General features: G+C 41.7%; 175 protein-coding genes, 1 tRNA gene and 7 pseudogenes (1 of these 183 cut by a window edge). 97 read left to right on the forward strand and 86 right to left on the reverse strand.

From position 1 onward, the window contains the following. Nucleotides 1–137: 137 nt before the first annotated feature. From KDN43_RS08675 to KDN43_RS08705, 7 genes and pseudogenes are all read right to left on the reverse strand, one after another. Entirely contained in the window at nucleotides 138–1070 is a 933-nt protein-coding gene (locus KDN43_RS08675) for a TIGR01212 family radical SAM protein (RefSeq protein WP_238841576.1), read from the reverse strand. Between the two features lie 722 nt (nucleotides 1071–1792). After that, nucleotides 1793–3523: pseudogene (gene rpsA, locus KDN43_RS08680) on the reverse strand (30S ribosomal protein S1); the annotation flags it as partial. Between the two features lie 340 nt (nucleotides 3524–3863). Beyond that, nucleotides 3864–4409: a DJ-1 family glyoxalase III gene (locus tag KDN43_RS08685; RefSeq protein ID WP_238841577.1), complete on the reverse strand. Its 546-nt coding sequence runs from the start codon at nucleotides 4407–4409 to the stop codon at nucleotides 3864–3866. A 13-nt stretch (nucleotides 4410–4422) separates the two neighbouring features. Continuing rightward, on the reverse strand, nucleotides 4423–5211 hold the full coding sequence (locus KDN43_RS08690; RefSeq protein WP_238841578.1) for an energy transducer TonB family protein: 789 nt from the start codon (nucleotides 5209–5211) through the stop codon (nucleotides 4423–4425). A gap of 46 nt (nucleotides 5212–5257) precedes the next feature. Beyond that, nucleotides 5258–5665: an ExbD/TolR family protein gene (locus tag KDN43_RS08695; protein ID WP_238841579.1), complete on the reverse strand. Its 408-nt coding sequence runs from the start codon at nucleotides 5663–5665 to the stop codon at nucleotides 5258–5260. A 164-nt stretch (nucleotides 5666–5829) separates the two neighbouring features. Beyond that, the gene (locus tag KDN43_RS08700) at nucleotides 5830–6543 is read right to left on the reverse strand and encodes a MotA/TolQ/ExbB proton channel family protein (RefSeq protein ID WP_238841580.1); all 714 of its coding nucleotides are present in this window, start codon (nucleotides 6541–6543) and stop codon (nucleotides 5830–5832) included. A gap of 67 nt (nucleotides 6544–6610) precedes the next feature. Then, nucleotides 6611–7342: a pyridoxine 5'-phosphate synthase gene (locus tag KDN43_RS08705; RefSeq protein WP_238841581.1), complete on the reverse strand. Its 732-nt coding sequence runs from the start codon at nucleotides 7340–7342 to the stop codon at nucleotides 6611–6613. 156 nt (nucleotides 7343–7498) lie between these two features. On the opposite strand from KDN43_RS08705, the gene KDN43_RS08710 reads away from it, so the two are divergent. Next, nucleotides 7499–7876, forward strand: coding sequence for a hypothetical protein (locus tag KDN43_RS08710; RefSeq protein WP_238841582.1), 378 nt, complete (start codon nucleotides 7499–7501; stop codon nucleotides 7874–7876). A gap of 30 nt (nucleotides 7877–7906) precedes the next feature. Next, the gene (locus tag KDN43_RS08715) at nucleotides 7907–8800 is read left to right on the forward strand and encodes an NAD kinase (RefSeq protein WP_238841583.1); all 894 of its coding nucleotides are present in this window, start codon (nucleotides 7907–7909) and stop codon (nucleotides 8798–8800) included. Here the strand turns inward: KDN43_RS08715 and KDN43_RS08720 are convergent. The 12 genes from KDN43_RS08720 to pruA all read right to left on the reverse strand — a co-directional run bounded on the left by KDN43_RS08720 (nucleotide 8797) and on the right by pruA (nucleotide 20994). Continuing rightward, complete coding sequence (locus KDN43_RS08720; RefSeq protein ID WP_238841584.1) at nucleotides 8797–8964, reverse strand: OadG-related small transporter subunit; 168 nt, start codon at nucleotides 8962–8964, stop codon at nucleotides 8797–8799. The two genes, KDN43_RS08715 and KDN43_RS08720, sit on opposite strands and share 4 nt — an antisense overlap. A 12-nt stretch (nucleotides 8965–8976) precedes the next feature. Beyond that, nucleotides 8977–10134 carry a sodium ion-translocating decarboxylase subunit beta gene (locus KDN43_RS08725; protein WP_238841585.1) on the reverse strand — a complete coding sequence of 386 codons (1158 nt, stop codon included), beginning with the start codon at nucleotides 10132–10134 and terminating at the stop codon, nucleotides 8977–8979. Between the two features lie 21 nt (nucleotides 10135–10155). Continuing rightward, nucleotides 10156–11313 carry a sodium ion-translocating decarboxylase subunit beta gene (locus tag KDN43_RS08730; protein WP_238841586.1) on the reverse strand — a complete coding sequence of 386 codons (1158 nt, stop codon included), beginning with the start codon at nucleotides 11311–11313 and terminating at the stop codon, nucleotides 10156–10158. Nucleotides 11314–11328: 15 nt separating this feature from the next. Then, nucleotides 11329–11775, reverse strand: a complete 447-nt coding sequence (locus KDN43_RS08735) for an acetyl-CoA carboxylase biotin carboxyl carrier protein (protein ID WP_238841587.1) — start codon at nucleotides 11773–11775, stop codon at nucleotides 11329–11331. Between the two features lie 118 nt (nucleotides 11776–11893). Next, entirely contained in the window at nucleotides 11894–12799 is a 906-nt protein-coding gene (locus KDN43_RS08740) for an OadG family transporter subunit (protein WP_238841588.1), read from the reverse strand. A 12-nt stretch (nucleotides 12800–12811) separates the two neighbouring features. Further along, complete coding sequence (locus tag KDN43_RS08745; protein WP_238841589.1) at nucleotides 12812–14374, reverse strand: acyl-CoA carboxylase subunit beta; 1563 nt, start codon at nucleotides 14372–14374, stop codon at nucleotides 12812–12814. Between the two features lie 437 nt (nucleotides 14375–14811). After that, on the reverse strand, nucleotides 14812–15219 hold the full coding sequence (mce, locus tag KDN43_RS08750; RefSeq protein WP_238841590.1) for a methylmalonyl-CoA epimerase: 408 nt from the start codon (nucleotides 15217–15219) through the stop codon (nucleotides 14812–14814). 107 nt (nucleotides 15220–15326) lie between these two features. Beyond that, nucleotides 15327–16310, reverse strand: coding sequence for a 6-phosphofructokinase (gene pfkA / locus KDN43_RS08755; protein ID WP_238841591.1), 984 nt, complete (start codon nucleotides 16308–16310; stop codon nucleotides 15327–15329). A gap of 108 nt (nucleotides 16311–16418) precedes the next feature. Next, entirely contained in the window at nucleotides 16419–17312 is an 894-nt protein-coding gene (locus tag KDN43_RS08760; protein ID WP_238841592.1) for a 4-hydroxy-3-methylbut-2-enyl diphosphate reductase, read from the reverse strand. Next, nucleotides 17293–18003 (reverse strand): (d)CMP kinase, encoded by a 711-nt coding sequence (gene cmk / locus KDN43_RS08765; protein ID WP_238841593.1) that lies wholly within the window; start codon nucleotides 18001–18003, stop codon nucleotides 17293–17295. The genes KDN43_RS08760 and cmk overlap by 20 nt, the downstream gene beginning before the upstream one ends. A gap of 511 nt (nucleotides 18004–18514) precedes the next feature. Then, complete coding sequence (locus KDN43_RS08770) at nucleotides 18515–19201, reverse strand: SMUG2 DNA glycosylase family protein (RefSeq protein ID WP_238841594.1); 687 nt, start codon at nucleotides 19199–19201, stop codon at nucleotides 18515–18517. Nucleotides 19202–19362: 161 nt separating this feature from the next. Further along, nucleotides 19363–20994, reverse strand: coding sequence for an L-glutamate gamma-semialdehyde dehydrogenase (gene pruA, locus KDN43_RS08775; RefSeq protein ID WP_238841595.1), 1632 nt, complete (start codon nucleotides 20992–20994; stop codon nucleotides 19363–19365). Between the two features lie 171 nt (nucleotides 20995–21165). Between pruA and KDN43_RS08780 the strand changes: the two genes are divergently transcribed. Beyond that, complete coding sequence (locus KDN43_RS08780; RefSeq protein ID WP_238841596.1) at nucleotides 21166–22353, forward strand: proline dehydrogenase family protein; 1188 nt, start codon at nucleotides 21166–21168, stop codon at nucleotides 22351–22353. 231 nt (nucleotides 22354–22584) lie between these two features. Here KDN43_RS08780 and KDN43_RS08785 read toward each other — a convergent pair whose 3' ends face one another. The 5 genes from KDN43_RS08785 to KDN43_RS08805 form a co-directional block, all read right to left on the reverse strand. Beyond that, on the reverse strand, nucleotides 22585–23619 hold the full coding sequence (locus KDN43_RS08785; RefSeq protein ID WP_238841597.1) for a 2-oxoacid:ferredoxin oxidoreductase subunit beta: 1035 nt from the start codon (nucleotides 23617–23619) through the stop codon (nucleotides 22585–22587). 2 nt (nucleotides 23620–23621) lie between these two features. Further along, nucleotides 23622–25487: a 2-oxoacid:acceptor oxidoreductase subunit alpha gene (locus KDN43_RS08790; RefSeq protein WP_238841598.1), complete on the reverse strand. Its 1866-nt coding sequence runs from the start codon at nucleotides 25485–25487 to the stop codon at nucleotides 23622–23624. A 238-nt stretch (nucleotides 25488–25725) separates the two neighbouring features. Continuing rightward, entirely contained in the window at nucleotides 25726–27030 is a 1305-nt protein-coding gene (gene murA, locus KDN43_RS08795; RefSeq protein WP_238841599.1) for a UDP-N-acetylglucosamine 1-carboxyvinyltransferase, read from the reverse strand. A gap of 30 nt (nucleotides 27031–27060) precedes the next feature. After that, complete coding sequence (gene murB, locus KDN43_RS08800; RefSeq protein ID WP_238841600.1) at nucleotides 27061–28059, reverse strand: UDP-N-acetylmuramate dehydrogenase; 999 nt, start codon at nucleotides 28057–28059, stop codon at nucleotides 27061–27063. A gap of 131 nt (nucleotides 28060–28190) precedes the next feature. Beyond that, on the reverse strand, nucleotides 28191–28901 hold the full coding sequence (locus KDN43_RS08805; protein ID WP_238841601.1) for an SAM-dependent methyltransferase: 711 nt from the start codon (nucleotides 28899–28901) through the stop codon (nucleotides 28191–28193). Between the two features lie 145 nt (nucleotides 28902–29046). Between KDN43_RS08805 and KDN43_RS08810 the strand changes: the two genes are divergently transcribed. Then, on the forward strand, nucleotides 29047–30576 hold the full coding sequence (locus KDN43_RS08810) for a peptide MFS transporter (protein ID WP_238841602.1): 1530 nt from the start codon (nucleotides 29047–29049) through the stop codon (nucleotides 30574–30576). An 11-nt stretch (nucleotides 30577–30587) separates the two neighbouring features. Here the strand turns inward: KDN43_RS08810 and KDN43_RS08815 are convergent, their stop codons facing one another. Then, entirely contained in the window at nucleotides 30588–31418 is an 831-nt protein-coding gene (locus tag KDN43_RS08815; protein WP_238841603.1) for a sugar phosphate isomerase/epimerase family protein, read from the reverse strand. 199 nt (nucleotides 31419–31617) lie between these two features. On the opposite strand from KDN43_RS08815, the gene KDN43_RS08820 reads away from it, so the two are divergent. Together KDN43_RS08820 and KDN43_RS08825 are read left to right on the forward strand one after the other, a co-directional pair. Continuing rightward, nucleotides 31618–33045 (forward strand): RsmB/NOP family class I SAM-dependent RNA methyltransferase, encoded by a 1428-nt coding sequence (locus tag KDN43_RS08820; RefSeq protein WP_238841604.1) that lies wholly within the window; start codon nucleotides 31618–31620, stop codon nucleotides 33043–33045. An 18-nt stretch (nucleotides 33046–33063) separates the two neighbouring features. Next, nucleotides 33064–34209, forward strand: a complete 1146-nt coding sequence (locus KDN43_RS08825; protein WP_238841605.1) for a sensor histidine kinase — start codon at nucleotides 33064–33066, stop codon at nucleotides 34207–34209. A gap of 110 nt (nucleotides 34210–34319) precedes the next feature. On the opposite strand, the gene KDN43_RS08830 is transcribed toward KDN43_RS08825, so the two are convergent. Next, nucleotides 34320–34982 carry a B3/B4 domain-containing protein gene (locus tag KDN43_RS08830; RefSeq protein WP_238841606.1) on the reverse strand — a complete coding sequence of 221 codons (663 nt, stop codon included), beginning with the start codon at nucleotides 34980–34982 and terminating at the stop codon, nucleotides 34320–34322. A gap of 395 nt (nucleotides 34983–35377) precedes the next feature. On the opposite strand from KDN43_RS08830, the gene KDN43_RS08835 reads away from it, so the two are divergent. The 3 genes from KDN43_RS08835 to rny all read left to right on the forward strand — a co-directional run bounded on the left by KDN43_RS08835 (nucleotide 35378) and on the right by rny (nucleotide 37694). Beyond that, complete coding sequence (locus KDN43_RS08835; protein ID WP_238841607.1) at nucleotides 35378–35668, forward strand: hypothetical protein; 291 nt, start codon at nucleotides 35378–35380, stop codon at nucleotides 35666–35668. 19 nt (nucleotides 35669–35687) lie between these two features. Next, nucleotides 35688–35990, forward strand: a complete 303-nt coding sequence (locus KDN43_RS08840) for a cell division protein ZapA (RefSeq protein WP_238841608.1) — start codon at nucleotides 35688–35690, stop codon at nucleotides 35988–35990. A 174-nt stretch (nucleotides 35991–36164) separates the two neighbouring features. Next, complete coding sequence (gene rny / locus KDN43_RS08845; RefSeq protein ID WP_238841609.1) at nucleotides 36165–37694, forward strand: ribonuclease Y; 1530 nt, start codon at nucleotides 36165–36167, stop codon at nucleotides 37692–37694. Between the two features lie 141 nt (nucleotides 37695–37835). On the opposite strand, the gene KDN43_RS08850 is transcribed toward rny, so the two are convergent. From KDN43_RS08850 to KDN43_RS08860, 3 genes are all read right to left on the reverse strand, one after another. Further along, nucleotides 37836–39173, reverse strand: a complete 1338-nt coding sequence (locus KDN43_RS08850; protein ID WP_238841610.1) for a glycoside hydrolase family 57 protein — start codon at nucleotides 39171–39173, stop codon at nucleotides 37836–37838. Between the two features lie 41 nt (nucleotides 39174–39214). After that, nucleotides 39215–40471 (reverse strand): glycosyltransferase family 4 protein, encoded by a 1257-nt coding sequence (locus KDN43_RS08855; RefSeq protein WP_238841611.1) that lies wholly within the window; start codon nucleotides 40469–40471, stop codon nucleotides 39215–39217. Nucleotides 40472–40554: 83 nt separating this feature from the next. Then, on the reverse strand, nucleotides 40555–42495 hold the full coding sequence (locus tag KDN43_RS08860; protein WP_238841612.1) for a glycogen debranching enzyme N-terminal domain-containing protein: 1941 nt from the start codon (nucleotides 42493–42495) through the stop codon (nucleotides 40555–40557). A gap of 285 nt (nucleotides 42496–42780) precedes the next feature. Here KDN43_RS08860 and KDN43_RS08865 point away from each other — a divergent pair, with 285 nt between their 5' ends. The 5 genes from KDN43_RS08865 (at nucleotide 42781) to nagB (ending at nucleotide 47567) form a co-directional block, all read left to right on the forward strand. Then, nucleotides 42781–43461, forward strand: coding sequence for a rhomboid family intramembrane serine protease (locus KDN43_RS08865; protein WP_238841613.1), 681 nt, complete (start codon nucleotides 42781–42783; stop codon nucleotides 43459–43461). A gap of 76 nt (nucleotides 43462–43537) precedes the next feature. After that, nucleotides 43538–44437 (forward strand): diaminopimelate dehydrogenase, encoded by a 900-nt coding sequence (locus KDN43_RS08870; RefSeq protein ID WP_238841614.1) that lies wholly within the window; start codon nucleotides 43538–43540, stop codon nucleotides 44435–44437. Nucleotides 44438–44539: 102 nt separating this feature from the next. Then, complete coding sequence (gene lgt, locus KDN43_RS08875; RefSeq protein WP_238841615.1) at nucleotides 44540–45445, forward strand: prolipoprotein diacylglyceryl transferase; 906 nt, start codon at nucleotides 44540–44542, stop codon at nucleotides 45443–45445. 60 nt (nucleotides 45446–45505) lie between these two features. Next, nucleotides 45506–46741, forward strand: a complete 1236-nt coding sequence (locus KDN43_RS08880; protein WP_238841616.1) for an FprA family A-type flavoprotein — start codon at nucleotides 45506–45508, stop codon at nucleotides 46739–46741. A gap of 16 nt (nucleotides 46742–46757) precedes the next feature. Then, on the forward strand, nucleotides 46758–47567 hold the full coding sequence (gene nagB / locus KDN43_RS08885; RefSeq protein ID WP_238841617.1) for a glucosamine-6-phosphate deaminase: 810 nt from the start codon (nucleotides 46758–46760) through the stop codon (nucleotides 47565–47567). A gap of 187 nt (nucleotides 47568–47754) precedes the next feature. Here nagB and KDN43_RS08890 read toward each other — a convergent pair whose 3' ends face one another. The 3 genes from KDN43_RS08890 to KDN43_RS08900 form a co-directional block, all read right to left on the reverse strand. Then, nucleotides 47755–51009: a UvrD-helicase domain-containing protein gene (locus KDN43_RS08890; RefSeq protein ID WP_238841618.1), complete on the reverse strand. Its 3255-nt coding sequence runs from the start codon at nucleotides 51007–51009 to the stop codon at nucleotides 47755–47757. Continuing rightward, the gene (locus KDN43_RS08895; protein ID WP_238841619.1) at nucleotides 50987–51325 is read right to left on the reverse strand and encodes a translation initiation factor; all 339 of its coding nucleotides are present in this window, start codon (nucleotides 51323–51325) and stop codon (nucleotides 50987–50989) included. Before KDN43_RS08895 ends, KDN43_RS08890 begins: the two co-directional genes overlap by 23 nt. A 115-nt stretch (nucleotides 51326–51440) precedes the next feature. After that, nucleotides 51441–53258 (reverse strand): Na/Pi cotransporter family protein, encoded by a 1818-nt coding sequence (locus KDN43_RS08900; RefSeq protein WP_238841620.1) that lies wholly within the window; start codon nucleotides 53256–53258, stop codon nucleotides 51441–51443. Nucleotides 53259–53343: 85 nt separating this feature from the next. Here KDN43_RS08900 and KDN43_RS08905 point away from each other — a divergent pair, with 85 nt between their 5' ends. From KDN43_RS08905 to KDN43_RS08925, 5 genes are all read left to right on the forward strand, one after another. Then, nucleotides 53344–55011 (forward strand): nucleoside kinase, encoded by a 1668-nt coding sequence (locus KDN43_RS08905; RefSeq protein WP_238841621.1) that lies wholly within the window; start codon nucleotides 53344–53346, stop codon nucleotides 55009–55011. Between the two features lie 83 nt (nucleotides 55012–55094). After that, the gene (gene mnmE / locus KDN43_RS08910; protein WP_238841622.1) at nucleotides 55095–56480 is read left to right on the forward strand and encodes a tRNA uridine-5-carboxymethylaminomethyl(34) synthesis GTPase MnmE; all 1386 of its coding nucleotides are present in this window, start codon (nucleotides 55095–55097) and stop codon (nucleotides 56478–56480) included. A gap of 243 nt (nucleotides 56481–56723) precedes the next feature. After that, on the forward strand, nucleotides 56724–57662 hold the full coding sequence (locus KDN43_RS08915; RefSeq protein ID WP_238841623.1) for a helix-turn-helix domain-containing protein: 939 nt from the start codon (nucleotides 56724–56726) through the stop codon (nucleotides 57660–57662). Continuing rightward, a complete protein-coding gene (locus KDN43_RS08920; RefSeq protein WP_238841624.1) occupies nucleotides 57646–58749 on the forward strand; it encodes a site-specific integrase in 1104 nt (367 codons plus the stop codon). Before KDN43_RS08915 ends, KDN43_RS08920 begins: the two co-directional genes overlap by 17 nt. 5 nt (nucleotides 58750–58754) lie before the next feature. After that, complete coding sequence (locus KDN43_RS08925) at nucleotides 58755–59426, forward strand: mobilization protein (protein ID WP_238841625.1); 672 nt, start codon at nucleotides 58755–58757, stop codon at nucleotides 59424–59426. A gap of 109 nt (nucleotides 59427–59535) precedes the next feature. Here the strand turns inward: KDN43_RS08925 and KDN43_RS08930 are convergent, their stop codons facing one another. The 3 genes from KDN43_RS08930 to KDN43_RS08940 all read right to left on the reverse strand — a co-directional run bounded on the left by KDN43_RS08930 (nucleotide 59536) and on the right by KDN43_RS08940 (nucleotide 63311). Continuing rightward, complete coding sequence (locus tag KDN43_RS08930) at nucleotides 59536–60948, reverse strand: hypothetical protein (RefSeq protein ID WP_238841626.1); 1413 nt, start codon at nucleotides 60946–60948, stop codon at nucleotides 59536–59538. A 468-nt stretch (nucleotides 60949–61416) separates the two neighbouring features. Continuing rightward, nucleotides 61417–62637 carry an IS1380 family transposase gene (locus KDN43_RS08935; RefSeq protein WP_238841627.1) on the reverse strand — a complete coding sequence of 407 codons (1221 nt, stop codon included), beginning with the start codon at nucleotides 62635–62637 and terminating at the stop codon, nucleotides 61417–61419. 68 nt (nucleotides 62638–62705) lie between these two features. Beyond that, nucleotides 62706–63311 carry a hypothetical protein gene (locus KDN43_RS08940; protein WP_238841628.1) on the reverse strand — a complete coding sequence of 202 codons (606 nt, stop codon included), beginning with the start codon at nucleotides 63309–63311 and terminating at the stop codon, nucleotides 62706–62708. Between the two features lie 270 nt (nucleotides 63312–63581). Between KDN43_RS08940 and KDN43_RS08945 the strand changes: the two genes are divergently transcribed. The 9 genes from KDN43_RS08945 to KDN43_RS08985 all read left to right on the forward strand — a co-directional run bounded on the left by KDN43_RS08945 (nucleotide 63582) and on the right by KDN43_RS08985 (nucleotide 74496). Continuing rightward, complete coding sequence (locus KDN43_RS08945) at nucleotides 63582–63938, forward strand: helix-turn-helix domain-containing protein (RefSeq protein ID WP_238841629.1); 357 nt, start codon at nucleotides 63582–63584, stop codon at nucleotides 63936–63938. Between the two features lie 11 nt (nucleotides 63939–63949). Continuing rightward, the gene (locus KDN43_RS08950) at nucleotides 63950–65164 is read left to right on the forward strand and encodes a VapE domain-containing protein (RefSeq protein ID WP_238841630.1); all 1215 of its coding nucleotides are present in this window, start codon (nucleotides 63950–63952) and stop codon (nucleotides 65162–65164) included. A gap of 242 nt (nucleotides 65165–65406) precedes the next feature. Further along, complete coding sequence (locus KDN43_RS08955; RefSeq protein ID WP_238841631.1) at nucleotides 65407–66309, forward strand: toprim domain-containing protein; 903 nt, start codon at nucleotides 65407–65409, stop codon at nucleotides 66307–66309. 207 nt (nucleotides 66310–66516) lie between these two features. Further along, entirely contained in the window at nucleotides 66517–66873 is a 357-nt protein-coding gene (locus KDN43_RS08960; RefSeq protein WP_238841632.1) for a plasmid mobilization protein, read from the forward strand. Then, entirely contained in the window at nucleotides 66870–67811 is a 942-nt protein-coding gene (locus KDN43_RS08965; protein WP_238841633.1) for a relaxase/mobilization nuclease domain-containing protein, read from the forward strand. The genes KDN43_RS08960 and KDN43_RS08965 overlap by 4 nt, the downstream gene beginning before the upstream one ends. Before the next feature lie 25 nt (nucleotides 67812–67836). After that, the gene (locus KDN43_RS08970) at nucleotides 67837–68433 is read left to right on the forward strand and encodes a hypothetical protein (RefSeq protein ID WP_238841634.1); all 597 of its coding nucleotides are present in this window, start codon (nucleotides 67837–67839) and stop codon (nucleotides 68431–68433) included. A 77-nt stretch (nucleotides 68434–68510) separates the two neighbouring features. Beyond that, entirely contained in the window at nucleotides 68511–70166 is a 1656-nt protein-coding gene (locus KDN43_RS08975; protein ID WP_238841635.1) for a site-specific DNA-methyltransferase, read from the forward strand. Then, a complete protein-coding gene (locus KDN43_RS08980) occupies nucleotides 70163–73018 on the forward strand; it encodes a DEAD/DEAH box helicase (protein ID WP_238841636.1) in 2856 nt (951 codons plus the stop codon). The genes KDN43_RS08975 and KDN43_RS08980 overlap by 4 nt, the downstream gene beginning before the upstream one ends. 5 nt (nucleotides 73019–73023) lie before the next feature. After that, entirely contained in the window at nucleotides 73024–74496 is a 1473-nt protein-coding gene (locus KDN43_RS08985) for an RNA-binding domain-containing protein (RefSeq protein WP_238841637.1), read from the forward strand. 720 nt (nucleotides 74497–75216) lie between these two features. On the opposite strand, the pseudogene KDN43_RS08990 reads toward KDN43_RS08985, so the two are convergent. The 3 genes and pseudogenes from KDN43_RS08990 to KDN43_RS16440 form a co-directional block, all read right to left on the reverse strand. Beyond that, nucleotides 75217–75306 (reverse strand): annotated as a pseudogene (locus tag KDN43_RS08990) (single-stranded DNA-binding protein); the annotation flags it as partial. 272 nt (nucleotides 75307–75578) lie between these two features. Then, the gene (locus KDN43_RS08995) at nucleotides 75579–75833 is read right to left on the reverse strand and encodes a hypothetical protein (RefSeq protein ID WP_238841638.1); all 255 of its coding nucleotides are present in this window, start codon (nucleotides 75831–75833) and stop codon (nucleotides 75579–75581) included. 18 nt (nucleotides 75834–75851) lie between these two features. Next, nucleotides 75852–75983 carry a hypothetical protein gene (locus KDN43_RS16440; protein WP_256448698.1) on the reverse strand — a complete coding sequence of 44 codons (132 nt, stop codon included), beginning with the start codon at nucleotides 75981–75983 and terminating at the stop codon, nucleotides 75852–75854. 442 nt (nucleotides 75984–76425) lie between these two features. Between KDN43_RS16440 and KDN43_RS09000 the strand changes: the two genes are divergently transcribed. From KDN43_RS09000 to KDN43_RS09030, 7 genes are all read left to right on the forward strand, one after another. Beyond that, nucleotides 76426–77196 carry a type IV toxin-antitoxin system AbiEi family antitoxin domain-containing protein gene (locus KDN43_RS09000; protein ID WP_238841639.1) on the forward strand — a complete coding sequence of 257 codons (771 nt, stop codon included), beginning with the start codon at nucleotides 76426–76428 and terminating at the stop codon, nucleotides 77194–77196. Further along, on the forward strand, nucleotides 77186–78088 hold the full coding sequence (locus KDN43_RS09005) for a nucleotidyl transferase AbiEii/AbiGii toxin family protein (protein WP_238841640.1): 903 nt from the start codon (nucleotides 77186–77188) through the stop codon (nucleotides 78086–78088). The genes KDN43_RS09000 and KDN43_RS09005 overlap by 11 nt, the downstream gene beginning before the upstream one ends. Before the next feature lie 352 nt (nucleotides 78089–78440). Next, nucleotides 78441–79262 carry a type IV toxin-antitoxin system AbiEi family antitoxin domain-containing protein gene (locus tag KDN43_RS09010; RefSeq protein WP_238841641.1) on the forward strand — a complete coding sequence of 274 codons (822 nt, stop codon included), beginning with the start codon at nucleotides 78441–78443 and terminating at the stop codon, nucleotides 79260–79262. An 86-nt stretch (nucleotides 79263–79348) separates the two neighbouring features. After that, nucleotides 79349–81280: a site-specific DNA-methyltransferase gene (locus tag KDN43_RS09015; RefSeq protein ID WP_238841642.1), complete on the forward strand. Its 1932-nt coding sequence runs from the start codon at nucleotides 79349–79351 to the stop codon at nucleotides 81278–81280. 24 nt (nucleotides 81281–81304) lie between these two features. Then, nucleotides 81305–81541, forward strand: coding sequence for a DUF3800 domain-containing protein (locus tag KDN43_RS09020; RefSeq protein ID WP_238841643.1), 237 nt, complete (start codon nucleotides 81305–81307; stop codon nucleotides 81539–81541). After that, nucleotides 81498–81776, forward strand: coding sequence for a hypothetical protein (locus tag KDN43_RS09025; protein ID WP_238841644.1), 279 nt, complete (start codon nucleotides 81498–81500; stop codon nucleotides 81774–81776). Before KDN43_RS09020 ends, KDN43_RS09025 begins: the two co-directional genes overlap by 44 nt. A gap of 167 nt (nucleotides 81777–81943) precedes the next feature. Continuing rightward, on the forward strand, nucleotides 81944–84979 hold the full coding sequence (locus KDN43_RS09030; RefSeq protein WP_238841645.1) for a type III restriction-modification system endonuclease: 3036 nt from the start codon (nucleotides 81944–81946) through the stop codon (nucleotides 84977–84979). 102 nt (nucleotides 84980–85081) lie between these two features. Here the strand turns inward: KDN43_RS09030 and KDN43_RS09035 are convergent, their stop codons facing one another. Then, nucleotides 85082–85831, reverse strand: a complete 750-nt coding sequence (locus tag KDN43_RS09035; RefSeq protein WP_238841646.1) for a murein L,D-transpeptidase catalytic domain family protein — start codon at nucleotides 85829–85831, stop codon at nucleotides 85082–85084. 168 nt (nucleotides 85832–85999) lie between these two features. Beyond that, nucleotides 86000–87025, reverse strand: a complete 1026-nt coding sequence (locus KDN43_RS09040; protein ID WP_238841647.1) for a L,D-transpeptidase — start codon at nucleotides 87023–87025, stop codon at nucleotides 86000–86002. Nucleotides 87026–87401: 376 nt separating this feature from the next. On the opposite strand from KDN43_RS09040, the gene pdhA reads away from it, so the two are divergent. The 8 genes from pdhA (at nucleotide 87402) to KDN43_RS09080 (ending at nucleotide 97980) form a co-directional block, all read left to right on the forward strand. After that, nucleotides 87402–88511 carry a pyruvate dehydrogenase (acetyl-transferring) E1 component subunit alpha gene (gene pdhA, locus KDN43_RS09045; protein ID WP_238841648.1) on the forward strand — a complete coding sequence of 370 codons (1110 nt, stop codon included), beginning with the start codon at nucleotides 87402–87404 and terminating at the stop codon, nucleotides 88509–88511. Beyond that, entirely contained in the window at nucleotides 88508–89485 is a 978-nt protein-coding gene (locus KDN43_RS09050) for an alpha-ketoacid dehydrogenase subunit beta (protein WP_238841649.1), read from the forward strand. Before pdhA ends, KDN43_RS09050 begins: the two co-directional genes overlap by 4 nt. An 11-nt stretch (nucleotides 89486–89496) precedes the next feature. Then, nucleotides 89497–90780, forward strand: a complete 1284-nt coding sequence (locus KDN43_RS09055) for a dihydrolipoamide acetyltransferase family protein (protein WP_238841650.1) — start codon at nucleotides 89497–89499, stop codon at nucleotides 90778–90780. A 319-nt stretch (nucleotides 90781–91099) separates the two neighbouring features. Next, on the forward strand, nucleotides 91100–91534 hold the full coding sequence (locus KDN43_RS09060; protein ID WP_238841651.1) for a DUF6769 family protein: 435 nt from the start codon (nucleotides 91100–91102) through the stop codon (nucleotides 91532–91534). A gap of 250 nt (nucleotides 91535–91784) precedes the next feature. After that, a complete protein-coding gene (locus tag KDN43_RS09065; RefSeq protein WP_238841652.1) occupies nucleotides 91785–92969 on the forward strand; it encodes an efflux RND transporter periplasmic adaptor subunit in 1185 nt (394 codons plus the stop codon). 19 nt (nucleotides 92970–92988) lie between these two features. Next, nucleotides 92989–96141: an efflux RND transporter permease subunit gene (locus KDN43_RS09070; RefSeq protein ID WP_238841653.1), complete on the forward strand. Its 3153-nt coding sequence runs from the start codon at nucleotides 92989–92991 to the stop codon at nucleotides 96139–96141. An 8-nt stretch (nucleotides 96142–96149) separates the two neighbouring features. Continuing rightward, entirely contained in the window at nucleotides 96150–97325 is a 1176-nt protein-coding gene (locus tag KDN43_RS09075) for a TolC family protein (RefSeq protein WP_238841654.1), read from the forward strand. An 88-nt stretch (nucleotides 97326–97413) separates the two neighbouring features. Next, nucleotides 97414–97980 carry a SagB/ThcOx family dehydrogenase gene (locus KDN43_RS09080; RefSeq protein ID WP_238841655.1) on the forward strand — a complete coding sequence of 189 codons (567 nt, stop codon included), beginning with the start codon at nucleotides 97414–97416 and terminating at the stop codon, nucleotides 97978–97980. A 91-nt stretch (nucleotides 97981–98071) separates the two neighbouring features. On the opposite strand, the gene KDN43_RS09085 is transcribed toward KDN43_RS09080, so the two are convergent. The 22 genes and pseudogenes from KDN43_RS09085 to KDN43_RS09195 all read right to left on the reverse strand — a co-directional run bounded on the left by KDN43_RS09085 (nucleotide 98072) and on the right by KDN43_RS09195 (nucleotide 131080). Next, a complete protein-coding gene (locus KDN43_RS09085; RefSeq protein ID WP_238841656.1) occupies nucleotides 98072–99319 on the reverse strand; it encodes a hypothetical protein in 1248 nt (415 codons plus the stop codon). A gap of 216 nt (nucleotides 99320–99535) precedes the next feature. Next, entirely contained in the window at nucleotides 99536–101239 is a 1704-nt protein-coding gene (locus KDN43_RS09090) for a 4Fe-4S dicluster domain-containing protein (RefSeq protein ID WP_238841657.1), read from the reverse strand. A 45-nt stretch (nucleotides 101240–101284) separates the two neighbouring features. Continuing rightward, entirely contained in the window at nucleotides 101285–101416 is a 132-nt protein-coding gene (locus tag KDN43_RS16445) for a hypothetical protein (RefSeq protein WP_256448746.1), read from the reverse strand. Between the two features lie 59 nt (nucleotides 101417–101475). Continuing rightward, nucleotides 101476–102417, reverse strand: coding sequence for a DUF362 domain-containing protein (locus KDN43_RS09095; protein ID WP_238841658.1), 942 nt, complete (start codon nucleotides 102415–102417; stop codon nucleotides 101476–101478). Between the two features lie 220 nt (nucleotides 102418–102637). Next, nucleotides 102638–104563, reverse strand: a complete 1926-nt coding sequence (locus KDN43_RS09100) for a TonB-dependent receptor plug domain-containing protein (protein WP_269082663.1) — start codon at nucleotides 104561–104563, stop codon at nucleotides 102638–102640. After that, on the reverse strand, nucleotides 104536–104937 hold the full coding sequence (locus tag KDN43_RS09115; RefSeq protein WP_238841659.1) for a phosphoribosyltransferase: 402 nt from the start codon (nucleotides 104935–104937) through the stop codon (nucleotides 104536–104538). Before KDN43_RS09115 ends, KDN43_RS09100 begins: the two co-directional genes overlap by 28 nt. A gap of 1 nt (nucleotide 104938) precedes the next feature. After that, nucleotides 104939–105448, reverse strand: coding sequence for an ECF transporter S component (locus KDN43_RS09120; protein WP_238841660.1), 510 nt, complete (start codon nucleotides 105446–105448; stop codon nucleotides 104939–104941). Nucleotides 105449–106018: 570 nt separating this feature from the next. Continuing rightward, nucleotides 106019–109411 (reverse strand): family 16 glycoside hydrolase, encoded by a 3393-nt coding sequence (locus KDN43_RS09125; RefSeq protein ID WP_238841661.1) that lies wholly within the window; start codon nucleotides 109409–109411, stop codon nucleotides 106019–106021. Between the two features lie 19 nt (nucleotides 109412–109430). Next, nucleotides 109431–110684 carry a Gfo/Idh/MocA family oxidoreductase gene (locus KDN43_RS09130; RefSeq protein ID WP_238841662.1) on the reverse strand — a complete coding sequence of 418 codons (1254 nt, stop codon included), beginning with the start codon at nucleotides 110682–110684 and terminating at the stop codon, nucleotides 109431–109433. Between the two features lie 388 nt (nucleotides 110685–111072). Next, nucleotides 111073–112428: a Gfo/Idh/MocA family protein gene (locus tag KDN43_RS09135; RefSeq protein WP_238841663.1), complete on the reverse strand. Its 1356-nt coding sequence runs from the start codon at nucleotides 112426–112428 to the stop codon at nucleotides 111073–111075. 150 nt (nucleotides 112429–112578) lie between these two features. After that, nucleotides 112579–113703, reverse strand: coding sequence for an acyltransferase family protein (locus KDN43_RS09140; protein WP_238841664.1), 1125 nt, complete (start codon nucleotides 113701–113703; stop codon nucleotides 112579–112581). A 19-nt stretch (nucleotides 113704–113722) separates the two neighbouring features. Then, nucleotides 113723–114679 carry a sugar phosphate isomerase/epimerase family protein gene (locus KDN43_RS09145; protein ID WP_238841665.1) on the reverse strand — a complete coding sequence of 319 codons (957 nt, stop codon included), beginning with the start codon at nucleotides 114677–114679 and terminating at the stop codon, nucleotides 113723–113725. A gap of 297 nt (nucleotides 114680–114976) precedes the next feature. Continuing rightward, a complete protein-coding gene (locus tag KDN43_RS09150) occupies nucleotides 114977–117016 on the reverse strand; it encodes a beta-L-arabinofuranosidase domain-containing protein (RefSeq protein WP_238841666.1) in 2040 nt (679 codons plus the stop codon). A gap of 162 nt (nucleotides 117017–117178) precedes the next feature. Further along, nucleotides 117179–118697, reverse strand: a pseudogene (locus KDN43_RS09155) (Gfo/Idh/MocA family protein). A gap of 138 nt (nucleotides 118698–118835) precedes the next feature. Continuing rightward, the gene (locus tag KDN43_RS09160) at nucleotides 118836–120020 is read right to left on the reverse strand and encodes a hypothetical protein (RefSeq protein ID WP_238841667.1); all 1185 of its coding nucleotides are present in this window, start codon (nucleotides 120018–120020) and stop codon (nucleotides 118836–118838) included. Nucleotides 120021–120024: 4 nt separating this feature from the next. Continuing rightward, complete coding sequence (locus KDN43_RS09165) at nucleotides 120025–121620, reverse strand: ADP-ribosylglycohydrolase family protein (protein ID WP_238841668.1); 1596 nt, start codon at nucleotides 121618–121620, stop codon at nucleotides 120025–120027. A 22-nt stretch (nucleotides 121621–121642) separates the two neighbouring features. Then, a complete protein-coding gene (locus KDN43_RS09170) occupies nucleotides 121643–122821 on the reverse strand; it encodes a hypothetical protein (protein WP_238841669.1) in 1179 nt (392 codons plus the stop codon). A 69-nt stretch (nucleotides 122822–122890) separates the two neighbouring features. Next, nucleotides 122891–124321 (reverse strand): DUF5018 domain-containing protein, encoded by a 1431-nt coding sequence (locus tag KDN43_RS09175; RefSeq protein WP_238841670.1) that lies wholly within the window; start codon nucleotides 124319–124321, stop codon nucleotides 122891–122893. After that, nucleotides 124312–125919 carry a RagB/SusD family nutrient uptake outer membrane protein gene (locus tag KDN43_RS09180; RefSeq protein ID WP_238841671.1) on the reverse strand — a complete coding sequence of 536 codons (1608 nt, stop codon included), beginning with the start codon at nucleotides 125917–125919 and terminating at the stop codon, nucleotides 124312–124314. The genes KDN43_RS09175 and KDN43_RS09180 overlap by 10 nt, the downstream gene beginning before the upstream one ends. Nucleotides 125920–125923: 4 nt before the next feature. Then, nucleotides 125924–129382, reverse strand: coding sequence for a TonB-dependent receptor (locus KDN43_RS09185; RefSeq protein WP_238841672.1), 3459 nt, complete (start codon nucleotides 129380–129382; stop codon nucleotides 125924–125926). A gap of 142 nt (nucleotides 129383–129524) precedes the next feature. Continuing rightward, nucleotides 129525–130442, reverse strand: a complete 918-nt coding sequence (locus KDN43_RS09190) for a FecR family protein (RefSeq protein ID WP_238841673.1) — start codon at nucleotides 130440–130442, stop codon at nucleotides 129525–129527. A 71-nt stretch (nucleotides 130443–130513) separates the two neighbouring features. Continuing rightward, nucleotides 130514–131080, reverse strand: coding sequence for an RNA polymerase sigma-70 factor (locus tag KDN43_RS09195; RefSeq protein ID WP_238841675.1), 567 nt, complete (start codon nucleotides 131078–131080; stop codon nucleotides 130514–130516). A gap of 648 nt (nucleotides 131081–131728) precedes the next feature. Between KDN43_RS09195 and KDN43_RS09200 the strand changes: the two genes are divergently transcribed. Continuing rightward, complete coding sequence (locus tag KDN43_RS09200; RefSeq protein WP_238841676.1) at nucleotides 131729–132247, forward strand: hypothetical protein; 519 nt, start codon at nucleotides 131729–131731, stop codon at nucleotides 132245–132247. A gap of 18 nt (nucleotides 132248–132265) precedes the next feature. On the opposite strand, the gene KDN43_RS09205 is transcribed toward KDN43_RS09200, so the two are convergent. The 7 genes from KDN43_RS09205 to KDN43_RS09235 form a co-directional block, all read right to left on the reverse strand. Further along, a complete protein-coding gene (locus KDN43_RS09205) occupies nucleotides 132266–132820 on the reverse strand; it encodes a GNAT family N-acetyltransferase (protein ID WP_238841677.1) in 555 nt (184 codons plus the stop codon). Between the two features lie 136 nt (nucleotides 132821–132956). Next, nucleotides 132957–133673, reverse strand: coding sequence for a DsbA family oxidoreductase (locus KDN43_RS09210; RefSeq protein WP_238841678.1), 717 nt, complete (start codon nucleotides 133671–133673; stop codon nucleotides 132957–132959). Nucleotides 133674–133677: 4 nt separating this feature from the next. Continuing rightward, complete coding sequence (locus KDN43_RS09215) at nucleotides 133678–136236, reverse strand: ATP-dependent Clp protease ATP-binding subunit (protein ID WP_238841679.1); 2559 nt, start codon at nucleotides 136234–136236, stop codon at nucleotides 133678–133680. Nucleotides 136237–136909: 673 nt separating this feature from the next. Beyond that, complete coding sequence (locus KDN43_RS09220) at nucleotides 136910–137920, reverse strand: FecCD family ABC transporter permease (RefSeq protein WP_238841680.1); 1011 nt, start codon at nucleotides 137918–137920, stop codon at nucleotides 136910–136912. Next, the gene (locus tag KDN43_RS09225; RefSeq protein ID WP_238841681.1) at nucleotides 137910–139106 is read right to left on the reverse strand and encodes an ABC transporter substrate-binding protein; all 1197 of its coding nucleotides are present in this window, start codon (nucleotides 139104–139106) and stop codon (nucleotides 137910–137912) included. The genes KDN43_RS09220 and KDN43_RS09225 overlap by 11 nt, the downstream gene beginning before the upstream one ends. Further along, complete coding sequence (locus tag KDN43_RS09230; RefSeq protein WP_238841682.1) at nucleotides 139081–140280, reverse strand: AI-2E family transporter; 1200 nt, start codon at nucleotides 140278–140280, stop codon at nucleotides 139081–139083. Before KDN43_RS09230 ends, KDN43_RS09225 begins: the two co-directional genes overlap by 26 nt. A 35-nt stretch (nucleotides 140281–140315) precedes the next feature. After that, the gene (locus KDN43_RS09235) at nucleotides 140316–140546 is read right to left on the reverse strand and encodes a DUF2007 domain-containing protein (RefSeq protein ID WP_238841683.1); all 231 of its coding nucleotides are present in this window, start codon (nucleotides 140544–140546) and stop codon (nucleotides 140316–140318) included. 142 nt (nucleotides 140547–140688) lie between these two features. Here KDN43_RS09235 and KDN43_RS09240 point away from each other — a divergent pair, with 142 nt between their 5' ends. Both KDN43_RS09240 and KDN43_RS09245 read left to right on the forward strand, forming a co-directional pair. Next, nucleotides 140689–141444, forward strand: coding sequence for an SDR family oxidoreductase (locus KDN43_RS09240; RefSeq protein WP_238841684.1), 756 nt, complete (start codon nucleotides 140689–140691; stop codon nucleotides 141442–141444). A gap of 126 nt (nucleotides 141445–141570) precedes the next feature. Then, a complete protein-coding gene (locus KDN43_RS09245) occupies nucleotides 141571–144006 on the forward strand; it encodes a S9 family peptidase (protein ID WP_238841685.1) in 2436 nt (811 codons plus the stop codon). A 25-nt stretch (nucleotides 144007–144031) separates the two neighbouring features. Here the strand turns inward: KDN43_RS09245 and KDN43_RS09250 are convergent, their stop codons facing one another. Next, a complete protein-coding gene (locus KDN43_RS09250; protein ID WP_238841686.1) occupies nucleotides 144032–144574 on the reverse strand; it encodes a DUF192 domain-containing protein in 543 nt (180 codons plus the stop codon). A 729-nt stretch (nucleotides 144575–145303) separates the two neighbouring features. On the opposite strand from KDN43_RS09250, the gene KDN43_RS09255 reads away from it, so the two are divergent. The 12 genes from KDN43_RS09255 (at nucleotide 145304) to KDN43_RS09310 (ending at nucleotide 161712) form a co-directional block, all read left to right on the forward strand. Beyond that, nucleotides 145304–145576, forward strand: a complete 273-nt coding sequence (locus KDN43_RS09255) for a co-chaperone GroES (protein WP_238841687.1) — start codon at nucleotides 145304–145306, stop codon at nucleotides 145574–145576. A 42-nt stretch (nucleotides 145577–145618) separates the two neighbouring features. Beyond that, complete coding sequence (gene groL / locus KDN43_RS09260) at nucleotides 145619–147253, forward strand: chaperonin GroEL (RefSeq protein WP_238841688.1); 1635 nt, start codon at nucleotides 145619–145621, stop codon at nucleotides 147251–147253. A gap of 387 nt (nucleotides 147254–147640) precedes the next feature. Further along, the gene (locus KDN43_RS09265) at nucleotides 147641–150997 is read left to right on the forward strand and encodes a TonB-dependent receptor (protein ID WP_238841689.1); all 3357 of its coding nucleotides are present in this window, start codon (nucleotides 147641–147643) and stop codon (nucleotides 150995–150997) included. Nucleotides 150998–151014: 17 nt separating this feature from the next. Then, nucleotides 151015–152529 (forward strand): BACON domain-containing protein, encoded by a 1515-nt coding sequence (locus KDN43_RS09270; protein ID WP_238841690.1) that lies wholly within the window; start codon nucleotides 151015–151017, stop codon nucleotides 152527–152529. 287 nt (nucleotides 152530–152816) lie between these two features. After that, the gene (locus tag KDN43_RS09275) at nucleotides 152817–153464 is read left to right on the forward strand and encodes a carbohydrate-binding family 9-like protein (RefSeq protein ID WP_238841691.1); all 648 of its coding nucleotides are present in this window, start codon (nucleotides 152817–152819) and stop codon (nucleotides 153462–153464) included. 53 nt (nucleotides 153465–153517) lie between these two features. Next, nucleotides 153518–154603 carry a phosphotransferase enzyme family protein gene (locus KDN43_RS09280; RefSeq protein ID WP_238841692.1) on the forward strand — a complete coding sequence of 362 codons (1086 nt, stop codon included), beginning with the start codon at nucleotides 153518–153520 and terminating at the stop codon, nucleotides 154601–154603. Nucleotides 154604–154714: 111 nt separating this feature from the next. Next, a complete protein-coding gene (locus KDN43_RS09285) occupies nucleotides 154715–155299 on the forward strand; it encodes a YceD family protein (RefSeq protein WP_238841693.1) in 585 nt (194 codons plus the stop codon). 28 nt (nucleotides 155300–155327) lie between these two features. Further along, the gene (rpmF, locus tag KDN43_RS09290) at nucleotides 155328–155513 is read left to right on the forward strand and encodes a 50S ribosomal protein L32 (protein ID WP_238841694.1); all 186 of its coding nucleotides are present in this window, start codon (nucleotides 155328–155330) and stop codon (nucleotides 155511–155513) included. Between the two features lie 90 nt (nucleotides 155514–155603). Further along, nucleotides 155604–156608 (forward strand): beta-ketoacyl-ACP synthase III, encoded by a 1005-nt coding sequence (locus tag KDN43_RS09295; protein ID WP_238841695.1) that lies wholly within the window; start codon nucleotides 155604–155606, stop codon nucleotides 156606–156608. A gap of 19 nt (nucleotides 156609–156627) precedes the next feature. Next, complete coding sequence (era, locus tag KDN43_RS09300) at nucleotides 156628–157521, forward strand: GTPase Era (protein WP_238841696.1); 894 nt, start codon at nucleotides 156628–156630, stop codon at nucleotides 157519–157521. A 116-nt stretch (nucleotides 157522–157637) separates the two neighbouring features. After that, nucleotides 157638–158951: a ribosome biogenesis GTPase Der gene (gene der, locus KDN43_RS09305; protein ID WP_238841698.1), complete on the forward strand. Its 1314-nt coding sequence runs from the start codon at nucleotides 157638–157640 to the stop codon at nucleotides 158949–158951. 955 nt (nucleotides 158952–159906) lie between these two features. Further along, on the forward strand, nucleotides 159907–161712 hold the full coding sequence (locus KDN43_RS09310; protein ID WP_407681790.1) for a DUF349 domain-containing protein: 1806 nt from the start codon (nucleotides 159907–159909) through the stop codon (nucleotides 161710–161712). A gap of 382 nt (nucleotides 161713–162094) precedes the next feature. On the opposite strand, the gene KDN43_RS09315 is transcribed toward KDN43_RS09310, so the two are convergent. The 3 genes from KDN43_RS09315 to KDN43_RS09325 form a co-directional block, all read right to left on the reverse strand. Then, nucleotides 162095–162364, reverse strand: a complete 270-nt coding sequence (locus tag KDN43_RS09315) for an IS3 family transposase (RefSeq protein WP_238841700.1) — start codon at nucleotides 162362–162364, stop codon at nucleotides 162095–162097. 104 nt (nucleotides 162365–162468) lie between these two features. Continuing rightward, nucleotides 162469–162840 carry an IS3 family transposase gene (locus KDN43_RS09320; RefSeq protein WP_238841701.1) on the reverse strand — a complete coding sequence of 124 codons (372 nt, stop codon included), beginning with the start codon at nucleotides 162838–162840 and terminating at the stop codon, nucleotides 162469–162471. Between the two features lie 50 nt (nucleotides 162841–162890). Next, nucleotides 162891–163190: a transposase gene (locus KDN43_RS09325; RefSeq protein ID WP_238841702.1), complete on the reverse strand. Its 300-nt coding sequence runs from the start codon at nucleotides 163188–163190 to the stop codon at nucleotides 162891–162893. A 126-nt stretch (nucleotides 163191–163316) separates the two neighbouring features. Between KDN43_RS09325 and KDN43_RS09330 the strand changes: the two genes are divergently transcribed. Then, entirely contained in the window at nucleotides 163317–163880 is a 564-nt protein-coding gene (locus tag KDN43_RS09330; RefSeq protein WP_238841703.1) for a transposase, read from the forward strand. Nucleotides 163881–164047: 167 nt separating this feature from the next. On the opposite strand, the gene KDN43_RS09335 is transcribed toward KDN43_RS09330, so the two are convergent. Further along, on the reverse strand, nucleotides 164048–164851 hold the full coding sequence (locus tag KDN43_RS09335; RefSeq protein ID WP_238841704.1) for an IS3 family transposase: 804 nt from the start codon (nucleotides 164849–164851) through the stop codon (nucleotides 164048–164050). 20 nt (nucleotides 164852–164871) lie between these two features. Next, nucleotides 164872–165138: a transposase gene (locus KDN43_RS09340; RefSeq protein WP_238841705.1), complete on the reverse strand. Its 267-nt coding sequence runs from the start codon at nucleotides 165136–165138 to the stop codon at nucleotides 164872–164874. Between the two features lie 536 nt (nucleotides 165139–165674). Between KDN43_RS09340 and KDN43_RS09345 the strand changes: the two genes are divergently transcribed. Genes KDN43_RS09345 through KDN43_RS09355 form a run of 3 tightly spaced genes read left to right on the forward strand, consistent with a single transcriptional unit; the run spans nucleotide 165675 to nucleotide 168733 of the window. Next, entirely contained in the window at nucleotides 165675–166913 is a 1239-nt protein-coding gene (locus tag KDN43_RS09345) for a tyrosine-type recombinase/integrase (protein WP_238841706.1), read from the forward strand. After that, a complete protein-coding gene (locus tag KDN43_RS09350) occupies nucleotides 166873–167910 on the forward strand; it encodes a tyrosine-type recombinase/integrase (protein WP_238841707.1) in 1038 nt (345 codons plus the stop codon). The genes KDN43_RS09345 and KDN43_RS09350 overlap by 41 nt, the downstream gene beginning before the upstream one ends. Then, nucleotides 167894–168733 carry a tyrosine-type recombinase/integrase gene (locus KDN43_RS09355; protein ID WP_238865608.1) on the forward strand — a complete coding sequence of 280 codons (840 nt, stop codon included), beginning with the start codon at nucleotides 167894–167896 and terminating at the stop codon, nucleotides 168731–168733. Before KDN43_RS09350 ends, KDN43_RS09355 begins: the two co-directional genes overlap by 17 nt. Nucleotides 168734–168793: 60 nt before the next feature. Here KDN43_RS09355 and KDN43_RS09360 read toward each other — a convergent pair whose 3' ends face one another. The 3 genes from KDN43_RS09360 to KDN43_RS09370 are packed head-to-tail and all read right to left on the reverse strand — an operon-like array spanning nucleotide 168794 to nucleotide 170724. Then, the gene (locus KDN43_RS09360) at nucleotides 168794–169822 is read right to left on the reverse strand and encodes a tyrosine-type recombinase/integrase (RefSeq protein WP_238865609.1); all 1029 of its coding nucleotides are present in this window, start codon (nucleotides 169820–169822) and stop codon (nucleotides 168794–168796) included. Continuing rightward, complete coding sequence (locus KDN43_RS09365; RefSeq protein WP_327065930.1) at nucleotides 169819–170460, reverse strand: tyrosine-type recombinase/integrase; 642 nt, start codon at nucleotides 170458–170460, stop codon at nucleotides 169819–169821. The genes KDN43_RS09360 and KDN43_RS09365 overlap by 4 nt, the downstream gene beginning before the upstream one ends. 9 nt (nucleotides 170461–170469) lie before the next feature. After that, the gene (locus KDN43_RS09370; RefSeq protein ID WP_238865613.1) at nucleotides 170470–170724 is read right to left on the reverse strand and encodes a hypothetical protein; all 255 of its coding nucleotides are present in this window, start codon (nucleotides 170722–170724) and stop codon (nucleotides 170470–170472) included. A gap of 195 nt (nucleotides 170725–170919) precedes the next feature. Between KDN43_RS09370 and KDN43_RS09375 the strand changes: the two are divergent. After that, nucleotides 170920–171871: pseudogene (locus KDN43_RS09375) on the forward strand (IS30 family transposase). 66 nt (nucleotides 171872–171937) lie between these two features. Here KDN43_RS09375 and KDN43_RS09380 read toward each other — a convergent pair. Next, nucleotides 171938–173188, reverse strand: coding sequence for a site-specific integrase (locus tag KDN43_RS09380; RefSeq protein ID WP_238865615.1), 1251 nt, complete (start codon nucleotides 173186–173188; stop codon nucleotides 171938–171940). 78 nt (nucleotides 173189–173266) lie between these two features. Next, nucleotides 173267–174418 carry a tyrosine-type recombinase/integrase gene (locus tag KDN43_RS09385; RefSeq protein WP_238865617.1) on the reverse strand — a complete coding sequence of 384 codons (1152 nt, stop codon included), beginning with the start codon at nucleotides 174416–174418 and terminating at the stop codon, nucleotides 173267–173269. A gap of 572 nt (nucleotides 174419–174990) precedes the next feature. Between KDN43_RS09385 and KDN43_RS09390 the strand changes: the two are divergent. From KDN43_RS09390 to KDN43_RS09530, 28 genes and pseudogenes are all read left to right on the forward strand, one after another. After that, a pseudogene (locus tag KDN43_RS09390) lies at nucleotides 174991–176172 on the forward strand (IS256 family transposase); the annotation flags it as partial. A gap of 152 nt (nucleotides 176173–176324) precedes the next feature. Continuing rightward, nucleotides 176325–178838 (forward strand): annotated as a pseudogene (locus tag KDN43_RS09395) (glutaminase domain-containing protein). Between the two features lie 180 nt (nucleotides 178839–179018). Next, the gene (locus KDN43_RS09400) at nucleotides 179019–180440 is read left to right on the forward strand and encodes a Gfo/Idh/MocA family oxidoreductase (RefSeq protein ID WP_238865619.1); all 1422 of its coding nucleotides are present in this window, start codon (nucleotides 179019–179021) and stop codon (nucleotides 180438–180440) included. A 93-nt stretch (nucleotides 180441–180533) separates the two neighbouring features. Next, nucleotides 180534–181196, forward strand: a pseudogene (locus KDN43_RS09405) (3-keto-disaccharide hydrolase); the annotation flags it as partial. Nucleotides 181197–181212: 16 nt separating this feature from the next. Then, the gene (locus tag KDN43_RS09410) at nucleotides 181213–182316 is read left to right on the forward strand and encodes a glycoside hydrolase family 88/105 protein (protein WP_238869443.1); all 1104 of its coding nucleotides are present in this window, start codon (nucleotides 181213–181215) and stop codon (nucleotides 182314–182316) included. A 49-nt stretch (nucleotides 182317–182365) separates the two neighbouring features. Further along, a complete protein-coding gene (locus tag KDN43_RS09415; RefSeq protein WP_238865621.1) occupies nucleotides 182366–183517 on the forward strand; it encodes a glycoside hydrolase family 88/105 protein in 1152 nt (383 codons plus the stop codon). A gap of 72 nt (nucleotides 183518–183589) precedes the next feature. Beyond that, on the forward strand, nucleotides 183590–184729 hold the full coding sequence (locus KDN43_RS09420) for a glycoside hydrolase family 130 protein (RefSeq protein ID WP_238865623.1): 1140 nt from the start codon (nucleotides 183590–183592) through the stop codon (nucleotides 184727–184729). A gap of 52 nt (nucleotides 184730–184781) precedes the next feature. Continuing rightward, nucleotides 184782–187502, forward strand: coding sequence for a glycoside hydrolase family 2 protein (locus KDN43_RS09425; protein WP_238865624.1), 2721 nt, complete (start codon nucleotides 184782–184784; stop codon nucleotides 187500–187502). Nucleotides 187503–187910: 408 nt separating this feature from the next. Continuing rightward, on the forward strand, nucleotides 187911–189287 hold the full coding sequence (locus KDN43_RS09430) for an IPT/TIG domain-containing protein (RefSeq protein ID WP_238865627.1): 1377 nt from the start codon (nucleotides 187911–187913) through the stop codon (nucleotides 189285–189287). A 28-nt stretch (nucleotides 189288–189315) separates the two neighbouring features. Then, entirely contained in the window at nucleotides 189316–192414 is a 3099-nt protein-coding gene (locus tag KDN43_RS09435; protein ID WP_238865629.1) for a SusC/RagA family TonB-linked outer membrane protein, read from the forward strand. Nucleotides 192415–192427: 13 nt separating this feature from the next. Next, complete coding sequence (locus KDN43_RS09440) at nucleotides 192428–194503, forward strand: RagB/SusD family nutrient uptake outer membrane protein (protein WP_238865631.1); 2076 nt, start codon at nucleotides 192428–192430, stop codon at nucleotides 194501–194503. Nucleotides 194504–194520: 17 nt separating this feature from the next. Continuing rightward, complete coding sequence (locus tag KDN43_RS09445) at nucleotides 194521–195516, forward strand: DUF4973 domain-containing protein (protein ID WP_238865633.1); 996 nt, start codon at nucleotides 194521–194523, stop codon at nucleotides 195514–195516. A gap of 95 nt (nucleotides 195517–195611) precedes the next feature. Further along, nucleotides 195612–197255 (forward strand): family 43 glycosylhydrolase, encoded by a 1644-nt coding sequence (locus tag KDN43_RS09450; RefSeq protein WP_238865635.1) that lies wholly within the window; start codon nucleotides 195612–195614, stop codon nucleotides 197253–197255. A gap of 400 nt (nucleotides 197256–197655) precedes the next feature. Further along, nucleotides 197656–198573: a glycoside hydrolase family 43 protein gene (locus tag KDN43_RS09455; protein ID WP_407681791.1), complete on the forward strand. Its 918-nt coding sequence runs from the start codon at nucleotides 197656–197658 to the stop codon at nucleotides 198571–198573. 189 nt (nucleotides 198574–198762) lie between these two features. Further along, nucleotides 198763–199152: an IS110 family transposase gene (locus tag KDN43_RS09460; protein WP_238865636.1), complete on the forward strand. Its 390-nt coding sequence runs from the start codon at nucleotides 198763–198765 to the stop codon at nucleotides 199150–199152. A gap of 9 nt (nucleotides 199153–199161) precedes the next feature. Next, the gene (locus tag KDN43_RS09465) at nucleotides 199162–199719 is read left to right on the forward strand and encodes a transposase (RefSeq protein WP_238865638.1); all 558 of its coding nucleotides are present in this window, start codon (nucleotides 199162–199164) and stop codon (nucleotides 199717–199719) included. A gap of 604 nt (nucleotides 199720–200323) precedes the next feature. After that, nucleotides 200324–201133, forward strand: coding sequence for a glycoside hydrolase family 16 protein (locus KDN43_RS09470; protein ID WP_238865640.1), 810 nt, complete (start codon nucleotides 200324–200326; stop codon nucleotides 201131–201133). Nucleotides 201134–201157: 24 nt separating this feature from the next. Further along, nucleotides 201158–202699: a glycoside hydrolase family 76 protein gene (locus tag KDN43_RS09475; protein ID WP_238865642.1), complete on the forward strand. Its 1542-nt coding sequence runs from the start codon at nucleotides 201158–201160 to the stop codon at nucleotides 202697–202699. Between the two features lie 59 nt (nucleotides 202700–202758). Beyond that, nucleotides 202759–204237 carry a glycoside hydrolase family 88/105 protein gene (locus tag KDN43_RS09480; RefSeq protein WP_238865644.1) on the forward strand — a complete coding sequence of 493 codons (1479 nt, stop codon included), beginning with the start codon at nucleotides 202759–202761 and terminating at the stop codon, nucleotides 204235–204237. 30 nt (nucleotides 204238–204267) lie between these two features. Next, a complete protein-coding gene (locus KDN43_RS09485; RefSeq protein ID WP_238865646.1) occupies nucleotides 204268–205413 on the forward strand; it encodes an Ig-like domain-containing protein in 1146 nt (381 codons plus the stop codon). A gap of 313 nt (nucleotides 205414–205726) precedes the next feature. After that, the gene (locus KDN43_RS09490; RefSeq protein ID WP_407681792.1) at nucleotides 205727–207493 is read left to right on the forward strand and encodes a hypothetical protein; all 1767 of its coding nucleotides are present in this window, start codon (nucleotides 205727–205729) and stop codon (nucleotides 207491–207493) included. Between the two features lie 38 nt (nucleotides 207494–207531). Then, nucleotides 207532–209178, forward strand: a complete 1647-nt coding sequence (locus tag KDN43_RS09495; protein WP_238865649.1) for an FAD-dependent oxidoreductase — start codon at nucleotides 207532–207534, stop codon at nucleotides 209176–209178. A gap of 11 nt (nucleotides 209179–209189) precedes the next feature. Next, a complete protein-coding gene (locus KDN43_RS09500) occupies nucleotides 209190–209870 on the forward strand; it encodes a beta-L-arabinofuranosidase domain-containing protein (RefSeq protein ID WP_238865651.1) in 681 nt (226 codons plus the stop codon). Nucleotides 209871–209874: 4 nt separating this feature from the next. Then, nucleotides 209875–210372: a family 43 glycosylhydrolase gene (locus KDN43_RS09505; RefSeq protein ID WP_407681761.1), complete on the forward strand. Its 498-nt coding sequence runs from the start codon at nucleotides 209875–209877 to the stop codon at nucleotides 210370–210372. 108 nt (nucleotides 210373–210480) lie between these two features. After that, nucleotides 210481–214431, forward strand: a complete 3951-nt coding sequence (locus KDN43_RS09510) for a hybrid sensor histidine kinase/response regulator transcription factor (RefSeq protein ID WP_238865654.1) — start codon at nucleotides 210481–210483, stop codon at nucleotides 214429–214431. Nucleotides 214432–214547: 116 nt separating this feature from the next. Further along, entirely contained in the window at nucleotides 214548–216359 is a 1812-nt protein-coding gene (locus KDN43_RS09515; RefSeq protein WP_238865656.1) for a glycoside hydrolase family 2 protein, read from the forward strand. A 283-nt stretch (nucleotides 216360–216642) separates the two neighbouring features. Continuing rightward, a complete protein-coding gene (locus tag KDN43_RS09525; RefSeq protein ID WP_238865658.1) occupies nucleotides 216643–217806 on the forward strand; it encodes an aldose epimerase family protein in 1164 nt (387 codons plus the stop codon). An 83-nt stretch (nucleotides 217807–217889) separates the two neighbouring features. Next, nucleotides 217890–218105 carry a DUF5652 family protein gene (locus tag KDN43_RS09530; RefSeq protein WP_238865660.1) on the forward strand — a complete coding sequence of 72 codons (216 nt, stop codon included), beginning with the start codon at nucleotides 217890–217892 and terminating at the stop codon, nucleotides 218103–218105. 41 nt (nucleotides 218106–218146) lie between these two features. On the opposite strand, the gene nth is transcribed toward KDN43_RS09530, so the two are convergent. The 4 genes from nth to KDN43_RS09550 form a co-directional block, all read right to left on the reverse strand. After that, nucleotides 218147–218794, reverse strand: coding sequence for an endonuclease III (nth, locus tag KDN43_RS09535; RefSeq protein WP_238865662.1), 648 nt, complete (start codon nucleotides 218792–218794; stop codon nucleotides 218147–218149). A 395-nt stretch (nucleotides 218795–219189) separates the two neighbouring features. After that, on the reverse strand, nucleotides 219190–220758 hold the full coding sequence (locus KDN43_RS09540) for a M81 family metallopeptidase (RefSeq protein WP_238865664.1): 1569 nt from the start codon (nucleotides 220756–220758) through the stop codon (nucleotides 219190–219192). A gap of 8 nt (nucleotides 220759–220766) precedes the next feature. Then, nucleotides 220767–221477 carry a 16S rRNA (uracil(1498)-N(3))-methyltransferase gene (locus tag KDN43_RS09545; protein WP_238865666.1) on the reverse strand — a complete coding sequence of 237 codons (711 nt, stop codon included), beginning with the start codon at nucleotides 221475–221477 and terminating at the stop codon, nucleotides 220767–220769. Nucleotides 221478–221490: 13 nt separating this feature from the next. Then, nucleotides 221491–222087: a bifunctional nuclease domain-containing protein gene (locus KDN43_RS09550; protein WP_238865668.1), complete on the reverse strand. Its 597-nt coding sequence runs from the start codon at nucleotides 222085–222087 to the stop codon at nucleotides 221491–221493. A gap of 145 nt (nucleotides 222088–222232) precedes the next feature. Here KDN43_RS09550 and KDN43_RS09555 point away from each other — a divergent pair. Continuing rightward, nucleotides 222233–222308, forward strand: a tRNA-His gene (locus tag KDN43_RS09555). Between the two features lie 76 nt (nucleotides 222309–222384). Here KDN43_RS09555 and KDN43_RS09560 read toward each other — a convergent pair. Continuing rightward, nucleotides 222385–223140, reverse strand: a complete 756-nt coding sequence (locus tag KDN43_RS09560) for an RNA methyltransferase (RefSeq protein WP_238865670.1) — start codon at nucleotides 223138–223140, stop codon at nucleotides 222385–222387. Nucleotides 223141–223783: 643 nt separating this feature from the next. On the opposite strand from KDN43_RS09560, the gene KDN43_RS09565 reads away from it, so the two are divergent. From KDN43_RS09565 to KDN43_RS09575, 3 genes are all read left to right on the forward strand, one after another. Beyond that, nucleotides 223784–225811, forward strand: a complete 2028-nt coding sequence (locus tag KDN43_RS09565; protein ID WP_238865672.1) for a transketolase family protein — start codon at nucleotides 223784–223786, stop codon at nucleotides 225809–225811. Nucleotides 225812–225866: 55 nt separating this feature from the next. Next, on the forward strand, nucleotides 225867–226322 hold the full coding sequence (gene rpiB, locus KDN43_RS09570; protein WP_238865673.1) for a ribose 5-phosphate isomerase B: 456 nt from the start codon (nucleotides 225867–225869) through the stop codon (nucleotides 226320–226322). 116 nt (nucleotides 226323–226438) lie between these two features. Beyond that, the gene (locus KDN43_RS09575; protein ID WP_238865674.1) at nucleotides 226439–227449 is read left to right on the forward strand and encodes a S41 family peptidase; all 1011 of its coding nucleotides are present in this window, start codon (nucleotides 226439–226441) and stop codon (nucleotides 227447–227449) included. Between the two features lie 3 nt (nucleotides 227450–227452). Here the strand turns inward: KDN43_RS09575 and KDN43_RS09580 are convergent, their stop codons facing one another. Further along, a complete protein-coding gene (locus KDN43_RS09580) occupies nucleotides 227453–227698 on the reverse strand; it encodes a helix-turn-helix domain-containing protein (RefSeq protein ID WP_238865675.1) in 246 nt (81 codons plus the stop codon). A 214-nt stretch (nucleotides 227699–227912) separates the two neighbouring features. On the opposite strand from KDN43_RS09580, the gene KDN43_RS09585 reads away from it, so the two are divergent. After that, nucleotides 227913–230171 carry a hypothetical protein gene (locus KDN43_RS09585; RefSeq protein ID WP_238865676.1) on the forward strand — a complete coding sequence of 753 codons (2259 nt, stop codon included), beginning with the start codon at nucleotides 227913–227915 and terminating at the stop codon, nucleotides 230169–230171. A gap of 289 nt (nucleotides 230172–230460) precedes the next feature. Then, nucleotides 230461–230686 carry the 5' end (the start) of an RNA polymerase sigma-70 factor gene (locus KDN43_RS09590; protein ID WP_238865678.1) on the forward strand. It continues 344 nt past the right edge of the window, so 226 of the gene's 570 nt are visible here — the first part of the coding sequence; its start codon is at nucleotides 230461–230463; the stop codon falls past the right edge of the window.

Consider the following 230686-nt stretch of genomic DNA (forward strand, 5'->3'; position numbering starts at 1 on the left):
TTACTTGACGGTAGCTGGATGTAGCCATTTCGTTTTGAGAGCTTCCTGAGAAAATAATGGTATAAAAAGATTAGAACAGGACCTTTTAGTAGCGTTTAGAACCAATTGGCACACAATGTTACAGTTAAGTCAATATTTTAGAGCCAATTAAATAACCTTCCCTGCCAGGTTTCCCTTTCCAGGAACCGTTTAATAATCTTCTCCCGCACCTCGTAGTTCTTCAGGCCCCAGTCCGGTGCAATTAGCAGCTTCGCGGGCGACTGAGAGGTGAACCGCTCAATGTAGATTTCCGGATTTAACCTTTCAGCGAAATCGACACACATATCTATATACTCCTCCAGCGAAAACAGGTTAAATGATTCAGGGAGTAATCTGAATTCTTTGGCCATAGCTGTCCCTTTTATTATCTGCAGCTGATGCAGTTTCAATGTTGTTAAAGGCAATTTGGAGAGTTCTTCGGCATGGTGCAGGATATCTTCTTCTGTTTCTCCGGGCAGGCCCAGGATCATGTGTGCGCCTGTCGGGATCATTCTTTCTGCCGTTTTACGGATCATTACGGCAGATTCTTCATAGGTATGTTGACGGTTTACCCGTTCCAGTGTTTTATTTAATGTTGACTCCACACCATACTCCAGCATTACAAATATTCTCTTGCGCAGATCCTCAAAATAATCCAACAGCCAGTCAGACATGCAGTCAGGACGTGTACCAACGATTAATCCCACCACATTGGGTGTGGCGAGTGCCTCTTCATATTTCCGAATGAGGCTATCTTTGCTTTCGTAAGTGTTTGTATAGGATTGAAAATAGGCAAGATATTTCATCTCCGGATATTTGTGCGAGAAGAAATCAATGCCATCGGCCATCTGTTCGGTAACGGATTTGTCCGGTTTGCCGTAACCGGGACTAAAACTCTGGTTGTTGCAGTAGGTACATCCGCCGCGTCCCTTGCTGCCATCGCGGTTGGGACATGTGAAGCCGGCATTGATGGATATCTTCTGCACTTTGAATGGGAATCTTGCCGAAAGGAATTCGCCAAAATCTCTATATGGTTTGTCGTTTGAAAACATTTCAGAAAGTTTATTAGCAAAGATACGGAAAAATATATTTGTAGATATAGTCCAGGGAAATGATTAAAAAATCTATTCAACACTCATATATGTTACAATAGCAGCTTAATAATTCAGCTTTTGCTTGTCTCAAAAGTATGAACTAATGAGATAAAAAAACTGTCCGGAATCAGTTCCGGACAGTTTTAAAAAATATATTTATTGAAGATGTATTATGCTCCTTTTTCTGCGTCAGCCTTTGGCTCTTCTTTCACCTCGGTATCAGGTGCTTCAGCTTTTGGTCCTTCTTTTTCAGCCTTTGCAGCATCGGCATTAGAGTCCTCATTTTCAGAAACGTTAGCTTCATTGGTTTTGGACTTTCCTTCCGCTTTTACATCATCAGTAGCTGTTTTGTCATCTTTCTTCTCTTCAGCTGCGGGCTTTTCAGTCTTTTCAGCTGCGGGCTTTTCAGTCTTTTCAGCTGCGGGCTTTTCAGTCTTTTCAGCTGCGGGCTTTTCAGTCTTTTCAGCTACGGGCTTTTCAGTCTTTTCAGCTACGGGCTTTTCAGTCTCTTCAGCGGAAGTTTCCGCTTCTGCTTCAGCTTTGGCTTTAGCTTCAGCTTTGGCTTTAGCTTCAGCTTTGGCTTTAGCTTCAGCCTCTTTTTTTGCTTTCTTGTTGAGAGCTTCAAGTTTCTGATTATCCAGCTTCTCTTTCAAGGCAGCCAGCTCTTCGATATCACCTAACGTGGTTTTTTCCATTACAGGTATAGAAGCTGTAACATCACTTCCTCCATCTTTTTTGCCACCACGTTTGCCTCTTTTCCTGGAGTCGTCTCCTGCGATATCTTCGTGAATACGGCTGTGAGAGACAATAATGCGTTTAGCATCCTTGTTGAATTCAATAACTTTGAATTCAAGCTTCTCTTCTACCTGTGCCTGAGAATTGTCCTCCTTTACCAGATGTTTGGGAGTTGCAAACCCTTCAACACCGTACGGTAGAGAGATAACCGCACCTTTATCCAGCAATTCAATAATTGTCCCTTCGTGTATAGAACCGACTGTGAAGATAGTTTCAAATACATCCCATGGATTTTCTTCAAGCTGCTTGTGCCCGAGGCTCAAACGGCGGTTTTCCTTGTCTATATCAAGCACCTGAACCTCAATGGGAGCTCCTATCTCTGTAACTTCACTTGGATGCTTGATCTTCTTGGTCCATGAGAGGTCGGATATGTGAATTAATCCTTCCACACCCTCTTCTATTTCAACAAATGCACCGAAGTTGGTGAAGTTGCGTACAGTAGCAGTGTGAGTACTTCCAACGGGATATTTCACCTCGATGCTCTCCCATGGATCGGGTTTGAGCTGTTTCACACCAAGCGACATTTTACGCTCGTCGCGGTCGAGTGTGAGAATAACGGCTTCCACCTCTTCTCCTACAGTCATAAAGTCTTGTGCACTGTGAAGGTGTTGTGTCCAGCTCATTTCCGATACGTGAATCAATCCTTCCACGCCGGGAGCTATTTCTACGAATGCACCGTAATCGGCCATAACAACAACTTTACCTTTGACTATATCGCCTACTTTCAACGATTCGCTCAAGGCATCCCATGGATGTGGAGTCAACTGTTTTAGGCCAAGGGCTATACGTTTTTTCTCATTATCGAAATCGAGAATTACCACGTTTATCTTGTCGTCCAGTTTAACCACCTCCTCTGGGTGTTGAATACGTCCCCAAGAGAGGTCAGTGATGTGAACAAGGCCGTCAACACCGCCAAGGTCGACAAACACACCGTAGGAGGTGATGTTTTTAACCACACCTTCAAGTACCTGTCCTTTTTCGAGCTTGGAAATAATCTCTTTCTTCTGCTGTTCCAGCTCTTCTTCGATGAGGGCTTTGTGTGAAACCACCACGTTCTTGTATTCAGGGTTGATTTTCACAACCTTGAATTCCATGGTTTTATCTACAAACATATCGTAATCGCGGATAGGCTTCACGTCTATCTGTGATCCCGGGAGGAATGCTTCAATACCGAATACATCCACAATCATACCACCTTTAGTGCGGCATTTGATGTATCCCTTGATGATCTCATTATTTTCGAGCGCAGCATTTACACGGTCCCAAGAGCGTGATGCACGTGCTTTTTTGTGAGAAAGGAGCAATTGTCCTTTTTTATCTTCCTGGCTTTCGATGTACACTTCTACTTCGTCGCCAATTTTCAGTTCGGGGTTGTAGCGGAATTCATTCATTGATACAACGCCATCGGATTTATAGCCGATGTTTACAACCACTTCGCGTTTGTTCATGGAGGTTACAATACCTGTTACCACCTCTTTGTCACTGATTTTACTCAGTGTACTATCGTAGCTTTCGGTAAGTTTTTCCCTGTTCTCCTTACTATAAGGATCTCCTTCGGCATAGGCATCCCAGTCGAATTCTTCTATGGGGGCCACATTTTTTAGGTTTTCAGTCATTTGTTGTGAATAATAATTTTAAATTAAAAAGTGAGACATTATATTGTTCAATAAATTTATACTATTTATTTCAGACTTTTATTTCAGCATTCGCACCCAATCAAAACCCGGACAAGTTCTTTTGGGTTTTGCTTGCCATATAGAGGCTTCAGATGATTCAGCTTAACGAGAAGTTCAAAAAAAGTGGTGCAAAGGTAATTGGTTTTTTATTAATAACCAACTCTTTGCACCATAATTTTTTTAGTGAATAAAGAGAAATATTCTCTTGGTCTTATTGAGGCAGGCTGTTTTTTATTGTCTCGGAATTTGAGTAGTGCCTGCGATGTTGTTTTTGAGGATATTATAGAAGCAATCCTTTCTGAACATCCTGACGTGTGCCTTTTCCGGCAATCTGTTCCACCAGGCTCAAAGCGAAATCGAAAACGAGTCCCGGCCCCTTGGCTGTAGTTATGTTCCCGTCTGTCACTACCTTCTCACCTGTAACATGCGCACCCTTTAACTCAGTTTCAAAACCCGGATAACAGGTAGCGCGTTTGCCATTAAGCAAACCCAGCCCACCCAAAACCATTGGAGCGGCGCATATGGCTGCAATAGGTTTTCCCTGCGAATTGAATTCAACCAGCAGTTTTTTTAAACCATCGTGTTCGTTTAGATGTTTTGCCCCGGGCATTCCACCGGGCAGCAACAACATCTGCACATCTGAAAAGTCCGATTTACTGAATGTTATGTCGGCGGTAACAGTAATGTTGTGTGCTCCGGTTACTTCTCTATCATCCGAAATGGAGACTGTCTCAACCGGTATCCATGCTCTTCGCAAAATATCAGCGGTAGCAAGCGCTTCAATTTCTTCAAATCCGTTAGCTAAAAACAGGGCTACTTTCTTCATACTATCAGTTTTTTTACTTTAGTTTAAATTGATATGTTATAGTTCCCTTCTGGTTGTTGGCAGAATTAATCGCGTTGAATTTGGTACTTTTTGCCGCGCGTAAAGCTTCGTTTCGGAGTGTGGCGTTATCGGCTGTGGTACCGCGCCCAATCACAGCATCAATCACATTACCGGAAGGGTCCACAATTATATTAACAACTACCGTGCCATAATCGTTCACATTATATCGAGGTTGTGCGAGTCCCCCGCTTCCCAGGCTGCGCCCACCCAGATTATAAGAACCTATTCCCCCGGTACCGGTGGGTGATCCCTGTGAAGCATTCCCGGTAGAGACACCTTGTGTGCCGCTGCCTTCAGTGTTTCCGCGACTTCCGGAGCCCTCTCCAAAAAGGCCTGAGATCTGTTGATTGATCTCTCTTTTCCTGGCCTCCTCTTCACGTTGCCTGCGCTCAGCTTCTTCACGGACTCTGCGTTCTTCTGCCAGTTGTGCCTGGCGACGTTCTTCTTCGCGTTTGGCCTCCACATCTATAGTGGGCTCAGTCGTTTGTGTTATAAGCTGCTCCCTGGGAGAATATTCAGGGACAACAGGAGTTTGTACTGGTGTTGGTACCACTTCGGACATTAGTGGTTCTACAGAACCAAAAGCATTCTCTGCAGTACCGAACATCACGGGTATCCCTTCCAGTTCATCTGGTGGTGATGCAAGTGTGAAGTATGAATACAAAAGGATTAACAGAAGCAATATGGCAAAGATTATTGCTCCTGCTATCCCTGCTGTTTTTTCTTTTGTAAACTGCATCATTATTATTATGTTGTGATATGATTTGAGCCAATAGAGCCTGAAAGGTTTAATTTGGCCTGGTCATCAGCACCATTTTAAACTGGTTACGATTGGCGATATCAAGAATTCTTACAATCTCACGATAGGGAACACTCTCATCGGCATAAAGAGCCACAAAAATATTTGGATCGGCCGTGTAAACCGATTGCAGAAAAGGCGTGATCGCTTCGAAAGGCACTTGTCGCTCCTTTTCATTTGCATTGGCTACATAGTAATTCATATCCTTGTCTATGGTAACCCTTGTTATGGGTTTTGCCTGAGCCTGTTGCTGCGATCTTGGCAATAATACCTGTATAGCGTTTGGCACTACAATGGTAGATGTGATCATGAAAAAAATAAGGAGCAGAAATATCACATCTGTCATAGATGCCAGACTGAAGTTAGATTCTATTTTAAAACGCTGTTTTAATGCCATTTTTTTGTGTTTTTTGAAGTCTGTAATCAAAAAAATCAGAGTTTTGTCATCAGAAGTCAGTTACCGTAATCCTGAAGCAAAAGATCAGAAATCAGTGGCCGTAAGTCAGTATTAATTAGCCAGTCTGTAATTCATCAGATGGTAAATTCAGCCTCCTGATACTGCTAAATAACCGGTTCGTTTAAGATATCCATAAACTCCATAATTCTCATTTCAAGCCTGTTCACTATCCCTTTTATACGTGTTGCCAGGTAGTTGTAAGCAAACAGTGCAATAATGCCGACTATCAAACCACCCACCGTTGTCACCAGAGCTTCATAAATACCTGTTGAGAGGATAGTCACATCAACGTTGGCGCCTGCACTTGCCATACTCATAAAGGCTTTTACCATACCGGTAACTGTCCCAAGAAAACCTATCATAGGCGCACCCGAAGCGGAAGTAGCCAGTACGGGAAGCCCTTTTTCCAGTTTCGATATTTCTATGTTTCCCTGGTTTTCTATGGTGGTCATCACATCTGCAGTAGGCCTCCCCAACCTTGTGATACCTTTCTCTACCATACGGGCCGAAGGTGTGTCTGTATTGCGGCAAAGAGTAATAGCAGCATCTATTTTCCCGTCGTGAATATAATCTTTAATGCGGTTCATAAAAGAGTTATCCTCTTTACTAGCCTTATTTATGACCAGTGTCCTTTCAATAAGCACGTAAATTGTCATCAATAGCAGTATAAACAATACAATCATCAACCATCCGCCCTTCATTGTTAAATCGAACGCGTTCATTGTTATCGCTTCTGTTTCAGCTGTTATTGCCGGTTGTAGGTTGTTGAACAATGTCTCTGCAGTATCTGCAGGAGAGGGTATTTGCAAAAGAATCATGACAATAATATTCTAAATGATAGTTTTCCTGTTAGTTTATTTTGATAAAGGTAGTTATTTTGGAAATTCAAACATCACTCTGAGGTTCTTTTAAACAATTTTTATACGCTTTTATTGTTTCTTTTAATCCCAGGTAGAGAGCATCACTGATAAGTGAATGTCCTATAGATACTTCTTTTAACCATGGAATGTTTATGTATAGATATTGGAGATTATTCAAATTAAGATCGTGCCCTGCGTTCACTCCAAGGCCCAGGTTCTTTGCCAGCGTGGCAGCTTCAACAAAGGGCGCTACGGCCTTTTCCCTGTCAGCATGATACTTTTCGGCGTAAGGGCCTGTGTACAGTTCTATACGGTCAGTTCCTATTTGCGATGCCATACGAACCATTTCTGGGTTTGCGTCTACGAATATTGAGGTACGTACACCTATTGATTGAAACTCAGCTACAATATCGGTCAGAAATGCCTTATGCGTAATAGTGTCCCATCCGGAGTCGGAAGTGATGGCATCATGGGCATCAGGAACAAGGGTTACCTGTGTGGGCCTGATTTTTCTGATGAGGGAGATAAATTCAGGTGTGGGGTTTCCCTCAATATTGAACTCTGTGGTTACTTTAGCCTGCAGATCAAATACATCGGAGTAACGGATATGACGTTGATCGGGGCGGGGATGAACGGTAATTCCATCCGCACCAAAAAGCTGACAGTCTATAGCCACTTGTACCACGTCAGGAATATTTCCTCCGCGGGCATTCCTTAGAGTGGCTATTTTATTTACATTTACACTAAGTTTTGTCATAAAATTATATTACAAACAATTTGTTATAAAGTGGTGAGGTCTTGCCTAAATTAGATAAAGAAATAATAAAAACTAAACAATGGAGTTCATTTAGACAAAAAATCACCATCTTTGTAAATCAGATACAAAAGTAATACGAAATAACCGTTTTGCGCAATGTCAGTCAAAGAATTTATCAAAAAACAGCTTGAACAGTTCATTTTTCCCCCTACTCCCGAGCAGTTCACCGAACTTTCTGAAACGGAAAATTCGCTTATCATTCTAGAGATTCCGCTGAAAGATTATACTCTCACCGAGATAGCCAGGATTGTGGAGAGCAATAATGCGCATGTGATGGCACTATATGTAATGCCGGTCTCCGGCGGTGCAGTCCTGTTAGTATCGTTAAAGCTTGATGTGGACGATGTTACAATCCTGTTAAGAAGCTTCGAACGATTCAACTACAATGTGGTTTACTATTTCATGCGTGAAGGCGAGGTGACCGATACCCAAAAACAGCGGCTGGCTGAGTTATTGTATTATCTTGAGATGTAAATACTGAGTAACGAAATTGGATTGAGACAGATGAGGTTTGCTTTATTTGGAAGTATGTTCCCCGATAGAACCGCGAAGGCGGAAGAGCAGATATACGGGGTTTGTGATGCTATTAAAAGGCATGGAGGTGAGTTGTATCTGCCAGGAAATTTTTTTCAATCACTACCAGGAAATATTCGTCAGAAAATTGAGCCAATATGTGAACTGGCTGAAAAACTGCCTCAAGTAGATATTGTTGTAAGTGTTGGCGGCGATGGCACGTTTTTGCGAACTGCCGCTACTGTTGGCAATTCAGGAATTCCGGTATTGGGTATTAACACCGGCCGTCTCGGTTTTCTGGCAGCCATAAACTATGCAGATGTAGAGGAGACTTTACAGGAGGTGATGAATGGTACATACAGGGTGGAAGAACGCACACTTTTGAAGTTGACTACTGATGAAACATTTCCACCTGAATTTTTTAACACCCACGCGCTTAACGAGGTTGCTATTCTGAAACAAGACACCGCATCCATGCTCTCTATTCATGCATATATCAATAACGATTACCTGACTTCGTACCAGGCCGATGGCCTTGTGATATCCACTCCTACTGGATCTACTGCCTATTCATTGAGTATTGGCGGCTCAATTTTATCGCCCACAACGCCAAGCATAATTCTATCTGCTATAGCCCCCCACAATCTTACATCTCGTTCACTGGTTGTGGACGACAGCAGCATTATCTCTCTAAAAGTAGAAAGCCGCAGTCATATGTTTCTTGTGTCGGTGGACGGGCAGTCAAGGGTGCTGGACGAGAACATCGCGTTGCAGGTAAGAAAGGGTGACTACACTCTTCGCGTGGTAAAAAGAATAGGACATACCTTCTATGAAACCCTGCGCGACAAATTGATGTGGGGAGCGGATGTCAGAAAGCAGTATTAATCATCATTTGAATCTTCAGTAACCTCTTCCTCAGGTTTTTCCTCCTGGTAAGGCAGATACTTATCGAGCGCCAGGATGAGCAGGTAAAAGAGAGACATAAAGATAAAAATCCCCACAATACCTATTAAGGCAATAAGCAGTGCTGTTTGTACTGTTGGCGTCATAATATTTCTTTTTTAAGCAAGCAATGGAACAAGAGTCAATATAATACCTCCAGCCACAACCGAACCTATCTGCCCTCCCACATTAGCGCTGATTGCCGGCATTAGCAGATAATTGTAGGGGTCTTCTTTTTGCCCCATCTGGTGAATTACACGGGCCGACATGGGAAATGCAGAAATACCGCATGCACCTATCATGGGATTTATCTTGTTGCCTTCCTTACGGAACAGGTTAAGAAACTTAGCGAAGATTACACCCCCGAAGGTATCGAAGACAAACGCGAATAGTCCAAGTGCAATAATAATTAGAGTATCTGTCCTGACAAACCGTTCAGCCGTCATTGTACTGGCAATGGTTATACCAAGCAACAGGGTGACTAGACTCGACAATTCGTTCTGAGCAGAAAGTGATAGTTTGTTCAGTACGCCGCACTCGCGAATCAGATTGCCAAACATCAGGAATCCTATTAGTGCCAGCGACGAAGGAGCAATAATGCCTGCCGTTATGGTTATTACAATAGGGAAAGCTATCAGCGCTTTTTTGGATATCTTCTTATTGCTATGGCTAGCGGTCGACATTCTGATTAGCCGTTCGTTACGTGAAGTAAGCATCCGTATAACAGGCGGCTGAATTATAGGCACAAGCGCCATATATGAGTAAGCAGCTACAGAGATTGGCCCCAGCAGGTTTGGGGCAAATCGTGATGCCACTACTATGGAAGTAGGGCCGTCGGCCGCCCCAATAATCCCGATGGATGCTGCCTCCTTGATGTCGTATCCCAGCAGGGAGGCAAGCAGCATCGTGAGGAAAATGCCAAACTGAGCTGCCGCACCGAACAGCAGCAGTGAAGGGTTCCGGAACAACGGTGAGAAATCGATCATAGCCCCGATAGCAATAAAAATGAGCAACGGAAAAATCTCCGTGGCAATACCTGCATCGAAGAAGACGTTTAGAACGCCCTCAACAGCTTGACCCGTGGCAGGGTCAATCTGAGAGATTGCCGATGACAGGGGGATATTCACCAGTATGGCGCCAAATCCCATCGGAAGCAGTAGCGTCGGTTCATAGTTCTTAACAATGGCAAGCCAGATAAGGATAAGGCCAATAGCTATCATCACCAAATGCTGCCAGGTCATGCCCGCAATAGCAGGTAACAGTTGTTCTAAACCCATAAATTTTTCAATTAAACTTTATTAATACAAGAAACCAAGCAAGATACCTGCAGCTACCGCTGAACCAATCACACCTGCCACATTCGGCCCCATTGCATGCATCAGCAGATAGTTGCTTTGATCGTATTGCAATCCGATAACTTGAGAAATCCTTGCAGAATCGGGCACGGCCGATACTCCGGAATTTCCGATAAGTGGATTGATCTTCTTCTCTTTCGACAAGAAGAGATTCAGGATTTTAACGAATATGATTCCTGCACAGGTGGCAATAATAAATGAAAGTGCACCGATAGCAAACACCTTCAATGACTCAAGGCGCAGGAACGTGGTAGCCTGTGTGGAAGCACCTACAGTCAGTCCCAGCAGAATGGTCACCGTGTCTATCACAGGCCCACGGGCTGTTTCGGCCAGACGGCGGGTTACCCCCGACTCTTTCAGCAGGTTACCGAAAAAAAGCATACCCAGCAAAGGTAAACCCGAGGGAACCAGGAAAGTTGTCAACAGCAGGCCCATGATAGGAAACATTATCTTTTCTGTTTGTGAGACCACTCGAGGAGTTTTCATCTTTATCAGCCGTTCTTTCTTTGTTGTCAGCATCTTCATGAAAGGAGGCTGGATAACCGGGACCAGAGCCATATATGAGTAGGCCGAAATAGCAACTGCTCCCAGGAGGTGCGGGGCAAGCTTTGATGTTGTAAAGATTGCCGTAGGCCCGTCAGCACCGCCTATGATGCCAATAGAAGCTGCTTCGTTGGGTGCAAATCCCCATTTTAAAGCGATTATATATGCACCGAAGATCCCGAACTGGCAGGCAGCTCCGATTAGAATTAGTTTCGGGTTTGATATTAATGACGAGAAGTCTGTCATAGCTCCAATACCCAGGAAGATAAGGGGCGGATACCAGCCTTTTACCACACCCTGGTAGAGAATATTAAATACTGAACCCTCTTCATATATACCCACTTGCAGGTTTGCTGCTTCGTTGAAAGGAATATTTCCGATTAGGATGCCAAATCCTATTGGGATCAGCAGCAGTGGTTCATACTCCTTTTTTACTGCCAGGTAGATAAAAAACAGACCTACAAGGAGCATTATTATATGTCCCCTCTCTGCATTTGCAAAACCCGTATAATTCCAGAATGCTTGTAAATTGTCTGTTAATGATAGTAATGTATTCATCTTTTGCCGCCTCTTTTATTCTATTATTACAAGTTCAGCTCCCTCTAAAACCGAATCCCCTTTCTGGACAAGAATTTCAGTCACTTTTCCATTACTGTTTGCCAAGATGTTGTTCTCCATCTTCATCGCTTCAAGTATCATCAGAGTTTGTCCTTTTTTCACGCTATCTCCCACTTTGCAACGTATATCCAAAATAATTCCCGGCAGAGGTGATTGGAGTGTATTTTTTCCAACGGGGGCAGAAGGCCTAGTTACCAGAGGAGTGGTTGTAGATTGTGGAGTGGGGGCAGGGGCCGCTGCAGTGCTGGGGCGCTTAATGCCAGAGAGCGATTTCATTTTGGAAGGGACCATTTCAACGGTGTATGGTGTGCCGTTTACTTCAAGTTCCACAGAGTCGCTATCTGATTTTGTTACCACAACTCTGTAAGGTGTGCCGTTAATTTTATATTTAAATTCTTTCATACGACGTACAATGTTTTTAATTTCTTCTTGACTATCGACTTATCAATATCCTTTATTCTGCTTTTGCTGTTTTACATCTTAAGCCTGCAAGTCTTGATTTATTATTACTGGTTTTGTATTATCTAGGTAATTCTCTCAGCGATTGCCTTTTAGCATTCCATGGTGAGTAGTTCCGTTTCACCCGGTCTATAGTTAGAATTGTAGACTCTATATCGTGCTGATTCTCTTTCAAATCGTAAATAGCAGCAGAAATTGCAGCCAGTACTTCGCCCGACATATGAGACTGACTTCTGGCAGCGGAGAGAGTGCCACTTTTTGCCACATTCTTTTCAGATACTCTTTTGGCTAGATTCCCTGAAAATTTAAAGAAAAAGTAAAGCGCAACCAGTCCGGAAAACACAACAAGCATTGAGGTTATTGTAATCATAATTCCCCATGTGTCGTTTTCCTTAAGGTTAGCAACCTTTGGGTTTTCTTCCAGAATGGCATTGTTGCTGTTAGGCGTTACCCTATTTAAATGTGTAGCAGCAATGTTACCCTTTTCATCATATTTAACTCCGTCCTGTACGTATCCGTAAGTCTGATCGGCAAGCATTCCTGCGGGAATAACAATCTCGTCAAGCAACGTTTTTCCATCGTTATCATACAGCGCGATGTAGTTCTCTTCCGTGGGGTCGAGTGTGAAATTCAAATGGAAGGTTCCGTTGAAAGGTTCATTGTCTGCCCAGAAAAGTCCATGTTGATGTGGAGAAATGCTTGTTCTTATATCTCCCCTTGGGATAGGATATTTTTTCGGATTATTGCGGTCGTTTGTGAGATATCGTCCACCCAGATTTTGCGTCTTTGCCGTATTGTTGTATATCTCGATCCATCCGTTCCTTTGTCCAAAATTATCCATGTAATTGGTCTCGTTCACCACCATCACCTCGTTGATTACCCAGTCAGGATTTTTCTTTTGTTTGGCACATCCCGTGAATAATACAATTGCGATGAAAAGAGCCGAAAATCTTATTGTATTTCTCATATTAATCTTTATTTAAAGTGGCAGGTTGTCGTGCTTCTTAGGCGGATTCTGCAATTTCTTTGTCTGCAGCTGCTGAAGAGCACGGATTACCCGGAAACGGGTGTTGCGCGGTTCTATCACATCGTCGATATATCCATATCGTGCTGCCACATATGGATTGGTAAAGAGGTCGTTATACTCTTTTTTCTTTTCTGCCAGTATAGTTGCCAATTTTTCCGGATCTTTTTCGGCTGCAATCTCTTTACTGTAGAGCACTTCCACAGCACCATCGGCACCCATCACTGCAATTTCAGCGGTAGGCCATGCGTAATTGATGTCGCCACGGAGTTGTTTGCAGCTCATCACTATATGTGCGCCACCGTATGATTTACGTAGTGTTACGGTCACTTTGGGCACGGTAGCTTCTCCGTAGGCATACAACAGTTTGGCACCGTGTGTTATTACGCCGCCGTATTCCTGTCCTGTTCCTGGAAGGAAGCCGGGAACATCCACAAGGGTTACAAGTGGTATATTGAAAGCATCGCAGAAACGAACAAAACGGGCTGCCTTGCGTGAAGCGTTAATATCGAGCACACCCGCAAGGTACTTGGGCTGATTGGCAACAATGCCAACCGATATTCCGTTGAATCGAGCAAAACCTACAATAATGTTTTTGGCATAATCGGCGTGTACCTCAAGGAACTCACCATTGTCGATGATGGCGCCAATTACCTCATACATATCGTATGGTTTATTTGGGCTGTCAGGTATAATATCGTTCAGCCCGTCTTCAAGCCGGTCAATAGGGTCGTCGTTTTGGAGGAGGGGCGCCTCTTCCAGATTGTTTTGAGGAATAAAGCTTAAAAGCTTGCGAATAAGCTTCATTCCGTCTTCTTCCGTTTGTACCTGGAACTGCGATACGCCAGACTTTGCGGAATGCACTGATGCACCTCCAAGCTCCTCCTGTGTAACATCTTCTCCGGTTACAGTCTTTACCACTTTAGGGCCGGTAAGAAACATATATGATGTTCCCTGTGTCATGATAATAAAATCGGTCAACGCGGGAGAATAGACTGCTCCGCCTGCACAGGGACCGAAAATTCCGGATATCTGCGGTATCACTCCCGATGCCAATATGTTGCGCTGGAATATTTCGGAATAGCCAGCCAGAGCATTAATACCTTCCTGAATACGAGCACCGCCCGAGTCGTTGATACCGATTAGAGGTGCCCCCATCTTCATTGCTTGGTCCATCACCTTGCAGATCTTTTGTGCATGCATCTCCGACAATGATCCGCCGGAAACTGTGAAATCCTGTGCAAATACATAAACGAGTCGCCCGTCGATGGACCCGTAACCGGTTACCACTCCGTCACCCAGGAACTTGTTTTTTTCCATTCCGAAGTTGTGTGAACGATGTTCCACGAACATATCGAACTCTTCGAAGCTGCCCTCATCAAGGAGCATTGCGATTCTTTCACGTGCCGTGTATTTTCCTTTAAGGTGTTGCGATTCAATTCTCTTTTCGCCACCTCCTAATCGAGCTTTCTCACGCAGTTGGATAAGCTCCTTTACTTTTTCGAGTTGGTTGCTCATATAAAATGTTCATTAAATTAATTGTTCTGTTCAGTCGCTATGTAATATTCAAGTAAACTTATTTTTTTTGAATCCTGATCTGTATTTGATTTGCCCGCCACGGTAAAGGAGAGGCTTGCTGATACTTTGCCGGCACGGTTTATTGTAAGTTCACGAAACATTATAATCCTGGAGAACTTGACTTCTGCTCATTGCATGCCGTAAATATTTCTGACAAGCTTGCCTCTTGCTATTCAGCTTTATATCCTTGCCCCCCCGGGAAATCTTTTCCATTGCAAGTGAACCGAAACAAATGTTGATATCCAATGTATTATAAATAATAATTTTTGATATTCAGGGTTTTCGGTTCAGGCTTTTATTTGAATTTGAAAGGTTTCGATAGTAAAGTTGGCAGTGTAATCCCGTTTGTGAATTGTTTAACTTCACCTTACGGTTAATTATTCAGGATGCTCACAAAGTTCGGTCAGAACGCTGCCTGTTGACTTGGGATGTAGGAAAGCAATGCTTAGTCCTTCAGCACCTCCGCGTGCCTGCCGGTCTATGAGCCGTACCCCTTTATTCTCCAACTCTTTCAGTGCTTCATTTACATTTTTTGTTGCATAGGCGATATGATGAACCCCTTCACCCCTCTTCTCTATGAATTTAGCAATGGTGCTCTCTTCATCGGTTGGCTCCAGCAGCTCAATCTTGGTCTGTCCCACTTTGAAAAATGCTGTTCTAACTTTTTGATCTTCAACTGTTTCGATATTGTAGCATTTTAATCCCAAAACGTCTTCGTAATAAGGGAGATGCTCTTCAATATTCTTTACTGCTATTCCAATGTGTTCAATGTGTGTAATTTCCATATAATACGAGTATAATTTTTTAGTTTAACTGCAAAAGTACCTCTTTCAATCCTAAAAATAAAAAAAAAGAATATTTCTTTTTTTGATATCAATATGATGAATTATCATCACATGGAGGAGATACGTAACACCTCCAGCATCTCTTCATTTATCTCCCTCTCTTTTTTTATGGCTCGTTTAAACGGAACATATACAATTTCGTTTTCACGTATTCCCATCATCACGTTCCTTTGATTCTCTATTAAAGCCTGTATAGCTGCAATACCCATGCGACTGGCCAGGATTCGATCCTGTGCGGAGGGTGATCCGCCTCGCTGCAGATGCCCGAGAATGGAAACACGTACATCGTATTGTGGATATTCTTTTTTTACTCTTTCTGCCAGCCTGATGGCTCCACCAGTAACTTCGCTCTCGGTAACAAGTACCATACTACTGCTCTTCGATTTACGGAAGCCTTGCTCAATAAGCTCTCCAAGCTGGTCTTTCTCAATACTAATTTCGGGAATGATAGCCGCTTCGGCACCCGATGCTATAGCACTGTTAAGTGCCAGAAAACCGCAGTTTCTTCCCATAACCTCCACAAAAAACAGTCGTTCATGAGAAGTGGCTGTATCCCTGATCTTGTCCATCGACTGCATAATGGTGTTAAGTGCTGTATCGTATCCTATTGTCGTATCCGTACCGTTGAGGTCGTTATCAATTGTCCCGGGAAGTCCTACAATAGGGATATTGTATTCATTGGCAAAAACCCCGGCGCCAGTAAGCGAACCATCGCCACCAATCACTACCAACGCATCAATCCCATGTTTCTGCATGTTTTCATAAGCAACCTTACGTCCTTCAACTGTCAAAAACTCCTGAGACCGGGCTGTTTTCAGCATTGTTCCGCCTTGCTGAATAATGTTACTTACGCTATTGGTCTTGAATTCAACTATTTCATCGGAGATCAGTCCTTTGTATCCCCTGTAGATTCCGTAAACCTTCATGTCGTTGAAAATACCTGCACGCGTCACCGCGCGAATTGCTGCATTCATACCCGGCGCATCTCCACCAGAAGTGAGGACGCCCACGCTTTTTATATTTGAGTCCATAATTGAAATGTTAGTCTTTGAATCTTTGTTGGTTATTTACTAAGATTCCCTTTAAAACAATGAATCGCAAAGATAGATTTTTTTAACGATGCAACAAAAAAAAGCTGCTTAAAAAGCAGCTTTTTCAATGTACATCCGGGGTTTTAGTTTCTTAATGTTTTCAGCGACGGTTTTCATTTGCCACATTGGCGTTGAGGTGGCACCGCAAATGCCTATGCTCATATTGTCTTTTAGTAACGCCGGGTCTATTTCATCTGGTGAATGGATAAGGTAGGAGTTTGGGTTTTTCTTTTTGCACTCAGCGAATAAAACTTTGCCGTTTGAACTTTTCTCTCCGGCAATGAAAAAAATCAGATCGTGGGTTTGTGCAAATTCCTGTATGTTGGGGACACGGTTCGATACCTGTCGGCATATTGTATCATAGAACTCAAAGGTGGCTCCATTCAGCATACGTGATTTGATAATTTCCCCCACCTCCCGATATCCGTCGAGCGGTTTTGTCGTTTGGGAAAACAGGCTGATATCGCGCGAAAAATCTAGTTTGTCAATCTCATCCTTGCTCTCTATAACTATGGCGGAATCGTCTGTCTGCCCCAGTAGGCCATTAACCTCGGCATGCCCTCTCTTGCCATAGATCACTATCTGCGCATTGTTGTTACTGCGCCTGGTGAATTTCTTATTTATTCTTTTCTGTAACCCAAGTACAACCGGGCACGATGCATCAATGATCTCTATATTGTTCTGCTTTGCAATCTCATAGGTGCTGGGTGGCTCTCCATGAGCACGAAGTAGCACACGAACATTTTTCAGCTGTTTAAACTGCTCGTGGTTGATTGTAATCAATCCCATTTTTTCCAGGCGTTCCACCTCAATATTGTTATGAACAATATCTCCCAGGCAATAGAGGGTACCTCCTTTTTGCAATTCCTCTTCTGCTCTGCTGATAGCCTTGGCCACACCAAAGCAACATCCTGAATGGCTGTCAATTTCTATTCTGTTCATTTTCTGTTGTGATTTTGTTAAACATATCCAGAGCCCATTGCAACTGCTCCTCAATGCCGATGTGGGAGTTATCCAGTTCCAGGGCATCACTGGCTTTGCGTAACGGGCTCTCGGCACGTGTGGTGTCACGCTGGTCGCGCTCTTTCACATTTGCCAGCACATCTTCAAACAGAGGCTGGTCACCCCTGGCTTTCATCTCATCATAGCGTCGCTTAGCACGTACTTCCGGCGATGCGGTGAGAAATATTTTGAGTTCTGCATCGGGGAAAACGACCGTTCCTATATCACGTCCATCCATCACTACCCCTTTTTTGTATCCCAGCTCCTGTTGCTGCCGGACCAGCTCCTTCCTCACAAAACCGATTGTACTCACACGGCTTGCGCCGTTGGCCGCTTCCAGCGTTCGAATCTCCTGCTCCACGTTCTCTCCGTTCAGGAAAGTATCCTGTGTTCCCTGATCATTGGGTTTGAAAGATATTTTTATCCCTGATATATGTTCAAGCAAGGCTTCCTCGTTTATCCCCGTCTCTGTAATCCATCCGTTGCGGATAGCATACAGGGCAACAGCGCGATACATGGCGCCGCTGTCGATATATGTGTAACCCAGCTCTTTGGCCAACCCTTTAGCAATCGTACTCTTGCCGCATGACGAGTAACCGTCAACGGCAATATTTATCTTTTTTGCATGCATATTTAATCTGATAGTCCGGCAAATATTCACTTAATATCTAAATAATCAGGCAATTATGCCGTTCACTTTAAAATCCTGTTAAATTTTGATAATCAATTAATTATGATTAGCCCCTTAAAAAACACCGGACCGTTGCAACCGGCAGTCTTCTTTTATTGTTCTTCGCTACAACCTGCAACTGCAATCTTTCCGGACAGACTAAACAATCAGCAAAGGTAGAATGTTTTTTCGAGAAAAATATTTAACATCTACCTGCATAGCCACATAATTGGCATAAAAAGATGAATACCCCTGTTGTTCCCATTGTGATTATTTTGCATTTTTAAAACCACTTAATTGGCATTAAAGTCTGGATACCTGCCCAGGCCTGTACAGAAAGCTTGATCAACAATCCTTTTTTTGCAATATCACCTTATCCAATACGAGTACAAGCTTGTACAAAAAGCTTGATCAACAACCCTGTAAGTTGTATCAACGGGCTTACTGTACAGCTGATGCAGTTTTAATACGGTTATCTCAATACCTGCAGATATTTATCAATGTATAATTGTTTCTCTTTCGACTTGTATTGCTGGATATAGCGCGGATGATCAAGGACGGTTATCCTGTCAAAAAGTTTCTCCTCTCTGTTTAACCTTTCAATGAAGTTGCCGTTTTTCTTCCCCAGAATATATACTTCGGAGGTGTCCAGCCCCATGTTGATATGCTTTCTCATAGATGTGACCATAAAATTTTTTACCATCTTGAAAAGATTTTCATCATCATAGTAGTTGGCGTTTATCCACCTGCCATCTTTGGTTTTGCGGATAATTGCCAACGGAAATGGCGAGTTGATATAGTAATGACTGTAGAAATCAACTGCACCGCCGTATGCATCAATCATATCGTAAAAAAACACTGAAGAGACCTCATGAGTGTGGGCTGAATGCATCGTTATCCCGCAAACACTCTCCAGTCGCTTCGTATCAGTGAACGGAACTCCTGTCACACCTGCACCGTGGCGGCTTGGATTGATACCGACAATAAATTTTCTGGAGTTCATGTCGTTATAATATTTGCGATAAAATCTCTCCATGACCGGTAATGTTTCGGTATTTTCTAGAAAAGGGTTCAATACCTGAAACTCCTCGGGCAAACCATCGGAATAGTGTAACTCCCTGTTGAAAGTAATAATTTTATCGGCTAGGTTTTCTGTCATGTTGTAACAATACTTTTCTAAACAGCATGTTGTAATAGATAAGTGGCTATTAGTATCCTCAAATTTTTTATTTTCGTGATATTCTTCGGCATCCCGTCCTGATATTGGAATATCTGTCTTTGCCAACAGTAAGGATATGCTGCTTAATAAGTTTTCGTCAATTACTCTTCAAGAAAGTTGGGATACATATATTCCTTTGCCGGTACAAATGTCTCTTTGATGCATTGTGGGGAAACCCATCGCAGGAGGTTGAAAACCGACCCGGCTTTGTCGTTGGTGCCCGATCCACGGCCGCCACCGAACGGTTGCTGATCAACCACGGCACCGGTTGGCTTATCGTTGATATAGAAATTTCCGGCTGTGTGAGTCAGGCGGGTAGTCATCTTTTCAATATTGGCCCTGTCTGCAGAGAATATTGCACCCGTAAGAGCATAGTCTGTAGTTGTATCAAGAATATCTAAAGTCTTATCAAGGTCTGCCGGATCATACAGATATACTGAAAGTATGGGGCCGAAAAGCTCCTCTCTCATCGTGATATAGTCGGGGTTTTTAGCCAGAATCACAGTCGGACAGATGAAATAACCTTTCGATTTGTCATAGCTGCCACCGCATATTATCTCGGCATCTGGAGAAGATTTGGCATCATCGATAACTTTCGCAAGCTTATCGAACGACTCTTCATCAATTACCGCATTCACAAAATTACTGAAATCTTCCACCACTCCGGTTTTCATTCCGGCAAGATTGCTGCAGATGTATTTCTTAACATCTTCCCATAATGTAGTGGGAATATATGCGCGAGATGCGGCAGAACATTTCTGTCCCTGGTACTCGAATGCACCACGGGTAAGGGCCGTAGCGACCTGTATGGCATCGGCGGTCTCGTCGGCAAAAACATAGTCCTTTCCGCCTGTTTCACCCACTATGCGCGGGTAGGATCTGTATTTATCCATATTCCCTGCAATGGTTTTCCACATACTGTTGAATATAGCAGTAGATCCTGTAAAGTGCAATCCGGCAAAGTCGCGATGGTTAAATATCACATCTGCTGCATCTCTTCCGTCTGCATATACCAGGTTTATTACACCACCGGGTAATCCTGCTTCCTGCAAGACCTTCATAATTAGATGTGCAGAGAAGACAGCTGTCTTTGATGGTTTCCAGACTACAGTGTTGCCCATCAGTGCGGGAGCACCAGGCAGGTTGCCTGCAATGGAGGTGAAATTGAAAGGGGTAAGTGCGAAAATAAACCCTTCCAGTGGCCGCCATACCATCCGGTTCCATATACCCGGTGAAGAACTGGGCTGCATGGAGTATATCTCATACATGTTTTTCACGTTAAAACGGTAGAAGTCTACCAGTTCACAAACAGCATCTATCTCAGATTGAAACGCGTTCTTAGATTGCCCGATCATGGTGACGGCATTGAACTCGGCACGATATGGACCTGCGATCAATTCGGCGGCCTTCAGGAAAATAGCTGCGCGGCTCTCCCACTGCATTGCTTCCCACGCCGGCTTGGCTTTCAATGCCTCATCGATAGCTATCTGTACATGTTTCTTGTCGCCCTGGTGGTAGTGCCCCAGCAGGTGCCGGTGGTTGTGCGGAGGGCGAATATCTTTCAGCTTGCCGGTGCGGACCTCTTTTCCGCCGATGATCATGGGAAGGTCGAGTCCCCCCTTGTTGAGTTCGACCAATTTCTGTTTAAGTATAATTCTTTCTGGCGTTCCCGGGGCATAGCTCCTCACAGGTTCATTTTTTACTTCCGGTAATTGATAGACTCCTTTAGGCATAAATAATTAGTTTAGTTAGGTTATTACTTTATTGGGATAGTACAAACATACCAAAAAAAGTTATATTATGGCACTTTGAGGAGTAGTTTTATGATGAAAATTTTCAATCATACTACATCTGATTCATTTTTTTTATATATTTGTAACACCTTAATACTTTTATAAAAACGCATGTATTCAGAAAACATTACTTTTACCAATTTCGAAAATTCAGAGATCGCTTTTCGTGGCCAATCCAACAACAGCCTGAGGCAGTCATGCCTGCTGTTTAAAGTTATGAACAACCGCACACTGGTAAAAACCGGCAAATATCTTGTGAATTTTGCATTTGCTATTCATTTCCCTGTAGAAGGTATTCTTCGCAAAACTATTTACAAACATTTTGTTGGAGGAACATCAATCGATGATTGCGTGAAGACCATTGAGAAACTCGCATCCCGGAATGTGGGTACTATTCTGGATTTCGCTGTTGAAGGAGAGGAGCGTGAAGATCTGTTTGATGCCACCTGTGATGAAATCATCCGTACAGTTGAGATTGCGCACAAGAACAGTAATGTGCCGTTTAGTGCTTTCAAGATTACCGGGATAGCTCGCTTCGATTTACTAGCGAAGGTCAGTGAGAATCATTCCATAACAGATGAAGAGAGAGATGAATTCAGACGTGTAGAAGAGAGGGTGGATTCAATTTTCAGACGTGGTTGCGAACTGGGAGTCCCCATTCTTATCGATGCCGAAGAGACGTGGATACAACCCGTGCTTGATGATATTGTAATGAAGATGATGGTGAAATATAACAAAGATAAAGCCATTGTTCAGAATACCTATCAGATGTACCGCCACGATAGTATGGAGCGAATTAAACAGCACCACCGTCAAGCTCTGGAAAAGGGTTTTAAGTTCGGACTTAAAATTGTACGTGGGGCATATATGGAAAAAGAGAGGGAGAGAGCTTTGGTGAAGGGTTACCCATCGCCTATTCAGCCCGATAAGCCGGCAACAGATCACGACTTTGATGCCATCATCCGTTACTTTATGGATCATCTTGATACAATCGATTTTATGGTTGCAACCCACAATGAAGAGAGCTCGCTTCTGCTGGCGCGGTTGATTGATGAATACAAGTTGCCAAGAAATCATCAGGGAATCTATTTTTCACAATTGTATGGTATGAGTGACCATATAACATTTAATCTTGCCGAACAGGGGTACAATGTTGTGAAATATGTACCTTACGGAGAGGTTAAAACCATGATGCCCTATCTGTTTCGCCGTGCTGAGGAGAATTCTTCGGTTAAAGGACAGTCGAGCCGCGAACTGAAGCTCATTCAGAGAGAAGTAAGAAGAAGAAAGAAGAAGTAAGTGGGGTTTTCGCCAAGGCCGATCCTGGGTTTCAGCGAGGCTCGGCAACATGTTTGGCATCAGGCTTGCCGAAAGAGATGCAATTAAGTCAAACCTTTGGCAAAATGATTATCCCCTGCTGATTCATTCGTTTATCCCGATTAGATACTGCTGCAGTTAAATTGAGGGTGATATCATATTTCGATACCACCCTCAAAAAATTCATTGAAACAAGTTTTTATTCAACCTTGTCTATTTTACCTCCCACACATTGGGAGTATTGAGAAGAAACTCTGTGAAAGTTTTTTTCGGCATTTTCTTCTGCACCTCTGCTATCTGTTTTTCGTAATCATTTTCGTATGAAGGCTCGTCCACATTGCGTATTACTCCCAGCGCAACAGGCAGCCCGTTTGCAGTGTCCATAAGTGCCAACTTCATATGCAAGGAATTATCCACAGTTGTTGAATCGTGCACCAGCACATCATCAATTGTGTATCCATCTTCGCCAATAGTCACTGCCTTAAGGTCCCAGCCATCCAATACTATTCCCCTGTTCTCATCCTTGCCGAAGATCATCTTTTCACCATGTTTCAGTAAAACCGTATTATCGGCTTTCCAGCTACGGTCGCTAATTTTATTGTGTATGCCGTTGTTAAAGATAACACAGTTCTGTAGTATTTCAATTACCGATGTACCTTTGTGGCGGGCGGCATCTACCATAGCATCTACCTGGTTCTTCATATCCACGTCTAACGCTCTGGCAAAGAATGTTCCTCTTGCACCAAAAGTTAGTTCTGCCGGGCGGAAAGGATCCTCCACTGTTCCGTAAGGTGACGATTTTGAGACGAATCCCCTGTCCGATGTGGGTGAGTACTGCCCCTTGGTAAGTCCGTAAATTTTATTGTTGAACAGTAGGATATTGATGTCCACATTGCGGCGAACAGCATGTATGAAATGGTTACCTCCGATAGCAAGTGAGTCTCCATCGCCTGTGGCAACCCACACACTCAGTTTTGGGTTTGCCACCTTTACTCCCGTGGCTATGGCAGTTGCCCGGCCGTGGATACTGTGGAATCCGTATGTGTTCATATAATAGGGCAGGCGCGAAGAGCATCCTATACCTGAGATGACAGCTGTCTCGTGCGGTTCAATATTCAACTCTGCCATTGCTTTGTGAAGGCAATTCAGGATGGCATAGTCACCACAACCTGGACACCATCGTACGGCGTTTTCACTTTTATAGTCTTTTGGAAGATGTTTCTGATATTTTATTTCCGTAGCTTCCATACTTATTTTTCCTCCATTATTTTTGTAAATTCTTTCACCAGTTCACTCACTTTAAAAGGCTGGCCTTCCACACGGTTGAACCTGTGAATGTTTTTAAGATCCTGAAACTTACCACTCAGGTAAGCGGCAAACTGTCCGTTGTTTTGTTCTGCCACAATCACCTTCTTGTATTTTTTCAATAAATCGTATGTGTTTCGTGGAAGCGGAGAGATATGTTTGAATTGGGTGAATGCAATTTTTTTCCCATTATCTCTGATGCGTAAAGAGGCTTCCAGCAGATGACCATATGTCCCTCCCCATCCCACTATCAAAGTGTCGGCATTTTCATCCCCCATAACCTTCTGGTCGGGTATAAAATCAGCTATCTTTTCTATTTTGTTCCTGCGTATATTTACCATAATCTGGTGATTGTCAGGATTAGTTGAAATGACGCCTGTAAACTGATCTTTTTCCAAGCCACCTATGCGATGCATATACTTTGGGGTACCTGGTACGCCCCAGTATCTTACGAGCGTCTTTTCGTTTCTTAGAAATGGCCTCCATTCCCCCGGATCTCCATTGAAATGGTTTTGCACATAGGGTGGCTTTATATCAGGATATTCATTTAAATCGGGGATTTTCCATGCCGAAGCACCGTTTGCAATATAACCGTCAGTAAGCAAGATGACCGGTGTCATGTGCTCAAGTGCTATTTTTGAAGCCTCAAAGGCAGAGTCGAAGCAGTCCGTCGGTGATTTAGCCGCCATAACAACAAGCGGGCTCTCGCCATTGCGCCCATACAAAGCCTGATTGAGGTCGGTCTGTTCACTTTTGGTAGGCAATCCAGTAGAAGGGCCGCCTCGCTGTACATCTATTAACACCAGTGGAAGTTCAGCCATCACCGCCAGCCCCAGTCCCTCACTCTTCAGCGATAATCCCGGTCCCGAGGTAGATGTAGCTGCCAGGCACCCCGCAAAACTGGCACCAATAGCTGATGTTATTCCGGCGATCTCATCTTCCATCTGCAGTGCTTTTACTCCGAAGTCTTTTCTTTTTGAGAGCTCATGCAAAATATCGGTAGCAGGTGTAATAGGGTAGGAACCGAGAAAGAGCTGGACACCCGCTTTTTCGGCAGCAGCTATCAATCCGTATGCGGTAGCTGTATTCCCGTTTATATCGGTATATAAACCCTTGTTCCCTTCAACAGGTTCTATTCTGTAAGTCGATGCTGTCAGATGTATGTTGTGCCCATAGTTGTACCCGTCGGTAAGCGCTTTAATGTTTGCCTCCACCAGTTTCGGTTTCTTTGAAAATTTCTGCTCCAGCAGCCTGTCTGCAATCTCCAGAGGCCGGTTAAAGAGCCAGCATACCACTCCCAGGGCAAACATGTTTTTGCTGCGAAGCATATCTTTGTTGTCCAGCCCTGAATCTTCCAGCGATGCTTTTGTAAGAGATGTGATTCCTACTCCAATAGGTTGCACATGGCTCAGATTAAGTTCTGCAAAAGGATCTGAAGTTTTGAACAGAGCTTTGTCGAGATCTTTTTTCTGAAATGAATCTGTGTCATAAAGTACAATAGATCCTTTTTTCAGAAACTGTGAGTTTACTTTCAGCGCCGCTGGGTTCATTGCAACTAAAACATCTGTTTTGTCCCCTGAATTATACACGTCTTTGGCCCCGATACGCACCTGAAATCCGGATACACCGTGCAGTGATCCTTGCGGCGCACGGATTTCAGCCGGATAATCTGGGAATGTTGCTATTTCATTTCCAAAGATAGCTGATAGCGTAGAGAATAACGTCCCCGAAAGCTGCATTCCGTCACCGGAATCGCCTGAGAAACGTATGGTTACCTGTTTAATGTCGGTTACGACCGAATTTTTTGGCATAATTCTTATTATGTGGTTATTTGAAAAGTTTATAATATTGCAATCAACTCTTGGTTCAGCAAAGCAGCCTATGACTGTTGTAGTTATTTTATTGAGTGATTATCAAGAGTATGTGCTAAAAAACGCTATTGTCCACCTCAAATGAGGCGGTTGAAAAATTTAAATTTAATAATCTGAGAATAATCATTTAAAAACAGATGCAAAGTAATAAAAGAGTTGTTTAAAAAGCAAATTTAATTTATTTTCTTTCAATACTTGCACCCAGCGCATTCAGTCGTGTATCGATATGCTGATAGCCGCGGTCGATCTGGTCAATATTGTGTATTGTGCTTGTTCCTTTGGCGCTCATGGCTGCGATAAGCAGTGAGATTCCCGCGCGTATGTCTGGCGATGTCATTGTCATGCCCCGTAGCCTGAAACGGCTGCCCAGCCCTATAACCGTTGCCCGGTGCGGGTCACACAGAATAATCTGTGCTCCCATATCTATCAGTTTATCTACAAAGAAGAGCCTGCTTTCAAACATTTTCTGATGAATAAGCACACACCCCTCAGCTTTGGTCGCAACCACAAGTATTATGCTTAGCAGGTCGGGTGTGAGTCCTGGCCATGGTGCATCGGCAATGGTGAGAATGGATCCGTCGATAAACGACTCAATAGTGTATCCTTCTTGTTGTGGTATATAAAGATCGTTTCCCCTCTGTTCAACGGTAATGCCAAGACGGCGAAAGCTTTCTGGTATAATGCCCAGGTTTGCTTCTGATGTATCTTTGATTGTGATTTCGGAGGCGGTCATGGCAGCCATGCCGATGAAGCTTCCAATTTCTATCATGTCGGGAAGCAGACGGTGGCGGCAACCCGAAAGTCCCGTTACCCCCTTAACCGTTAACCTGTTTGAACCGATACCTTCAATTTTTGCACCCATACGTACAAGCATATGGCTCAGCTGCTCCACATATGGCTCGCAGGCGGCGTTGTAGATGATAGTTTCTCCCTCGGCAAAAACGGCAGCCATCAACAGATTTGCTGTTCCTGTGACTGATGCCTCGTCGAGCAGAATGTATTGTCCCGTAAGTTTTTCGGCGGTTAGGCTGAAAAGCTGTTCTTTTTCATCTATAACAAGCTCCGCGCCCAGCTTCATGATGCCGTTGAGATGGGTATCAAGCCTTCGCCTGCCTATCTTGTCGCCCCCGGGCTTTGGTATGACAGCGCGTCCAAACCTCGCCAACAGCGGGCCAATTAACATGATGGAGCCGCGGAGGGCAGCCGATTTAAGCATAAAGTCCTTTGTTCGTGTATATGCCAGATTAATATTGCAGGCTTGGAAGGAAAAAGTATCCAGGCTAATTTTTTTAACCTCCACTCCCATATCTTCAAGCAGTGAGATAAGGTTCTTTACATCCAGTATATCCGGAATATTTTCAATAATTACCTCTTCCCGTGTCAGCAATGTGGCACATATTACCTGCAGGGCCTCATTCTTGGCTCCTTGTGGTATAATCTCTCCTTTCAGGCTTCGTCCGCCTTCAATAACAAATGATGACATATATCTTTTTTACTGTTTTAAATCAGAATATTAAAAAATCCACACTTCCGGCTCCAGATTCACGCCAAACTGTTTCAAAACTTCCTCCCGGACTTCATTCATAAAATTCACAATATCCTGCCCATTATCGGTACCGTAATTAACTATTACAAGTGGATGATGTTCATATGTGCCCACCATCCCTTGTCGTTTGCCTTTGTAACCGGCCTTATCGATCAGAAAAGCCGCCGATGTCTTAAACTCTGTATCTCCTGCTTTATAAACAGGGGCATCAGCCAGTTTGTGTTGCAGGTGCTCTTTTTCTTCCTTGGTAAGGATTGGGTTTTTGAAGAAGCTGCCTGCGTTGGGGAGAACATTGTGATCCGGTAGTTTTCGTGTTCTGATACGGATTATTGCTTCACGTACCTGCAAGAGTGTTGGAGTGGCCACATTTTCAAGTTCGCGCCCCAGGTCAATATATTTCTCTTTATATGAAAACGATTTACTCAGCCTGAAAATTACAGAAGTTATTGCGAAGCGATGCTCCCGCTTAAATATGCTGTCGCGGTAAGCAAATTCACACTCTTCGTTTGTGAAAACTCTATACTCACCGGAACATAGGTCAACAGCCTTCACCTGAATGATTGTTTCACCTATTTCAGTTCCGTAGGCTCCGATATTCTGCACAGGCCCTGCACCTACTGTGCCAGGGATCATCGAGAGGTTTTCCAGGCCCGCATATCCGGCTGTGACACAATATTCCACGAATTTGTCCCATTCTATGGCGGCGCCGGCCTCAATTTCAATATTATCATCCGATTCCGACAGCATACGAATATACTGCATGCCCGGCCTAATGATGAGGCCATCGAAATCCTTCGTGAAAAACATATTAAAGCCTGCTCCCATAACCAGCTTCTGTTGGTCTCGACAGCTTTTTATTATCTCAGACAGCTCCTCTGTTGTTTGAGGTTCGCAATACAATTTAGCAACTGCTTTCGTACGGAATGAGTTGTATGGTTGAAGTTGTACGTTATGTTGAATAAGCATTTTCAAATATTAATTTTCTTCCCGGGGTTTATCGTTTGAATTTACTTTCCGGGTATTATATAATTCATAGGTCTTTAACTGCAATTAATTTTTGCAAGCCGCAACTTAAATGCCATGTGCCTGATCATATTTTATCCTCTGTAAATAAGGAAAACAGCCGGCTTTTTATGCATATCAGGCAGCTTTCCCTTCCATGCTTTCACATTTCTTGTAACTATAAACTCATCTTCACACGAAATATTTATTGCGATGCAGAGTCTGGTCTTTGGTTTGCAATGCTGCAGAATATCCTCAGCCATTTTTTGATTCCGGTATGGTGTCTCTATAAAAAGTTGTGTCTGATCTTCCGAGTAAGCTCTTGCCTCTAATTGTTTCAGCTGTTTTATACGTTCTGATGCATCGATAGGCAAGTAGCCGTGAAATGCAAAACTCTGTCCGTTGAATCCTGACGCCATTATCGCCATAAGAATAGATGAGGGGCCTACTAAGGGAATCACCCGGTATCCTTCCTGCTGGGCAATAGCCACAACATCGGCACCCGGATCTGCCACGGCGGGACATCCTGCTTCGGAAATTACACCTATGCTCTCTCCCGATTTCATTGGCGACAGATATCCTGACAGCAGCCTTTTGTCGGTATGCTTGTTGAGTTCATAAAAGGCCAGAGAATCCACATCGATACCGGGATCGCATTTTTTCAAAAAACGCCTTGCAGAGCGAACATTCTCCACTATAAAGTATTTCAGTTGCGATACCACATAAATGTTATACTCGGGTATCACCTTTTCAACAGCGGTGTCGCCAAGTAAAACAGGAATTAAATAAAGGGCTGGATTTCTCATCTCAATTTCGAAGCTTTTGAATACAAAAATAGTCAAAATAGGGCAAAGCAAGCCTTTTTTTCAGAGATATCGGAAATGATCACCTGAATGTTAAGCTCAAGTGGGTTAAATTGGTTACTTTTGTTGTTTTATAACACTTACTTTTATGACAGCAAATTCTGCAAAACACCCCAAAGGACTTTATTTTGTATTCTCCATCTCCATTGCCGAACGTTTCGGATACTACGGCATGCGCGCACTTTTTGTTCTCTACATGATTAAAGCCCTCATGATAGATAAGGAACTCTCTTCTCTTATATACGGGAATTATACCGGGCTAGTATATCTTACTCCGCTGATAGGTGGGTATGTTGCTGATAAGTACTGGGGGATGAGGCGATCGGTTTTACTGGGTACGGTGCTGATGGTTATCGGTCAGCTATTTATGTTTTTCAGTGCGCTTTATTTTCAACATCCGGAAGCTGCAAAATTGCTGATGTATACAGGCCTTGGTGCGTTGATATTTGGCAACGGCTTTTTCAAACCAAATGTTTCAACATTTGTAGGGCAGCTATATGAGCCCGGTGACAGGCGCCTCGATTCAGCCTATACCATTTTTTACATGGGAGTTAATCTGGGTGCGTTTGCAGCTCCTCTCATTTGTGGATTTTTGGGTGACACGGGTAATCCAGCCGATTTTAAATGGGGCTTTCTTGTTGCAGCCCTTGTCTCTGTCATATGTCTAATCCTGTTTGTTGCCCGAAAAGATAAATATTTGGTTGATCCCCATGGAAATTCCATAGGTGTTGAACCTGCTGCAATGAAGAAATCGGAAAAAACAGGTGCAGCTACTATTGTAAAATACACCTTCAAAGAGATCGCATTATGGTTTTTGGGTACGATTGCTCTGTTTGCAGGTTTTATGTATCTGTTCAATAATGATTTTATAGGTGCTTTGATATACACTGCCACTATAATTGTGCCGGCTTTTGTTATCTCTGACAAGTCGCTGACCAAGATTGAGCGTCACCGTATCTGGGTAATATATATCATCGCTTTTTTCGTGATTTTCTTCTGGTCTGCATTTGAGCAGGCAGGGATCTCATTAACCTATTTCGCTGCTGAACAGACTAATCGTGAAATTCTTGGATGGACAATGCCCACAAGTTGGTTTCAATCGTTTAATGCTGTCTTCGTTATTCTGCTGGCGCCTATCTTCGCACGCTTGTGGCTCTCACTTGGAGCAAAAAACATAGAGCCGTCCTCGCCGGTGAAACAGGCTGTGGGACTGTTGCTTCTCTCTCTGGGATATCTCCTTATTGCCTTTGGCGTGCAGGGTGTGGAGCCGGGTGTGAAGGTGAGTATTCTTTGGCTTACCGGGTTATATTTCATTCACACAATGGGAGAGCTCTGCCTCTCTCCCATTGGTCTTTCCATGGTAAACAAGCTGTCCCCAGTACGTTTTGCATCACTTTTGATGGGGGTCTGGTATCTCTCAATGGCGACAGCCAATAAGCTGGCAGGCGCATTAAGTTCACTTTATCCCGAGGAGGGAAAGGTGAAATCGCTTCTCGGGATTGAGATTTCCACCCTCTTCGATTTTTTTATGGTGTTTGTAGTGATGGCCGCAGTTGCTTCTTTTATCCTGCTCCTTTTGTCCAGGCAATTAAATAAACTGATGCATGGCGTACGGTAGTTTAAATATGCTCATTTGCCTGCGGTAGACGCAATAATGCCTCTGAAATAGCCGATTGATTCTGCAATACCCAGAAAAGGATCTTTCATATTACGTTCATGCTCAAGGCTGCATACTCCTGTGTATCCCACTTTGCGTAGCATCTTCACAAAAGCCGGGAAGTCGATGATGCCTCGTCCTACCTCAACTGAATAACCGGCTTTGGAAGCTCCTGTAACATCTTTGATATGGATATCGAACACACGTGAGTGGTATTTCTTCAGGTCTTTTACAGGATCTTTTCCATTTCGTGTGTCATGCCCCACATCCAAGCACATGCCGATACGCTGATCCAGATTCTTTACATTTTCCCAAACATCATCGGCATCAGGATACAAAGGCATGTCCGGGCCATGCAGATGAATAGCATAGCGCATATCATACTCTTTCACTTTCTTGTCGACATAAGGCAGCAGCTCATAGTTGGGAACACCAACAATCAATTTCACGCCTACACGTTTTGCATACTCGAATGCATCATCGATCTCTTTTTCTGACCTCATGTAGATAGGGCCTACGGCATAACCTGTTATTCCTTTGGAGGCAAGCTTGTTGTGAAAAGCGGCAATCTCGGGGCCCGTACTTTTGAAAGGAAGGTGGAAGTCTTTTATACATAGATATTTAACATCGCACTTTTCCATTATCTCCAGTGTCTTGTCAAGATCAAAGTTTGCAAATGTATAGCCTGCCATGCCAATATTGAACTTTTCGAATGTTTCCGGTGCCGGTTGAGGGTCAGGCCGTTCTTGTGCTGAAATCACGAGTGATACCATTAATCCCGTTATTAAAAAAGTTTTTCTCATGTTTTTTACATTTTTATTGTGTACGTACACAAAGATAGTTGAAATTTTATAAATATTTGCAGCTGCACCTGTTTTTTTAATCTGCATTTATTTATTCTCTTTTTTCCCAGCAAATAACATCTCATATTTATCTTTATGAATATGAACGGGATTATTACTTCAAAAAACCTTTTATCTTTGTAGCTTAAACGTGTTTGTGATGAAATTACCCAACGATTTTACCAAATCTGTCAGGCCTTTATTGGAAGATGAAACGGAATCATTCCTTACAGCGCTAACTGGCGATGCGCCGATAAGCATCCGCCTGAACCCGGTTAAAACGGAACGCAATCCTATGGCATTTGCAGAGCCGGTGCAACGTGTTCCATGGTCCCGATGGGGATTTTATCTGGAAGAACGTCCGGCTTTCACATTCGATCCTCTATTCCACAGCGGGTATTACTATGTGCAGGAAGCCTCTTCAATGTTTATAGAGCATATTGTGCGGCAATTATTTACACATCCGGTAACCTGCCTCGATTTGTGTGCTGCTCCCGGGGGGAAATCGCTCTCCATTCTTTCCTCACTTTCCGAAGGAAGCCTGCTGGTTAGCAATGAAGTGGTCCGTCAGCGTGCCAATGTATTATCCGAGACAATTGCAAAATCAGGATATTCCAACGTAATGGTCACAAATAACGCTCCAAACGAATTTAACAGTTTCCCTCAACTTTTCGATTTTATACTTGTTGATGCACCCTGCTCCGGTGAAGGGATGTTTCGTAAAGATAAGGAGGCGATAAGTGAGTGGTCCGTAAACAGTGTGCGACTATGTGCAGCACGGCAAAAAGATATTTTGAACGATGTGTGGCCGGCTCTCAAACCCGGAGGAGTGCTTGTTTACAGCACCTGTACATATAATGTTGCAGAGAATGAAGAAAATGTTCTCAAAACAGCAGGGAAGTGGAATGCCGAATTTGTGCAGGTTGATATTGATCAAGGGTGGGGAATCTCCTCCTCGTTCGACAATCGGGTGCCCGGCTATCGTTTTTTTCCGCATAAAACAAGAGGCGAGGGGTTATTTGTAACCATTTTAAAAAAATCTGAGGAACAGGGATTTAAAAAGGTGCTTGCAACTGTAAAGAATAAAAAGAAAACATCACTGTTATTGAAGGAACGATCTTATTACTCGAATTTTTTGGTAACCCCCGACTCTTTCTGTTTTTTAGAGTCAGGTCATTCTGTACATGCTCTGCCTGCAGAACAGCTGGAATTGTTAATTTCTTTAAACGAACGTTTAAATGTTGTCTCCATGGGAATAGAAATAGGTGAATACAAAGGTAAGGATTTCATTCCTTCGCATATTCTTGCCATGAACAGAAAACTCAACGCCAGAGTATTCCCTCGTTACAGTGTGAATTATGAAAAGGCTATCGCATATCTCCGGAGAGAAAGCATTGTTTGTCCCGATGCACCAAAAGGTTTTTTGCTGCTTACATATAATGATGAACCTATTGGCTTTGTAAAGAACCTCGGAAGCCGGGCTAATAATCTGTATCCTCACGAGTGGCGTATCCGCAGCGGCCATTTCCCTGATAATTCACCTGAGATCTTTCATCCGAATACTTATATTAAAACGGTTCATCCCTAATTATAAGACTAAAGCCCTATGTTCCATATTCAATTCCGGCAACCACTCATATACCTGTTTGTAACACTGGCAATCGCCGGTGCATTACTGTCGCTGCTGTTATCAAACAGGCTGGTCAATGAGCTGGCCAATGAAGAGCGGCGCAAAATGGAGATATGGGCGCTTGCTACCGAGTCGATGGCTTCAAATGATGAAGTTGATATGTCTTTGGTTTTGACAATTCTGGAGAGTAACAACACTATTCCTGTTATTCTTTATGATAAAGGAACGGGTAGGCTAATACCTCGCAATATAAAGCTTCCGGAAGAGGATATGGAGGTATTTCTGCAAAATAAAACTGAAGAGTTTGGCCGGAGGCATAATCCTATTGTGTTGGACGAAATGAACCAGTTGCTTTATTACGATGACTCGCATACTCTTAAACAGCTGCAGATCTATCCCTATGTGGAACTGTTGGTGATAGCCCTCTTTATTGGTTTGGCTTTTTTTGCACTGAACCGTACGCAAAGGGCAGAACAGAACAAGGTGTGGGCTGGCTTATCTAAAGAGACAGCGCATCAGTTGGGGACACCGGTATCATCGCTTATGGGCTGGGTGGAATATCTAAGGATGAAGGGAGTGGATTCCTGCCTGCTGTCTGAGATTGATAAAGATATTACACGTCTCCAGGTGATTGCAGAGCGCTTCTCGAAAATCGGTTCAACACCAGATCTCACAAATGCCGACTTGCGTGAGGTTATTACCGGCTCGTTGTCATATCTTGAGAAGCGCGTTTCAGGAGAAGTGATATTTCGTACGCTTTTACCAGAACAACCGGTAATTACATTGCTGAATGAATCGCTGTTCGGCTGGGTGATCGAGAATATGGCCAAAAACGGGGTGGATGCCATGCAGGGGAAGGGAACCATGATGTTTGCAATCACCGAGAAGGGAAACAGGGTTATACTGGATGTTTCCGACACGGGCAGGGGTATCCATAAATCGAAATTCAAAACAATATTTACACCCGGGTACACCACCAAAGAGAGAGGGTGGGGATTGGGGCTCTCACTTGTGAAAAGAATAGTTGAAGTGAGCCATGGCGGGAAAATCTTTGTAAAGAGATCTGAACTGGGCAAAGGCACCACTTTTCGCATTGAATTAAGTAAAAACCTTAAAACTTGATCAATAATTTTTTATCCTGAAATAAGCTAGTTAGGCGAATACTATTATTTGAGTGCAAACATTTTTTTCCATACAAAACCAAAAGAAAATCTGTTAAGCGAATATCTTTCTTAGAGTGTAACTGTTACTTCTGATGCCCCGGCATAATTTTTCAATAAATCCACCGAATAATCAACTGCCTCCTGCAGCCCCTCTTTACCTGAATATCCGTTGATTAGCATTAACAGGCGTGTAGTACCGGCTGTGATCTTTGTGCGCTCTTCATCACTTGTTGGGGTACCGATTCCACTAAGCTTATCACGGTAAACGGGTAATCCTTCAATATTCATTAGCCCTCTGCCAATAGCATTGAACTTCTCGCCTGCTTCACCTACACCCAGAACCAGGCCTCCCTGAATCTTATCATCATCGAACCCGCCAATTGAATAGCCGGTTTTAAGTGAAACCAGGTTGACCAGATCTACCAGTGTGCCGATCTGATAAAGTTTCTGGTCTTTCAGAATCCTTCGGCATAAAGCCTCAGCTGAAGGCCGGTAACGGTTTGGGTCTTTCCCCAGCTTTTTGTACACTTGCCGCGTGGCGAGTATTGCCGGCCTTTTTTTGATATCTTCAATATTGTGCTTTGAGGCAAACCGACTTGAAAAATACTGGATCTCCTGCCATAAACTGGCATTAAACGGGCTATTAATTACTTCACAAGTAATCGCTGCCATGCTAAATTCAGGACATACCTCTAAAATTTCTTCGCTTATTGTAATATTCCTCACCTCCATTATTAACCTTTATCAATTTCTATAAATCTCATCTAATCTCCATTAATCCGCTTCAAACTTTACACAAAGATAAAAAATATAACACAAAAAGTTCGACAGGTGATGTTTCGCTGCCCTCTCTCGAATCTGGCCTAATGCTGCCCTTGCCCGAATCTGGCCTAATAAAGTGCAGAAAACACTTAGCGTGCTTCCATGCAACGCAAAACATCATCACACCTTATATTTAGCTATATTCACACATTATGAATGTATGAGAAAGTCTGGAAGCAAATTTAAATATCCAACCTTAGTAAAAATCAGTAGTATTAATTATTTATATATTCTAAAAAATAAGAACCGATTAATTTGTGTAAGTCTGTAGCAATAACTATATTTGCGTGAATTTTTGTTTTCATATGGCTGAGAAACATGATAAACTGCTTATCGATCTGGAGGTGCGAATAAAACAGGTGATGTTTTTATGTGACTCATTGAAAGACGAAAACGCTCGATTAAAGACAGAGATACAGTCGAAGTATAATCAGTTGAGCGCTACGGTTGAAGAACTTGAGCAGTTGAAAACAAAATATGACAGTTTAAAAATAGCCCGGACCATTACTGCTTCATCGGTAGATGTGGATATCGCGAAGGCCAGGCTGTCGAAATTGGTGCGAGAAGTTGATAAGTGCATAAATTTGTTGAAATAACCTTTAAGAAATTTATGTGATGGGCGACGAGAAATTATTATTAACATTAGAGATTGCCGGCAGGAGGTATCCGCTGAAAATTGAGCTATCGGAAGAACAGGCATTCCGTGAAGCCGCTAAAAAGATAAACAGTAAAATAAACCAATACCGTGTTGCTTACGGTGGGGGCAACTCTAACCTTACAACACAGGATTTTATGGCTATGACGGCCATTCAGGCATTGGCAGAGAATTTTTCACTCGGTGATAAGAATAATACGAAACCCTTTGAAGATAAAATAGATTCGTTAATTAACGAGTTGGATAATTATCTGAGAAAATAATTCATACCTCTTATATAAAGGGGTATGTATAAACGCACCTTTTAGGCACATTAGTTGTGATAGGCTTAATTGTGTGCTTTTTTTATTTATTTAAGAGATAGGACAAAGAACTTCTTTCCGGAGTATTAATTATGAATCCGGCAAGAGAATATAAATAAATTAATAATACGAAATATGGGAATAGTTATAGGAATTATCGGATTGGTAATAGGGGCGGCTGTTGCCTGGTTTATCACCGGTAAGATGGCCAATTCGCGTGCTCAGAACATTTTGAGCGACGCAGAAAAGGATGCTGAGGTAATAAAGAAGAAATTATTGCTTGAAGCCAAAGAGGAGATCCTCGCAATGAAAACGGAAGCAGAGAAGCAGGCAAATGCACGTACGTCTAAAATTCAAATTACTGAAAACAGGCTGAAACAACGTGAAATGACGATAAACCAGAAGCAGGATGAACTGAACAAGAAATTTATTGAGCTTGATGAATCTAAAATGAATCTGGTTAATCAGCAGGAATTTCTTGATAAGAAAAGTTCAGAGCTGGATCGTTTGCACAGACAATCGGTTGAGAAGCTGGAAACCATTTCAGGGCTTTCGGCAGAGGAGGCCAAGGAGCGCTTGGTAGAGTCCTTGAAAGAAGAAGCCAAGACCGATGCGCAGTCATATGTAAACGACATTATGGAAGAGGCCAAAATGACTGCAACCAAAGAGGCTAAACGTATTGTAATACAGACTATTCAGCGAGTGGCAACAGAGACGTCAATTGAGAATGCCATTACAGTGTTCCATATAGACTCCGATGAGGTAAAAGGGCGGATCATAGGCCGTGAAGGAAGAAATATTCGCGCCTTGGAAGCAGCTACAGGAGTTGAGATTGTGGTTGATGATACCCCCGAAGCAATTGTTTTGTCGGGCTTCGATCCGGTACGACGTGAAATTGCACGCCTTTCACTGCATCAACTTGTAGCCGATGGGCGCATTCATCCTGCCCGCATAGAAGAGGTTGTTTCAAAAGTGAGGAAGCAAATAGAGGAGGAGATTGTGGAGACAGGTAAGCGTACCATTATAGATTTGGGAATTCATGGACTTCATCCCGAGCTGATCCGTATGGTGGGGAAAATGAAATATCGTTCATCTTACGGGCAAAATCTGTTGCAGCACTCGCGTGAGACAGCCAATCTTTGTGCGATAATGGCTTCTGAGCTTGGATTGAATCCCAAAAAAGCAAAGCGTGCCGGGTTATTGCATGATATAGGTAAGGTTCCCGATGATGAGCCCGAACTTCCACACGCTGTGCTTGGTATGAAACTTGCTGAAAAATTCAAGGAAAAACCTGATATTTGTAATGCAATAGGCTCACATCACGATGAGGTAGAGATGACTACTCTGCTGGCGCCCATTGTTCAGGTGTGTGATGCTATTTCCGGAGCACGTCCCGGAGCTCGGCGTGAGATAGTGGAGGCATATATTAAACGGTTGAACGACCTTGAAAATATGGCTCTCTCTTATCCCGGTGTTTTAAAAACATATGCCATTCAGGCGGGACGTGAACTCCGTGTTATTGTTGGAGCCGATAAGATAGATGATCAGGATACAGAAAAGCTTTCAGCCGATATCGCTCGAAAGATACAGACCGAGATGACCTATCCGGGACAGGTGAAGATTACTGTTATTCGCGAGACACGTGCAGTGAGCTACGCTAAATAGGCTATATAAAACAAACCGGCGTTTCCGACATATAAAATAAAAGGAGCATTAAATGCTCCTTTTTCTATATCATACATGATGTCTGGTGTTCACATGCCGATAGTGTTTAAACGTTGTCGGGAGTTTACATGCTACGGGTTTTTACTTTACAATTTTTTGTGCTTTCTTACTTTTTCCCACCAGTAATTCCTCATTTGTTCCGATCACCTTTTTCAACTCCATCTGAAGGCGCTTTATCTCCATCTCCTGATTATGAATGGTAGTGAGTAGCGCATTCAGTTCCTCGTTATCCACTGTGTCGGGGTACTGCGCTTTCACACGCCCGATGAAGTCGCTCAAAACGTTCATATAGTTATTGAAAGCATCATATGGTGACATGTAAGGGCTAAAGTGGCTTTCCCCGCTGCCATGATGTTTGGTGGACATATAGTAAAAGTGGTCGCTTGTCTGCAAATAAACCCAATCCTGCTTAAGCCTGCGATCTGTGCAGAGGCGTACACGTTCCCCTATCTTGTAAAGCGACTCCAATGCGCTCCGTTGAAGCTTATTGCCAGTCCATGAGCTAAGGTCACGCTCTTCATCTGCCCACGATATGGGATTTGGAACATCTATGGCTCCAATAGATTTGTTGTTGTCAATTGCTTCGCTGGGGGTGGCGAATCCAATTCCTCTTTCAAATGCAAACCTGGGCAGTGCTTTCATAAATTCAAAAATTCCTGTGTGCGATGGTTGCAAGTTGCCCAGTGTCTCGTAGTTCATAAACAGGTTAATCACCTTTTCTTCTGCTGGCGTAGAAGCAATCCAGGAGATGAATTTCTCGGCAGTCAGCGGATATTCATTCCAGCTGTAATTGGAAAATCTGTAAGCTATATCGTCACTGAAACGGCTGTTTTTGAGCAAGAGTTTCAGTTTGGGTTGAGAGGCTGAATGATATACATAGTTAGGGCTCTTCCAGCCGATAATATGCTTGGCTCCCTCAGTAATCATCTTGTGATACCCCATCTTGTATACCATTTCGGCTATTTCATCGGAGTATATAAGTTCCGTGTTACGGATAACGGTAGGTTTTTGATCAAAAAGCAGTTCTATTCGTTCCGAATGATTTTTCACCTGCAGCCGGAACTCCTCCGGATCGAAGAGGCTGGCGAGCGAATGGGCATATGTCTCAGTAAGGAATTCAACGTTCCCTGTCTTGCTGAGTTCACGAAATCCGTCAATTACTTCGGGAGCATACACCTCCAGCTGCTCAAGAGCTACTCCTGAAATAGAAAAAGCAATTTTAAATTTTCCTTTATATTGGTTCACCAGATCCAGCAGCATACGGTTTGCAGGAATGAATGAACGGGCGGCTATCTGCTGCAGAATATCTTCGTTTGCGTAGTCATCAAAATAGTAGTGATCTCTGCCGATATTGAAAAAACGATATCTTTTCAATCGGAACGGTTGGTGAACCTGGAAATAAAAGCAAATTGTCTTCATCGTTTCTTATTTGATTGTTTTTGATTCTCTCATGCTGGTTCTCAGATAAGGCTGTTGTATATTTCACGAACTTTTAAGCCGGCGTCTTCCCATTTGATATTGTCCACTTCAATTTTCCCCTCTACCTTCAGATGCTCTGCCATTGCAGGGTAGGTGCAGATAGAGTATATGGCGTCGGCCATTGCGTCAACATCCCAGTAATCGGTCTTGATAACGTTATTCAGTATTTCCGAACAACCCGACTGGTAAGAAATGATGCTAGGAACGTTGCACTGCATGGCTTCGAGCGGTGAAATACCGAACGGCTCCGATACTGAAGGCATCACATATACATCACTTGATTTAAGCATTTCATATACCTGTTTGCCGCGAAGGAATCCAGTGAAATGAAATTTATGGGCAATACCCCGGTCGGCAACCAGGCGAATCATCTGATCCATCATGTCGCCGCTGCCCGCCATCACAAAACGTATATGATCGGTTTTGCGAATGACCTGAGTGGCAGCATCAACGAAAAATTCAGGCCCCTTCTGCATTGTGATTCTCCCTAAGAATGTAACCACTTTTTCCGAGACGCCAGAGATTCTCTTAATTGCCTCTATCTCCGGGCTAAGCGGTTCTACGGCGTTATGCACGGTAGTCACCTTCCAGTGTGGCTGATGGTAATTTTCAATTACCGTACGCCTGGTCAGATTGCTCACGCAAATAATGTGATCGCAGTTATCCATACCATCCTTTTCAATGCCATAGACAATTGGATTGGGTTTGCCACGACTGCGGTCGAATTCGGTTGCATGTACGTGAATTACCAATGGTTTACCGGTAATGCTTTTAGAATGAAGTCCAGCGGGGTAGGTAAGCCAGTCGTGCGCATGAATAACATCGAAATCATATGAACGGGCTATGACACCTGCCACAATAGAGTAATTGTTGGTCTCTTCCAGAATATTGTTGGGATACCTGCCCGAGAACTCAATGCATCCTAAGTCGTTTGTGTTCAAATAGCTGAAATCGGCATAGATGTGATCCCTCATCCTGTAATATTCGGCAGGATCCATAAATTTCTCCAGTTTTGCCTGTGCCGTTTCCCACGATACATCACGCCATACGATGGGAGTATTGTTGGCACCTATTATCTTAATAAAGCTTTGATCTTCATCGCCCCATGGTTTGGGAATAACGAAAATGGTTTCCAGATCCTCCTGCCTGGCCATCCCTTTTGTGAGCCCGTAACTTGCAGTACCAAGTCCCCCCAGTATATGTGGCGGAAATTCCCAGCCAAACATTAATGCTTTCATTTCTCCAATATTTGTTATTTCCTGTTCCGGTTTATCCGTTAATAACTACACACCTTCTTTTTCTTTGTTGCAATAGACACTCATTATTGGTATGAATTCATAATTCGCTGTGCTCTGAGAAGCTCCGCAACACTCATCGCGAAAGAGTATCCACCATGGGCAATGAAAGGAGGGTTGGAATCGTAGAATTCAGATATGGAACCTATACAATCATTTTGCATCTCGTTTTCCATACCCACCATAATCCTGTCTGCAAGAAACAACCCGCTTTGCCGGAAGGTTTTCAAATATGCTTCAATATACGGGCCCAGCAGCCAGGGGAAAGCCATTCCGTTGAAATATGCTAATTTTTTCTCGTTCTCCGAACCTGTGTAATGAGGGCGGAACTTATCGCTTTTGGGTGTCAGTGAGCGTATTCCACATGTGGTCAACAACTCTTTGGTGACAAAATCTACTACCGATTTTTTTTGACTCCTTATCAGGGGGGAATATGGTAATGATACGGCAAAGATCATGTTGGGACGAACATCCGGATCTTTATAGGTGCCGTCAACAAAATCATAGAGGTAACCTGCCTTGTTGAAAAATATCCCAGTAAAGGAGTTGCCCGACAATCGGGCTGTTTCTTCCAAAGAGGCTGCAAGTTTATCTTTGCCAGTTTCGAGTGCCACCTCTTCTCCAAACTTAAGTGTGTTGTACCAAAGTGCATTAAATTCAACAAGATACCCCGATCTGGGTACGGCAGGATGCCCGTCAATTAAAGCATTCATCCAGCTTACGGCAACTTTTCGGCCATTTGTTGAGATTAGTCCCTCGTCGTTATGAAAAAACAGGTTTGGGTGTTTCCCGGAGATTATATAATCAATTATCTCAAACAGAAAATCACTGTATTTAGAAATAAACACCTCTTTATTTTCCAGCCAGAATTGCTGCAATGCCCAGGTTGCCCAAAGCAGCACATCAGGGTCCTCTATCTGTTTGAGAAAGCTTTTCGAAGGCTTATCCTCCATAAAATCTCTCAGATGAGGGATGGCAGAATCCATTATCTTTTCAAAATCCTTTGGCTTTTCTGTAGCAAGTGTGCAGCCAGGGAGTGCAATGAATTGGTCGCGTGCCCGCACTTTGAACCACGGATATCCGGCTAAAAGAAAGTATTCGTCGCTGTCGGGGATGTAATAAAATTGATGACTTGAGTTTTTAAGGCAGTTGAAAAAATTGGAACGCGGCGTACGTTTATAAATCTCGAAATCGAACTCTTTTATCAGGCTGGATGTGTCAACAAGAATATCTCCCGCAGAGAAGATTATTGTTTCACCTTTCGAAATTGACATCTCGAAGTACCCCGGTACGTACAGGTCTTCCTGAAAGGTATCGCCGCTTTGCAGGTCTTGCAAATATTCAATGTCACGGTACCAGTCGGGATGATAAATAAATTCAGGTTTTTTGTTAAACTGCATAAACAGTTCGGGGTATCCGGGATACATGCAAGTGCTGATGCCGTTTTCCACCTCGCGATACGACTTGTCCACACGGTCGTTTTCTCTCGTTAGCTGCGATGCGCGCCTGAATCCCAGGAACGGCCTGAAACGGATATTAGTCGGAGAGTGTGCATCAAGCAGTGTATATCTTATCATCAGCCGGTTCTCTTTTGATGAGAACATGATCTCTTTTGAAAGGACCACACCACCTACACGGTAAATGGTTTTCGGGACACTGTCGCTGTTGAACTCACGGATATATTTATGCCCTTTAGGACTGTAGTTGTCACCTGCATAACGATGAATTCCAAGGTTAAACTCGGCTCCGTGCTGAATTACGGTCTCATCGAAAGACGACAAGATTAGGTGGTTTTCATCGTCCAGATATGGTACTGGCATCACAAGCAAGCCCTGGTACTTGGTTGTGTTACACCCTGATATCGATGTATTGTGATAAGCTCCTTTTCTGTTTGTCCTTAATACGTTTCGGTATAAAGAGTACTCCAGGTTAATCATCAGGTCTTTGTCGAATTTCAGATAACTCATCGCCATGTTAAAAAGTAATGTATGTAAATGTTTTTCCCGTTAATTCCTGCGAAAGATAATGAAATTGGAATTATTACCCAAACAAAAAAAGAATAATTTCATCACATTTCACCGTTTTAAATAAGGTTCGACTCAGCAGCAGTGGCTGACTTATATGTGATATCACTGCAATGCAGTTATTTGGACTGATAACAACTGAATATGCTTTAAAAGGATTTGTTTGTATATTTGCGGCAAGAGAGTAATATAAACAACCTCATTGGCGGGTATCGAATGCAAATGAATATGAATAATCCCGACCGGTATTCTTTTGAAAGAAAGCGGATGCGTATCGCTTTTATACCTGCAGTTGTAGTAACTGCTATGTTGTGGCTGGCTTTTCTTATTGAACATACCGGAGCTTTGGGAGATAACATTTACAGATTTGCGATGTTGCCCAGGGAGATTAGCGGACTGAAAGGAATATTGTTTATGCCTCTCCTGCATTCATCTTTTTCTCATCTGCTCTCAAACACCCTTCCTCTTCTTATATTGATATGGTTTCTGTTCTATTTTTACAGTAATATTGCATTCGCAGCATTCGCCGTTCTATGGGTCTTAAGCGGGTCAATAACATGGGTAATCGGGCGGGAGTCATATCATGCGGGGGCTAGCGGATTGATATTCGGACTCCTTTTTTTTCTCTTTTTCAGCGGTATATTCAGAAAATATATTCCTCTTGTATCGGTCTCTCTTATTGTCGCTTTTATTTATGGTGGCATGGTATGGAGCATTTTCCCAATCACGGAAATTTTGGATGCCTCCATCTCGTGGGAAGGCCATCTTTCGGGTGCCATTAGCGGCCTCATTCTTTCAATAGTACTTCGCGGTGAGGGGCCGCAGAAGCCTGAGGTAATTTGGGAAGAAGATGATGAAGAGCCGCCTGGCGAAGATGGTTTGTCAAATTATCCTGGCGAAACGCAATGAATTCTATTCATTTTATATATTTTTGTAACCACAAATATTTATTTTAAACAGAATCTACACAAAAAAATTACCTCAAATGCCAAATAAGATCAGAGCTGCAGTCGTCGGTTATGGAAACATAGGGAAATATGTAGTGGAAGCACTTGAGTGCGCTCCAGATTTTGAAATAGCAGGCATCGTGCGTCGCGATGCCACTAATATACCTTCGGAACTGAGAGATTATAACGTTGTCTCTTCTATTGCGGAGCTGACTGATGTTAATGTTGCCATACTCTGTACCCCTACCCGGAGTGTGGTGAAATTCGCCAAAACATGTCTTGCGTTGGGAATTAATACAGTGGATAGTTTTGATATACATAGTGAGATATTGCATCTTCGTGATTCATTGCAGGAAACGGCAAAGAGCAACAACGCTGTTGCAGTTGTTTCGGCAGGATGGGACCCGGGGAGCGACTCCGTTGTGCGCACACTACTTGAAGCTCTTGCGCCAAGAGGTATCACATACACTAACTTTGGCCCGGGAATGAGCATGGGGCATACCGTAGCCGTGAAGGCTATTGATGGTGTAAAAGCTGCAATCTCTATGACGATACCTGCGGGGACAGGTGTACATCGCAGAATGGTATATATTGAACTGCAGGAAGGGTACGATTTCAAAACAGTTGCTCAGAAAATAAAAACAGACGATTATTTTGCTCATGATGAGACCCATGTTTTTCAGGTACAGGATGTGGAAGCACTTAAGGATATGGGCCATGGCGTATTGATGGAACGTAAAGGTGTTTCCGGAAATACACAAAACCAGCTTTTTAAGTTCGACATGCGCATTAACAATCCCGCCCTCACAGCTCAGGTACTTGTGGGGGCGGCGCGCGCCTCGCTGAGGAAACAGCCGGGAGCATATACTATGATAGAGATTCCTGTGGTTGATTTTTTACCTGGAGAAAAAGAGGCATGGATCAGTAAACTGGTTTAGAAAATAGCTTCCCCTGATTTATAGCTTCTAAAACAGTCTTTGTTCTCCCGGTAAACCGGAGAATCTGCTTTTTTTATTATCTTTGTCACAAATTCAATTCTGATGGACACATTACTCTCTGTAACCTGGAATGCAGATCCCACACTTTTCACCTTTTTAGGACGAGAAATAAGGTGGTACGGCCTTTTGTGGGTAATCGGCCTTATTGTAGCCGTTTATATCGTACAAAGAATATTCAAGCGAGAAGACCTTCCCGAAAAGTGGTTCGACTCGCTGTTTGTTTACATGATAGTTGGTATAATCGTTGGAGCACGACTCGGTCACTGTCTTTTCTACGAACCGAAATACTATCTTGCCAACCCCGTTGAGATGTTAAAGGTTTGGGAAGGGGGCCTGGCAAGCCACGGCGGAGTAATAGGCATTATCATTGCCGTGTGGCTCTACTCACGGAAAGTAACAAAGCTCAGTATGTTGTGGACATTCGACAGGGTGATGGTCCCCACTGGGTTTACCGCTGCGATGATTCGCATTGGAAACCTGATGAATCACGAGATTTATGGCGGACCTACCGATCAACCTTGGGGCTTTCGCTTCATTACCAACATCTATTATTGGATGCGGGGAGCTGAACCCGTTTATTCCGATCCTTCGCATCCCACACAGATTTACGAAGCATTGGCTTATCTTGTTGTATTCGGCATTACCATGTATTTATATTGGAATACAAGTGCCAAAGACAGGAAAGGGCTCATCACGGGTGTTGGGATCCTGTTCATTTTTCTTTTCCGCTTTTTTGTGGAATTTCTCAAGAATGTACAGGTCGATTCCGAAAATGCCATGCGTGAAAGTACAGGCCTGATCCTTGGGCAATGGTTGAGTATCCCCTTTATCATATGGGGCATATGGCTTATTTTTAGAGCCGTGAGGCGCCCGGCACAAGCGGCGGTTACTCCCAGACAGTCGGATATGGATAAACACAAACAGAAATACAAACCAAGAAAGAAATAAAAAAGTAGAAAACATAAATAATAGATCCAACCCAAAAAATCAAATTAAGAACAAACATTTATGTACAAACCGCTCGAAATAACGGAAGATATTTTTTATGTAGGTGTAAACGACCGTACCAAGCATCTTTTTGAAAACCTGTGGCCACTGCCTCACGGCGTGTCTTACAACTCTTATATTATTAACGATGATAAAACTGCTCTGATCGATACCGTAGATATCTGCTACTCCGATCAGTTCTTTCGTAAGATAGTATCGGTATTGGGAGATAAACCTGTCGACTATCTTATTGTAAACCATATGGAGCCCGACCATTCAGGATCTATTGTATGGCTTTTAACAAAATATCCCGGCATGAAGATCGTGGGAAACAAACGAACAGTAGAGATGCTCAAAGGATATTATGGAATCACCGCCAATGTTGTTACTGTGCAGGATCAGGAGAAGCTTAGCCTGGGAAAGAACACCCTACAGTTTCATCTTACACCCATGGTACACTGGCCTGAGACAATGATGACCTATGTGCCGGAAAGGAAAACATTATTCAGCGCCGATGCCTTTGGTACATTTGGTACTCTCGATGGTGGCGTGATCGATGCACAGCTTTGTCCGGAAAGATACTGGGATGAAATGATCCGTTACTATTCCAATATAGTGGGTAAATTTGGTTCTCCTGTACAGACTGCTCTGAAAAAACTAAATGGAATAGGTCTTGATATTATCTGTTCCACACACGGTCCCGTATGGACCAAAAAAGAGAACATCTCGAAGGTTGTTGGCATCTATGATAAACTGAGCAGGTATGAAGCCGATAACGGGCTTGTGATTGCTTACGGCAGCATGTACGGAAACACCGCAGAGCTTGCCGAGATTATCGCGGAAGAGGCGGCTGTGAACGGCGTAAGAAATATTGTTATGCACAATGTGTCGAAAAGCCACCTGTCCGATATTATACGCGATGCGTTTAAATACAGGGGACTTATTATCGGATCGCCCACCTATAACAATAAACTCTATACAGGCGTGGAGAGCCTTCTCTCAGCACTGCAGAACAGGTTTCTGAAAAACCGTTTCTTCGGTTGCTTTGGCAGCTTCACATGGGCTGATGCATCTGCTAAACAGTTTTCTTTATTTGCTGAACAGATGGAATTTGAAATTGTCGCTGATCCTGTGGTTATGAAGCAGGCGATGCTGGCAGAGGTGGAGGAAAAAGCCCGTGGCCTGGGACGTGCCATGGCCCTGAAACTGATGTCCGGAGCAGATGTAACACCAAATATATCTACTGTTTGTCACTAAAATTTAATATGAAAATATGAGACTTATTATTCAACCCGATGCCGGTCAAATGGCTCAATGGACAGCAAACTACATTGCTGCAAAGATCAATAAGGCAAAGCCTACTGAAAAGAATCCTTTTAAACTGGGGTTGCCCACCGGTTCATCACCATTAGAAACCTACAAATCGTTGATCAAACTTTATGAGGCAGGTGTAGTGTCGTTTGAGAACGTCATTACGTTCAACATGGATGAATATATCGGCTTGGCGGCTGATCATCCGCAAAGTTACCATACGTTTATGTGGAACAATTTTTTCAGCCATATTGATATCAGAAAAGAAAATGTGCATATCCTCAATGGTATGGCAGAAGATCCGGAAGCCGAATGTGCAGCATACGAAAAGACTATTGCCGATGTTGGAGGAATTGATCTTTTTCTTGGAGGAATAGGGCCTGACGGCCACATAGCTTTTAACGAGCCGGGCTCCTCGCTCAGTTCTAGAACAAGAATAAAAACGCTTACCACCGATACGGTGATCGCCAACTCCCGCTTTTTTGATAATGATGTAAACAAGGTGCCTAAAACGGCTTTGACAGTCGGTGTGGGAACTGTATTGGATGCCAGGGAGGTGCTCATACTGGTCAATGGCCATCATAAAGCCAGGGCATTGTATCACGCTGTGGAAGGCCCTATCACCCAGATGTGGACAATAAGTGCTCTGCAGTTGCATCAGAAGGGAATTATTGTTTGCGATTATGATGCCTGCGCTGAGCTGAAAGTAGGTACCTATAAATATTTTCTTGATATAGAGCACGACAACTTGAATCCCGATTCACTGTTATAAAACAGTGATTGATAAACAGTCGTCGTGAAATATCGGAAGAGTTTCGAATTGATTAAGTATAAAAGTTAATTGTTTTAAGATTATCCAAAGCGCATAATACCGATGCGTATGATCCGTCAGGCCAACTCCTGCAAAGAAATATTTATTGCGGCCTGCCGGATTTTTTTATTTTTTTCTTGTCTGCGTACTAAACCTGTTCAATTTTGCCCAGTTTAACATAGAAGATATATCCCTTTACATTACTGTACCCCATTTCTTTTATGGTTTTAACGTATTGCCTTACCTGACGGATGTATTGCGGGCTTTCAAGTTCGCCGAATTTATAGTCGGCTACAATCACCTCGCCGTTGCCCAGCATTACCCTGTCGGGGCGCCTGAATCCGATGCGAGGATGCAGTACCTGTACCTCATTGAGCACGGTGTAACTGCCGCTGTACCAATCTGCAATATCTGGAAGTGACAAGAATTCTGTCATTTCGCGTATAGCGCTTTCCCTGTCACGTTCATTTAGCTCTCCTTCCGAGATCTTTTTTTCTACTGCAATTGGAATATCGGAAAATGTTTTTACATTGCTTATAACATCGTGCATCAGCTTGCCGTAATCGCGGCTACCATCGCCGGAGAAGAACCCTGTAGAGTTGAGGCGCATCTTTAGGCGGTTGTCGAAAGGCACAGACCGCCATTCGCCTGTAGTATATGTCATAACCGCTTTCTCTTCATCTTCTTTTATTATAACGTCAGCTTGTCCTAACACGAAAGACGATTCGTTCTCATCTTCAGTAAAGTAATCATCAAGTAATATCTCTCCTTTTTCAGAATTATGTGGAATAGATTTATCAGTTATGGTTCGCCAAAGCAGATCGGCAACATTGGATATGGTTCCTGGTTTTTTGGGGATGGGCGCAAAAACTATCAGGCGATGTTTTGCACGGGTAAATGCGACGTAGAGCAGGTTCAGATTGTCGATATATGACATACGTCTTTCTTCCAGATAGTCATCTCTGAAAATGGTCCCCGAGAGCCCTTTACTGTATTGGAGAGGTGCTACTCCAAGCTTATTGAACGGTGCCACATTGGGTTTACACCATATGATATTGGTGTGATGTTGATTGTGATCCACATCCCAGTTTACAAACGGCATTATGACTGCTCCAAATCCCAATCCCTTTGATTTATGTATTGTGATCAAGCGGATTGCATCCTGTCCCTCGGGTGAAAAAAGAGCTTTTTTGTAACCTTCTTCATCCCACCAATCGAGAAAATTATTCAAGTCTGCAGGGCTGTTGGTACAGAATTTGAGGGTAATATCCAAAAATGCCTGTATGTAAGCATTTTCTTTCATGTTGAGCGAGCCGTTATTAAGCGAGAAAAAACGTTCAACCATGTTATACAAAGGAAGAGAAGCCAGCCTGTTGATATGAATTTTCAGCTCATCGGGAAAATCTCCGGAAGCCTCTTCACTAAATTTACGTATCGCTTCGCCTGGGGTGCAGTTCATGCTGAACCGGAAATATTCATACACCGCCATCATAAGACAGCCTTTATCTTTCGTGTTTCTTAAGTAGCGCATCAGCGCGATGACCGCTTTGATACTTTGTGCGTTACCTATTATCAGCGCTTCGTTTGATATGATATCGTACCGGTATGGTGATTCAGGGTGCTGTTCCCTGTAAGTGAGCAATGTTTCAGCTACCTGTACAGCTTCATGATTCCGCCGTACCACAACGGCGATATCCTTAAGTGCGAAGCCCTGATCCTGCAACGACTCAATCTCGTGCGGCAACCGTTCCAGTGCTTCAGCTTTCCAGTCAGTTTCCTTATCATCTTTCAGGAAGGTGATCTTCGCCTGTCCTTCGCCCTCAGGTTTTTGTGGAGGAATATGTTGAAATGCATCGGCATATGCATGAGTAATCATCAAATCGCCTGATGGGCCCGGGTTATTATCCTGTTCCGTTTCCACCGACATGTTAAAATCACTCTGAAGAATTAATGGTGATTTAGAGAAAAAAGCGTTGTTGAACTGTACCAGGCAAGCATCGCTGCGCCAGTTGGTATCCAATATATGTTTCTGGATATTCTCCGGATGAAAATCATCGTCTACCTGTTCCTCTAACAGCCGCCAGTCTGAATTGCGAAACCTGTAGATGCTCTGTTTCACATCGCCCACTATAAGATTAAAATTACCCGATGCAAGGCTCTCGCCAATAAGCGGCTTAAAATTCTGCCACTGCATAACAGATGTGTCCTGAAACTCGTCTATCATATAATGGTTGATCCGCGTACCGGTTTTTTCATAGATAAATGGCGAATCAGTTCCGGCAATGATATTGTTCAGCAATTCAGTAGTGTCTGAAAGGAACAGCGTGTTAGTCTCCTGTTGATGCTTATTCAGCCGTGTTTTGATATCATTAAGTATACCAAGGGTATAGAAATTACGCAGAAGGTGTTTTGCCGTCTGGTATTCACGGTCGTTTTCAGACAGATATATTATATCTTTCACACACTCATTCAATCCGGAATCGTAGGCCGATCTTATGTCGGCCTCTTTTTCACTGTTGCTAAACCAAAGGTCGATGTTGTCTGCAAGTGCTATTAGCCGTTTTGAAGGTTTCTCCACAATTCCGTTAGCCAGCTTCACAAACAGCATGAAGCCGGAATTTCTTTTATGTTTGAAGTCATCGTATCCCAGGCCGTATTGCTCCATGACAGAGAGCGCTTTTATGCCAATCGATCTCAACTCGTTCTCGTAGCTTTTTACAATACGGACAAGCATTTGTTTGTACACTTCGAGTTGACCTTTGTCACAGATTGTCTCCATCTCTCTGTCGGAGAGCGATTTATAAGTCTCATTAAACAGTTGTCTTGCCAGCTCCAGCACCTGTTGGCCTATTTTCCAGCTTCTTCCCTCTTCAATGCGGTTTTGCATAAACCGCAACAACCAGTCGGCAAGAGCTTTGTTTTCCGGTTTATCCAGTTCCGAGAGCATCAGGTCTACAGCCTCCATAAGGAGTGACGTTTCATTCACCTCTATATTGTATCCGCCACCCAGTCCAATCTCACGCGTGAAAGCACGCATGGTCTGCTGAAAAAAATGGTCGATAGTACTGATTGAGAAAGCTGAGTAGTCGTGGAGAATTGTTTCTAAAATAACCTTTGCCTGTTTTCGAACACTAATTTCACTCATCGAAAAATCACTCATCAGCTCTTTCAGGTAGGTAGATTTTTTCCCCGATGCCAGCCGGTGCAGTTCTTCAACGATTCGTGATTTCATCTCATCAGTCGCCTTATTAGTAAAGGTAACCGCCAGAATATGCCTGTAGTTGTTTGTCCCGGAGTAGAGCAGACGGAGGTATTCACCTGTCAGGCGGTGCGTTTTCCCCGATCCTGCTGATGCTTTGATTACATGTACCGAGGGCCGGTCAGATGATACGTGACCCTGCATATCCCTCTTTTTGCAAAATTCCCAGTACCTTCTCGCGATGATCGCCCTGGATAATGATCTCTCCCTCCTTGGCTGAACCGCCTACCCCGCATTTTATCTTCAGCATCTTCCCAAGCTCCTGCAGGTCCTCTTCAGTTCCGGTGAATCCGGTTATAAGCGTTACAGCCTTTCCTTTGCGGTTACGCTTATCGAGGCTGACACGCAGCATCTGTTTTTCCTTTGGCAGTGTCTCTTCATACTCCTGTCCCTCCTTCATGTAGTGGTAATCGGGGTTGGTAGAATAGACAATGTCAAGTCTCTTTTTCCAGTCATTCATGTTGTTAAGGAATTTATCTGTTACAGCAGACTATGGCGCATACAAAATATCGCATTATAAGTCTTAGACACGAAGATATATTTTTCCCGGTTTATGAGAAAAAAAAACATCATCTTTAACTATGTTTCACCTCTATCGACTCAATCACGTTTATTATATAATCGCCCATACGCTCACATTCCGAGACTATATCCATATAGAAGACACCATTCTGATAGGAATAAATATTTTGGTTTACATTGTCCAGATTCTCACGTTTAAGATTGTTCCGTTTTTCATTTATAATTTTCTCCATCTGCTTGCTGTTTAACAGATCTGATTCAGATATTTTTTTATTCTTCAGCATTGCCTGCATATTTTCGTGAGCCTTGTCAAGCAAGTTGTACATTGAATTGATATTATCAATAATGATATCTTCAAAAACAACGTCTGCTTCCATTTTCCGTTTTAAGTGCCTGGCAATATTACAACTGGAGTCGGCTATACTTTCTATCTCAGTCACAGCGCGGAGTATTGAACGTACATGCTCCCTGCTTTGATTACTCAGCCTTCCTTCTGAAACTTTGTTCAGATACAAGCCTATCTCAACCTCCATCTGGTCACAAATATTTTCATACTTCTCCGTGCGGTTGTAAAGTTTAAGGAACTTTTTGTCATTATGACTCATATTGGTCATTTTTTTCACAAAACCAAACATCTTTCTTGCACGGTAAGCATAAACCTCTACCTCTTTTTCAGCCTGAATAATTGAAAGTTCGGCTGTAGAGGACATGCCAGTAGATATATATTTCAGTATGAACTCCTCATCTTCCTCCTCTCCGCTCTTCGGCTTTATAAGGGTGAGACAAATTTTTTCATACAATTTTACAAACCAGATCATGATTGAAACATTACAAATATTGAACATCGTGTGAAACAGCGATAATCCATATGATGTAGCAGCCTGGAAGCTGAGATATTTGTCGTGGAGTGATGCAAGTTCAGGTGAAAGTTCCGATTTTGGGAGGTTAGTTACCTGTGCGTATTGTTCCGGTGTTAGCGAGGCGATAAATGATGGCAATTCAGATGGGTGGACAGATGAAAAGTTAGCAACAATACTATCTACCATATTCACAAAAAACTTGAATATGAACAGCATCCAGATAACCCCCAGCACATTGAACATGAAATGTGCAAAAGCAGCTCTTTTAGCGGAGATGTTTGCCGGAATGGCTGCAAGGTTGGCAGTAATAGTGGTCCCAATATTTTCCCCCATAATCATTGCTGCAGCACTTGGGAAATCTATCCATCCTTTTACCGCCATAATCAGGGTAAGTGCTACTGTAGCACTGGAAGATTGAACAACGATGGTTAGTATACTTCCAACCAGCAGGAAAAATAGAGTAGAGACGATCCCCATGTCTGTGAAATTTTGCACAAACGACAAAACTTCAGGATCGTTTTGGAGGTCGGGCATGGAATCTTTCAAAAAATCCAGTCCCATAAAAAGAAAGGCAAATCCAAAAATGAATTCGCCCAGAGATTTGTTCTTGCTCTTTGAAGAAAAAATGAGAGGAAGTGCAATACCCATTAACGGAATAGACAAAGCACTTATTGAGAACTTCCCGAAACCGAAAAATGATATCATCCATGCTGTGACTGTGGTTCCTATGTTGGCTCCCATTATCACGCCAATGGATTGAATCAGGCTCAGCAAGCCTGCATTAACAAAACTCACAACCATAACAGTTGTAGCAGATGAGGATTGGATGAGCGCTGTGATAAGCATCCCGGTAAGGACCCCCATCAGACGGTTTTTCGTCATCGCGGACAAAACATTTCTGAGCTTATTGCCTGCAAGCTTTTGCAGACCTTCGCTCATGATCTTCATCCCATACAGAAACAGGGCCAATGCCCCTACAAGCCTTAAAAAATCGAATAAACTGTAGTCCATGTTCAGAAAATAGCGTATATTAGCGTGCAAATATAGAAAAAATAAATCTATTTGGGAATTAATGTGAAAATTAGAAATCAACATTATGAATGAAACCGTTCGTGTTCACTGTATAAACACTAATGATTACAAGAATGTGAAAATTGGTTCATCGTTGGAAGAACTAATTGATGTTTTTGAGGTTGAATCGCCTTATTTAATTGCGAATGCAAAAGTCAACAACAAAACAGAATCTCTTTCCTACCGTGTTTTTCGCCCTAAAACAGTAGAATTTGTCGATTTAAGTAATTCATCGGCTATGCGCACCTATGTGCGTTCACTCTGTTTTATATTGGCAAAGGCGGTTGATGATTTGTTACCCAACGCCGAAATGTATATTGAACATGCTGTTGCGAAAGGATATTATTTTCAGATAGAGGCTGGAGTGCCGGTAGGCAAACCCGAGCTTGATGCTATACGTAAAAGGATGCGGGAGATAGTGGAGGCCGATATCCCCTTTGTTCAGGTGGAGAAGGAGACGCCTGAAGTGGTACAGCTTTTCCGTGATTTGGGTATGGAGGGAAAGGCAAGATTGCTGGAAACAGCAGATATGTTGTATGCTCGTTATTCGATGCTTGATAATTACATCGACTATTTTTACGGGTGCCTTACACCATCGACCGGTTATATAACCATGTTCGATATTCAGCCCTATAACGGAGGTTATCTTTTGAGGGTGCCAAACCGTGAAAACCCTGTAGAGCTTGAGCCCGAAATTCAACAAGATAAGTTGCTGAATGTGTATCGCGAGCATCTGAAGTTTCTTAAGATAAGCCGTCTTGATAACGTGGGTGATCTGAACATGGCAAAACGTGGCGATCGCATGTCGGAAGTTATTCAGGTGGCCGAGGCATATCAGGCGAAACAGATTGCCGGGATAGCAGAAGAGATAACAAACCGTTTCAGGGAAGGTGTGCGTGTGGTGCTGATATCTGGGCCCTCATCATCGGGAAAGACCACTTTCCGTAAAAGGCTTGAGATACAACTTCTTGTGAATCTTCTTAGGCCCGTTGGCATCTCGCTCGATGATTATTTTGTTGACAGGGACAAAACTCCCCTCGATGAGAATGGAGAGAAAGACTACGAGTCGCTTTATGCACTCGATCTGGAACTCTTCGAAGAGCATATGCTCGCACTTATGCGGGGTGAGGAGGTTGAACTGCCTTTTTATAATTTCGTCACCGGTAAAAGGGAGTTCAGAAAGAACTATCTAAAGATGGATGAAAACAGCCTTCTTATCGTCGAGGGCATTCATGGACTTAATCCGGAACTTACGGCACACATACCAGCCGAAAAGAAATTCATGGTGTATGTGTCGGCTCTGACAACCATCTCACTCGACGAGCACAACTGGATACCTGCTTCCGACAACCGGCTCATACGCCGTATTGTGCGTGATTACCGCTATCGCGGTTATTCAGCGGAACAAACAATATCTCGGTGGGACAGCGTACGCCGTGGTGAAGAAAAATGGATTTTCCCTTTTCAGGAGAATGCAGATGTGATGTTCAATTCCGCAATGATCTATGAACTGGCCGCCATCCGCCGCCATGTTGAACCAATTCTCATGCGTGTACCACGTACAGTACCAGAGTATTCAGAAGCTTACCGGCTGCTCAAATTTTTGAACTATTTCAATTATATCACCGATCGTGAACTACCGCCTACCTCGCTTCTAAGGGAGTTTTTAGGGGGAAGCAGCTTCCGGTATTGATGTTAGTTGTTTTCGTGTTGTGGTTTGTTTATCCGTAAGTTCAAAGCATAGCATCCCGCAGCATTCTTCACACTCGTTATTATATGAATGATATCATTTGCGCTATATCCACTCCTCCCGGCATGGGAGCCATTGCCATAGTCCGTCTTTCCGGAAAGGGGAGCATTGCCCTTGCCGATACCGTTTTTATCTCTCCCTCAGGAAACAGGCTTGCAGAGGCACCTGCCAATACAGTACATTTCGGGCGGATACAGTCTGACGGTGAAGTGCTTGATGAAGTGCTTGTAACGGTTTTTCATGCTCCGCACTCCTTCACAGGGGAGGATAGTGTGGAGATATCCTGTCATGGCTCGATATATATTCAACAGAAGATAGTGGAGTTGCTTTTTAGCAAAGGGGCGCGAATGGCACTTGCAGGTGAGTTTACACGCCGTGCTTTTCGCAACGGGAAGTTTGATCTGAGCCAGGCTGAGGCAGTGGCTGACCTGATTTCATCCACATCAAGGGCATCGCACAGGGTGGCCATGAACCAGATGCGTGGTGGTTTCGCTCAAAAGCTTGCCGATCTGCGAGATAAATTGCTGCAGTTTGTTTCACTGATTGAGCTGGAACTCGATTTTTCAGAGGAGGATGTTGAGTTTGCCAACCGTGATAAGCTTTATGAGCTCACCAAAGAGATTGAAAGGGAAATCAATCGGCTGGCCGGCTCTTTCCAGCTTGGTAACGCTATCAAGAGCGGTATCCCCGTTGCAATCATCGGGGAGACCAATGCAGGCAAATCTACCCTGCTCAATTTGCTGCTTAACGAAGAGAAAGCAATCGTTAGCGATATCCATGGTACCACACGCGATGTAATTGAGGATACCATGAACATAGGAGGAGTCCTGTTCAGATTTATTGACACCGCTGGTATCCGGCAAACCTCCGACGCTATTGAAACGATGGGTATTGAACGTACGTTCCGAAAGATAGAACAGGCATCCATAGTTTTGTGGATGATAGACCTTACAACACCACATGAAAAGATCGCAGCGCTGGCAACATCCATTATACCGAAGCTGAAAGACAAGCATGTGATCCTGCTGTTTAACAAAGCCGATTTAATTCCGGATGATCAACTTGACGAATTCGGGACTATCCTTCCTGAAGTAGAGGGCGAAAGGCTCTTTATTTCAGCGAAAGCTAACTACAATACCGATCGTCTTCAGGAACTGCTGGTAAAAGCTTTTGCTATACCTTCTATTGGCGAAGATGATGTGATTGTCACCAATCTCCGTCATTATGAGGCCTTGAGCAAAGCACTGGAGGCTATTCGCCGTGTAAAGCATGGGCTTGAAACCGGTATTACCCACGACTTTATTTCACAGGATATCCGTGAGTGCATGTTTTTCCTTGGCGAAATTACCGGGCAGATCTCCACCGATGAAATTCTGGGCAACATCTTCTCCAAGTTTTGTATAGGCAAGTAAATGCCTTATAATCAATGCTATATAAGACTACAAATAATTACAACCCGCTATAATTTAGCGGGTTTATTGTTTTAAATATTATCGTTACTGCTTGTTAATATGATATGTTATACATACTTTTGTACCGTATTTGTATCGTGTTCCAAAAAACAACTCAAAAAATAAATATGTTGACCTAAGTGGTATATAATGGAACACTATGAAACACTATGAAACATGATGAAACAAAAACAGAGATAAATTATGAGCTCAAAATTAGAAGTTCAGAAAAAATGTGAATGGTGCAATAAAATATTTATAGCAAAAACCATGACTACTCGTTATTGCTCTCATAGATGTAATTCTCAGTCTTATAAACACTCTAAAAGAGAAGAACGGAAGAGGAAATTTAAAGTTTCAGCAATAGATTATAAGACCATGCAGGAAATCGAACAAAAAGCTGAAAAATATGAAGAAATTAAGAATAAGGACTATCTTACGGTTTCTGAAACTGCTGTTCTTTTAAGTGTTGGGCGAACTACTATTTATCGTTATTTACATAAAGGTCTGTTGCTGGCATTTCAAACTAAAGGTAAAACTTTTATTCGTCGTAAGGATATAGATGCATTATTTGAAAACCCAGAACCATATAAAGCTCGTCCTTTAAATAATAGTAAACCTATATCAGATTTATATACGGTTTCAGAAATAAAAGGCAAGTTTAACGTTACGGATTCTTGGATATTTAAAATTGCAAAAGAGAATAACATCCCTAAAACATTGATAAGAGGAAAATCTCATTTTAGTAAAAAGCATATAGAACGTTATTTTGAAAGTAAGGTTGATAAACTAGTACATGAAATCGATAGCTGGTATAGTGTAAAAGATATTCAGGAAAAGTATAATCTTACAAAAGCTGCAATTTATTCTTTTGTTTCTGAAAACAATATTCCTCGTAAAAAAATTGGACGTAATGTGTTTTACTCGAAAAATCATTTTGATACAGCAAAAGGATACGAAACATCTGAGTTTTATAGTGTTAAAGAAGCAATGCAAAAATATAATCTAACTCGTGATGCGCTTTATCATTACATTAAATATCACAAAGTAACAAAAATAAAGGAGGGAAGATATATAAAGATTTCAAAACCCGAATTAGATAAATTATTTGAAAAATCAATTGATTATGGCACGAATTCCTAAAGTTACATTGAGAAAACGAGCAGTGGCAAATGGTAAAGAGAGTCTCTATTTGGACTTTTATCCACCCATTCGAGACCCTTTTTCTATGCGAATGACTCGTAGAGAATCCTTGGGTATCTATATTTATGTGAAACCAAAAAATGAAACGGAACGCGAATTCAATCAAGATATGTGGATGAAAGCAGAAGTTATTCGTGGGTTAAGGGCGCAATCGATTATAAATGAGGAGTATGATTTTCTAGATAAAAGTAAGAAACAAGCCGATTTTCTGGCTTATTTTAAAGAAGTTGCTCAAAAGAAAGACCAAAAGTGGATGAAAGTCTATCTTCATTTCAGTAATTTTGTCAAAGGGAAATGCACTTTTGGTGAGGTAAATGTGGATTTGTGTAATAAATTCCGGAACTATTTATTGGATGGAAAACAACTGAAACGCCCTAAAATGAAGATTTCCCAAAATTCTGCAGCAGGCTACTTTTCTACTTTTAGAGCATTGCTGAAAATTGCATATAAGGATAAAATGTTTCGTGAAAACTTAAATGATTATTTAGAAAGCATTGAACTTACGGATGTGAAAAAGGAATACCTCACACTGGATGAATTAAAAAAACTGGCAAATACGCCTTGCGATATTCCGGTTCTCAAATCGGCATCCTTATTTTCCTGCCTTACCGGATTACGGATTAGCGATATTCTTAACTTACATTGGCGGGATATTCTTCCGGCTTCCGAGGGCGGTTATTGTATGCGGATACGTACTGAAAAGACCGAAACCGAAACTACTTTACCGATTAGCGACGAAGCTTTGGAGCTTTGTGGCGAGCGACAGGATGGAAAAGTTTTTGAGGGATTGCGTAGGTCAATGATTTATGAACCGCTGAGAAAGTGGGTGGCAAGCGCAGGAATTACTAAGCATATTACCTATCATTGCTTCCGGCACACTTTCGCAACCTTACAAATAGCACTGGGTACGGATATTTACACCGTAAGTAAAATGCTGACCCATAAAAACGTCTCAACCACACAGATTTACGCTGATTTGGTGAATGAAAAAAAACGGGCGTCTGCAAATAAAATCAGTTTAAAATAAACCCTATGAAATCGAATTATTTTGAACATGTCGTAGTTTACCTGTCTGTTTTGGTAGTTTGCGTGCTTATCGGAGCGGGAGTGAGATTGGTTGTCATTGGCGCAGGTGTGGATGAATTTACGGCGAACACCGTATTTTGGGTAGTTACGGCGTTTGGCGTGATTGTATATGCCATACTTACGATATTTATTGATGGACTTTTCACGGCTACGCTCAGGAAGTTTTTCCCTAAAATGGCTCAAACTAAAACATCTGAAACGCCACCTCTTATTGTGGAAAGTTTAGAAGAAATCCGTGCCGAACAAAAACGACAAATGGAGAATAAAAAGCGAGTAAAGCTTAATTATGTTGTTCAATATACTCGAAAGGAATTTGCACCCTATGTTTCGGATGCGGATATGGAACTGCTTTGTCGGTACGTGGAGCTGTATGCCGACCAAGTTCCGCTGACTGACATTCGGCCCATCAAAGTAAAAGACTTATCCGCTTTGGACTTGTACCACTTCGGCTGGAATATCTGGAAATACCTGAACGTGAGTAAACAGGACGATATTGCTCTGTTTCTTAAAAAAGTTTTTGCTTACAACCTAAACGATATTGAAGTTGATAGCATCAAAAGTCATTTAAAAGATGACCCGAAGAAGGGGAAGATTTTGGTGTGGGAGCGATTGTGTTAGAATTGGTAGCAGCATCAATTTACATGTAACGGACATAATAGGTTAAGGCACGTAAATACTAAGTCAGATTAAATCAGAACTAATTCACCTTAATGTTTCGGCATTAATTTTACGCTTTGTTGAGTTTTTTATTTAGCTCATTCTCTAATTCTTTTAGTTCATTTAATTCGCTTAAATCTACAGTAAATTCTCGATATACATTTTTTTTAATCTGCTCTTTTAATTCTACAAAGTATTTTTCAGGGTTTAAACTTTTACCAAAAACTGCTAAGTATAAATATGTTAATCCAATTATTAGTGCTGAAACTATCCAAGTTATTTTCTCCATCACGTCCCATGGAAAAATGAGAACACAGATAAAAAGAACGAGTGACATTATCACAGGAAATGTCCATATATAAAATTTTTTCTTTTTATAAACTTCTTCTAATCTTTCTTCTGCATTTCTTTTTAATGTTGTGATACGTTTAATTTCTCGAATTACGTCACCGTATTTATCTTGAAGTCCACTTTTTGCCTTCTCTGCCAAAACTTCATCAATGTATTTTTTATTTCTTTCTAGTAATTTTTCTTTTTCTTGTTCGTTCAGTTTTTTAACACTTTCCAATTGTTGCTTATACGAAATATGAGTTTCTTCAAGTTCCTTTTCTAATAAATCTTTTGTGAAAGATTTGGCATTTTCTTTTATGATAGATGGATTTTTTGAATCAATAACTCCTGTAAATTTTCGCTCTACTAAAACTTCCATTGCTTTATTTTGACGTGAAAAGTCTTCTGTAATCTCACTTATCCCTGATAATACTGCTTGTAACTCGTGTTCATTAATTGAATTATCATGTTGTTTCAATTTCAAAAAGCTGACAAAACTTTTATAATCATCATCAGTTCGAGAGTAATACTTTAACAAAAGTCCCATCCAATGACTTGGTAGTAGTGTTATAGGTTGGTTTGCAGAGTGTTCATTATCCCATTTTTTTAACTTTTGGTCAGTCGTAATTAAGTAGTACTTTGTGTCTTGAATATTCTTATTGTTTTTGGCACGTTTTTTTTCAATAAAAAAATAATTTTGTGCGTCAAATCTATGCGACTGTTCAAATCCATATATCTTAGTGGTTTCTATTTCATCTTTATATTTTTCAATGATATTGAAAATTTCATTATCCGATTCATCGTAGGGGATTTTGTAATCTTCCAGTATGTTAAATCTTTTACATAGAGATTCGTACTCTCCGATTATATAAGCATAAAAAGAATCAAAACCATATGTAATTCTGCCATTTCTCCAAAAATGGTAGTACTCATATAGACTTGGGTTAGAGCAGTATTTGCTGAATATTTTAGGATCTATTCTCCCAAATGGAAGTTTTTTAAGATTATTAATATGATACTCAATAGTATCTATAAACTCTTTTTTTGAAAACTTAGAGATAAGTAATTCTTGTCCACTGTCGATGCATTTTTTGAAAAAAACCAAAGTTCGTTCTTTACGAGTATTCCCATTAATCCCTAGAGCTCTATACAATAAGTTGTTGTCTAGATAGAATTGTTTGTTTCTAAGCGAAGCCAGATATGTATTGTCCCCATTGGAATTATTAACGACAAGAGCATACTCAATGCAATAACTTATTACTTAAAAATCTCATTTAAAATTCCCAACTCAAATTAATAGTTTTCAAAGCGGAATTTCTCTTTTTTTCGAGAGATACCGTTTTATTTTCTTTTCATCTTCACTGTTTCTTGCACGTTTAACGTGTTGATTTACTTTTTATGGTGGCATTTTTATATATATTAACATTATCACTCTTCCAAGGCATGGCAATTCCTTGTCATAAACCCTTTTACGACACGAAAGATGGCGATGGACGATTAAGTGAAAATCCGTCATCCGGTCATCGTTGTCGTTATTCGCTGCTCAAAATCACGCCACCCCGCTTTTCGGTAATACTCCTTAGGCATTTTTACCGTGACCTGCCTGCCGGATTTCACCACTTTACCCGGCACTCGGATAAACCATTCTCGGAAGGTAGAGTGCTCTTGGCGCCAAACCCAAAAGTCGCCCCGGTATCGCATGAGCACCGATAAACTGTAGGCAAATGACGAAAGTTGCCAAAGAATATCGTTTACCCAAAAAATCATGCGTGATGGTTTTTCCCGCACAAAGCGAGTTTTTGGTTTGCTCGATCCAATTCTCACTCTCTGATCGGGATCCATAAAGGGTATGGAGCTGCAAGGCATCCAATCCTTTCAGGTTCGAGCAATAGCAAAAGTACTCATACTCGGGTACAAATTGTTTTTCGCCAAAATAATCGACTTCAACCATTTGCTTTATGATGCGCACGGCATAAAACATGCGGGGATTCCTCCAACCGCTACATTGATGTATAAACCGGCAGGTCGCCGTCCGTGGGTCAACCGGTTGCCATGTCTGCCCGGCAAGCAAATCTTTCAGGTTTTTCAGCTTTACTTTCACCAAATATTCATGTTTGCCCTCTTCCAGCAAATCAAACAATCCACCATTGAAAAAGCCGCTGTCTGCCCTGAAAAAAACCTTCTCCACCTTTTGGGGAAGAGCGGCCAAGGTTTCTTTGACAAATTCACAAACGCCGTTTGAGGTGTAGCTTGAACCCGGGCGGAGCCACGAATTGACAAGCAGTTTCATCTCCGTGACGAAACATAAGATGGGGTGATAGCTTTTCGCGCCCTTTTTATGCGAGTTGTAACCCACTTCAGCTCCTTGTTGGTTGCCGTAAACGGTAAATGTGCTTGAGTCGCAATCAAGCGTCACGCGTTTTAACCCGCAACGGGAAACTTGCAAGCCGGTAAAATCCAATAACAACTCGTGAAGCGAACGGGCGCCCCTTTCACCCAAACCTGTCAAATGGCGGCGTATGGTGTCCTCGTCAATGTTCTTGGGTAACTTCAACAAGCGGGAAACCAAGGCGTCAAAGGTGAAATTTTCAATCCGCTTCAAACGGTGAACACCGCACAACGAAGCCAACAGGACACTTGAGAGTATTTGGGCTGTACTGAAACGGCTTGCATTGTGCCGGGTGGTTGGGAAAAGATGTTCCAACCGACGATAAATGCCGCAATGGTTGATAAAATCAGAGGTTACGCTTAACCCTGAATATGACGTTAATTGTTCTGAACTGAACTCTTTCTTTACTGAACTGGCAGTAAATGAGATTTTTTTACTATTTTTGTATTGCATGTGTCGGGTGAGTGTTATTTTTTATTTAACACCTTAAAGATAAATACTTTATCTGACACATGCAACTTTTATTTGAGACTTTTAGGTATTATTTTAAAAAGAGCTTTGTTTTTTTCTGTATCTTCCCATGTCAAGAAATCATTTATTATTTGAATCTCGTCTCGATCAAAAATAGTTGAATCGATAGTAATCTCATTTTTTTCAGGTGTCGGTTTAATAATCTTTGAATATAACTTTATGTTAGTGTTTAATAATTCATATAAATACTTTTGGATTATATTTTCAACATTCTTTTTTGTTGTTGTGTAATTAAACCTTTCAATGAAAATTTGAATAAAATTGTCAAAATTATTTTCAACCTTTTTGTTTTTTAGGAATTGAAATCTTTCGTTAGACAACGAAATTAATGCTTGTTCAGCATTATTTCCAGTCATTTGTACATGAAAGGATTTTGTTTTTTGATTGTTAATTAAACTATGTATTTCTTCGTAAGAAAATGATAAACTAAATATTCGTTCTGTCTCAGAAATAATTTCATACACAGTCAATTGTTTATTTTCATTTTCAACAAAAACAGATTCAATTATTTTTCTTTGAATGGTTTTACTTGAAATTGATTTTGCTTCTTCTGCATAAATTATAGCTGAAGTTCTAATTATCGTTTTTACATCCATAACCCATAAAGGTAAAATTTATGATTTCACAATAGTTTGACGGCTAACTGTTCCCCAAAAAATCGCATAAGCTCATCTAATTTTTGCAAATTCAAAGATACAACATCCCCCCAACTCAGTCAATACTTATAGGCAAATTTTATCAACACAAATCACAAACAATCAGAATTTTCACTACTTCCGGTGTTTTTCTTTGTGTTTTTGTAAGTGTTGCTAATCACAGGCCAATCACTCATTTCATTTGCACCGTAATCATCAAAATCAATTATTATGGATACAAATGAAATTTCCTTTAACAACCTGCCGAACGCCGTGGCACATCTGATTGGCGAAGTGGCAGAAATCAAGCAATTAGTAGAAAAAACGCACTTGCCAACAGTTAGTCCAAAACGAGTGCCGATTGGGATTGACGATGCGTGTAAACTGATCGGCAAAGCTAAGTCCACCGTGTACGCACTCGTACGAAAACGGTTAATACCTTGCTATAAGAATGGCAAGAAGCTGTACTTTTTCGAGGATGAACTCCTCGCATGGATTGAAAACGGACGGAAGAAAACCGTAGAAGAAATAGCCCGTGATGCCACAGACTTTGTAAATGGTAAACGGCGAGCAAATGCCCGTTATTAAGAATGGTGTCGATGAAAGCAAAAGAAACCGACCGCAATGTGGGCAAGCGCTCCAAAAACGAACGCATCGAATCCTTTCTGCGTGAAAAATACCAATTTCGTTTTAATACGGTAAAAAGTCGTACCGAGTTTCGTCCATCGGCAACGGACGAAATGTATTCTCCACTCACCAAGTTCGACATCAACTCGATGCGCCGTTTGCTGGATGCTTCGCAAGGAATTACTACTTCCGCAGAGAATATCCGAGCCATTTTGGAAAGCGATTTTTGCCTCAAAGTAAATCCCGTGCAGGAATATTTTCATTCACTGCTGGAATGGGACGAAAACAAACCTTCGGAAATTGTCCGTTTGGCGGAATGCGTAACCGTTCGTAATTCCGAGAAATGGCGACAGTATCTCTTGAAGTGGCTTATAGCAGTTGTGGCAAACGCAATGGATGATTTTCAATGCCGCAATCACACCTGCTTGGTGCTTACGGGCGAACAAGGCAAATTCAAAACCACTTTTTTGGATTTGCTTTGTCCTTCGAGTTTGAAAAACTATTTGTTTACCGGAAAAATAGATCCGCAAAGCAAAGACATCCAAACCCTCATTGCCGAATATCTTTTCATCAACATCGACGACCAGCTGAAAGCATTGAACAAGCGAGACGAAAACGAACTGAAAAACCTCATTACCACGCCACGTGTCAAGTATCGCCGACCCTATGACGTGTATATTGAAGAATATCCCCATTTGGCAAGTTTTATGGCATCGGTCAACGGCAACGATTTTCTGACAGATCCGACCGGCAGTCGCCGTTTTCTACCCTTTGAAGTGGAACATATCGACATCGAAACCGCCAAACGGATTGATATGGACAACGTTTTTTCCGAAACCGTGTGGTTTTGGAAACAAGGATACCGGTATTGGTTCGATGAAGCAGAAATCGCCGAGCTGCACCGCGAGAGCGAAACTTTTCACGTGCAGACAGTGGAATATGAAATGTTGTTGAAAGGGTTCGAGAAACCCGAAGAATCATCGGAGTCGTATATGACCACATCTGAAATCCTCAACTATTTACGAGCACACACCACGCTCAACCTTCAAGAAAAGCGAATGGGAGAAGCATTGCGAAAAGCAGGATTTGAACGAAAGTCAAAGCGCATAAACGGAAATCCGATGTACGTCTATCATATCCGCAAAATAATGCCCAATCCATTTATTCCTACTTATTACAATGAATGAAGATACTACCTTACTACAAAAGGATATAATACAATGAAAGAAAAAAGATTACACCGTAGTAACTCCAAAAAAATGACGTTACGACCATTTTACTACCTACTACTTTTTAAGAGTGTAGTAGTTACTACCATAAAGGGTGTTTCTACTCTTTTTTCTTTCACTGTCAACTACTTACAAAACTACAAAGCTGTAGTAAGATAAATCCCGAAAACTTAGAAAAATAAATAAAAACAAAAAAGATTATGGAAGCAAACAACGTAAAAGAGATATCCATCAAAGGCTATTTAGCCGAACAAGGAATTTATCCAATAAAAGAATACCCGGCTTATGGAATGTACCTTAGTCCGTATCGTAACGAAGGGCATCCGAGCTTTAAAGTAAACTACCGTAAGAACCTCTGGAGAGACTTCGGAGCCGGAGAAGGAGGAAGCATCATTGATTTGGTCATGAAGATGCGAAACTGCTCCGATATAGAGGCTATTAAACTGTTGGAAGAAAAAGCCGACTTGCCTTTAATTGTCAAGACCGCTTTTCCTTCCGAATCGGAATCGGTCGGACGGATGAAATTGATCCGAGTAGAACAATTTCTTCCGCCCCACCTCGAAAACTACCTGGTACGAGAAAGAGCCATCCCTCTCGAACAGGCGAAAAGACATCTTTCAACGGTATATTACAGTGTAAAAGAAAGAGTTTACTACGCCATTGGGTTTAAAAACGACAAGGCAGGTTATGAACTACGCAACTCTCAGTTCAAAGGCTGCTTTCCTCCTAAAACAATCACTACGATTGACCGTGGTACACCAACGTGTAATCTGTTTGAAGGATTTATGGACTTTTTGAGTTATCTCACACTCTATCCGATGAAAGAAAAAGATCATCCAACGGAATCTGCGGTGGTACTTAACGGCACCGGAAACCTTGAAAAAGTCATTCCTTTTTTATCAAAACATACACAAGTCTATGCCTATCTGGATAACGATGAAGCAGGAAAAGAAGCATTGCAAAAACTCATTCAATTAAAACTACCGATAACCGACTGCTCAAAAATGTATGTAAACCATAAAGATTTGAACGAATTCTTAAAGCAAATGAAAGGGCAAAAAGTCACTCAAATTATCCCAAAATCCAGACGGATGAAATTATAAAATCAGATACTCTGAGACATAAAAAAAACAACCAACTCGGGATGGAAAAGAGCCTGAAAAATAGCAAAAGAAGCAGGAAAATCGCATTGCATCGGTAACGATGTGAGCAGCATAAAGATTGTAAGAAGCAAGTTTGTGTTTCGGGCTGCCCGAAACTGTGTTTTCCATCCCGCTGGTCTAACAAATTACCTATAAACAGACATCAAAATGCTACAAAATAACTCTTCTAAAAAAGGCGGACGTCCTGCCAAAAGTTTAGCTGAAAAACGCAAGTACCGGCTCTCCTTAAAACTGAACACAAACGAATATTTGCAGCTCAAAAGCAAGTCGAAAACGGCAGGTAAAAACCGATGCGATTTACTTCGGGAGCTCATCCTTTCCGGTGAAGTCAGTCAACGGTTTTCAGCGGAACAAAACGACGTCTTTCGCAAAATAGCCGGAATGGCAAATAATCTGAACCAGCTTGTAAAATTAGCACATATACAAGGTGTATGGTACATTGAACTTACAGCAAAGAAATTGTTAGACGATTTGGATGAACTTTTAAAACGGATAAAGCTATGACGGCAAAAATTGTAAAAGGGAGTAGCTTTTCAGGTGCTGTCGGCTATATGTTAAGCAAAGAAGAGAAGGCTGAAATCCTGAAAGCTGAAGGTGTGCGCATAGAACCCAAAGAACTCACGGCAAAAAGCTTCGAGTTGCAGGCATCCATGAATCCAAACATAAAGAAACCCGTTTGGCATATTTCACTCAATTTCCCCAGACAAGACAAAGATAAATTAACCAATGATAAGATGATAAAAATAGCTGAAGCATATCTGCAGAAAATGGATATCCGAAATACACAGTATTTGATAGTGCGACATCACGACCGCAGTCATCCGCACATTCATCTTTGCATCAACCGTATTGATAACGAAGGAAAACTTATTTCGGATAAAAACGAGAAATACAGGAGCACCAAGATATGCAGGGAACTGACCGAAAAGCACGGTTTATATATTGCACCAGGGAAAGAGAATGTGAACAGGGAGCGACTTATCGGCTACGACAAAACCAAATATGAGATTTACGATGCCGTGAAGCAAGCCATCCCGAAAAGTAAAACGTGGAGTGAACTGGAAAAGCAGTTAAAGAAAGATGAGGTCACCTTTCAATTTAAGATGAATGGAAATACCAATAAAATTCAAGGAATTATTTTCGAGAAAGATGATATTAAAATCAACGGCTCCAAAGTGGACAGAAATTGCAGTTTCTCGAAAATCGACCGAGAAATCAAAGATAATGCCTATCAAGCTTTGCAAGAAGCTGAACGGCAAGCACAGCAAACCGGCTTGGCAGAGAGTGCGGTGGAAACACTCTCATCACTCATTGCACAACTCAGCATATTTACAACACCCAACAGTTCGCATTACGATGCCACACTTGCCGAATACATCCAAGCGTTAAAAGCAAGAAAATGGGCGGCTAAAAACAGAATCAAAATTCACAGAATACGATAAAACCAACACAAAAAAACAAACTATTATGGCAACAACTGACAACGACAACATCCTGATGATGTTTGAAGAAATCAATCAGAAATTAGACAAAACTAATTTGCAGATTGAAAAAATTGGGAAAGAACAATCAAAGGGAATTATTGAAATTAACAACGATGAACTAATTGACGAAATCCGGCAAGTGAAGACCTTTATTGAAGGTTCGAATAACAAACAATCTGAACTACTGAATGAAATGGAGATTATTATCCGAAATGAGAAGCGACGAATCGATTTTTCGCCTACTTCCATCAATACAATGCTTATTGTTCTGGGATTTATGGCAATTATTCTCGGATTAACACTATGGGCTACCTCTTTAAAAGCCGAGAAAGAATTGTATTCCGATAACGATATAAAGTACCGTTATATCCAAATGATTGGACACGCTACCAAGGAAGAAATGGCAACGATGGATACCATTTTTTATTTTCATCGAAACAACAGAAAAATCAAGGAGCTACGTAAGCAAGTAGAGATTTTTGAAGAAAATGTAAAACAACGGGCAAGGATTTTGGAGCAGGAGGAGATGTTGAAAAGGGAGATAGAAGAATTGGATGAAAAACTTCACTCCAAAAAATGAAGTATGAAATTAATATCCGATTTTTAGAAAGTTCTTATATCAGTTAAATTTTGTAGATTTGCAAAAAGAATAAATTTATGGCAAAAAAATCAAAATACAGTCATTTGTCACGCGAACAACTTGAAGCAAAATTGGAAAAATTAGAGCGAGAACGATACGGCTTAGTTTGGGAAGATAAAGAAGAACACGTTGCGAAACAGTGCGAAACCGAACTACCCGTTTTGAAAGAAGACGTGTCTCGTGAGATTGTAAAAGATGCAACTCAACCATATAATTTCATTATCGAAGGCGATAATTTCCATTCGCTTTATACGCTTAACTTTACGCATAAAAAGAAAATTGATGTGATTTATATTGATCCACCGTATAATACAGGAAATAATGATTTTGTTTATAATGATAAGTTTGTAGATAAAACTGATCAATTTCGTCATTCTAAATGGCTTTCTTTTATGAGTAAACGATTGAGATTAGCTAAGAATTTATTAAAAAATGATGGGGCTATTTTCATTTCAATAGACAACAACGAATGTGCTCAATTGAAGCTTTTGTGTGATAATATTTTTGGAGAAAAGAACTTTTGTGGACAGATTATCTGGAGAAAGAAATCAGGTGGAGGTCAAACTGATGATTTTTTTGTTACAGAACATGAGTATGTTTTGTGTTATAGGCGAACAGATAAGTTTGTCTGGATTGATGAATTTATTCCAAATTCAGAAAAGGGTTATAATTTAGAAGATGAAAGAGGAAAATACAAACTAATCAAGTTGGCTAAATGGGGAACAGCTGCACGACAAAAAGACAGACCTACAATGCATTACCCCATAAACGCACCCAACAAAAAGAAAATATACCCAGTAGCACCAGATGGGAATCCGGGTCGCTGGAGAGTTGGTAAAAAAAGCATGAAATCACTTTTAAATAACAACTTAATTGAATGGGTAGAGATTGAAAACGAATGGGTACCTTATGAGAAAGTTTACTATGATAATGAAGATGTGAAATATCTAAAAAACAGAAGCATTTATTATGAAATTGGAGAGACAGGAGATGCCACTAAAATGTTAACTGAAATTTTTGGAGAAAAAGACAAATTTGAAAATCCTAAGCCAATAACTTTAATTCAAGAACTTCTATCTCATACTAATAATTCAATTGTTTTGGATTTCTTTGCAGGAAGTGCATCAACTGGACACGCTGTTTTGGAATTAAACAAAGAAGATGGTGGAAATCGTCAATTTATACTTTGTACGAACAATGAAAACAATATATGCGAGGAAGTAACTTACCCCCGCATAAAAAAAGTGATAGATGGCTATGCCGACAAGGATGGAATACTCGCCAATGTGAAATATTTTAAGCAAAGTTTTGTGCCAAATGTTAAATCCGACAAAGATAAGCGGGAATTGGTAAACCGAAGTACAGAACTGCTCTGTATGGCGGAAAATACATTTGAAAATGTCGTGAAACGAAGTTCAAAAAGTGAATTTGCAATTTTCAAAAATGCTGCAAAGCAAACAGCTATTATTTACGACGAGGAAAGCATTGAGAAATGTGTAAAGAAATTAAATGAAAAACAAGGTGATTTAGATACGGTAATATATGTTTTCAGCTATGATCACACATACGAGGCTGATGATTTTGGAAATCTTGATATTAAGTTTACTGTAAAACCTATCCCTGAAGCAATACTAAATACTTACCGTAAAATCTCAAAAATGCGTAAAAAATGAAAGAAATAGAATATCAGAAGAAATATGTCCGACGATTAGTTGATACGGCAACCGAAATTTTGACAGATGAAGACAGAGATACCGGTACGATTGTATTTAAAGCTCCCACCGGCTCCGGCAAAACCTATATGGTTTCGCAAGCTATGACACACATTGTTAAAGAAAATCCCAACGTTGCTTTTGCTTTTATTTGGATTTCGGTAAACAAATTGCATGAACAAAGTTTAAATAGTTTGTCTCGTTACTTTGAAGATGAACGTTTGCTTGAATGTCTGACAAACTCAGAACTGAACAATAATACCATTGAGCAAAACGAAATAATGTTTGTAAATTGGGAAAGTATAAATAAAGAAAATTCTTTATTTCGGGTGGATAATGAACTGAATTGGAATTTACAGACAGTGGTGGAAAACACCAAAGACGAGGACAAAACCATCGTATTGCTTATTGATGAAAGCCATCGAAATGCTAAAACAGACAAGTCACAAGAGTTAATTGATATTATTTCTCCCCGTTTGGTAATAGAAATTACTGCAACTCCAAAACCATCAACAGGCACTTTAATTGACATTCCTTTGCAAGCCGTAATTCGCGAAGGAATGATAAAAAAAGAGATACAGATAAATGCAGCCAAGCAAGAGCAGGTAAAAAGCAATAAAGATTTGCTTTTGTTTGCCTTACGCAAACGCAAACAACTACAAACAGCATATCAAAGCTTGGGTACAAATATTAATCCACTATTACTTATCCAAATCCCCAACAAGAAAGCAAATGACATAATACAGCCCGAAGATGAAATTATAGAGATATTAAGTAATCAAGGTATTAGTGTTCAAAGTGGGAAATTAGCACTTTGGCTTTCAGAAGACAAACGAAATAAAGAAGATGTTGAAAGTAATATAAGTCCGGTAGAAGTGTTGATTTTTAAGGAAGCTATAGCATTGGGATGGGATTGTCCACGAGCAAGTATTCTATTTCTGCAACGAGAGTGGAATAACGAACGATTTGAATTTAACATTCAAACGCTTGGGCGAATTATGCGTATGCCTGAACAAATGCATTATGAAGACAAGCCAGAATTAAATGTTGGCTATGTATATTCTGCTTCAAATGCTTTTACCATAGTAGAAGAACTTGCAAAAGACTATGTTAGTGAACAAAAACTTATTATTGATAATGAAATTTATAATAAAAGACCACAACTTTTTAATGAACATATCCGTAGAAAAAGAGAACTAACAAGACTTTCGGGTGATTTTAAAACTGTATTTAATGAGGCTGCGAAAGCAAACAATCTGAAAGAAAAGATAAATACAAATGTTACTCAAATATCAAAACAGATAAAACTTTCAGGAAAAATCGAAGAATTGGATAAAGAACAGGATGTCGCTTTTGACAATTCTAGAACAATAGAAAAGAGCAAGGCTGAAATTCAAAATAGTTATGACACATTCATACGACAGATTGTGGCACCTTATGAAGTGGCACGCTCCCAAAATATTTTAAAAACCACTATTAGATCTTGGTTTAAAAATGAATTTGGAATTGGCGATGAAGACATTATCCAACTTATTGTGATGAGCCAAAGTAAGGGGAATTATGGTAATTTTAAGACAACAATAGAAGAAGCGAAGGATTTATATAAAAATTTGCCAACAAAAACAGATGAGACAATAACTAATCCAAATTGGGAAGTTCCAACGTTTGTGAATATCTTTTCAAATTTTGAAGAAGTGAAACCTTCTACAAAATCAATATTAAAACAGGAAGATACGAATTGTTTTTTAGCAAAAACAAATAAAAACGGTAATTCGGAATTATCCAAACCTGAAAAAGATTTCATTGCAAGGATGGAGGCTTCTGATGATTATTTGCAATGGTGGTTTAAGAATGGAAAGGGCGAAGCAAAATATTTTAGCATTGCCTACAAGAAGGAAGATGGTTTTTTGTATGGTTTTTATCCTGATTTCATTCTGAAAACAAAAAAAGAAACAATCATTGTTGAAATAAAGGATGATAAGGATTTCAAGGCGGACAACTACTATAAATTATTAGCCGGAAGAGATTATTTAACACGTCTGGATACAAATTCAGAAGAAAAAACACGGTTTTATATCCTGTCCCCAGTTGATTATTTTGATTTTTTCAAACACCTGAATGATATGAATTTAGATAGCTTTGAAGCTATCTATGAAAGACGTTTAACAAAATTCATCAAGAGCCAACAACTTCAAATTTCGGCAAAAATAGAAAGTAAAGAGAAACTGTCTAAAAGTGAGGAGGAATACAAAGAATTGTTTGCAGAGTACGAAAACTCCTTGTCCAAATTGGAGGACGAGGCTTTTAAACGTGAGTTAGCAGAGTTGGAACTGGAAGAAGCAAGAAAAATAAATGAACAATACAAGTCAAATATCGAAATTTTGTTCAAACATTCTGACAGTATCAAGAAAACAGAAGATGATGCTGTTGAAATCTCTGTGCCAACTCCTTTTAATATTTGTATTTTGGGAGAGGTTTCTGATGAAGCTTTAATTAGAAATCAACTGAATAGACATTTTCAGAAACTTGGAGTTGATACAATTGATTGGTCCGTTGATTTTTATGACAATGCAAAACTGCAAAACAGCAAAATACTTCGTTCTTTGCAGAAAGGACAAAGCAAATATTCATTAATTGTTACCGGACAAATTTTTCATCATTCTGGAAAAGGAAATGAGAAAGCTAATATTATTGCCGAATTGAAAAATGGCAAATACATTCCGCATATAATAGGATGTAGCCCAAAGGAATTACTAACCCCCGATACTCTGACGGAAGTAATTCATAAATATCTAACTCAAATAGGTAATTAATAACTATGCTTACCCACTCCCAGCTTAAATATATTCTTTCCAACACCGAAAGTGCTCACATTGAACGGACAACTTCCACGGACAATATGGACAAGTTCTGTCAAGCTATCTGTGCCTTTTCCAATGATGTTTCGGGAAGTGGGAAGAACGGTTATTTGATAATAGGCGCACACGATAATGGAAAACTGTCCGGATTAAAAGTAGATGATAAGCTGTTGCTGAAAATATCAAATATCCGTACAGACGGTAATATCCTGCCGCAACCCGTGATGACAGTCGAGAAGTTCTCTTTCAACGATGGCGATGTTTTAGTTGCCGAAGTTCAGCCTTCAGAATTTCCACCCGTTCGCTATCGTGGGCGTATTTGGGTGCGTGTTGGTCCACGTAAAAGCATCGCCACTGAAGCGGAAGAAAAAATATTGACCGAACGTCGGTTGTCCAACGTACACACGTTTGACGCAATGCCCTGTTTGGGTACAACACTTGATGATTTGGATATAGCCATCATCAAAAAAGAGTACCTGCCCAAAGCAGTTGCCGAAGAGGTGCTTTCTGAAGATAAACGTACTATTGATAAGCAACTGGCTTCACTCGGACTGTATGATTTGCGTTATAATTGCCCGACTAATGGAGCTATTGTTCTCTTTGGAATAAATCCGGAGCGTTATTTACACGGCTCCTATATTCAGTATGTTCGTTTCAAAGGAAAAGATCGTGCCGGAGACATTATTAATGAACATAAGTTTAGTGGAAATCTTTGTCGTGAGTTGCCTAAGATTGACACTTTCATAGAAACAAGTATTGCACAGAAACGCCCCATTCCCGTTAGCGTACTGCGTGAAGAAACTTTTTCGAAGTATCCCTATTGGGCAACTCGTGAGCTTTTAATGAATTCCATCATGCACCGTGATTATGAAACCAATGCTCCCGTGCAGTTTTATGAATATGATGATCGAATAGAGGTGCAAAATCCTGGCGGATTGTACGGAAAGGTAACGCCGGATAACTTCCCGAATGTCAGTGACTACCGCAATCCGTTTATTGCTGAAGCAATGAAGGTATTGGGTTATGTCAATCGTTTCAGTCGTGGTGTGTATCGAGTGCAAAAGGAATTAATGGAAAACGGAAATGGGAAGGCTGTTTTTGACTTCTCATTAGTAACGGCATTTAGGGTAACAGAGAATATTTCTGAGAAATATTTAGATGAAGGGTTTGGAGCGGAAATCACCCAAGAAAAGCCCAAGAAAAGCCCAAGAAACGTCCAAGAAACGTCCAAGAAACGTCCAAGAAACGTCCAAGAAGAAATTGTCGAAGCGATAAAAATAAACCCCACAATTACACGTAAAGAGTTGGAAAATCAATTGGGATATTCTCATGGAAAAATTAAATACCATATTTCTCAACTAGTCAAACAGGGTGTTATCAAACACGAAGGAGCTACAAAATCAGGGAAATGGATAATTATAAATAAGGATTAGTTCTTATGCTGGAAAAGGCAAAGAAAACAATAAAGAAAAGAAAAACTGTAAAAAGGTGTTTTTTGAACTTAAGATAGGAAATGCAATATGTTTATCTATAGTGTTTTACAGTGGTTTATGGTTAAAACTCAAGGAAATGCGGTACAAACTCGGTACAAATTAGGAAATGTAATTGTCTGATATACATCGAATAAGCCTAAAAAACGGAGTTTCTTTTGTAACTATCTGATAATCAAAAACAAGTAAATAGAATGTGAACGTTAATTTGTATCGGTAAAAGAATAAATATCTAATATTCAATTATTTGCACTTTCTGTATAGGAAAATAAGATTAATTGTTTGATTATTAGCTAATTAAGTAGATATATAACGCAAATTATTATCCACAAATCAATTAGAGTATTTTCTCTTGTTTTCGTTTGTTATCAGCATTTTCCGTGCATTTGCATAAATTTTACTGAATTTTGTCCCCTCATTTGTCCCCGAAAGTAGATGCGAGGGACAAATTCTTGTCCACCAAGCCGATTCAGCCATTGATTCCTATAAACTAAAATTAACTAAAATAAAATTATAGTAAACATCATTTCATAAAACAGTTTGGAATATTTATCTGCGTTTGCAGATGAATACTATAACATTGACATACAATGGTATACAATAAGCATATATTATGGCTAAAGTTACAACAGATGGTACTTTGGTTAGAATGTTCTAAAAATCGGTATGCTCGTTCTTGCGCCATGCCTCCATATTCATGAAAGCTGATACGCGGTTGGTTTCCTCGCCGTTCTTCTCCTGACGGCCTACTGCTTACAAAGGTGACGTGTCGCTTACAATGGCGAAGGTATCTAACGACGTGTCGATATACAAGAGTGGAAGCATCATTTCTATAACAGGACTGGAGCAAGTGAGCATACTGCGCAACTTGCTTTCGCAGTGTTTTTGGTAAAACAGCTATGGCAACGTCTGAAAGCTGAGCGTAAATGAGTTTTTGCAGTCAAAGGAGAAAAGAGTCTGCAAGCCCATAGCCAACAGACTCTCTCTTGTTTATTCACAGATGACAACGTCATCCTTGTACTCTGTCACTTCCTTGCCGTTGATGAGTTGGATAATGACCTCACTGCCCAAGTCCTCGACAATCGTTTCCTCTGTCTGACCTCTTTGGGGAAGAAGTCGCTCTCGTCATGCACATAGAATATGCCGCAACCTGGTTCAATCTCTCGCCAACTGATGGAAAGTTTGTTGCCAAGTTCCTTGTTCACCTCTTCAAAGAACAAGTCGCAGGAAGACCACGCACTTTCGGTGTCAAAGGACAATAGTGCACAATCGTATTCCACGCTCTTGTCATAATCTGCTCAATAGATATTTCCCCTTACCGAGATGCCTTTCTTCTCGTAGTCGATACGATAGTGTTCTGCCAAGCGATACAGATACACATCCTTACTATTCACCTCCAAATCTTGGAGTGTCTTCCAAAGATCTGCCACGGCTCTTCGTTAGCCTGTCACCTTGTACTGAGTGTCGCAAATGTTAGCCATAAGATAAAATTTTTATTTTCTTCCCTTATGTAGAACCAACTACCATCGGGATTGATTAAAGAATTAGTTGCCCCAAAAGCTGTTATGGCTCATCATGGCAAGGTTTTGCCGTCAAATACTACCTCTGACACAGTCAGAGCGTGGAGATTTTGCGGACAAACCACAGGCACCGACCTTGCAGGATGAATGCCACAACAGGTACCTTTGCAACACAATTCTTATCAAAGCCCGATAGGTTGTGTGATTAATCTACAAAACAGGGAGTAAAGCGTATAAATTGCCTTCAAAATAAAGGAATACTATATAAACTAGAAAAATTATCAACTAAAACATGGTGGTTTCGAGAAAAGATTATACCTTTGCAGTTGATATTTACTCTATAATATAAATTATGAATTTAGTTACAGGTTCAAAGATAAACCAATTATTGATGAATACTGACCAAAATGGACTGATATTCTCTGCGTGGCTCAAGACACAGGGATATTCAGACCAGTTGCAAAAACAGTATCGCGACTCGGGATGGCTCACATCGCTATCTCAAGGTGTGATGTATAGAACTGGCAGCAAATTATCAGCTTACTCTGCGTTGGCAACCTGTAACCTGCAAACCGGTGCAAAATATCGTATAGCAGCTCACTCTGCACTGGAGTATGCGGGATTCAATCACTATGTGCCTATGGGGAAGCCAACGTTGTCAGTAGCACTCAGTCCTACGAAGAAACGTCCTATGTGGATGAAGGACGAAATGTTTGATGTGATATTCCGTCCTTTCTATACAGAGGTATTCCCCACTCCAGAAGTCATACTTAAAGAGGAGGAGCATGGCGTACTGTATGTATCTGCTCCCGAACAGGCTTTCTTGGAATGTCTGCTGCTTGCCCCAAAATTCTATGATTATATGGATTTGTATTATATCATGGAGCAGCTTACAACATTGAGAAGTGACGTAATTCAGCGATTGCTTGAAAGCGTAAAGAACTTCAGCATCAAGAGAATGTTCCTATACATGGCGGAGAAAGCAGGTCACTACTGGTTTGAAGAGCTTGACCTTGAAAAGATAAATATAGGAACATCAAAGATACAACTGGTTCCCGATGGTACCTATAGTTCAAAGTATATGATAACCATACCTAAAGCATTGAACAGCTATGAAGGATAGATACAAGAAACAAGTGTTATTGCTCATACGCATTATGCCATCGGTTTATAAGATTAAAGAGTTTGCTGTGCATGGAGGAACTGCTATTAACCTGTTCCACAAAAACATGCCTCGTTACAGCGTTGATATTGACCTCACATATATCTCTTTAGCAGACAGAGAATCGAGTCTGAAGTCTATCAATCAGAGATTGCTTGAGGTAAAGAACAGCATAGAAAAGAGTATTCCCGGCATTATGGTGAAGCATAAACCTGAAGTCTGGAAATTGCTCTGTACGCTCGGTGATGCCACGGTCAAGATAGAAGTCAATGGAACAAAACGAGGTGTCATAGGCAACCCTGTGGATTTACCCCTTTGCGAGAAAGCGCGAAATGAGTTCAACATGGGATGTAAGGCTCGCACAGTATCATTCAGCCAATTATATGGTGGCAAGATAACAGCTGCACTCAGCCGTCAGCATCCTCGTGATTTGTTCGACTGCAAATATATGGAGATAGACACCTTTGAAGAGGTGAAGGACGGCTTCCTTTTGTGCTTGCTTGGAAGCGACAAACCGATAGTTGAATCGCTTCAGCCAAATGCTGTTGATCAGACAGAAGCACTGGAGAACCAATTTGAGGGCATGACCGACATCCCTTTCAGTTATATCGACTACAAGGAAGCCAGAGAAAATCTACTTGAATTAGTAAACGGCAATCTGTGTAATACAGATAAAGAGTTCCTTCTATCCTTTGAGTCTGGTTTGCCGGATTGGGGTAAGTGCTCAGCAGGAGACTTATCAGCATATCCTTCCGTGCAATGGAAACTGCTTAACATCGGAAAACTAAAAAAGAGCAATCCGAAGAAATTTGAAGATGGTATAGCAAAACTGAAAGAGTGTTTAAGGCTATAACGATATATGCCGACAAAAGAAAAAATGATGTTCATTGCCATAGAGCAGAGTTTTTCTCTTTTGAAGTCAAAAGCAGTTTACGTCACTCAAAAAACGGAGTTTCCTGACTCTTGTTTGTAGATAGTAGGCTTATCTTTATAAGATTTTTGTCCCCCATTTGTCCCCCGCATATTTGAGACAGTTTTATAATAACTGATATTCAAAAACTTACGAGCAAGAAATAAGTATTGCTTGGGGTAAATAGATGTTCTGCATCGGAAAGTAACCAGGATACAAGATTTTTTGAGAATAAATAGTCAAATTGAGTTATAATTCGTATCATTGTAGTCAGGTTTAGGCTGACAATTTGCTTATGCAGGAAAAGAATATATCTTCACAATCAGGTAAACTCTTGAGTTATTTTCATAACCGGGGAATTCGATGTTTTAACTTCACCGATGCTTACCAAGCCATGTCCGAGATGAAGCAGGGTACGGCAAGAGAATTGTTGAGTGATATGACAAGAAGAGGGTTGTTGATGCGCTTGAAACAGGGTGTATATTACATCATACCCTACGAAGCCGATTCAAACACCTTTATGCCTGAATGGCATGTAATTGCACAATACCTTGTGAACGACGCCGATTATTACATTGGCTATTATTCCGCCTTACACATTCACAACCTGATTACCCAGCCTTCGCTGAAAGAACAAATCGTGGTATCCAGGCAAATACGCCCTTCGGTACTAATGATAAAAGATATTCCCTTTCAGTTTATCTACCATAACACCATGCATTTTTTTGGAACAAAAAAAGTGTGGATCGACAGTTTTCACAAAGTAAATTGTTCAGATGTCGAAAAAACGATTATAGACTGTTTGTACAGACCCGATTATGCCGGAGGGATTGTAGAAATAGCCAGAGCTATACATCAGTCAAAAGATTCACTTCGGTTTGATACGCTTCTGGATTACTCAAAACGATTCAATAGCCCGGCTGTCATCAAACGACTGGGCTTTTTATTGGAAATACTCAACATAGAACATCCCATCATTAATGATTTGCTACAATTAAGAACCACAGCTTATGTTTTGCTGGATCCCGAATTACCGTCAAATGGAAAATATACAGATCGTTGGCGGATACGCATAAATATTGATGTTGAAACCCTTATATCCGCCATTTATCAATGATTCTGCCTGACGAAATACAAAGAAAAGCCTCTTCTGCAGGAGTCAGAGACCAGCAGATTGAAAAATATTGAAATAACATACGCACAATGGAAAAATTAACACAGGAAACCGTGAACTTCACGGAGAAAAATATCGACAGGATAGCCGCTCTTTTCCCGAGTGCCATAACTGAGACCAAAGATGCCGACGGCAAACTGAAACGCGTCGTGAACTTCCATCAGTTAAGGCAGTTGCTCTCCGATGAGGTGGTCGATGGTGAAGAATGCTACGAGTTCACCTGGGTGGGGAAGAAGCAATCCATCATTGAGGGGAACCGTCCCATCCGGAAGACGTTGCGCCCATCAAAAGAGGAAAGCAAGAACTGGGACAGTACCGAGAATCTTTATATCGAAGGCGATAACCTCGATGTGTTAAAGCTTCTGCAAAACTCCTACCTGAACAAGGTGAAGATGATCTATATCGATCCCCCCTACAATACCGGGAACGATTTTATATACCGCGACAACTTCAAGGTCTCGAAAGAGGATTACGACGAAGAGTTGGGGCTGTTCGATGAGGAAGAAAACCGGCTGTTCAAAAACACCGAGACCAACGGACGCTATCATTCCGATTGGTGCAGCATGATGTATCCCCGTCTGCAATTAGCCCGTAACCTGCTCACCGATGACGGTGTGATTTTTATCTCGATTGATGATAATGAAGTGCACAATCTTCGGAAGATATGTGATGAAGTGTTTGGGGAAGAGCATTTTGTAGCCACATTTCCTTGGAGAAAAAGAACTGCAAAGTCTGATGTTCCTTTTGGTGTGTCACAGGATCATGAGTGGATTTTATGTTTTGGAAAGAGTGGCTTTATTGCCAATATTGAGGGAGGAACAAGAAAATATTATCATACAAATGATTTACCTAATAGACCTTGGCGAATACACGATTTAACGACCCAAAGAAGTGCTTCAGAAAGACCAAATAGTTTTTTCACTATTGTAAATCCAAAAACAGGAGAAGAATTTCCTGCGAGTCCCATAAGGACATGGGCTATGACAAAGGATACATTTAAGGATTATTACGACGAAAATCGTATTGTTTTTCCAGGTGACTATGATTTTCTAAACATATCAAAACCAGCCTTTAGATATTTCAAGGATGATGATATAAAGAAAGTCGGAGAAATGTTTGGGTATGTTCCAGTAAGTACGTTTTTACCTCAGGAGGTTGGAATGAGTCAAGATGGTACTAAAGATTTTGGCGATCTATTTAATAGTAAAATTTTCTCATATCCAAAACCAGTATTGCTTCTGAGTTATTTGATTAAAGTTACAACAAATTTCACAAAAAATGCAATTATCCTTGATTTCTTCTCCGGCTCCGCCACTACCGCCCATGCTGTCATGCAACTCAATGCGGAAGATGGTGGTAACCGAAAGTTCATCATGGTGCAGCTGCCGGAAGAGACCGATCCCAAGTCAGAGGCTTACAAGGCGGGGTACAAGAACATTTGCGAGATCGGGAAAGAGCGTATCCGCAGGGCAGGAAAGAAAATTGAAGAAGAACTTAAGGCAAAATCAACCAAAAGTGATTTATTTGAAGGCGATAAAGAAGTAAAAATGGTTGACACCGGTTTCCGGGTACTGAAAGTGGACAGCACCAATATGAAGGATGTCTATTTCAGTCCCTCTCAATATAACCAGCAGATGCTTCTGGACCTGGAAAGCAACATCAAGGATGACCGTACCGATATCGACCTGCTGTATGGGGTTCTTCTCGAATGGGGTGTGCCGCTATCATTGCCACACATCACTGAAAAAATCGATGGGAAGGATGTACACTTTGTAAACGACACCGATCTGGTGGCCTGCTTTGAAGAGCATGTGCCGGAAGAGGTGATCCGGGAGATTGCCAGACGGAAACCGTTGCGGGTGGTGTTCCGCGACAGCTCGTTCCGCAACAGTCCGGACAAGATCAACGTGACTGAGATATTCAAGACACTTTCTCCTGAAACAACCATTAAGGTGATTTAGGTCAATAATTTAATTCGATCTGTTATGGACTTTGAAGTGTATTGCGATGAAAGTGGTTTAGAGGCACTGACCAACAAGAAAGCGCACCTCTATACGGCCATTGGGGGTATATGGATCAATGCTTCTGATAGGAACAGGTTGAAAACTGATCTGTCTGCTGTTAAATCGAAACACAAAATTAATGGTGAATTCAAATGGAATAAGGTGTCACCTGCTTATGAGCCTTTCATACAACCGATTAGAAAAGATTTACTGGATTAAGGCGACATTACTGGATGAAAAAGCAATTCTGAAGAAAGGATGGGATAATCAGGGTAAAGCCTATTTTAAAGACCGAAGAGTTGCTATTGTCAAAGGCAATTATGTGGTGATCATCCGTTTTACAGGTCTATTAAAAGCAAAGTTTGTTACTGCGTTTGAAAAAGAGGACATTGGTAACATATTGTCCGGACCTGATTTTGAAAGGAGTGGGGAGTACTTTGGAGAGGCTAAATAAAAAAACGTTGATTCGGGTTCAACGTTTAAAACCTTTGTAGGTTCCCTACCAAGGGTAGAGAATGATGCAAATATAATATATAAAAGTTGATATGCAAAATTTTAATGAGAAAATATATCCAATTTGCATGTCATTGAGCTATAATTAACATAGAAAAGACATAGAAGGTGAAGTTAAAGTTTAAGCACCAGAAGTTCCAGGAGGAGGCAGCCAAGGCGGTATGCGATGTGTTTGCGGGGCAGCCCTGTTTATCGGAAATCAATTACCTGATCGACCGGGGCGACACCCTGGGACAGGGCGAGATATACGATTTTACTGGTTTCAAGAACCATAAGATCGTTCCGCAACTGACGGACGAGATGATCCTGGATAACATCCGTAAGATTCAACGGATGCACCAGATCCCGCCATCGTCTGCGCTGGAAGGACGATACAACCTGACCATCGAGATGGAGACGGGTACGGGAAAGACCTATACATACATCAAGACGATGTACGAGCTTAACATGCGGTATGGCTGGAGCAAGTTCATTATCGTGGTGCCAAGCATTGCCATCCGCGAGGGGGTATATAAGTCGTTCCAGATCACGCAGGAACACTTCACCGAGGACTACGGAAAAAAGATCCGGTTCTTTATCTATAACTCGTCCCAGCTGACCGAGATCGACCGTTTTGCCAGCGACAACTCGCTCAACGTGATGATCATCAATGCCCAGGCGTTCAACGCCCGGGGAAAGGATGCCAGGCGTATCTACATGAAACTGGATAGCTTCCGCAGCCGCAGGCCGATTGATGTGATTGCCAAAACCAATCCCATCCTGATTATCGACGAGCCGCAATCGGTGGAGGGGAAACAGACCAAAGAGAACCTGAAGGGGTTCAACCCGCTGTTCACGTTGCGTTATTCGGCTACGCATAAGAAGGACAGTCTTTACAACCTGATCTACCGGCTGGATGCCATGGAGGCCTACAACAAGAAGCTGGTGAAGAAGATCGCGGTGAAAGGGATTGCCCAGACCGGAACTACCGGGACGGAGGGGTATCTTTACCTGGAGGGGATCAATCTCTTCAAGGAGAAGAGTCCCACCGCAAACCTGGGATTTGAGGTGAAGCAAGCCGGTGGTGTGAAGGCGGTGGTCCGGAAAATTGAAATAGGGCATAATCTGTACGACCGATCGGGGTCGCTTGAACAGTACCGGGATGGATTCACCGTGACAAATATCGACGGCAGAGATAATTCTGTCACTTTTCAGAACGGAACAAAACTCTATGCCGGCGATGTGAAAGGGGCGGTGAACGAGCAGCAGCTTCGCCGGATCCAGATCCGGGAGACCATCTTGTCGCATATCGAACGTGAACGAATGCTTTACTTCAGGGGCATTAAGGTGTTGAGTCTCTTTTTTATCGACGAAGTGGCCAAATACAAGCAGTACGATGCTTCCGGCAATGCGTTCAACGGTTCCTATGCGGATATGTTCGAGGAGGAGTACGACGATGTGGTGAACAGCCTGCAACTGAAAATTGGCGAAGATGCCTATATCAGTTACCTGCAATCGATCGCGGCAGATAAAACGCATGCGGGATATTTCTCCATCGACAAAAGGAAGAATCAGTTCGTGGACGGGAAAGTGGAACGAAAAACAAAAGAGAGCGTGGATACCGATGCCTACTACCTGATCATGAAGGACAAGGAGCGGCTGCTCTCTTTCAGTGAATCGGTACGCTTTATCTTTTCTCACTCTGCACTACGCGAGGGTTGGGACAATCCCAACGTGTTCCAGATCTGTACGCTGAAACAGAGCGAAGCGGAGACTCGCAAACGCCAGGAGGTGGGGCGCGGACTCCGCCTGTGCGTGAACCAGGAGGGGGAGCGTATGGACACCAATTTCCTGGGGAGTGAGGTGCATCATATCAACCAGCTGACGGTAATCGCGAGCGAGAGCTACGACCGCTTTGCAAAGGCGCTCCAGACTGAACTGGTCGAAGTGATTGCCGTCCGTCCACAGAAAGTTTCTCCCTCGTTGTTCAAGGATAAGGTGCTGGCAGATAAACAAGGCAGGCCATACCCAGTGGGTGAGGAGGCGGCCCTGGTCCTCTACGAGAGCCTGGCAGGTTATGGTTACGTGAAGGCGGGGACCCTGACCGATAAGTACTACGAGGACAAAGAGAGCGGCAGCTTCCAACTGCCGGGAGAGGTGGAAGCCAGCAGGGAGTCGGTGATGCATATCCTCGATTCGGTCTACAACCCGAAGATGCTTGCTCCCGATAATGCACGGGGCAACAACGTGGAACTGCATCTTGATGAACAGAAGTTCAACCGCGAGGAGTTTAAAAAACTTTGGAAGAGCATCAACACCAAGACGGCTTACGTGGTGGATTTCGAGACAGAGGAGTTGGTCCGCAAGGCGATTCAGCGACTGAACACCCATTTGAACGTGTCGAAGATCTTTTTCACCGTCACCTCTGGAGCTTTGGAAATGATTGAGTCAAAAGAATCATTAGAAGTAGGAGAGGGGTTCAAGCAGCAATCGTCGAAACACATCGATGTGCACTCTGCGGTAAACGGCAACGTAAAATACGACCTGGTGGGAAAGGTGGTAGCTGAAACGGGACTGACTCGCAATACGGTGGTAAGAATCCTGACCGGTATCGAGAGACCGGTGTTCGACCAGTTCATGCTCAACCCCGAGGAGTTTATCCTTAAGTGCTCCAACCTGATCAACGAGGAGAAAGCTACGGTGATCATTCAGCATATTGCTTACAACAAACTGAACGACAGCTTCGGCACGGAGATCTTCACCGAACCAACCTTGAAAGGCAAACTCGGTGTGAACGCGATTGCAGCAAACAAGCACCTGTACGATTACGTGATCTTCGATTCAGTAAAGACGGAAAAACCATTTGCCGAACAATTGGATATTAGCAGTGAGGTGAGCGTATATGTGAAGCTTCCCAAGGGCTTTTATATCAGTACTCCGGTGGGGAAATACAATCCCGACTGGGCCATCGCGTTTAACGAAGGAGCGGTCAAGCATGTCTATTTCGTGGCAGAGACCAAGGGGAATATCTCCACCATGGAACTCAGGGAAGTGGAGTCAGCAAAAATATCCTGTGCCCGGAAACACTTCCAGGCAATCAGCAGCGACAAGATAATATTCGACGCGGTAGAAAACTATCAGGAGTTAATGAGTTTGGTGAAATGAAAAAGCGGAATTGCGAAATTTCAAGCAATGCATCATTTTTTAAAATTACGTGATCTTTATAAAATGGGTCTCAAACTGAATGATGAAAAATATTTTTAGGTTTCAATAAAGATTGAGGACTTTGAAAATAGTTTTAAAATATTGAACAGAATGCTCTTCTATGCTGATTTTGTCCACCTTGCTCATGGCCGTATAATCTGGGCGGCCGGCATATATGAAGAGCAATGAACCTCCTTTTATGGTGTTGATGACAGGTTTTGTCAGCTCTTTGGGAAGCGCCGGGCAACCGAAGCTACGGCCCAGCCTTCCGGTAGATTTAATAACCTTCTCACTGCAATAATCGGCTCCGTGGATTACGATGGCCCGAGATCTTGCCTTGTCGTTAATGCCCTCTTCCAAACCGTCCAGCTGAAGCGAATATCCATTGCTTCCGTTATATGTGCCGGCTGTACGGTAAAAACCCAATGAACTTTTGTGTGAACCGCTCAGGTTTGAGAATGATGTAGCAAAGTTTTCTCCACTGTTGCGCCCGTGTGAAACATAAGAAACAAAGAGTACCTTTCTCTTTTCCAAATCAAGTACGTACATCCTTTTTTCGGATGATGGGAGACTGAAATCGATCACCGTAAGCAGAGGATTGTTATTGATATTTAACTTTGTATAACCGGTGTATGCAGATTTGAAGGCGTCGAAATGCATTAATTCGCAAAGATTCATCTGTTCATAGAGTAACTCGCAACCATTTGAAGAGAGTGTTGCTGGTGAAGCGTTTTCCTTTTGATACTTTTTCCCAATGGGGAAAGAGAGGGAAGAGAATACAAGAAATATGAAAGAGAATATTATTATACGCATAGCCTGTTCAGGAAAAATATTGCCAAATATACTCTATTTTTTTGAATATAATTGTGAGTCCCTACAAAAAGCCTTTGTAATTGTAAACAGGCCAAAATACATATTGATATTCAGCGGATTAATTTAATTAATTTTGATATTTAGGGCCTTTAGGAGCAGACTCATTTGTTAATCAATAACAATAACAACCGACTCTTTAACAGTTGCCCAGTCATATACGAATTGAGAGTGAGACGATGCGTTTCTGACACACATATGAGACCTGGGTGTGGTACCCAGGGATGGACTGTATTCAATTACATTTCTATTGGGATATTGTACCGGAACGCCGTGGATGTAAGCTCCATTAGTAAAACGGGAAGCATAGGGGGCGAATCCGGCAATCTCGCTTGTACCGTCTTTTACGTAGTACATTTTCTCTTTCTTCTCCTGAACAGCGAAAATTCCCGTAGGTGTTTCATGTGCATGCGGCGGCCTGTGCGTACCTGTGGTTGCGGGATTCATACTCAATATATGCCAGCCACCGTTTTCTCTCGTCAATGTTGAAATATTCTGATTGGTGACATCTACCGCTACAACTTTATCAAAACAGATGCTGTCACCCCATACTTTCAGATAACGGTTAGGAACCAGATATTCACCCTCCATAGAAACTCCGGTCACCCTGACCATCTCAATGGTGTCGTTTCCAGTAACTTTCACTATCCACCCATCTCTCCCGTAGCGTACCAATACTGTGTCGCCATATGCACTATAGAGAGGAACCGACTGGTAACGCTCAACACCGAATTGATCGGAAACCCTTCTATAGTCGTTTCTCACGAAACCTTCAATGGTGGGGGCTTCACCGTTCATGTTCTTGTAATTGCTCAAAACACCCCAGCTGCCTCCACGGGAGACTTCATTTTCAATATGGGCAATTCCTTCTTTAATCTTTTCCCATTGAAAACGCCGGACAGTGTCCTTATAAGGGTATTCATCATCAAGCAAATACTTATCGTATTGAATATCTTTTAGCAACCGGATGTCTGTTCCTGTCAGCTTTCTCCTCTCTTCGCTGAGATGGGGTATGGAATCATTATATGTAACGGCTATCTCTTCATTGCCATTCTCCACCGGAGTGCCTGAGCTGCACCCGGTAGGGATAAATGATATAACAGAGAAGAGAAGAAAACAGGCTGTACATCTTTTCATTTGTCGTTATTTTTGCATAGTTGGTATTTGGTTTGACGGATTTGCAAGAATCGATATTTGTAAATATTTATGTATTTTAGAACGTGGTTTAGGGAATAATGTTCATGCAGCCTGCCTCTATCCCCAATGCAGCCTGCCGATTTCCCGTATCTAGTAAGAGAAATAGTTGATGTTTTGCAATAAAGCTATCCGGATATACTGCATAAAACGGAAAAAGATGCAACCGTAGCTAAAAAATAGGGATGTAAGATATTGTTTGTCAATCTATGCAACAATTTGTTCCAGGTTTGCATCAAACATCATCAAACTATTTATTTATCGGAATGTTATATACACAGCTAATTACTATTTAAATTCGTTCTAAATAAACAGATAGATGGCCCAAAACGATTTACCTTCGATTTTTCGTGATTTTGACCCATTAGAAGATAAGATGCTGCGTATTATTGATAATGATGGTAATATTGTCAGTAAAGATCTGATGCCAGTATTGGATGATAGAACTATTACAGATGCCTATAAACAGATGCTGTATGAACGGATAGCCGATGAGATGGCTATCTCATTCCAACGTCAGGGGAGAATGTACACTTATACGCCTAACCTTGGACAGGAGGCTATCCATATTGCAGCCGGAATGAATATCCGTGATGAAGACTGGTTGGTACCAGCTTTTCGTGAAATGGGTACCCTGTTGGCGAAAGGGGTAACAATGAAAGAGATATTCCTCTTTTATAGTGGTAATGAGCATGGCGGAAGTTTCAAGAATGCTAAGCATGTTTTGCCTATTGCCATCTCAATAGGCACCCAGCTTCATCATGCTACCGGCATTGGGTATTCCGTTAAATACCGGAAAAGAGATGAGGTGGTCTTTACTTTTATCGGCGATGGAGGCACTTCGGAAGGAGATTTCAGTGAGGCACTGAACTTTGCAGGTGTATGGAAGGTGCCGGTCGTATTTACCATTCAGAATAATCAGTATGCCATCTCTGTTCCCGTAAGTTCCCAGACCAATTCAATCAACCTGGCTGTTAAGTCGGTCGCGTTCGGTATCCCGGGCATCAAGGTGGACGGAAACGACTTTTTTGCCATGTACCTTGCCTATAAAACGGCATCAGAGTATGCACGCTCTGGCAGGGGAGCCCTGCTAATAGAGGCTTTTACATATCGACTTGGGGCTCATACCACTTCTGACGATCCCACAAAGTACAGGGAGAAGGTGGAGGAAAAGAGATGGAGGCTGGCAGATCCGCTGATCCGATTGAAGCGATATATGGAAAACCAGGGTATATGGAATATAGACGAAGAGAGGCTAAAGGAAGAATACAAGCTACAGATCGACAAGGAGTTTATTGAGGCGGAAAACAATAAATCATACCCGCTGGGCGATCTGTTTCAATACATGTACACTGATATACCGGACGAGTTAAAGAGACAAAAGCAGAAGTATGAACAATTCTTAAGCTGGAAGGAGAAGAGAAAATGAGTATAATGACAATGGTGCAGGCTATCAACAATGCACTGGATATTAAATTGAGTGAAGATGGGAGTATTGTTGTTTATGGAGAAGATGTGGGGTTTGGGGGAGGTGTTTTTCGCGTGACGGAGGGACTGCAGAGAAAATATGGTGTTGAGCGTGTATTCGATTCTCCGCTGGCTGAGTCCGGAATTGCAGGAACTGCCTTGGGAATGGCCGTTTCGGGACTCAGGCCTGTTGTGGAATTACAATTTGAGGGGTTCACCTTTCCGGCCTTCAACCAGATTATCTCAAATGTCTCGCGTTTGCAGAACCGTTCACGGGGAAAGTTCAATGTGCCTGTAGTTATTCGTTTCCCTTACGGAGGAGGTATAAATGCGCTCGAACATCATTCCGATAGCCCGGAGGCACTCTTTGCTCATATACCGGGACTGAAGGTGGTGATACCTTCTACTCCGTACGATGCAAAAGGCATGCTGATTTCTGCCATCGAAAGCAATGACCCTGTCATCTTTATGGAGCCGAAACGGATCTATCGTGCTATAAGGCAGGAAGTTTCAGATGAAAAGTTTACCCTCCCCCTGGGAAAGGCGAAGGTGGTTCAAGAAGGGACAGATATAACTCTCGTGGCTTTCGGTGCCATGATTCGTGAGTGCCGGAAGGCAGTTGCAATGGCTGAGGAGGCAGGCATATCTGTAGAACTGATTGATCTGCGCTCTGTTTACCCTATCGACAGGGAGACTGTAGGTAGATCAATAAGAAAAACAGGCCGGATGGTTATCGTCGCCGAAGCACACGAATCGTTCAGCGTCGGATCGGAGTTAATCGCTGTTGCCAATGAGGAGGCTTTTCTTTATCTGGAAGCGCCGCCGGTGAGGGTGATGGGGTTCGATACTGTTGTTCCCCTGGCACAGGGCGAAAGATACTATGTTATTTCGCCAGACCGTATTTACTATGAGATCGAAAAGAGTATCCATTTTTAACTTTTCGCAGCATGAAGTATGTATTTAACTTTCCCGATCTGGGTGAAGGGCTTGAGGAGGGAACTATCCTGGAGTGGTATGTAAAAGAAGGGGATAGAGTGAAGGTGGGTGATCTGGTTGTTCAGATGGAGACCGACAAGGTGGTGGCGGATATCCCTTCTCCGAAAAGCGGAATTATTACAGCTTGCTATGGAGCTGCAGGTGATGTGATACCTGTTGGATCACCCCTTGTGGATATTGAACTGGAAGGGGTTGAAAACGAGCAAGGCTCTGTAAAAGTAGAACAGCCTTATCAGACAATCACCGAACAAGAAGATGTAGCTGCAGTTGTCGGCACCATGGAACTGGCCGATAAGAATATCATTCAGGCGCCAAGCGATGAAGGATCTCTTGAAATAGTGAACCACAAAGGCGGATCGCGAAAAGTACTTGCAACACCTGCAACACGTGCCATGGCGAAGAAGATGAATATTGATATCAGCAATATAAAAGGAAGCGGCCCTTTAGGAAGGGTAATGGATAAGGATATTGTGAGCTTTAAAGAAAGTAGGGAGCAGAAAGCCGATAGAAAAGAACAGCTCAATGGTATTCCCGATGATGTGACCTACCAGCCGCTGACACAAATAAGAAAAACTATTGCCAGGAACATGCTGAAATCTAAACAGAACGCAGCTCATATGTCAATATTCGAAGAGGTGGAAATATCAGGATTGATACAGCTGAAAGATAAGCTCATGCACAAGCTTGCCGATAAAGGAGTCAAGCTTACTTATCTTCCTTTTATCGTTAAAGCGGTAGCCCTGGCATTAAAGCAACATTCGCAGCTCAATTCGCAGATTGATTTTGAAAACAACCGGATGATTATCAGCAATAGATATAATATTGCTATCGCTGTAGATGCACCGGATGGATTGGTCGTTCCTGTGATTCGTGACGCAGATAAGCTTTCAATCTTTCAAATAGCGATGCGCACCGGTGAGCTGGCCACAAAGGCGAGGTCAAGAAAACTGACGCTGGATGATTTGAAAGGGGGTTCTTTTTCAATAACCAGCTTTGGTTCCATCGGCGGTATCTTCGCCACACCGGTGCTTAATTATCCACAGGCAGGCATACTTGGGATAGGGCGTATTCTAAAAACACCCATTGTAAAGAATAATGAAATAGTTATCGGAAATATTATGCCTCTTTCGCTCACGGTAGACCATCGCATAGTGGATGGTGGAGAGACTGCCCGGTTTATCCGTAAGGTGATGGAGTTTCTCTCCGAACCGGTTTCATTATTGCTGGATCTGTAGATAATGGAAGGAGCTGTTTGCCAAATATATTTAAAGCAGATTCTTTCTCTTATCAATGAAAAATCATCATATCAAAATAATTGAAAATAATCTTTACCGGCATTTGTCAGTTATCAGCAAATTGCGACTTATCTGGTCTATTAACGTCTCGCATTGATCATTAGGAGTTTAGGTGATCACTTGGTGGAGTATTTCCAAATAGCCATGACGAGAAAAGAGAAGCATGTTTTGTTTTCTTTATGAACTAATCAATGCATTTATGCGGTTTTTACTTGAGAAACTGAAAATAAAAATTTAATTTTGCTACAAATCGCATTCATTGAAAAAGAGGTTTTCCATATCATTCATTCTATTGGCTGCATTATTGCTGCTGATGTCTGGGATTATACCACATCACCATCACGACGGCTTACCCTGTGTGATGATGGAATGTTGCGAAACGGACAACATACCTGGCGATATACACAGACATGCTGCCGGCAGCGGAAAAAACGGACAATCATGTGTTGCTGATGCCGACTACTTTGTCCCCGGTTCCGAGAATAAGATTAAATACAAGGTATCTATCTGTGGTGGTTGCGATAATCTGAATCATATACACCTGTTCCCCCTCTTTTTTCTTGTGGCGGACTATGTTGCAGTTCCCGGCGAAAACACGTTAAACAAAACCGGTTACTGGGAATATACAGCGTTTTACATATCTCCTGGAAATACACAAATCCATGGCCTACGTGCCCCTCCCTTTCTATACTGATCGACCTGTAAGTACATTGATGTAAGAGATAACTTCCTGCCCTTTGAATTTTCATGATTCAATGAGATGCCCCGTTTATTTACCTCTTATTGTAAGCCTGTTCTGACCGGGACATGAGATATCCTCATTATTCAAGTATATTATTTTATGTACTCTGCGACTTACCGTGTTGATCCTTTTTTTTACATTCAGATTTTTTAGTCAGTTAAATAATTACAGCCTTTTGTAGAGGCTATTCTTTTAAAAACAGATGAAATCTATTATAGTACTACATTTATTCATTATTTCCGTGCTCTCTGTTGCCGGCTGCAGCCCGGAGAAAAACAATAAATACTCTTCAACAGATGAGGCACACAAACAGATAAAAAACGTGGATTCACATTGTCACGATGATGAAGAAGATCATGATCATATTGATGAGATCACTTTTACCACTCAACAGGCTGAAGCGGCCGGACTGCAGCTGGAAACTATTGTGCCGGCCACTTTTACCGATGTTATCAGGACGAGCGGCCATATCATGCCGGCTTTGGGAGATGAGGCTATTATTGCTGCCACTTCCAGCGGAACAGTATCGTTTGCGGGAGCCACATTCACTGATGGTGTGGCCGTGAGGGCTGGTGAGGCCATAGTAGTCATCTCATCGAAAAACATTCAGGATGGTGACCCTGTCATAAAAACCCGGGTAGAGTTTGAGACAGCAGAAAAAGAGTACCGACGTGCCGGGGAGCTGGTGAAAGAGCAAGTTATTTCAACCAGGGAGTATGAACAGAGGCGTCTGGAATACGAAATGGCAAAAAACAGCTTTGAGGCTCTGGCTGCCCATGCCACACCTGGTGGTGTGAAGGTTACATCGCCCATTGGCGGATATATCAAAAACCTGATGGTCAGACAGGGAGAATATGTTTCGGTAGGGCAGACAATTGCAACCGTTTCACAGAACCGTCGGCTGCAACTGCGTGCAGAGGTCCCGGAAAATCATTTTAAAAGCCTCGGCAACATTGAGAGCGCCAATTTTCAGACATCGTATGACAATAGGGTCTATAAACTTTCGGAACTGAACGGGCGGCTATTGTCGTTTGGAAAAGGATCCATTGAAGAGTCGTCCTGCATTCCCGTCAACTTCGAATTCGATAATATCGGAGACATAATCTCCGGTTCTTATGTGACAGTATATCTGCTATCAGGTAAGATGGAAAATGTGATTTCCGTCCCGGTTTCAGCTTTAACCGAGGAACAGGGACTTTATTTTGTTTATCTGCAGCTGGATGAAGAGGGCTACAAGAAGCAGGAGGTGAAGCTTGGACAGAGTAATGGTGACAGGATCAGGGTACTCTCAGGACTAAGGCCGGGGGACCGGGTTGTAATAAGAGGTGTTTATCAGGTAAAGCTGGCTGCAACATCATCTGTCTTACCCGAAGGGCATACTCATTAACTTTGAAAGGCGAAACAGAATGTTAAACAAGATCATAAAATTTTCGCTGAACAACCGTATGGTTGTGTTGGTGGCATCTGTATTGTTAATTATTGCGGGAACATACATTGCTGCCAATATGGAGGTGGATGTGTTTCCCGACCTGAATGCACCTACGGTTGTAGTGATGACAGAAGCTAAAGGAATGGCTCCCGAAGAGGTGGAGAGGCTGGTCACTTTTCCCGTTGAGACAGCCGTGAATGGAGCCACCGGTGTGCGCCGTGTCCGCTCCTCTTCCACCACCGGATTCTCCATAGTGTGGGTAGAGTTTGATTGGGGAACGGATATCTACCGTGCCCGACAGATTGTATCGGAAAAACTTGCTCTGGTAGGTGAGTCTTTGCCTTCCAACGTGGGTAATCCTACATTAGGGCCTCAATCGTCTATCCTGGGTGAAGTGATGATTATTGGGCTCACGGCAGACAGCACATCGATGCAGGAGCTGCGTACGATAGCTGACTGGACTGTTCGTCCTCGTCTGCTTTCTACTGGTGGTGTGGCTCAGGTAACAGTGATAGGTGGTGAAATCAGGGAATACCAGATACTGCTCAATCCCGGGAAGATGAAACATTATGGTGTTGGCCTTAACGAGATAATGAGCGTGGTGAGACAAATGAACCGTAATGCTTCGGGAGGGGTCCTTTATGAGTATGGAAACGAATATATTATCCGTGGCATACTCTCTTCAAATGATCCGTTGGTACTTGGTAAGACTGTTGTGAAGAGTGTGAACGATGTTCCTGTATATCTTGAGAACGTGGCTGAGGTAACAATCGGCAACAAAACTCCAAAGCTTGGTGTTGCATCGGAACGGGGAAAACCGGCGGTGCTGATTACTGTGACCAAGCAACCGGCTACAAGCACGCTGAAGCTGACCGATCAGCTGGACCGGTCGCTGGCAGAGCTTCAGGAGACACTCCCGGCGGATGTGAAACTCTCGACTGATATTTTCCGTCAGTCCCGTTTCATCGAAAATTCCATAAATAACGTTCAAAAGGCACTTTTAGAGGGAGGAATATTTGTTGTTTTCGTGCTCTTTATATTCCTGATGAATGCCAGGACAACCCTGATTTCGCTGGTTACTATCCCGATTTCATTGTTGACCTCGGTTCTCGCGCTTAAAATGATGGGACTGACAATAAATACAATGAGCCTGGGAGGTATGGCTATAGCTATAGGTTCGCTTGTGGACGATGCAATTGTGGATGTGGAGAATGTGTTCAAACGATTACGCCAAAACAGAGAGAAACCTATAGAAGAGCAGAAAAAAAAATTGACGGTTATCTTCGAAGCTTCCAAGGAGGTGCGTCTGCCTATCATGAATTCAACATTTATCATTATTGCAAGTTTTGTTCCGTTGTTCTTCCTTTCAGGAATGGAAGGGCGTATGCTGGCTCCTCTCGGTATATCATTTATCTTTGCCCTGGTTGCTTCTACAGTTGTGGCGCTTACACTGACTCCTGTATTGTGCAGTTATCTGCTGGGTAAGGATAAGAAAGATGGCAAACCTGAAAGCGATCCCCTTGTAGCTCGAAAACTGAAGGGTGCATATAAGAAAGCCCTGGACTGGACACTCTATCATCAAAAGTGGGTTTTAGCAGGAACAGGTGCGCTATTTGTTGTAGCTGTTATTGTCTTCTTTACTCTTGGAAGAAGTTTTCTTCCGTCTTTTAATGAGGGCTCTTTTACGATCAATATCAGCACACTTCCGGGAATATCGCTTGATGAGTCTGACAGGATGGGGCGCATTGCTGAAAACATACTTCTTTCTATACCGGAGGTAGAGACGGTGGGAAGAAAAACGGGACGTGCAGAGCTTGATGAACACGCATTAGGTGTAAATGTCTCAGAGATTGAAGCTCCCTTTATTCTGAAAAAAAGGTCGAAAGAGGAAGTGTTGAAGGATATACGTGGAAAACTTAAAATTCTGCCGGGAGTTAATATTGAAATAGGGCAACCTATCTCGCACCGGATAGATGCCATGCTTTCCGGTACCCGGGCAAATATCGCCATCAAAATTTTCGGGAGCGATCTGAATAAAATGTTTACTTTAGCTAACCGGATAAAAGGTTTAATTGAAAATGTGGAGGGTGTTGCCGATCTCAACGTGGAGCAGCAGATTGAACGGCCACAACTGAAAATAACGCCGAAGCGCGAAATGCTTGCCAAATACAATATAACACTGCCTCAGTTTGCCGAGATAGTTGATGTGATGTTGGGCGGAGAGGTTGTTTCTCAGGTATATGAGGGGGACAGGTCTTTCGATCTTACGTTGAAGGTTAACGAAGAAAGTCGCGCAACCGCTGAAAATATCAGAAATATGATTGTAGATGCCGGTGGACAAAAAACAACGTTAGGTAATATTGCCAACATCGCCTCATCCATGGGTCCCAATACGATCAACCGGGAAAACGTATCACGTAAAATAGTGGTTTCAGCCAATGTGGCCGGTAACGACCTGCGAGGCGTTGTGAACGATATTCAGGACAGGATTAATGTCGGGATCTCTCTGCCCGAAGGATATCATATCGAATACGGAGGACAGTTTGAGAGTGAACAGGCTGCATCGCGCACACTCCTTGTTACCTCCATATTTTCGATTATTGTTATTTTTCTGTTGTTGTTTAACCAGTTCCGGAGTGTTGCACAGTCGGCCGTAATTATGCTGAATCTGCCGTTGGCTCTCATTGGTGGTATTTTTATCATATTCTTATCAGATGGTGTTATCAGTATACCTTCAATTATCGGTTTTATATCACTGTTCGGAATTGCTACACGAAACGGAATGTTGCTTATTTCCAGGTATAACGACTTGCAAAACGAAGGCTTCTCTGCCCGAGAATGTGTAATTCACGGTTCGCTTGACCGATTGAACCCGATTCTGATGACGGCTCTTACAACTGGTTTGGCACTTATTCCTCTGGCTCTGGGCGGCGATCTGCCAGGTAACGAAATTCAGAGTCCTATGGCTAAAGTTATTCTTGGCGGACTGCTTACATCTACTTTACTTAATGGATTTATTATTCCGATTATATATCTTTTAACAAACAGAATAATAGTTAGAGAGGTTATAAGAGATGAAGAAATTACAGATGAATCAGGCATGATTAAAAATAAACATATGAATAAATAACAATGAAAATGAGAACATTCATAATTTTATTGCTGTTTGCGATGGGCTTTACACTTTCCGCGCAAGATAATATTGCTGCTGTGCTTAAGGCAATCGAGAAGAACAACACAACCCTGAAGGCACTTCGTGAAACCGCCGATGCCGAAAAGCTGAAGAACAAGACAGGAATATTTCTCAGCAACCCTGAGGCGGTGTACAATTATCTGTGGGGTGATCCCACGGATATTGGAAACAGGACCGATATCAGTCTGATCCAGAATTTTGATATTCCCACAATAACAGGAATGAAAAATAGGGCCTCAGAGAGTCAAAACAGGCTGGTGGAATGGCAATATTTGACTGGCCGGATGAATATTCTGCTTGAGGCAAAGCAGTACTGTATTGATCTGATCTATTACAATGCTCTTATGAAAGAGTTAGAGGTGCGTCTGAAGCACGCCGGAATAATTGCAGGAGGGTATAGGTCGCGCATGGATTCAGGTGATGCAAGTCGTCTGGAGTACAATAAAACGCTGCTTAATCTTTCGTTAGCACAGGGAGAGGTGTCACGTATCAATGTAGAACGTAATACACTGCTTGAACAACTGAAAAGGCTGAACGGAGGTATAGAGATATCACTGGACGTAGATATTTATGATGATATTATGCTTCCGGTAGACTTCGAAAGCTGGTTTTCCCACGCTGCCATTAGGAATCCCATTTTGGCGTTTGCCGGACAGGAAGTTGAAGCAGGAAAACAACAGGTGTTGCTAAGCAAAGCAATGGGACTGCCTTCCTTTTCGGCAGGATACATGAGCGAGAAGGTTGCAGGAGAACGATTTCAGGGAATTACTTTGGGCGTTTCCATCCCTTTGTGGGAGAATAAAAACCGGGTGAAACAGGCTAAAGTATCACTATCTGCTGCCGAATTGCGGGAGGCTGACAGTAGAAAGCAACTTTATGACCGGCTAAAGATTTTGTATAACCGTACCGAAGGACTGAAAATAACTGCAGGGGAATATCGCAGGTCGCTAAAAACGGCAAACAGTTTCGGGTTGCTGAAAAAAGCCCTTGATGCCGGTGAGATATCCCTGCTGGATTACATTGCTGAGATGGGGTTGTATTACGAAACGGTAGATTTGGCATTGGAAGCGGAACGTGATTATCAGAAAGCGCTTGCGGAACTTTCGGCTGCAGAGTTGTGACCGATTGTTAAAAATAACAGTCAGTTGTTTTGAAGTTTTTTTTAACATCAGTTTGGTGAAATAGTTTCATGACTCCATATGATTACTTATGGGTTACTCATTATCCGCACAGGATATTAAATTGCCTGATCCCGACAGAACAGGTGGAAAACCACTGATGCAGGCGCTTAACGAAAGAAAATCAGTCCGTTCTTACCGGGACAAAGAGCTGACAATACGGCAACTATCAGATCTGTTGTGGGCTGCCAATGGTTTTAATCGCGATGATAAACGCACCGCACCAACGGCAAACAACCGCCAGGAACTGGAACTGTACGTGGTGATCAAAAACGGGATTTATTTTTATGATGCCCGAAACCACACTCTGAAAGAGGTGAAAAAAGGGGACTATCGTGCTGAGACAGGTGTCCAGGATTTTGTTGCTGATGCGGCACTTAATCTGGTTTTTGTCTCCGACATGGATATGGCTTCCAGCAGGCAGTATGCCTATACAAATTGCGGATTTGTGTCGCAAAACGTCTATCTCTACTGTGCATCAGAGGGACTTGGTTCAGTTGTGCGTGGATCGTTCGATAAGGATAAGCTGGGCAAGCTGCTTAATCTGAAGCCCAATGAGGAGATATTACTGACCCAGTCAGTCAGCTATCCCGATTGATCGATATCGTTACATACTCAACAGTTACGAGATAATACTTTTAAGATATCTCTATATGTTGACTGTTTGAGCCTAACCACTTCTGCCGATATTAGAAATGCCTTTTAGGGGGACGGCTGAAACCACCGAAGCTGAGGGTAACCATATGCATGTTCCCATCCAGCAGGTTGTTTTCCCTGTTGTAGTTGGGTATGTAAAAAGTGTAACGTACTCCTATGTAGGTTCCTCCGTAGCGGGAGAGGTCTGTCTCTTTGCTCCAGGTATTCAGTTTAATTTCCAGTCCTGCCAGGTAGTTAAGAGCCGACAACTCCTTGAAATCACCCAGTTCGGGATGGCTCTTTATCTCTGTATCAGTTGGTCCCATACCCATTCCTCCGATACCTATGAAAGGCATAAACTTGATGTCACGACTTTGGAAGGCCGGATATTGGAGCGTAAGATCGGCTCCGATAAGATAGCCCTTGATATTGACCGGCCAGTTAATATTATGATTGATAACTTCCCGGTTGGTTTTGGTGGAAGCATAGTTGAAACGCAGGGAGAGGTCGAAATCCTTGTAAAGCGCATCCAGAGCAAAACCGCCTGCGATACTGTTTCTGAAGTGGTGACTCAGCCCGCCGGTAAGTGCGTTATGCCCCAGATAGAACTCATATCCTAACCCCCAGTTACCCGGCCGGAACCGGTAGCGGATAAACCTGCGTGTGTAGTCTGCATATTCACTATTTTCGTAGGTTTCCAAAAAACCGGTCGCCATGGAATTTACCTCTTCCATCTCCGGTTCATCATCCACTTTATCAGGCGTGAAAAGAAGTGAGTATAGCCACAATTTGAGAAACTCCTTCTCTTCCACGCTCAACTCCGAATTGTCTATACATACTGTCAATGGCAGATATGATTCAGCTGATTTCTTTCCTGCCTCCTCTGTGAGATGGTCGTTATCGGATATCATTCTCAACATTGATGAAGGCCTGAACCTTTCGGGCATTTGCCAGTAACCGCCATTATTCAAGTCGATATTCGCAGAAAACTGCTTTGCCTCATGAAGCAGTTCGGTGTAATCTTCAGTCCAGAATGATAGAAGCCAGTATTCTACGGGCAGATAGACTTTGTATGGATTGAATGCTTCACCGGCAAGATAATCTTTTACATCCTTTAAAGCGGATATATCGCCCTTCAGCAAATGTTCCAGGGTTAGCGAACGCCCTTTTGAAATTATTTCCATGTCACTGGCACGGCGACTAAGTATTTCGTTGCGGATGGAGTCGCCCTGCTGGGCAAAGAGAGAGGAAGTGTTGAGAATGAAAAAAATAATGAACAACGGAAATATAGATCTATTCATTTGTTAATGTTTTTAAATATAAGAGATTATGGCCTGTATGTCTGTTTTAAAAAACAAAGATAAATTAAATCTTTTAGTCCACCATACACCTTGCAAAACCTTTCACATAGACGATGGAACGTTTCCCTGTCCATAGTATGGCCGATTTAGGAATAACAACCTCGTTATTACCCGAAGAAGAACCACTTGTTTTCGAAGTGCTATAATACTGGCCTTTCAGAATCCGAAGTCGTCAATTACAACATCCTCAGCTTCTTCCTGCTCAATCTCTATCACATTTTGTGATGGCAATCCCTCCACATAGATGGCTTTAAAAGGAATTGCGGGGCATACATATTCGCATCCACCGCAACCGACACAGATAGCGGGATTAATCTCGGGAATAGTCAGCGAGCCTTTATAGGGGACCATATGTACAGCTTGGGTTGGACAGTGCTCAGAGCAGGCACCACAGTTAGTTTCATCGTAATAGACAATACAGTTCTCAACAATAAACTGCACCTGCCCCATTTGTGTGTGGTTCTTCTCCTCTTTGGTTAATGGGAGGATGGCTCCTGTGGGACAAACCTCTCCGCAGATTGTACAATCATAGTTGCAAAAACCTTTGCTGAAATAGAGTTTGGGCTGCATTATTCCTCCGGGGCCATATTCTAGGAATGCAGGCTTTATAACGTGTGACGGACATTTGCTTACGCAGAGGTGGCAGGAGATGCATTTTTCCCGTAGGTGGTCGAAGGAAAGTGCCCCAGGTGGTGCAATAGGAACCTGACGTTTTAAATCACGCTTTGGAATTACCCCTCCCTGAATCTCTTGCGCGATAAGGCTCCCTGCTGCCAGTCCGGTTACCAGGGAGGCGGATAGGAAGCGTCGTTTCGATTCATCTACAGATCTTTTATCATTATCTTGTTTATCCGCTCTCTCAGGTCTATCCGTCCTTTCCACCCTGTTAATCTTTTGCGGATTCCCTGTCTTTTCCGCTATCTCCGGTTTCTCCGATTTTACAGTTCTTCCCGGTTTCCCGGTTTTATCCATTTTTTCCGACATCTCCTTTTCCACATAGCTGTTTACCTGAATATTATCTGTCCGTCTCCTTTTGACAGGCATGATAAACTTGTATTTCATTGCATCGTGGTTGCAGCTCTCAATACAGTTAAAGCAGGTAACGCACCGGCTGTAATCTATCTGTTTGTTGCTGGAATCGATGCAGGAAGCCTTGCACCTCATGCTACACAGTCCACACATATTACACTTGTCATCTATAAACTGAATCCTGAATAGCGAGTATTTGCTCAGCAAACCAAGTGTGGTTCCCACCGGGCAGATAGTGTTGCACCAGGTCCTGCCGCCACGCCATGCAAGGTAACCGATTGTCAATAGAGTAAGGAGTGCTATTATGGTTGAAAAAACTCCCAGAGAGTAGATCCCTACCTTGTAGAATGAGTAATTATCGAAAGAGGTGAAAATTGTATCCAGCAGATTGTTCCCGGCCAGATAAGCAGGCCTCAGAAGGTGTGTTGCCATTCTTCCGTATGCACCGTAGGGATCGAGAAGTCCCACCAGAAAGGTAAATCCGAAAACAAAAGCAATTACAGTGGCTGCAAGCACACTCCACCGGAGAATATTTTTTGCCTTGCTGTACCTATATTTTTTCTTCCTGATAAATCTTTTGGATAGCCATGCTACTATATCCTGATATATTCCCATTGGACAGATGGACGAGCAGTAAACTCTGCCGAAGATCAGGGTGAGCACAATCAGTGATACCAGAATAATAATATTAAGTGCCAGGAGTGCAGGAATAAACTGGATCTCAGCCAGAATACTAAGACTTTCCGGTAGTACTTCCCTGAAATCAAGGAAATAAAGTGTTATTAGTGTGAACAGGATGACAGACAGAATAACCCGTATCTTTTTTAACATAATGTTTTCTTTTATTGTTGCTTGCTTATTTTCTTACTCTATTATTTACTTCCTTACTTCCTTGCTTCCTCGCTTGCTTCCTTGCTTCCTTGCTTCCTTGCTTCCTTGCTCGCTTGCTTGCTTGCTTCCTTCCTTCCTTCCTTCCTTCCTTCCATTCTCGGTTATACGCAGAGACATAATCCGGTTGATATTACCGGATTATTACGCCGAACAACTCTAAATAAAAACAGACGGAATTACATTCGTACTCTTCTGATGTTTAAATTGTCAAGATTCATAGTACCAATACCCAATTCTTGTCCCTTGGCAATGTGGGTCACCTTTTCTATAGGCATCTCACGAGCCTGGTTGAAGAAATTAGCAGCAGCAGTATCGGCGGCAATAATATCCTGAGATACAAACAACCCTTTTGAGAGAACCACATCGGAGAGTGATTTTCCTTTAGGGCCGCTTGTTTTCATTAATCTATAAGCGTCCACCACATTTAAGACCGGCCGTTTTTCGTATGTACATACATCAGCGATGCATTGTTGAAGGTCGTTTGCATGGAAATAACCTCTATCCCATACAATCCCCATATAGTTTTTCATTGAGATAGTTAATTGTGCGCCGCCATGATTTTTGAGTACAGGCACATTTATCCATTTATCGCTATCCACGATTGCCTGGTGAATCTTTGCAGTTTTAAGGCTTCTCCCTTTGGGCAGTGAGACTGTTTTGTAATATGATTCCTGATGGGCGGGAACCACTTTGGCACCTGCATTTTTTGCTGCTTCCTCAATGCCACTGTTAGTGTATGATTTTCGCCAGTCGTCGCAGGTGTGATCAAACACTGTAACCTCCGAAGCACCGGCGTCGAAACATTGTTTGATAATTTCCATAACCAGTTTTGGGTTGGTATTGGCTGCCATTTCAACAGGCTGGTCCCACCCGATGTTGGGCTTCACGCAAACCTTGTCGCCTTTGCTGATAAAATTTTTCATTCCACCTATTTCTGCAATCGCCCTGCGGAACATGTTTTCGGGTTCATCTCCCATTACTGCCACCAAATCGTATTTTGAGGCTGCGTTGGTAGTTTCGAACGATTGGGTTAGAACACTCATCGCACCCACTTCTTTTACTGTAGTAAGGGCAGCACCTGTAAGAGCTACCGCCCGTAAGAATTTCCGTCTGTCCATAATCTAATTTATTTTGGTTTTGTTAATTTACTAATCTTTGAGTCATCTCCGAAAGCCACTAATATATAAATAATTATTTATATATTAGTGATATCAATATTTATATTGGTTTGTTTACAATAAAAGAGGCTGTTTACAGGGGGCTCATCTTTGTAATTTATAAGCATAAAAATGATTTTCGTTTGTAATTATCATCTTTGCGTAAAGTTTACCTGCTTTTTTAAATATACTTAAACTGCACCTGTAACCCTCCGGAAACTGTAGCTCCAGGCATGGGATATCCAGCATTGATCTCATATTTCTGGTCAAGCAGGTTTTCTCCTTTTAAAAAGATATTAAGCCACTCTGATGCCTTGAATCCAGCACGAGCATTCCAAAGCAGGAAATTTTCCTTTATATGTTCAGGGCGGACGGCTTTGTACAGATTACCAATATATTGCATGCCTGTAGAAAAATTCAACCGATTTTTGGTATATATTCCGCTCACATACAACTTATGTTCAGGAGCAGCAATAATCTTATGTCTCATATAGAGATAGCTGTAGTTGCTCGAGAGTCGCAAGTGATTGGTAACCATGTAAATAGAGCTTATCTCGAAACCTTTGTTTTCTACTTTTCCGGTATTGCTCCATTTACCGATACCCGGTTCCACACGTATCATATTATCACCATTTATGTAAAAAAGGTTTACTCCTATGTTAAATCTGTTTCCCAATAGAGTTTGCAGATACGATAGTTCGTAATTCCAGAGTTGTTCCGGCCTCAGACCGGGATTTTTCGGCGGGAACATATACATCTCCCGAATGGCTGGATTGCGAAATCCCTTGCTTACGATGGCTTTAATTACTGTGGGAGATGAAGGAGTGAAACTTATTCCAAACTGAGGTATCCATTCTGAACCGTTTATTTCATGATGATCGAGGCGGATGCCTGTGTTTATTGTAAGTGATTTATCCAGTAAAGTTTGCTGTACATTCACGTAACCCGCCTGATTGTTGAGGTGAACATCTGCTAACTCTTCATTATTCACTTTGTCATTGAATTTGTTCCATGCTTTTCCTCCGAAGCGTTGAAAATCGAGTCCGGCAGTTGTCTTGTTTCCTTCAAAAAAAGAATAGGACTGAGAGACTGAAAATCCAAACATTTGGTCATTTGAACGAAAACGATAGTTAGGCGGCAGAGAGGATGAAAGGCTTGAGATACCGTCGTTTATTTCATGCCTGCCGAAATTATAAAAGAATTTTAATGCTCCCGATGTGTGGGTAAATTCATTTTCCAAAACAGCAGAAGCTACTCCCCGCAAAATATAGGCATCATTGTCGATCATCAGGTTGGAGATCGATCCCGGGTTGGATGACTTAGTATTAGAGAGGTTGAGGTCGATAAATCCCGACCAATTTCCGGATAATTGATAACCAGCCTTTCCATAAGCGTTTACCTGCCTGTACTCCATGTTTTCCCTATGACCGTCAGAGCGGTTGTATCCGATGTTTCCTACAAGTTGCAACCTCTCTTTCCTCCATCCGTTCATTACTTCTCCACTAAACGTGTTGTGGCTGCCGTACATAGTTTGGGCAGATTGTTGAAGTCCCTCCTGTTGTTGCTTTTTGGTTATGATGTTGATCACGCCACCCATAGCGTTGGAGCCATAAAGAACAGAAGCGGGGCCCCGGACTACTTCCACACGTTCCGCCATCATTGATTGATAACTGTCCGCCAGCGGATGTCCCATAAGTCCCATGTATTGGGGATGGCCATCAATTAAAACCAATACTCCCGATGTAGGCATTCCCCCTATTCCTCTGATACTCATTCCGCCAGCGGCGCCATTTGCCACACCATATCCTATAACGCCTCTCTGTGTGATGAAGAGCCCGGGCACTTCCTCCGTAAGTATGGGAAGCAGCGATGGCTCTAGCCGGTTTCGTATCTGTTGTTCTCCGACAATGGAAATACTCATGGGTACATTGCGCAGATTTACTTTCGGCATGCTACCCGTAACTATCACCTCATCCAGGCGAATGGTGTCATTCAGTTCTTCGTTATCGGTGTACCCGTTTCCCGCCAGCAGCGTATGGGGCACTAATAAGCAGGAAAAAATAAAAAAGGTGATTCTTCTCATACAATCCAGGGAAATCTGAAACATGATTCGTCATATAGCGAATAATCAGCCCTGCCGTTCACGGCAAAGGTTTTTATCTGCCTGGCGCCATGTAAAAGATTGATAGCAAAATCTACTGTAGCACCTGTTTTTATACGATCTTCAACCAATAGCACTGTCTTATTCTTATATTCGAAATTTATTGGAGAGACAAGTACCGGGCTGTCGTATTTAGGCTTTTGGCTGGGATCTCGCAGGTTTATTTTTAACAGTTGTATTTCTACGTTCAAACGCTGATTGATGATTGCAGCAGGTATTACACCCCCGTTGGCAATTGCCACAATCATATCGAAAGTCTCGCGGAACTCTATCTCGCGAAACTTTTTCATAACCTCTTCGAAAGGTTTTACTTCAATCATTTTAAACTCTGGCCAGTGCTTTCAGCACAAAATATCCGCCGAAAAGCTGGATAATCATTCCGGGAATACCGATACGGAAATCCTGAGCAGCAACGGTGAAATTTTGAGTCATTATCCACTCAATACCCGTTCCGATAACCTGATAGGCTATGACAGCAATCAAAATGCCTAATAGAGACACTTTTCCAAAATGTTTTGCAGCCATTGCTGCAGCGATAGCCAGAATGCCCGATTTGATCATTATGGCTGGAAGTACAGCTACCGGTGGCATGCCAAATAGTAAGCTGTTGGCCAAGGGTGACAGGATAGCTGTTAGTAGTCCCACATGAATGCCATATTTATAAGCGGCAATCAGGGTGAAGAAATATATTGGCAAAAATATAAACCCACCTTGCGGAACTAGGTGTGCCAGCTGTGGTAACAGAAGGTTTCCTGCAATAAAAACAGCAGCGAATAGATAGGTTTTCGTGTTGCTTAGTCTTAAAGAATACAGTTTAGCTGTTGTGGACATAGTGATCAGTTTTATATCGATTTATAAATGTAACTATTCTTGGAGGCATATTTCAACATATACAAAACTATAAAGAAAATTTTGTATTTCGTTGCTGATGCTGGGTTTTTTTATTTAAAAAATTAAAAAACCCAGTCAAAAAACTTTATTTTGTAATGATCAAATCAATTATTTGCGATTATTTCAATCATATGGGCTTCTTTACTGCCGATATGGAATTTGATAGTTAGATTGTGTTGTCTGAGCTGCTATTGCAATGTACAAAAAAAATATTTCAAGCAGATATGTTTTTAAATTTTCCATTTTAATTGTATTATAGGTAATTTTTCTTGATGGTTAGTTAAATACTTTTTTAATACAATGAGAGTCAGCAAGAAACACTGTTGTATTTCAGTAAAGTTTAACGCAATGATAATTTATCCTTTAACCAATATATTATAAGCAATCATTAAATAAAACACTTGGTTGTTGTTTCTGTCACAAAGCAATTTCTAAAAAACTGTGCCGGAAAAGCAACTTATAATCTTTTCCGGCACAATAAAATCTTAATGTTGATATTATACTAAAGATCTACAACTCCTTTACTCTTATATTCCTGAATTTCACAACCGTTCCGTGTCCCAGAAATCCGATATGTCCTTTTTTATTGAAAAGTCCCGGGTGCTCTCTGCCATCTATCGTTCCGTTTTTGGCAGCTTCACGAATATTTCCGTCTAAGATTGTTGTCCCATTCAGTATTACTTTAATATTGTCTCCATCGGCAATAACTTCCTGGTAATTCCATTCGCCTGTCGGTTTAAGGAAGCCTCTTTTAGCTGGGATCACCCCATATACCGACCCGTGATACTGATATTTCTGCAGGTCTTTATAAACGGGTGCTTCATTATCGAGAATCTGCAGCTCCATACCCTGGTAGGCAGCATCACCTTCCATCGGAGTACGAATCCCCAGCCCGTTGTTGGCATCGGGTGTGAGCATAAACTCAAAACGAAAGACAAAATTATCATACTCTTTCTTGGTGTAGAGGTTACGGTTGATTCCGCTGTAGTTCTTACCAGGATATACTGCTATCACTCCATCTTCCATAATATAGTCGGTGGTGTTTCCTGTCCAGTGATGCATGTTTGTACCATCGAAGAGTACCTCAAACCCTTCTTTTTTCTCCTGTTCTGAGAGTTTGAATGGTTCAGGGCGTTCCAGTTCTTTGATCAAGATGTCGCGATATGCCACTTTGCTACCGTGAGCCTGCAACTCAATTTGCTCAACAGGGAATATCGGCTGGCTGCGATCCCAATAGTTTTCCAGAATGACATTGTCAGTTACCAGCTGGCCGTTAAGCCACACCGAAACGCGGTCGCCTATCATCTTGATACGGAATGTATTCCATTCACCCACCTTTATATCTGCCACCTTAAGTGGTTTACTGGGATTCACCTGATTATTATAGAGCCCGCCTGACCCGACTTGTGCACCTACGTTTACTCTTGCTGTGTCCCATATTTGTACCTGCGGAGTTCCGCGAAGATAGATGCCAGCATCAGGTTCAGGCCCTTCATACAGTTTCCAGTCTATTAGCATATCAAAATCGCCGTATTGTTCCTCGGTACAGAGGTTGTCGCCTTTTCCCGTAAAGAGCAGTACTCCATCTTCAACAATCCAGCTTTCTGCTGCTTCCTTGTCTGCTTTCTGCTGTGCCTGAGTAAGTTCTTTCTTGTTCATGGCTGCCCTTTTGATCGGGTTTGCCACCAATCCTTTCCATCCGTCCAGGTTTTCCCCATTAAAGATAGAAATATATCCTCCCTCCTGTGAGTTTTCCGAGAGATATTTCTGGATGGATTGCCTCTGATAGTCTGCATCGGGATTTTGAAGTGTTTGACTTACTTTATCCAGTATTTTCTTTGTTTCTGTGCCGGCAAAAGAGGGATTGTTAATTGCAATATTCATTGCCGCAATAGCAGCTGTCTCGCTTGTTTGAGGCTGCTCCATATAGGGAGCAACGAAAAGCATTGCCTGGTATTGGGCGGTAGTGCCCATCAGTTTAATAATTTCATTCTTCTGTTTGTCGTTTTGGGCAAATGACATCGTTTCGCGCAGGAAGAGGTATTTAACGGCACCTGTTTTATTAGATCCGGCGATTGTCGAAACAAGCGCATCGGTTACCTTTTCCAGTTCCTGATTGTTTTTGCTGCTTCTTGCTATATCCAAAAGAGGATAAACAACGTTAAACGATTTCCATCCGGCAAGTGCTTCAAAAGCAGCGCTTTTATTTTTACCGGTTTCTTTACCATATGCTTTGGAAATAAGATCCATTGCCTGCGGGGTTCCGCTGTTTGCAAGGGCGCTGTAATAGAGGTGTTTGTTGGCAGATTTACCCATTCTTCCGGCAACCAGATTCAGTTGCTCATCCGCCGGAAGATAGTTGAGTGCCGCATTAATTGCCTGCCGTATTGCGGGTGCATAGCTTGCATCGGACTGCTCAAGCAGGGTGAAAAGGTCAGATAGGTTTCTGTCAGTTACAACCTCTTTCAGTGTGTTTGCAGCTTCGGTTTTCACTACTGTATTGCCAGTAAATATCTGATTATAAACGAGATTGTATTGGCTCTCCATTTTGCGGTTTGCAATAAGTTGCAGGATTGCCTTTTTCCCCTCATCTCCGCATTCGTTAAAAACTGATGCAAGGGTGTAAGATATATCACCGTCAAAGGTTGATAAAGCATTTTGTGTTAGTGTAACTGTCTCTTTATCATCGCTTTTTAGCAGGGCAGCTAATGCAATAAGAGCCTCATCTCCACCGATTCTTGCAAGAGAATGAGCTGCAGCCTTTTGCACTTCCTTGTCAGAAGATTTTACAAGCCTTATGATTTGAGGAAGGGCTGTTTTTCCGTTGTTTTCTGCAGACCAGTAGATAAGGGTTGTCTGTATCTGGGTCGATTTGTTAGAGGATAGCTCCTTTAATATCAGCTCATTCGCTTTTTTATCATTCTGAAAAGGGTATGCGTTGAGCACAGCGTTTATATAAGTGATATCACCATCTTTAATAACATTCTTCAATAAGTTCACTTTTTTCGTGGATTCCTGTGCTAGGATCAATTGCATGGCAGCACTCCTCAGTCCCGTGTCATTCTGTCTGGAAGCAGTGGAAAGTAGCTTCTTTGCTTCTTTCTCTACCAGTTTGGGGTTGCCGTTGTTGAGCCTGTCAAGTAATTTGATATATGATGCAGTGGCACTGTTTTTATTATATGCAAATCCGGCCTTTGCCGCTGCCTCTCTTAATGGTTCAAGGGCATCTTCTGACCCCACATTGGCTAATGCATTGAGAATTACTTTTTCCATTTTTTCCTGTGTGCTGTTGCTTAACAGGCTAAGCAGGGCCGGTTCGGCTTTTTGGTAATCGGTCTGGGCAATGGCGTTAACAAGGTTGAGCCTTATCTCATCCGATCCACCTGAGGAGAGAGCTATCAGTAGAGCATCATGTGCTTTCTCTGTTCCGATACTTACCAGCGCTTGCGACGCATCGTCTGAGAGATAGCTGTCAGTAAGGAAATCGGCTAATACGTTTACACTTTCGTCAGTTCCTATTTTTCTGAGTTGGCGTATAATGAATGCCTTCACCTCTTTATCGAGAGGTTGGGCGAGTGCCTTTCCGAATGCTTTTTCAGCCACTGACCGTTTGTTGTAGTCGTTTGCCACAAAGCTGGTCCAGCCGCTAATGGCGTAATCCAGCACTTCGTTACTCTCTTTTCCGGGAGGATTCATCCTTCCTATAATTTCCAGCAGTCCCTTTTCACCGGTGGAGACTAAATCTGAAATAATCTGGTTGTAATTCTTCGGGGTGTCTGCCGGCAGTTGGGCCAGTGCATCGGCGATGATGGTAGCATCGGTTCTGCCTTGCGGTGTCTGAGCCTGAATTCCGGCAGTTATCAGAAGGCTCAGAAAAAATATGATAAATCGTATATGTTTCATCTTTTTTTATTTTAAGAGATTATATAGTCCAGGGAGCTCTCATAGGCTGATCAATCAGTCTGTTAGCTTCTTCGTCATTGACAAACATTTCATTTACCGGGTCAAACTGCAGTGTTCTGTTTAGTTGAAGCGCTATAGCACCCATGTTCACGATAGTACATGAGCGGTGCCCGTTCACCTCGTTCAGTGCAAACTTCTGTCTGTTTCGAACAGACTCAAGGAAATTAGTATTCTGTTCGCGTGGTTCGGGGAATGCAGCCAGTTTCTTTTCCCAGTCGGGGATATCGCAAACAAAGTTTTTGTAAACATTTCCTTTTGGCCCTGAAATATAGGGGGTGTCAGGTTTTCCGTAATCGCCACCCCAGAGTATGATCTGACAGCCGTCTTCATAAGTGTAAGTGATTGAACGCCATGTGCCGACTGCGTCGGGATGCTGTTGAGGTGCATCAACCTCCACTTTAACCGGACTTGTATTGTCTTTACCCAACATGTACTGTACGGGGTCGATATAGTGCTGTCCCATATCACCTAATCCTCCGCCATCGTAGTCCCAGTAACCACGAAAGGTCTGGTGAACGCGATGTGCATTGTATGGCTTATAGGGAGCCGGCCCCAGCCACATATCATAATCTAGTTCCTGAGGTACAGGCTGTGGTTCAAGGTGTGTTTTCCCCACCCAGAAGAATTTCCAGTCGAAACCGGTATGTTTGCTGATGGTCACTTTCAGAGGCCATCCTAAGAGCCCGCTGTCGATCAGTTTTTTTAGCGGCTTTACCGGGGTGCCAAGGCCGTAAAATTGATCCTTGAAGCGGAACCAGGTGTTCAGACGGAAAATATTACCATGTTGTGCTATTGCTTCCCTAACACGTTTCCCTTCTCCTATGGTTCTTGTCATCGGCTTTTCACAGAAAATATCTTTTCCTGCCTTTGCTGCTTCAACCGACATAATTCCATGCCAATGGGGTGGGGTAGCAATGTGAACGATATCAACGTTTTTATCAAGGATAAGATCCCTAAAATCGTGATAGAGGTTGATCTTTTCTTTTACCATTGCAGCTGCTTTGGTAAGGTGATTTTTGTCGACATCGCACATAGCAACAACACGTGTGTTATCGTAGGAAATGTGACCGCGTCCCATTCCTCCCACGCCGATAATTCCCTTGGTAAGTTCATCGCTGGGAGCAATCATCCCTTTCCCCAGCACATTCCGGGGCACAATTGTCAGCAATGTAACTCCACCGATAGTTTTTAAAAAATGTCTTCTGGTGGTCATTGTTATTATAAAATTTAATTACTTATAGGTATGTGAAAAATTAACTTTGTAAAAATAATGTTTTCTGAGGAGAAAAAAGAATGAAAAGTTAGATAAAGAATAAAAAAAGAGTAAAAGTAACAGGTGTTAAATTTTAAGTACACTTTTTGTTAAATAAATGAAAGACTGTTTCATCTTTTAGAAAAAGCATACTTGAATCTTTCTAGATAGGTACAAAAATCTCCTTGTTTGTCATGCTTGGAGAGCCAGCAAAGGGATAAATCTTTCAAAGTAAGTTCAAAAGTTTCTGCTGCTTCATAAACCAGAAAAAAGCCGGGCCCAAATGCACATAAAAAAAGGAGACTGTCCGGCTTTTAAAAACAGTCTCCTTTGAAATATTTGAAATAGGCTATTCTTTGTGAGGTGCACCTGCCAAAGGAATTGTCTCGGGGATGTTTTCCACTTTACCCATAAGGTAAGTTTTGGGACCCAGGTATAACTCGGAATTCAATATCTCATCCCAGGTTATGTCTTTTCCTGTGTATGCTGCTATTCTACCCATAATGGTTACAAGCGTAGAGTAAGCCTGGTCAACCCCGTCGTTTATGGTGTTCCCTGTTCTTATTGCGGTGACCAGGTTTATATGTTCCTGAACGAAGGGATTGGTCACTTTCCATTCCGACTGGTTGTCATTTTCAGCAGGTAAAGGGTACTCCCAAACAATATTTCCTTTCAGGTCATACAGCTTTCCGGATGCGTCTGCATAACCGTTTGAGCAATTAATCTGCTCAACTTTCCCATTACTGCACCCGTCTATCTGACGTGAAGCGCAATGTCCTCGCATGCCGTTTTCATAAAGATATTCGATACTGAAAAAGTCATACTGATCACCGGTGACCCTTCTTTGGCGCCCTCCCCAACCGGTAGCTTTTACAGGGTACTGCCCAAAATACCAGTTCATCACATCTATCTCGTGAATGAACTGTTCTGTAATATGATCTCCCGACAGCCAGCAGAAGTTTACCCAGTTTCTTAGCATATACTCCATATCTGTCCATTCCGGCCTTCTGTTGCGAAACCACAAGGCTCCCCCGTTCCTGATAATGTTTGCTCCGGTTATTTCACCGATTTCACCGTTTAATACCCTTCGTCGGGTCTCCATATAGTCCTTCTGTGAACGGCGAATGGTCCCGCTGATTATATTCAGATTAAGTGATTCAGCTCTTTTTACTGCTGCCAGCACTTTCCTTACACCTGTGGGGTCAACAGCAATAGGCTTCTCCATAAAGATATGTTTTTTTGCGTTCACAGCGGCCTCTACATGTGTAGGACGAAAATGTGGAGGTGTGCATAACAGTACTATATCAATTCCCGAATCAATAACTTTCTCATAGCTGTCGAAACCAATAAAACAATTCTCATCAGGAATTTCCACATTTTTTTTCTTTTTCAAAATCTCCCTGCAGGCATCCATCTTATCCTGGAAGACATCACCAAGAGCCACTATCTGCAGATTTGGCCCTGCATTCAGGAAATCTATTGCAGCACCAGTACCACGACCACCACAACCGACCAATCCGGCTTTTAGAACTTTTCCATCGGGTGCCTGATCTGGTAATACAGGGAGTGTTAACCCGGCTTTTTTATCTTTTTTTTGAGATGAGCAAGAACTCAGAATCGGAATTCCAGCGGTTATTCCTATTGTTCCGGCTACTAATGAACTTTTTAGAAAATTTCTCCGTGATAATTGATTGTTTTGTTGCATTTCGAAATAATATGTTTTAAGACTTCAGATAACTGAAAATTATATCAATAGATTGTAATTCACATTTGGCAAAGATAGAAAAATAACGAAGTAATATATTCATAATTTGCGAAAAATGAGTTTCAAAAAAAGATTAATCAGAGGATAGACTTATATCTTAAGAAATATTTTTCGCCTATAGAGGATATAAAGAAACACCCATCCTATGGTTATATATCCTGCAGACATGACAATGGGAGCCCAAGTTTCGGGAAAGAGTTCAGCAATACCACGGAAGAAAAATTCATTTGCATTTCCCCACCGTATGATACGGTTAGCAAGATAGATTGTAATAGGGTTCATCCCTATCACGACGAAGAAAAAAGACCACTTACTTAACCTCCACACGTCAATAATCAGGTAAAAAATAGCCATCAAAAGCAGGCTTATACCTCCAACCCAACAGACAAAAGAGCTGGACCACAGTATTTTATTAATAGGGAAGGCAAGATTCCATAACTGACCTGCTATCATAAGGATAACACCTGCAATAGCCATATACAATACTTTCTTTAATGGTTTCAGGTTTGTTAAAAGCAGCTCCCCTGTCAGAATACCTAATAATCCTGTCCCAGTAGCGGAGATCAGAGCCAATATCCCTTCGTTATCTCCCAGCTCAAAACAGCAGAAACGTCCCGGTAACAGAAGCCTGTCGATATAACTTGCAATATTTCCCTGCATTGAATAATGATCGGGATCTCCAGTATCAGGTGCCTTAAACAGTACAAAAAGGAGCCAGTAGAAAATCAGGATACCCCAGAACCAGATTACACGTGTTTTTGATTTTTTCGTATTCATGAAAATCAATGTGGCAAACATCCATGCCAGTCCAATTCGTCCCAGAACGCTTGCATAACGCAGGTTTGCGAAATCGAAGCTGATACCGTTATTGTAAATAATACCTATCAGCACAAGTAGCAACCCTCTCTTAAAAATATGCCTGTAAAGTGAATTCCTTCCATCTTCCATCTTTAAACGCTTTTGTGCAGAGAAGGGAAATGAGACACCGGCAATGAAAAGGAACAAAGGAAAGATCATGTCATATGCGTGAAAACCATGCCATTCTATATGTGTCATCTGGTTTGCCCACCACTGCAGAGCGGGTAATCCGGTTAAAGAGCCCAGCAGTATAAAAAACTCACCTGCACCCATAATCCAGAACATGTCGAATCCTCTCAGAGCATCGAGTGACTTTAGTCGCTGTGGCTGAATCTCGTTTCTAGTTTTTTGTTTCATCGATACAAGATACAATTTATTACAGATACGATATAATCTCATCCATTTGTGCCGAGATCATCTTCAGATGATTCCGGTCTCCCCCGTTTACCTCTGCAGTGAGCCATCCTCCCTGATGATTTATCTCTTTGACGGCTTTCATTACCAAAGGCCAGTTATTGTCGCCTTTCAGCAGATCTACTTTGAACCCTTCCCACAATCCTTTGGAGTTCATCAGCTCGCGGCTGAACTCTTTGATGTGGAGTTTCATAATGCGTCTGTTTAATGTCCTGATCCAATGCTCAGGCCATCCGTAACGCAGCACATTACCAATATCGAAATACCATCCTACAAGAGGATGATTTATTTCATCAACAAATCTTTTTGCTTCCACCGGACTTATGAGGAAATTGTTCCATACGTTTTCCAAAGCAATTTGCATCCCTGTTTCTTCTGCATAAGGAATCAGCTCTCTGATTGAGTTTTGAGAAGTGATGTATGCCTGCTCGTAAGATACCTTTTCGTTGACTACACCCGGCACGACTAAAACCGTGTCTCCACCCATCTCTTTCACCTCCTGCAAAGATTTCGCGACAGAGTCGATACACTTTTTCCTCACGGCCGGGTCGGGATCGGAAAGGGGTGAACTCCAGTGGTCCTTGTTTACAACCGAGGGAAGTTCAATCCCCGATTTGGCTTTTGCCTCAAGGATCTCGGGCATATTAAAATCAACAGGTGAGTTTAGTTCTACACCGTTGAATCCAAGATCTACGGCAAGTTTAAATTTGTCAGTTAATGACAACTCCTCTTTGATCATTCCAAGCCCCAAGCTCTTTTTTAAGGCGACTTTTTGTTTCGGCTTATTGTCTACAAGGGTTGATGATAGACCCAACGATGGAGTGACAGTCTCAATGGGCGATATCGTTGCAGACAAGGGAGAAACGACTGTCGCTCCCGCAATGGCGGCAGCCGATTTAATAAATTCCCGTTTGTTCATATCTATGATTATTTAAATTCAGTAATTCCTGGAATAGCAATAGGTATATCATATTTTGTATCATACACAGTAATTTGCAAAACGATTTAAGCAAAGATTAAATGCTTATATTAGTGACATTCTTTTGTCACAAATATAGTCGAATTTTTTAACATGTCTATGAATTTCACAAAGAAGGAGAGATTAGTGCATGAAAAAACAAATGGGCACCAAATATTTCCTCTTAATATCTGCCTATTCTATAAATTTATGGTTTAGTAACCCAAAGTGTAAACTTATTGGGGTGTATACATTTCATCAGTCTCTCACGGGAAAAACAGCAATTCGTAATGTACTGCACCCATAGGGGATAAGTTCAATGTCTTCTTCATTACCAATGTCTTTTTCCTGTTCAGTGAGAAAATAAGATACCGGGCCGGCCGACCCGTTGTATTCTTTCCATCCGGGGAGGCGTAATCCTGTTGTTCTTATTTTAACAGGTGCATTTTGCAGCGTCCAGGGATAATCTGAAGTCATGTTTTTTGTTTCAACAATAAAAGCTTTCTCAACATTTTCTTTACTTAAGTTACGGATAGGTAAGGCATAGTTCCAGGGAGAGTCGCTGGTGACCTGGTAATACCATTTTCCGTAACGTTTGGTTTCGTGGGGCTCTGTTGTTTTCTTTTGCCAGTTTTCATTCATCTTCAGCGCATACAGAAGTGGGCCGCGTTCAACGGCCGTTCCGCCATCGTACCATCGGCTTATCGACACTTCCATGGGCAGGCGTAGAACGACCTTGTCATTGCTTTTCCAGGCACGATCGATCTTTGCGATTTCACCTTGCCTTGTTTCTGCCGTAACCCCTTCCCCGTTTATCGTTATTACGGGGTTTTTACACCATCGGGGAATACGCAGGTGGAACGGAAATTTTATTCTTTCTTCTTTTTTATCTGGAAACTCAAAGGTAAAAGTAATGGTTTCCTCAAAAGGATACTGTGTGGACTCTTTAACGGTGATGAGTTGTCCATTTCCTACCTTTGCTGAAACCTCCGATGGGGCATACACCATTGCGGCAATGCCGTTATCGTTGGTCGCATACCAAAGATTCTGCGTAAACTTGGGCCACCCCTGATGCATGTTGGAGGTACAGCAGGGGTATCCGGTGAGTTCTCCGAAAAGGTTGTCTGTATCGTGATGGGGAGTTACGAAATTTCGCATGTCCCGGCTGACTTTAATCTGGTTGACCTGCTGGTAATACTGTCGAGCGCCAAAATCGTCGGTGGTTTGAGTTGGTAAGGCATTATAAGCAATTTTTTCGAGGTGGTCTGCCCATTGCACATCACCGGTAACCTGGAGGATACTCTCCAGCGAATACATCATCTCCACTGCGGTGCAAAGCTCAGAACCTTGAACGGGATTTCCAAAACGGAGCAATTCGTCGCCCGCCCATAATCCGATGGGCAATCCGATGGTGTTGCGCATATCGCGGACAGCCTTTTTTACCGCTTCGAGCAGTTCAGGATTTTGATTCTGCTGGAAATAGATAACCGGTTCTTTAAATCCCTGTCCGAGATTTACACAATGTAAGCTGTGCTGGCGCGATAGATGATCCTGATGGAGGAATACATCCGTCCAGTTGAATGTTTGTTTGTGGATCAGCTCACCCAATTCGAGTAAAAAAGGATCTCCCGTAATGTTGTACAGCCAATAGACCATCATCAGGTTATCTCCTCCGCGCTGTTCTCCCCAGAATGTCCAGTTTCCCAGCGGATGGTTGGGTAATTCTTTCAGCTGATAGTTGAAATATTTTGTCATAAAGGGAATTATCCGTTTATCCCCGGTTGCGGAATAGTATTGCTGCATTACTTTCAGCATCACCATTTTAGGCCACCAGTCGTGAGCGTTGTTTCGCTGCAGGCCTTCTTCGGGTTCCCGGTCGGTATCCGGGCCAAAGTATCCGTTTGGCTTTTGCGATGCCAACGTCCACTCAATCCAGGGCTGTACTTTCTTTGTTAATTCCGCATCGTTCATAATATAGGCGAGCGGCAAGAGTCCGTCAATCCAGTACGGTCCTCGTTCCCACACGTCTCCGTCACCGCCCAGCCATCCGTTTCTCTGTCCGGCGACCTGCGGGTAAATAGAGTCCAGATGTCCTGTCATTCCTGTCCGCATCCGGTTCAATTGTTCTTTGAGCCACCCTTGAGGGCGTATAGCTCCGACGGGCAGTTCGATATAGGTTTTGCCGGTCAGCGGGGCACGGTTGCCGGGATAGTTAGGTGGTTGCCCTGAGTTACTTCCTTGTGAATGAAAGCCCAAGATCAAGAAGGTTGAAATAAAAATGGCAATTAAATATTTCATACGACTAAAATTATTAACTTTAAAATATGTCGTATGGAACCTGCTTTTAGTCATCAACATGGTTTCAAGCTGTTTACATGCTCATCTCATACGATTATTTTTATTTTCAAAGTAAGAGGGGGGACCGGGTTTTCAGCCCCCTCCCCTTGAATTGGTCCGGATTTAAATTTCAGGCATCAGTGGCAGCGTGAAGCCGTTTTGGTATGTATGCCTTATCCACTCGTTTGCCATCTCCAGGGCGTTGAATTCGGCAAACCGGCGGTCGAACTTCGGATCCCCGTCTATCACCGCGTACTCATCCACCGTTACAATCTTTATCTTGTCCGTAGGGGAAATGTTTGTGAACTTCATATTTTCACCGTCCCACTTTAATTCCCGGTGCAACCCGTGTAATCCGGAGAGCCTGGTTGCCAGGACACCCATCACTACCATCTCGTTGAAAGGTCCCGAGAACTGGAAGTTGGACGAAGACTCCCTCCTGTTATTGGCGGGCTCCTTGCATGCCCTTATCCAGTCTTGTTCGTGGGCATCGGTAGCCCAAATATTTCCGTTTCCCCCCTTGACCCTGGGAATAGTGGGCTCGGGCTGTTTAAAGTCTGCCATCAGGGATGTGGGCAGGAGCGTCGGATTCATACCGTAACATCCTGTCATTATTTTCCCCTTTGTTCCCACTAAGATGATACCTCCGTTTTCATCCCCCATCATTTCGCCATCTTTCAATTCTTCCGGACGGTCGGGAACCAACCCGCCATCGTACCAGTAAACAGTTAATTCGGGCATTTCTACTTTTCCCTTAGGTGGCCGTGCCGGGAACTTATAAGTGACTTTTTGAGCCTGTGGCGGTGAATAAAGGTTTGAGAGTGTTGAGCTGGCCTCAACGCTAACTGGATACTTCAAATCCAATGCCCAGTATAGCGGGTCCATGATGTGACAGGCCATATCACCCAGGGCGCCTGTACCGAAATCCCAGAAACCGCGCCAGTTCCATGGCGTGTATGCCGGGTCGTAAGGCCGTTTTGCGGCCGGCCCGATGAACAAATCCCAGTCGAGGGTCGCAGGAACGGGAACACCCCCCCTTTGGTTCGGCCAGCCCTTGCGGCCATATTGGGCGGTCTGTCCAGCAGTGAGCCTCGTAGACGTCGCCAATGACGCCCGACTCGACCCACTCTGCCACTTGCCGGCACCAGTCGAACGAGTTGCCCTGGTTACCCATCTGGGTGGCAACCTTGTGCTTTTTTGCCAGCCTGGTAAGCAGCCTGGATTCATACACGCTGTGTGTCAGCGGTTTTTGCACGTATGTGTGTTTCCCTGAAGTGATGGCGTGAGCAGCCACTCCCGCGTGTGTGTGATCGGGCGTTGCCACCATGATTGCATCTATGGTGTTACCCATTTTGTCGAACATCTCCCGCCAGTCTTTAAACTGCCTGGCCTTGGGATAATCGCCGAATGTCTTTGCGGCATATTTCCAGTCCACGTCGCAAAGGGCAACGATGTTCTCCGTCTTCATGTTGGCCAGGTTGCGGCGTCCCATCCCGCCAACGCCAACGCCCGCGATGTTGAGCTTGTCGCTGGGAGCCATATGCCCGAATGATTTACCTAATATGCTGTTAGGTACGATAGTCAGCCCGGCGGCGCCTGCCGCCGCCGTTTTTAAAAATTTTCTTCGAGAATAGATTTTCATATTGATATTTTTTAATTTATTGTAGTTTTATAATTCATGTATTTTGTCTGGATCAACTTTTGAAAGTCATTTAGAAAATTACTGTTTTTCTTCAAGAATCCAGAGTGTTTATTTTGGATATTTCATTGTAATGATTAGTTATTCAATCCACAATCCCTGTTTTTTGCAAAAGGCATATTCATATGAAGTATTTGTATAATATCCTAATTGAGTAGCATTATTCATAAATTCTAACCACCAATCAGGGAGTCTTATTCCTATGCCTGGATTATGATACGAAAGTGATGCAATATCTGTTTGTACAGCTATTTTTACTTTTGGATTTGCGTTTTGGATTGCTTTTTTCGCATATTCGTAGCCTGTTAAATAATTGGGAGGCAACAACGGATCACCCCAGTCTTGATAAGACGTTTGTATAAAAAAGACATCCGGTTGAACTTCTTTTGCAATTCTTGGCATATCGAGACCAAAATGTTCTCTAATCTCAGAAAGCGAACCACCTCTAACAGCAATTCCCCAAGATGCAAATACCGTTTTAGGATTTGCAGTCCTAACAGCTTTTTTTATTTTACGATTGAAGTTTAGAATTGCATCGACCCGAAAATTTTGCCACTTATAATACCATTCTTTATTATTCCTGATAGCTTCGAATGACAATGCCGACCTGTTCAATCCCAAATACTCACGAGTAAACTTTTGTCTTGCAAATAAACTAACATCTCCGTAGTGACCAGTGGTATTGATTGTATACCATTCAGGAAAATATGATTCTGCAAATCCAATTCCTGCAAAATCATAGTTTTTAAATATTCGGTTTACTCTCTCTACTTGCCACTGTATATAATCATCATTATGAAATGAATAAAAATGTAAAGATGGATCAGCATAAGGTTTAAGAAATTTCATCTCCCATTCTTCCGGCAGTTGATCGTACATGCAGTTCCCAGGTAACATGATCCAAATTGCAATGCCGTTTTCTTTTAGTGCTTTCATATAATCCGGTCTAAATAACGTATCATCTTTACTCCCATCCCATTTCTTTACGATTACAAAGTGGACTGACGTTATCTTTGCTTTTTTCAGATCTGAGATTACTTCTTCAGGAGAAATATTTAGAGTATACAGTACTACTGGATCTATCTGAATAGAATTCCCTTCAGTCTTCTTGACATTTTCTTTGTTTTCGTTGTAATCTACAATGTCCCCATTTTCTATACCGCCATTGCTATTATCACCATTGTCAGGAGGAATATTACCAGAGCATGAGATTAATAAGGCTATAAAAAACGTAAAACTCCATATTAATTTCAATAACTTTAACATAATTTTAATATTTTATATCGTTCTTGTTGCTGAATATAACCACTCTTTCTATGTATATTTTGTAGCCAATAGAATTTGGCTCTTTTTTATTCAACACAACTATTTTTAAGGTATGATCACCCTCTTCAAGATTCATTGCATGAATAATATGTTGTCTGTTTGCAAGCCATTTACCCGCCTCTTTTTGATAATAGCAATTAAACTCTCTCAAGGGCTTATTATCGATATATGCCATTGCCGTACCGCCATCTACATTATAACTTCCCATAATTGTGATGCCTGTGCCTTTGAACTTAATTTCAAAAATATCACCGGGTTTTGTTGAAACTTGATATAACTCATAATCCCCATCACCGTTCTGAAAATCTTCCCAGCTTCCGGTGAGTGAATATTTTTCTTTATCAGTCATTGTTACAAGATCAGTCATAATTTTATTTTGAAAAGCTTGTTCCAATTCCCCGATTACTTTTGGTTTTTGTAGTTTAACTCTATAGGTAACATTTTCTAAAGTACCCCCATTGGATAGAATATTTTCTTCTGCAAATAGCTCTGTCTGCGATACAGCTTTTTTAAAAGAATAGTTTGTGTTTAAAAACAGACTGTCTTCCATGTGAGGAATATGAGACTTGAATTTTTCATCTATCGCCTCGAATCCATACATAATACCCAAAACTGCTGCTGCGTTAGCTGCATTACAGTCAGTATCTTGTCCACATCTAATTGTAATTTCGACAGTTTTGCCCATATCGTTTTCTCCATAAAGCAATCCCATTGCAATATATGCCCCATTGATGGTTGCGTCAATATTGAATGGATGATAAGGGACACAGACATCAGCGTCTCCCCATCTTTCCTGAATTGTCGTCCATGTTTTTTCCCAATTATCCGGATTTGTGTCGTATCCGTCAATAACAGTTTGAATGGCTTGGGCATATTCACTTTCAGTCGGGATTAATTGCAGTGCCTTTTTTACCACAGTTTTCGCATCCGATTCAAAGAAAGCAAATGCATGCATCCCTGAAACAAAAATACCACCATAAAGCCCATCGCCATACGCCATGATTCGTCCGATACTGTCTGCCATCAGAGCGGCAGAATAAGGCATGCCAGGATTTATAAAACCAATAAAATCGGACTCAATTTGAAAATCCAGGTCATTTGCATGCATGTTATATTCCGGAGTTCCCGAAAGAGGTGGCATAATGTCATCAAAGAAATTCTTACGAGCCTGAAGATTGGCATGACAAAGATTGAATTGAGCAAAGGCAAACTCTTCTGCAAGTTTCGCTACTGGGGTTTTTAAACCCTCATTTTTTTCCATTGTTGCCATAAAACTTAATTGCCCGTAAATATCATCCTCTCCAAGAGCGCCTTCAATCATCTTAGGAGTCCAAGTGATTGAGTCCTTAAATATTTCACCAACGGCTTGAAATTCCATATCAATACCATGCATAACCCCGATCATTTTGCCTGCCCATGCACCTTTTATTTTGTCATGTAATTTGGCTTGTGTTATTTCTTTATATTCCTCACTGGCTATCTTTCCACATGAGGTGAGAAAACATATCAAGAAGATAAATAAAATACCTTTTATTTTCATTGGCTATTGATTTTTTGATAGTTTATTTAATCCATAGATTCTGTTTTTTGCAGAAAGCATATTCATAAGAAGTGTTTGTGTAATAGCCCAGTCTGGCTGAATGATTCATAAATTCAATCCACCAGTTTGGTAACCTAACCCCGATTCCCGGATTATGGTATGAGAGTGAAGCAATATCTGTCTGAACTGCCATTCTTACGTTGGGATTTGCTGCCTGTATTGTCTTTCTTGCATATTCGTATTGATTTAAATAGTCTGATTTTAAATTAGGGTCAAGCCAGTCTTGTGATGATGTTTGTATAAAGAATATATCCGGTTTTACTTCTTTTACCAGCCTTACCATATCTAAACCAAAATGCTCTCTGATTTCTCCTAATGTCTCATTTCTTAACGCAATTCCCCATGATGCGAATATGGCTTTGGAATTTACTTTTCGAACGGCTTCTTTTATTTTTTTATTAAAGTTAATGATAGCTTCTACTCTATAGTCTTGCCATTTTTTATACAATGTTGGATCGTTTCTGATAGCGTCGAAAGTTAATGCAGAGCGATTAAGTCCCAAGTACTCTCTGGTAAATTTCCTCCTTGCATAAAGGCTTACGTCTCCATAGAACCCATTTGAATTAATAGTTCTCCACTCTGGAAAATATGTTTCGGCGAAACTTATTCCAATAAAATCATAGTTTGTTAAAATCCTTCTAATTCTTTCAACTTGCCACGTTACATAGTCGTCATTATGAAACGAGAAAAAACGTACTGAAGGGTCTGTATATTGTGTCAAAAATTCCATCTTCCACTCCTCAGGTAATTTTTGTCCACCATACATTCCATTACCGATAAACAATGCCCATATTTCTATACCGTTATCTTTAAGCGCTTTTAGGTATTCCGGTCTTAAAAGTTCATCATTCTTACTGCCATCCCAGTCTGTTACCAAAAAAAAATGGACAGAAGTAATGTTGGCTTTTTTAAGGTCAGCAACTAGTTCACCCGGAGAAATATTCAGTGAATAGAAAACAATAGGATCTATTTGGATGGAGTTTCCCGCAACTTTTTTGATGTTTTCTGCATTTTCCAAGACTTCGGGTTTTTCATCCGGATCTTCTGTTTCAATAGGTAAATCGTTTTTTTCAGAGCAAGAAAATAGCAGAATTAAAAGTGTTGAGCAATGCAATAATATATATTTCATTTTATTCATCATGATCAAATTATATTATTTTATAAGAGTTGTTGTGCCGATTTTTATCGGCACAACAACAATTTTATCAAATCACTGAGGAGTATAAATCATTCTATAGGCAAATACTCCTGCTTTGTCAGGTTCCATAGCCGCAACTGATACATAGATATATGCATCATAATTATCTACATATACCGAAACATCACCCCATCTATTATAATTTACACCTCCATATATAGCAGATCCCATTAAGAAGAAATCTTCGTAGCCTGTTTCACCTGGTTTCAATTCAATCTTTTCTCTATTCGTTATATCGAATATGCGAGTAAATGTTCCATCCCACGCCCAGAATGCCTGCGTTGTCATGACCAGGAACTCTTCATTGTTAATTTCAAAAGTTTCAAACCCAAGAATTTTATATTCATGATTGTTCTTTTCCATTTGCATTGGAATTTGATCGTTCGTGCTCAGAATTTCAAATCTACTCCCTTTTGCTTGTGTTCCGCTATCACCCCCATCATAATGCATATAAGATACATAGAGGTCAGAGTTGTCGTCGATATTCTTCCTTTTTACTAATGCAGTAGTCCAATTAGTTCCAGCATTATCATAGCTAATCACATTGGGTATTTTAGATTTGACTACTCCATCGTTAAATTCCCAATAATAAATATTCTTGTCATTTTCAGCCGTAGCATAAATATAAGCCTTACCTGTGGAAAGGTTACCGGTTACCGTCATTTTTGTACCTAATACCAATCCAGAAGGAGTATATTCCAGTATCTCTTCTCCCAATGCACCATCAGGCAAATTTTTGATATCTCTGTAGAGAAATACCCTGAATCCTGCGCCCCACATGTTGTAACGATTTACAATTACATTTCCGCCCGCGTCTGTATTAACACTCATATTAAGTGTTGGATAAGGAGCCTTTAGTGTTTTTACATAACTTACATTGTTCCTGTCAAAAATACGAATACCTTCATCTCCATTTCGAACAATAAGGTAATCTTTTGTTACAGACATTCCTGATATATTTGAGTTTACAATTCCCAATTCCTGAGCACTTTTAAACCATAACGATTTGAACACTGTTCTCATAGGAGTTGGGACCACTTCTATATAATTTGTTTTTTGTTCTCCAAAAGCATTCACTACAGTGATTTTATATGGCTCTGTGAAATCTACCATATTAGGCAATGCTGGTATTACAAAGCAATTGTTTTGTACACTTACAGTAGGTTTTAATTCTGTAACATCAAGAGGATCTTCTTCAAGAGTGGGTATTTTTACATAAATAGTTTCACCATCCTCGTATGGTCCTGCTTTAGTAGCCATATATATTTGATCTTCACCAGGAATTTTAATCATAACATTCATTAAACCATCTTTCTGATTTGCAATAACCGACTCTTCTTCTTGAACACAAGCGGTAAAAATGGTAATTATGACGACTATTGTTAATAATATTTCTTTCATTATTTCTTTCATAATTAATGCAATTAAAGAAGTTATTTCCATATATCAGTTTGTTCAGCTAATTGGTTCTTTTGTAACTCCGCTGAAGGGATTGGAAAAGTATCATATCTATCTAAATATACACGTTTTTTCCTTTCGCAATCAATAAGCCTATAAGTAAATGTCCCATCTGAATTTTTAATGGTTTTTACCCCTTTCATCGATACTCCGTTTAGTACGCTTTTTGCTATTCCCCAACGACGAAGATCCCAAAATCGATGCCCTTCAAAAGCCAATTCAACAATGCGTTCACGTCGTAGTTCTTTGTTAAATTCATTTCTATTGCTAACTGGCAACGGATCCAATCCTCCTCTTTTTCTTACCTCGTTTAGATAATCGAATGCTGTTTTTAACTCATTTTGTTCAGCCATGGCTTCGGCATAAATTAGTAATACTTCGGCATAACGTAAATAATATAATGTTAAGCCTGATTTATCAAAACCGCCCCTTTGTTTTTCATCAAACAATTTTCTTAAATAATAACCTGTTGTGCTTCCACCTGCACCTTGTGTCATAGCATCTTTTCCTCCTTCGTAAGTCTCAATTATTCGACCTTTCCATTCGGCCCCATTGTATAATACAGATTGGTAGAATCTTGGTTCTCTATTTTTATATGGTTCAGATGCATGTACTGGATTATTCCAATCAAATTCAACATATTTTCCACTTCCATCTTTGATAAGATAATTCATTACAAGGTTTTCTGTCGGAGCTATCTCTGCATAGCCACCATCTCCTTTTGGACAATAAAAATAGTCAAAACTATAACCTAAATCTGGAGTACTATATCCTACTTCGAGTATGCTTTCCTTATTATTAATGTCATTCCCTTTTCCTCTTTCCATTTTAAATAGAGCTCCATAATCTGGATATAATTCATAAATATCGAGATCTATTACTGCTTTTGCTGCATCAGATGCCGCTTTCCAACGCTTAGCATACAACATTGTCCTAGCCTTAAGACCATATGCCCCACCCTTTACAAGTTTGCCTTTCTCTGCAGTAACAGGAAGGTGTTCTGCAGCAAAATCAAGATCTTCAGCTATAAAATCCCAGCATTCTTCCGGTTCGGATAATTTCCGGTCTTTTATATTCATATCTGGCAATTCTCTATGAATAACAACTCTTCCTCCATACCGGCGCGCAAGCATAAAATATACATGTGCGCGAAAAAAACGAACTTCGGCTTCAGCTCTTAATCGTAACTCCTCTGGAAAGTGCCCTCCATACGTATAAAGGCCATCGATAAAACGGTTGCATGCGATCACCCAATTGTGTCCCCATGCCCAATTGTCTAATGGGTTATTTGCAGGAGTAACTGGAACTGTATTAAAAACAAACTGGTTATGGCTGTCAATCTCCTGATTGAATTTTATCATGTCACTATACCCGTCATCTGAAACATTTTGAGAATAATAGGATGTAGTGCCTAGTAGACCGTAAAAAGAATTCAAATAAAGATCCAGGTTTTTTTCGTTTCTCCAGGGTGTTTCGGAGGTATAACGATCAGTCAATTCAGGTTCCATCGAACAGCTGGAAAAATATATAACAAAAAGTAAGATTACAGTTCCTGCTATTATTTTTATACTATTTATTTTCATATTGTTAAAATGTTAAATTTAATCCGAATTCAAAGACTCTCTGTGGTGGATAGTATCCCTGATTTACACTTGGCATTTCAGGATCCAAACCAAAGTCCAAGCCTGATAAAGTAAATAAATTGGTGCCAGATATATAAAACCTCAAATTTTGTACTCCTATATTGTTTATTATTTTTTGGGGTATTCTGTATCCTATTTGAGCTGATTTTAGACGAAGATAAGTCCCGTCTTGAACGTATAAAGAAGAGTGCTGAGAACCTTTTGCTCTTAGTTCAATTCCTAAACGGGGATATTTTGCATTAGTGTTCTCAGGGGTCCATGAGTTCTCTATTAATTCTTTTGGGGAATTTCCTCCAGCAAAGAAAGGTCTCGTGTAAAATGTGTCATCTCTGAAACCTCTATCAGTATATAATCCACATATTTCTACATCGAAAAGGGTCGCTCCCTGAAAAAACATGTTGAAATCAAAGTTTTTATACTCGCCGTCTAACTCAAGTCCGAAAATCATTTCCGGAATACTGCTTCGACCAATAGGTACTTGATCTTGTTCGAATGTAATACGTCCATCTCCGTTTATGTCTTTCAATTTGATATCTCCAACCTTGGTCGGCCCGAAAACAGCACTATTATCCACTTCTTCTTGTGATTGAAATAACCCTTCTGCTATAAAACCCCAGATTTGTCCAGCTGGTTTTCCTATGGAAGATGTATATTTTGTTTTATACGGATCTTGAGATAGTTTTAATATTTTATTTCGAGCCCATGTTAAATTATTTTTTACATTATAGCTGAATTCCCCAATCTTATACCTGTGGGTGAACAACATCTCAACCCCTCTGTTTTCAGTTTTCCCATAATTAATTCTGTTAGGGTAGAATCCCCCCATAGATGGTGGGTAGTCTGCAACAGAACCATACTGTCTGCTCCATAAAGAGTAAAAAACATCAAATTCTATCCCTAACAATCCTTTCCAAAGCATTGTCTCAAAACCTATATTCCAATCATCTTTTATGGGCCATTTAAGCCCATAATTTGGTACACCTCCTACATTCAAATATTTTTTGAGATTATTTCCGATCATTACTTCATTATTCGTACTGAGATGAGCTGTGGAAAAATATGTATATCCCATTCCAGAGTCGTTGCCCAACCTGCCGTATGATGTCCTTATTTTAAAATTATCAATAAATGAGTTAAAACGATCTTTGAAGAAAGATTCCTCTGATATCCTCCATCCTAGAGAGACACCAGGGAAAAATCCCCATCTTGTATCTCGTGGTAGAAATACTGAAGCATCGTACCTACCAACGAATTCTGCCAGGTATTTATCAGCATAGGCATAATTTATTCTAACGCCATAACCAGCTTCTTTAGCTAAAGCATGTCCTCCTCCAACAAGATCTTTTTCAATTTCTTCTCCGAAATTAATATCCATAATATCTTCTATCGGATAACCTCGTTTACCATTTGACATACTGGTATCTTGTATTCGCCTATATTCATAAAAAAGAAGTGAAGAGACCTCATGTTTGGCGATTTTTTTATTGAAATATACTTCAGGGCGTATATTGAAAATTTCTCTTTCGACAAACCATTGTTGGACAACTGCAATACCAGAGCTTCGGGCACGAGAATATTGTTTATTCCATGTTTTAGCTTGTTGATTATATACTTGAACATAGTATGGTAGTCCTTCGGTTTTAATCTTATTGTCAGATTTTTTATATGCACCATCCAATGATAGTTTTAAACCAGACACGAATGGAATGTCATAATTTATTCTTGCTTGCGCATCTAGTGTATTGCCTCGTGTTATTCCTTGTCCAGACAAATCTCTGGCGGCCAATGGGTGGTTGTCTCCATTTCCTTCGGTGTTGTAACTGGCAATAGGTTCTCCATCTGCATTGTAGGGCAAAAGAAAAGGATAAGTTAACATGGCTTGTGACATAATTGCTGCATAACTATTGCCCGAAGGTGCTAAGGCTGGTTGTTTTGTTTCACTTCGTCTGGCAGTTAGTGACATAGATGCGTTGAAATTATCTGTTACTTTCATATCAAGGTTGATTCGTGCCGAGTATCTATCGATGGAAGTTCGGTTTATAATGCCTTGTTGATTGAATACATCAAACATACCATAATAATTTACCCTGTTATTTTTACCTGATATGCTTAATGTGTTACTTCTAGTTGGAGCTGTGTTGTTGAATAATAAATCAAACCAGTCTGTATTGCCATATACACCATCTGGATCTCCATTAGCAATCTTGTCAATTTCTTCAGCTGAAAATCTCCAATTTACTTCAGGAACTCCATCCAGTTCTTGTGCTTTATTATACCATGTAACATATTCTAAACCATTTAGAAACTTAGGAAAGTTTGCATTTTGAGATAATGAAAGAGATGAGATAAAATTGATTGTTGGTTTGTCAGTATTTCCTCTTTTTGTGGTAACAACAATTACTCCTCCTGACCCTCTTAGTCCAAATACAGCCTGACTAGCAGCATCTTTAAGGATAGTAATTGATTCTATCTCGTCCGCTGTAAGATTTGGAAAATAATCGCTTTGAACCCCGTCAATAACATACAAGATACTCCCTGACCCAACTCCACGGACATAGAAATTAGCGCCATCATATCCTGGTTGTCCACTCTGTTGTTTTGAAATTAATCCTGGAATACGCCCCTGCATAATAGCTGAAATATTACCTGTAGGTGCTTTCTTTAGAACTTCTCCTGCTACTTGTGAGACAGCACCTGTCATGTGTATTTTCTTTTGTGTACCATATCCTACAACAACTAATTCATCCAACGTTTTTGTATCTTCCTGTAGAAATACTTTAAAACTTGTTTTTCCTGCTGTATTGATATTCTGTTCTAAGTAACCGATATAAGAAATATGAATAGTTGCATTATTATCTACATTCAATGTGAATTTTCCATCCATATCGGTAACGGTTCCGTTGGTGGTGCCGGCTTCAACAATATTTGCTCCGATAACGGGCACGCCGGCGGCATCCACAACAGTTCCTGTAACAGTTTTCTTTTGTTGTTGTACATTAGCAGCAACCGTCTCTGTTTTTTGTGCGTTTACTCTTTCAATAGTGGAAAGAATTATGTGGTTCCCTTCCATTGAGTGATTAACATTCTTATTTTTTAAGAGCTTATTAAGCACATTATTAACAGCTTGTTGTTTGGCTTTTATTGACACTTTTTCATTTGTGTTTACTTCATTGCTGTAAATAAACAGATAATCGGTTTGACTTTCAATTTCATTTAGCACCTCTTTGAGGGTTACGTTACGCTTGTTGATCGTAACTCTGGCGTTTTGGGTGTAACTCATTTCGGCCATAGAGCAAAAGACGCAGAGAAACAATAGAATAAAGGTTGTTCTCATGATTAATAAAAAATGTTTAATGGGTACTTTTTCGGTTAATTTATTACCCGTTGCATTGTTTTTCTTCATACATTTGTAATTGTTTTAAGTTGATACATAATTATTTTAGGTTGTGTTGACAAAAACATTTGATCGGTGGGCGTTGCAGCGCCTGCCGATTCCTTTCTAATGATTTATTCGATTACATCATAAGCTTTTAAATTTAGCATTCTTATTTAATATAAATATCACCGGTATCTTCGTCTCTCTCATAAGTAAAACTGATACTTTTCTGCAAGACGCGCAGAGCATAATCAACTCCGTCTGACTGACGAAATTTTCCTGTATAGGTGTGTTGAAATAATTTATCAGATTCTATTTGTATCTTAATATCAAAATATTTTTCAAGCGATAAAAGTATCTCTTCCAGCCTTTTATTGTTAAAGGCTATCAACCCTTTTCTCCACAAGTATTCGTCGTTATCTGAAATGTTTAAAACAAAAAGTTTGTCATCTTCTAGCGTGCTTTTTTCGTTTGGATTCAATGAGGCGAGCTTAACCTCATTTCTGTAAATATCAACACTTCCTGTAAACAGGCTGGTTTCAAAACTGTTGTATTTTGAGTACGCTTCAACATTAAAAGATGTTCCTGTTACTTTTACATCCCCCTGTTTGGTTTTTACTATAAACGGTTTTTTCTCGTTTTTGCAAACATCGAAATATGCTTCGCCGTCTAAAAAGACAGTTCGACTTTTCCTGGAAAATTGTGATGGATAACGTAGAGTGGTGTTGGCATTTAACCATACATTGCTGTTATCTGCAAGTATAAGGTTTATTCGTTGCCCGGGAGGAACGATTACAGTATTATACAGCTCTTCAGTATTTCTATGGTTAAAAATATGTAAACCACCCACAATAATAAGTAATGCTACAGCGGCAGCAGTGCTTATTATCCAGGGCGTGATTACGTTAATACTTTTTTGTTTCTTTATTATATCACTTGAATTAAATAGCAATGCGTCATATGTAACGCGTTCTTCAAGCAGAATTTTTTCGTTTTCCTTTGACTGTTCAATCCACTGACGGATTAATTTCTCCTCATCAATAGATGTCTCTCCTTCAAAAAAACGTTGTAATATCTCTCTGTTCATCGGTTATAAATTCCATGCGTTCTATTTAAATAACAGCTTAGAACAAGATCTCCCTAACAAAGAGTCGAAATTTAACAAAAATAAAATAAAAATAGCGATATACAGATGAAATCTACCAGTGATAGGCGTAGTCTTCCCAATGCTTTTGAGATATGAAACTCGATTGATTTGGTACTTAAGTTCATTTGTTCGGCAATTTCTTTATACGAAAGCCCTTCAAAACGGCTTAATACAAATATTTGTCGTGTTTTTTGGGGTAATTCTTTCAACGTGGATTCAATGATTCGTTGTATTTCATCGGAAAACAGGAAATCGGGGTCGCAAGCCTCAAGTGTGTTTATACGTGTGTTGAGAACCCATTCGTAGTGATCTCTCAACTCTTCTTTTACACGAAGCTGAACTTTCTGATTCTGGAGATAGTTTAAACATTTATTTTTAATGGTGGTTAGAATGTAAGCCGGTGGTTTGCTGTCACATGAAAGTTGATGCCTTTTTTCCCAATAAGATGTAAAGGCTTCCGTAACAAAATCTTCGGCAATTTGTTGCTCTTTTACATAGCTCAATGCAAAACGAATAAACCGTTCATAATATTCATTGAACAGTCTGTTGAAGTTTTGTATGTCGGAAAATGAGCTCATTTAACCAAAATTACGTAGCAAATATAAATATAATTTACGCAATATGATTAATATTAACACAATATGTTTCATAATTCATAATATAACACAATGATTAACACAAACTGAAATGTTCATGTGTTGGAATTTGTCAATCATTCTCAATATGTGAATTGTTCAATTACTCTTTTCAAACTTAAAAAACTAGTGTTAAAATATTTTTTCTATCTACTTAATTGCTATTTTTGTAAAACTAAAGCTTGAAGGGAGTACTGTGGAACAACTTTAAATTTACATTAACGTACATAGGATTTGCGAGGTTTAGGGAAGGGGAGGCATCAACACTTTCTTGTAATATAACAAATCTACTGTTTTCAATGTTGCCAAGAGGCGAGGAGCAGAGCATAGTAAGAAATACTCAATTAGTACACCCGATGAGCCGAAGACGATGTAGGGTAGGGTGAACAATATATTTCTGAAATTACTTCAGCGAATATTGTTAAAGAGTTTGCAATGCCACAAGCTAAATAAAGATTTGAATAAGAAAAAAATAAATAGTTTTAAGTGTATGAAATCGTCATGTTTGAAATAATTGTTAAACACTAATAGGTAATGATTATTTAAAATATCAAAGTTGCCATACACCATAAAGGAAAATTAAAATATCGTATGAGATTTACAATTAGACTATTCCTCTATTGGGTATCTATTTTTCTGATTTTTTTTATCGGAATTCATGTCGTGGTATATCTATTGTGGGGTATGCATATGGTGCTTTGGAAAGGCATGTTGGTTTTTTTAATTGTGGGGGTAATTCCTCCAGCGGTAATTACAGCCTATTTCTCAAAACGATTGGATTATATGGAATCAGAAAAACTTGATCCTCCATCGTTTTCAGGACAGAAGAAGGCTGTGTTTAAATTCAAGGGACGTACAAAACATCCATTCGATGAGGTGATGCAGCGTATAGACCGTCAATTGATTATATCTTTTTCTGATAGGAAAGGCCACATACTTAAATTCAGAACTGATTCAAGAATGACATCCTGGGGACTTGGTGGGTATCTGAAAATGGAAGATGAAGAGACGGTTACAGTAATAGTTTATCCCATCCGCCCTGGGTCTAAACGCGAAAAGTTGTTTGTAAATCAAACGTTAAGGTTGATACACTCTGTTCTTAACCCATAGCTTTCACCCTGTTCCAATTCAATCAATTTCAGCCTTAAAAGGGAAGCCTTCACAATAACGGATAACCTCTTCATTTACAAACCGAAGAAAATCGTTATGCTGCTCCTTTGTTATCATCTTAGGATAACTCAGGATAAGTAATTCCTGCGCCTGTGCTTCAATCCGGTAAGGCAGGTGTACAAAACGATAGGGAGTTAGTGTATAACCGGCACGTTCATAGAACTGCAGCCGTCGCACCGATAACTCGTTTACTAGCGGATCTATCTCAAGAATGATTGTGTGTTGTGTATCGCGTAAATATCTGATCATTTGCGAGCCGAATCCATGCCCACGGAGTTCTGGATTGACTGCCAGATACTCGAGGTAGCGGTAGGAATCCCATTCCCAGAAGAACATAAATCCTATCAGTTCGTGACCTTCCCATGCCGATAGGGGAAAGAATCGATCATCCTCACAGGCACGTAGATGATCCTCTTTCTTTCTTCGTTCTGCCAGAGGAAAACTATTTTCATATAGATCCCATACCATTTTCCAGCGCCATGAATCGGTGGTGCTGATCCTTACAAATTCCATCTGAATTAATTTTATCAGCAACTATTTCTAAAGTATATCAATAAAAACCTCCTGTTAGAGTTTAGATAAAATAAAAGATTCTTTCGTATTAATAATCCTAAATAGATGTTTCTGCTGCTGAAAGAGTTCAATATTTTTAAATTTCGCAAATACCGTCGGATGAACAGGATTTTCCTTTGCTGATCTCCACGATATTTTCTTCTTCTGTACGTTTTTTCCAGTTACCATACGCCTTGTTCAGCACCTTCACGAACAGATCTACCGGTTCGGAACCAACAATGGCTTGCCTTCTGTCCATCAGAAATGTTGGAACAGTGTCGAATCCAAGGTTGGCAGCCTCCTGCATATCCTGTTTTATCTCATATAGATAGTCGTCGCTCTTAAGCATCCGTATGATTTCATCTTCTTTCAACCCTGAATCTGTTCCAATGGATGTCAGTAAATCCCAGTCGCTATAATCTTTAGCTTCCTCGAAATAGGCTTTCGTCAGTTTTGCCAATACCGCTGTGTCCATCCCTATCTTTGCTGCCAATTTAATCAGCCGGTGTGCATCGCGTGTATTAGCTGCAATTGCGTTAGGAAGATTGGAAACGACACCCGCTTGCCCGGCAAGCATGTTAACTCCCTCAAACATACTGTTTATTTTCTCTTCAGTGTACCCGGCATTTTTGGCGAAATACTCACTTAGGGGATATCCGTTACCTTTATCGGGCAGGTCAGGGTTAAGCTGATAAGCTTTCCATTCGAGCTCCACCTCACCGGCATGCTCGAACTGCTGAAGCGCTTTTTCATAATGTATTTTTCCTATATAACAGTACGGACACATAATATCGGTCCATACTTCAACCTTCATTTTACTATTTTTTTTCATCAGCTTTCTCATTCACTTTCATAACAATCAGCTGCTTTTCGCTGTCGAAGTCCACCATAACCGTGTCGCCCTCTTTCATGCCAGTACGGATAATCAGTTCCGCCATTTCATCCTCAATATATTTCTGGATGGCTCGTTTAAGCGGGCGGGCACCGAACTGCACATCGTAACCCTTGTTGGCAATAAACTCTTTTGCCGGTTCGGTAAGAGTTACCTTGAAACCAAGGTCGCCAATTCGCTTGTATAGTCCCTTTAGTTCTAGGTCTATGATCTTGTATATTGAATCCTTGCTCAGCTGATCGAACATTACAATGTCGTCTACCCTGTTCAGAAATTCCGGAGCGAAAGCTTTATTCAGAGCCTTCATTATGATGTTGCGTGAATATTCTGTATCACTCACATCATCGTCAGTCTTGAAACCGATACCTCGTCCAAAATCCTTTAGTTGTCGTGTACCTATGTTTGATGTCATTATAAGGATTGAATTTTTGAAATCAATTTTCCTGCCAAGGCTGTCGGTTACATGACCTTCATCCAGGATCTGCAGAAGTATATTAAACACGTCGGGATGGGCTTTTTCGATCTCATCTAACAGTACTACGGAGTAGGGGCGGCGGCGCACTTTCTCTGTAAGTTGTCCACCCTCTTCGTAACCAACGTATCCGGGAGGTGCTCCCACAAGTCGCGACACGTTGAATTTTTCCATATATTCGCTCATATCTATTCGGATAAGATTCTCGGGAGAGTCGAACAGGAACTCAGCCAGTTTCTTGGCAAGGTGTGTTTTTCCCACACCTGTTGGGCCGAGGAACATAAACGTGCCGATAGGCTTGTTCGGATCTTTCAGTCCCACACGGTTTCGCTGTATAGCTTTCACAATTTTGTCCACCGCCTCATCCTGCCCAATCACCTTACTTTTAAGTTCATCACGCATCTCCAGCAGCCGCTGTCCTTCAGCCTTTGCTATACGCTGAACCGGTACTCCCGAGATCATTGCTACAACTTCGGCAATTTTATCTTCGTTCACGATCTCCGGTTTCTCTTTTATTTCTTTCTGCCAGCGCTCTTCTTCCGCTTCAAGCGCAAGAAGTAACTGGCGCTGCTTGTCACGGTAGCTTGCCGCCAGCTCATACTTTTGTGCTTTTACGGCATCTGTTTTATGTTGTTCCACCTCTTTCAACTCTTCCTCCAGATGCTCAATAGTTTCCGGAATCACGATGTTGGAGATATGTACCCTTGCTCCAGCCTCATCCAGTGCGTCTATGGCCTTGTCGGGGAATGTGCGGTCAGAAACATAACGGTCTGTGAGTTTTACACATGCCTGTAATGCTTCATCGGTATAACGCACATTGTGGTGATCTTCGTAACGCTCTTTGATGTTACGAAGTATCAACAGTGTTTCCTCCGGTGTGGTAGGATCCACTATCACTTTCTGGAAACGCCGTTCCAATGCCCCGTCTTTCTCTATGTTTTTTCTATATTCATCCAAAGTGGTAGCACCTATACACTGAATCTCACCCCTTGCCAGTGCAGGCTTAAGCATATTGGCGGCATCTAACGATCCTGCAGCGCCTCCGGCACCAACAATAGTATGAACCTCATCAATAAAGAGTATAATATTCGGGTTTTTGGACAGTTCGTTCAAAATAGCTTTGATACGTTCTTCAAACTGTCCGCGGTACTTGGTGCCTGCAACTATGGATGCCATATCGAGTGCTATCACCCTCTTGTCGAACAGAGCCCGTGAAACTTTTTTCTGTGTAATACGGAGTGCCAGTCCATCTACAATGGCCGATTTCCCTACTCCCGGATCACCGATAAGCACCGGGTTATTCTTCTTACGACGACTTAGTATCTGTGCAATTCGTTCAATCTCTTTTTCGCGGCCCACAACTGGATCAAGGCGATTTTCAAGTGCTGCCCTCGTAATGTCGGTTCCGAAATTATCCAGCACGGGGGTGTCTGATACCGCGCCCTTCGACTGCGAGGAAGAACTGTGTGAACCACCCGGGTTGAATGACGACTTGTCGCTCATATCATCATCATCGTCATCAGTAAAGTTTGCACCTGCAGATGGCAGGTTTAAATCATCAGCCTCCTCAGTCCTGTTTTCAAGAATACTTTTTATGTAAAGGAATGCACTTGAGTAATCCAGTTGAAATTGCGTTAGGATATCATAAATCAGCGTACTCTTTTCTTTGAGAAGAGCAAGCAGGATATGTTCGGAATCAGTTACATCGCTTTTTGTAAGACGTGCTTCCAAAATGCTTATTTTCAATGCTTTTTCGGTATTCTTGTTAATTACCAACTCATTTGATCCCTCATAAGGCTCCTGGATGGAACGGATGTGTGAATCAATATAATCCTTCAATACGTGCAGGTCGATGTCGAAATCCTGAAGTACCTGAATAGCCATCCCCTCGCCATCACGCAGGATGCCAAGCATGAGATGTTCAGGCCCAATATAGTTGTTTTGGAGCCGGCCTGCTTCTTCACGGCTGTAAGCCATGATGTTTCGGACTCGTTGAGAAAAGTTGTTGTCCATTATTTATTTCTATTAAGTTTAGACATTTGCATTCTACTGAACATTAAAGTAAACTTGATTTTATCTTCTTCCTTTTAACTTACCAAAATAAAAACAAGATTGTTTATTGGATTTTGGTTTGTCATCAGTTGTTTTTTGTTCGTTTTGTTTAACGCAAATGTTCCTTTCTTTAGCTGTGTTTAATCTACAAATATAAATTTTTATTTTCAATAATTCATGATGAAATGCTTTTCTTCAATAAAATTTATACTTATTGACTGCAGTTGTAACTATTAATGCAAAAACAGTGCCAATGTGGTTCAATTCGATCACACACTAATTATACACTTCTCAACCTTTTTTGTTTAATGAAATGGTGATTATATTTATCTGTCGCCTACTAAAAGTCTCATTAGTTGCACCCTGATTATGAAAGATCAAGATATCAAGTGTGTTAATAATAATTTCAGATGTTCTGGGTTTTGGAACCGACTCATTTAATCAATATTTTGGTAATTATTCTTTAAATGCCTGACAATCAGCGAAAAAGAGCCACTGGGTTTTGGATAGGTCTATTTTGTTTGTAATTAATGGATTGCATGGCATTTCGATACTATTTTACCGGACTGCTGATTTTATGAGCGATAATTTTTTAATGTTGGCTAATGGCTATATGTGAAAAAATCAGATGGCATTACAATCTTTTTCTTTTCAATACTATCCAAACAATCATGGGCGCTCCAAAAATAGCAGTGACAGCGTTTACAGGCAATGTCCTGTTTGCAATTGGAATTTGTGAAACTATGTCGCACATCAGCATCAGGATGCTCCCCAGGAGAATGGTTGCGGGAAGTATAGTCCTATGATTTACTGTACCAAAAAAAGCGCGTGCAAAATGAGGTATTACAACACCTACAAAAGCGATCGGGCCTGTGAATGCCGTTACAGATCCGGTAATAATTGCAGAAAGGGAGATAATAATAATTCGTGTTTTCCTTACATCCAATCCGCTGCTGGCAGAGTAGTTCTCGCCTAACAGCATGCTGTTCAAAGCCTTCTGAAGGAAAAAAGCTACAGCGATGCCTGGTAGAGACAGCATAAGCATTAAAGGGATTTTTTCCCATGTAACCCCTCCAATGCTGCCAAATGTCCAGGTCACAAATAGTTTTAGAGAATCTGGGTCGGCGAAACTCTGCAATATTGTTACTATGGCGCTGGCAACGTATCCGAAAATCATACCTAAAACGAGTATGGTTATTGAGTCCTTTATTCGTGCAGATACAACAAGTATAAGCACCAGAACCGTAGCAGCACCTGAAATGGCAGCTATTATTTGTGCCATACTGCCCATCGCTGCGATGAATGGATACACAGCTGTACCGCTGAACATTGTAAGTATGGCAACACCCAGCCCTGCACCTGCGCTTACTCCTAGCACATCGGGGCCTGCAAGCGGGTTTCGAAAGAGTGTTTGCATCAGTAAGCCAGCAAGGGAGAGTGATGAACCTGCAATTATGGCAGTGATAGCTTTCGGTAGACGATAATTGCGGATGATTTCATCAATGATGTTATCACCCGAAGAACTAAAAAGTGCATACCATGCCTCTTTGACCGTGATGGATGCATTGCCGGTAAAAATATCGGCAACAAAAGCAGCGATAAGCAGGATACCCAGCAATAGAAATATGACAGATCTATTTTTCACGTGCCGGTATTTCCTCCAAAGGTTTAATGTATGTGAATCTATACCCTAACAGTTGCTCCGGGTATGCAGCCTTAATCAGATCGGAGAGAACCAGGTCGGGGTTAGCAACAGCGCTCTCAAAATAATCGTTTCCTCCGGAAGGTGTTACCCGGTTACGGTTGTTATACACATGTCTTTTTTTTACCGATTCCAATAACAGATATTTGGCATCTTTTTCTACCAGTTCCCCGTAGGTCCCGGCATCGCATCCGAACCAGAATTCAGCATTCCCGAACTGAGTCAATATCGACTCAATGTCTAGTCCGATGCTTCCCGTCGCGGAGTTGTTTTTATAGCGGTAATCTAGTTGCGCATCACGGAAAAGAGATGCATTGAAACTTTGCCCCCCGGGAATATACCAAGTTCCCTGAAAGTTGTCGCCAGGCAATACTGTATATTGTTTCGACACACTCTTTACTTTCTCCTTAATGGCAAGATAACGTTTTTCCATATCGTTGAAAATGCTATCACCCAAAACCTCTTTATCGAAAAAAGCAGCTATCAGCTTGATCCACTCCGCGCGGGCAAGCGGCGACTTTTCCATCCACTCAAGTGAGCTGATGACTGGAAATCCCGCCCTGATAAGTTGTTCACTGTATCTGTCTACCTGTGCATAAGCTGAATTGATGACGGCCTGGGGCCTCAAAGCCATTGTTTTCTCAATGTTCGGTTTAAAAGGATCACCCAGATCTATAATCTCTCCCGACTCAATTTTCTGCAAAATGGCAGAATTATATATCCTGAAACCGTCAGTCACACCTTTAATAGAGTGTTGTTCATTGAGAAGATAGAGAAACTCGAAGTATGAGAATGAGTTCATAACAAGTGAGCTTATCGGTATTTTCAGTTTAATTCCTTCATCACCAGCATCCATGCCAGTCGAATCCTCCTTATAAAGATAATATACTGCATAAGGTTTATTATCTTTTGTCCAGGGGTTATTGATTGTCACTTTAGTAAATTCATTGAAGTGTTCAATCCTGAAACCCTCAGCATAATTAATAGCAACAGATGAGTTGGGGATCAGCTCCTCCGCACTCTTGTCGCGGTCCTGCCGTGGATGGCATCCCCATGGCAGTGAAAAAAAAGAGAGGATGAGTATTGTGAATATATGATTATATTTATTCTGTATTATTTTTATTTTCATTCTTATCATCCTTATTATCTTTATTATCCTTGCCATCCTTTTTCTTTTTCTTTTTCTTTTTGATTTTGATGGAGTCGTAAGCCGGAAAATTTGCATTACTTGATTTATAGCGCGTTGTAACGCGTGGTTCGGCTTTTGATCCGGGTACGTATTCATGACGGAACATGTTGAAAAAGAGGATGAAGAGAGATAGTAAAAGCGGTCCGAATATTACACCCCAGAATCCGAATAAAGGAATACCTATAAGCACACCGAACACTGTGATTAACGGATGTATATCGGCCAGCTTCTTTTGCAGCAGAAAGCGAGCTACGTTGTCTACTCCGCCTATTATAAAAAAACCGTATATTAGCAAAGCCACACCGTTCACATAATCGGCATTCAGCAACAGGCTTATACCCAGTGGGACCCACACTATCATTGTACCCACAAGAGGGAGGATGGTTGAAAAAGCAGTAAGGATGGCATACAACAGAGCATTTTCTACTCCAAAAAAGAGATATCCCAAATAGGCAAAAACACCTTGAATAATTGCCATAAGTGGAATTCCAATGGCATTAGCCTGAATAATAAGCAGCGTCTCTTCACCTAAAATCTGCTTATTCTCTTCCTTGAATGGCAGTATTTCCCTGATTGCTGTTTCGAACTCATCATTGTTGAAAAGCATGTAATATAAAACGAAAAGAATAACAACAACGTTGATGACAAATAAATAAATGCTGCTTCCAAGTATTTGCAAAAGATTGCTACCTGCCTTTGGCAGGGCGGCCAGATTTTCAGGTGTGAAAAGTTCGAATCCTATTTTCTCCTCAACCGAATTAATAAAATCGTTTATCTGTTGCATAATAGCTTCCGGATCAATCGATATACCCGAAAAGGTGTCGATTACCAAAAAAGCCATCCCGGTAAGGGGTATTAGAAAAAGGATAAGCACCTCCATAACAATAAGAAACGCACTTAACGACTTTTTGAATTTGAGCTTTTGCGTGAGATATCTCTGTTGCCCGTTAACCATCACATACAGAGCTGCAGCTCCCAAAAAACCACTCATGTAAGGGCGTGTGTATTTGAAGATGATCAGTCCCAACAGGATTAAAAAACCAATCAGAATATACTTATACTGTGATTTTTTTCTCTCTCTCTGTTTATCTATCTCAAACCGTTCTTCTATCATGTGAGCATTTTGGGAAATATACTGTTTTCAAAAGGTTACAGGAAGTCTTCAGGTTTCGAAAAACCTCCTTCTATAAGAGCCTCTTTGGCTTTTTCATAATCTGACATTTTTACCTGCATCTCAATATTCCCAAATGAATAAGCCAACCTGCTGGAAACCAGATTCTTCATATATGTCTCAATTCCCCTCATCTCCATAAATGTCTGTACGATGGTCACATCAGCAGGGAATGTGAATATTTTAACAGTTACAAAACTTTCTTCCATAGTTGTATGTTGTATATTGTATATTGGATGTTTATTTAATTCCACATCGTAAAATTACGCTTTTTTTCAGATAAAACCGTGTTTCTTCATTTATTTGAATGAAATTTAATTATTATGAAATATAACTACCATATTTATTATAATGTATAAAACAGCTTTAATTACAGGTGCAACCTCCGGTATAGGAGAAGCTACTGCTATCAAGTTTGCAGAAAACGGAGTTAATGTTATCATTACAGGCCGTCGCAACGACAGGCTTATTCAGTTAAAAAACAAACTTGAGCAGTTAAATGTTCGTGTTCTTATCAGATGTTTTGATGTGCGGGATGAAGCCGCTGTAAAAGAGTCCCTCGGAAATCTGCCCGAAGAGTGGAGGAAGATAGATATTCTGGTGAATAATGCCGGGCTTGCTGCCGGCCTCTCTGCTCTGCAGGATGGAGATATTAATGATTGGAACCGAATGATCGATACCAACGTGAAGGGATTGCTTTATGTAACCCGAACAGTTGCGCCGGGAATGGTGGATAGGAAGACCGGCCACATAATCAATATAGGATCTATTGCAGGTAAAGAGGTATATCATAACGGTAATGTCTATTGTGCAACCAAGCACGCAGTTGACGCTCTCACAAAGGGGATGCGAATTGATATGCTGCCTTATTGTGTCAAAGTGACACAAATTTGTCCCGGAGCGGTTGAGACCGAGTTCTCAATCATACGGTTTCACGGTGATAAATCTCTGGCAGATAAGGTATATGAAGGATATGAAAATCTTGTAGCTGCCGATATAGCCGATTGTATATGGTTCGTGGTATCCCGGCCTCCGCACGTGAATATTAACGATATGGTTGTTATGCCTACAGCACAAGCATCGGCATCTGTTTTCCATAAAAAGTGAACTTTTTTGTTTAGTTAAATTATACGAAGACATGCTTGACCTTGATTATGCTGACTCAAAAAAAAGTATAGCCTTGCTCATTTGCACTTTGGCATTGCTCTGAAACTTCCGATTTAATTGAATAATATGAAAATAATCAAAATTTATCAAACCTCAATCCTTTTGTTAATGATTTCAACCTTGTTGCAGGCACAGGAAAAACTTACCTATCAAACTCCTCCCGTAGAGATGCTAAAGCTGGTGGATATCGAGAGAGCCCCAATTGTAGATATTGATAGTAAAGGTGAACAAATGTTGTTCTATTACCGTAACACATTTAAGACGCTTAATGATCTTAGTCAGCCTGAGTTGCGTCTTGCAGGATTACGTATCAATCCTGAAACCAACATATCAAGTAACATTACATATTACAACAATATCTGTTACAAAAAAATAATGGATGACAAGATTCAGCAAATTACTGGACTGCCTGAAGAACCACGTATTGCTTATGTCTCTTTTTCACCAGATGAGTCAAAAATAGCTTTTACCCATACATCAAACAGCGGCGTAGAGCTATGGATTGCCGATTTGAAAACACTTCAAGCACGAAAGTTGACTGATGCCTTATTAAATGCCAATGTTGGATTCCCATACAGGTGGATTCCAAATGGCAACGGTTTATTGGCATTCATGCTACCTGAGAATCGGACAGAGCTTAAGGATCAGAAAGTTACCCTTCCAGAAGGGCCGGTTGTGTCGGTTAGCGACGGGCAGGTATCACAAAACCGCACTTACCAGGATCTTCTGAAGAACCCCGTTGATGAAGCCAACTTCGAAATATTGATGACCTCAGAGTTATACACTGTTAATTTAAACGGAGTAAAAACATTATGGAAAGAGGCCGGAATGTATATTGATGAAACATACTCTCCCGATGGTAAATATATGATATTAACCACAATATCGAAACCTTTCTCTTACGCTGTGCCTTTTTACAGTTTCCCAAATACTACTGATATTTATACTTCCGATGGCAAATTTATTATGAATTTCAGCAGACAGCCGTTGCTCGATAAACTTCCTGTTGGCTTTATGGCAACCTTCGAAGGGAAACGAAATATCAGGTGGCGTGCTGACAAACCGGCAACACTAGCCTGGACAGAGGCTTTGGATAAAGGTGATCCGACTGTTGAGGCAGAGTACCGCGATGAACTGTTTCAGCTAAATGCACCCTTTACGGGTGAACCCTGCTCCCTGATTAAAACCATTAACCGCTTTTCCGGGATCACATGGGGTAATGATAACTTTGCAGTTGTTTATGACAGATGGTGGAATACAAGGAATAATAAAGCATATCTTATTAATCCTTCCGAGAGTAATTTGTCACCGAAAATTTTGTCTGACAGAAATTATCAGGATTTGTATAATGATCCCGGAATCATTCAAACAGAAAAAAACGAATATGGAAGGTATGTGATGCGTATTGACGATAGTTCCACTGTTTATCTTTTCGGTGACGGATATACGGCAGAAGGGCAGTTCCCTTTTATTGACGCACTCGATCTGAAGACACTAAAAAAGAAACGTATATATCAATGGGCCGGCACAAATCAGGCAGAAGAGCTGATTTCTTTTATAGACAGCAAGGCGGGTACACTTATCACCCGTATAGAATCACCCACCGAGTTTCCCAACTATTACATACGTAACCTTAGAAAGAGGATTGCCAATATTCCTCTTACATCATTCGGGAATCCTTTTAAAAGTATTGAAGGTGTACACAAAGAGGTGATAAGTTATGAGAGGGAAGATGGGGTTAAGCTATCGGGAACGTTGTACCTTCCCGAAGGTTATGATATGGAAAAAAAGGAGAAGCTTCCGATGATAATGTGGGCTTATCCTGCAGAATATAAGGATAAGAACAGTGCGGGACAGAGCAACGCCAATCCCAACAGTTTCACCTACCTTTCATATGGAAATCCAATCTATTGGGTTACTCGCGGTTATGCCATACTTGATGATGCCTCATTTCCCATTGTGGGAGAGGGTGGCGAGCAGCCTAATGATACATTTACAGAGCAGTTGGTAGCAAACGCCAAAGCGGCAATTGATGCGGTGGATGCACTGGGGTATATTGACCGTAAACGTGTGGCTGTAGGCGGACATTCTTACGGCGCTTTTATGACCGCTAACCTGCTCACCCATTCCGATCTGTTTGCCGCAGGTATTGCAAGGAGCGGGGCATATAACCGTTCGCTTACACCTTTCGGCTTTCAGAGTGAAGAACGTAACTACTGGGAAGCGACCGATGTGTATGATGCAATGTCGCCCTTTATGCATGCCGATAAGATGAAGACACCAATGTTGCTTATTCACGGAGAGGCAGATAATAACTCAGGGACGCATACAATGCAAAGTGAACGCTATTTTCAGGCATTAAAGAGTTTTGGTGCTCCTGTACGGTTGGTGATTTTACCACTCGAAAGCCACGGTTACGTTGCCAGGGAAAACGTACTTCACCTGCTTTGGGAGCAGGATCAGTGGCTGGAGAAACATGTGAAGAACCGCAGCGGTAAATAAACTCTCTTTGTGATCTGCGGTGATACTATTTTAAAATTTCAAATTCTATTCTGTCACCTGTAAGTATATTGTTGCGATTGCAAAAACCGGCGTTCACCTCTACCACATAGAGCGCAGGTGCGACTGAAGCGTAATTCCACTCTTTTAAAGGTGTGGTGTTGGGGTGGATGGTTATGATATTTTTGTTGCTATCAACGAAAATGATATCAAGAGGAATATAGGTGTTTTTCATCCAGAAACCCTGAATCTGCTCACTGTCGTGAATGAAAAGCATACCTGCATCTTCAGGCATTGAATTGCGATACATAAGTCCACGGGCACGTTTTTGTTCATCATCGGCCAACTCTATATCAATTATAGCAAGGGTGTCAGAAGTTGACTGGCTTATAAAAAGCAGTTCCCCTTGTTTGGTAAAAGGGATATCTAATGCCTCGGTTTGTTGAAATATTACATTTTTGTTATCGACCGGTTTCAATATAAAATAGAGTGCCAAACCTAAAGTAACAATCAATAATGCAATTAAATACATTCTCCGGTTGCCTTTTTTAATTTGTGATGAGCTCTTCATTTCAATGTTTTAGATGTTATATGTTTTTTATTGACTTTATTATCTTCTTATATTAAACATTTTAAGCTAGTTTTATGTTTACTCTGCAATATTTTAAAGTGAATGACACTTGATGATATTTATGTAGACTGAAATTTTGTCAGTCTATTTGCAGGTTTTTTTGCAGGTTTAATGAAACCATTATGAATCAAAGATTAGTTTCAGCTAAAATCACTCTTAATCAATGAAATAATTAATGCAAAAGTGCGACGATAAAGATATTCTCCGATATGTCAGAAGCCATTATTTTATGGATAATATTCATTGCTTAAAGGAATAGTACCATTATATCCGCATACAAAAATAATATTTTAAATAATTGAATATGAAACATATAATATTTCAGTTGATACACATAATTAATTGCAGGTTTAAATATCAAAGGTTATATACAGCTATAAGAATAAAACTAAATGATCGTATAAAATATTATAAAAACAAATTTGGCACAGAATTCGCTGTTTAGATTATGTCAAGTTTCAGATTATGTCAATTTTCAGATTATGTCGAATGTAGGATTTTGTTCAGTTTCGGATTTTGTCGCAGTTATGACAGAATTCGTATTAAGTCGAAGTTTTGTAATAGTCGAAGTTTTGTAATAGTCGAAGTTTTGTAATAGTCGAAGTTTTGTCAATTAGATAATAGCAATTAGATAACAACAATAATTTTATTAACATCAATTTTAGTAGTATGAACATTAAACCATTGGCAGACAGAGTGCTGGTAAAACCGGCAGCTGCAGAAGAAAAAACAGTTAGCGGAATTATAATCCCCGATACAGCAAAAGAAAAACCACTGAAAGGTGAAGTAATTGCCGTAGGTAAAGGTACAAAAGATGAAGAGATGGTAGTAAAAGAAGGTGATAAAGTACTTTATGGTAAATATGCAGGGACTGAAATTGAGATCAATGGAGTGCAACATCTGATCATGCGTCAGTCTGACATTTTAGCAATTCTTTCGTAAAGTATTAGATACACAAAAAACAATCAATTAAACAAAATAGAAATGGCAAAAGAAATCAAATTTAACATGGATGCCCGTGACCTTTTGAAAAAGGGCGTGGATGAATTGGCAGATGCCGTTAAAGTAACATTAGGGCCAAAAGGACGTAATGTAATTATTGACAAAAAATATGGTGCCCCCCAAATAACCAAAGACGGTGTTACGGTAGCAAAAGAGATAGAATTAGACGACCCATTCAGGAATATGGGAGCGCAACTGGTAAAGGAAGTGGCTTCAAAGACCAATGACGATGCCGGTGACGGAACAACAACAGCTACAGTTTTGGCACAATCAATCATAGGTGTTGGGCTGAAAAACGTTACTGCCGGTGCCAACCCGATGGATCTGAAACGCGGTATCGACAAAGCGGTATCAACAATAGTTGAAAGCCTGAAAAATCAAGCCATCGAGGTAGGAGATGACCTGAAAAAAATTGAAAACGTTGCCAAAATTTCAGCTAATGGCGATGAAACAATCGGTAAACTTATTGCCGAAGCCATGCAAAAAGTAAGCAAAGAGGGCGTGATTACCGTTGAAGAGTCCAAAGGAACCGATACATATGTTGACGTTGTGGAAGGAATGCAGTTCGATCGCGGATACATCTCTCCATATTTTGTGACAGATACTGAAGCTATGGAAGTGGATTTTGAAAATCCTCTCATCCTTATACATGATAAAAAAATCTCCGCTATCAAAGATCTTCTTCCCATACTTGAGAAGGGTATACAGACTGGAAAACCTTTGCTTATCATAGCAGAAGATATTGACTCCGAAGCGCTTACGACGCTTGTGGTAAACCGTCTCCGCGGATCGTTAAAGATTGCTGCAGTTAAAGCGCCAGGCTTTGGAGACCGCAGAAAAGAGATGCTTGAAGATATTGCAATCCTTACCGGTGGAGTAGTGGTGTCGGAAGAAAAGGGGCTTACTCTTGAGAATGCTACACTCGACATGCTGGGAAGCGCCGAAAAGGTAACTATAGATAAAGACACAACTACTATAGTTAACGGCGAAGGTGACAAAGAGGCTATCGAGAGCCGTATAGGACAGATCCGTACCCAGATCGATAAGACTACATCTGATTACGATCGCGAAAAACTGCAGGAACGTCTTGCCAAGCTGGCCGGCGGTGTGGCAGTATTATACGTTGGTGCACCTTCAGAAGTGGAGATGAAAGAGAAGAAAGACCGTGTTGAGGATGCATTGTCTGCAACCCGTGCTGCGGTAGAAGAGGGAACCGTTCCCGGAGGTGGTGTGGCTTATATTCGTGCAATTGACGCAATTGATGGCCTTAAGGGCGAAAACGAAGATGAGACTACAGGTATTGAAATTGTGAAACGCGCAGTTGAGGAACCACTTCGTCAAATTGTTGCCAACGCTGGAAAAGAAGGTGCTGTAGTGGTACAAAAAGTTCGTGACGGTAAAGGCGATTATGGTTATAACGCTCGTAGCGACAAGTACGAGAATCTTTACGAGACAGGTGTGATTGACCCGGCTAAAGTGGCCCGTGTTGCATTGGAAAATGCTGCCTCTATTGCAGGTATGTTCCTCACAACCGAATGTGTAATTACCGATAAGAAGGAAGAAAATCCTGCACCGCAAATGCCTATGGGTGGAGGAGGAATGGGCGGTATGATGTAATCTGATTACAGATTAGATAACAAATGAAGCGTGTGACTTGAAATGAAAAATTGAAAGTTACACGCTTTTTCTTTTGTTAAATATGAAATATATTTCTTATTTACTTTCGTTTTGTTATTTTTTGCGCTTTTTTAATAAAATAGTGATTTAAGGTAGTAATTGCCAGTTTAATCGTTTGTATTGATTATAGACGAAATGTAACAGAAATGTAACATAAATTAGATTAATTTATGCTACATTTGTTCTGAATAAAATTGGACCATTTTTTTGCATGTACATATAGCAAATGAATTTGCTTTCTTTCAACGGCATAATGCAAACAAGCTTTTTCTATACACAATTTTTAATATAATATTTCATTTAATGTCTAATTTAAACTAATAATCTATGGTGAAAAGATTGAGATTTTTGACAGTAGCTCTTTTTGTGATGCTTGCTGCTGTGATGCAAGCTCAGGTAACCAATTCCAGTATGAGCGGACGGGTTACCGATGCTGAGGGGGCCGTTATCGGTGCAACGGTGATTGCTACACACCAATCTTCAGGAACAACTTATGGTACTGTAACCAACTTGGAGGGCCGCTTCAACCTAAACGGTATGCGAGTAGGCGGACCGTATACCGTAGAAATTTCTTACATCGGATATGGTACAAGCACAACCAACAACATAACGTTGAGTTTAGGTGAGAACTATGTATTGAATGTGGTGCTCTCTGAAGAAGCCACTTCGTTGGATGAGATTGTGGTTACTGCACTTCGCACCAAATTTTCCACAGAGAAAACTGGGGCAGTGACCAATATTACCAATGACCAGATCGCTAATTTGCCTACTGTAAGCCGCAGTATTATGGACGTTACCCGTCTTTCACCTTATGGAGGCAATGGCATGAGCTTTGCCGGCACCGATGGCCGTACGGCTAACTTTACTGTGGATGGAGCTAATTTCAACAATAACTTTGGTTTGAGTGACAGGCTCCCTGGTGGAGGCAATCCTATCTCTCTTGAAGCGATTGAAGAATTGCAGGTTGTTATCGCTCCATACGATGTTCGTCAGACCAACTTTATCGGGGGCGGCGTGAACGCCATTACTAAATCGGGCACAAATACTTTCAAAGCCACCGCATACGTATATCATAGGAATGAGAACCTGAGGGGTGATGCGGTGAAAGGCCAGCAGATTCAGGGTGCCCGTGAGAAAGACCGTAATACCACCTACGGTTTCACTATTGGTGGTCCCATTATTAAAAATAAATTGTTTTTCTTCGTAAACGGAGAAATGGCTAAAATACCAACAATTGCCAATCGTTGGAGAGCTTCAATAAATGGTGTGGCAGATCCGGACAATTATATCTCCCGCACAACCGAAAGTGATCTGAAGAGAGTTTCAGATTTCGTGCGAAGTGAATATGGATACGAAACGGGATCTTACACTAGTTTTCCAGCGGATGAAAGCAATAGCAAACTTCTTGCTCGTTTGGATTGGAACATCAACAACCAGCATCGCCTGGCTCTGCGTTATAACTACACCAAAAACCTTTCATGGATATCACCCAATGCAACCTCCATGGACGGGGGTACCCGTGTGTCGGAGGCCAGAATGTCTAAAGCCTCCATGGCTTTTGCCAACTCTATGTATTCAATGGACAACCTGGTTCATTCATTCTCTTTCGATTTGAACAGCCGCTTGTCTGACAACCTTTCTAACCAATTTCTGGCTACTTTCTCAAAGCTTGACGATCTTCGTGGAACGAATTCAACAGAGTTCCCTTTCATTGATATTTTAAAAAAAGATGCGGAAAATAACGATCAAGCCTATATGTCTCTGGGATATGAACTTTTCACCTGGAACAACGGTGTTCACAACAACGTGTTGAACATCAAGGATGAGTTGACCCACTTTATGGGGAATCACAAAATCGTGGGAGGTATAGCATACGAATATAAGATGGCGGATAATGCTTATATGCGTAACGGCACCGGATATTATCGCTACACTAGTCTTGACGACTTTTTAAACGGAGGAGTACCTGAAATTGTAAACCTTACCTATGGTTACGATGGCAAAAGCAATCCTGCCGCTCGCGTGAGAACGAACAAAATCGGTGCATACGCACAGGATGATTGGAGTGTTAGTGAAATACTCAAACTTTCATATGGACTCCGTATAGATGGGTTGTTCTTCAACAACAGTGACCTGATGACGAACAAAGCGATCTACGATATTGATTATTCCGGCCGTCATATCGACACCGGTAAATGGCCTTCTGCAAGTGTTATTCTCTCTCCTCGTGTTGGTTTTGTATGGGATACCTATGGAGACAAGAGCCTGAAAGTGCGTGGAGGTACCGGTCTCTTCTCCGGAAACCTGCCTCTTGTGTTTTTTACCAATATGCCTACCAACGGCGGGATGGTGCAGTATCAGGCACAAATAAATGGCAAGACCAAAGTTTATGATGGGAAGACACAGAAAATTGTTAAAGGGTACGAGGGCTATAGTGGTTCGTACACTACGGACGCTGATGGAAACAGATTTGTTGATATGACGCAGTTTGCCGGCGGCCTTGTCACGGATGACAACGGAAAAGCGACCATCTCTGCCCTTTATAATAAATTGGCTTCATTGGGTTATCCTACAACCATATCACCTGAAGACGGGACGGTTCCTTCGGCGATTGCAGCCGTAGATCCGGATTTTAAAATGCCACAAGTATGGAAAACATCGCTTGCCGTTGACTATGCATTACCAACCTCTTTCCCATCGTCGGTAACGGTAGAAGGAATCTTTAACAAAACCATCAACGGTGTTTCTATTTCCGACTGGAGCACTCCATCGGTAGGTGGTTTTGCCCGTTTCAACGGCGTGGACAATCGCCCGATTTATCCCGATGGTTATCGTACCGGTACCAAGGCATTTGTGCTGGAAAACACCAGTCGGGGTTATGGCTGGTCGACCAATATCACCCTCAACGCCCAACCAACAGAATCGCTCAGCCTGATGGCAGCGTACACACATACAGTTGCTAAAGACGTAACCGGTATGCCCGGATCGAACGCTGAATCTGCATTTACATACGTTCCAACAGTAGAAGGGCCCAACCACATCAAGCTGCACAACTCGCAGTACAACACACCCGATCGTCTCGTAGCTTCGTTGACTACCCACGACAAGAGCGGTAATCACTATAGCCTGATCTATGAAGGATGGCGCGGTGGGGCAAACTATTCCTACATGATGGTTAACGATATAAATGGCGACGGTTACAATTACGATGCGATCTACGTGCCTACTGACGATGAAGTCGCAAAGAACCAATTCCGCTTTGTCTCGGAAGGCGACAAAACGCGTTTTATGGACTATGTGCATGCCAATGATTATTTGAAAAACCAGCAAGGAAAGTATGCTGAAGCCTATAGCGTTTACTCACCCTGGGTACATCGTATCGACTTTAGCTACAAACACGATTTTGTTGTCAATACAGGCAAAGACAAGCATAAGCTACAGCTTAGCCTGGATGTAAAAAACGTGATGAACCTGTTCAACAATAGTTGGGGTGTGGCCAAATATTTGAATCCGGAAATAGGTACGGAAGCTCGTATCCTCAAATACGAAGGTGTTGATGCCGACGGTGTGGCTACATTCTCTACACCTGCTTCTATCAATGGCGATACCAAAACATTCACTCCAAGCTACTCTTTGGGGCAGTGCTGGTATGCTTCAATTGGTATCAAGTATATTTTCAACTAATTAAAAGTATAGACAATATGAAATTAAAATATATATTTCCATTATTCATCGCAATACTAACCTTGATGATTAGTTGTGCCGATGAAGAGAGTGTGACGCTGCTTGATGAAATTCAGGTATCGTCGTCCTACGTAGCTATCCCTATGAAAGGCGGTTCCACAAGCATTACCGTAACGGCTAAAGAGAGCTGGACGGCAGAGAAAGTTACTACCGATAAAAATAAGGTCGAATGGTTGACGATATCGACAACCACGGGAAATGCCGGTGAAACAGAACTTACGTTCACCGCCCCGGAAGCCGTCGATGGCCGCGCCGCGGAGGTGCTGCTTCATTGTGGAGGCAAAACGCAGCGAATCAACATCGGTCAAGGTGTAGTAAAAGCTACCGCAGCTAAGGTGGCTGAAGTGAATGCCGGTCCCGATGGAAAAACTTTCCGCGTAACGGGTGTTTGTACAAAAATTGAAAACACCACCTATGGCAACTGGTTTATTACCGACAAAACAGGTACGCTATATATTTATGGTACGCTTGACAAAAAGAACGCTGAGAAAAACTTCTTGAGTTTAGGGCTTGAAGTGGGCGATGAAGTAACCGTTGAAGGGCCGAAATCTACCTATAAAGGAACGCCCCAACTGGTAAAAGTAACGGTTGTCGAAATCAACAAATCACTGGTGAAAGTTGATTCTGTTGAAAACGAAGTGCTTCCTGTTGAAGGGGGTGAATTCACCGCATACCTTACCTGCAAAGGGCAGGGCGTATCGGTGGAAATTCCGGAAGATGCCAAATCATGGTTGTCAATTTCCTCCATCCAATCGGCAGGAACGAATGCTGTCGTGAAATTCAAGGCTGCTGCCAATACCGGGGGAGATCGTGGAACCATCCTCACATTCCGTACCACTGACGGATCTAAAGAGTATAGTACAGAAACAACGCTGAGCCAAAAAGGAGCCATTGTGAAAGCCTCGGTGGCAGAATTTATTGCTGCTGCAGTGGGCGACACGCAATACCGTTTGACCGGTGTGATCACCAGCATTGCCCATGCAACCTATGGCAATTTATACATAAGAGATTTTTCTGGTGAAACCTATGTGTATGGTATCAAAGATTTCACAACTAAAGGTTTGAAAGTTGGTGACATCATCACCATTGTGGGCAAACGTGCCGAATATAAAGGTACTCCTCAGGTTGCTTCTGCCGTGTTGGAGAGCGTTATTCCGGTAACGGCTGCTACCATTGCCGAGGTGTTGACCAAACCCGATTCCAGCCAGGATTACTATATGGTAACCGGTGAAATTACATCGATTGCTGATGCGGTGTACGGAAATCTATATTTGAAAGACGGCGGCAGTGAGATTTATCTGTATGGTTGTTATCCGGGGTATGGCGCAACCGGCGATGCCAGAAAGAACCTGTTGGCTACCAAAGGTATTAAGGTTGGAGATACATTAACCGTTATTGCGACTAAGAGTTCTTATAGTGGAGCAGCTCAACTTGCAAATGGTTTCTATTTCAGCCACGTAAGCGCAGAATAAATAATACGTAACACTCGATAAGCAACGTAACATACAGCCTGAGTTGTGTTACAGATCATAAACACCGCGTAACAATAATTTGTTATGCGGTGTTTACTGTAGTCAGGTGAATACATTTTTTTGCTAATTTCTGTGTGGTTGTAATATTTTTTTGCCCATTTTCGCTAAAAAGAATATCTTTGAGGAAAAATTATGAGAATATCGTATAAAACACTCATGAGATGAAAATCACACAAGGTTATGATGAATGTCTTGTGTATTGACTCTTGAGTCTAATTTTTAATTATATGAAAACATTACAGGTGCCAAGACAAAATCTTTCACAACTTGAAACAGTATTCGATAAGATAAAGATGCTTCATGAAGCCGGAGCTGAGGCGCTTATCGATCAGGTGAACTGGAAGGAAGACTTCTCCAAAACCCTGCCCGTAATAGTGAGGGTAGCACATGACGGGGAAATGCTCTACCTTTTTTATATGGTAACGGGTGAGGCTGTCCGTGCAGTAAATACTGAAGACTTCGGATCGGTATGGGAAGATAGCTGTGTGGAATTCTTTATGCAACGTGAAGGAGAAAGCGGTTATCGCAATTTTGAGTGTAATGTGTTGGGAGTACTACTTTCACGCTCTCATGAAACAAGAGAAAAAGGAGTTCCTCAAACAGAAAATATGGCATCCATTTTCAGGCATGGCACCATCTGTCACAGATATGAAGGAGAAAGGCAGGTGAGCGACTGGACCATGTATCTTGAAATACCAAAAAAAGCATTGGGATTCGGTAACCATGAATCACTTTCCGGGCAAAAGATCAGAGCGAATTTCTACAAATGTGGCGATGAGACTCCCGAACCTCACTTTTTAAGCTGGAATCCTATCGACCTTCCTAAACCTAATTTTCATGTTCCTCAGTTTTTTGGACTATTAGAGCTAGAGTAACCAGTTGAGAGTAGATATTTTTAAACAGATTTAAAATATTAATGACAGATCATATGAACAAACTAAAAGAGATTGTATTTCAATTCATCGGACACGATGACAACGTGGAAATTAAACCGTTAGGAAAAGGGCACATAAACGATTCTTACAAAGTGGTAACAACTGGTAAAGAGTATGTGCTGCAACGCATTAATCACCATATTTTTAAAAATGTTTCTGAATTACAGAATAATATCTTCAGGGTAACCAACCATATCCGTAAAAAACTTCAGGGAAAAGGGGTTACGGATATAGAACGAAAGGTGCTAACAATGGTTCCTACTCAAGAAAGGGCATTGTATTACAAAGATGATTCGGGTAATTACTGGAGAATGATGGATTTTATAAAAGATAGCAAGAGCTACGATGATATAAATCCAGAACTGGCTTATCGTGCCGGAATGGCTTTCGGAGATTTTCAGAAGATGCTTTCCGATCTTCCGGGAGAACCGCTGTTTGAAACCATTCCAAACTTCCACAATATGGAATCACGTTTGGAGACTTTTAAAGAGGCTGTGAAGGCCGACAAGGCAGGGCGACTGAAAGAAGTGTCCGGTCTGGTAAAGGAGATTGAAGATCGTGCTGAAGAGATGTGCAAGGCGGAGAGATTGCACAGGGAAGGGAAACTTCCGAAACGTACAAATCATTGTGATACAAAGGTAAATAATGTTCTGTTCGACGAAAACGATCATGTGTTATGCGTGGTAGACCTTGATACTGTGATGCCGGGTTTTGTACTTTCCGACTTTGGCGATTTTATTCGTACAGGGGCCAATAAAGGAGCTGAAGATGATAAAAATCTCGATAACGTATCAGTTGATCTGGAAATCTTTGAAGCATATGCCAAAGGCTATCTGCAAAAAGCTTCTTCATTCCTTACTGATGTGGAAATTGAAAATCTTGCTTTTGGTTCAAAATTGCTTACATATATGCAGACTGTACGCTTTTTTACCGATTACATTGATGGAGATACTTATTATAAGATCGCTTATCCCGAGCATAATCTGGTGCGTACCAAAGCACAGTTTAAACTGTTGCAGAGCCTGGAGGAAAATTTTGATGAGATGCAGAATATTGTAATGAAAGCTGCTGTAAAGTAGTTTGATTTGGAATATCGTATTTCAAACTTCTGATAATAAATATATAGATTAAAACAAGCGGTGTAAGAAAAATTTACTATCTTTGCACCGCTTTATTTTGAGTAGAAAAAAGTGGCAAAGTATAGCTTGTACAATATTTCCCTGAAAAATCTTTCCGCGGGGATTCATACTTTTGAGTATGACCTGGATAGGAAATATTTTGAAACCATCGATGGCGATGAAGTGAAGAAAGGGAACGTGAAGGTGACGGTAAACGTGAAAAGAACGTCATCTACTTTCGAATTAAATATAGTTTTGAAAGGCGTTATTCAGGTCCCCTGTACACGGTGTTTAGATGATATGGACCTGGAAGTGGATTCTAAAAACAGGCTGATAGTGAAATTCGGAAAAGAGTATTCCGAAGAGAGCGACGAGATCGTAATCATCCCCGAGGACGAAGGGGAGATAAACATTGCCTGGTTTCTTTATGAATTTGTTGCTCTGGCTATCCCTATAAAACATGTGCATCCTGCAGGAGAATGTAACAGGACTGTGTATTCGAAATTGCGCAAACATCGTGCTGTAAGTTCCGATGAGGATGAAGAAGAAGGCGAGGCTGCCGATGAAGACAACTATCCGGATGATGATGATGATGATACACAAGCAAACGATCCCCGATGGGATACCCTCAAAGGATTGAATTTAGACGAGAATTGATTATATAACAGTAAAATTAAATATACAAATGGCACATCCAAAAAGAAGACAGTCTTCTGCAAGACAAGGAAAAAGAAGATCACACGACCATGCCAAACTGCCCACAATGGCAATTTGTCCAAACTGTGGTGCATGGCATATATATCACACAGTTTGCAATGAGTGCGGCTACTATAGAGGAAAATTGGCTATAGAAAAAAATGTGACGGCATAATTATTCCTAAATACAATTTTTCGAAATAAAAGACCCTGAAATGTCATGATAACTTTCAGGGTTTTTTTCTCACAAATAATTTATACGACGATGAAACGACTAAATGCCGTAATCACCGGTATAACAGCAAGTGTACCCGACTACATATTAACCAACGAGGAGCTCTCAACAATGGTGGATACATCGGATGAGTGGATAATGACACGTGTTGGAATTAAAGAAAGACGAATCCTTAAGGGTGAACAACAGGGTATTTCGGTGTTAGGAACAAAGGCAGTGAAAGAGTTACTGGCAAAAACCGGGACACTTCCGGAGGAGGTAGAGGCTGTTGTTTTTGCAACTTCAACGCCCGATCATATTTTTCCTTCCGCAGCTTCCATAGTTGCAGAGAACGCAGGTATCAAAAATGCCTTCTGTTTCGATATGGAAGTAGCATGTTCCGGTTTTATATATGGATTGGAAATATGTAACGGATTAATCAAAACAGGGAAATACAAGAAAATTATTTTACTAGCAGGCGATAAAATGTCTTCCATAACCGATTATAAGGACCGTACAACATGTCCTCTGTTCGGTGATGCTGCAGGAGCTGTACTTATTGAACCTACCGAAGAAGAGTTGGGAATTATTGATGTTAAACTTCACACAGATGGATCGGGGTATCAGCCGCTGCAGATGAAGGCCGGTGGAAGCAGATTCCCGGCAACTCATGAAACGGTTGATAAATCGGAACATACAGTGAAACAGGATGGTAAAGTGGTGTTTAAAAATGCGGTTTCTCGAATGGCAGAGGTATCACTCGATATTATGAATCGAAATAACCTCACCGCCGACTATGTAGACTGGTTGGTCCCTCATCAGGCTAATATGCGTATCATCGATGCTACAATTCAACGTACAGGCTTGCCACGCGAAAAGGTAATGATAAATATTGAACGGTATGGAAACACCAGTGCCGGGACCATCCCCCTCTGCTTGTGGGAATGGGAATCCAGGTTGCGAAAAGGTGATAATGTAATCCTTACTGCATTTGGAGCTGGCTTTTCATGGGGTAGCGTTTACCTGAAATGGGGATACAACGGAAACAAACAGTAATTACAGAAGAATGTAAGAAATGCAGCAATTAAAACATCGTTCCGGTTTTGTTAATATTGTGGGAAATCCCAACGTGGGGAAATCCACATTGATGAACCGGCTGGTAGGAGAGAAGATATCAATAATCACAGCAAAAGCTCAAACAACGCGTCACCGTATTGTCGGAATTGTAAATACCCCTGATTATCAAGTTGTATATTCAGATACGCCGGGAGTGCTGCGCCCAAATTATAAGCTGCAGGAATCGATGCTGAACTTCTCCTTATCTGCTTTAGAAGACGCAGATGTGTTGCTATATGTAACAGATGTAGTTGAGAAGATAGATAAGAATGATGAATTTCTTGTCAAAGCACAACAGTTGGATTTACCTCTGTTGTTGCTAATAAATAAGATAGACCAGTCCAACCAGGGGGAGCTTGAGAGGTTTGTAGAACAATGGAAAGAATTGCTACCAAAAGCAGAGATATATCCTATATCAGCATTAAATAATTTTGGCGTAGATATTGTTCAGAAGCGGATCCTGGAACTTCTCCCAGACTCACCTCCCTATTTTGGGAAAGATGCACTCACCGATAAGCCTGCCCGTTTTTTTGTTGCTGAGATCATCCGCGAAAAAGCTCTGTTGATCTATCAGAAAGAGGTGCCTTACTCAATTGAGGTTGTAGTGGAAGAATTTAAAGAGGAGATTGATATCATTCGTATTCGTGCTATTATTCTTGTAGAGCGTGAAACTCAGAAAGGTATAGTCATTGGTCATAAAGGCGATGCACTGAAAAGGCTTGGAATAATGGCACGAAAAGACATTGAGCTCTTCTTCGAGAAAAAAATATTTCTGCAACTCTATGTCAAGGTCGAGAAGGACTGGCGCAACAGAGATAATATGCTGAGGACATTCGGATACAAGCTCGATTGATTTTTTATTTATAATTTGTTATATTACGAGTTGCAACAGCTGTAGCTTTGTATCTTTTTGACTTCATATAGCGTGGAGTATTAGCTATATATCCCGATTCTAAAAAACTAATAATTATGCAAAACTTAGTAGCCATAGTAGGACGCCCCAACGTAGGAAAATCCACACTGTTCAACCGGTTGACACAGAGCCGTCAGGCCATTGTAACAGAGACAGCAGGGACCACTCGCGATCGCCAGTACGGAAAAGTGAACTGGAACGGTCAGGAGTTTTCGTTGGTTGATACCGGTGGATGGGTGGTAAACTCCGAGGATATTATGGAGGATGAGATAAACAAACAGGTACGCATTGCCATTGAGGAGGCAGATGTAATTCTTTTTGTGGTTGACGTGATGAACGGCTTAACTGATCTGGATTCGAGTGTGGCGCAGATGCTGCGCAGATCGGATAAGAAAGTAGTAGTGGTTTCCAATAAATCTGACAACTTCGATCTTGGGCATCAATCTGCTGAATTTTATTCGCTCGGCCTGGGTGACCCGTTTAACGTGTCTGCAATAAATGGTTCAGGAACAGGTGACCTGCTTGACCATATCCTTGCACTGTTTTCGAAAGATAGCGAGGAGGAAATTGTAGAGGATATTCCAAAATTCGCAGTAGTAGGACGCCCCAATGTGGGTAAATCATCTATCATAAATGCACTTCTTGGTGAAGAAAGGAGCATAGTGACTGATATTGCCGGTACAACACGCGATTCAATCTACTTGCGCTATAATAAGTTCGGTATGGATTTTTACCTTATAGATACTGCCGGTATACGAAAAAAAGGGAAAGTAACGGAAGACCTGGAGTATTTTTCAGTCATACGTTCCATAAGGGTTATCGAAAATGCCGATGTATGTGTGCTAATGGTAGATGCAACAAGAGGAATTGAGAGCCAGGATTTGAATATATTTTCACTTATCCAGAAAAACCGCAAAGGGTTGGTTGTGTTTGTCAATAAGTGGGATTTGGTTGAAGAGAAAGACAATATTGTGATGAAAACGTTCGAAAATGCTATTCGAAATAGACTGGCTCCCTTTACCGATTTTCCAATTATTTTCGGATCGTCTTTAACAAAACAGCGAATTCTTAAAGTAATGGATACAGCCAAAGAGGTTTATCAGAATAAAAAACGCAAAATTGCTACCAGCAAACTTAACGAAGTGCTTTTGCCCATAATCGGAAAAACTCCTCCTCCGGCAAATAAGGGTAAATATATTAAGATTAAATATATTACTCAGCTGCCTAATACACAAGTGCCTTCGTTTGTATTCTTTTGCAACCTGCCTCAATGGGTTAAAGAACCATATAGGCGCTTCATAGAGAACAGAATGCGTGAGAACTGGAATTTCTCAGGAACGCCTATAAATGTATTCTTCAGGGAAAAATAATAACCTGCTTCTTTTTATCTGGCTTAAAGATAAAACTTAAGCTAGCTTAATATTCAAGATAAACTCAATTTAGTTATCGTTCCAAAGATTAAAGATAACACTTAAGCAAATTTCATATTTTCATCTTTTAACCGTTATTTTAGTTTAACTATAAAGATTTTATTCATTGGCAGGTAAATAAAACACCTTCCAATGCATCATTACGCATGTAACTTACGTATTTACGAAAAAAAATGAATTAATCTTATGCAATCACAAAAAAAATGCCTTAATTTGTGTAACTTTTAAATTAGTATACGACGATAAAATCTGCTATCGTATATTAAAAAAAGAAAATTTGAAACGTAACATCTCGTTTAAAAGGAACGAGTATAATGATGAGGGACTACTGATGGATACGAAAAACAATATTGAGAGCGAAAAACTAACCGTCGACGAAAAAACAACAATTAACAATCCTAATCCTGATACAAAGGAACAAGGGTCGACTTTAAAAGGTAATTATCAGGAAATATCTATAGAAGAAGATCCTATGGATGAGCTACTGGAAGAGGTCGCAACAGAATCAACGAAAGAATCAGAAACGGAAGCAACCGTGAGAGCAGGAGTGAAAGTTGAAGAGACTGCTGCTTATGAAATAATTTCTGTTGAAGATAGTGCCGCAGAAGTGCCGTCCGAAGAAGCTACTACCGCAGAAATTAATGCCGAAAATCCAGAGGTTGTACCCAATTTGAATATAACTCAAACTGATGATGAAACTGGAAAGGATAAGGCTGAGAGCCAGACAGCCGAGAGTGTTGCCGCCAAAAAAAATTCTGATCTAAAGGTAAATGCTGAGCCTTCAGCTTTAGAGCCGGAAGCAACCGCGCCTGTAACTTCAGAGCCCGAAGCAACCGAACCTTCAGCTTTAATTAAAACTTCTTCAGAAGAGAAAACAAAAGGAGATGAGTCCGATATTGATTATGTTTTGGAAGATGGAGTTGAAGAGGAGGAGTCCGAAGATGAAGACGACGATGTGGATGAAAATACTGTATCTGAAGATAGTGGTATTTCTCTGCTTCCAATAGATGAAATTGTACAACACCTTCGTGATTTGCTAAATTCTGAAAATCCGAAAAGAAAGGATGTTGATGAATATAAAAATCAGTTCTATCGTTCATTACGAAATGAGATTGAAGCTCAGAAACAGATTTTTATGTCTGAAGGGGGAGAAGAGATTGACTTTGTTGCAAAAGAATCTGAAATTTTTATCGAAGGTAAAGATCTGCTTCAGAAAATAAAGGAAAAACGAGCAGCAATTCTTGCAAAAGAGGAGAAAGAAAAAGAGAAGAATGTAGCACGTAAACTGGCAATTATTGAACAGATAAAAGTACTGACCGAGAATCAGGGACAGGAAGATTTCAATAAAATTTACCAGGAGTTCAAAAATCTTCAGCAGGAGTGGAGCGAAATTAAACTGGTTCCACAGTCAAAAGTCAATGAGTTATGGAGATCTTATCAGCGCTACGTTGAAAAGTTTTACGATCTGGTTCGAATTAATAACGAATTCAGGGAGTACGACTTCAAGAAGAACCTTGAATTGAAAACTGAACTTTGCGAAGCGGCTGAAAGGCTCGACGATGAAAAGGATGTGATCTCCGCATTCCATCAGTTGCAAAATCTCCATCAAGAATGGAGGGAGATTGGGCCTGTTTCCAGAAAAGAGAGAGAGCTTATCTGGGATAGGTTTAAAGAAGCATCTACCAATATCAACAAAAAATATCAGGCTCACTTTGAAGAGCTGAGAGGGAAAGAGACCGAAAACCTGGAATTGAAAACAGCTCTGTGTGAAAAGCTTGAAGCAATAGACTACAGTCAGTTTAAAACCATTAAAGACTGGAATAATAAGGTGAAGGAAGTGCTTGAAATACAGTCGCAATGGCGCCAAATTGGCTTTGTGCCTAGAAAATGGAATACTAAGATATATAAACGCTATCGCGCTGCATGCGATATGTTTTTCAAGAGCAAGAACAACTTCTATAAGTCTCTTCGTGGAGAGATGGAAGAGAACCTGAAGAAAAAGACAATCCTCTGCGAACGCGCCGAAGAAATGAAAGATAGTAGGGACTGGAAGAAAACTACTCAGGATATGATCGAAATTCAGAAAGAGTGGAAAAGTATTGGCATCGTTCCTTACAAATATGTTGACAGTATCTGGAAGAGATTTATCACAGCATGCGATTATTTCTTTGAACAGAAGAAGTTACATACTTCATCGCAATATGAAGAAGAGACTAGAAATCTTGAAGCTAAACGAGCAGTTGTCAAGACAATCAACAATCTTGATAACTCATTGAGTGTTGACAAAGCGTTAGAGGAGTTGCGTGAATTGATGGACGAGTGGTACTCAATAGGGCATGTTCCGTATAAAATTAAGGATCGCATCTATCGCGAATTTTATGAAGCTACCGAAGCTCAGTTCGATCGCTTGAATATTGACAAGGCTGAACGTAAACTGGAAAGTTTCAAAACCAATATCTCCGATATGGCAAAGTCCGGAAATGCTAAAGGACAACTTCTCCGTGAACGTGACAGGCTTATGCGCCAATATGAACGTATGAAAGGGGAATTACAGACCTATGAGAATAATATTGGCTTCCTTTCCGTTTCATCCAAGAAAGGGAATCATCTTCTCGACGACATGAACCAGAAGATGGAAAAAATAAAATCGGAACTGCAGCTAATTGTCAAAAAAATCGGGGCCATTGATGCGGAATTATAATGATGTATGAGTCTGCTTGAAAAAGTCTCAAATTAGAAGATTTGATATCATAATCACTTGAAAATCAAATATTATATTTTCACAAAACGACTTATTAAAGTGGACTCATGTATTGATTCACTAGATAATAATCAAGGGGGCTGTTTCAAAAGGGCAGCTTCTTTTTTGATTTTTTATGCTGCTGTTTTCTCAATACTTCGGTAAATATTAAATTAACTAATTAAAATTCAATGATTTACATAACATAGTTTAACATAAAAAAGATGGTTAAGTAGCTGGCTATCAGCATCTTTACAGTATTTCGAAGCACTTTGAAGATGGATAAAACCAGCGTACTTAACCAATATAGAGGTGGACTTGCAAACTTAATTGAGACAAAAAGTTAAGCGACATTTTTAATTGATTCTTTTTTAAGATTATACTGATTCCAGAATTCATCAATGGTTAAGTTACCCAATGCTGAGAATCTCCTTTTATGATTATACCAGGATTCAATATATTCAAATACATACAAGCGCATTTGCTCTCTTGTTTTGAGTTTGGTACCATAGACCAATTCAGATTTGAAAGTTTTGAAAAAGCTTTCATCCACGGCATTATCCCAGCAATTGCATTTTCCGCTCATGCTTTGTTCCAGCTTCAAGGATTTCAACAGGTTTACAGTTTGTCTGCAGGCATACTGGATGCCCGGTCAGAATGAAATATCATTCCTTCTACAAAAGGTCTGTTCCTGCCCTGCCATCCTGATGGCCGGAACTACGGTATGGGATATAAGGTCAGGTCAGAGACACACGCTTTCACAGGCTCATTCTGATTAAACCTGCGATTCAGCAGATTTGGTGCAACCTTATAGTTGTGAGAGGCATCCGTCGTCACTTTGAATCGTTTCGAGAGTTTGCTGCGCAAGCCCATTTCTTTCATATGGCATGCTACAGTGGTTCTCGAGACAGGAGTTCCGGATACCTGCAAATCCTTCGCCAGCCGGGGGCTTCCATTGCGTCCCTTGGCAGCAAAATATGCATCCCTGATCTTTTCATCCAGCTCCATATATTTGCGCATGCGTTGGCCCTCCGGATCTTTAAGCCAGCGGTAATAACTGTTCCCGGGTACTTTCAATACTCTGCACATCACCTCGATCGTCCATTGTTTCGAGTTATATTCCTTTATGAAGAGATAGATCAACGATCTCTCCTGGAGATGATGCTCAAAGCTTTTTTTAATATGTCCCGCTCCGTTTCAGCCTCGCCAAGACGTTTTTCCAGTTCAGCAATCCTTTTGTTGTCTTCAGTTAATGACTGGACTCCGTGTCCGGGGAAACTGGCTTCCCCTTTCTGCTGGTATTCTTTCCGCCAACGATATAAAAGAAAGGGTGCAATACCCAATTCCTGTGCAAGCTCGGAAATATTCATGCGTTCTAAACTGAGTTTGACCGCATTCTCTTTGAATGCCTTGTCAAAATGGGTTCTTTGTTTACTCATATTACACAAAAATAAGCTTTTATGCTTAACTCTGTGTCCTGGCTAAGTTAGTAATTCCAAGGTATCTGTAGTGATGTTCCTGGTAAACTAACTACGAAGTTAAACAAAAGTTTCAAATCATTCCTTATGGAGACGTTTATTTTATACCTGGTCATTCCCGGCAGGATTAATTTCCTACAATTGGGGAGATATGGCAAGTCGTGTGAACAGCGATTTCGCCAGAACTTCTCGAAGGATTTTGATTGGCTGGAGTTTAACTTGTCTTTGTCTGACAAGGTATTAACCGGAGATCGCAAGGCTATTGCCATTGATCCCAGTTATATATCCAAATCCGGAAAGAATACCCCCTGGATTGGTTACTTCTGGTCGGGTGCAGCCGGTCAGGCGAAAAGAGGATTGGAAATCCTGGGAGTAGGCCTTATCGACATTGATAACAAGGATTGCATAAGTCTACAGGCCGTTCAGACTCCGGACCGTCAAACCCTGGAGAATCGCGATGCGAACCTGATCGACTGGTACCTGCTGGTCCTTGAATCGATGCGGGATAAACTCCATCGGACAAGCCGTTACGTGGTTGCTGATGCCTACTTCGCAAAGAACAACTTCGTTACGGGTCTGCAGGAGATGAAGTTTGATCTGGTCAGCCGTTTCAGGTGTAAGCTACCCCTTTTTAGGACAGTCTTTGATTAGACTGCTAAATTAGTTATTTATGTATACAATGTTATGATGTCGGACAGATTTTTGATAAGCCACTCCCAATACTAGACGATACAGCGGGCAAGACTGCCCGCCAGGGCACTCGTCTTGGCCTTGACCGCTGTAGTGGCTAGTGTTACCTTTGCTTGTCAAAACATCTGTCATACTGCTTCCTTTCGTTTTATCAGTTCTTCCCTATACTCAAAGGGTGTCATGTTGTCCAACGCCTCATGGGGCCGTTCTTCGTTGTAGTCATTCCGCCAGGCTTCTGTCAGTTCCCTGACTTCAGACAAGTTTCGGAAAATGTATCTGTCAAGTACAGCCCTTCTGTAGCTTCCGTTGAAGCGTTCAATGTAGCCGTTCTGGGTGGGTTTACCAGGCTGAGTATACATAATGTTTATCTCATTGCCTTTACACCAATCTTTGAACACCTGGGCGATAAACTCAGGACCATTGTCGCAGCGTATGTTCTTTGGTTTGCCATTAAGCCATAAGACCTTTTCCAGAACTTTGATGACACGCTTTGCCGGCATGGACATCGATATCTCCTGTGTCACGGCAATCTTGCAGGCATCATCTATGATATTAAGAACACGGAATTGTCTTCCGCACTCAATCCTGTCACTGACAAAGTCAATGGACCAGGTAACATTGGGCTCTTTAGGCATAACCAGAGGATTCTTCACTCTTGCAGGCAGACGTTTCTTCAAACGGCTTCGCTTCTCATAGTGCATTGCCTTGTAAACCCTGTAAACCTTCTTGTGGTTCCATGTCTTACCCTCACGTCTCAGCCTTGAATAAATCTTCCAGAAGCCATCACCGAAGTTGGCGGCAGCACGGATTGCGTCTTCAACTTCAGTGTCATCTTTCTTGTCAGTATAATAGAAGTAGGAGCGATGGATGTCCATCAGCTTGCACGCCCGAGAGATGCTTATACCATATTCTTCCACTATATCTCCTGCCAATTCCTTCTTTACCTCGGGCTCTAGAGTTTTTTTTCGATGACCTCCTTCAGTATCTTGTTGTCAAGTGCAAGGTCAGCATACATCTGTTTCAACGTGCGGTTCTCATCTTCAAGCTCTTTGAGACGTTTAACCTGACTGATCTCCATTCCACTATACTTGGACTTCCAATTATAAAGGGTAGCCCTGGATATATTGTAGTCACGAGCTACAACTGCGGCATCCACCCCACTTTCAAGTTGATGGACTGCCTTTACCTTCTCTGACTCACTGTGTACTTTTTTTTTCATTTTATTTCCTATGCCAAACAAAGTTAATAATTTTGTCTAACTCGGAACTGTCCTACAAATAGGGAAGGTTACACAGGGATGACGCCGCACTCTATTATCCAACACTGCAGAAACCAACGGGCAAGAAAGGCAGACCTAAACTCTACGACGGAAAGATTGACATGGCCAACCTGGATACAACCAGAGTGCAAAAGATCAATATTGATAACGGTGATCTCTACACCTTGATAGCCTATTCAAAATCTCTTAAACAGATGGTCAGGCTTGTCGTCTGGTATTCCTAAGATGGAAAAAAACCAAAACTGTTCTTCTCTACCGATCCTAAGATGAGCGGGAAGGATGTCATAGAGTATTACCGCACCCGTTTTCAAATCGAGTTTTGCTTTTATGGGAAGCAAATCGTTATGGGAAGTAGAAGTATTGTTTACACTCTACATAGTTGATTTTCCAGAATGTTTTCAATCAACTTCACATAATTACTGTCCATAATATTATATTTGAGGCAAGGCATAAGCCCCAACTTAATATCATTGTTTATGGAAGAAAAAGTAACTATCTATGAGTTGATTGACAGATGCATCGCTTATTTCAGAGACCATTGTTACACTGAACAGCGGATCAGCAGGTACAGGAGTCTTTGGCGAGCCTGCATCCTTCGTTTCATGTCCGACAAGGGCATCAAGTATTATTCTCCATCTGTTGGAGAAGAGTTTGTAACCACGTGCCATTTCAACGGCAATGTGCGTCATCATGAACGAGAAAAGATACGCAGTGTACAGGTCGTTGATGACATGCTGACCATAGGGCGAATCAGGTTGAGATGTCTCAAGCCGGTACATCATGCTCTACTCGGTGAGATTGGGGGAGAGATGGAGAAACTCATCACCCATCTAACGAACCTGCGCCGCAGTGAGACTACGCTAAAGGATTATCGTTTGTACTTGAGTGAGTTCCTTGCTCATCTCACAGCACATAACGTTCGTTGTGTGAGGGAGATAACAGAATGGCATATACTTGTATTCGTATCGTCGCATCCGACGAACAAGGTAAATATTGTATCTGCACTTCGGGTACTTTTCCGTTTTTGGATGCAGAAGGGAGTGGTAGATGGACACTTTGACGAATTATTTGACACATATAAGGTCAGGCATCCCGAGCGCATTCCCTCGTTCTATGCGAAAGAAGAGATCAGACGTGTTGAGGAATCACTCTCCCGCAGCAGTAATGTTGGCAAACGTGATTATGCAATGGTACTGTTGGCTTCACGTCTTGGATTGAGGGCATCAGATATAGCAAACTTGCAATTTGCCAATCTTGATTGGGATAACAATGTCATCTCACTCAGGATGCAAAAAACGCAAAAGAGTATCGAGTTGCCTTTGATTGCAGATGTCGGCAATGCGATTATCGACTATCTGCGACATGGAAGGCCAAAGTCCGAGTCGCAGCACATATTTTTATCCTGTCGCGCTCCGTTTAGGGCAGCGACCAATCACACAGTATGCTCTGCCATTAATCGTGCAATCTTGAAATCCGGAATCGACACGGGTGGTAAACATCATGGGCCCCATGCCCTACGCCACTCTCTTGCCACCGCAATGCTTGATGCAGGCACACAGATACCGATAGTATCTGAAACGTTGGGACATCGCAGTACGCAGACAACATTGACATATTTGAAAATCGACATTTCATCGCTTCTAAAATGCGCATTGCCTGTAACACCTGTGTCCGATGGCTTCTATATGCAGAGAGGAGGTGCTTTCTATGGCTGAGCAATTCCATTACAACAGTGTGTTGGCTCCGTATATGAACCAACTGATCAGAATAAAAAATTCTGCCGGCATCAGTGCATTGCGCACAAAATGGATACTAAAGGAGTTTGACGATTATGCCAGTGCTTATCGACTTACTGACCCACACATATCCGAGGAGTTCATTACCGAATGGCGCAAAACGCGAAAAGCCGATTGTGACAGGACACTCTATGCAAAATACTCTGTCTGGTCACAGCTCACGACATTAATGTGCCGCAGAGGATGTTCCTGCTTTATACCATGCCTGCCAAAGCAGCCAAAACCGAATTTTGCTCCCACCATCTTTACAGACGAGCAGATAAAGGCCATATTTGATGCGGCAGACAAATACCGATTGTATGACATACGCATGGGAACGGCACTCATATCCATGCCTGCGCTGCTGCGACTGATGTACGCAACCGGCATGCGGGTATCAGAAGCACTTTCCATAAGAAATTCCGATGTGCATCTTGACGAGCATTACATCCTATTGCGCAAGACCAAAAACGGCAGTGAACGGATTTCACCTTTGGGTGATGAAATGACCAAAGTCCTGGCAGAATATATCTCATACCGCAATGCCATGCCATTGGCACATGTCGCAGAAGACAGCGGACTGCTGTTTGTGAAATCCGACGGAACGGGCATCTCTCCCAATGCTGTATATCAGCATTTTAAGAAATTGCTTGTCGAATGTGGCATACCACACAAGGGAAACCACATGGGACCACGGGTGCATGACCAGCGCCACACCTATGCCGTACATGCGCTGGTACAGATGAGCCGCATGGGAATGGACTTGTACGCAAGTTTACCTATCCTCTCTGCAAACCTTGGTCATCATTCGTTATCTGCAACGGAACAATATGTGCATCTCACATGTGCCATGTATCCGGAACTGGAAGAGCAGTGTTCCCCGATTAATGTTTTCGTATATCCGCAAATATGTAAAGCCTATGACTACGACAACTGATTTTGCAAAGCACCTGAGTCGTTTCTTTTCAGACTATCTGACACACCAGCGTAATGTGAGTGCGAACACGATATCGTCATACAGGGATACGTTTGTCCAATATATTGATTACATGAAGAATGAACGTGGCATATCCGTTGACAGACTGTTATTGAAGCATCTCACCCGTGAGAATGTACTCGGTTTTCTTGCATGGCTCATTGATGTTAAAAATGTATCGCCGACCACACGCAACTACCGTCTTGCAGCAATACATTCTTTCTGTTCATATTTGCAATATGCTGTCATTAGTATGATGGATCAGTGGCAGAACATCCTTGTCATCAAAGCAATGAAGAGTGATGCACGTAAACTGAACTACTTATCGGTAGAGGGTGTCAAGTTGCTGTTGGCGCAACCTGATACATCCACGTGGAACGGCAGACGTCATCTTGCCATTCTCTCTCTGATGTATGACACCGCTGCCCGTGTTCAGGAGATTGCAGATCTTACCGTTGACAGCGTCCGCATCAATCATGAACCATATACCATATGTTTGTATGGCAAAGGTCGTAAAGCGAGAATAGTGCCGCTTGTCAAAGAACAGGTTGCGATACTTAGATCGTATATGGAGGAGAACGAATTGAACAACAGCAACTTGGCTGCTTCACCTCTATTCTTCAACAACCGACATGAGAAACTTACGCGTAAGGGCATATCTTACATACTAAAGGCCTATGTCGGTATGGCACGGAAAGAATCACCCGAGCTCATTCCCGAGAACATAAGCTGTCACAGTATACGTCAATATGTAGAGCGCTACAATATGGGGAGTGAAGAATAAAAAGGATTGATATTCTATGATTTATTAATAAAACACTCCCCATATTTATATAGTCAATGCCTACCTGCTTAAATTATTTAGCCACTGCATAAGGTTTTCATCTTCATTCCATTTGGGCATTTCATGTGTATAAAGTTCCTTATAGGATTCTTCTAAAGCTTTACGTTTCATTTCACTATCTGCACGAGCATATACTTCAGTCGTTGAAACATTTGAGTGACCTAGAAAATCCTTGATATATATCAAGTTAATGCCTGATTTCAACATTCCGACGGCTTTAGAATGGCGAAGTACGTGCGGTGTAACAGGAAAATTCACCGTGAATTCAATGTCTTTTCTGGCCATTTCAACATACCGCTTCAATATAAAGGAGATTCCCCACCGCGTTAACGATTGATGTTTTTGATTACAAAATACCGGGATGTCAGATAGTGCTATTCCCCAGGAATATCTTTTATGATCTTCCAGATATCCGGTTAACAGATCCTTTACTCTTCCTAATATCGGTACAAGCCTGGTTTTATTACCTTTCCCATGAAGTGTTATAACGGCTGGAGTATTCAATCTTATATCTTTCATTTTTAGATCTGCAATTTCTTGTACTCTTGCGGCGCTGTCATACATCAGTGTTAATAATACCAAATCTCGTTTTCCTTGTTTTGTCCTAATATCAGGTTGCTGAAAAAGTATCTTTAGTTCATCTTCAGTCAGATAAGGTACGATTGTCTTCGCAGTTTTTCCAGGTAGGATTCCAATAATTCTTTGTACTTCAAACATTCTTTCGGGTAATTCTTTCTGTACGTATTTAAAAAAGCCATGAATGCAAGATAAACGCTGATTTCTTGTCGTAATAGAACATTTACGCTCAGCTTCCAACCAATCCAGATAATTAATAATAAGTTCTTTAGTGAACAATGAGATTGTTATCCGGTCAGGTGCTATTTTCAGCTTTTGTTCACAGAATAAAAGGAAAAGCCGAAAAGTATCCCTGTAAACGGCAATTGTATTGGTACTTAGTTTTTTCTCTCCTGATAAATATGTTGTCATAAAACGAGATAAATACCAGGCAAAATCGTTTGCTTTTTTCATAGATGCCTCCCTTCTGGAATAACATATCCCAACGTAGCTTCCGTCTTGCTTATTATATCCGGATAAAGATCTGCTGTCAAACGAAGATAATATTGTGTCCCCCTAAAATCAGCGTGATCCAAATAAACGCTGAGATAAGGGAAAAGGTTAGTGATATCTTTTCCCTCTAAAACCCATCGTTTCAAGCAATGAATGCAGTATAAATGGCGGAGATCATGGATTCTTGGTCCGTGACCGGAATGCGGGATGCCCGCAATCCACAAGTATTCGCGGAATCTCCGGTATGCAGTACTTCTATCAAGACGTCTGTTTAACGGACTTTTAAAATAATATGTATTCTCATCGCTGAACAGGTGTATTTCTTTGTTTAATATTATACACCTGTTTACCAAACTTGTTGCCATTGGGATTTTCCGGTCTTTATTGTTTTTAGACTGTATTATATTTAATGTTCCGTCAACAGTATCAACATCTTTAAGCTTTAGGTTGAGCGCTTCCGACAATCGTAAACCACAACCATAAATCATACGAAACATTAATCTGTCAATCATGTGACGGTTGCTCAACGGATGTGGAGGGCAATTATCCACCGCCTGAAAAAAAAGGCTGAGTTCCTTTTCGGAAAAAATATATGGTATACAAGTGTGTTATGGAGGAGCCGACTTTACAGGACAGATATAAGAGGAATATCCGATACTGCATAAGTATTGAGCCAATCCTCTTAATATTTTTTCCTTTTTATATCTTGTAGAAGCCTTTTCATAATGTATACCGTAACAAAAGTTATTAACCAACTCATCATTTAACTCATCGCCGTTAAAACCGGTATCAAAACAATACTGATCAAACATTTCCATCATTCTCCCTTCAGTCTCGTATTTAAAGCCCGACATACGCTTCATTAGCAGGTATTACTAAGTTCAAGATAGAAGTGCAAAAGATTTGATTACATTACACTTCTTATCTTAATTGTTTTTTTCCAAAATCCCCTTTCAAAAGTGCTTAAGGGGTTTTGAAAAAAACAATTAGTCAATCAGCAACATAAAAAAATAAAAAAGGAGACCGAAGTCTCCCTAAAATTAACTATTATGTTGCTTATGAAAAAATACAAACAGTTAACTTCAGAACAAAGATATGCTATTTATTTAGGCTTACAAAACGGAACAAGCAAGTCTGAAATAGCCAAGCAGATAAAGGTAAATATTTCTACGGTTTATAGGGAATTAAGCCGTAACAAAAACAAAACTGGAGGCTACTCATGGCGTTTGGCACAAGAGATGGCCCAAGAGCGCAAAGAACGTTTACCGGGCAATAGATCGACATCGGAGTGGATTAAACAGAAAATAATCCGTCTCATTCGCAAAGATTGGTCGCCCAAACAAATCAGCGGATATCTCGCAAAATATGATCAAATATCTATCTCTCACGAGACTATTTATCAATGGATCAGGCAAGATAAGAAATCGGGAGGAAACCTTTACAAGCACTGCCGCCACAAGCTCAAATACAGAAAAAAGACCCGTAGGTTCTGCCACTAACATACCCAACAGAAAAAGTATTCGCCAAAGGCCAAAAGAGGCCGACGGAAGCCGGTTTGGAGATTTTGAAATGGACACCATAATAGGAAACGGACAAAAGGAAATAATACTGACAATGACAGAAAGAAATACAAACTTTATAATGATGAGAAAACTGCCTATGGGCAAAGACTCTAAGCAGGTTTGCAAGGAAGTCATTGCTATGTTGCTGCCTTATAAGGACAAACTGAAAACCATTACAACAGATAACGGATCCGAGTTTGCAGCACACGAACTGATAACAAAAAAGTTGAAAGTACCGGTATATTTCACTGATCCTTATTCATCGTGGCAAAAAGGAGCTGTTGAAAATGCCAATAAATTAATCCGGCAATACATCCCAAAAGGAGCAACATTTAAAGATTATTCTGATGAGAAAGTAAAAGAAATACAGCATAAACTAAACAGAAGACCAAGAGAAAAATTAGACTTTAGCAATCCTAAAATAGAGTTTTACAAAAATTATTACTAAATTGCACTTGCTGGTTGACTCTAGGATTCCTTGATTTGTACAGCAAATTTGCTTTTCCATTTATAATTACTCATGACATACCTCCTCCGGATCAATTATGCAGTTTCGTAGTCCATTCATATCAATTCTCAAATAAAATCTGGTGGTCTGGGTGCTTTGATGCCCAAGTGCCTCGGAGATAACCGGGAGCGGGGTGCCTTTTTCAAGTAAAGCAAGTGCTAATGTACTTCTCAAAGAATGAAGACCATGTTTTTGATCCTGCATTCCTTCAATCTTAGCTTTAACCATATGCCTTGTCAACATTTTATGTAAGCAGTTATGATTTGCAAATCCATCATATGGTGCTCTATGACGAATAAATATAATATCAGAATCAGTTTGAGGCCGTCCATTTTTCAAATAATCGATAATTGCCCATCCGACATCTTCAAGTAACGGCAATTCGAGTCGTTGCTTTGTCTTTTGCATGGTAATGGCAATTAGTTTACGGTTCCAGTTTAAGTCCGGTAGTTTCAATGCACGTATATCACCAACACGTAAACCAAGTCTTGCTACCAGTAAAAGAATTGCATAATCTCTTTTCCCCTTCGGATTCTGGCGATCAATTGATTCGAGTAATTTCTTCACATCAGTTTGTTTCCAGACTGAAGGGATAAATGGGTTGCGTGTAATCTTCATGTGAGGAAGGTGAGTGCATAAATCATGTTCAATAATTCCCTCTTGATAAAGAAACTGGAGATAATTTCGTAATCTGAATACTGTAGAAGCAATATACCTTGAACTAAAATCTTTTTGAGATGACAAAAATTTTAGGATATGTATACTTTCTATTGCGGAAGAAGAGGTAAGCCCCTCTTTTTCCATGAAGACAAGGAACTTATGCAGCGACCAAAATATTGATGCTTCACCCATAGGGGAGTAATTCCTGGCACTACATGCTTTCTTAAATAATTCATAATCTGCTCTGAATACATCGGGGCATTCAATCGGTTTTCTTCCATACATTCGCTTCTTTTTATGCAAACCATGTTCTGTATAATCTGAAAGGACCTTCAAAGCCCTCATGGAAGTTACGAAAGGACGCGTGTTTAAAGGACATTTATCATACAAATCATTTATGATAATGTCGAATTTAAATCGCATAAAATCAATCGCAAGTGCATTGGAATAAGATTCCACATTTTTCCCTTCAATGAATTTTTTCAGATTATTGTAGCAATGGCGGTAGCTACCGATAGTATAAGCAGCATATTTTTGCTGCTTTAGATCTGATAATACACAATCCATGAGCTCATGGATATTCAAATTTTGTTTCATACTAAAAATTTATTTAATAAATAATCAGTATAAATATGGGGAGTGTTTTATTAATAAATCACAGAATGTCAGTCCTTTTTATTCTTCACTCCCCATATTGTAGCGCTCTACATATTGACGGAATTGATGCGAATGAAAATCCAAAGGCATCTCATAACATATTTGATGAGCCGCTTCAGCATATTTTGATAATTGTTTACGGATTGTCTCTTGGGTCAACTTGCAGTTTGGACCTTTATTATTGGAGTAGAATAAGTATCGCGCATCATCATCTGACGGATGATACTTGTGGATATAGGTAGTTAAATTGGAAACTATATTTTTAGGAATGTACTGGCTTCTCCTGACGCTTCCTTTCCCAAGTATCGACACAAAAGGCCTGTCCTTAACGTTTAGATGTAAATCCCGTAGTCGTATTGAAAGGACTTCGTCTATCCGGCATCCCGTAGTGTACATCAGCGACATGAGCACATAATCCCGCATGCCAGTAAATGTTCTTATGTCTGGGATCGAGAGTAATGTTTTCACTGCATTTTTCGACAAACTTTTTACTTGAGGTTTATCGGTTTTGAAAAAAGCGACATCCCTTGAAGATAGGTAAATGGAAGAATATCGCAAATTTCTCCTGGAAATAAATTTCAGGAAAGGCCTTAAACATGAGAGTCTTACATTGCAGCTTTGCGGCTTGATTTTTTCTATCGCATACTGATGCCTTAGTTCTCTTGCATACGCGATGGCTGTATTCTGTTTATACCAACAGGCACGGAACTGGTCTGAAAGCCATTTGTTTCTGTGGTAATTGTCATGCTCATCCGGGAAAAGCACCTTATGCCCGGGTAGCAACTTCTCGATGGAAAAGTCATAAGATTCAAGTAATTCTCTCATGCTATCATGAAGGACAACGAAGTGTTCCACGTGTCCTTTCGTTTGCCTGACTGTAATAACACCGGTCTTAAAGTCGACGTCGCATCGATTTAACATCCGAGCCTCTAATACGCGAAGGCCTGTTGAATAAAGTAAACGAAAGATAACCGGCACAACTTTCTTCCTTAGACGTTGGGATAGAGAGTTGTTAGCAGTAAGTCCATCGCAGTTTTCAAAGAAACATGAAAGTTCTTGTCTTGTAAAATAATGAGGTACAAAAATGTTTCCTACATATGGAGGCTTCGGAGGGATATCTAATGAAGCCGGATTAAGAATACTATTAACGTACCTGAGAAAGGGAAGCACTTTATAAATCCGTGACCGGTAAGTTATATGTTTTTCCTTTGATGAGATGACTTGTCAAATGATGACGGAATATATGTGTCCCTTTTCTACCCCCTTCGGTGCGGACCCCTGCCAGTTTGAATACTTTGTCCATCACGTCATAAATAGATCCGCCTTTAAGTCGACTTGGAGCTCTGTCAGTGGTGAGAAAAAGGCAATATTATTCCACGATATGTAACTGTGACTATAGTCATTTTCCGTCAGATATGCCAAGAGCGCATCACCTTTTTTGTGAATCGTGAAAATACTCATGATCTAAAAATTATATTGATTAGGATCTCAAATATAATCACAATTCTTATTGAGCTAGCATTCTATTAATCTGTAATATAGTATCAGTTTTTGGAGTTATTTCCGAGTTGATATAACCACCGTAATACCAAATTTTGGATTACATATTGCTGTGAGAGGACAGAAAAGTGAGTATTCCATGAACTGTGTAAATAGGTAATCTGGAGGGTTGAACTTCGGAGTTTAACCCTCCAGAAATTTTTATTTACTTACCACTTCAACAGTTATGAGAAAAGAAGAATTATTTTAACGATGATTTTTTTAAACAATTCAAGAGCGGGAGGGAGCTCGAGAGTTTCCTTTCCGGGTTACACAAACGAGGTATCGAGCAAATGCTCGAGGGTGAGCTTGATCATCACCCAGGTTACGATAAACACGCCAAAAGTGGCCATTCTAACGTCCGTAACGGATACGGGAGCAAAACGATAAAGACCGATTTCGGTGAAGCCCGCATTAACGTTCCCCGGGATCGGGACAGCAGCTTCGAGCCCGCTATTGTGCCAAAGCGAAAGAGCCTGTCGGAGGGGATCGGGTCCCTGGTGGTCTCCTTGTACGCCAAGGGAATGAGTAATGCCAACATCGAGAAGCAACTCCACGAAATATACGACTTCAGGCTTTCCACGAGCGCTATATCCAGGATAACTGACCGCATGACGGAAGATATCATAGCCTTGCTAAACCGTCCCCTGGAAGAAGTCTATATGATCGTATGGATGGACGGAATCGTTTTTAAGGTACGCGAGAATTCCAAGGTGGTCAACAAGACCGTTTACATTGCCGTGGGGACCCGTCGGGATGGCAATAAAGAAGTATCGGGCCTCTGGCTCGGTAAGAATGAAAGTGCCTCTTTTTGGATGAGCGTTCTAACGGATATGAAAGTCCGTGGCGTCAAGGATATCCTGATCACGGCCACCGACAACCTGAACGGTTTCACCGACACCATACAAAACGTGTTTCCATACTCCAGGACACAAATATGCGTAGTTCACCAGATACTGAACGTGTGCAGGTAGGTGGTCTGTAAAGATAAGAAGGAGTTCACCGCTGACATTAAACAGATATACGATGCTCCCACCAGGGAGGCAGCGGAAGCGGCGTTGAGCGATTTTGCCAGTAAATGGGAAAGCAAATACGCGTTTGCCGTCAAATCCTGGAGGGACAACAGGGAGGAACTGACCGTGTTTTTTGATTTCCCGGTGGAAATCAGGCGCATTATTTATACTACCAACCTGATCGAGAAACTGAATGGGAAGATTAGAAAGTACACGAAAAATAAACTTTCATTCCCTACCGGTGAGGTGGTCATGAAGTCTGTATACCTGGCCGTTAGAGAAGCGACTAAGAGATGGACAATGCCGGTGAGGAACTGGGGGATAATTTTAAACCAATTTTTATTTATCTTTGCAGATAGCGTTAAACTCTAAGGCAAAACCCTTATATTACTACTTACACACTTATCGGGATAGTATCTTTTTCTGATACATTTTTGGTATAAATTGATACGGAAATTTTAACCAATTCGGATGAAAGGCAGTTATTTTGAATCCTAATCATCTATTTCGAATCATTCAATCGTATGTACAAAAATATTTTGCTGATATATCTTTTGTTTTTATTCTGTTTATATGCATGTTTGCAAGGTGCCTCAAAAAAAAACATAATTCCTACACCCCTCATCAATGAGCTTCGTGCACCTGCCTACCCCCTGGTAACAGTAGATCCCTATTTTAATGCCTGGTCTAACACGGATAGGTTGTATGATGATCAGCTCCGACACTGTACTGATAAGGAGTTCTCGTTGTTGGGAGCCTTAAGGGTGTATGGTGATATATACCGGTTCATGGGAAAAGAGGTGCTTCCGTTGAAACCTATTCTTCCTTCAGTTCAGGAAGAAAAATGGGAAGTCAAATATACTTTTCATCAACCGTTGGGCAATTCCTGGAAAAGCATTTCATTCGATGACACATCCTGGCATACAGGAAAATCGGCTTTTGATATACCAAATGAACCTCACCTCTCCACTCTTTGGCAAACAAAAGATATCTGGGTGAGACGTACGTTTACTCTGGGTGAGGATCTGAACGGTAAAGTTATTTACCTTCAGTATTCACATGACGATGTCTTTGAGCTGTATATCAACGGGATCCAGCTTGTAGAAACAGGTTATTCCTGGAAATATAATGTATTTACAGAGTTACCGGAAGAAGTGAAAGCTACCCTCAGAAAAGGAGAAAATATCATTGCTGCACATTGTCATAACAGAACTGGCGGTGGATATGTGGACTACGGCCTGTATGAAAGGGAAGAAGACAAGGTGTCATTCTATCGTACGGCAGAACAGAAGTTGGTATACATATTGCCGACCCAGACTGTTTATACGTTCGACTACGGACCCGCAGAGAAGGATGTTATTTTTACCATCCCTTTGCTGCTGGACGATCTGACACTTATCTCGCGACCGGTTAGCTATATCACTTATCTGGTGAGATCGAAAGACGAAATGTCACACGAGTCACAGATTTATTTTGAAACAACCTCTCAATGGACGGTACATGATGATAGCCAACCGGTTTCTTTCGAGAAAATTGAAAGGGATGGAAGATGCTTTCTCAAAATAGGAACCGTTGCTCAACCCCTCCTTCAGAGGAAAGGAGACTATGTGCTGATCGACTGGGGCTATTTTTATCTGACCAGTCCAATTAATGATGGTGCAACCCTGAATTTTGGGAACAATTGGGATACCAGAAAGACTTTTTACACAACAGGCACTATCCCCGGCATGATTCCGGAAGAACTTTTTGGAAACATGCCAAAAGAGAAGACAGTACTCGCTTACAGTCGTGATTTGGGTAAAGTGACACCGGAGAAGAGAGGCGGCTACATAATGCTTGGTTATGATGATATTTACTCCATACAGTATTTTGATAAAAACCTGAAAGGTTACTGGACTATCGATGGTACCGTAGATATTTACCAGACGTTTAAAAGTGCAGAGGCCGACTATGCGTCAATCATGAAGCGTTGTGATGATTTTAACCGGACTCTGATGGCCGACGCCGAAAAAGCAGGAGGTAAAAAGTATGCAGAACTGACCTATTTGGCTTATCGCCAGACAATTGCAGCCCATAAGCTGGTGAGAGATGAGAATGGAACGCTCCTATTTTTGTCGAAAGAGAACAACAGCAACGGTTCCATCGGCACTGTGGATATATCTTACCCTTCCTCTCCTTTATTTTTAATCTATAATCCTGAGTTGGCAAAAGGACTGATCAACCATATTTTCCATTATAGCGAAAGCGGTAGGTGGACCAAACCTTTTGCGGCACACGATGTTGGTACATATCCAATTGCCAACGAACAGACTTACGGCGGAGATATGCCCATAGAGGAATCGGGAAATATGTTGATTTTGACGGCTGCCATTGCCGAAATGGAAGGGAATACCGACTATGCAGCACAACACTGGAAAGTATTGACCACCTGGGCCGATTACCTGGTTAAAGAGGGATTGGATCCCGATAATCAGCTTTGTACTGATGATTTAGTGGAACACTTTGCCCACAATGCTAACCTTTATGTAAAGGCAACATTGGGAGTTGCTTCCTATGGAAAGCTGGCATCAGCGTTAGGGAAAACCGAAGTGGTGGAGAAATACCTGAGTATTGCCGCCGAGATGGCTGTTGTATGGGAGAAGATGGCGCGTGACAACGATCATTATAAACTTGCCTTCGACAAGCCAGATACCTGGAGCCAGAAATATAATCTGATATGGTATAGATTACTAGGCCTTAATCTCTTTGACCCTGAAATTGTCCGTAAAGAGATGACCTACTACCTTGGAAGACAAAATTAATATGGCCTGCCTTTAGACAATCGTGCCACCTATACCAAATCAGACTGGATCATCTGGACAGCAACCCTCACGGGTGTCAAAAGCGATTTTGAAGCATTGTTGGATCCCCTCTATAAATATATGAACGAAACCCCTTCCTGGGTGCCGATAAGCGACTGGCATGATACAGTAACTGCAGAAAGAATGAACTTCAAAGCCCGCTCCGTGGTCGGGGGATATTTGATGAAGTTGCTGTAGGAGAAACTTAATAGGAAATAATAATTGAGAGTAATTCAGGTGTTTATACATGTCAACAGATACTCCATAATGACTTTTTATATTTATTGAGACGATTATGTTATGATAAACTAAAAGAAGAATGTTCTTTTGTCGGAAGATACAAAATATGAAACACAACAGAAATTAGAAAATCAAATCATGACAACAAGAAGAGAATTTCTCCGGAACGCAGCATTGGCATCTGCTGGATTGGCCATGGGAGGCATATCGACCAAAATGAATGCCGCAAGCTACAACAGGGTGGTGGGTGCCAATAAGAAAGTGAACCTGGCCCATATTGGAATTGGAAACAGGGGATGGGAGATCATCAACGATTTCGACAAGACAGGACTGGCCAACGTGGTTGCCCTGTGCGATGTTGATCTGAGTGCAGAACACACAAAGAAAGCACTTGCCAAATACCCCAACGCGAAACGCTTTCGGGACTTCCGGGAGATGTTCGACAAGATGGGCCACGAGATTGAGGCGGTGGCCATTGCCACGCCCGACTTTGCGCATTTTCCTGCCGTGATGATGGCGATGTCCGAAGGCAAGCATGTATATGTGGAGAAGCCGCTGAGCCGTACCTTCCTGGAGTCGGAACTGATCATGAAGGCAGCCCGGAAGTATCCCGAAGTGGTTACCCAGATGGGAAACCAGGGGCATTCCGAGGCCAACTACTTCCAGTTCAAGGCCTGGAAGGAAGCCGGCATCATCAAGGATGTGACGGCGATCATGGCCCACATGAACAACCCGCGCCGGTGGCACGGCTGGGATCCGGACATCAGGAAGTTTCCCGCGGCGGAACCGGTTCCCGCAACACTGGACTGGGATACCTGGCTGATGGCGCGCGACCATCATGATTTCAACAAGGATTTCCACTACGGGCAGTGGCGCTGCTGGTATGATTTCGGCATGGGGGCGCTGGGCGACTGGGGCGCACATATCATTGATACGGCCCACGAGTTCCTGGAACTCGGTTTGCCGGAGGAGGTAACCCCCCTGCGCCTGAGCGGACATAACGACTACTTCTTCCCGATGTCGAGCACCATTGAATTCAAATTTCCGCAGCGGGGCAATATGCCGCCGGTGGTGATCACCTGGTACGACGGGGTGGATAATATTCCTGCCGTACCGGATGGGTACGGCGTGTCGGAGATCGATCCCAATATCCCGACTGTGGCGGGTGGAAAGATCCAGCCTGCGAAGCTGAATCCCGGGAAGGAGATCTACAGCAAGGAACTCACCTTCAAAGGAGGCTCGCACGGCAGCACGCTGAGTATTATCCCCGGTGAGAAGGCGAAAGAGATGGAGAAGAAGCTTCCGGAAGTGCCGGAGAGTCCTTCCAACCACTTCGCCAACTTCCTGCTGGCTTGCCGGGGCAAAGAAAAAACTCGCTCCCCGTTTGAAATATCGGCACCGTTGAGTCAGGTGTTCTGCCTGGGTGTGGCGGCACAGCGGCTGAACCGTAAGATTGTGTTCGACAGGGAGACCAAACGAGTGACCAACGACGCCTTTGCGGATGCCTTCCTCACGGGTGAACCGCCCAGAAAAGGCTGGGAAGATTTTTATAAGATTTAAATCACATCAATACAAATAATTATGATACGAAAAACAATAATAACACTTTTAATAGCAATAGCAACATTGTCATTATGGGCACAGGAAAAGCCCAACACCCTATCCGAAAGTGAGAAAAATGGAGGGTGGCAGCTGCTCTGGGATGGTAAAACCACCGAAGGGTGGAGAGGCGCCAAACTGGATCATTTCCCGACAAAGGGATGGTCTATTCAGAATGGAATTTTGAAAGTACATAAGAGCGGAGGAGCCGAATCTTCCAATGGTGGCGACATTGTCACAACCCGGGCTTACAAGAATTTTATTTTGAAAGTAGACTTCAAAATTACCGAGGGTGCCAACAGCGGTATCAAGTATTTTGTGGATACAAATCTGAACAAGGGACAGGGATCGGCCATTGGATGTGAATTCCAAATACTTGATGACATGAAGCACCCGGATGCAAAACTGGGGGTTAAAGGGAACAGAACGCTGGGATCGCTCTACGACCTTATACCGGCTCCGGAAGAAAAACCGTATCGTAGTGGAGATTTCAATACGGCCGTGGTGATTGTAAATGGAAATCATGTACAACACTGGCTTAACGGCATTAAGATTATCGAATACCAACGCAATAGCCAAATGTGGCAAGCATTGGTAAATTACAGCAAATACAAAAACTGGCCGAATTTTGGCAATGCCGAGGAAGGATTGATACTCCTGCAGGATCATGGAGATGAAGTGTGGTTCCGGAACATCAAAATAAAAGAACTTGAATGAATTAAAATAATATATGATGTGTAAAAAAATAATTTTCTTATTGTGTTTTCTCCCTTTCTATTTATTATCGGCTCAAACAAATGAGTTGAAGAAATTTCCGAAGGGCTGTAGTCCAAAACAAGTCGGTAATCGTTTGGCATATAATTTTGTAAATGCCCGGCATGATCTGTATGCAGGTAGATATATCCACTATGCCGAAGTATGTACCTGGAACGGAGCTCTTGATTATGCACTGAAAACAAACGACAGAGAACTTATTAAACAATTACAAAATAGATTCGAACCTTTTTTCACACGCGAAAAAGTATTGTTACCTCCTATGAATCACGTAGACTACAATATGTTTGGTAGTCTTGCACTCAAACTCTATCAAATTACCAATGACAAAAGGTATCTGGAGATAGGACTGGCTTATGCCGATAGTCAATGGGAAGTGCCGGTGAATGCAAAACCGGAAGAAAAGGACTGGGCCGAAAAAGGATATTCCTGGCAGACTCGTATGTGGATTGATGATATGTATATGATTACCGTTATACAAAATGAAGCATATAAAGTTACAGGTGACCCAAAGTATATTGACCGGGCTGCAAAGGAAATGGTTCTTTACCTCGATGAGTTACAGCGTCCCAGCGGCCTTTTCTATCACGCACCCGATGTCCCTTATTACTGGGCTCGAGGAGACGGATGGATGGCGGTTGGTATGGCCGATTTACTACGTGAACTTCCCAAAAATCACAAGAACTATGTGCGTATTATGGAAGGTTATCAGGTTATGATGAAGAGTTTGAAGAATCATCAAAGACCAGACGGCATGTGGAATCAACTGATTGATGAACCGGATTTCTGGCCGGAAACTTCCGGTACAGCCATGTTCACCTACGCCTTTATCATTGGTGTTCAACAGGGATGGTTAAATGCTTCAGAATATGGTTCTGCCGCACGTAAGGCATGGTTGGCAATGGTTCCCTTCATTGATGAGCGAAATAATGTGACAGAAGTTTGTGTAGGTACTGGTAAAAAGAATGATAAACAATATTATTATGATCGTCCACGTCTAGCCGGTGATTTTCACGGACAAGCACCGTATCTATGGTGTGCTGCAGCCTTATTAAGAAAATGAATTAATTGTTTTTTATAAAGACCATTTAAATTAAAAAAATTGTAATCGAATGAGCAAAAAAATCTTGAGCGGGTGTACACTTCTCTATTTATTTTTAGTTTCAAATCTGTATGCCAGTATCGGTTCAAATATTGAAACTCTTGCAGTGAAAATAGAGAGTCACGACCTTACAGAATTTCCAAAAGGAGCCGATCCAAAAGAGATCGGAATAAAACTTACTGAGCGATATATCAGAACTATCGATACGCAGGCTCCCCGCGTAAATTATCCATATGTCTGTACATGGTTGGGAGCGTTCCGGTTTACAAAAACTATCGGAGATGATAATTTATTCAATCGATTATTAGAGAGATATAATAATATCTTCTTCAATACGGGTTCGGATAATCTTGTCCCTCCTGCAAATCATGTGGACAACAACGTCTTCGGATCCGTTCCTCTGGAAATTTATAAAACAATGAAGGAAGATAAATATCTTAAAATGGGATTGAAATATAGTGATTTGCAATGGGAGTTACCGAATGATCCCCGAATGTCGGAGATAAAATGGCATGACCAAGGTTATTCCTGGCAGACACGTATATGGATTGACGATATGTATATGATTACAACGATACAATCCCAAGCTTATGTGGTGACGAATGAACGAAAATATATCGAGCGAACTGCCAGGGAAATGATACTGTATCTCGACGAGATACAGCGTCCCAACGGACTATTCTACCATACACCTGATGTGCCTTTTTTTTGGGGAAGAGGAAATGGTTGGATGGCTGTCGGCATGGCAGATTTATTGAAAGTGTTACCTCAAGACAATCCAGGCAGGGAGAGAATTGAAAAGGCTTATAAACTGATGATGAAAACCTTGTTGAATTACCAGGCTGAAGATGGTATGTGGAGACAGCTCGTAGATGATAAAACCTCTTGGAAAGAGACATCTGCTTCTGCGATGTTTACATATGCTATGATCGTGGGCGTAAAGAACGGTTGGTTGGATGAAGTCACTTATGGTACCGCTGCCCGTAAGGCATGGCTTGCCCTTTTGACTTATCTGAACGATGATGACAATTTAAGGAATGTCTGTGAAGGAACCAATGCATACAATGATTACCAGTATTATATCAATCGTCGGCAGAATACCGGTGACTTACATGGACAAGCTCCTCTTTTGTGGTGCGCAGACGCGCTTCTTCATAAATGACAAATAATTGTTTAGAATATCAATATGAAGTTTTTTTTGATCCTTTTATATAGCCTGTTTTGTTTTATAAGCATGTCCGCCAATGACCTTCAAGTGAAAGAAGGTAACGGTGGAGATGGAATGCAAAATATTTTACCGGAGTGGGCCTTGGGTGGGTTTGTACGACCTGCCGGGGCGAATCCGGTAATCCGACCGATCACGAGTACCAAGTTCTATTGTCCAATGCAAAAGCAAGTAGTTAATTGGGAAGAGAGCGACACCTTTAACCCTGCAGCGGTTGTAAAAGGAGATAATATCTACGTTATTTACCGGGCAGAGGATAATTCAGGTACAGGGATAGGCAAACGTACATCTCGTCTTGGATTGGCAGAGAGCCCTGATGGTATCACCATGTGTCGGAGACAAGTACCCGTGATGTATCCCGATGAGGATTATATGAAAAAATACGAATGGCCCGGGGGATGTGAAGATCCGCGTGTGGCAGTAACAGAAGATGGGCTCTACGTCATGACTTACACTTCATGGAATAGAGAGAAGGCCCGATTATGTGTCGCTACTTCCAGGGATTTGATTACATGGAAGAAGCATGGTCCAGCATTTGAAGATGCCTATGAGGGCCGTTTTCTGAACATCCATTGTAAGGCCGGATCCATTGTAACGGAGATAAAAAACAACAAACAGGTTATCTCCAAAATAGGAAATGTCTATTTCATGTATTGGGGCGAACATAGGATCTGGGCGGCTACTTCTGAAAATCTTACCGACTGGAAACCAATTTTGGATGAGAATGGAGAATTAAGAACAGTGATTGCGCCCCGTAGAGGATATTTCGATAGTGCCTTAACTGAATGTGGCCCTCCGGCTATCAAGACCAATAAAGGTATTTTATTGCTATACAATGGAAAAAATCAAAATCATGATGATCGCCGTGATCGTCGATTCACTGCCGGGACATACAGTGCCGGACAGGTTTTAATGGATTTAGACGATCCCTTGAAAGTGATTGAAAGGTTAGATGTCCCTTTCTTCCGCCCCTTGGAAGACTTTGAGAAAAGCGGGCAATATGTGGATGGAACCGTTTTTATTGAAGGATTGGTTTATTTCAAGAGAAAATGGTATTTATATTATGGATGTGCCGATTCTCAGGTAAGCGTGGCTATTTACGATCCCGAGAAAGATACACCTGGTGATATCCTCCCACAATCTCTATAATATACATTGCGGAAAAACCTTGGATTACCCCTATAATCAGATAGCAAGAACAATGAAAATAAAAGTATTACTTTTTTTAGTTATAACTCTATTCTACACAAGACTATCATACGGACAGGAAGCTAAGACTGAACGGGTGTATAATGCCGTACTTTCCTCTCGCGATGGACATGAAGGCCAATTTGTCTGGAAGATGAAAAAAGCAGATGAATTAGTGGGAAAAACCGAAGATGTATCTACCTCCAGGATATCTACGAATGACTGGATGTCGGCCATTGTGCCGGGCACCGTACTTAATTCATTGGTGTATAACGGAGTTTACCCTGAACCCTATTATGGTTTGAATAATAAACTAGCATCGAATCTTATCCCCGATCTCCAACATGCTGGTCGTGATTTTTATACGTATTGGTTCAGAACGGAGTTTGAAGCACCATCTGAAAATTTCAAGAACAGGAAAACATGGTTACAGGTCGATGGAATAAATTACCGCGCAGAGATATGGTTGAATGGGAGTATGGTGGGAAATATGGCAGGAATGTTCTATCAGGAGCATCTTGATATCTCCGATTATCTCGTTTTTGACAAAACGAACATACTGGCAGTAAAAGTTTATCCGGTAGATGTGCCGGGTACGGTGAGACCAAAGGGTGGAAAAGCGATTGGCGCATTGAATAATGAATTTCAGAACGGAGGTAACGGTGAAATCGGGAAAAATGTAACCCAACTGATGACCGTGGGATGGGATTTTACTTTTCTGGATGGTATCAGGGACCGTAATACCGGGATATGGAAAGAGATCTCCATATATACCACGGGAGATGTAACCCTTCGTCATCCATTTGTGAAGTCCGACCTGTCTAAGCCCGGCTATAACCTGTCAAGACAAACAATCTCCGTAGAGCTAATCAATCCGAACAATAACTGGAAAACTCATGATCTCATCATAGAAGGTGAAATTTTAGGAGAGAACATTGTTTTTGAGAAGCAAGTGCGATTAATCAGGGGACAGCAACAAGAGGTGCTTTTTACCCCTGACGAGTATCCTCAGTTAATCATCGAAGACCCCCGTTTATGGTGGCCGATAAACAAAGGTGAACAGGAGCTGTATGATCTTTCCTTGAGAGTAAAAGATAAGTCGGGAAATACATTGGATTCCATTTTTACCCGATTTGGTATAAGGGAGATAATATCCAATACCGATACGCCTGACAGGTCACGTACTTTTTATGTAAATGGTAAACCCATTTTCATTAAAGGAACCAATTGGCTTCCTGAGAATATGCTTCGGAATTCAAATGAACGTACCTATGCCGAGTTGCGCTATACGGCACAAGCAGGCATCAATATGATTCGATTCTGGGGTGGCGGAATCACCGAGTCCGATTATTTTTTTCAGTTGTGCGATGAGATGGGTATCATGGTGTGGACAGAGTTTTGGATGACCGGAGATACAAAACATCCGGCAAATAAAAATATCTATTATAACAATGTCACTTCCACTGTGAAGCGTATCCGTAACCACCCCTCTTTGGCTTATTATGTTTCATCCAACGAATCGACAGAAATGGCCGAAACGGAAAATCTAATTCACAAGCTGGATGGAACACGGGGATACCAGATGCAGTCGGAATGTTGTGGAGTACATGATGGGAGTCCATACAAACAAGTGAACATTATGCGGCATTATGAAAATACAGCTTCTGACAGAGGCAGTCGCATAGATGGCTTTAATCCCGAGTATGGGGCGCCATCTTTGCCTACAGTGGAATGTTTGCGTGAAATGATGGATGAAAAGGATCTTTGGCCAATCAACAAGGAGGTATGGGATTATTCCGATGGAAATGGCTTTCACCTCATGACATCACTCTATACCGATATGGTGAATGAATATGGTCTATCCGATAATATTGAAGAGTTTGCTGAGAAAGGACAGTTTGTTGGGGCGTTCAATTATAAAAGCATTTGGGAAGTCTGGAATTATAATAAATTGAAATATGGTGACCGTTATGCTTCCGGGTTCTTATTCTGGTATCACAATCCTCCTATTCGCCAGGTCTGCGCCCGTATGTGGGATTGGTCGCTGGAGCCAACAGCTGCTTTATATGCAACGCAGAATGCCTGCGAACCCTTGCATCCCCAGTTCGATTATCTTAAAAACAGTGTTTCTGTAGTGAATGATTATTACCGGGCTTATCATAACTATAAGGTAACGGCCGATCTGTATGATCTGAATTCAAAGAAAATACTCTCTAAAGAAGCACACATAAACATTCCCGAATCCGGAGTATGTGAGGACGTTTTCCAGATTGATTTTCCATCAGATATATCCAGTGTTCATTTCATTAAATTAAGATTGTTGGATGATAAAGGAAATGAAGTAGGAAGTAACTTCTATTGGCGTTCAAAGAGTAAATACGATGGGAAAAATACTTTGTCCGGGCCTACTACTGCCGGTTTTCAGGACCTTTCCAAACTGAAGCAATCCAAACTGGATGTTAATTATGCAACAAGAGAAGAAAATAATAGTTATTTTGTGGAAATTGAGATTAACAATAGTTCTGGCTCTATTGCTTTTTTTACACAGCTTCAATTACTTGATGAGGAGGATATACCCATTCGTCCTTCTTTTTATACAGATAATTTTTTCTCCTTACTTCCAGGTGAAAAAAAGACCGTTACAATAGAAACAGACAAAAAGAGATTACCTGAAAAACGGTATTTGATAGTAAAAGGTTGGAATATCAAAAAACAGACTCATTCTTTGGATTAGTCCCATCTCGTTTAGAGGTGCACAGTCAATGCATCCTATTTTTTTGTTTTGATTGAAGAGAATAAACTTTATTGTAAAGCGTTAGATGCCATTCATTTATTGCTTTAAAGTGAAAATTGATAAATAAGTGTTATTTTATGAGATGAATGTTTCATTAAAATACGCCTTTTTATTTTTACTTTGAAACATCATTCTACAATATAATACTAGGATGAATAATCTATACCTCGGATCATCTCAATAAAATATTTTGAGTTCAGGGTTTTGATAAAACATAATATGAATGGAATGCATTTGAAATAACCATGAAGTTGACTTCCTTCAGCCACCTTACTTGATTTGAAGTTTTATTATAAATTAAATTAATAGTGTGAACTTATTGATAATTTTTTTTTAATTATATGTATTATGAAAATGAAAAACAGTGTGAATATTGGACGTTGGCAAATCCATTGGATGATGCTTGCGCTGATTACTCTTTGCTTCGCAAGTTGTAAGGATGACAACGAAGAGCAGGGAGGCGGTTTCGATCTGGATAAGCCGGTAGTCGTTTCAGACTTTATCCCAAAAGTAGGTGGATTGGCTACGCGAATGGTTTTGTATGGGGATAATTTCGGAAATGATCCTTCCAGGGTTAAAGTGATTATTGGCGGACAAAATGCCAAAGTTGTGGGGGTGAATAACCAGAACCTGCATTGTATCGTTCCGGCAAGAGCATACGACGGAGACATCAAAGTAATCATTGAGGATGAGAACGGGGAAGAGCTGGCACGTGCAGCTTCCGAATCAAATTTTGTGTATGAGAAGAAAATGCTTGTTTCGACTTTCCTGGGAGATTATGTGGAGAAAGAATCTGACCGGATAATTAAAGATGGCCCTTTTGGAGATTGTGGCTCTTTCCGGACCATGAGATGGCTGACATTTGACCCCCAAAATCCCAACCATATGTATGTAGCTTCCCAACAGGGGGGTACGCGTCTGATTGATTTCGAAAATGAGTATGTTAGTACCTTTACCACCAATATAGACAATGTATCTTGTGTGAATTGGACATTGGATGGGGATATGATTGTTACACGTGACCATGGAAGTGATACCTCAATAGGGAATTTTATGTTTACCCGTACTTCTGGGTTTACTTCCCGAACCGATGTGTCTCGTGGAAGGGGGGTGAAAGCCACCGCCATCCACCCGGTAAACGGAGAAATGTATTTTACCCGTTTCAGGGCTGGTGATGCACAAAGGTATGACTTTGAAACCGGCACGTTAGAGACAATATTCCAAAACCCTTATGGAGGTGTACATTTTATTTTGATCATTCACCCCACAGGAGACTATGGATACCTGGTCGAATCGGAGCGGCATTATATCATGCGCACGGATTATGACTGGGAAACCAAGAGATTTACCATACCCTATCTCGTCTGTGGTGCGGCGGCGAATGCCGGATATGCGGACGGGGTTGGCAGTAGTGCCCGTTTAAACTGGCCCATGCAGGGGACATTTGTGAAGAACCCGGACTATGAGGCACAAGGTGGCGACCAATATGATTTTTATTTCTGCGACAGGGATAATCATGCTATCCGAAAACTGACCCCAATGGGAAGAGTGGAGACCTTTGCGGGACGGGGAAACAATGGCACCTGGGGATACAATGACGGAGATCTTCGTTTGGAGGCTCGTTTCAATTGGCCGGAGTCGATCGTGTACGATGAACTTAGGAAATGTTTTTATGTTGGAGATACGCGTAATTTTCTTATTCGCAAGATCGGTTACGAAGAATAATGAATGATAAACACACAAACTTTATAAGATGAAGAATTTTTTACTGACATGTTTGTTACTCCTTGGGCTTTCGGCAAATGCCATGGCGCAGGAGGAGGTGACTGTAAAAGGAGTTGTTACCGACACAAACGGGGAACCATTGATCGGGGCGAATATTATTGTGAAGGATATGCCCGGATTGGGCACCATTACAGATCTGGATGGGAAATACAGTCTAAAAGTGACGACTTTCCGTACACTGGTTTTTTCATATATCGGTTTTCAAAGCGAGGAGGTATTGGTGAAGGATCAGCGCGTGATCAACATGACCCTGAAAGAGTCGGTGACCCAGTTGATTGATGAGCTGGTGGTCACCGCTACCGGTCCCCAGGAAAAAGTAGCCGTGACAGGAGCCATAACCAATGTCGACGTGGAAGAGTTAAAGGCCAATCCTACTACTTCCATCGCCAATTCATTTGCTGGCGTGGTTCCCGGAATCATGGCGATGCAGACATCCGGACGACCCGGCAGCGTTTCTGAATTCTGGATCAGAAGCATTTCCACCTTTGGTGCCAGTAACGCTGCATTGGTGTTGGTAGACGGCTTCGAGCGAGACCTGAATGAGGTCAATGTGGAGGATATTGAATCCTTTTCCGTACTGAAAGATGCTTCCGCTACTGCTATCTATGGTAGTAAAGGAGCGAATGGCGTAATTTTGATCAATACCAGACGTGGTAAGGATGGGAAGATCAATATCAGCGCAAAGATGGAAGGTTTTTACAACAGGCTTACCCAACTTCCCGAATTTGTAGATGGATACACCTATGCATCCATGGCCAATGAGGCAAAGATTACACGCAACCAAGAACCGTTGTTCCAACCCGAGGAACTCGAGATATTTCGTTTGGGATTGGATCCGGACCTGTATCCCAATGTAGACTGGATGGATATGATGCTACGTGATGGAGCCTGGAGCTCACGATCCACTTTGAATATGAGCGGTGGGGGAAGTACAGCCCGTTATTTTATTTCCGGAAGTTACCAGGATCAACAAGGCATGTACAAAACCGACAAGACTTTAAGAGAGTACAATACCAATGCCAACTTCAAGAAGTATACCTACCGCATGAATGTGGATGTGGATATCACAAAAACAACCTTGCTAAAGGTAGGTATAGCCGGCTCGCTGCGGAAACAAAACGATCCGGGTGTCGGCAGTACGGCAATATGGACCGCACTGATGGGATACAACTCCATTATGGTGCCCAAACTTTATTCTGATGGAAAAGTTCCGGCTTACGGGGATGATGGAGGCGATCGTTTCAATCCGTGGGTACAGGCTACCATGACCGGCTTTAACGAAAGCTGGCAAAACAATATCCAAACGAATGTGACCCTCGACCAGAAACTCGATTTCATTACAAAAGGCCTTCGCTTTATCGGTCGGTTCGGGTATGACACAAACAACTCGAACTGGATTACCCGTAAGAAAAATCCGGAGCTGTGGCTGGCCAAACGTTATCGTACCCTCGATGGCGAATTGATTTTCGAAAGAGTGGCACCGGAAGTGAAAATGACACAGGATTCGAACTCGAACGGGGACCGGCGGGAATTCTTTGAATGGGAAATCCACTATAACCGCAGATTTCAGGATCATCGTTTAGGAGGAGTAGTGAAGTATAACCAGGCTTCCAAGATACAGACCCAGCAAATCGGAAGCGATCTGAAGAATGGTATTTCCCGCCGGAACCAGGGATTGGCAGGACGCCTCAACTATAATTGGGGACTTCGTTATTTTATTGACTTCAATTTCGGATATACTGGTTCTGAGAATTTTCATAAAGACAATAGATTTGGTTTCTTTCCCGCAATTTCAGGTGCGTGGAATATTACTGGGGAGCCCTTCATGAAAGACATGAAATGGGTGAATATGTTGAAACTCCGTTATTCACATGGTAAGACTGGGAATGATAATCTGGGAGACATCCGGTTCCCCTACCTATACACGATTGAGTCGATGATGAACAGCGACGGCAGTCTTACCGGTGGTTACCAATTCGCCGATTTCAATTTTGACAGATACTACGGTGGTATGCGTTACTCTTCTTTGGCTTCACCCAATGTCTCATGGGAAATAGCCACTAAACAGGACCTAGGGCTTGACTTTTCGCTGTTGGGGGATAAGCTTTCGGGTGCCGTGGATTATTTTCGCGAACGTCGTGACGGAATTTACATGACACGCAATTATCTCCCATGGATGGTTGGTTTGGAGAGCAATCCTTCTGCAAACGTGGGTATAGTAAAGGCACAGGGATTTGACGGAAATTTTTCGCTAAAACAGGACTTGGGACAGGTGAACCTGACACTGCGTGGAAATATTACCTACAGCAAGAATGAGATTGTGGAAAGAGATGAAGAAAACACGGTCTATTGGTACAAGATGCAACAAGGCCACAGAGTAAACCAGGCCCGAGGACTCGTTGCTTTGGGACTATTTAAAGATTACGAGGAAATCAGAAACAGTCCGAGGCAAACTTACGGAGAGGTAATGCCAGGTGATATCAAGTATAAGGATATCAACGGTGACGGTGTCATCAATGACGATGACCGGGTGGCTATAGGTGCGACAACAAGACCCAATCTTACCTATGGTTTCGGTACTTCAGCCAGATGGAAAGGTTTGAATTTAAGCCTGCACTTTCAGGGTGTAGGTAAATCAACTTACTTCATTGATGGGTCAACAGTCTACATGTTTAGTTCAGGAGATGGTTGGGGAAATATATTGAAAGATATGGCCGCTTCGAACCGCTGGATTTCGTCCCAAATTTCCGGCGATCCCTCAACCGAGGACCCGAATGCCGATTACCCACGTCTGACTTACGGAAACAATGGTAACAACAACAGACAGTCCACATTCTGGTTAAGGGATGGATCCTATATTCGCCTGAAAACCATTGATATAGGGTATACACTTCCCAAAGCGTTGGTGAACAGGGCATATTTCAATGAAGTTCGCATATTCTTTATCGCTACAAATATGTTAACCTGGTCTGGTTTCAAATTGTGGGATCCGGAAATGGGAAGTTCACACGGAAAGAACTACCCACTTAGCAAAACCCTCTCACTGGGTGTAGCAGTTAATCTTTAAACAACACGCACATATGAAAAAAATAATTATCATTTTATCGATTGTAACAGGATTAGGCGTAATAACGAGTGGATGTACCGATTATCTGGACTCTGATTACCTGTTTGATGAACGGATGTCTATTGAGGATGTTTTTAAGAATCAGGATTATACGAACGAGTGGATGGCGCGCGCATACGCCTATCTGGGTAACGGATATCTGCAGGATGTGGCCAGTAAAAAGGAGGTTCCTTTCAATTTTGCCGACGACATGTATTTCGATGGCGAAGGAAATCGGTACGCGAACTGGAAAGCGGGCCGGTATAGTGAAAGCGGATTGAATGGTGAAGCCCAAGGTATATGGGAAAATGCATATAAGGGAATTCGCCAGGCTTCCATTTTGTTGGAATATATTGACCTGAATAAGGAGTTCAGCGAAGTGGAAATCACCGATATGAAAGGTCAGGCACATTTCCTGAGAGCTTACTACTACTGGATTATGCTTCGCACATATGGTCCAGTACCCGTTGTCCCTGATGCAGGAATAGATTACATGAAAGAGTATGACCAGGTTGCTCAACCCCGTAGTACTTATGACGAATGTGTGAATTATATCGAAAATGAGTTAATCATCGCTGCGGAAATGTTGCCGCTTCAACGTTCGGTGGAAGCGTTAGCCCGCCCTTCAAGGGGAGCCGCTCTTGCACTTCGCGCCAAAGTCCTGTTGTTCGGAGCAAGCCCATTGTTCAATGGAAAAGCCCCGGCAGAGGTGGCAGCCGCCATGGTTGACAGAGGGGGGAATCCGCTTCTTTCTCCGACCTATGATGAGTCGAAATGGGCCAGAGCGGCTGCTGCGGCCAAAGATGTCATGGATTTGAATTTCTATACATTGCATGTCGCTTATTTCAAGGATACGGATGCAATTGGGTACCCGGCAACCGTTACTCCTCCCTATGACGAAAACTTTTCAGATAAGGATTGGCCGAACGGTTGGAAGAATATTGATCCATTTGAGTCTTACCGTTCATTGTTCAACGGTGAAATTCCTGCCAATGAAAATCCGGAATTGATTTTTACCAGAGGACAAAACAATTCGAATGAAAATATTGCCACAATGGTCCTGCACCAGCTGCCGCGTACTTGGGGTAAGGGATACAATTCACATGCAATGACACAAAAACAGGTCGATGCTTACTATATGGCAGATGGTACGGATACCCCGGGTATGAACTCCATGTATGCGAGCCAACCTGGTTATGAGGGTCGCTATGATAGCCGTGAACGCGCAACAGGGTATGTGGCTGCGAGTGAACTGGCTGATTATCCCGAATTGGGACCCCAGGGGGCAGGTGTCTCCAAGCAATATGCAAAACGTGAACCTCGTTTTTATGCATCTGTTGCCTACAACGGAAGTACCTGGTATTTTCTGAATGCTGATGAATCTGCAGAGGAGCAAAAGAACAAGCAGATATTCTATTACCGCGGTGAGGACAACGGATATAAGATCAACTATTCACTGCTTACCGGTATTGGAATAAAGAAGTACGTGCATCCGGACGACATCAGTCTGATAGGAGGTTCGTATAACAGAGCCCGTATCCGGCCGAAAGTGGATCCGGCCATCCGTTATGCGGAAATATTGTTGATCTATGCGGAAGCATTGAATGAACTCACCGGACAGCATAGCATTCCTTCCTGGGACAGGAACAAAACGCACTCTATCAGCCGCAATGTTGCTGAAATGAAGGCTGGTATCCAACCTGTACGTATTCGTGCAGGGGTACCCGATTATCCGGATAATGTGTATGCCAATGCCGACCGATTTCGTGAGAAATTGAAGCGCGAGCGTCAGATTGAACTGTTTGCCGAAGGGCATCGCTATTTTGACCTTCGTCGTTGGATGGACGCCCCGGTAGAAGAGGCTGCCTCTACCTACGGTTGCAACATATATGCCGGCAAAGCAATGGCGGATCTTTTCCATACGCCAGTGGAAGTGCCCTCACTGGCACCTATATTTGCTTTAAAGTCCTGGTTCTGGCCCATTCATCATACGGAATTGAAAAGGAATAAAGAATTGACCCAGAATCCGGGTTGGACAAATCCTGAATAATTTTACATACTACAAAAATGAAAAATATATATTATCTTTTTTTAGTGATCACAACAGCAATATGTTGTGTGTCATGCAACAACGAATGGGAAGATGAACAATATGTGCAACAGGCTTCCTTTAAAGCCGAACCCGACGGAAATGGAGTGACTTTTGCATACCTGCGCTACCACCCCGAAGGGAAAGTGACCTATCAACTTCCTGTAATTATCAGCGGTTCAACTCCGAATATACAAAAGCGTACAGTGCGTATAGGATTGGATCTCGATACAATGGCTGTTTTAAACGAAGAACGTTATGGTCACCGTGAAGAACTCTATTTTAGAGTGTTGGATAAAAAATATTACAGTTTTCCGGAAACAGTCGAGGTCCCTGCCGGTGAATCTACCGTCACACTTCCCATAGAATTTACGTTGGGCGATCTGGATCAGTCTGACAAATGGGTGTTACCTCTGACCATTCTCGAAGATCCGGCGAACAATTACCAGCCGAATCCCCGGAAACACTATCGGAAGGCGCTGCTGCGGATCAATCCGTTTAATGATTATTCCGGTACATATGCTGGGACATTGTATAAAATTGTGTTGGAGGGAGACACCCAGAATCCGATGACGTTAAGTAGTTACAGAACTTTTGTAGTGGATGATAAAACCATTTTTCTCTATGCGGGAGCTAGAAATATTGATTCTCCTGACCGTAAACTGTACAAGATTTTTGTTGAGTTTACCGATGAGAAGGTAGATCTCCTTACCAAAAAGTTGAATATTTATACGGATAATCCGGATATCAAACTGAAAGTAATCGGGCAACCGAGTTATTCGGTAGAGGAAGCAATGGATGCAACAAAGCCATACCTGAAGCATGTGTATATCACCTTGAATCTGGCATACGAATTTGATGATTATACAACTATTCCGGGCAATGTGATCAAGTACTCGGTATCGGGATCTTTGTCTATGCAGCGTGACCTCAATACTCTGATTCCTGACGAAGATCAGCAAATTCAGTGGTAATGGAATGTTTGTGAGGGTGTACAGGGTTGCCGCAAATACAGGTAACCCTGTATCCTCCGCTACAAGTCAATAATTTAGAAGATAAAATAATGATTATGAGTCAGATGAATATTGGTTATTGGTTGTCGCTTATTGTTGGCTTATATTTGTGCTCATGTGGGGATCCCGACAACAAAGTTATCCCGGCAGAAATTACCTATTTCTCTGTGTGGGATCAAAGAGCAGTCAATCATGTGCTTCACGTGGACAATGTAAATCATATCATTACCAATAAGCAGGAGATTCCCCCCTATGTCAATCTTTCCCGGTTGATTGCAGAATTCCGGTTAAATAATCAGAATGCAATACTTAAGGTTAACGGTAAGGAGCAGCAGAGTGGGAGAGGAGAAAACAATTTTTCTGAAGAGATCGTGTATGATCTTTTCGTTGCGGACAAAAAACAACAGTCATACAAGGTTACCATCACCAAGGAAGGATTATCGAATAACTTCCGGACATTCACTTTTCCCGGTAAGCAGATGGAAAAATATCAACCCTCCATTCACCTGGAAACCGGGGAGATTTCAAATGAAAATGAAATCCCCCTGAATATAGATATCTCATCGTTACAACCGGAATTCACAACAATTGAAAAAAATGCGGTTGTCAAAGTAAACGGGGTGGCACAGACAAGCGGAGTTGGCAAACATGATTTTTCCAAGCCGGTTGTGTATGTCATTGAAGGGGAGGATGGCACTTCGAAAGAATTTACGGTGAGATTGAAACAGGGTCATGAGTATTATCTTACAAACCCTATTGTGGCGGGTAGTTATGCGGATCCGACAGTGATTCGTGTGGGGAATACTTTTTATCTTTATGTGACTTCAGGCCGTGTGAGAGGTTATAAATCGACTGATATGGTTAATTGGAGCCGGATAGCGGGTAGTTCGAGTGAGGTGTTTAGTGAGAGACCGGATTTCACGGAAGATAATGTAAGTGAGACGGGGATGTGGGCACCCGATATCAACTATTTTGATGGCAAGTATGTGATGTATTATTCCATATCCAAATGGGGCGGGGGGGCCACATGCGGGATAGGTGTGGGGATATCTGATCTGGCACAGGGGCCTTTTTTGCCTCCTCCGGGCAATTCTGATGGTAAATTATTTGTCAGTTCAGAGATGGGTGTCCATAATTCAATTGATCCTTGTTTTTTTGAGGAGAACGGACAACGCTATCTTTTTTGGGGGAGCTTCCATGGTATTTTTATGACAGAGCTGACGGCAGACGGGTATGCCGTGAAGGATACGACGAAAAAGAAACAGATTGCCGGTAACTCTTTTGAAGCTACGTATATTCACAAGAGGGGGAGTTACTACTACCTGTTTGCATCTACCGGTGCATGTTGCGAGGGGATGAACAGTTCCTACAAAGTGGTGGTCGGAAGATCCACTCAGCTTGGAGGCCCTTATCTGAGCAGGAGCGGTGTGGATATGAAGAATTATGATGCCTGGAATCCACCCGGTTACCAGCCAGTAGTGATCAGGGGCGATGAGATGTTTGCAGGTCCGGGTCACAATTCGAGAATTATTACCGATGACAAGGGAGTAGATTGGATGCTTTATCACGCTTATGTCCATAATGGAAGTGACTCCCGTAGTTTAATGATCGATAAAGTGGAATGGGATGCAGAGGGATGGCCTGTAGTGGGTAATGGTACCCCATCTTTTGCAATGAAAGAAGTTCCATTTTTTAATTGATATATAATCAATGATGAATGCAATCCAATGTGGTTTCCTATTAGGCTTTTGGTTACTTTTTTTCCCCGTTTCGTCCTGCGGGAGCAGTGGTGACATCCAGGGAGAGGAAATACCAGATAAGAATGAAGAGGAATTGGTAGATCCTGTAATCGGACTTGTTGCCAAAAAAACTGCTAAGGCGAATGAATTGGAACTTGCCTGGAGTAACCCTCCCAATACCGCATCAGTTGAAATCTCTTATTTACGGGAAGATGATGATGAGGCTAGTAACACGATTATCAATGTAAGGGTGTATAGCGAAAAAAAAAGCAGCTACCTGATAAAATTATCGAAATATGGAACATATCAAATTGGAGTGGTAGCTATCAATCATTATGGAAGACGTTCCGAGAAAGTTACAATTACTGCTACCCCTGCTAAAGAAGATGCGCCACCTTCATTTGAGATCATTCACAACACACTGCCGATTGCAGACCCTCATGTGTTATATCACAACGGTAAATACTATGCTTACGGTACCCGTATCAATGGTTTCGAAGTATATATCTCGGAGGATCTCGAGCATTGGAGGCGGAACGAAAGCCTTGCACTGCCCCCGGAGAACTCCTGGGGAACAAGATGGTTCTGGGCGCCTGAAGTCTATTACATAGCGTCCAAGAACAGATTTTTCATGTTTTATTCTGTAGATGAACACATCTGTGTTGCTTCAGCCACCAGGCCGGAAGGACCGTTTGTGCAGGATGAAAGAAGGCCGATTGTACCCAATGAGAAAGGGATCGACACTTCGTTGTTTATTGACGATGATGGTACACCTTATCTTTATTATGTGCGTTTTACTGATGGGAACGTGATATGGGTGGCTGAAATGAATGATGACCTGAAGAGTATAAAATCTGAAACACTCACAAGATGCATCACAGCTTCAGAACCCTGGGAGAGAATCCAGGGTAAAGTTGCTGAAGGCCCCTCAATATTGAAGAGGGGGAATACGTACTACCTGATTTATTCAGCCAATCATTTTGAAAGTAAAGATTATGCGGTGGGCTATGCCACGTCGAACTCTCCTATGGGGCCTTGGATTAAGTACAGCGGAAATCCGATCCTGCGCAGAGACAAACCAGCAGCATCCGGCTTGATTGGTACTGGTCATGGTGCACCTTTCGTGACAGCAGATGGGAGTTATAAGTATATCTATCATGCCCATTCGAGCATGAGCAGCGTGGGACCCCGTACCTCGTATATCAACGATTTGAACTTTTCGGAAGATGGGGAAATTACCATAACCGGAAAACCAATCAGACCGAAGGTTATAAAATAAAAGAGGAAATGAAACGAGCATGATAATCATAATCACACAAGTACATGATTAAAGCGAGTTCCATATGATACCTTTGAAGATCAATAATTTTAATCATATGAAACATCCATGTTGAGAATTTAAAACATCCAAAGGAATGAAAATGGGGAATTTCCGTACATTTGCCGTACTCATTAAACGGAATAATTTATGGAATCACAAGTGTCATTCAACCAGGTTGTCTCCCGGGGATGCGGGATAGACGTCCACAAGAAGATGTTAGTGGCCACCATAAGTGGCGAAGGACTTAGGACGGAAACCCATGAATTCGGGACCGTGACGCGCTCTTTGACAGAATTGAAAGACTGGTTATTGGAAAACAGGGTAACCCACGTTGTAATGGAGAGTACGGGAGTCTATTGGAAGCCTGTCTATCATGTCCTTGAGCCCTCGGGATTGACAGTTTGGATTGTTAATGCCCGTCACGTGAAGAACGTACCGGGGCATAAGACGGACAAGCAGGACTGCAGGTGGCTGTGCAAGTTATTGCTTGCCGGCTTGCTAAAACCCAGTTATATTCCCCCTCGGGAACAACGGTAGTTACGGGATTTGACGCGTTACCGGACCAAACTGGTACAGGATATCTCCTCGAACAGGAACCGTATCATCCGCATCCTGGAAGACTGCAATGTGAAACTTTCAAGCGTGTTAAGCGACACCTCGGGAGTAACGGCAACCAGACTGATCGACAAGTTGTGCCAGGGGAAAGAAGTGACCATGGGCGATATTGAAGAGGTATACCACAAAAAGATAGAAGCCACCAAAGAGGAACTTTTTGAAGCCTGTAACGGTTACATCACCGACCACCACATCTACCTGCTGGGCACAATCCGGGGGAACAACCGCCACCTGGAGTCTCTCATACGGGATTTGAATGAAAAGATCAAACATGCCCTTGCCCCTTATGAGAATGCCCTGGAACGTCTGCGGGAGATCCCGGGATTGAACCGCAAGAGCGTGGAGGACCTTATCGCCGAGATCGGGCTGGACATGGATGTTTTCCCAAATGAGAAGCATCTAAGCAGTTGGGTGGGCATTTCACCGGGTAACAATGAGAGTGCCGGTAAAAAAAAACGGACGCACCACCCACGGGAACAAGCAGGCTAAATCCATCCTGAGCCAATCGGCATGGGCGGCGTCGCGGACAAAAGACACGTTCTACCATGCCCGGTACCATCGCCTGGCAGCTCGCCGCGGCAAAAAAAGGGCCATCGTGGCCGTGGCCCACTCCATCCTCAAGTCGGTGTATCATGTCTTAAAAGACTAAGTCCCTTACAATGAACTGGGAGCCGATTATTTAAACAGCCGGGTGGAAGCAAGGCGCAAAAGGTATCTGAAGGCAGAGTTGGAAAAGATGGGATATTGCGTCGAGCTTGTCCCGCATAATCCCGTCAGTCCTGCCGGAAGTTGAAAGTCACCAACCCTGACATAAACGGGAAACAAGTACCAAAGGTCGATTTTTACTGGCGTACGGCGCGACAAGGCGTCCAAGTCGAATATGAAACTGACCTCAACAGGTAAGCACCCAAAGTTGTTGCACAAGAGCACGCATATGAAATTTTAAACCCTTCTTACCTGTTTGTCTTTCCGATAACCGGTGCATTTGTCCAAAAGATGAGTGCTGTCTTTTGTTTTGTCAAAACGAAGAAATATAATTTTTAAAATGAATTAAATCATTAATTAATAGATATATATATCGAACAATTTACATATGAAAAGAAACATTCTACAGTTCACGATATTATTGCTTCTTGCCTCCTTTTTTTCTTGTTCAGATAAAAAAGACGATCCTGAAAAATATAGAAAAGGGTGGATTCTCGTTTGGGAAGACAATTTCACGGACTCGTCCGATCCAAGTGTTTGGAAGAAAATACCCCGCGGAAAACATCCTATGAACAAGTATATGAGCGAGAATAGTTTCCTTTATATTCATCAGGACGGAAACCTTGTCTTACGGGGAATGCAGAATTTATCAGAAAGTAGCGCGATTCCTTTTCTCACGGGAGGAATCACCAGAGAAGGTTTTAAAGAGAATGAAACCGGAAGAATAGAAATTAGGGCATCTATTAATCCCGCATCAGGTGCATGGACTTTCATTCGACTTTTGCCTGAAAATCGGAAGGAGAATATCGCGATCAATATTATGGAGCAGTATAACTATGATGATTTCATTTATCAATCTGTTACGACTGAATATACTACAATAAAAAAGATGACTGACAATCCACCTTCCACTATGATAGTGGGAGTAAACCCTGCCCGGTATCATATTTATGGAGTAGAGAAATATCCCGACAGCTTGGTGTTTTATGTAGACGGGGTTCGTACCAGAAAATATCCCAGGATACTGACCCAGATTACTGGGCAATTTCCATTTAATGATCAGGATTTAAATCTTCATATTGGTATTTGTATCAATAAAGAAACGGACTCCGATGCGTTACCAGTAGATATGTTTATTGATTGGGTACGCTATTATAAGCAGATTCCTCCTACCGAGGGTGTAATGAATGACCAATAGTTCTGTATTCAAATTAAATGTAACATGAAAAATAACAACGCTATATTGTTCTTTGTAGGATGGATTCTCTTTTCCTTACCATTGGTAATTTCATGTGCTGGTGATGATCCTATACCGGATGACAGTGGCAAGGATAACGGAGGAGGAAATGAGGTCATAACCGTTTCTCCCGTAAATGATCTGGCAGTGGAAGAAACAGGGAAAGCAAATGAACTGTACGTAACTTGGACTTACCCTTCAGAAGCCCTTTCCGTTGAAATATCCTACCTGCCGGAAGGAGAAGATGAAGCCGGAGCAGTGAATAACAATATACGCCGGACTACAGGTGATAAAGGTTCTTTCCTGATAAAAGTATCGGAACACGGGACCTATATTGTGGGGGCAGTAGCCATTGACAATTACGGAAACCGCTCGGAGAAAGTAACTGTCAAAGCCACTCCCACGAGGGAAGAAGATGTGCCGAAAACCCTTTTTATAGAACGGGCCGATATACTTATGAGTTCGCTTATAGACCTCTGTTTCGGAAAGTCGCCCCGTGATTGCTGGAATACCAGGTATCCCAATGCGACAGGCCCCTATTGGGATGGAGATGCTGTGGTATGGGGACAGGGGGCCGGCCTTTCTGGATTCGTGGCATTGCGGAATGCTGCTATTGGTACTGAATATGAGGCGAAATACACTGCTATGACGGATCGTATGTACAACAGTATTAACAGTTTTATCACTACCGATAATAACCTGAAAGCCTATGCCGTTTATCCGCAGAACGGGAATCAAAGATTCTATGACGATAATGTATGGATAGGTTTGGATATGGCCGAGTTATATAGACAAACCGGAGAAAACCATTTCCTTGAAAAGGCTGAAATGGTATGGGATTATCTAATGGTAGGAAATACAAGTTCGGCAGGAGGTGGCATTCTCTGGAGAGAAATACCGGCATACAGCAACAAACACACCTGTTCCACGGCACCGGCGGCAGTACTGGGATGTAAACTCTATGAAATAACAAAAGAGGAAAAGTATCTCAGTAAAGCTAAAGAATTGTACGCTTGGCTAAAGCAGTATTTGCAGGATCCTAGTGACCATCTCTTTTATGACAATATCACCCCGGGGATGGTGGTGGATAAAGCCAAATATAGTTATAATTCAGGCCAGCCGATGCAGGCTGCCTGCTTGCTCTACAATATCACCGGCGAACAAAAGTACCTGGAAGATGCCAGCCAGATAGCAATTTCTGCCCACCGGAGGTGGTTCTCTTTATATAATTCCAAAGAGCTGGGTGAAGAATTCTACCGGATCAATGGAGACCATGCATGGTTCTTTGCCATTATGTTCCGGGGATTTATTGAACTGTACAGGATCGATAACAGAAGGACTTATATTAATTCATTTGAAAAGAGTATGTTGCAGGCATGGGAGTCGGAATGCCGTGATAGGGCTACCAATTTGTTGAGTAACAGGTATTTTGTAAATCAGACCCAAACCTCCTGGGAAGTATTGCACGAAGGAGGATTTGTGGAGATGCTTGCGCAACTCGCGGCATTGGAAAAAGAGGGGCTATAAAATTAAACGAATTAAATCAACTCCCGTATGGGATATATAAGCAACTAAAGCGAAGACATATGTCAATGAGATCTATTCAATATAATTTGTTTTTGAGTAAATGGTTTATGCTTTTTCTCCTGTTATTCTTGTCATGTGGAACGGACGATCCGATCCCTTCTGATGATGACGATGACGATAATGGAGGAGAACAGGTAATCATTATGCCTGCCGTAGAAAATCTGGAGATAACAAGTACGGAAAATCCCAATGAACTGCAGGTTTCCTGGATCTATCCCGAAGAAGCCACTTCTGTGGAACTATCTTATCATCCGGAAGGAGAAAACGAAACCAATGCCATCAGGAATAATGTGCGTAGGTCTACGTCGAACGAGGACTCTTACCTGATAAAAGTGCCGGAGCATGGCACATATGTAGTTGGTGCTATTGCCATTGACAACTACGGAAAACGATCGAAGGAGGTAAAGGGTACTGCTACGCCGTTGCATGAAGATGCCTTGCTGACGGTTTTTCCCGAGGGAAGTGATCCAAAAGAGATAGGGATAAGGCTTACCGAACGCTATATCAGAACAGTAGATACCCAAAATCCTCGTGTCAACTATCCCTATGTCTGTACCTGGTTAGGCGCGTTCTGGTTTTCCCGGACGATAGGGGATGAACAATTATACAATCGGTTACTCGCCAGGTATGACAATATTTTCTTTATGTCGGGATCTTCCAATTTATATCCCGCTCCCAACCATGTGGATAATAATGTATTCGGATCGGTTCCATTGGAGATATATAAGACTACCGGTGCCGGCAGGCATCTCGAACTGGGATTGCATTATGCTGATACACAGTGGAAATTGCCGCCCAATGCCACACAGGATCAGAGAGATTGGCATGAGCAAGGCTATTCCTGGCAAACACGTATATGGATTGATGATATGTTTATGATCACTGCTGTGCAGGCACAAGCGTATCAGGTTACCGGGGACAGGAAATATATCGACAGGACCGCCAGGGAAATGGCGATGTACTTAGATCGGATTCAACGCCCTAACGGACTGTTTCATCATACGCCTACTGTGCCGTTCTTCTGGGGACGTGGAAACGGATGGATGGCAGTAGGCATGGCGGAATTGTTGAGGATACTCCCTGAAGATAATCCCGACAGGCCAAGGATAGAAGAAGCCTATCGGTTAATGATGAGGACATTATTGCAATATCAGGCGGAAGATGGCATGTGGAGACAATTGATAGATGATCCGGTATCTTGGAAAGAGACCTCGGGTACTGCCATGTTTGCCTATGCCATGATTGTAGGGGTAAAGAAGGGATGGCTCAATAAAGAGACTTATGGAGCAGCCGCCCGCAAGGCATGGCTGTCTCTTTTGACCTATCTGAATGATGATGACAATATAAGGGATGTGTGTGAGGGTACAAATGCCCGGAACGACTATCAATATTATCTCGACCGTAAACGAAATACAGGTGACCTGCACGGTCAGGCACCACTCTTGTGGTGTGCGAATGCTCTATCTAGCGATTTATAATAAAAATCTAAAAACAAAAAAATTAATGGTATGAAAAAAAACCAAGTAATTGCTTTTTTTGTGATATTCGCATTTATTGGAATATCGCTGACAAACTGTAAGGATGATAATGTGCCCGATGATGTGGACGTTAGAGTGGAATCTGTGAAATTGGATGAAGACCTGAAAAAAGGGTTGACGGTAGAAGTAGGAAGTGAGACGATCAATATCGCTGGAAAAGTAACTATCTTGCCGGAAAATGCCACAAACAAAAAGGCGATATATGCCTCTTCCAACTCCGATGTAGCGACCGTAGATGAGCAGGGAAAGATAACAATCTTTGCCGCAGGTACTACGACAATCACGGTAACGGTAGATGAAAAATCAGACAGTTTCACACTGACGGTAACCGAAAAAGAACCAATCAGGGCAGCAGAGATACAAGTAGAAAATGCTGAACTGGAGCTTACCGTAGGCGAGTCTGTGAATATAGCCGAGTGGGTGACTGTGCTACCGGAAGATGCTGAAAACAAAAATGTGACTTACGCATCGGAAGACGAAACAATCGCTGAGGTGGATGCAGAGGGTAACGTTACTGCCATAGATGCGGGTACTGTTACAATCACCATTACATCAGAAGATGTGCCTACTGTGAAAGCAGAGATCGAAGTAACCGTAGAGGATTTCATAGGCGACTATCCGCGTGCCGGATGGAGTGTTACAGCTTCTCAAGAGTTGTTCACAGGTGAAGGGAATTCTCTTACCGGCGCTATTGATGGGGATGAAAATACAATGTTAGCATTGGTAAGGCCAAGTAAAACATTCAGAGAAATTTCGGTACCGAGTGCTGCCAACGGCGGATATATCCATTTTGTGATAGATATGCAAAAGCCGCAGAAGGTAAATTATTTCAGGATACGTCATAGAAATACTACCCAGGTATTCCTCCGCTATTTAATGATTGAAGAGATATCGGGAAGTAATGATGGAGTGAATTTCACGACCATTGCCACCGATGTGGAAGTTACCAATGCCAGAACAGCAGAAGAGATTGAATCTCCCAATATTCCGATTCAGGTTTCAAAATACAGGTATCTGAAATTCTATTGTCAGAAAAATGAATGTTTCTTGTCTATGTCATCAGGCGCTTCAGCCCAGTTGAGAGAGATTTATTTAGGATATGAACCAGAAGAATAAATGGGTATTGTTCCTTACGGGATGGGCCATCTTCTCTTTCGCTCTATTGATTTCCTGCGGAACGGAAGATGATCTCATCCCCGATGGGGATGACAAGGACAAAGAACCGCCGGGGAAAGTGGTTGTCGCCCCGGTAATTGATTTGGTTGCGATAAGGACAGGAAATGCAAATGAATTGCAGGTTACCTGGATCTTCCCATCAGAGGCGGTTTCCGTTGAGATCTCCTCCCTGCCGGAAGGAGGCAACGAGGCCAATGCGGACAAAAACAGCGTACGCCGAACCACAGATGACAAGGGGGTTTTTCTGTTAAAGGTGCCGGAATATGGTACCTATAACATTATTGCCGTGGCCATTGATAACTATGGAAACCGTTCGGAGAAAGTAACCATCACAGCTACACCCCGGCAGATAAGTGTGAATATTACACCTATCGCCGAACTGAACCAGGGAAACGCTACCATCAATTCCCACGAAGATGTTATATCACGTTCATCGCTAAAGATGAATTACAGGAGTTACGTTGAGTTGGGAAGAAGTTCACTTGGGATTGACCATCCCCGTTATCCGCGGATCAAGAAGATGACCAATGGCAACTATATCATGTTCTACCATAACGCCCAGTCTACAATCGGTGCCAGTTGCGATTATGCAATCGGCCAAAACCTCAATTCATGGAGTCACAAAGGCAAGATATTTGCCAACTATAAAATTATCGACAGTAATGGTAATGACAATGAACGGCGTTATGCAAACTGTGACGGGATAGTACTTTCCAATGGCGATATTTTAGCCGTGGTGTCATACGGGGCCGACAGGGGATATCGCGATTTGCCCCTCGATGCAGGAATTGAAATCAGGCGCAGTAGAGATAATGGTGTTACCTGGAGCGATCCTATTGAAATATATCAGGGGGTAAATTGGGAACCCTACCTGCTTGAATTACCTTCAGGAGAGATACACTGCTATTTTACAGACAGTAGCTGTACCGGTATTGAATCAACCGATACGGGTACTGCCATGGTAGTGTCTAATGACGGTGGCAACACGTGGACTCCCGCATTCGGTACCAATCCTTATTATGTATTACGTACCAAGCACTATAAGGATGGGAATACATATTTCAATAACCAGATGCCGTGCGTGATAAAACTCAATGGAAGCAATGAACTGGCAGCCGCCCTGGAGGCCAATATTGGAGGATATCACATCTCATTTGCCTATTCGGGCGAAGATGGTGAGTGGAACTATCTCAACCCGGATGAAGAAGGCCCTGCGGATCGGCATGATTCTGCTTTCTCCGGTGCAGCTCCTTATATGGTGCAGTTTCCCTCAGGAGAAACGGCCCTTTCATACAATAGTGGCTCTACTTTCTATATAAAGATGGGGGATGCCAGGGCACGTAACTTCAGTCAGGATGCATACTCTCCCTTCAAGGGTAAGGGATATTGGGGTACACTGGAGAGAGTAGATGGCCATCGGTTGGTGGGGGCTATGCCCAACACTTCTGTCGGGCAGGTAATGTTGGCTGAGGTTGTGCTCAATCACCGTATTGAAGCAACATCGCGGAGTGTGCAGGTGGATGCGGATAACTCCGAATGGAGTAATACCGACCAGGCCCTTTTTGTCGGTGATAGATCGCAGGCACAGGGAACGCTCAGGAGTTCGTTCGATAACGATAGTGTCTATTTCTTGGTCGAAGTGCTTGATAACTCCCTGTCGGAGGATGACTACGCGACCATTTATATAAGTCCGGTGACGGATAACGATATGTTGGCCGGTGAAGCTTTGCGGATCAGGGTGTCACATGATGGACGGAGAAGTGTGGATAGTTATAACGGAGGATGGAGGAGTAGCGATGCGGATGTTACCGTGAGTGCGACTTATAGAGGAACTGTCTCTAACGCCAGTGATGAGGATTATGGCTATATCGTGGAGATAGCTGTGCCTCGATTAGAACTAGGCATAAAATCTGGAGAATTGTTTGTTAACTTCTCCTTATTTGACGATCTCGGCGGGGAGGATGCAATCAGCCCTTCTTTTACTAGTGCGGCTAACTGGATTCCAGTAATAGGACTGTAATTCTATAATATATAAATGTGCTTCTAAAAAGATTGAAAATGAAAGATAAATTATTCTTTTTGTTTTGCTTGATTACCGTTTTTTCAATGCTATCATGTAAAAATAATCCATATAAAGCGGACGTGATCATTTACGGCGGCACGTCGGCCGCCGTGATCTCGGCGGTTGAAGTCGCCCGGTCTGGAAAAAGCGTCATTATTGTTTCCCCCGACAAGCATTTAGGCGGGCTAACTTCCAGTGGTCTGGGATTTACCGATTCAGGTAATACCGACGCTATCGGGGGCCTCTCCCGCGAGTTTTACCACCGGGTTTGGTTGCATTACAACGATTCCACGGCATGGACATGGCAAAAACAGTCGGAATACGGTAACAGAGGGCAGGGTACCGTGGCCATGGATGGGGAAAGCAAGACAATGTGGACATTTGAACCACGCGTGGCCGAAAAAATATTTGAAGATTTTATTGAGGAGTACAATATAAAAGTGTACAGGAATGAATGGCTTGACAGGGAATCGGGTACCGAGGTGAAAGATAACAGGATTGTTTCCTTTACTACTCTTTCGGGTAAAAAATTCAGGGGTAAAATGTTTATTGATGCTACCTACGAGGGCGATCTGATGGCGGCCGCGGGTGTTTCTTACACGGTAGGCCGTGAAGCCTGTGGGCAGTATGGCGAAAAGTGGAACGGCGTGCAGGCCGGTGTATATCATCATCGACACTATTTCAGCACTCCTATCGATCCTTATATTGTGCCGGGAGATCCGTCCAGCGGATTACTTCCCCATATTTCGGTTGAACCCATACAACCCAATTGCACGGGTGACGATAAGATACAGGCATATTGTTACAGGTTGTGTATGAGTAATCATCCCGATAACAGGGTTCCTTTCGAGAAACCGGAAGGTTATGATCCTGCCAACTACGAACTGCTTGCCAGGGTCTTTGAATCGGGATGGAACGAGTGGTTTGCCAAATTTGATGTGATTCCTAACAGGAAAACCGATACCAACAACCACGGTCCTTTTAGTTCCGATTATATAGGAATGAACTATGATTATCCCGAGGCATCCTACGAACGGCGCCGCGAAATTGTGGAAGATCATATAAATTATCAGAAAGGATTGCTCTATTTCGTATCTACCGATGAACGGGTGCCTGAGGAGGTGAGAAACAGGATGCAGAACTGGGGACTGGCCAAGGATGAGTTCACCGATAATGGCAACTGGCCCTATCAGCTCTATGTGCGTGAAGCAAGAAGGATGGTAGGTGCTTATGTCACTACTGAAAACGAAGTGCTTGGAAAGGTGAATGTGCCCGATCCGGTTGGAATGGGTTCATACACGCTCGATTCCCACAATGTACAGCGTTTCGTAACAGAAGAGGGATTTGTACAAAATGAAGGGGACGTGGGTGTGAAGCCTTCGAAATCATATCATATCGCTTATGGTTCAATCATACCTGTAAAAGAGGAATGTGAGAATTTGCTTGTGCCGATTTGCGTTTCTTCCAGCCATATCGCTTTCGGTTCAATCCGCATGGAACCGGTTTTCATGATCCTGGGGCAGTCAGCGGCAGCAGCTGCAGTGATGGCTATCGATAATAAAACCAGTGTGCAGGATGTCCCGTATGAACAGCTTAAACAGGTGTCGCTGTCTAGAAATCAAGTGTTAAAGGTGAATCAATAATTGGTGTAGAGTTGCAAAGGGGAGAAACTAACATTGGTACTTACGAGTTTTACGAGTCATCTTACATGTTTCATGGTTTCTTGAAAGGGATTATGGGAACTCGATTTAATGGAACTCCAGTGAACGTTAACTTGGAAGGCGGAAAGTACGTCCGGTTGGAGAGAAACTGGCAGAAAGGCGATAAAGTAACGCTGAATGTTCCGATGACACTTTCACAATCAGTTTGGCATGTGAATCAGGGTAGTCGTAGCATCAACTACGGACCGCTGACTTTTTCGTTGAAGATCAAAGAAAATTACGAACAGGTAAACAGTATCGAGACCGCAATCTGGGATTCAAAATGGCAAAAGAAGGCTGATCCAAGTAAATGGCCTACTTACGAAATTTATCCCGGGAGCGATTGGAATTATGGACTCGTCATAGATGACAAAGTACCTTTAATAGAAAACTTTGAAATAGTTAAGAAAGACTGGCCTACTGATAATTTTCCGTTCACGGTAAACAGTGTGCCGCTTGAGATAAAAGCACATGGACGAAAAATAATCGGATGGGATTTTGACCGGCATGGCCTTACCGGTGAACTTCCCATACGAGAGAACCTCCGGTTTGAACCTCACACAGAAAACATCACTCTCATTCCTATGGGAGCAGCTCGCCTGAGAATTTCAGCATTTCCAGTATATAATCCATAATAGTATGAAAATTTCAATAATTGCACCTTGGTCTATCATTTTATTGACTTTATATTTAAGTTGTGGAATATTAAACAACGAACAAGTTGTCAATCCCGTAGACAGAGTGTCGCTGGCAGATCCGTTTATTTTGCTATACAAAGATGTTAACTATGCGTATGGAACTCACTCAAAAGACGGGATTGCGGTTTTTACGTCTGATAACTTGAAAGTATGGCAAAAGGGAGAAAAACTAGCCCTGCATAAAGATGATTCTTTTGGTGAAAAATGGTTTTGGGCTCCCGAGGTTTATTTGGTGGACGGCAAATTTTTCATGTATTATTCGGCAGATGAACACATGTGCGTAGCCGTTTCCGATTCGCCGCTGGGACCGTTTATGCAAACTGTACAGAAACCGATGGTTGAAGTAGAAAAAACCATTGACAACAGTTTGTTTATCGATGATGACGGAACACTATATAACCAAAATGAAGTTAACGTTATTATTGAATTAACGAAATAATTATAATTGTTTTTATTGCTTGCAGTTTGTGATGTTTGAAATATTATCCACATGAAAAGTTTTAAAAAAAAATGCGTTGTACTTTTTATACTATTCATTACATTGTTGATGCATAGAACTTTAGCAATGCCCTATCCCGAGTATTCTTTTAAACATTACAACATAAACAACGGGTTATCACAGAATACGGTAAGGTCTATTTTTCAGGATAATCAGGGATTCATGTGGTTTGGCACTAAAGACGGGTTGAACAGGTTTGATGGTACAAAATTTAAAGTTTTCAAATTTTCGCCAAATGGAAAGTTGACCGATAATGTTTTTCATCGCATATTGCAGGATAGAAATGATAAGATATGGGTTGCGACTGAAGAAGGTGTATATATATATGATATGCACAAGGAAGAATTTCATCGGTTTAACCGTGTTACTATTGAAAATGACTCAGTGATGGGTGTTGTTACTGAAATGGTGACAGATAAGGATGGTGATATATGGATGTCAGTTGAAGACAAAGGTATTTATCATTATAGTCTTGCTGAAGATTTGCTTAGTTTTTATGCTATCCCATTGGTAAAGGATGGAATGAAAATGGTTAGTTTATGTGCTGACAGCAATAAAGGTGTATGGGTATTCCCCTACTCATCACCTTTTCTTTATATCAACAAGCAAACAGGAAAAATTACCCGGCATAATCTGAAAGATGACAATAAATTGATGTCTCAGGTCGGTGAAGTATCTGATGTTATTATGTATCAGCACAACCTTTTACTTGTAGCAACATCGCAAAAAGGGTTAATAGCGATCAATACCATCAATAAAACACATAGTATTTTACTTGATAAGGATGCTTGGGGTGAGCCAATATTCGTCAGGTGTATTGAAATTATTGATTCCAATACTCTTTGGATAGGTACAGAGTCGGGTGTTTATATTTATCATACGGATACAGAAGATGTGATAAATCTACGGCATGATGATATTGCTTACAATTCGCTGTCAGACAATGCTATATATTCAATATGCAAGGATAGGGACGGGGGGATATGGGTCGGCTCCTATTTTGGAGGAGTAGATTATTATTCTAATCAACAGAATAGCTTCGAATTGTTTTATCCACTTGCCGGCAAAAAAGGTTTAAAAGGTAAACGTGTCAGGGAATTTTGTCCTGCTCCAAACGGGAATATGTGGATTGGTACAGAAGATGGCGGTCTTAACTTTTTCGATCCGAAAACAGGAACTTTTTTGCCGCTGCCTCATCAATTGGAAACATTGTACACTAATATTCATGCTTTGTATAATGATGGAGATGATCTTTGGATAGGAACTTTTTCAAAAGGGTTGAACAGGTATAATCTCAAAACAGGCAAACTGGTTAAATATACTCATTCCGATGATCCTCTTTCGATCAGTCAAAACAGCGCGTTTTCACTGTGTAAGGACAGACAGGGGGTATTGTGGGTTGGTACTTTATCAGGGGTGGACATCTACGATGAAAAAAATGATAAATTCAATCGGATTGAAAAGTTAAAAGGAATATCTATTCAGAATATTTTTGAGGATAGTTATGGTTTTATATGGATATCTACTTTTTTAGATGGGCTTTATCGATTTAATCCTGTAACAAATGAATGGAGTATCTTTGTGCACAACGCCCTGTACCCAGGTAGTCTGTCATATAATAAAACCACATCTGTATATGAAGACAGTAAAAATAGACTGTGGATCACTACCCAAGGTGGAGGATTTGGCCTTTTCGACAGGGAAAGCGAAACATTTACTACCATTAACAGTTCTCATGGGTTGCCGAATGATGTAGTATACCAGATAGTTGACGATAGTGACGGTTTTCTCTGGTTATCCACAAATTCCGGGCTTGTAAGATTCGATCCCGAAAGAAGAGTTTTTAAGAACTATACTGTTAACAATGGGTTAAAAACAAATCAATTCAATTACATGTCGAGTTATAAAACTAGGGATGGGATAATTTATTTCGGATCATTAGACGGATTTGTACGCTTTGACCCAGACAATTTTAAAGAAACCCAGATCAATGCCCCACTCCTGTTTACAGATATTTTTGTTAATAATAAAATGATAAGCCCTATTGACTGTAAATCACCCTTAAAAAAGAGTTTGATGTTTACGGATGCTCTGAGTTTGCCTTATCACCAGAACTCTTTCAGCATAAGTTTTGCCCGTTTGGATTATTCCGGCGCCGACACTGATCAGATATTTTATATTCTAGAGGGATTTGATAAAACCTGGATATCTGCCGAAGATAACAGAACTATTATCTATTCTAACTTAAAATCTGGTAATTATAAACTCATACTCGGAATTTCCGGTGAAGATCGCGGAGAATCCATTGAAAAAGTAAAAACCCTATCCATTCAGATAAGACCTCCTTTTTGGCGCACCCAGCTGGCTTTTTTTATATATTTTTTGTTTCTTTTAACTGCTACATATATACTTACACGCTTTTTAACCGTACGCGGTAGACTCAGGCAAAAGGTTAAAATGAGAAATTTTGAACAACAGAAAGAACGGGAACTGTATCGGTCAAAAATAAATTTTTTTACCAATGTAGCCCATGAAATCCGTACACCCCTTACTCTGATTAAAGCACCGCTCGATCATGTATTGATGACAGAGGATGTCTCTGATAGCGTGAAAGAAAATCTGTTGATTATGAGCAAGAATACAGGCAGGCTGCTTAATTTGACCAATCAACTGCTTGACTTCCGAAAAACAGAATCTGAAGCCTATCTGTTAAATCTTCAGACACAAAACGTTACTGAACTGATTAGAGAAACCATACTTCGCTTTACACCAATGGCTATACAGAATAATATTACATTGGAGACAGATCTACCGGGTGACGATATGTTCGTCCAACTGGACAAAGAGGCATTTTTGAAAATCATCAGCAATCTTTTAAATAATGCCATGAAGTTTTGTGATCGTTACGTTAGGCTAGAAGCAAATATCATAGACAATGAAGCTAGTGAGTTCCATCTGATTACAATAAATGACGGAGAGCTTATACCTGAGGCAAGTAAAAAGGAAATTTTCAAACCTTTTATACAGATTGATGAAGTGCAGGAAAAGAATATTTCCGGAACGGGAATAGGACTTGCACTTGCAAGCTCGTTGGCTGAACTCCATGGTGGAAGTCTGACCCTTGAAAATAATGACAAATATAACCGGTTCCTTCTGAAACTACCTGTAGGAAATGTAAGTTTTAATGACTCCTGTATTCATGAGCAGAAGAAAAAAGAGATCCATTTGGAGAAAATTGACGATGAACAAAGAAAAGGAGCTACTGTACTGCTGGTCGATGATGATGTAGAGCTGCTTCAATTCGAGGCTAAATTTCTTTCAGCCCATTATCATATCCTTATCGCGGAAAATGGTATTCAAGCATTGGAACAACTGAAAAAATCGAATGTTAACCTGATTGTAACGGATGTAATGATGCCTGAAATGGATGGGTTCGAATTCACACGAAGAGTTAAGTCGGAAATTGAATTTAGTCATATTCCTGTTATTCTACTGACTGCAAAGGTGATGGCGCAATCTAAAGTTCAAGGGTATGAACTGGGGGCTGATGCATATCTGGAAAAGCCATTCTCTGTTGAAGTGCTGCTGGCTCGAATAGAAAATCTGCTTCAGGGCAGGGAAAAACTCCGTGAAACTTTTCTAAAAAACCCTTTCATCGGGGCAAATAGCATGGCGCTTACAAGGTCGGATGAAGAATTTATTAAAAAACTTCATACAATAGTTCATGAAAATCTTGATAATTCTGATTTTATTGTGGAGAATATCGCGGAGCAGTTCAATATGAGCAGAGCTAGTTTTTATAGGAAGATAAAGGGAGTTCTGGATTTAACACCAAATGAATACATTAGGGTAGAACGATTGAAAAGAGCAGCGCAGTTACTCAAAGAGAACGAATATAAAGTTAATGAAGTGTGCTATATGGTAGGTTTCAGCTCACCTTCATATTTTTCGAAATGTTTTCAGCAGCAGTTTGGTGTATTACCTAAAGATTTTGAATAGCAAATGCTTTTATGAGATTGTATTTGTACTTTTTGATCAATTTCTTCTGCTTACTCTCTTTAGTAGTAACTATTTTCGTGACGTTGAAATAATACATATCTAAAAATAACATTAGCATGAAATCAAAATTAGTCTTATTTGTTTTATTTGTTACAACTTTATCTCTTTCTGCCCAGTGGCAACCAGTGGGAGATAAACTCAAAACAAGGTGGGCATCGGAAATCGATGTGAATAATGTGCTCCCTGAATATCCGAGGCCAATCATGGAACGTACTGAGTGGCTAAACCTAAACGGATTGTGGAATTATGCCATTTTGCCCGTTGGTAAACAGAAACCTGGCAGTTTCGATGGTGAGATCCTAGTCCCTTTTGCCATTGAGTCAAGCCTTTCGGGAGTTCAAAAAAGAGTTGGAAAGGATAATGAACTTTGGTACCAGCGGGAATTTACAGTACCTTCAAAGTGGAAAAACAACATAATACTACTCCATTTCGGCGCCGTGGACTGGAAAGCCGATGTATGGGTCAACGATGTGAAAGTGGGTCATCACACTGGAGGTTATACACCTTTTTCATTTGATATCACACCTGCTCTTACGAGTGGAAAAAACACCATTGTCGTGAAAGTATGGGATCCTACTGATCAGGGGTATCAACCACGCGGAAAGCAGGTGAACAAACCCGAAGGCATCTGGTATACACCGGTAACCGGTATCTGGCAGACTGTCTGGATAGAACCGGTACCTCAGAATTATATCAAAAATATTAAAATTACGCCTGATATCGATGTTAATACTCTTACTATCGAAGCTGTTGCAAGTATAGCATCAACAGCAAATAGGGTGGAGGTAAAGGTGCTTGAAGGTACACATGTAATTGCTAAGGGTCAATCCATCAACAATCTTCCTGTTGAAGTTTTAATGCCGCAAAACGCCAGGTTATGGTCGCCCGGCGATCCATTCCTTTACGATCTGGAAATTACACTATCCGATGGTTCAAAACAGCTCGATGAAGTAAAAAGTTATGCTGCAATGCGCAAATACTCAACTAAACGAGACGACAATGGAATCGTAAGATTGCAGCTAAACAACAAAGATTTGTTCCATTTCGGACCGCTCGACCAAGGATGGTGGCCCGACGGGCTCTATACCGCTCCAACAGATGAAGCATTGGAGTACGATGTGGTTAAAACCAAAGATTTTGGCTTTAATATGATTCGCAAACATGTGAAAGTCGAGCCTGCACGCTGGTACACCCATTGTGACCGTCATGGTATCATTGTCTGGCAGGATATGCCAAGCGGTGACAGGAGCCCGGAATGGCAAATGCATCAGTATTATACCGGCGTAGAAAGGATGCGTACTCCAGAATCCGAAGCCAATTTCCGTAAGGAATGGAAAGAAATTATTGATTATCTATACTCTTATCCTTCCATTGGAGTATGGGTGCCTTTTAACGAAGCGTGGGGACAATTCAAAACAAATGAAATTACAGAATGGACAAAACAATACGATCCTTCCCGTCTAGTGAATCCCGCCAGTGGTGGCAACCATTATACAATAGGAGATATGCTTGATTTGCATAATTATCCGAATCCAAGGATGTATCTGTACGATGCTCAGCGTGCAACTGTTTTGGGTGAATATGGCGGTATAGGTTGGGCAAACAAGGAACATCTGTGGGAACCAAACCGTAACTGGGGTTATGTGCAGTTCAACAGTTCAAGTGAGGTGACGGATGAATATGTGAAATATGCCGAACAACTGAAACAACTGATTCGTCAGGGATTTTCAGCAGCCGTTTATACCCAGACCACCGATGTGGAGATTGAGGTGAACGGGTTAATGACGTATGACCGTAAACTGGTAAAGGTTGACGAGGCACGTGTGAAAAAAGTGAACCAGGAGATATGCAACATATTAAAAGATTAATATTTCACTCTGTACCGTATATATATTTATCTCTTATCAGGAGCAGCGTACGACTGGATTCTCTATCATGCTGTATCGGTGGCTAACCCGAAAGGGAGGGTGCTGATGATGGACCAGATCCTATGGCAAAACGACTGGCCTTATGTTAAAGGAGGAACGCCATCTTTAGAAGCCGTAAAACCTGTTTTTTAATGCGTATTGGTTATTTATATTGAATAATTGCTTACATTTGTGAAATATAGGCGATTTTAGCAATAATTTATAAATATAGAGAGAAGAAAAGATGAAGCTTAACAGAATGATCTGGCTGCTGGCAGTTATTGCAGCGGTTGGATGTACGAACAAACAAAAAGAGGCTCCCGCTGAGCAGACAACGCTTTCGGGAATGAAGAAAATTGATTTTCAATCGGTTGCGAATGGTGATTCTACCGATTTATATGTATTGAAAAATTCTGCTGGCATGGAGGTTACGGTAACTAATTATGGCGGACGGATTGTTTCTGTTATGGTGCCCGGCAATGATGGTAAACTGCAGGATGTTGTTCTTGGATTTGACAACATTAACGATTATATGAGTATAAACAACAATTTTGGAGCTACCATCGGCCGTTACGGCAACAGGATTGCCAACGGGAAAATAACTGTAGAAGGTGTGGAGTACCAGCTTCCGAAAAATAACTATGGCCACACCCTGCATGGCGGGCCTGAAGGGTTTGACAAACAGGTTTTCAAAGCTGTTCAGCAGGATAGCCAGACCCTTATTCTCACATACTTGTCCAAAGACGGTGAGGCCGGATTCCCTGGTAATCTTAACGTGAAAGTGACTATGGTGCTGACCGATGATAATGCTATTGATCTTCAGTATGAGGCTACCACTGACAAGGAGACCGTGGTGAATCTGACAAACCACTCATACTTCAACCTGAGCGGCGATGGCAACAACACCATTCTAAAAGACTTGCTAACAATTAATGCCGATGCGTTTACACCAGTTGATGATACCTTTATGACTACAGGAGAGATTAGTCCGGTAGAGGGTACTCCAATGGACTTCAGGACTCCTACCGCTATTGGTGAAAGGATTGATAATTACGATTTCGTGCAGTTGAAAAACGGCGACGGTTATGACCATAATTGGGTATTGAATACAAATGGAGATATTTCAAAACCGGCCGCCACGGTTTATTCCCCCGTGACAGGTATTCAGCTTGAGGTATATACAACAGAACCGGGTTTGCAGGTCTATACAGGTAACTTCCTCGACGGAACGGTGACCGGTAAGTATGGGGCTGTATATGCCAAACGCAATGCCATCTGTCTGGAAACACAGAAATATCCCGATTCTCCTAATAAACCCGACTGGCCATCACCCTACCTGAAACCGGGTGAGAAATATACCAGCCGCTGTATTTATAAATTCACAGTGATAAATGGTAGTAATAATTGACAAATGGATTTCGGGCTAAAATTATCAAATTGTAGCCCGAAATTTTTTCTTCGTTTCTTTTTATTTACTTTAAATTTCTAATTATGCAAAATTTAACAGATCTACCCATTTGGGTAATTGTACTTCTGGGAGTGCTCGCGTTGTTTGACGCGGTAATGAAATTGATTGCTATGTGGAGATCTGCACGGAACAACCATCTGGTATGGTTTATTTTCCTTGCCATTTTCAATACGATTGGAATTTTGCCTATTGTCTATCTGATTCTGCATAAGAAAAAAGCAATGCCCGAAGCAGAATAGACCGGGAAGTTAAATGCATTAGAAGTAGGGGGCTGTCATATTTAAAGATGGCCTTCCTTTTTTTCATAATATTTGCACCATTGAGAAAGACCGCATATTTCACATTTCGGCCTTCGTGCCATACATATGTAACGGCCGTGCAGGATTAGCCAGTGATGTGCTTTGGTAAGCATTGACTCCGGGATATACTTTACGAGTTCCATTTCAGATTGGAGTGGTGTTTTTGAATTGTTTGTCAACCCGATACGGTTGGCTACACGAAAAACATGTGTATCTACAGGCATTGCCGGTGTGTCGAATGCCACAGCCAGTATCACGTTGGCTGTTTTTCGGCCTACTCCCGGAATGGTGAGTAGAGAATCTATGTCTGAGGGCACCTCTCCATCGAAATCCGAAACCAGCTTTTTTGCCATTCCTACCAGGTTTTTGGCTTTATTATTTGGATAAGAGCACGATTTGATATACTCAAATACCTCATCATGTGATGATGCAGCCATTGCCCTGGGTGTAGGAAATGCATCGAACAGAGCGGGTGTTATCATATTTACCCGCTTGTCTGTGCATTGTGCAGACAGAATCACTGCAACCAGCAGTTGATACTTGTTTTTGTAGTGCAATTCGGTTTCTGCCGATTCCGCATTGGCTTCAAACCAGTCTAGAACCTTTTTATAACGCTCTTTTTTGGTCATTATTTTGAAAAATTGTCCCGTAGCATCACTTACATACTGCTATCTCTGTTTCTTGGAATTCAGTATATTAGCTTATTGATCAGGATGTTGTACTGTAATAGCTATCACGTCAGTTTTAAAATTTCTCTTATTACTTCTCAAATGATATTAATAGTTTGATAAAATATCATTTGTTGCACTTATAACCAAATAACTATGTGGCCTTTTTGAAAGGTGCATTAAATGTTTACAATCAGGCGATTATATTTGCATCCTTCAAAAAACGTAATATGAGTCCACTTTAATAAGTCGTTTAGTGGAAAAATGATATTTGATTCTCAAGTGATTATGATGTCAAATATTCTAATTTGAGACTTTTTCAAGCAGACTCAACAATATATAATAATTGCGTGGCTTTATTGTTTTATTTCATCTGATAAGGGAATGAACCGGGCACCCAGATCGGGATCTTCCATATCCGGATCAAGTGGATACATAGGGCGTTGGATTCGTTTATAGGGTAAACGGAGCAGATCCTGATCCACACCTCCGGGAGTAAGCGCCATTATCCAGTCGCCACGCATATTGTAAAGTTCTGGCACAAGATATCCGATTTTTACTACAAGAATATCCGTTTCTCTGGGTTTCAGCCCCAAATCGGTGAAGTTTTTCTCGTAGTGATAGGCGTTTCTCTTTTCCGTTACAATGGTGTAGACATTGCCACTTTTAACAACTACTTCAGTGCCTGCATCCACATCGCTCTCTTTAATGGCCGCAATCTCTCCCTTTATCCTGACAGGAGGAGCAAAACGATTATCCACCATAGCACCGGCCATGGCATCTATTTGGGCACCAACACCAATCTCTCTGGCCTTCTTTACCAGTTCGGGACCGGGGATTGATGCATAGATAAGGGTTTTGCTTCCTGAAAGCTTCAGTTCAGGGCGCTTGAATATTTCGTGCAGGGTCCATGTCACATCTCCGGCGCCTCCTGCAGTGGGGTTATCCCCCATGTCGCTGATAATAAATGGTTTTTTGTCACTCTTAAAGGCTTTGTCTAAAGCATCATCCAGATAAGTCGTGGGTGCTACAAACTCAAACTTATCTCTAACCTCCCAAAAATGTTTTGCCAATGTTTCAGCTGCTTTGGCAACAGCCTCTTTATCGTCGCCATATGCCATGATCACACCGTGGTTACGAGGTTCATCAGCCCAGGGATAGGACATCCAGATGGCAGCGTCAATAACTTTGTCATTATCCAATACCCCGGGAATCTGGGCGTAAAGGCTTTTGCCGGGTTCAATACGAGTACTCGTTTTTTCTCCTGGCAGTAAAATAGGCACAGGAATCCAGGCTTTGTATGCAGGTTTGCCTTTTCCGTTTTCGAGCCTGCTGAGAAGGTTGGTGACCGCCCTCTTTTTCGATTCAATAGCATCTTCATGTGGAGCCAAGCGGTAGCATGTAATCAGATCGCTGTTCTGTGCCAGTCGTCGAGAAACATTGCCGTGCAGATCCATCGATGTTGAGACTAGTACATCAGTGCCTATCAACTCCCTTATACGAAGAAGAAGATCTCCTTCCGGATCGTCAAGTCCCTGAACGCTCATTGCACCGTGGATATCGAAGAAGAGCCCATCAAGCGGTAGGGACTCTTTTAACATATCTAATGTTTTGGTTACCAGCGATTCGTAGGCCTCTCGGGTGACGATTCCACCTGGCATGGCGTGGCCACGAAGCGTAGGAATCCATACGGCGCGGTCAATAATACCCGAATCAACTGCCATAAAAGGGTAATAGGTTAAGACCTTTTCTCCTTCACGTGCATTAAATGCCTCTTCGTTGGTTACTGCCGGAGAAAAGGTACTTGACTCAATTGCAATTCCGGCAATAGCTATTCTTGGTAACTCTTTTTTACCGTCTCCGCTGTTACAGCCGTAGGAAAGTAGTAGCAGCATTAAAGAAATGGTTAAAATATTTTTCCCCATAATGTATATTATTTTAAATTATTGATGACGTGAATAGTATGTATGGCCGTGATTGCAGCCGTTTCAGTCCGAAGCCTTGTTTCTCCCAGGCTAATAGGTTCGAAACCGTTTGAAATAGCTTTATTTACCTCGCTTTCACTAAAATCTCCCTCAGGCCCGATTAGAATAAGAGCATTCTCTCCTTTATTATAGAGTTGTGCGAGCGGGTTCTTGGGAAAATTATAACAGTGGGCAATAAATTTTCTCCCATCGAAAGGTCTCACGATCAAGTCATCAAACTTTACCATCCACTCTGTCTCCGGCAAGAGAGCCTGTCGCGATTGTTTCATTGCAGAGATAACTGTCTTCTGCAGGCGTTCAATCTTTATATCTTTTCTTTCTGAATAATGGCTGATGATTGGCGTAATGCGGTCAATACCAATTTCAGTAGCTTTTTCCACGAGCCATTCGTTCCTTTCAGTCTGTTTTGTTGGAGCGAAGGCAAGATGGAGCCTGTAGATGCGGTTCTTAGGTTTTTCAAATTGATGTTTAATTACAACCACACAATTTTTGTGATGTGCCTCTATCAACACGCATTCATATATAAAACCAAAACCATCGGTAACCGACAGCGTGCTACCAACACGCATTCTCAGGACTTTTACGCAATGCATCGATTCCTTTTCGGGAAGTCGGGGATTAATCCTGATATCAGGGCAATAGAAAAGAGTATCTGCCATATTTTGCTAAAACTCATGATTTATTCTCTCTTCGGTTGATCTCATCACGCAGACGTGTAGCCAGTTCATAATTCTCTTCATCCACGGCTTCCTTAAGCCTGTGCTTGAGTGCATCGAGGCGCAGATCCGACAATTCCTCCTCAATGCTTCCTTTTTCTTCTTTCGGCTTTTCGGGGGAAGTGGAAGCGGATTGTTCATCGAAAACTATAGCCATATTTTGCATGATATCTTCTGTGGTATATATAGGCGAATTTGTACGAATAGCCAATGCCACAGCGTCAGATGTACGGGAGTCGATACGATATTTTTTTCCGTATTGCTCCAGCAGCAGTTCCGAGAAGAACGCACCGTCTTCAAACTTATGTATCAAAACTTCAATCAACTTCACATCAAGTGCCTTCCATACCGATACCATCAGGTCGTGCGATAAGGGCCTGGGAGGGGTAATACCTTCCATTACAATTGCAATTGATTGAGCTTCAGGTGTCCCTATTACAATTGGAAGACGGCGAATTCCATTTTCTTCTGCAAAAATAAGAGCATAAGCGCCGGCCTGAACCTGACTGAATGATATACCTAATATGGATAGTTTGATTCTTTTAGTCCCCATGATTTGGTTTTTTTGTTCAATAGCAACATCAAATATACAATTTATTTATCCGGAATTGATATTTATCGCTGTTTTTTTGAAAATTTAGACAATTTAGATGTGAAATGAAGAAAAAAATTGTATCTTTGCAGCCACGTTAAAACATGGTGGTTGTAGCTCAGTTGGTTAGAGCGTCGGATTGTGGTTCCGAAGGTCGCGGGTTCGAGCCCCGTTTTCCACCCATATCTCATGATAAATGAGGTTTTTATTCTCTTTAGATTTGTTTTAGGTAATCACGTATTTTACATACGTGATTTTTTATTTTACCCTCCGGCGGAATTCAGCACATATTACAGCTGTGGCAGCAGCCACATTCAGAGATTCAGAGGTGTCCCTTCCTGAAGGGAAGTTTGGAATGAAAAGTCTCCGTGTGATTCTCTTTTCAGTTTCCGCACCTATTCCTTTTCCCTCGCTCCCCATTACAATGAAACCTCTGTTGGAGAGAGTTTTATTGTAGATGTTTTCCCCATCGAGAAATGTTCCGTAAACAGGTAGATTTATCTGTTTCTGCAGAAATTCAGGAATATCAGTATAATGCACTCTCACTCTGGCAATTGCACCCATGGTTGCCTGGACTGTTTTTGGGTTGTATATGTCTGCGGTATCATACGAGCAGACAACATGTTCAATTCCAAACCAATCTGCAATTCGCACTATTGAGCCTACATTTCCAGGATCTTGAATACCATCGAGCACAAGAGTCAGACCTTCATCAAAATTAATATTATCAATGTTCGATTCAGGCTGATAAAAAACAGCTATGATCTGTGGTGCCGTTTTCAGGAAGGTTGCCTTTTTCAATTCACTTTCATCTGCTTCAACTATCTCCCCGGCTTTTAGCTCAGGATGAGCTGATATAACTTCGGGTAATGCCGCTATGAGCTGACATTGGCATGTGGCAAGAAGATCTAAAACCAGTTTTGTCCCTTCCGCTACAAACGTGTTATTCTCAATCCTATGTTTTTTTTCTTTAAGCGAACGGATATATTTTATTCTGTTTTTGCTAAGCGACATTTTTTATTTTTTTGTTGATTGCAAATGTAATCATTATACCTGAATTAATTATTGAGTCTCCTCCTAAAACCTCAAAACCCAATTTTATCGGTTTGCAACATATTGAAAATCAATGATTATCTTGTGAAATTTTCAAGAAAAAAGACTTATTGGAGGAGACTCATTATTGGAATAATCTTTTATAAACTGCATATCTCATATTCTCAAAAGTTGTACTCAACATTGTCATTTTTTCACATTGTCTATTTGTTAATTAAATTATTATCGCTGAAAAGTAGCAAATATCAGATCATCACTCAAAAGTTGTCATTTTTTCTATCTTCTTATCCATAAAAAATATATCTTTGTGACTTACGTTGTCAATAGTTTGGTGTTTTTTCAAAAGAACACTTATAACTACTGATTGTTAATAATTAATATGACTTTTAAATATATAGCTTTAATTTCGTGACTATATGAGTGTTAAGTGAATATTTACCGAAGTATTGATGTTGTAGCAACCTCTTTTTTATAAAGGCATCAACTTGTAGTAGAAAAATCAGATAAGAAACTAAAAAAATATAAACAAGATTGATTGGTTATGATCAATTGATTAAAAACATGATCGTTACCTATTCAATACACCACAAAAATAAATATTAGTATGAATGATATCTCAACAATGATTAAAGTGGCTGATAATATAAGAATCCTGTCGGTATCAATGGTCGAAAAAGCCAAATCAGGCCATCCCGGAGGTGCTATGGGAGGAGCAGATTTTATCAATGTCCTATTTTCGGAATTTTTAGAGTACGATCCCGAAAATCCCAACTGGGAGTTAAGAGACAGATTTTTTCTCGATCCCGGCCATATGTCGCCCATGCTATATTCAGTGCTCTGTTTGAGTGGCAAATTTTCATTGGATGAGCTGAAGAATTTTCGTCAATGGGGGAGCTCTACTCCGGGGCACCCTGAAATAGACGTTGCACGCGGCATTGAAAATACATCAGGCCCATTGGGTCAAGGACATGCTTTTGCAGCTGGAGCAGCAATAGCTGCAAAATTTCTTCAGGCACGACTGGGAGATATAATGGATCATACCATATACAGTTTTATTTCCGATGGAGGCATTCAGGAAGAGATTTCTCAGGGAGTAGGGCGTATTGCAGGCCACCTGGGTTTGAGCAACCTGATAATGTTTTATGATTCTAACAACATTCAACTTTCAACAACTACCGATGCTGTGTCGAGTGAGAATGTGGCAAAAAAATATGAAGCCTGGGGATGGAAAGTAATTTCTATTAACGGTAACAATGTTGAAGAAATTCGTGGTGCCCTTAAAGAAGCCAAGGCTGAAAAAGAGAGGCCAACGCTTATTATTGGTAACACTATTATGGGATTTGGAGCTGTTAAAGCAGATAACAGCTCATTTGAATCTCAGGTATCCACTCACGGGCAACCTTTGAGTGCAGCTGGTGGGGATGTTGCGTTGACAATAAAAAAGCTGGGTGGTGACCCGGAAAATCCGTTCTTTATTTTACCTGAAGCCAAAGAACTTTATGAAAAACGCAAACAGGAACTTAAAGAGATAGTAGCTGAGAAAAATGTTAGGATGGATGCCTGGGCAAAAAACAACCCCAAAATGGATGAAAAGGTGCACAAATGGTTTACCCGAGAACTTCCTGAGATCGATTGGGCAGCTATTAAGCATAAACCAGGTGTAGCAACACGCGCCGCTTCTGCCACAGTTTTGGGAGAGTTGGCAAACCAGGTAGACAATATGGTTGTAGCATCTGCCGATCTCTCTAATTCTGATAAAACAGATGGTTTCTTGAAACAAACAAAAGTGTTTGCCAAGGGTGATTTTACGGGAGCCTTCCTTCAGGCTGGGGTCTCTGAGTTTACCATGTCGTGTCTCTGCATCGGGATGAGCCTTCATGGTGGAGTAATTCCTGCATGCGGCACTTTTTTTGTGTTCTCAGACTATATGAAACCCTCCATTCGGATTGCTGCTTTAATGCAAACACCTGTAATTTTTATCTGGACACACGATGCTTTTCGTGTCGGAGAAGATGGCCCCACTCATCAACCGGTAGAGCAGGAAGCACAGATTCGTCTACTGGAGAAGTTGCAGAATCATAGTGGTCATAACTCTATGCTTGTCCTCAGGCCGGCTGATGCGAACGAAACCACTGTTGCCTGGAGAATGGCTCTTGAGAATAGTGCATCACCAACCGGACTTATCCTTTCACGTCAGAATATCAAGGACCTTCCTGCAAAAGAATCGCGTTTCAGCGAAGCGATGAACGCGAACAGAGGAGCCTATATTGTGGAAGATGAAGCGGACTATGATGTGATTTTACTAGCATCTGGCTCTGAAGTTTCCACACTTGTTGAAGGGGCTGAACTGCTTCGTGCCGACGGAGTGAAAGTGCGTATTGTCTCTGTTCCCTCAGAAGGGCTGTTCAGGTCTCAATCACCCGAATATCAGGAGTCGGTATTGCCAAGAGGAAAGAAAAAATTCGGTTTAACGGCAGGGCTTCCAGTAACTCTTGAGGGTCTGGTTGGCTCTGATGGCTCAGTCTGGGGTATGAGATCTTTTGGTTTCTCTGCTCCATACACGGTACTCGACGAAAAACTCGGGTACACTGGAGAGAATGTATATTTACAGGTAAAGAAACTGCTTAAATAATAAAGCAGTTTCTGCTTGGGAATTGAGATTTCAGGTAAAGATAAAATAAATTATTATGTCATTATTTAACAACCCGGAAAAACCTATCGGGATTGGATCTGACCACGCAGGTTTCAGGAGGAAGCAATTTATTTTGAACCTTCTTAAAGAGAGAGGTATCCATTTTAAGGATTTCGGTACATATTCAATGGAAAGCTGTGATTATCCTGATTATGCACACCCATTAGCAATTGCAGTTGAAAATGGTGAGTGCTATCCTGGGATAGCTGTTTGCGGATCTGGAAACGGAATTAATATGACGGTCAATAAACATCAGGGAATTCGTGCTGCTTTATGCTGGAATAGTGAAATAGCTTATTATGCAAGGGCACATAACGATGCAAACATTCTAACAGTTCCAGGCCGATTCCTTAGTGATGAGGAAGTTATAGAGATTCTAGATACTTTTCTCAAAACTCCATTTGAAGGTGGCCGTCACGAAAGAAGAATCAACAAGATTCCCTGCATTTAGATTGCTGAACCTCAGTTTTGAGGACGAAGATACTCCTCCTGTTCCAGCAGTGCAGCGTTATTTGCAGAGCAGAGAAATCTCTCTGTTTAATGGCATAATCAAAAAGGTGTGAGCATATGCTTATTAAGAAAAAATATTTCATACTTCTGATCCTGCAGCTTGTTCTTATGCAGGGCTGTGGCGAAGTGAGCATGCAGTTTGACAATCATCCCCGGGGTAATTTCGATGCACTCTGGACTATATTGGATAGAAACTACTGCTTTTTCGAATATAAGGAAGTCGATTGGAATGATGTGTACAGGGAATTCAGTCCCAGAATCACTTCAGAGATGAACAACGATGCCCTTTTCAAACTCATGGGTGAGATGCTTGCTGAGCTGAAAGACGGACATGTTAACCTGGTTGCGTCACACGATATGACCAGATACTGGCAATGGCAGGAGAACTACCCTCCTAATTTCGACCCATCAATTCAGAAATATTATTTCGGAAACGATTATGGCATCTCGTCTGGAGTAAGGTATAAGATTCTAGAAGATAATATCGGTTATCTTTATTATGGAAGTTTTTCAAATGATGTTGGCCAGGGAAATCTAAGTGAAATATTAAACAGAATGGCAATCTGTCACGGGCTGATAATTGATGTGAGAAACAATGGTGGCGGCAGCCTAACCAATGTAGAACGGATAACAAGCCGCTTTTTCAACGAGCGCAAGCTTATTGGCTACATCTCTCATAAAGTAGGACCTGGGCATAATGATTTTTCTGCTTTGTATCCGAAATATGTTGATAGTTACAACGGGGTGAGATACCAAAAGCCGGTGGTTGTTCTTACCAACAGAGGATGTTACAGTGCGACAAACGAGTTTGTAAGTATAATGAAGTATGCACCAAATGTTACCATTATAGGAGATAAAACAGGAGGAGGCAGTGGGTTGCCGTTCACCTCTGAGCTTCCCAATGGCTGGTCCGTACGATTTTCAGCTTCCCCAATGTTCAATGCCGAAAAGGAACATATCGAATTTGGCGTGGAGCCCGATATCTATGTAGACATGAAGGACAGCGACAGGGAAAAAAACAAAGATACTATTATTGAAACCGCCCGCGAATTGATAAAATCCCAGTAGGAATCACCTTTTGGTATCTGTTTTTTGTGAAAATTTCTCTTTGAAATTCATAGGTGTATAACCGGTCTTGTTTTTAAATATCCGATAAGCATTTCTAACATCATTGAAGCCCGTTTCAATTGCAATATCGAGTAAACTTTTATCTGTCGTCAACAGTTCATTAGAAATACTTTCTACTTTTTTATCTAAAATATACTGATACACCGAACTACTTGTTGCTTCTGGAATCTTGTTATTATCAACAATCACAGATAACTTTTAAAGTTAAGCAGATGCAAATATAATCATATGTGCATATTGGTTAATATATTGGTAATAAACAATTTGGAACGATGCGAGCTGAATGGTTTTTGTATAGTAGAACACAGATTAATTTTTTTATCCGAAAACATTTACGAATACGGAATACTGTCAAGTCTTTATAAATTTATACATGTGAAACCGATATATTTAAAATAAACGTATGAATAAAAACTTTATCCTATTATTGCTAATAAGCATTTTTTTGATGTCTGCCACACAAATAAGCGGAAAGGACAATGAAAGAGAAGATCTGATTATTGAAAACGACCAATTTAAACTGGTTGTCGGGCATGACGCTATCGCAAAAAGTTTGATTATTAAATCGACTAACGAGGAATGTTTAATGCAGGGAGAGAACATAGCTATATTCTCTGTCACTCAAGAAAGGCCCTACCATAATGAAATAAAGCTGGCACATCCCAACAAGAAAACAATATTTCAGGCAAACTCAATCCACCGTGAAGGTGATAAGCTGGTTGTTGGATTTGAGTTAATTCCATATAAAGTGATTATCCAGGTAAAAGAAACTCCCACTTATGTGAGTTTCAATCTTAATGATTTTATTACAGACGGTATTTATCCGGCATATCTTAAAATCACTCCACCACCCGCAACCGAAGTGTGCCTTTTACAATTACCTGTTCGTAATAGAGAAAATTTTGGTGAATGGCTAAATGTCTCATGGGATGATAATGTTGCTGTTAATGTTTTGAGTACAGATGAATATGCATATGTCGATTTTGAAAAACGAAATGGATATAACATTTTAAGAGCGAGTGCAGTTAAGGATATAAAGTTTATAGGAACCGGTGCTGCCTTAATTGCTTCCGAAAGCAGCAAATTGTTGGATAATATTGCTCAGTTAGAAGAAGATTTTAATCTGCCAAAAGGAGTAGAAAGCAGGAGAGGTGATTTTATCAATGCTTCCTATTATTGGACAGCAAACGTTAATCCAACCAACGTAGAGCAACACATAAAATATGCCAGAATGGGCGGTTTCAGAGCGATGAGCATCTATTATCCCAGTTTTGAGGGCTCAGGAGGGTATGGCATCATCGGAAATTATGAAATTGATAAAATGCTATATCCAAAAGGGAAAGATGATCTGAAGATAATGCTCGATAAAATTAAGGCTGAGGGAATAATTCCTGGAGTTCATTTTCTGCATTCGCATATAGGGAGAAATAGCCAATATATGACTCCTATTCCCGATTATCGGCTAAATCTTGTTAAAACATTTAATTTGTCGAAAAATCTGGGGATTGATGATACAACCGTCTATGTCGAGCAGAATCCTGAGGGATCGGTAATGGCAGAAGGATGCCGTGTTTTAAAAGTGGGAACAGAACTTATTTCCTATAAGAGCTTTACAACTATACCACCTTATAAGTTTACCGGATGTGTAAGAGGAATAGACAAAACTACAGTTAACAGTCTTACAAAGGGGGAAGTAATCGGAATATTGGATGTCAGTGAATTTGGAGCCACAAGTGTTTATATTGATCAGCGAACAAGTTTACAAGACGAGATCGCCGGAAAAATAGCAAACATTTACGATGCCGGATTTCAATTTATATACTTCGATGGTTCGGAGGGAGTAAATCCCCCTTTTGGTATAAATGTAGGATTAGCACAGTATAGAGTTTTCAAGCGTTTAGAGCCTCAGCCATTGTTTGCAGAAGGTGCAGCCAAAAGTCATTTTAGCTGGCATATGTTAAGTGGAGGTAATGCTTTTGATATTTTCAGACCTGAGGTCTTGAAAGAAGAGACAAGAAAGTGGCCAGCTGAAGAAGCTTCAAGGATGAGACATGATTTTACGCGAATAAATTTTGGCTGGCTGGGTTATTGGGCTCCAGGTGAAGCAACAATAGGAACTCAACCGGATATGCTGGAGTATGTAACCAGTATAGCGGCAGCCTGGGATTGCCCCATTTCTATTCATTCCAACCTCGAGGCATTTGCCGCTCATCTAAGAACAGAGGACAACCTGGAGGTAATTCGGAGATGGGAAGAGGTCAGAGCCGGGCATTGGCTTACCGAAGAACAGAAAAAACAGTTACAGAATGTAAATCAGGAACATCATCTATTATTGAATGAGCAAAATCAATTTGAATTATACCCTTATGAGCAAATTACAGATGTAGCAGGTGGTAGTAAGGAGGTAAGAGCTTTTATTTTTAAAAGGAAAGGCGAATATTATGTACTCTACTGGCATATATCTGGAGATAAGAAACTGAAATTGTCAATAGATAATAGAGGTGCGGCATTGTATCGTGATATTGGACGGACAGAAAATAATATTTCTGTTCAAAACAAAAAAATTGTAATACCTGTAGGTAATCGCAGATATCTAAAAGTATCAAATGCGACTAAAGAGCAATTAATTAAAGCTTTTGTCAATGCTGAAATTCTTGATTAGCGAAGTATTGAAAATATGCCTCACATGAGAATTGGTATTATAACTTATGAAGATGTTATTAAGAGCAACAGGGAAGGGGCTTTGTCTTGCGGCACTTGTATAAAACAAGATACTGAAAGTTTCACGTAATATTGCAGATTTTGGTACCAACACTGATGTTTTACAGGTTCACCTGGCCGAAGTTATTAATTAACATAATAGACATTGAGGCCTTACATTGGTGATTTGTGATGAGTCTGTGTTAGACTGGAAGATTGGAAGAGAAAAAAGAGGAGTATGAAAAAATGAAATGAAAGGAAAGGATATAAAATATGAAAACTTATTTCGACTAGTTGCTTTTAAGGACGACGAGCAGGCCTTCAAAGAGCTTTTTCTCGAATTTTATCCGGCATTGTGTGTGTTTGCCATGCGGTATATCACACAGGAAGAAACAGCCAGGGACATTGTTCAGGATATTTTTTTCAGAATTTGGAAAAACCGGAAAAGCATGGATATAAATACTTCGTTCAGAAATT

Origin of the sequence: Proteiniphilum propionicum (genome assembly GCF_022267555.1) — a bacterium.
In the GTDB taxonomy this organism is placed as follows: domain Bacteria; phylum Bacteroidota; class Bacteroidia; order Bacteroidales; family Dysgonomonadaceae; genus Proteiniphilum; species Proteiniphilum propionicum.

Coding starts and splice junctions, on each gene's coding strand:
- KDN43_RS08675 (WP_238841576.1), bottom strand. CDS start 1,070: ATGTTTTCAAACGACAAACCATATAGAGATTTTGGCGAATTCCTTTCG.
- KDN43_RS08685 (WP_238841577.1), bottom strand. CDS start 4,409: ATGAAGAAAGTAGCCCTGTTTTTAGCTAACGGATTTGAAGAAATTGAA.
- KDN43_RS08690 (WP_238841578.1), bottom strand. CDS start 5,211: ATGATGCAGTTTACAAAAGAAAAAACAGCAGGGATAGCAGGAGCAATA.
- KDN43_RS08695 (WP_238841579.1), bottom strand. CDS start 5,665: ATGGCATTAAAACAGCGTTTTAAAATAGAATCTAACTTCAGTCTGGCA.
- KDN43_RS08700 (WP_238841580.1), bottom strand. CDS start 6,543: ATGATTCTTTTGCAAATACCCTCTCCTGCAGATACTGCAGAGACATTG.
- KDN43_RS08705 (WP_238841581.1), bottom strand. CDS start 7,342: ATGACAAAACTTAGTGTAAATGTAAATAAAATAGCCACTCTAAGGAAT.
- KDN43_RS08710 (WP_238841582.1), top strand. CDS start 7,499: ATGTCAGTCAAAGAATTTATCAAAAAACAGCTTGAACAGTTCATTTTT.
- KDN43_RS08715 (WP_238841583.1), top strand. CDS start 7,907: ATGAGGTTTGCTTTATTTGGAAGTATGTTCCCCGATAGAACCGCGAAG.
- KDN43_RS08720 (WP_238841584.1), bottom strand. CDS start 8,964: ATGACGCCAACAGTACAAACAGCACTGCTTATTGCCTTAATAGGTATT.
- KDN43_RS08725 (WP_238841585.1), bottom strand. CDS start 10,134: ATGGGTTTAGAACAACTGTTACCTGCTATTGCGGGCATGACCTGGCAG.
- KDN43_RS08730 (WP_238841586.1), bottom strand. CDS start 11,313: ATGAATACATTACTATCATTAACAGACAATTTACAAGCATTCTGGAAT.
- KDN43_RS08735 (WP_238841587.1), bottom strand. CDS start 11,775: ATGAAAGAATTTAAATATAAAATTAACGGCACACCTTACAGAGTTGTG.
- KDN43_RS08740 (WP_238841588.1), bottom strand. CDS start 12,799: ATGAGAAATACAATAAGATTTTCGGCTCTTTTCATCGCAATTGTATTA.
- KDN43_RS08745 (WP_238841589.1), bottom strand. CDS start 14,374: ATGAGCAACCAACTCGAAAAAGTAAAGGAGCTTATCCAACTGCGTGAG.
- mce (WP_238841590.1), bottom strand. CDS start 15,219: ATGGAAATTACACACATTGAACACATTGGAATAGCAGTAAAGAATATT.
- pfkA (WP_238841591.1), bottom strand. CDS start 16,310: ATGGACTCAAATATAAAAAGCGTGGGCGTCCTCACTTCTGGTGGAGAT.
- KDN43_RS08760 (WP_238841592.1), bottom strand. CDS start 17,312: ATGAACAGAATAGAAATTGACAGCCATTCAGGATGTTGCTTTGGTGTG.
- cmk (WP_238841593.1), bottom strand. CDS start 18,003: ATGCATGCAAAAAAGATAAATATTGCCGTTGACGGTTACTCGTCATGC.
- KDN43_RS08770 (WP_238841594.1), bottom strand. CDS start 19,201: ATGACAGAAAACCTAGCCGATAAAATTATTACTTTCAACAGGGAGTTA.
- pruA (WP_238841595.1), bottom strand. CDS start 20,994: ATGCCTAAAGGAGTCTATCAATTACCGGAAGTAAAAAATGAACCTGTG.
- KDN43_RS08780 (WP_238841596.1), top strand. CDS start 21,166: ATGTATTCAGAAAACATTACTTTTACCAATTTCGAAAATTCAGAGATC.
- KDN43_RS08785 (WP_238841597.1), bottom strand. CDS start 23,619: ATGGAAGCTACGGAAATAAAATATCAGAAACATCTTCCAAAAGACTAT.
- KDN43_RS08790 (WP_238841598.1), bottom strand. CDS start 25,487: ATGCCAAAAAATTCGGTCGTAACCGACATTAAACAGGTAACCATACGT.
- murA (WP_238841599.1), bottom strand. CDS start 27,030: ATGTCATCATTTGTTATTGAAGGCGGACGAAGCCTGAAAGGAGAGATT.
- murB (WP_238841600.1), bottom strand. CDS start 28,059: ATGCTTATTCAACATAACGTACAACTTCAACCATACAACTCATTCCGT.
- KDN43_RS08805 (WP_238841601.1), bottom strand. CDS start 28,901: ATGAGAAATCCAGCCCTTTATTTAATTCCTGTTTTACTTGGCGACACC.
- KDN43_RS08810 (WP_238841602.1), top strand. CDS start 29,047: ATGACAGCAAATTCTGCAAAACACCCCAAAGGACTTTATTTTGTATTC.
- KDN43_RS08815 (WP_238841603.1), bottom strand. CDS start 31,418: ATGAGAAAAACTTTTTTAATAACGGGATTAATGGTATCACTCGTGATT.
- KDN43_RS08820 (WP_238841604.1), top strand. CDS start 31,618: ATGAAATTACCCAACGATTTTACCAAATCTGTCAGGCCTTTATTGGAA.
- KDN43_RS08825 (WP_238841605.1), top strand. CDS start 33,064: ATGTTCCATATTCAATTCCGGCAACCACTCATATACCTGTTTGTAACA.
- KDN43_RS08830 (WP_238841606.1), bottom strand. CDS start 34,982: ATGGAGGTGAGGAATATTACAATAAGCGAAGAAATTTTAGAGGTATGT.
- KDN43_RS08835 (WP_238841607.1), top strand. CDS start 35,378: ATGGCTGAGAAACATGATAAACTGCTTATCGATCTGGAGGTGCGAATA.
- KDN43_RS08840 (WP_238841608.1), top strand. CDS start 35,688: ATGGGCGACGAGAAATTATTATTAACATTAGAGATTGCCGGCAGGAGG.
- rny (WP_238841609.1), top strand. CDS start 36,165: ATGGGAATAGTTATAGGAATTATCGGATTGGTAATAGGGGCGGCTGTT.
- KDN43_RS08850 (WP_238841610.1), bottom strand. CDS start 39,173: ATGAAGACAATTTGCTTTTATTTCCAGGTTCACCAACCGTTCCGATTG.
- KDN43_RS08855 (WP_238841611.1), bottom strand. CDS start 40,471: ATGAAAGCATTAATGTTTGGCTGGGAATTTCCGCCACATATACTGGGG.
- KDN43_RS08860 (WP_238841612.1), bottom strand. CDS start 42,495: ATGAGTTATCTGAAATTCGACAAAGACCTGATGATTAACCTGGAGTAC.
- KDN43_RS08865 (WP_238841613.1), top strand. CDS start 42,781: ATGAATAATCCCGACCGGTATTCTTTTGAAAGAAAGCGGATGCGTATC.
- KDN43_RS08870 (WP_238841614.1), top strand. CDS start 43,538: ATGCCAAATAAGATCAGAGCTGCAGTCGTCGGTTATGGAAACATAGGG.
- lgt (WP_238841615.1), top strand. CDS start 44,540: ATGGACACATTACTCTCTGTAACCTGGAATGCAGATCCCACACTTTTC.
- KDN43_RS08880 (WP_238841616.1), top strand. CDS start 45,506: ATGTACAAACCGCTCGAAATAACGGAAGATATTTTTTATGTAGGTGTA.
- nagB (WP_238841617.1), top strand. CDS start 46,758: ATGAGACTTATTATTCAACCCGATGCCGGTCAAATGGCTCAATGGACA.
- KDN43_RS08890 (WP_238841618.1), bottom strand. CDS start 51,009: ATGCAGGGTCACGTATCATCTGACCGGCCCTCGGTACATGTAATCAAA.
- KDN43_RS08895 (WP_238841619.1), bottom strand. CDS start 51,325: ATGAATGACTGGAAAAAGAGACTTGACATTGTCTATTCTACCAACCCC.
- KDN43_RS08900 (WP_238841620.1), bottom strand. CDS start 53,258: ATGGACTACAGTTTATTCGATTTTTTAAGGCTTGTAGGGGCATTGGCC.
- KDN43_RS08905 (WP_238841621.1), top strand. CDS start 53,344: ATGAATGAAACCGTTCGTGTTCACTGTATAAACACTAATGATTACAAG.
- mnmE (WP_238841622.1), top strand. CDS start 55,095: ATGAATGATATCATTTGCGCTATATCCACTCCTCCCGGCATGGGAGCC.
- KDN43_RS08915 (WP_238841623.1), top strand. CDS start 56,724: ATGAGCTCAAAATTAGAAGTTCAGAAAAAATGTGAATGGTGCAATAAA.
- KDN43_RS08920 (WP_238841624.1), top strand. CDS start 57,646: ATGGCACGAATTCCTAAAGTTACATTGAGAAAACGAGCAGTGGCAAAT.
- KDN43_RS08925 (WP_238841625.1), top strand. CDS start 58,755: ATGAAATCGAATTATTTTGAACATGTCGTAGTTTACCTGTCTGTTTTG.
- KDN43_RS08935 (WP_238841627.1), bottom strand. CDS start 62,637: ATGCAATACAAAAATAGTAAAAAAATCTCATTTACTGCCAGTTCAGTA.
- KDN43_RS08940 (WP_238841628.1), bottom strand. CDS start 63,311: ATGGATGTAAAAACGATAATTAGAACTTCAGCTATAATTTATGCAGAA.
- KDN43_RS08945 (WP_238841629.1), top strand. CDS start 63,582: ATGGATACAAATGAAATTTCCTTTAACAACCTGCCGAACGCCGTGGCA.
- KDN43_RS08950 (WP_238841630.1), top strand. CDS start 63,950: ATGAAAGCAAAAGAAACCGACCGCAATGTGGGCAAGCGCTCCAAAAAC.
- KDN43_RS08955 (WP_238841631.1), top strand. CDS start 65,407: ATGGAAGCAAACAACGTAAAAGAGATATCCATCAAAGGCTATTTAGCC.
- KDN43_RS08960 (WP_238841632.1), top strand. CDS start 66,517: ATGCTACAAAATAACTCTTCTAAAAAAGGCGGACGTCCTGCCAAAAGT.
- KDN43_RS08965 (WP_238841633.1), top strand. CDS start 66,870: ATGACGGCAAAAATTGTAAAAGGGAGTAGCTTTTCAGGTGCTGTCGGC.
- KDN43_RS08970 (WP_238841634.1), top strand. CDS start 67,837: ATGGCAACAACTGACAACGACAACATCCTGATGATGTTTGAAGAAATC.
- KDN43_RS08975 (WP_238841635.1), top strand. CDS start 68,511: ATGGCAAAAAAATCAAAATACAGTCATTTGTCACGCGAACAACTTGAA.
- KDN43_RS08980 (WP_238841636.1), top strand. CDS start 70,163: ATGAAAGAAATAGAATATCAGAAGAAATATGTCCGACGATTAGTTGAT.
- KDN43_RS08985 (WP_238841637.1), top strand. CDS start 73,024: ATGCTTACCCACTCCCAGCTTAAATATATTCTTTCCAACACCGAAAGT.
- KDN43_RS09000 (WP_238841639.1), top strand. CDS start 76,426: ATGAATTTAGTTACAGGTTCAAAGATAAACCAATTATTGATGAATACT.
- KDN43_RS09005 (WP_238841640.1), top strand. CDS start 77,186: ATGAAGGATAGATACAAGAAACAAGTGTTATTGCTCATACGCATTATG.
- KDN43_RS09010 (WP_238841641.1), top strand. CDS start 78,441: ATGCAGGAAAAGAATATATCTTCACAATCAGGTAAACTCTTGAGTTAT.
- KDN43_RS09015 (WP_238841642.1), top strand. CDS start 79,349: ATGGAAAAATTAACACAGGAAACCGTGAACTTCACGGAGAAAAATATC.
- KDN43_RS09020 (WP_238841643.1), top strand. CDS start 81,305: ATGGACTTTGAAGTGTATTGCGATGAAAGTGGTTTAGAGGCACTGACC.
- KDN43_RS09025 (WP_238841644.1), top strand. CDS start 81,498: ATGAGCCTTTCATACAACCGATTAGAAAAGATTTACTGGATTAAGGCG.
- KDN43_RS09035 (WP_238841646.1), bottom strand. CDS start 85,831: ATGCGTATAATAATATTCTCTTTCATATTTCTTGTATTCTCTTCCCTC.
- KDN43_RS09040 (WP_238841647.1), bottom strand. CDS start 87,025: ATGAAAAGATGTACAGCCTGTTTTCTTCTCTTCTCTGTTATATCATTT.
- pdhA (WP_238841648.1), top strand. CDS start 87,402: ATGGCCCAAAACGATTTACCTTCGATTTTTCGTGATTTTGACCCATTA.
- KDN43_RS09050 (WP_238841649.1), top strand. CDS start 88,508: ATGAGTATAATGACAATGGTGCAGGCTATCAACAATGCACTGGATATT.
- KDN43_RS09055 (WP_238841650.1), top strand. CDS start 89,497: ATGAAGTATGTATTTAACTTTCCCGATCTGGGTGAAGGGCTTGAGGAG.
- KDN43_RS09065 (WP_238841652.1), top strand. CDS start 91,785: ATGAAATCTATTATAGTACTACATTTATTCATTATTTCCGTGCTCTCT.
- KDN43_RS09070 (WP_238841653.1), top strand. CDS start 92,989: ATGTTAAACAAGATCATAAAATTTTCGCTGAACAACCGTATGGTTGTG.
- KDN43_RS09075 (WP_238841654.1), top strand. CDS start 96,150: ATGAGAACATTCATAATTTTATTGCTGTTTGCGATGGGCTTTACACTT.
- KDN43_RS09080 (WP_238841655.1), top strand. CDS start 97,414: ATGGGTTACTCATTATCCGCACAGGATATTAAATTGCCTGATCCCGAC.
- KDN43_RS09085 (WP_238841656.1), bottom strand. CDS start 99,319: ATGAATAGATCTATATTTCCGTTGTTCATTATTTTTTTCATTCTCAAC.
- KDN43_RS09090 (WP_238841657.1), bottom strand. CDS start 101,239: ATGTTAAAAAAGATACGGGTTATTCTGTCTGTCATCCTGTTCACACTA.
- KDN43_RS16445 (WP_256448746.1), bottom strand. CDS start 101,416: ATGTCTCTGCGTATAACCGAGAATGGAAGGAAGGAAGGAAGGAAGGAA.
- KDN43_RS09095 (WP_238841658.1), bottom strand. CDS start 102,417: ATGGACAGACGGAAATTCTTACGGGCGGTAGCTCTTACAGGTGCTGCC.
- KDN43_RS09100 (WP_269082663.1), bottom strand. CDS start 104,563: ATGTTTCAGATTTCCCTGGATTGTATGAGAAGAATCACCTTTTTTATT.
- KDN43_RS09115 (WP_238841659.1), bottom strand. CDS start 104,937: ATGATTGAAGTAAAACCTTTCGAAGAGGTTATGAAAAAGTTTCGCGAG.
- KDN43_RS09120 (WP_238841660.1), bottom strand. CDS start 105,448: ATGTCCACAACAGCTAAACTGTATTCTTTAAGACTAAGCAACACGAAA.
- KDN43_RS09125 (WP_238841661.1), bottom strand. CDS start 109,411: ATGAAACATATACGATTTATCATATTTTTTCTGAGCCTTCTGATAACT.
- KDN43_RS09130 (WP_238841662.1), bottom strand. CDS start 110,684: ATGACCACCAGAAGACATTTTTTAAAAACTATCGGTGGAGTTACATTG.
- KDN43_RS09135 (WP_238841663.1), bottom strand. CDS start 112,428: ATGCAACAAAACAATCAATTATCACGGAGAAATTTTCTAAAAAGTTCA.
- KDN43_RS09140 (WP_238841664.1), bottom strand. CDS start 113,703: ATGAAACAAAAAACTAGAAACGAGATTCAGCCACAGCGACTAAAGTCA.
- KDN43_RS09145 (WP_238841665.1), bottom strand. CDS start 114,679: ATGAACAAACGGGAATTTATTAAATCGGCTGCCGCCATTGCGGGAGCG.
- KDN43_RS09150 (WP_238841666.1), bottom strand. CDS start 117,016: ATGAAATATTTAATTGCCATTTTTATTTCAACCTTCTTGATCTTGGGC.
- KDN43_RS09160 (WP_238841667.1), bottom strand. CDS start 120,020: ATGTTAAAGTTATTGAAATTAATATGGAGTTTTACGTTTTTTATAGCC.
- KDN43_RS09165 (WP_238841668.1), bottom strand. CDS start 121,620: ATGAAAATAAAAGGTATTTTATTTATCTTCTTGATATGTTTTCTCACC.
- KDN43_RS09170 (WP_238841669.1), bottom strand. CDS start 122,821: ATGATGAATAAAATGAAATATATATTATTGCATTGCTCAACACTTTTA.
- KDN43_RS09175 (WP_238841670.1), bottom strand. CDS start 124,321: ATGGAAATAACTTCTTTAATTGCATTAATTATGAAAGAAATAATGAAA.
- KDN43_RS09180 (WP_238841671.1), bottom strand. CDS start 125,919: ATGAAAATAAATAGTATAAAAATAATAGCAGGAACTGTAATCTTACTT.
- KDN43_RS09185 (WP_238841672.1), bottom strand. CDS start 129,382: ATGAAGAAAAACAATGCAACGGGTAATAAATTAACCGAAAAAGTACCC.
- KDN43_RS09190 (WP_238841673.1), bottom strand. CDS start 130,442: ATGAACAGAGAGATATTACAACGTTTTTTTGAAGGAGAGACATCTATT.
- KDN43_RS09195 (WP_238841675.1), bottom strand. CDS start 131,080: ATGAGCTCATTTTCCGACATACAAAACTTCAACAGACTGTTCAATGAA.
- KDN43_RS09200 (WP_238841676.1), top strand. CDS start 131,729: ATGAGATTTACAATTAGACTATTCCTCTATTGGGTATCTATTTTTCTG.
- KDN43_RS09205 (WP_238841677.1), bottom strand. CDS start 132,820: ATGGAATTTGTAAGGATCAGCACCACCGATTCATGGCGCTGGAAAATG.
- KDN43_RS09210 (WP_238841678.1), bottom strand. CDS start 133,673: ATGAAGGTTGAAGTATGGACCGATATTATGTGTCCGTACTGTTATATA.
- KDN43_RS09215 (WP_238841679.1), bottom strand. CDS start 136,236: ATGGACAACAACTTTTCTCAACGAGTCCGAAACATCATGGCTTACAGC.
- KDN43_RS09225 (WP_238841681.1), bottom strand. CDS start 139,106: ATGAAAATAAAAATAATACAGAATAAATATAATCATATATTCACAATA.
- KDN43_RS09230 (WP_238841682.1), bottom strand. CDS start 140,280: ATGATAGAAGAACGGTTTGAGATAGATAAACAGAGAGAGAGAAAAAAA.
- KDN43_RS09235 (WP_238841683.1), bottom strand. CDS start 140,546: ATGGAAGAAAGTTTTGTAACTGTTAAAATATTCACATTCCCTGCTGAT.
- KDN43_RS09240 (WP_238841684.1), top strand. CDS start 140,689: ATGTATAAAACAGCTTTAATTACAGGTGCAACCTCCGGTATAGGAGAA.
- KDN43_RS09245 (WP_238841685.1), top strand. CDS start 141,571: ATGAAAATAATCAAAATTTATCAAACCTCAATCCTTTTGTTAATGATT.
- KDN43_RS09250 (WP_238841686.1), bottom strand. CDS start 144,574: ATGAAGAGCTCATCACAAATTAAAAAAGGCAACCGGAGAATGTATTTA.
- KDN43_RS09255 (WP_238841687.1), top strand. CDS start 145,304: ATGAACATTAAACCATTGGCAGACAGAGTGCTGGTAAAACCGGCAGCT.
- groL (WP_238841688.1), top strand. CDS start 145,619: ATGGCAAAAGAAATCAAATTTAACATGGATGCCCGTGACCTTTTGAAA.
- KDN43_RS09265 (WP_238841689.1), top strand. CDS start 147,641: ATGGTGAAAAGATTGAGATTTTTGACAGTAGCTCTTTTTGTGATGCTT.
- KDN43_RS09270 (WP_238841690.1), top strand. CDS start 151,015: ATGAAATTAAAATATATATTTCCATTATTCATCGCAATACTAACCTTG.
- KDN43_RS09275 (WP_238841691.1), top strand. CDS start 152,817: ATGAAAACATTACAGGTGCCAAGACAAAATCTTTCACAACTTGAAACA.
- KDN43_RS09280 (WP_238841692.1), top strand. CDS start 153,518: ATGAACAAACTAAAAGAGATTGTATTTCAATTCATCGGACACGATGAC.
- rpmF (WP_238841694.1), top strand. CDS start 155,328: ATGGCACATCCAAAAAGAAGACAGTCTTCTGCAAGACAAGGAAAAAGA.
- KDN43_RS09295 (WP_238841695.1), top strand. CDS start 155,604: ATGAAACGACTAAATGCCGTAATCACCGGTATAACAGCAAGTGTACCC.
- era (WP_238841696.1), top strand. CDS start 156,628: ATGCAGCAATTAAAACATCGTTCCGGTTTTGTTAATATTGTGGGAAAT.
- der (WP_238841698.1), top strand. CDS start 157,638: ATGCAAAACTTAGTAGCCATAGTAGGACGCCCCAACGTAGGAAAATCC.
- KDN43_RS09320 (WP_238841701.1), bottom strand. CDS start 162,840: ATGTGCAGAGTATTGAAAGTACCCGGGAACAGTTATTACCGCTGGCTT.
- KDN43_RS09325 (WP_238841702.1), bottom strand. CDS start 163,190: ATGAGTAAACAAAGAACCCATTTTGACAAGGCATTCAAAGAGAATGCG.
- KDN43_RS09330 (WP_238841703.1), top strand. CDS start 163,317: ATGGAGACGTTTATTTTATACCTGGTCATTCCCGGCAGGATTAATTTC.
- KDN43_RS09340 (WP_238841705.1), bottom strand. CDS start 165,138: ATGAAAAAAAAAGTACACAGTGAGTCAGAGAAGGTAAAGGCAGTCCAT.
- KDN43_RS09345 (WP_238841706.1), top strand. CDS start 165,675: ATGGAAGAAAAAGTAACTATCTATGAGTTGATTGACAGATGCATCGCT.
- KDN43_RS09350 (WP_238841707.1), top strand. CDS start 166,873: ATGGCTTCTATATGCAGAGAGGAGGTGCTTTCTATGGCTGAGCAATTC.
- KDN43_RS09355 (WP_238865608.1), top strand. CDS start 167,894: ATGACTACGACAACTGATTTTGCAAAGCACCTGAGTCGTTTCTTTTCA.
- KDN43_RS09360 (WP_238865609.1), bottom strand. CDS start 169,822: ATGAAAAAAGCAAACGATTTTGCCTGGTATTTATCTCGTTTTATGACA.
- KDN43_RS09370 (WP_238865613.1), bottom strand. CDS start 170,724: ATGAAGCGTATGTCGGGCTTTAAATACGAGACTGAAGGGAGAATGATG.
- KDN43_RS09380 (WP_238865615.1), bottom strand. CDS start 173,188: ATGAAACAAAATTTGAATATCCATGAGCTCATGGATTGTGTATTATCA.
- KDN43_RS09400 (WP_238865619.1), top strand. CDS start 179,019: ATGACAACAAGAAGAGAATTTCTCCGGAACGCAGCATTGGCATCTGCT.
- KDN43_RS09410 (WP_238869443.1), top strand. CDS start 181,213: ATGTGTAAAAAAATAATTTTCTTATTGTGTTTTCTCCCTTTCTATTTA.
- KDN43_RS09415 (WP_238865621.1), top strand. CDS start 182,366: ATGAGCAAAAAAATCTTGAGCGGGTGTACACTTCTCTATTTATTTTTA.
- KDN43_RS09420 (WP_238865623.1), top strand. CDS start 183,590: ATGTCCGCCAATGACCTTCAAGTGAAAGAAGGTAACGGTGGAGATGGA.
- KDN43_RS09425 (WP_238865624.1), top strand. CDS start 184,782: ATGAAAATAAAAGTATTACTTTTTTTAGTTATAACTCTATTCTACACA.
- KDN43_RS09430 (WP_238865627.1), top strand. CDS start 187,911: ATGAAAATGAAAAACAGTGTGAATATTGGACGTTGGCAAATCCATTGG.
- KDN43_RS09435 (WP_238865629.1), top strand. CDS start 189,316: ATGAAGAATTTTTTACTGACATGTTTGTTACTCCTTGGGCTTTCGGCA.
- KDN43_RS09440 (WP_238865631.1), top strand. CDS start 192,428: ATGAAAAAAATAATTATCATTTTATCGATTGTAACAGGATTAGGCGTA.
- KDN43_RS09445 (WP_238865633.1), top strand. CDS start 194,521: ATGAAAAATATATATTATCTTTTTTTAGTGATCACAACAGCAATATGT.
- KDN43_RS09450 (WP_238865635.1), top strand. CDS start 195,612: ATGAGTCAGATGAATATTGGTTATTGGTTGTCGCTTATTGTTGGCTTA.
- KDN43_RS09460 (WP_238865636.1), top strand. CDS start 198,763: ATGGAATCACAAGTGTCATTCAACCAGGTTGTCTCCCGGGGATGCGGG.
- KDN43_RS09470 (WP_238865640.1), top strand. CDS start 200,324: ATGAAAAGAAACATTCTACAGTTCACGATATTATTGCTTCTTGCCTCC.
- KDN43_RS09475 (WP_238865642.1), top strand. CDS start 201,158: ATGAAAAATAACAACGCTATATTGTTCTTTGTAGGATGGATTCTCTTT.
- KDN43_RS09480 (WP_238865644.1), top strand. CDS start 202,759: ATGTCAATGAGATCTATTCAATATAATTTGTTTTTGAGTAAATGGTTT.
- KDN43_RS09485 (WP_238865646.1), top strand. CDS start 204,268: ATGAAAAAAAACCAAGTAATTGCTTTTTTTGTGATATTCGCATTTATT.
- KDN43_RS09495 (WP_238865649.1), top strand. CDS start 207,532: ATGAAAGATAAATTATTCTTTTTGTTTTGCTTGATTACCGTTTTTTCA.
- KDN43_RS09505 (WP_407681761.1), top strand. CDS start 209,875: ATGAAAATTTCAATAATTGCACCTTGGTCTATCATTTTATTGACTTTA.
- KDN43_RS09510 (WP_238865654.1), top strand. CDS start 210,481: ATGCATAGAACTTTAGCAATGCCCTATCCCGAGTATTCTTTTAAACAT.
- KDN43_RS09515 (WP_238865656.1), top strand. CDS start 214,548: ATGAAATCAAAATTAGTCTTATTTGTTTTATTTGTTACAACTTTATCT.
- KDN43_RS09525 (WP_238865658.1), top strand. CDS start 216,643: ATGAAGCTTAACAGAATGATCTGGCTGCTGGCAGTTATTGCAGCGGTT.
- KDN43_RS09530 (WP_238865660.1), top strand. CDS start 217,890: ATGCAAAATTTAACAGATCTACCCATTTGGGTAATTGTACTTCTGGGA.
- nth (WP_238865662.1), bottom strand. CDS start 218,794: ATGACCAAAAAAGAGCGTTATAAAAAGGTTCTAGACTGGTTTGAAGCC.
- KDN43_RS09540 (WP_238865664.1), bottom strand. CDS start 220,758: ATGGGGAAAAATATTTTAACCATTTCTTTAATGCTGCTACTACTTTCC.
- KDN43_RS09545 (WP_238865666.1), bottom strand. CDS start 221,477: ATGGCAGATACTCTTTTCTATTGCCCTGATATCAGGATTAATCCCCGA.
- KDN43_RS09550 (WP_238865668.1), bottom strand. CDS start 222,087: ATGGGGACTAAAAGAATCAAACTATCCATATTAGGTATATCATTCAGT.
- KDN43_RS09560 (WP_238865670.1), bottom strand. CDS start 223,140: ATGTCGCTTAGCAAAAACAGAATAAAATATATCCGTTCGCTTAAAGAA.
- KDN43_RS09565 (WP_238865672.1), top strand. CDS start 223,784: ATGAATGATATCTCAACAATGATTAAAGTGGCTGATAATATAAGAATC.
- rpiB (WP_238865673.1), top strand. CDS start 225,867: ATGTCATTATTTAACAACCCGGAAAAACCTATCGGGATTGGATCTGAC.
- KDN43_RS09575 (WP_238865674.1), top strand. CDS start 226,439: ATGCTTATTAAGAAAAAATATTTCATACTTCTGATCCTGCAGCTTGTT.
- KDN43_RS09585 (WP_238865676.1), top strand. CDS start 227,913: ATGAATAAAAACTTTATCCTATTATTGCTAATAAGCATTTTTTTGATG.